The following is a 224,592-nucleotide window of genomic DNA, read 5'->3' on the forward strand; positions in this document are numbered from 1 at the left end:
GGCCTGCATTTCGGCACCGCGGCGCAGGGCGTAACGCACCGGTTCCAGAGCGGCATCCGACCCCGCTGGCAGCCGGCTCATCAGGGCAGCACCGCTGACAGGGGTGCTGCCGGGTCATCGCGTTCCGCGGTGAGGACGCCCGCGGCCGCCGGTGTCAGGATTACTGCCGCCACGGTGTCCGGCAGGCTGCTCCACGCGGCACGCACCTGGACAGCGTCGGACGCCGGATACAGGACGGCGCCGGCCAGCTGAAATCCCTGAAGCAGCGCCGGTTCGCCGAGCGCGGCCACGGTGCCGGGGCTGGTCATGCCTGCCCAATCAGGATGATGGAAATGATCAGCCCGTAGATGGCGATGCCTTCGGCCAGACCCACCACCACCATCGCCCGGCCAAAGATCTCGGGCCGTTCGCTCATGGCGGCCAGAGCAGCGGAGCCGGTGTAGGCCACTGCAATGGCGGCACCAATCGAGGAGCCGGCGACGGCGATCGCGGCTCCGATCAGGGCGGCACCGCTGCTGTCGCTTCCTTCAGTGGCCGCAGCGACGGCGGTGGATGCGGCGCCGCCGTCGCCCACCCCTGCGGAGGCCGGGGCGGCATTCAACGCGGCCGCGAACAGGGCCAGCGCTCCGGCCATCAGCAGTGCGTTCACGCCCAGCAGCGCCTTGATGCCGGTGCGCCTGTTGCGGCGCATCAGCATCACCGCCCCGGCCATCAGCGCGATAACGAGGACGAGGACCAGCGGAAGGCCGGCAAACCAGGGATTCATGGGAGGTGCCTTTCAGCCGGAGACGGGGAAGCTTGCTGTGCCTGTAACGGTTGGGCGGAAGCCGCCGGGAGGGGCGTCCGCGGCTGTTCGCCGGTGTCGGGATGCCACGGCTGGAAACGTCGGCCCTCTTCCTGGAACACGCGGGAGAACAGCTCGTAATACTCCAGCCGCAGCGCCTGGATGCCGGCCACCAGTCCTTCCAGCGCGAAGGTGAGAATGTTGCCGACGATGAAAACCAGGATGGCCAAAACGGCCCGCCAATCCGGCGCCCAGAGAGCTGTGGTTGCCTGCCAAACCACCATCAGGAGGGCGGCGTGCGTAAGGCCAAAGGCCGCCAGGCGGGCGAAGGACACCAGATTGGAGCCGAGCTGCACCACGGAGTCCACCAGTTCGACGCTGGCCTGCAGCCCGCCCGTCGCTCCGCCTCCGGACTCGGTGAAGAGGCCGATGAACATGAGCACCAGGGCAATCAGTGCGGCCACGGCCGCGATGACGAGGATGCCTGCATTGGAAGCCAGCAACCCCCACGCCAGCAGGCCCACCGCAGCGAACAACAGTGCTCCGGCCAGGCCGGAGCGGGCGTACAGTGCGTAAGCCCAGCCGCCCTCACGGACCCGGTTGATGGTGCCCAGAGTGTAGGAGCCGGCCAGCAGGACCGCGCCCAGCACCACGGCCGCGATCATCAGCGGGATCGGTTCTTCCAGGGGCTCCAGCCACAGCACCGGGATCACGCCGGTGGGTCCGAAAAACTCACCGTAGAGGAAGCCGAAGAAGACGGCGGCCACCCCGGCCCCGGTAATGAACAGCCAGGTCCGGCGGAACCGTTCCAGCCACGGCACTTTCAGGAACCGGATCAGCAGTCCGGCAATCACCAGCAGGGCTCCCTGCCCGGCGTCGCCGAACATCACGCCGAACATCACCACGTAGGCGACGCCGGCAATCCGGGCCGGGTCCAGGTCTGCGTACGGAACGGTGGTGTAGGTGTCCACGAGCAGGCGGGACAGCACCGGCACCTGGCGGCGTTTTCTGTCGTCGCCGGTCAGCAGGGTGGGCGGCTGCACGCTTCGCGGGCGCCGGAGCACGACGGCGGAGGCTCCGTGCGGTTCCAGCGCCGCCTGCAGGTGGGGCAGTTCGCGGGACGGTGACCAGCCCACCAGGGCGGCCACCGGGCCGTGGACGACGGCGGTTTCCGCTGCCCGGTCGATCTCCTCCGGGCCTGTTCCCGCCTCGTACGGCAGGTCAAGTTCCACTGCATCGGTGCGCGCCACATCAACCAGCATGCTGCGCCGTGCCGCCAGCGGCGCCACCAGGGCAATGCGTTCCATCCGCACAGGGCTAAGGGTTTCACGCCACGGCATTGAGCACCTCACTGGATCCGGCATTCACGGCTGCGGCAGCGAGCGCGGCCCTCACCCGCCAGGCGTCCGCTGCCAGTACCGCCATGGCGCCCAGCACGACGTCGGGCCCCGGCAGCCCGGCACGGAGCAGGTGAAAACCGTCCGTCTCCACACGCGTGGCCAGAGCCGCCTCAGCCCGCCACAGGTCCGTGGGGTCTGCCACTGGTTCCAACACCCGGGCTGCTGCCGGCGGCAGGGAGGCGCGCAGGGCCTCGGGGGTATCAGCACCCGTCCACCCGGTTCCGATCAGCGGGCGCAGCAGAGTCAGCAGCCGCTGGTCCGAGGACGTCCTGTTCACCAGGACCAGACGGGCACAGAGCAGTGCTCCGGCCGAGGCTGCCCAGGTCCGGACTTCAGCGGCTTCGGCGGCGAGTCGCCGGAGCCAGACAACGGTCAGCACGTCCGCCAGGGCGGCTTCCGTCCCGGGATCGCCCCAGGGTGATGCCGAGAGGATCAGCCGAAGGTCCTGCTCGGAGCCTGCCGTCCGGAGCCGCGGCCAGGCTGTGGCCAGCCCGCCGAGATCAAAGAACTGCTGGCCCCGATTCGCTGAGGCAGCATGCCGGTCGCCGGCAGATGGACCCGCGTCCGGCGCCTGCTGGCCACGGCGCAGAAGCAGATCCAGGGCAAGGATGTTGTCCGCCTCGAATGCTGCTGCCGCGGCGCGGACCAGCCGTGCTCCACCGGCGGGAAGCCAGCCCGCCATGACGCGCAGCTGCCACAACACCGTTCGCCGGGTGGCAAGGTTCGCTTCCGGCAGTGTCCGTGCCGCGCGCAGCTCATCGCTGTACGCACTGTCGGAAAGCCGCTCGAGGCCGGCCTGCAGATTGGGGGCTGCGGCGACAATCCGGCAGGTTCCTGCTCCGGCCCGGCGCTGAGCCATCGAGCGCGCACGCACTGATGCCGCTACCCAGTCGGATCTCATCGCCGGACATTCCTCATGTGCAGGTACCTTTCGTTGGCTGTTCCCCGTGAGTCATTCGGTGCTGTTCTCCGCCCCTGCACCTGACGCGGAGCTAAGCAGGTCCCGCACCAAATCGGCCACAATCACCGCTGCCAGCTGCGGCACCCGTGATTCTCCCCGCCGCTTGATTTCGTCCGCTTCTTCACGGGCCCGCTGGAGCATCTCCTCATCAGCAGCCGCGGCTTCCCGGGAGACGGCGGCGGCAGCCTCTGCGCGCACTGCTCCGGATTCCATGCGGGCCTTTTCCACCATGGCTGCCGCCTCCTCGCGGGCCTGTTTTACACTCTGCGCTGCCCGCTTCAACGCGTCTGTTGTCAGTGCTTCGGTTTCACGGACAGTGGGATCCAGCGCCTCGAAAACCGGGACGAGTTCCGCCTCAGGGCCCTGATTATCCGTGGCCGGAACTCCGGCTGGTCCGGCCGGCCCCGGGGCACCCACAGGACGGAACCGGTCCAGCAAGCTGTTGCGTGCCATCAGGGCACCTCCCGGGAAGCAGTTGTGCGGATGTTGCGGTCTTAGCCGCTGGTTTGTGCGCCGGAACCCTCGGTGCTGTCTTCTGTGGCTTGAGCCTCTGACGCTTCGCCGTGCTGGACGATGTCCCCGTCGGTAAAGAGGATGCCGCGGGCAATTTCCCGCCACAGCGGTGTCCTTCGCAGCAGGAACTCAAGTTCCATGCTGAAATGCTTGAATTCTTCGCCCAGGGAGTCATGCATGATGGCCCGTGATTCCGCGTCGGGCTCTACTGCCATGCGCTGCACATACCAGCCGATGGCCTCGGCCTCTTCGCTCAGGCTGGCGCACATCCGCGCAAAAGTCCTGGTTTCGGCGGGAAGTTCAGACGGCGGCTCGTGGTACTGCTCTGTTCCCATGATGATCTCCTGATGCGGCCCGGTTCAGGCGCGTGTCCGGGTTGGAGAAGAGCCCGCAAAGTACGGCACTCTTTCGATGCATCCCCCGTGGTTGCCTGTTATCCGAGGTTAGGGTGGGCCCTGCAGGGAAACAATGGCGCAGGCCCGGGGTCCATCGGTGGCATGCAAAAAGGCCCGGATGCACTGAAGAGGTACAGCGCATCCGGGCCTGGGATCGGTGGGAATGGTCCGGTCTGAACGGACGGGTTCTGAAACGAAGCGGTGCGAAAGAACGGAAATGCTAGGCGAGACGTCCGTAGGCCGAGGCGAAGTGCACCAGCGGGTCGGCGTCGTCGTCGGCCGAGGCGCGGCGGCCCATCGCCACCACTTCACCCACCACCAACTGATGGGTGGCCGCTGTCGTCACTTGGGTGGTGCGGACTTCAAACCAGGCAATGCAGCCCTCGATGACGGCCGCGCCGGTGACGGGGCCGCGGCCGTAATCCACCTGGCTGAGCAGACCTTCCAGCGGAGACCCGGGGCTGGCCAGCCAGTTTGCTGTGCCCCGCTGGCGGGCGGAGAGCAGGCTCAGCGCCCACGTGCCGCTGTCCACCACCGCCTCAGCGATCCGTGACTCGGCGTACAGGCTGACCAGCAGCGTTGGCGGGTCGTAGGAAACCGAAAGGAAGCCGCTCACTGTGGCCGCGTAGTCCCTTCCGCGCAGCCGGGTGGAGACAACAGCCACGCCGGAGGCAATATCGGCGCTGAGCAGGCGGTAGCTGTCGATCGCCTCATCGGACACTTCCGGGGAGGGCACCAGCTCTCCCCGGAAGACGCCGTGTTCCACCGCGCTACTTGGCGTTGTCGCCGGAAGCTGAATCCGCGGGAACCAGCTTCACGGACACGGAGTTGATGCAGAAGCGCTGATCGGTGGGCGTATCAAAGCCTTCGCCCTCAAAAAGGTGTCCCATGTGAGAGTCGCAGTTCGCGCAGCGGACCTCAATCCGGTCCATCCCCATGCTGCGGTCATGAAGGTAGCGGACCTTGCCTTCGGACAGCGGGGCGAAGAAGGACGGCCAGCCGCAGTGCGAGTCGAATTTCTCGCTGGAGGTGAACAGTTCGCTGCCGCACGCGCGGCACTGGTACACGCCGGCAGTCTTGGTATCCCAGTATTCGCCGGTGTAGGGGCGTTCGGTTCCGGCCTTGCGCAGGACCTGATATTCCTCGGGGGTCAGTTCCTCACGCCATTGATCGTCGGTCTTTTGTACGGGCACGGTGCCGGTGGTGTCTTCAGTCATATTCGCGTCAACGCTTAAGAGTCGCCAATAAATCCCGAACCGGAGTAGAGATGCAGCACCGGCACTCCCAGGCGGTCCTGCGCCTCGTTCGCCCAGTCGGTGCGGAAGGTGTCTTCCACCGCGTGCGGCATGGTGATGACCACCACCTGCTGCGCGTTGGAGGCTTTGGCTGCGGTGACCACGGCCCGGACCGGGTCCTCTCCGGTCACTGAGCCGGTGGCGTCCAGGCCCGACGACGCGAGCAGCTTCAGCGATTCGGCCAGCTCCACTTCCGCGGCCTTGGTTTCCTGGTCCTTTGTGGGCTTTTCACCGGTCAGGTTGCGGAGCGCTGCGGAGAAATCCAGCATGCTCAGGTTGTCCAGGATATCGACCAGCAGATTGCGTCCGGTATCAGCCGGCACCAGGACCTCGAACCGGGCCGGGTTGTCCTGGATCAGATACCGCAGGTTGGAGATGTCCACGTCGTTGAGGGACTCTTCGGTCAGCACCACGATTGTTGCAGTCATGCGGACAGCTTAGTCCTACCCCGGACACTGCAGATGCTCTCAGCACCTCCAGCCGCAAGAGGCCCCTGAATCTTGTGCAGTAAAAGACTAGGGGCTGGTTTTGAAAATCGGTTGGCGGAAAAGGAATTTCGGAAAGTCCTTGTTGATCGAAATATTCAAAACGTATACTCGGTGCCTGCCGCTGTTGGAACGGCTGTCCCGAACGTGGAAGCGAGCAAATACCTTGTCGATTAACGCCACCGCAAAAGAGCATCAGGCCCCGAAAGTGGAACGGGAACGGAAACTGAACCCGGAATTCGTGGAGGCACTCAGCAAGGGCTTTACCTCGGATCCGCGGCAGGTACGCGCGCAGAACGCGGTGACAGCTGTCCCGGTCAATGACGTGGCCCTGAACCGGAGCCGTCTGCTCACGGTTACCAAGACCATGTCCCACCGGCTGGACGACTGGGATGCGGCGGACCAGAAGAAGAGCGGCCGCTGCTGGCTCTTTGCGGCGCTGAACCTTCTTCGCGCAGACGCCCGGAAGAAGCTGTCGGTCAAGAACTTTGAATTCAGCCAGAACCACGCCATGTACTGGGACAAGCTGGAGCGGGCCAACAGCTTCCTGGAGGACATGATCACGCTCGCGGACCGAAGCCCGGATGACCGGCTGCTGTCCTTTCTGCTGGGGGACGTCATGAACGACGGCGGGCAGTGGAACATGGCAGTCAGCGTGTTCAAGAAGCACGGGGTGGTGCCGAAGGAGGTCATGCCCGAGACGGAGTCATCCTCGAACACCTCCGCCATGAACCAGTCGCTGAGGAGCTATCTGCGCAAGGAAGCGCGGGTTTTGCGCGACGTTGCTGCCTCGGGCGCAGGACCTGTTGAGGTGGCCGCACACAAGGAGCGGATCCTGAAAGATTTCCATGCCATCCTGACCATTCATTTGGGTACGCCGCCGAAGGAATTTGAATGGGCCTGGAATGATGACAACAAGGAATATCACAATGCCGGATCCTTCACTCCGCAGGAATTTCTCGCGGAGTTTACTGAAATTGCTCTGGACGAATACGTCTGCCTGGTCGATGATCCGCGTCCGGAGCATCCCAAAAACACCCCGCTGACCGTGGCTCATCTGGGCAATGTGCTCGGCGGAGATCCGGTGCTCTACCTCAATGCCGATATTGCCGTTATGCGGGAGCTGACGGCAGCAGCGATCGCCGGGGGAGAGCCGGTGTGGTTCGGCTGTGACGTCTCACCGCAGATGTCCGGCAAAGACGGAGTGTGGGCGGGGGACCTCTTCGACTATTCCGGGGTCTACGGAGTGGACATGGTCTCCACGAAGGAAGACCGGGTGCGGTACCGGGATTCGGCGATGACCCACGCGATGCTGTTTACGGGTGTCGATCTGGCGAACGGAAAGCCGCGCCGCTGGCGGGTCGAGAACTCCTGGGGCACCGAAAAGTTCGACAAGGGCTTCTGCACCATGGATGATTCCTGGTTCGAGGAGTACGTCTTTGAAGTCGTCGTGCATAAATCCCGGCTGACCGGTCCGTTGAAGGCCGCGTTGTCGGAAGAGCCGCTGGTCTTGCCGGCCTGGGACCCGATGGGGGCGCTTGCCTGATCCGCTGACGAGGCAAGTGACGGCCGTGTGCCGGCCGAAAGGTGTGTCGCAGGCGACAGTTGGGTGCAGGCGGCACGGGCGCGCTGCGCTGCGTAAATCCATCGGTAAGAATGGAGGTATGCCTCTCTCTATCCCCTCGCTTCCGTTCCCGGCTGTTACCGATGTTCCCGCACCCGAGCCCGCGTCCGGGCTTTCCGCTCCGTGGATTAAATGGACGGCTTTCGGTGCGGGGGTGGGCGCAGCGGCCACAGCGGCGCTTTTCGCTGCGACGTCCGGGCTGGGCGTCTACTTTGCCCGGCAGGTAGTCACTCCGCGCCGCACCCGTGATGCCAATCTGGAGATTCTTGCCGTATTCGATTCGGAGCACGGGAAGCAGATCATTCTTCCGGCCAATGAAGACACCACCGTGGACGGCACCTACAGCCTGTATTTCGACGGCGGCAAGGGCCATGCGCGGATCGGCGCCATCCGCTCCTATGTTCCCCGCGAGGGAACGGTGCAGCGCGACGTCGAGGAAATCTACAGCGGCGACCTCGCCAAAGTCCTGCGCGGCTGGTGGAGCGGTGCCATCTACCCGTCCCCGTCCGCCGTCGGCCTCGCCGAGGAGGAAGTTCACGTTCCCGTGGACGGCGGCCTGGCGCCTGCCTGGCTGGTGCGCGCGGATCCCGACGCCGCCACCTGGGCCATCATGGTCCACGGCCGCGGTGCCCAGCGGACCGAGTGCCTGCGCGCGGTGCGCACTGCCCGTGAGGCCGGGCTGACCAGTCTGCTCATTTCCTACCGGAACGACGGCGAAGCTCCCTACACGCCGGACGGACGGTACGGTTTGGGGCTGACTGAATGGCACGACGTCGAAGCCGCCATCCGATACGCCCTGAACCACGGTGCCAAGGACGTTGTCCTCTTCGGCTGGTCCATGGGCGGCGCTGTCAGCCTTCAGGCTGCCGACCGTTCTCCGCTGCGCCGTCACATCCGGGCGCTGGTGCTGGACGGTCCCGTCATCAACTGGCTCGATGTGCTCAGCCACCACGCCCGACTCAACCGCATTCCGGTGCAGTCCGGACGGCTGGGCCAGTGGCTGATCTCGAATCCCGCCGGCCGTGCCCTCACCGGTCTGGCCGCGCCGCTGGACCTCAAGAGCATGGACTGGGTTTCAAGGGCCGAGGAGATCCGGATTCCCACCCTGATCCTGCACAGCGAGGATGACGAGTTTGTGCCGTCCGGTCCCTCTGCCGAGCTGGCGGAAAAGAATCCCGGCGTGGTGACCTTCGAGCGGTTCTCCAAGGCCGGCCACACCAAGGAGTACAACGTGGATCCCGAGCGCTGGGAGACCACGGTGCTGGTTTGGCTCAACAACATCCTGGGGCGCACCCGGCATCCTGCGGTGCGTCGGCTGGACGCCGAAACGCCGTCCGCGGGTCTTTAGCGGCAGCCGCTTCGGTCAGGACGGCTGCGCGGCGATCGGGGCCGTCAGGGCCTGCGTGAGCCGGATCAGGTCAAAGGGAGACAGGCCTATCTGCAATCCGCGCCTGCCCCCGGACACGTACACGGTGTCCAACAGTTCCACCCGGTTGTCGATCCCGGCGGGAGAAGAGCGCTTTTGCCCCAGCGGGGAAATACCTCCGACCACGTACCCGGTGCGTTTCTCCGCCTCGTGCCGGTCCGCCATCACGGCCTTGCGCGCGCCCATGAGGGAAGCGAATTTCTTCAGGTCCAGGTTCAGCGTCACAGGCACCATGGCTACCGCCAGGCGGCCGCCCAGGTCCACCATCAGCGTTTTGTAGACGGTTTCGGGCGGCAGGCCCAGCTTTTCGGCTGCTTCCAGCCCATAGGAGGGGGCACCGGCGTCATGCTCGTAGTGGCGGACCGTGTAAGGAATCTTCTGGTCGTCCAGCAGCTGCGTGGCCGGCGTGGCGCCCTTGCCCGAATGCTTGTCCCGATTCCCTGCCATGACTGAGGCCCTCCTGGGTTAGTAGCGGTGCTTATGCCTGTGCCGGCTTCTCACTGTCCGTGAGGCGTCGCTTGATCCGGCCAAGCATGGCGGACATTCCGCGCATCCGCAGCGGGGTGATGGCGCGCGTCAGGCCGAGCCGGTCGGGAACGTCCGCCGGAACAGCGAGGATCTCCGCGGCGGGGAGGCCGTTGAGCCCTTCGTGCAGGACGCTGGCGAACCCGCGCGTTGTGGGTGCTTCCCGCGGTGCCGAGAAGTAGAGCTGGACGCGGCGCTCGGGGGAGTCATCCACCTCGATCGTCAGGAACAGCGGTGACTGGCATTCCACGACCTGTTCGAGCAGCTCGGGCCGGTCGGCAAGGTGCTCGGGAAGGGCCGGAAGGGTCCGCGAGAACTCCAGAAGCAGCTCGAGCCGCTCAGCTTCTTCCAAGGCCTGGAAGTCCTCGATGATTTCCGCGAGCTGCGCGGGGACGGTGGTGGGTGTTGTGGTGCTCATGTGCTTCGGCTTTCCGCTGTGGCGCTGGTCTGCTGGTTGGTTGGGTGGATGTGCTGCGCGGGTTAGCGTGCAGCCGGTGCTTCGCCGGGAGCTTCACCCTTGACGATGGGAACGCGGACTGCGTTGCCCCATTCGGTCCAGGATCCGTCGTAGTTGCGCACGGAATCAAAGCCGAGCAGGTGCTTGAGGACAAACCAAGTATGGCTGGAACGTTCACCGATCCGACAGTAGGCAACGACGTCGTCGCCCTCCCGAAGGCCCGCCTGGTCCTGGTACAGGGCCTCCAGCTCGGCGCGGGTGCGGAAGGTTCCGTCCTCTGCGGCGGCCTTGCCCCAGGGCACGGAGGCTGCGGTGGGAATGTGTCCGCCCTTCATGGCACCCTCGTCCATGTAATCGGGCATGTGGGTGCGGTCGCCGGTGTACTCCGCGGGGGAGCGGACGTCGATCAGCGGCCCCTTGCCCAAGTGCGCCAGGACGTCCGGCAGATAGGCGCGGATGGGTGCGTCGTTGCGTTCGACGACGGGGTAGTCGGTGCGCGACACCTCGGGCTTGTCCTCGGTCAGTTCGCGGCCTTCGGCGATCCACTTGTCCCGGCCGCCGTCGAGCAGACGGACGTCCTCATGGCCAAACAGCGTGAAGACCCAGAGGGCATAGGCGGCCCACCAGTTGCTCTTGTCTCCGTAGATGACCACGGTGGAATCACGCGAAATACCCTTGCGGGACATCAGATCAGCGAAAGCTGCACCGTCCACGAAGTCGCGGGTATCGGCGTCGTTCAGGTCCGTGTGCCAGTCGATTTTCCGTGCGCCCGGAATGTGGCCCGTGTCGTAGAGCAGGATGTCTTCATTGGATTCCAAAACCACCAGGCCCTCGGAGCCGAGGTTTTCGGCCAGCCACGCAGTGGAAACGAGCCGTTCGGGGTGGGCGTATTCGGAGAACTTGGATGCGGTGTCAGGGGCAATCGACATGTACGGGCGCCTCTTTCGGTGTCGGATTGTCTGCTGCCGAACGCAAAAGCGGCGGCACGGGCTTACCTCTAGCCTAACGATGTGAGCCGGTGAAAACTTCCTCAGCGGTTAGGGCCGGCATTCCAAGGACGAGCAGAGAACTTATCTGCGGAGTTGCTGAACGGTTTCGGGGACCCGCCCCGGTGCCGGTCCGGCCGAAACGGAGGGACCGCAGACGGGCGGCGGCGCGCTGTTGGCGTATCGTTGCAACGGCGGCATTTTGCCGGCGGCAGCTTGGTACCACTGGCCGCATCAACCGGGGACCTTTTTGACGGCTTTCAACATCGGATGGACGGATTGCGCACAGTGGCACAAGCGGAGCACCTTGTAGAGCGGACTCCCCGGGTCTCGACGGACGAACTGCTAAAGGGTTTCTACCCTTCACCCCGTTTCGGTGAGGTTTCCTTCGACAGTTACCGTCCTGATCCCTCGCAGCCTTCGCAGGCGCAGGCCGTGAGCGCCATGCGGAACTTTGCCGTCGCCGTCGACGTCCCCGAACCCACAGGCTTGCGCAAGCTTTTCGGTGCCAAGAAGCCTGATTCCAAGGCCGGGTTCTACCTCGACGGCGGTTTCGGCGTCGGCAAGACCCACCTGCTGGCCTCACTCTGGCACGCGGTGGAGGGTCCGAAGGCCTTTGGCACGTTCGTGGAGTATACGAACCTTGTGGGCGCACTCTCCTTCCGCAAGACCGTCGACGCCCTGAGCGCCTACAAACTGGTGTGCATCGACGAATTTGAACTCGATGATCCGGGGGACACGGTGCTCATGTCCCGCCTGATGCGGGAACTGGCCGATGCCGGCGTCAAGCTTGCCGCCACTTCCAATACGCTTCCGGGCTCGCTGGGCGAAGGCCGCTTTGCTGCCGTTGACTTCCAGCGTGAAATTCAGGTTCTGGCGGATCAGTTCGACGTCGTGCGCATTGACGGTGACGACTACCGGCACCGCGGGCTGCCGCAGTCTCCGGATCCTGTCAGCGAGGAAGAACTGGAAAACCGGGTTGCTGCAGAGTTCAGCGGCAAGGTTGTTGCCGACGATGACTTCAGCACCCTCATCAACCACCTTTCCAGCGTCCACCCAAGCCGTTACCGCCAGCTCATCGAGGGCATTGACGCGGTTGCCTGGCACAACGTGAGCACGATCACGGAGCAGTCCGTTGCCCTGCGGTTTGTCGTCCTGGCTGACCGGCTCTATGACAAGGATGTTCCCATCCTCGCCAGCGGCGTTCCGTTTGATCAGCTTTTCACTGAAGAAATGATGAACGGCGGATACATGAAAAAGTACTTCCGCGCGGTTTCCCGCCTTACCGCCCTGGCGCGTGAAGGCCAGACCGGGGAAGTTGCCTAGCCTGTCGGCTCGTTAGCTGGTCAAGTCGGCGCCGTGCTTCAAAACTGCAGGCCGGCATTAACGACGAAGGTCCTGGTCCGCCTCTCGGCGGGACCAGGACCCTTTGTCGTGCTCTGAAAGCTTATACGGCCGGAGGAGTCGGTCCGGATTCGGTTCCGGGACCCTGATTGCGGTCGACCTTGTCTACCGCCTCAGAGGCCTTGCTCTGGAAGCCATCGATCTTGTCGGAGTACTTTCCGCCGGTCCTCTGATCGACAAATTTCCCTGCGTGATCGATGCCGCCCTTGATCTTGTCAGCGTTTCCGCCCACAAGCTCGGTAGCCTTGTCCTTCAGCTCTCCGGCCTTGCCCTTGAGCCCGTCAAATACAGACACGGACCACCTCCTTTCGCAGGGGAAACCATACGTTTCCCGTTCACCACCCATGGTAAGCCACCTGAGTAGCTGGGCCAAGGACTGAAAACAAGGGGGATGGAGCCGATCCATGGTCCGGGATGCTCACGGGGTTTTCTGGCGGGGTACCGGCTGCTCTCCAGCGGAGCCTGCGGTGCCGCCTAAAGCTGGCGGACAGGCTGGGGGGTCAACGTTCCTGCTTCCGGCGATCCTTGCCCGCCCGGGTGAAGGACTCAGCGACTACAACAATGAACACCAGGACAAAGAGTGCGACGGCGGCCGGAATTGCCACCTCCGGCGGGATCACCCCATTTCGGTCGAGAATATCCAAAAGGAAAAACGCTGCTAGCAGGATGGCTGCATACCTAATTCGACGATCCATGCGGGAAAGCTTATCACGGCGGCCTTGACACGAAATATCGATGTGCTAACTTTGTCTGCTTATTCCAAATTGAACGATCAAGGAGGAAGAAATTATGAGCAAGGGACTATTGGCAAAAACAGCCGCGGTAATTGTGACCACCGGAGGTCTGGTTGCCATTTCGGCGACTGATGCGCCGGATGCAAAGGCCTACGCCTGCGGGCATTTCACCGAGTGGGAGGACCATGAGTCCTGGGCCCATATAGACCTACCCATTGTCGGGTCGGTGGATTTGTTTGGTGGTAAGCGGGAGGTGGCCCATTATGGGCACTGCGGAGACGGAAACGTGCGCATCACCGTAAATACAGCCGACGGTGACCAATCCCTTTGCGTGCAGCCGGGTGACACCCGTCTGGGGTTTGCGACTATGGATCGAAAAATCTCATATTCATACTACACTGGGGGTTGCTAATGTCTGGCAGTCGTCGGAAAATTGCCCAGTTTGCGTCAACCGGAATTCTTATGGCGGGATTCATCGCAGTCCCCGCAGCGGCCCATGCTGCAACTCCATGCGGGTGGCAGGCTGATGAAAAGTGGTACAGCAGTCCGTACGCCGAAGCCGGCACTTATTTTCACTGCACGGATTCTAATACTCCGGTGAAAATTCACATTGAACACACATACGCCTCGCGTGAAATGTGTGTGGCGCCCGGGGAGACCCGCCTCTACGCTGATCCATCCATTGGTGCATTGAAAAATGTTTGGGCCATAGGTGCCTGCTAGTTGGCAGGGAAGCTTAAAGCACTGAAGGAGCAGGCTAAGTAGCCTGCTCCTTCAGTTGCTGCCTCTGCAGCGTTGCGAGCGGACGACGGGATTCGAACCCGCGACATCCACCTTGGCAAGGTGGTGCTCTAGCCAGCTGAGCTACGTCCGCAAAACAAGACAACCAAAGTTGTCCGTGCGCGATACTGGGATCGAACCAGTGACCTCTTCCGTGTCAGGGAAGCGCGCTACCGCTGCGCCAATCGCGCTTGATGCATCAAGTCTCCCTGGCGGGGGACCGGTGCAGTCAAGAGAGCGGACGACGGGATTCGAACCCGCGACATCCACCTTGGCAAGGTGGTGCTCTAGCCAGCTGAGCTACGTCCGCAAAACACAGTTGTGCGTCAAAAACACAAACTGTAGTGCGCGATACTGGGATCGAACCAGTGACCTCTTCCGTGTCAGGGAAGCGCGCTACCGCTGCGCCAATCGCGCCCAAAAGGGCTTGCAAGTCCTCTGTGGAGGTGGGGACGGGATTCGAACCCGCGTATACGGCTTTGCAGGCCGCTGCCTCGCCTCTCGGCCACCCCACCGTGACCGCTGCGTTAGCATAGGCCGACCAGTCAGAATCAACCGGTTTGTACAGTGACTTGCGAGCGGACGACGGGATTCGAACCCGCGACATCCACCTTGGCAAGGTGGTGCTCTAGCCAGCTGAGCTACGTCCGCATGCTGAAGAAGTAAGGTAATTAACCCCGAATCGCTTTCGCTTTTCGCGGCGAACTCCCGCTTTCCAACGAAGAAAAACTCTATAGGACTATTCGCGGTTCGTCCAATCGAGCCCAATTTCGGGTTGAACAGGCAGCTGATCGGCAGCGGCACGTCGTCGCAGGTGGGTGCGGGAATCGGCCGCAGTGGTTCGTTTTTGAGGAGCGTGAACGGTCCGCTTAGTCGTTGGTACCAAGGCAAAGGTACGACGACGGCGGCCAGGGAGGTGCCGCCGCCGTCGTCATACCTGGCCGACGGCCGAACCCGCCGCGCCCACGCTGACCCGTGCAAGTGTCGTCAAATCGGCGTCGTCAATGCAGCTTTAGTGAAGGGCTGACACGCGAAAGCACCGCCGGTTTGGAGCCTGTCCCGATCTGGGCTAGCATCTTTAGACGTTGCAGTTGTGAAAACAACACGCAGCTATGGGGGCGATTGGCGCAGTGGTAGCGCGCTTCGTTCACACCGAAGAGGTCACTGGTTCGAACCCAGTATCGCCCACCAAATAACAATGGAGGTCCCGTCCGGGGCCTCCATTGTTGTATCTGGAGCCAGTCCGGACCCTGTGTGGAACCGTGACCGGTGGCGGTGCCGGCTAATTCCTGCCGGAAAGCCAAACCCTGCGGCGGGCGGGTTGCCCGGCCGTGTCCCGGAGGGCCCCGCCAACTTCTGTCAGTGCGCAGTGGCAAACTGAAGATATGACTGAACCAGCTCTGGCACATGCAACAGAATTCGGGCGGATGTACTCCCGTTCCCTCTCGGAACCGCCCAAGGTACCCTCCATCACCACCGTGATCGCACAGGGATCCACCTCTCTGGACGGCTGGCACAGCCACATGGCGGCCACCGCCGTGGTGAAGGATCCCAAGCTGCCGGCAAGCCTGGGCAACCCGGGTGCACTGCGCTCCCTCGTTAAGGAAGCCTCGCGCGCATCGGAGCGTTACCGGGACCAGGCAGCGGAACGGGGCACCCGCGTGCACTACTACTGCGAACAGGTTTCCCTGCGTGCATTGGATCTGCCGCACGAGCTGGAAGCAGCACGCACGGCGCTGCTGGAACACGGAGAGCACCAGTTTGCCGACCGGTTTGATGAGTGGTGGGACCTCTATCAGGTGGAACCGCTCGCACCGGAAATCACCGTATGGAATGACGAGCTGGGTTACGCCGGCACACTTGACCTGGTGGCGCGCATCAACGGCCGCCTCTGCCTCATTGACTACAAGACCAAGAACACGGACCGCGACGGCCAGGTGAAGCCGCTGGATGACAAGGTTGTCATGCAGCTGGTGGCGGGCATGAAGGCGAAAGAATCACTCGTCGACGCCGGCACGGGCAGCTGGGAACCGTGGGCCTACGGCGAGGACCCGCTGCTGCTCGGCGTCGCCATCGGGCAGACCGAAGTGCGGCCCATGCGTGCCAACCCCGCAGTCCTGCCGCAGCACTGGTTCAAGTTCTGTGCACTGCGCCGGCTCTGGCAGACCTCGTACGACGTCGCGGGGGCGGGCCGTGCGCTCCTGCCCATCGCGCCGCCGCCGGCGGGAGCCCACGCGGTCCGCGCACCCCAGACGTCTGCGACCTAAGCAGGCACGCCTGTTCGTGCGGGGGCGCAGCAACGTGCCGGGCACAACTAGACTGGTCTGAGCAACAATTCGTCAGCAGCAGCGCAGAAACAGTCAGTAACAGTAAGGAACGAAACCTAGATGGCAATCCTGAACATCCGGATTATCGGTGACCCCGTCCTGCGGACCCGGGCCGAGGAGGTCACGGACTTCGGGCCGGAACTGGCCAAGCTCGTCGCCGACATGGAAGAAACCATGGTGGATGTTGACGGCGCCGGACTTGCCGCACCCCAGGTGGGCGTCAGCCTCCGGGTGTTCACCTACCGGATTGACGGTCAGGCCGGGCACGTGGTGAACCCGGTCCTGGAACTCAGCGAAGACCGCCAGGAAAACCAGGTGGAAGGCTGCCTGTCCATCCCCGGCCTGGGCTTCCCCGTTCCGCGCTACCGCTGGACCCGTGTCACCGGCGTGGACAAGGACGGCAACCCCGTAACGCTCGAGGGTGAAGGAATGCTTGCCCGCGCCTTCCAGCATGAAACCGATCATCTGGACGGCGTGCTGTACATCGACCGGCTGGAAGGCGAGGACCGCAAGAAAGCGCTGCGCGCCATCCGCCAGGCGGACTATGACGCCATTGCAGGACGCACAACGGCAGAGCGCGCCCAGACTGTCGGTTCCGCCTTCGGTGCCGGTGCGTCATTCGGTGCCGGCAGCTCATTCGGCACCGCCGGACAGGCCTAGCGCTCCGTGGCTATGCGTGTACTTTTCGCCGGCACCCCGTCCGTTGCCGTCCCCTCGCTCAACGCCCTGCTTGACGCCGGTTTCGACGTCGTCGCCGTGCTCACCCGCCCCGACGCACCGCTGGGCCGCAAGCGCACCCTGACGCCGTCGCCCGTCGCCGCCCGTGCCGAGGAACTGGGCCTGCCGGTGATCCGTGCGGCCAAGATTGACGACGACGCCGTTGCCGCCATCCGTGCGGCCAACCCCGACGTGGCCGCGATTGTTGCCTACGGGGGACTTATTCCCGAACGGGCGCTGAGCATCCCCGAACACGGTTGGATCAACCTGCACTTCTCCCTGCTGCCGGCCTGGCGCGGCGCCGCGCCCGTGCAGCACGCCGTTATCAACGGCGACGACGTCACCGGCGCTTCGACCTTCCTGCTGGAAAAGGGACTGGACACCGGCCCCGTCTACGGCCAGCTGACCGAGACGCTGCACCCGGAGGACACCAGCGGTGCCCTGCTGGAACGGCTCTCACACAGCGGCGCCGTGCTGCTTGCGCAGACGCTGAGCGCCGTCGACGCCGGCTCAGCGCAGGCCGTGCCGCAGTCCGGGGACATCACCCTGGCTCCCAAACTGACCATTGACGATGCCCGCGTGCACTGGGACCAGCCGGCCCTGGCGATCCGCCGCCGGATCAACGGCGTCACGCCGGAGCCCGGCGCCTGGACCACCTGGGACGGTGCCCGGTTCAAGATCGGCGCCGCGGTGCTGCGCCCCGACGTTACCGATCTGGCTCCCGGCCAGGTCCGCTTCACGGGCGGGGCGCAGGCAGCAGCCGTTGTTGGCACCGGCTCGTACGGCCTGGAACTGGCGCAGGTGCAGCCCGCCGGTAAGAAAATGATGCCGGGGGCCGACTGGGCCCGCGGCCTGGCCAACCGTGAGGATGTGGTCTTCGAATGACCCCCCAGAACAGCACACCGCAGAACAGCAACTCCTCCAACCCTTCAGCCCGGGGCAAGGTGCGCAACGAAAAGGGACATGAGCGCAGCCGTCCCTCCGTGCGCAGCCACACCAAGCAGGCACCGGGCCAGCGCACCCGGGCGGCCGACCCGGCACGCCTGGTGGCCTTCGAGGTGCTTCGTGCGGTCTCCGAGGACGACGCGTACGCCAACCTGGTACTGCCCAAGAGCATCCGCAAGCATCACCTGGACAAGCGCGACGCCGGTTTTGCCACCGAGCTCGCCTACGGCGCCCTGCGGGGCCAGGGAATGTATGACGCGATTCTCGCCAAGTGCGTGGACCGCCCGCTGGATAAGCTGGACCCCGCTGTCCTGGATGCCCTGCGCATCGGCGCCCACCAGCTGCTGGCCATGCGCGTTCCGGCTCACGCGGCCCTGGACCAGACCGTCGGCCTGGCCCGTGCCGTCATTGGAGCCGGCCCGTCAGCCCTCATCAACGCGGTGCTGCGCAAGGTCGCAGCCCGGGACCTGGCCACCTGGCTCGAAGAGCTGACCCGCGGCGAAACCGACGCGACCAAGCGTGCAGCCATCGAACACAGCCACCCCGAATGGATTGTCCGCGCCCTGCGCCAGTCGCTGGTGGCCCACGGCCGCAGCGTGGACGAGATCACCGACCTGCTGCAGGCGGACAACGACGCCCCCGTGGTGAACCTGGTTGCCCTGCCCGGACTGGGCACCCTGGACGAAGCCCGTGCAGCAGGGGCCGTGGACGGCGAACTCGTTGTCGACTCGGCACTGTACTCGGCCGGCGACGTCGGCCGCCTGGACTCCGTCCGCGCCGGCACCACCCGCGTCCAGGACGCCGGTTCCCAGCTCGTCGCCCGCGCCCTGGCCGGCGTGGATATTGGCGACCGCACTGCTGACGGCAGCCGCGACGGGGAACAGTGGTTGGATCTCTGCGCCGGTCCCGGCGGCAAGGCGGCCCTGCTGGCCGCCCTGGCCAACGAAAAGGGTGCCGTCCTGCTGGCCAACGAACCGGCGGAACACCGTGCCAAGCTGGTCCGCCAGGCACTGGAAGCAGTTCCGGGTGACGTCTGGGACGTCCGCACCGGCGACGGCCGCAGCATTGCCGAGCAGTACCCGGACACCTTCGACCGCATCCTCGTGGACGCCCCGTGCACCGGCCTGGGTGCCCTGCGCCGCCGGCCGGAATCACGCTGGCGCCGCAAGCCCACCGACGTGGGGGAACTCGGTGCCCTGCAGCGCGAGCTGCTCACCGCGGCCGTGGATGCCGTTAAGCCCGGCGGCGTCGTGGCCTACGTGACCTGCTCCCCGCATCCGGCCGAGACCACCGCCGTCGTCTCCGACGTGCTGCGCCTGCGCAATGACCTGGAACTGCTCGACGCCGGAGCGGCGCTGGACAATGTCAGCCTCACCGGCGACCTCGGAGCCGGACACGAGCTCACCGCGCAGCTGTGGCCGCACATTCATCAGACGGATGCGATGTTCCTGTCCCTGATCCGACGCAAGGTCTAATCCAGTCCCGATCTGCCCTGCGGGGCGGGCCGGCGCGCGCCGGTCCGCCCCGCAGCAGCTACAAGGAGAATCATGAGCACGTGCTGTATCAACCCGAGCATCCTCTCGGCCGACTTCGTTAACCTGCAGGCGGAGCTTGAGCGGATCAGCACTGCCGATGCCGTCCACGTGGACGTCATGGACAACCATTTTGTGCCGAACCTGACCATCGGACTGCCGGTGGTGGAACGGATCCAGCAGGTGTCGGCGCTGCCGCTGGATGCTCACCTGATGATTTCCGACGCCGACCGCTGGGCTCCGCTGTACGCGGAGCTGGGACTGGCCTCAGTGACTTTCCACGTGGAAGCCTCCGCCGCGCCGATCAAGCTGGCGCGGGACCTGCGGGACCGCGGCGCGAAGGCCGGCATGGCGCTGCGGCCGGCCACCCCGGTGGAACCGTACCTGGACATGCTTTCGGAGCTGGACATGCTGCTGATCATGACCGTGGAACCGGGCTTCGGCGGGCAGAAGTTCCTGGACGTGACGCTGCCGAAAATCCGCCGTGCCGCCGAGGCCGTCCGCGGCTCGAACCTGCCGCTGGCCATCCAGGTGGACGGCGGGATTTCGGCCGACACCATTGAGCGCGCGGCCGAGGCCGGGGCCAACGTGTTTGTGGCCGGATCCGCCGTTTACGGCAGCGGCGACCCCAATGACGCGATCAGCAAGCTGCGCGCCGCCGCGGAAGCTGTCTCCCGGCGCTAAACGGTTCCGCCGCCGTCGTGGCGTGAGCATTATTACTTGAACCTTCACCAAATTTTGGAGCTTCACCCCCGCGGTTGTGTAAGAATGGTCTTAACAATCGTGCTCCGGGGTCGGTGTAATTCCGAACCGGCGGTTATAGTCCGCGACCCGCACTGCAGCTCCCGAACCTCGGGAAAAGCGGTGCGGTTGAACTGGTGAAATTCCAGTACCGACAGTTAAAGTCTGGATGGGAGAAGCACGTGCAGTTTGTTGAACCGACGTTTAACGTCTCCGCATGCGGGGACGTTAAACCGTCGATGCATCGCACTGTCGTACCCCCGGAGCCGCCGCTAAGGGGATAGGAACGACATGGATTTTTTGCGGTGGCTCTTTGACGCTCAGGTACAGGTAGGGTCTTCATCCCTGCTGGTCCGCGAGGTCGTAGGCAACATCTTTGGGCTCCTCAGCGCCCTCGGCGGTATGCGCCGTAAAGTCTGGGCCTGGCCGGCAGGCATTCTCGGCAACATCCTCCTCCTCACCGTCTTCCTCGGATCCCTGTTCGGCGACGCGGACTCCGCAACGCTCCTGGGCCAGGCCGGACGGCAAATCATGTTCATCGCCGTTTCCATCTACGGCTGGCGGCGCTGGCAGCAGAGCCGGAACGACGGCGGCAGTGCCGTTACGCCGCAGTGGGCCTCCAACCGGGAACGCATCGGCCTGGTGGCAGCCCTGCTGATCGGAACCGTGGCACTGACCCCGGTCTTTGCGCGGCTGGGGTCCTATGAACCGGTCTGGGCGGATGCCTGGACCTTCGTGGGCTCCCTGCTCGCCACCTACGGCATGGCCAAGGGGTGGGTGGAGTTTTGGCTCATCTGGGTTGCCGTGGACATTGTGGGCGTTCCGCTCCTGTTCAGTGCCGGCTACTACGCCACGGCGTTCATGTACGTCTTCTACGGCATCTTCACGCTGATCGGGTTCTTTGTCTGGGCCAAAGCCAAGAAGAACGAAAAGCCCGAGATTGAGACGGTGATGCCGGACCCCAGGATCGTGCGGTGACCGGCCTGCACGGCGAAAGTCCGGCTGACGGCGGCGCTGCCGAACGCAGTCAGCGCAATGCCATGGCACTCGCGCTGGACCTTGCTCGCAAAGGCGTCCGCGGTGCGAACCCCCTGGTGGGTGCAGTGATCCTCGACCCCGCGGGGGCGGTCCTGAGCAGCGGCTTCCACCGCGGCGCCGGAACCGCCCACGCGGAAGCCGATGCCCTCGGCAACGCTGCTGCCAGCGGAACAAACGTCGCCGGGGCCACTATGGTGGTCACCCTGGAACCGTGCAACCACACCGGACGGACCGGCCCCTGCTCGCAGGCCATCATCGATGCAGGCATCTCGCGGGTGATTTATGCGGCACCAGATTCCACCGCTGAAGCCGCCGGGGGAGCGGCAGCCCTTGCCGCCGCCGGGGTTCAGGTTCAGGGCGGCCTGCTGGCGAAGGAATCCGCCGAGTTGAATCACCGCTGGATCCGCGCCGCGCAGGAGAAACGGCCCTTCGTGACACTCAAGACCGCCCAAAGCCTGGACGGCAGGACCGCTGCCGGTGACGGCAGCAGCCAGTGGATCACCGGCGCCCCGGCCCGCGCTGATGCTCACGCCATCCGCTCTCGGGCGGACGCCGTCGTCGTCGGAACCTCGACAGTGCTCGCCGACAATCCGCAGCTGACCGCGCGCGACGCCGCAGGCCGCAACGCTGTCCGGCAGCCGCTGCGGGTGGTCGTCGGCCGCCGGCCGGTGCCTGCCGACGCAGCCGTCCGCGGGACCGACGGCCAGTTCCTGCAGCTGGAGGAGCATGACCCGGCGAAAATCTGCCGGGAACTCTACGCCCGCGGCGTCCGGCACCTGATGGTCGAAGGCGGCGCCACAGTTACCAGCGCCTTCCTGCGCGCCGGGCTGGCGGATGAGCTGGTGGCCTATGTGGCGCCCCTCCTGCTCGGTGCCGGCACCCCGGCGTTCGCGAACCTTGGCGTGAGCACCCTCGCCGATGCCTCCCGGTGGCGCTGGGATGAGACCGACGGCGGTGCCGCCCGGCCTGTGGGTGCCGACCTGCGGCTGCGGCTCGAGCCGGTGCCAGAATCGGCTGGCCTTTCTCCCGAACTACCGTAAGGAGCACATGTGTTTACCGGAATTGTCGCTGAACAGGGCAGCGTTGTATCCCTGAATCCGAGCACTGCCGAGCAGTCAGCCGTACTCGTCATCAGTGCTCCCGCGACGGGAGAGGGACTGGAGCCGGGCGGATCGATCGCCGTGAACGGCGTCTGCCTCACGGCGACGTCCCTGGACGGAGACCGGATCTCCCTGGACGTCATGGGCGAAACCCTGGACCGGACCACCACGGGCAGGCTTCGTCCGGGAATGAAGGTCAATCTGGAACGCTGCGTGCCGGCCGGCGCACGGCTGGACGGCCATGTGGTCCAGGGTCACGTGGACGGTGTCGGGGAACTGCTGGAACGGGAAAACATGGGCAACTGGGACCGGCTGCGCTTCTCGGTGCCGCTGCAGCTGGCCAGGTACATCGCGGAAAAGGGTTCCATTGCGGTGGACGGCGTCTCGCTGACGGTCACCGCGGTCAGTGGCGCCCAAGAGCCGCAGCAGTGGTTTGAGGTGGGTTTGATCCCCACAACATTGGCGGCGACCGGCCTGGGTGCACTCGACATCGGGGGAGCGGTCAATCTGGAAGTGGATGTGCTCGCCAAGTACGCTGAACGGCTGCTCGCCTTCACCGCGTCACCGGCCGCGGCACCCGCCGCGGAAGGAGGACACGCATGAACATCCGGACCCGCCGGGCCGCCGCGCGCGCCGATGTTACGAACGAACTGATTCTGCTGGACAGCATCCCCGCAGCAGTCCAGGCCATCGCGTCGGGCCGTCCCGTCGTCGTCGTGGACGATGAGGACCGCGAGAACGAAGGCGACATCATCTTCGCCGCCCAGCACGCAACGCCCGAGCTGATGGGCTGGACCGTCCGCCACACCTCCGGCGTGATCTGCGTTCCGCTGCCCGGCGATTTCGCTGACCGGCTGAACCTGCCGCCGATGACCGCCGTGAATGAGGACGCCAAGGGCACGGCGTACACGGTTTCCTGCGATGCGGCGGAGGGCGTGACGACGGGCATCAGCGCAGCTGACCGCGCGCTCACCTCCCGGGTGCTGGCGAATCCGGCCGCGACGGCGTCGGATCTGCACCGTCCCGGACACATCTTTCCGCTGCGCGCGCACGACGACGGCGTCCGCGGCCGCCGCGGGCATACCGAGGCGGCAGTGGAGCTGGCCCGGCTGGCGAACTGCACCCCCGTGGGCGTCATCGCGGAACTGGTTCACGATGAAGGGTCGATGATGCGGCTGCCGGCACTGCGCGCCTTTGCTGACACCCACGCGATACCGCTGGTATCCATCGACGACCTGGTGACGCACCTGAACGGCCTTGCCCCGGCCCGGGACGTCGACGGTGCTGCCGGACCTGTTGTCGGTGCCGGCGGGGAGGACCGGCCGTGAGCGAGGCGCAGAACCTGCCCGCCGGCGTCGTTCCCGGCCCCGAAGTTCACCTGCCCACTCCCTATGGCAACTTCACCGCCCAGGCGTGGACGGACCGGCGCACCGGAGCCGAACATCTGAGCGTGTCCGCCCCCGGAACGGGAATCCAGCAGGACGCCGCCGGGGCGGAGGCCGACGGCGGCGGTCCGGCCGCTCCGCTGGTGCGGCTGCACTCCGAATGCCTGACCGGTGACGTTTTTGGCTCCTACCGCTGCGACTGCGGCGAACAGCTGGAGCAGGCACTGGAACTGATTCACCTGCACGGAGGCAGCGTGCTCTACCTGCGCGGACACGAGGGACGCGGGATCGGTCTGGCCAACAAACTCCGTGCCTATGCTCTGCAGGAGGCCGGAGCGGACACCGTGGACGCGAACGAACAGCTGGGCCTGCCCGTGGATGCCCGCGATTATGAGGCCGCCGCGGACATCCTGCACGCCCTCGGACTGAACCGGATTCGGCTGCTGAGCAATAACCCGGCCAAACGGGATCGGCTGCAGCACTATGGAATCACCGTCGCGGCCATGGTGCCCTCGGAGGTTCCGGTCCGGGCCGAAAACGAACGCTACCTGCAGACCAAGCGGGACCGCATGGACCACCGGCTGACGATGCTGCGCACGCAGCCCGTCCGGCAGGGCTAACGGTCTGTCCCTAACATCACCACCATCGAACATCAGGAGAAGAACCCATGAGCGGACACGGCGCACCGGACAACGACGTCAGCAGCATCAAGGCCGAGGGCCTGAACCTTCGCGTGGCGATTGTCGCCGCCAGCTGGCACACCGAAATCATGGACGGCCTGATCGCCGGAGCCCTGCGAGCCGTGGCGGATGCCGGGCTGCTGCCGAAGCTGATCCGGGTTCCCGGCAGCTTTGAACTTCCCGTGGCCGCCGCCCGGCTGGCACCGCACTATGACGCCGTGGTGGCCCTCGGCGTCGTCATCCGCGGAGGGACTCCGCACTTTGACTACGTCTGCTCGGCCGCGACCACCGGTCTGACGGACGTCAGCGTCCGCACGGGAACGCCCATCGGTTTTGGCGTGCTCACCTGCGACACCGAACAGCAGGGCCTGGACCGGGCGGGCCTGCCGGGTTCCTCGGAGGACAAGGGCTATGAGGCGGTGGCGGCTGCGGTAAATACGGTGGCGGCACTGCGCGGCGCGGGCGTGTGAACGATGACGGAAATCAACGTCCGGCCGCTGACCGGCAGGAAACAGGATGCAGCGTTGGACATCCTCGTGACGGTTTTTGCAGCAGACCCCAGCTTTCAGCGTCTCATCCGCATCCGGAGCCTGATCCGCCCGGTGCTGACGAGCTACTACCGGCGCTGCCTTCGGCAGCTGCTTCCGGAGTCCAACGCGGATGGCGCTTGGGACGGAGACCGCCTCGTGGGAGTGGCGCTCTGGTATCCGCCGGGCCAGCGCCCGAGAGGCCTGCTGGGACGGACTGAGCGGTTATTTGCACCACGGCAGCGCAAGGCACGAGGCGGGTGGCTGCTGGAGGGTATTGCCGTTGCCGAAGAGGGCCGCGGAAAGGGAATCGGCAGCTCTTTGCTCGAGCACCGGCTGGCTGGATGCACCGATACGGTTCATCTGCAGTCGACCACCGAGGCCAGCGCCAGGCTGTATTCACGTTTCGGCTTTGTGGCCGACCAGGGTCAGAGTACCGGCGGCCTCTGGATGACGCGGCCCCCTGCAGCAGACCATCGGTAACCGGGATGGCTCCGGCGGCTGCCGAAGCTGATTCGGGTTCCCGGCAGCTTTGAACTTCCCGTGGCAGCCGGCACCGTGTTCGGGGCGCGCGCTGCGGCCGCGGCGGTTTGCACATTAAAAACGACGACGCGCCATCCGGTGTGGGATGGCGCGCCGTCGCGTTGAGCTGAAGCGCTTGTTAGGCGTTGTTGTTGATGCGGCCGCGGTTACCCGACTTGGCCAGGCCGCGGGCGACCATGAAGCCAACCGTCAGCCAGGTGATGTACTGCATGGCCTGGCTGGCGTCGAATGCGTCAACGCCGTTTTCGCTGGCATTGTCTCCGACAACAGCTGCCGTGATGATCGTGGCAATGACGGCCAGGACATAGAGGACGAACTCAAGGGTGCGAGCTGAAACCTTGATGTCGTTCTCGTTGGCGTGAACCGTGTTGGTGTTGTTATGGGTCTGCGTAGCCATGTGCTTTGTATCTCCTGGAAGTAGTGGGGTGAGAACGGCCTTGGGCCACGTGGACGCTGATTCCGCTTTGGGAACCACGTCGACAACTTCTCTACACTGTAGACATTAGCTGTATATTTTTACGATAGCAAGCCTACTGATAATAAGCATACGGATAGTGACTGCACTCAGTCCAATACGGCGCCAGGGCTTCGATGTCTAACCGGTGCCGGCACCGTTCATCCTCATGATCCGTCATCCAGCTTGGCTGTCCGGTGGCCGCGGATTCCGGATGCCCAGCACAGCTGTCAGCGCTGCAGCGAAGAAGAGCACTGCTGTGGCCAGGGCGCTCTGCCGGAAACCCCTGTAGCCCAGGGCTCCGCCGGAAATGGTGCCGACCAGGGCCACGGCGATCAGCCCGGCCACCCGTGACACGGCGTTGTTGACCGCGGAGCCTATCCCGGCGTCGTCTTCCCGCAGCTCGCCCAGGACCGCGGTGGTTAGCGGTGCCACCATGATGCCGAGCCCGACTCCGAACAGCACCAGCCCCGGCAGCAGTTCGGTTCGGAAGTCCACGGGCGGCTGCACTGCCAGCAGCAGCAGGAATCCGGTTCCGCAGATGGCAGGTCCGGCCGTCATGAACAGTCGGGGCCCGTACTTTCCGGCGAGGCTGCCAATGTAGGGGGACAGCAGCAGCAGGGCGATCGGCAGCGGAAGTGAGATGAAGCCGGCTTCGATGGCACTGAATCCGGCTGCTTCCTGCACGAAAACGGTGAGCGAAAAGGATCCCAGCGAGATGGCTGCGTAGGCCGCGGCCGTTACCAGGTTTCCGTAGCGGAAGTTCCGGGTCCGGAACAGGGACAGCGGCATCATCGGCGCGGGCGCGCGGGCCTCGCGGAGGAAGAAAAGCCCCAGCGCCGCAAGCCCCAGGACCAGGGGCACGACGACGGCGGGAGCCCGCCACCCGAGCCGGTCCTGCTCGATCAGGGCATAGACCGGCCCCGCCAGTCCCGCCACGGCCAGCAGTGCGCCCGGAACGTCGAGTGCGGTTTTTCGCCGTGGCGCACTCTCCTGAAGTCCGGCCGTGAGCATCAGGGTCACTGTCACCGGCAGCACGTTCACGGCGAAAATCAGCCGCCAGCTGGCCAGATCCACCAGGACTCCGCCCAGCAGTGGGCCGATGATGGCTGCCGTTCCCGTTCCGGCCGTCCACTGACCAATGGCGCGGGCACGCGCGGCGCCCTGATACGCCGTCGTTATCAGTGCCAGCGAGCCCGGGACCAGCAGGGCCGCCGTCATGCCCTGGACGGCGCGGGCGATGACCAGCAGCGTTGGATCCCACGCAAGGGCGCAGGCCAGGGACGCGGCACCGAAGCCGATCAGGCCAAGGCGGAGGATCCGCAGCCGGCCGAAGGCGTCGGACAGGGAACCGGCCAGCAGGATCAATGCGCCCAGGGGCAGGGTGTAGGCGTTGACCGTCCACTGCTGGGTGGCCAGTCCGCCGCCGAGGTCGGCGCTGAGGGCGGGCAGGGCCACCGTCACGATGGAGCCGTCCAGGAAGGCGACGAATGAGGCGAGGATCGCGACTGCCAGCAGCCTTCCATGTCCCGATGCGCGGGTGGCTGCACCTGCCATTGCGTGGGGGTCCTTCCGGATCCGGGAGTGTGCCTCCATGCTGGCATCCGGTGTCGGGTTTGGACAGGCGGGGCGACACTGAACCGGACCCGGATGTTAGCCGGCTTGGTGCCGCGGCAGGTACGCTCGGCTGATGTCCCTCGGCCGCGCCTTCCATGTCCTGTGGGGCGCCAACGCGGCGTCCAACCTGGCTGACGGACTGGCCTTCGTTTCGATGCCGCTGCTGGCCGCGTCCCTGACCGATGATCCGCGGTGGGTTGCGGGGCTCGCCACGGTGTACGCGCTGGTACGCCTGCTCGCGGCAATACCGCTTGGCGTGTGGGTGGACCGCGCGGACCGGCGGTCCCTGCTGGCGGCAGCGAACCTGATGCGCGGCGGCGCGGTCCTGGCCCTCGCCTTATGCGTCTCTTATGGGATCGGCGGACTGCTCCTGCTCTACGGGGCATTCGCACTCATCGGTGTCCTGGAAAGCGCGGCGGACAACGCAGCCGTGTCGCTGGTGCCCGCCGTCGTCCGGAGCCGCAACCTGGACCGGGCGAACAGCCGCCTGTCGGCTGCCCAGCTCATTGCGGACGAGTTCACCGGCCCGCCGTTGGCCGGATTTCTTTTTGCCTTTGCCGCGGCGGCACCGGTGTACGCGATGGGCGGGCTATGGGCGGCCGCCGGGTTCCTGGCGCTGGCGCTGCCCAAGCGCGGCGTGATTTCGTCCCGCGCCGGGGCGGCTAGCGCTGAACCGGTTACCGCTGGGCCGGCTTCAGCGGGAACCGGACGGGGGCCGCTGTGGACAGAGGCCGCAGCGGGCATACGCTGGCTGGCCCGGCACCGGGTCATCGGCGGGCTGGCCCTTACCGGCGCCCTGGCCAGCGTCGGTTACATGCTTCCCTTCTCCGTTCTGGTCCTCTTCGCCCAGCAGCAGCTCGACGTCGATACCGTGGGCTACGGCATGATTCTCTCCGTCTCGGCGCTTGGTGGACTGGCCGGATCCTATGCTGCGCCGCGGATCCGCCGCCGGCTCGGATACCGGTGGACAATCGTGGCGAGCCTGTTGATCGGTGCTGCCTCACTCGGGGCGCTGGCTGCCGCCCGCAGCGGGACAGCGGCTGCACTGCTTTTGGCGGCGTACATTTTCCACGCAGTGGTGTGGGGGGTCTGCGCAACATCGCTTCGCCAGCGTCTCGTGCCGGATGACCTTCGGGGACGGGTGAACGCGTCCTCCCGGGTCCTGGGGCTGCTGGGACTTGCGCTCGGCTCTGCCCTGGGCGGTGTCCTCGCGTCCCGGCATATTGTCCTGCCGACGCTTGCCGGTGCCCTGGTGTTTCTGGTCTGCGCCGCCGTCGCAGCCCTGGTCCTGTCCGACCTCAGCCGGGGAACCGGACGCCGAACCCCGAGAACAGTGAAACAACTGGATTCGTAGCAGGACAACCTATGCAAGTGCCACTGCGTATATGCGGACCAAAGCTGGCCGCCAGCGCTCCTACCGTGATCGGTGTCCGGCGGCTGCCGGGCAGTCGTCCAGTTCAGAGGACTTCCGCCGTGACCACTTTCCCAGCAGCAACCCGTGAGGCAGTTCTTACCGCCCACCGCACCGGCGTCGCGGTTCAGCCGTCGAAATGCATCACCGTCGGCACCGCGGAACGCTTACGGCTTTCTGACCTTGTGGTGTTTTGATCCAGAAGCGGCCGTAGCCGTCATCACTGACGGCGCCGAGCCAGATCCAGCAGCTATTCTCCTTGGGGCCTCGAAGCACGCAGGAGTCGAACCGTTCATCGTCGGACAAGTGCACGGCGTTCCTCCATTCGAATCACTGCCACGAACAGCCAAACGGAAAGCGGCCCTAGGATCAGGTAAGCCCAGCCAGGCGACGCTGCCGCCAGGAAAACAGTCCAAATAAGGACGAGCCAAAAGCCGGTTGATAGTGCACCGGCGATCTTGTTTCGAGTACGTTCTGGTATGGGAAACAACCGCAGCGGCAAATCGAAGACTGCGCGCATAAAACGGTAGTTGATCCACACACCTGCGGTCATCAGGGCACGGATGACACTGATCATGACTGCTCCATTTCGTCGCTGCTGCGTTGAAGTGCCCTGGTTAGACTCATTCGTCCGACTTGCAGGAGTCGTGAGATGTCAACAACCGTCAGCCCTTGGGTTCGCATTCGTTTGGCCTCCCGCAATTGTTCATCGGTTACGGTAGTCGGCCGGCCTCCCACACGTCCGCGTTCTGTTGCCGCAGTCAGCCCTGCTTGTGTGCGTTCGATGAGTCTGTTTCGTTCGTGCTCTGCCAGGGCCGCGAAGATGTGGAAAACCAATCGTCCGTCGACTGTTGTCGTGTCGATGAATGTCTCAGTCAGAGACTTGAAGTTGATGCCGCGCTGACCTAGTTGAACGATGATCTGTGCGAGTTCTGCCGTTGATCGCCTAACGCGGTCAAGCTTCCATACAACGAGAACATTTCCTGGCTGCAGATAGTCCATACAGGCATCCCAATCGGGCCGGGTTCTTGAGGTGCCGGACACTTTGTCCGTGAAGACTTTTAGAACTCCGGCCCGTTCCAGTGCATCAAGTTACAAAGCCGCGCCCTGGTCAGTGGTGCTTACGCGGACATAACCAATCAGGTTCTGGCTCGTCATAGATGTATGCTGTTCGGCTTCGCCTGCGTCTAAATAGTTGAAGCTTAACGGTATGAACGAAACTCGCAAGGGCATGATGATTCGTGCAAGGGTGTTTCGTTCACTTTTCCGTGCAAGGTGAGACGGCGAGTTGGCGCGGTCTTGGTGCACCTCGTTCTTGTCACGTCGCCGTGCACGGAAACGATCGTATTCGTGCACGCGCTATTGCTCAGCTCGTGTCGGTGACTTCAACGAGATACCTCGTCATACGCTTAGTCCATGGGCACGACAATCAATCCTCCTAACCCCGCACGCTTACGCTATGCGAAGGCCATGAAAGTCCTCATCTTTGTGTGCTGGGGGCTGATGCTGTTTGGCCTTATCACGGTTCTCGCCGGGGGGAATACCGGGCCTGCGGATATTGCTCTTGGTGGAGCGATAGCCTGTCTGGCCGGCATATTCTTCATCTTCTATCAGTCCATGCACCGATTTGGACTGGGTCAGCACCACTTTATTGAGGGAAAGCGTCTAACCCTGCTTTTCGTGCTGATTGGCGTCTCCATAGGGTTGGAGTTCCTGAGCATTGGCTTGGGCTGATTGATCTGCAACCGCCAGCGACTCCGCACAAAAAGTAGCTGCTGGGTACAGCAGCTGAGTTCCCGTCCAAGAGGCCGGCGGCTTGGGTTCATGCGTTTGGTCAGGCTCCAGTTACTGCAAATGAAGGTCGCTGCAGCTTTCATGCAGGGGGAATCTATTGTTGAAGTTCAGGAGTGGAAGAGCTTTGGCGCAAGCGTGGGCGTAGGCACACGGAGATGGGCATTTGTCTTCACACTGAGCCTTGACTGTTTCATGTTTGCTCCCATCTACTTCACTATTATGCAACCATCAGGCGTCCCTCCCTCCGCCTTTTCGGTAGCGGTGTCAACAGGCTTGTTCATGTACCCAGCGTTGGGATGGTTAGGCACATATCCTCGGCCAAAGCGATGGGTTTACCCCACGCAGGACTATCCGCTGTGGCAGATATGACATCTAGCGGATCTCCCCTGGCGGTCCACTACAAGGTAGGGCCTGGGTCAGGGAGGCAGATACCTTTCCATTCGGGAAGCTAATCGCGGGGAATGTGACGAGCATACGTCGCAGACGACATCAGGATTTATACACCTTCGGGGGTAGGCGTTGGGCCAAGTCAATCGGTTAGTGCAACGGGGGGGGTCAGGCTGCTGCTGGTTGCAGCAACTCCGCTAGTTTCTGAGCCGGGGTCGCCAGTCCAAGGGTCGGTCGGGGACGCCGGTTCAACGAGTCTTGGACCTTACGCAGATCCGCCTTGGAATACACGCTCAGATCCGTGCCTTTCTCGAACCAGTGCCGCAGCAGACGGTTCGTGTTCTCATTCGTGCCGCGCTGCCACGGCGAATGCGGATCACAGAAATACACCGGAGCCCCCAGCTCCATGGTGATCTGCCGGTGCTTGACCATCTCCACGCCCCGGTCCCAGGTCACCGTGCGCAGCAGATCCGCCGGCAGATGCTTCATCGCGGCAATCATCGCCTCGGCCACCGCCTCGGAGGTATGACGCTCGGGAAGATGCAACAGGATGGTGAACCGGGTCGAGCGCTCCACCAACGTCCCTATCGCGGATTTACTGCCCGTGCCCACGATCAGATCCCCTTCCCAATGCCCGGTCCTCGACCTCGGCCGGTCGCTGGCTGATCGTGAAGGCATCAGCGAAGTGCTTGCCGCGTCCGGTGGTGTGATCGGTGGTCAGGGGTTTCCGGCGTGCCCGCTTCAGGCTCAGGCTGCAGTATAGATCCTTGCGCAGCTGCCCGCGGGTTTGAACGTAGAGGCCCTGATAGATCGTTTCGTGGCTGGCCTGCATGCTCTTATCATCAGGGAAGTCCCGGGTCAGGACCAACGCAATGAGTTTCGGGCTCCAGCCCTGATCCGTCCATTCGCCGATCAGGGCGCAAAGCCTCGTGTTCTCGGCGAGCTTGAAGGGCTTGGGCCGGTCTGCGCGGACATGGGCCCGGGAATGGGCCATCGCGGCGTGATACACACCGTTGGCGTTGAGGTTGCGTTTGATTTCCCGGCAGATCACGGACCTATCCCGGCCGATCAGTTGCCCGATCTCCGCCTGGCTCCTGCCGGCCCGCAGCCCGCACATGATCTCGATCCGTTCATCCAGGCTCAGCCGATGCCCCCGCCCGCGGGGTCTGTCCACCGGGCCGGGACGGGCCAGTCCTCCGTCGCCGGGTCCCTCCACTAATTTCATCGCACCAGCATCACGCCACCAGTTCGATCCGCTGTTGCGGGACACGCCCATGACCTCACAGGCTCTGACCATGGATTGGCCGGAACAAATCAGATCAAAGAGCCGGTCCTTGAAGTCTTGGGAAAAAGGAAAACCGCCGGGCATCGCATCGCTCCGTTACTTTCAGAGCGTTGCACTGACCATATGACTCCGCCTTGTATCCCGACGGGACATCTGTCCCAACGACAGGCACACTGTGGCGTGGGCGGTTGCCGCAAGTAGATGCGTGGTTCTTCGACAGCTGTCGAGGGATGCCCCCGGTTAACCGGGGCGAGGCTTCAGCTGAGTAGGTTGCCAAACTCGCTGCTGCGGCGGCTTCCTCGATCGGGCGAAGCTACCGTCGTTCTATCGAGACCGCTGTCCGCTGAGGGTCCGCGCCCACGGCTCGTCGACGTCGGACAGGCCCAAGATCAGCGTGACATTTTCGAGCATGCCGGCGCCGAACCAGTACCGGACTGCAGCGTCGTCGTGGTTTAGAAGCTCACTAACGAGTTCGACCTGCCTGGCGTAGCACGTGCGCACAGCCTCTGCCACGAGCGGCTCATCAGCTGCGCAACTGGCTTGCATGAGGAATCGCATGACGTCCCGGTCCTCGATCAGAGTACTGTAGGCGGACTGGATCGCGCGCATCACTGCTTCCGCCTCCCGCAGAGGTCCGATTTCTTCGGCAGCTCCGGTCAAAGCATCCGACATCAACTCGGACACGTGGAGGACGGCACCAGCGAACAACGCCTCTTTGCTGGCAAACAGGCGGTAAACGTAGGGCTGAGATATTCCGGCCCGTACGGCGATCTCGCTAGTCGCGGTGCCGTAGTAACCCTTGCGCGCGAAACAGGCCACGGCAGCGTCCAGTACGACTTGACGACGTTGATCGCTCCTTACGCTGGAGCCGGTGGCAGGCATGTCTCTCATTCTCTCATTGCGGAGGGGGTGGGACGGCTAGGTGACCCGCACCACCCCACCCCCGCGGGACTAGCGCCCCGCGGGCCACGACACGTCTTGGCCACCGGCCGCCTCGTCGGGGGTCATGGCCTCAATGACCACGAGAGGATTCCAGTAGTCGACAAACTGCGCGACCAGGCCCGCCTCGTCGAGGCGAATCACCGTGATGACTGTCTGCTCGTACGGTTTGCCTGTGCTGAGGACACTTCCCTCCGAGCGGTATTCGGCGACCGCGGTCCGGCGATCGGTCGTTTCGATGAACTTGACGTCGACGAACTTCACGTCGAAGGTCTGCGGGAAGCCGCGCATGTGGGCGATCAGCGCTTCGTGTCCCTGCACCCTGTTAGGCACACCGGGAGGCGCGAAGGGGAACTCAACCGTGCCGTCCGCGGCGTACAGCTCGATCCACTCGTCGATCTGGCCGGACGACACCAGCCGAACGTGCTCTGCCAGGGCGTGTTGCGCGGGGGTGAGCTCGCGGGCGGGGGTGACGGTCATGATTACTCCTTGGTTAGTGATTGATCAATAACAAACCTAACAGGGAGGCTGTCGAAGGGCAAGGGCGAGGGCCGTCAAAGCCGAACCGAAACAGACATCGGTCGTCCGTTTGGCGATCCAGGCCCCATATCACGGCTAGCGGTTGCAACCGCTCGTTGCACGCTCATATTGGTGGCGGCCCTGTTGATTCCCGCGCTCACTCGCAGCTACCAGCTCGACTCCTGATACCTGCGGGTACTGCATTGCTCCTTGGGGCAAACATGACTGCTCCACCGAGCGGGTTAAGACTGGCGTTTCCTGCTATTGCATGTCGCATTGACTGCGGGCAAGACGCTCCAGCTGCGGGGCGGGCTTGTCTCGACTCGATGTGCCTATCGCGAGGGAGAATCGTCTTACGAAACTGGGCAGTCCGCCTTAGTGCGTCGCAAAACCCATGCCGATTCCCGTTTGTCATGAGCAAGCAGCCGCAGGGTCCGGTGGGGAAAGGATCGTCTCTTCTGCCGTTTGATGGATACGGATGCCCGAAGAAATAGTTTGATCGCTTGGTTACACTTTGGGGGCTGCCGGACATTAACAGGGCATGAGCCTACAAACCGTCCGGAAGGAACCAGTGGTCTTGGAGAGGGAAAAACGCTTCTTGGCCACCCACGCTGCCTGTCACGACCGTGTTTACCGGTATTTCCGCCGTCGAACAGATAACGCAGCGACCGCAGAAGACCTCTGTGCCGAAGTTATCAGGATCACGTGGGAAAAAACGGGGCAAGACGAGGGTGTTTCGGTCATGGTTGTCTTCGGAATTGCGAAAAACGTGCTCCGCAACCATGACCGGTCAGCGCTCCGGGCCTCGAGTCTCCTCGGAGCTCTGCAGCTCGAACGCGACAGCGACCGCGGTGAATCACGAATTCAGGAGGCCTTGAGCCACTTGGGTGCCGATGACCGCGAAGTCCTGCTCCTGACCTACTGGGACGGCTTTAGCTCCATCGAAGTCTCGGACCTGCTCGATACCAGCGCCACCGCAGTCAGGATGCGGCTACACCGGGCACGCAAAGCACTGAGTCGCCTATTGGACGAGGAAACACAGCCACAGGGAGCACAAAAATGAGTACAGCTAATACGCCGGATGACATCGAACGCCGGCTCGCCGCGGCCGATCCAGGACGCGCCGTCACCGAAACAGAACTCGCCGCCAGCAGGGCAAGGTCCCTTGAGGTCACGGGATCTGCGGCGGGTGCCAGGTCCGGGTCTGTATCTGAGCTTAGCGAACGATCCCGGCCGCACGCCGCACTTCGTGGAAACCCGCCGCGGCTCCGACGTCGTGTACTGCTGGCTTCAGCGGCCGCGGCTCTGCTCGTAGGCGGAGTTGTCGTGGCGGACGTTGTCCGGCCCGGCGGACCCGGCGCAACCGCCGAAGCCGCCGAAGTCTTGAACAACGCGGCGGATGCAACCATCCGGACGTCCGATCCCGTGGTTGGTCCCGGCCAGTACCTGCTGGTGGATACCAAAGCGGCATATTCCTATGGCAACTCAACCACCTCGGGGGAGTACTACACCTGGCTGGTAAGCCAGGACAAACAACTGTACGTACCTGCAGACCGAGCAGAGGAATGGATTCTCAACCAGGACCCGAGCGTACCCATCCAGTTCTTCGACGATGCCTCACGCCGGTTCGAAGAGCAGCAACGGCTGGAACTTGAGAATCCTGCCCGGGGGTCGGTCGCAACCGTCCCGTACGATCCGCTGATGCGCGCACCGGGAGGCAACTTCTACGATGCCGAACAAACGATCTTCAATGGCATGCCACTTGGTGAAGCGCTGGACACCGCACCTCGGGATCCTCAGGCGCTGCTGGAATTCATTCATGAGCGCAACGGGGGCAAAGGCGCCACGCCGGAGGAACAAGCTTTCAAAACCATCACCGAGGCACTGGGTACCGGGGTGATTCCAGCAGATCTACGCGCAGCGCTATACGAAGCGGCGGCCCTGATGCCCGGAGTAACGGTGCTGGACCGTCAAGCCACGTTGGACGGACGGACCGGCATCTCGATAGGGATGACGAAGGCCGACCATGTTGCTCGTGTAGAAATGATCATTGATCCGGACACCGGGTTACTGATCGGGGAACGCGAGGTCCTCCTGGCGGATTGGGCAGGTACGCCGGCCGGCGCCACCCCCGTCTGGACCGCGATTACCACCTCGGTAGTCGATAAAGCTCCGTAAGAACGATGGACCGGGCCGCCCATGGGTGGCCCGGTTCTGTGGGTAGCCATCAACCTTTAGGCGCCGTGATGAGGGATCCCTTCTGAAACTGGCCATGTCATCCCACCTGTCATGATCTCGCTCGTCCTTTGATAGCGTCATAAACCACTGACAACGCGGGGAAGCATGCAATTCATAAAGTACGGAATGGTAGCCGTAGGGGTGGCCAGCATCCTCGGCCTTTCCGGGTGCACCAGCACTACTGATCCTGGCGTAGAGGCCCTTGACCGCGCTGCTACGTCAGTTGACTATCTACCCGACAACGTACTGGCTCAGGGGGTTCTTACTGAAACTGTTCGCTACCTGGCCGAACATGAAGGAATCACATACTTCGTCGCCGAGTCAGACACGGAGGGACTGTGCGTAATCCAAACCCAAAACCATGGCGAGGCAGTTTGGGCAGTGGTATGCGGGCCTGGCCCGATCGTATCCAGTCAAACCACTGGAATCGCCACGATGGTGGCACTCGTGACTGACTCCTTCACAGGCGATGATTTCGACGATGACTGGACCAAAATCCACGCCAACCTCTATATCCGCTGACAGATGCACGCAGGGGATAGCTTGTGACACGTAAGAGAATGCCGTGATTAGGCAGTGCGTATGACTGCATGGAGCCGCTACCTGTTCGGGGTCTCGATCGTTTTCGGGGTGGGCGCGATGCTACTTGCTGAACAGCTGCCGGATTGGTGGCGCCCGGCGTTGGTCCTCTTCATGGTCCTGGCCGCATCTGCGTTCCTCATCTGCTCCGTTCTCGAGTACCGACGAGGCCGCGCCGAAGCCGGCAGTTTGGGTCAGCAGCTCCGCTCTTAGAGGCGCCACATATACGACCGGGCGCCGACGCAATCGATGAAGAATCCGCGAGCGAGACAGGTACTGAGAAGTTTCGGTCCTGCTGAGCTTCGGAAGGACTATGGTCGGGAAGGAAGCCCGGAACCCCGGAAGCCGGGCCGCTTTGGTCGTGCGGAGCCGGGCGTCTGCTCGGTGCGGGAGCCCAATCAGTCTCGGCCCACCCTCGCTCTGAACCGCCAAGGCTGGACCCGCCGCTGCTGGGCTGCGGCGCCCCGAACAGACTGCAGCAGTCGACCGCGCCACACCACCACACCTATGACCGCTGCCACTCCGAGAAATATCCCGGCCATCAGACCCAGGCCCACGGCTGGGCCGCCGCCGCCCGTTTGTGGATCGCGGGCCAGGACGATCGAAATAGCGGCCAGCAACCCCGTGCCGACAACCAGCGCGAGGATCAGCATGTCTGTCCAGCGGATAGCCCGGATACTCAGGAGGGCACCCCTCCGGGCCAGCGAAAGCAGACGCCAGATGCAGAGCAACGCCGCTTCGCCCCCTGCGATCGCAAGCACTGCCAGCACTGTCAGGGGAGTCCGTAGATAGGCAACTTCGGGGAATTCCGTCGCCGCCTCCGCAGCAAGCAACGGAAGGACCACAACCTGTACCACCACCGCGACCGTGAGCATTGCGCCGATAAGGATTTTCACTTCGTCGATTGCCTCTGAACGCATACGAACCCCCAAGGTATCGATAAGCGATGTGGAAACATCGTTGCCCGATGCTCGCACAGCCGCCCAACAGGTACAAGAGCTGAAAACTGGCACTGGTGGCAGAAGCGGCGGCCATAATGCTCGCACTTACTGGATGTCAGATCGGGACTTCCCTGGGGAGGCTGAGGGACCGGCTTACGGACGCTTGCGCGAATGGCATTAGCATCACACTCATGAGATCCATACGTCCTTGGCCTGTTCCTTTTGCTCGCCTCGCGGTTATCGTCACGAGCCTGATGTTGTCGATCGCCGTCTTCAACGTTTTTGCCAACACAGACAGAGTCTCCACATGGCTTCCCCTCTTTGTCATGATGCCGTGGCTGCTCTACGTGGGTATATGGAGTTTGCGGAACCAGAATCGAACTTAGCCGGATTAGAGTTGCGTTCGTCCCTTCAGCCCGCCCGCAGGCCGATCCCTCAGAGGGGCAGTTCCTCCTCGTATTAGGTGGGCTCCGGACCAGCGCCTTTTCCGGGAACGGCTTGACCGTCCTGTCACGTTCGGACATGGCGGCCCTCGACGACACCAGATCGGTCTGGTGTGCAGGCCGGTCCGGACTATTGGACCGGCACGGCGAAATAAGTAGGCAGATCCTCGTACTTGAACATCCCGAGACCCTGATCCGTAACCGCCGTCGGCAGGTCCTGCTTCAGCTCGGCGAATTGCGGTTCCATCTGCTCCGGGAATCTCAGGTATCCAGTCATATCGCCGGCGGAGTTCCGGCCATAGACGTCGCCGGCGTTGGAAATCGCAGTCGGGTAGAAGCCCGACGCCGGATCAATCCGCCTTTGCTCCCCGGTCTTCAGGTTCACCACCCATTGCGCATCAACACCCTGCTCATCCGCCCAGTGCATCAGGTACAGCTCACCATTAGGACTCGCAGCTGCTGCGTATTCGGGCAGCCGGGCCGTCGGGTAAGCGCACCCCTGGGCCGCGCCTTCGAAGGACACCGGGTTCCCGGTGTGCACGTTAACTGTCTCGCATGTGTCGTCAACCTTCCGGAAGGAAACGAATGTGGACCCGAAGACGATGGACCCGGACGCATGGTCCGCGAATGTCGTGGACCAGTCACCGACGCTAAGTGTCGCTTCCGGCAGACCCTGCTGCGGGTCAGCTGCCCGGGGCGAGCGGTACACATCCACACCGTCGATGCGGGCCAGCCAGGACAGGCCCTCGATTTCCGGAATCTGCTCCAGCATTCCTGTCTCAGCATTGAGCACTCGAACGACGTCGGGAGCCTCCGGGCCGGCTGCGACGCCGCTGTGCATGTCGAGTCCGCCGTCGGTGGCCGTAAAGGCGAGGGCGCCGTTGCCGGCATGGGTGGAAGCGGGCCGGAGGCCCGCCACCTGCTCTTCAACAACTCTGGCTTTCCCCAACTCGTCGACGACGATCAGCTGCGCCACAGGTGCTGCCCCCTGAGCGGCGCCGGACTGGAGCGGCACGCCGATTTGATAGAACGTGAAGAACTCTTTCCCGTTCTGCCGGACCCGGTCCAGGGACGGCTCGACGCGCTGCTCCGGGTCCAGGGCAAGGGACGGAGACCGATACAGGATCTCCCCGGCACTGTTGGTCACCACCAGTGTCTGGTCACGGGTCTGCAGATCCTGGTCCACGAACGCCGCCAGGTCGCCGATGACCTCCGCGCCCGCACCCTTCGGCGCGTACCATCCGGACTGGCTCAACCACTGTGCCGGAAGGGCACCGCTCGCGTAGGGGAAGCCTTCCTGGTACGAGGCCGGCTTGCCCAACGTTGGCCGTTCCGAGGCGGTCGGAGTTGACGTCTGGGTCGGGCCCACTGCACCCGAGGCAGGGCTCCGGGAGGGAGTCACCTTATCCGCTGCAATGGCGTCAATCGGGTCCGCCGACGACGCAGCGCAACCGGTCGCGAGCAGCAGCACGGCAAGAACGGGTGCGACAACGTGCTTAATCAAGTCAATTCCCCCTGGTGGTACACGAGACCGGAATAATCCGACTTACCGAATGTCGCCATCCTAATCGCGGTCCCCGACGCCAGGCTCTCTTGCTGAAGCTCGACACGACATAGAACCTGGCTCCTGGGGGGGGATTGTGATCATTGTTCCTCATTGAGCTAGGCCGGTGCGTCGCATACGCCATAGAGGGATCCGTTGAGGGACGTGCACGGGACACCCTTGTTATGGTGAGGCCATGGGGCACATTGGGTCATATCTGTGGAAGATTCGGCAACACCTCGGATCTCAACTCGTTCTTCTGCCAGGCGCTCAAGTGCTCGTGCTAGGAGGACAAGAAGGCCATGCTTTGTTCCAGCGCCGAGTGGATAACGGAGCGTGGGAGCTGCCTGCTGGCGGCTGCGAACCCGGCCAAAGTTTCCGAACAGCGGCTGTAACCGAGTTGTTTGAAGAAACGGGCATCGTCGCTAAATCAGAAGACCTCGAACCATTCGCCAGCCTGTCCGATCCTTTAATACACACTCTGACCTACCCCAATGGCGATCAGGTTCAAGCCTTCGCTATGTGTTTTGTGCTCGCTAGCTGGGAGGGAAGCCTGTTAGCAGAAGAGTCCGAGGTGAGTGACCTTGGGTTCTTCCCTCTGACTGATCCACCGTCTCCCACTCATATCCCGACTCTGGAAGTGCTGAAGCTGTATGCGCTGTTCCAGGAAACCGGCGTTTTTCAAGCAAATTAGCCGTCGCGGTAGGGAATCCATTGCTGTGCATAAGTGCATGACAACTACATAGGATTTGTGAATGGGTCGTAGACAGCAACACAACGTGGAAGCCGTCCGGGTCGAGATAATTACCGCAGTAGCGGAGCTACGTGCTGTGGCCCGGGCAGAGCAGGACAAACAACGAATAGAAGTTGCCGACTGGCTCGACGAGCAATTCATCGATATCGCGGACCCAGGCGTTCTGCTTGAGGCAACGCGAAATGCTCTCACCTTGTACCAAGGCGGGATGGGGTCATTCCAAGATGTCGGCACCGCGACATCGGCGCACGCGGTCAGCCGGCTGCGTAGCGCTCTGGTGCGTGGGCTCGATAGCCAAGCTGGCAACTCATCAACGTGCTCATGATGGGTTGGCACCGTCCTGGTGAAGGATGGCTATAAGCGCAGTTCGGGGTCGGTGGTGAGGTTTCCGGTGACGGTGAGGGTGATTTCTCCTGCCATGGTGATCAGCTTCCTTTGGATAGGGTGGTGCCGCTTTCTATAGGTTAGTGCGTTTTTTCAGCTCGATGATGTCGTTGATCTTGTCGGGCTGCAGCAACGAGTTCCTGCAGCTCACAGCCGTCATGGCTGATTTGATGTTCGAAGAGCCAGGACTGCCGATGCCGCCTTATCCGGTGGGCGCTCCTCTGTGGGGCGGCGCCGTGGGAACCGTCAGCATATGAGCGGTTGGCGCGAGGAAAGCGTGGGCGACGCATCCGTTTTCCGGCCTGTTCCGACGGGAGTTTTTCCCGGCATCGAATACGTCTTGAACCAGGGTGTCACCGCGTATCACGGGATGGCGGATGTGGCAGCGGTTCAGGAGGGGGACGTGGTGTTTGTGAGCGGCGCCGCCGGAGGGGTTGGCTCGCTGGCCGGGCAAATTGCCAAGGCGCTCGGCGCGAAGACGGTCATCGGCAGCGCGGGCAGCATCGAGAAGGCCGGGTATCTGGTCGAGGAACTCGGCTTCGACGCCGCCATCAACTACAGGGACGGGCGAATTGCGGAACGCCTGGCCGAGCTCGCCCCCGGCGGCATCGATGTCTTTTTTGACACCGTGGGCGGCTCACAGTTTGAGGCGGCAGTGCTGGCGGCTGCCCCGCATGCCCGGTTTGCTTTATGCGGCGCGCTGGCAGGACAGATTGACGGCGGCGACGGCGGCTTCCCGCGCCTGGACATCATGACGGCAATCGTCAAGCAACTGTCCATCCGCCCGTTCTCCACGTTGCATACTCCGGAGCAGGTGGCCGTCTGGGAAACCCGCTACGGCCGGTGGCTCGCTGACGGACAGCTGGTTTTCCCGCACACCGTCATCGACGGGGGACTGGATGCGGCCCCCATAGCACTGGATGCCCTCCTTCAGGGGCGGTACCGGGGAAGCGTCCTTGTCCGCATGGCCTGAACCCGGCACCCTGACCGGGGCCGCCGTAGGATTCAGTCGCCGTAGGATTCAACCATGAGTTTGTATCAACCACCGCTGCTGCACCCGGTACACCGGATCGGGGCACGCACCTTGGATTTCCGCTGCCAGGTGGCCTTGATGGCCATCATCAACCGCACTCCGGATTCCTTTTACGACGGCGGCCGAACGTTTGCACTGGACGCTGCGGTGGGGGCGGCGCTGCAGGCAGTGCACGACGGCGCCGACTGGGTGGACATTGGCGGCGTACCGTTTGCTCCGGGTCCTGCCCTGGATGCCGCAGAGGAGGCAGCCCGGGTGGTTCCGGTCATCAGGGCCGTCCGGGAAAGCAGCGATGTGATTATTTCCGCGGACACGTTCCTGCCCGCAGTGGCCGAAGCGGCCATTGAGGCGGGAGCCACCGTCATCAACGACACCACCGGCCTGGCCAACCCGGACCTGGCCCGGGTAGCGGCGGCTGCAGGGGTGCATCTGGTGATCACCCACAGCCTCGCCGCGCCCCGCACCGCTTATCCGCGTCCGCAGTATGCAGACGTAGTCGCCGAGGTAGCGGAGTTCCTGCGCCGGCGCAGCGGGTATGCGCAGGAACTGGGAGTCCCTCCGGAATGCATCATCATTGATCCCGGCCACGACCTGAATAAGAACACCCTCCATTCCCTTGAGCTCACCCGCCGGCTCGCCGAGGTTGCAGAACTGGGATATCCGGTGCTGGCAGCGGTTTCCAATAAGGACTTTGTGGGGGAGTCCCTGGACGCAGCAAAGGCGGACCGCACGGAAGGGTCCCTCGCGGCGGGTGTCGCCAGCATCATGAACGGTGCGCGAATTCTGCGGATGCACAATGTCCCCGCCGCAGCTTCCGCCATTGGGATGACCGAAGCCATCCTCGGATGGCGGGAGCCCGCCTATCTTCGCCACAACATGGGCGACTTCAACGAGCCGGCCGCGCTCGCATGACCACAGCCATCACTGCCGCGGGCTCCGCGGCTGAGCTCGGTGACGACGAACTCATGGCAGCTTACGCTTGGGATGTTCCTCCGACACGGCCCGGGCGCCCGCATATCCGGTTCAATTTCGTAGCCTCAGCCGACGGCGCCGCGGCAATCGACGGCCGCTCCGGCGCCCTCGGTGACGGCGCAGACCACCGGGTGTTTGAACTGCTCCGGCAGACCGCCGACGTCATCCTGGTGGGCGCGGGGACGGTGCGCGCCGAGGGTTACGCCGGGGAACTCCTGGGTGCGGAGAGCCAGGCCTGGCGTGGGTCACGGGGGATGCCTGCCCATCCGGGCCTGGCTATTGTTTCGGGCACCCTGGACCTGGACCCGGATGCCCCGCTCTTTGAGCAGGCTCCGGTCCGGCCCCTGATCCTGACGGCAGCCGCCGCACCCGCGGACCGCAGGGCAGCGCTGGAACGGGTTGCCGACGTCGTTCCGGCGGGGGAGCGGACGGTGGAACCGAAGCAGGCGGCAGCCGTGCTCGCGCAGCACGGCTTCCACCGGGTGCTCTGCGAGGGCGGCCCCCGGCTCTTCGGATCGTTCCAAACCGCTGGGCTGGTGGACGATCTGTGCCTGACCGTCAGTCCGTTGATGGCGGCGGGCAGCGCGCTCCGCATCACGGCCGGCGCTCCCGAGGCGGTTCTCCCGCGCCGCCTGGAACTGGCGCACATCCTCCGCGGCGGCGACACGCTGCTTCTGCGCTACCGCAGCGCCGGCCAAGGATAGTCTCTGATCCCGCGTCCAGAGACAGGAACGAAGTGGCAATGACTCCGAATTCATCCGTGCCCAGCGAGATACTCCGGGCCGGAGGGGCGAAAGTGTGGGGTGCCGTTGCTTTGGTGTTCGTCCTGACGCCGGCAACCCTGTTTGTTGGCTGGGAAATAAGCGACGCTATTGGCGGCGGCCGTGATCTCGTGGACAACCTCGGTCTCGTGGTGATGTTTGGGAGCACAGCCAACGTTATCCGCGTAGCGCTCTCCAGCAGGAAAGAGATCTACCAACGGATCGCGGAGAACCTGCGCCGTGAATACAACATCACGGTGCCGTATCCGTCACTGCTAATCAGAACGGGCAAGTACAGCGGAATAGGGTTGACGCACCATAAAATCCTTGCCATGGATGAATACCGGCGGCCACTGACAATTACGCTGAGCTTGGACGCCACCGGAACAAAAGTCATCCCCACCATCCACGAGGTGGACGGGCAGCCGGCACCCGGGATCTGATCCCTGGCCAGCCGGCGAACGGATCCACAAGCTTGATGCAGTGCGAGGTGTGGGACCTCGGAACTTAAAGGACCGGTGTCCAGACGCGCATCGGCTGCGGTCCGCGGTTAGCCCACGCATAGTACGGAATGGCAGTGAGCTGGAGTTTTCCGCTGGCCCTCGGCTGCGGTCCGCCCAGAGGTGCGTAAGGTGAGCGCGCCTCCGCATGCGGGGTGTCCGCCCCGCCGCGGGCAGACAGGACCGTAATGCCGCCCAGCAAATCAGGGTGGTGCTGTGCCGTGATCGGTGCCTCCGGTGACAGGGTCAGGAAATCGACGGGCGCCGTCTGGTCTTCCTGCTCCAGCGCGTAGACCAGGGGTCCGTATTCGATTGCCGCGCAGCCGCGGACGGCATCGATACGCGGGTCTGCAGCGGTCAGCCGCGGTTCCAGCGGCAGCTGCAGCAGCACTTCGTCACCGCTGTGCCAGAGCCGCTCCACGCGGGCATACGTTCGCGGGGCAACGGCACGGCCCTCAAGCGTTGCGCCCCGTGCCCACGACGGCACGCGGACTTCGATGGCCGTGGCGGCGGCCGGGGCAGATTCCACCCGTATCCGTATGGCCCCGTCCCATGGATAGCCGGTTTCCACCGTCAGGTTCAGGCCGGCTGCCTGGATGGCGGAGGGAGCGTACTGGTGGATCTGTACGGTGGGGATCTCCGGTTCCCCGGCGGCGACAGTTGCCATGTAGGCGTCAAGGCTGGAGAGGGTGCGCATGATGTTGGGTGGACAGCAGGCGCAGTCAAACCAGCCGCGGCGTCCGTGGGCGGGGCTGCGGTTCTCCTCCGGTGAGGCGTCCCCGCGCAGCTGCAGCGGATTGACGTAAAAGTACTCGGTGCCGCGCAGGGATACCCCGGCAAGGAATCCGTTCAGGAGCATCCGTTCAATCTGGTCGGCGTAGCCCGGGGCGCCGGTGGCCAGCAGCAGGCGCCACGCCAGCTGCACTCCACCGATCGCGGCACAGGTTTCCGCGTAACCGCGGTCCGTGGGAAGTTCATATGGGTCCCCGAAGGATTCTCCTTCCCAGCGGGACCCGAGTCCGCCGGTGATGTACTGCTTGGACCGTTCCATGGACGCGTACTGGATTTCCAGCGCCTGCAGCAGGTCCTGGTCGCCGGTTTCCATGGCCACGTCCGCGGCACCGGCGGCCAGATAAACGGCACGGACGGCGTGGCCTTCCACAGTGTCGGCATCCCGCACCGGAACCCGATCGGAAAAATATGTGGGCTCCTTGCCGTAGGAGGCCATCAGCCCGCACCCGCGCGCATCCACGAAGTACTTGGCCAGCGTGAGGTATTCCGGGGTTCCGGTTTCCCGGTACAACTCCACCAGCGCCGTTTCAATGACGGGGTGCCCGTCGACGTCGTGCCGTTTGTCCGGGCCGAACGTGTCCACCAAGTGGTCAGCGGCCCTGACCGCCACATCCAACAGTTCCCGCGAGCCCGTGGCCCGCACCTGGGCGACGCCGGCCTGGATCAGGTGGCCCATGCAGTAATGCTCATGGCTCCAGGGCAGCTCCCGATAGCGTTCTCCCTCGCGTATCTGCACCACGGAATCGATATAGCCGTCCGGCGCCTGTGCCCGGGAGACGGTCCGGGTGAGTTCGAGCTGGTCGTGAAGGAGGCCTTCATCGCCGGACCGTGCATATTCCCAGGCAGCGGCCTCCAACCACTTGTAGACGTCCGAGTCGGCGAACACCGGCCCTACAGCTTCGCCCTCGGCAATTCCGGCGGCAATTTCCAGGTTCCTGATATTGCCTGCCGCGTGCAGGCGCGCCAGGCCCTGGGGTATGGAGGCGCCGCGGTTCGCTTCGGCCCGCTGGTGCCACAGCCCGCCGGTGATGCGTACTTCGCCGATAGCCAGGGGACGCAGGGAGACTGCAGCGGCATCGGTGGGGGCTGCAGGAACGCTGGCAGAGCCTGAGGTGGTGCTGACTGTCATTTTCTCTCCATTGAGATGGCAGGAATGCGTCGTTTAGGAACGCACCTTAGGCTACGACGATTGGCAGGTGATGTCGCTGGCCAGCCGTCCACGGGTCGATTCAAGGCACCCCGAGATTTCTTTCAAATACCTATGTCCATTAGTCCACTAATGGACTAGCGTCAGGGCCATGTTCACAGGTGAGGGGCCGATCTTCCAGCAGCTCGCTGCCCGGGTTGCTGACGACATCGTGGCCGGAACCTATCCGGAGGAGGCCGCGGTGCCCTCGGCCACCGACTTCGCCCTGTTCCACCAGATGAATCCCGCCACCGCCAGCAAAGGCGTGAACATGCTCGTGGACCTGGGCGTGCTCTACAAGAAGCGGGGCATCGGAATGTTTGTTGCAACCGGAGCACGCAAAATCCTCCTTACCCAGCGGCGCGAGGAGTTCCGCAAACAATTTCTGCAGCCGCTTCTTCAAGAAGCCGCGGTTCTGGATATCACGCCCGCCGAACTGCATTCGATGATCGACCAGGAACAGGATCCCGTATGACTAACGCAATCGATATCCGCTCCGTGAGCCGCATATTCGGGCGCTCGACGGCGCTGGAGGACGTCACCCTCAGCGTGCCTGAGGGTGCAATCTGCGGGCTCCTTGGCAGGAACGGTGCCGGCAAAACCACCATCATGTCACTTCTCGCGGGCCAGGACCGGCCCAGCTCGGGCACGGTGGCGGTGTTCGGGGAAAATCCCTTTGAAAATGAAGCGGTCCTGTCCCGGGTCAGCTTCATCCGTGACAACCAGCGGTATCCCGACGGTTATCTGCTGCGCCATGTCCTGCGAATCGCCCCCGAATTTGCGCCGGATTGGAACGCGGACGTTGCTGCCGAACTGGTGGAGGGATTCCGTATTCCCGACAAAACCCCGATCAAGAAATTCTCCCGGGGTCAGCTGTCCTCCGTCGCCATCGTTCTCGCCCTGGCCTCCCGCGCGCCCCTCACCCTGCTTGACGAGCCGTACCTCGGTCTTGACGTCACGGCGAGGGCGCTGTTTCACAACATACTTCTCCGCGATTACACGGAACATCCCCGCACCGTGATCCTCTCCACCCACCTCATCGAGGAATCCGAAGCCCTCTTTGACCGTGTGGTGATTGTTGACCGCGGCCGGATATGCGTCGACTGCGGCAGCGAAGAAACACCCGGTCTTGCCCTCACCGTCAGCGGGTCGACGGAGGCGGTCGAGCGGCTTTCAGCTGGCAGAACTGTGCTTCTGTCCCACACGGTCGGCAACCTGAAATCAGCCACTGTCAGCGGAACGGCCGACGAAGATTTCCATGCTCAGGCACGCACGCTCGGAGCCACAACGTCACCGGCGACCCTCCAGGAACTCGTTGCAGGGTTCGGGGCGGGCGCACCGGAACCGGTTCGGATTCAGAAAGGGGTCCGCGCATGAGCGCCGTCGTCTCAACCGTCAAATTCCACCTCAACCGGAGGACGGAAACCTTCATCGTGCCACTGGCCATCGCAGCTGCGGTCGCCGTTATCTCGGTTCTCATCGCACTGATCTTCTGGCGCTCCGGCAGCCAGCCGGGGACACAGGCATGGGTCCAAGGATCTCAAAGCAACCCGGGAATCGTGTACGCCCTGGTGGGGTTCTTCGGCTATCTCGGTGTCGCGAGCGTCGCAACAACCTTCCCGTTCGCCTTGGCTCTCGGAGCAACCCGGCGGGCTTTCGTGGCCGGCACCCTCATCTGGAACGCAGTCACCGCCGCCTATGTCGCCCTGATTCTGGCAGCACTGAATGCCGTCGAAATCGCCACGGATCACTGGTTCGCCGGCTTCTACATCTTCGACATCCATGTCCTCGGAGGCGGCGACCCACTGCGCCTGCTGCCCATCGTCTTCCTCGGAGTACTGGCGACCCTGACGATCGGGGGAGTCTTTGCCGCGGCTTGGGTGCGCTTCGGCGCACGTGGCCCCCAACTGCTTGCGGCCGTCGTGGTCCTCGCCCTGCTGGTGGCGGCAATCATTCTCGTACCCCAGGCGGCAGCAATTGCCGCCGCCTTCCACCTCTGGTGGCTCATGGTCGCAGCCATCGGTGCGGTTGTGCTTTCGGCCGCCGGAACGTGGCTGCTGTTGCGGCCCGCAACCGTCCGGTGACAGCCGTCCGGGCAGCTTCTCGTGACTGCGCAGCGGGGAATCCGAGTGTGCAGCGAACCGGAGAATGAGCGCGGGCTCCCACATTTAGTGACAGGCCGGATCAAAACAACCGTAGGGCGCGTTTCGCTGTGACGTTGCGGTGACCTTGTCCCGTCAGGGTTTCCGGCACGAACCCCGGTGCTAGCGTGACTCCACGGCTGGCCTCCGCCACCCGGAAAACCAGCACAAAGGAGTGCACCGTGAGACCACCAACCACTCGGGCCGGTTTCGTTATGGCCGGCCTTTTAGCTGCCGCTCTGAGTTTTCCAGCCACCGGTGCGGCAATGACAGCTCAAACCGATCCGGACACCACTCCCGGCGATGGAGCCAGCTCCAGCACCGTGGAGCCTGAAGGCACCTCCGGCGGAACGCATTCCTCACCGCGGTGGATCGGCAGCTGGGCTGCTGCCATGACGCCGGCCGGCGCCGAGGACACTATTTCCGGAGCAGGGTTCACCGACACCACCCTCCGGCAAACCGCCCATTTGTCCGTCGGCGGAGACAGCTTCCGCATCCGCATCAGCAACGATTTTGGAACCACCGCGCTGGTGGTCGGGGCGGCCACGGCATATCCCGGCTCCGCCGCTGCGGATCCGGATCCGGGCCAGCTGCGCCAGGTGACGTTCGACGGCGCCGCATCAGTGACGATCCCCGCAGGCGCCGAGTGGGTCTCCGATCCGGTGCAGCTGCCGGTTCAAAGCGATTCCGACCTGACGGTCAGCATGTATCTGCCCGGACCAACGGGACCGGCGTCCGTCCACAGCCTGGGAATGGCGACGTCATACCGCGCAGCAGGGGACGCCACCGCCAGCCCGTCGGCGTCCTATGAAGAGCTGGACACCTCACGGTACTTTCTGGAAGGGGTGGATACGACGTCGAATGCACTTGGCTCCGTGGTCTTCTTTGGTGACTCCATCACTGACGGATATGCCTCCACCGTCGATGCCAATCTCCGGTACCCGGACCAGGTTGCGGACCGGCTGCTCCGCCGGCCCGAGGGCAGGCAGTGCGGCGTCATCAATTCCGGAATCAGCGGTAACCGGGTGCTGGAGGATGCCGGTACGGCCGGGGTCTCCGCACTGTCACGTTTCGAGGACGACGTTATCGACCAGACCGGTGTGCGCAGCGTGGTCCTCCTCGAGGGGATCAACGACATAGGCCAATCGGCGGGAGCCCTGGATTCTGCATCGCTGATCGCCGTTTACAGGCAGTTCATCGAGCGGGCCCATGACCACGGCATCAGGGTGGTGGGTGCCACCCTCACTCCCTACCGCGGTGCAGGGTATTACAGCGACGCGGGTGAGCAGGACCGCCGGGCCGTGAACTCCTGGATCCGCACATCGGGAGAATTCGATGCCGTCATCGACTTTGACGCAGCGGTCCGCGACCCCCGCGACCGCAGCCGCCTTCGCCCCCAGTTCGATCCGGGTGACCACCTGCACCCCAACGACGCAGGCTACGCGGCCATGGCGTCAGCGGTTCGCATCCAGGACATTTGCCGCCGCTAGCTAAGCCGACTTCGGTAGCAGATCCAGCGTGGGGCTGCCTGAAAGGGCGGCCCCACTGTCGTTCCACTGCCGCAGTGCCCGGGCATACATTTGTGTCCTTCCAGCTGTTTCAGGACAGACCGTTCTGTCCGACGAACAACATCATACCGACACTGTGTCAGGAACTTCGGTCATTCGGGACATGTATCCGCTTGAGAAGATCGCGGACGCGCCCCGAGCCCTTGAAGCCGGCGGTGGCTGGGTCAAACAGGTCATCTGCATCGGAGCCTGACCGCCTCCCCGACAGCGCCGGTGCGGTTCGGCTTCGCGGCGGGGATGTCAGCAAGCCTGATCTACTCGTCGTATCACCGGATAAGGTGCAAGGCCAGGATTCCAACGGGCCGTGAGTCAGCCCTCCAGGTCGTAGACCATGTCGGGATCGCGTTCGAGGATCCGGTCGCGCATTTCGCGCTTGAGGACCTCCAGATGGGCCAGCTCCGCGGCGGTCTTGTCCGGCTTCGCGGTCAGCTCGATGAACTCGTCCGCAACGATTCCCTCGTCCCGGAGCACGCAGGTGACGGTCACGTCTCCGGCGCTGATCTCGAATACGTAGCGGGCCAGGGTGTTGCCGCGCTCGGGCCGGGCGAGTTCCGGCAGCACGGTGAAGCGGTCCCCGGTGACCGCGCGGGTCACCAATTCGAAGGCGTCGCGGCCGCCGGGGCCGCCGAAGGGGGTGCGGATCCGGATACTGCGGCGCTCCACGCGTCCGCCCGGGGCGCGCGCCGCCAGTTCCGGCAGCGCCCGGCCGAGTGCGGCGAAGGCATGCGCGACGCCGCCGGGGAAGCCCGGGCCGTGGTACTTCATGCAGTCGGCAAAGGTGAAGTCCAGCTGCTCGCCGTCCTCCCATACGGTGACGGTGCGTTCGGGCGCTGCGTGGCTATCCATGGTGGGTTTTACTCTCGGTGCGGGGCGGGACTGGCTATGAAAAATTCTACCCACGTGCGGTTTCAGGCACTTATCCGGGGCTGTGGCGGCGACGAGCATTCATGCGTGCAGCCTGAAGCGTGAGGTGCTCGCGCTCCGCCAGGTTCGGCACCAGCGCGGCCGCCTCTGCAGAGAACCTCACCGACCAAGCCGGTAACGGGGATTCGATGGGACGTAGTGGTCAGGCCTGGATGTCTCCATTTGGTCACGCTCGGTGGGCGGGCAGATCGGGGCAAGGTCACACCGCGACCCCGATTCCATCACCTGCCGCGCCAACGCGTACCCTTGACCATGTGAAAACCTTTGAAGACCTCTTTGCCGAGCTGAGCCAGAAAGTTCAGGACCGCCCCGCCGGGTCACGCACCGTGGCCGAATTCGAGTCGGGCGTGCATGGCATCGGTAAGAAGGTTGTTGAGGAGGCCGCCGAAGTATGGATGGCCGCCGAATACGAATCCGATGCCGAATGCGCCGAAGAAATCTCTCAGCTGCTCTACCACCTCCAGGTCCTGATGCTCGCCAAAGGCCTGACCCTGCAGGACGTCTACAAGCATCTCTAGCCGCGCGCTGACTTTTCAGCGTGTGGCCCGCCGGTCGAATTACTCCCTAAAGCAGTGACAAACTTCCAGCGAAAGATGCAACCATGCTCCGTGTAGCCGTACCCAACAAGGGTGCCCTGTCCGAATCCGCCTCCGCCATGCTCAATGAGGCGGGCTACCGCCAGCGCCGCGACAGCCGCGAACTGGTCATGGTGGACCCGGACAACGACGTTGAATTCTTCTTCCTCCGCCCCCGCGACATCGCCGTGTACGTCGGTGCCGGCACGCTCGACGTCGGCATTACCGGCCGCGACCTCTTCCTGGACGCCCAGGTGGACGCCGAAGAGCTGATGAGCCTGGGCTTCGGCGCCTCCACCTTCCGTTTCGCCGGTCCGGTGGGCGACTTCGATTCCATCGAGCAGCTCGAGGGCAAGCGCCTGGCCACCAGCTATGACGGCCTGCTGCGCGACTACCTCACCGAGCGCGGCATCAACGCCTCCGTGGTCCGGCTCGACGGCGCCGTGGAATCCTCGGTGCGCCTGGGCGTCGCAGATGCGATTGCCGACGTCGTCGAAACCGGCACCACCCTGCGCGCCGCCGGGATGGAGATCTTCGGCGACCCGATCCTGAAATCCGAGGCCGTGCTGATTGGCCGCAAGGGCGCCGAACACCCGGCCGGCCTGGACGTGCTGATCCGCCGCCTGCGCGGCGTGCTGGTCGCCCGGCAGTACGTGATGATGGATTACGACGTGCGCCGCGACCTGGTGGAGCGCGCCGCCACCCTCACCCCGGGCCTGGAATCGCCCACCGTTTCCCCGCTGCGGGACACCGACTGGGTGGCCGTGCGCTCCATGATCAAGCGCACCGACACCAACCGGATCATGGACGAGCTGTACGAGATCGGCGCCCGCGCCATCCTGGTCAGCACCATCCACGCCTGCCGGATCTAGGGAAGAGCGACATGAGTGTTGCCATCCGCGTCATCCCCTGCCTGGACGTTGACGCCGGCCGCGTGGTCAAGGGCATCAACTTTGAGGGCCTGCGCGACGCCGGGGATCCGGTGGAACTCGCGCACCGGTATGACAAGGCCGGCGCCGACGAACTGACCTTCCTGGACGTCACCGCGTCCTCGGGCAACCGGGACAACGTGTTCGACGTCGTCTCCCGGGCCGCGGAGGAAGTGTTCATTCCGCTGACCGTGGGAGGCGGAGTGCGCGGCATTGCGGACGTGGACAAACTGCTGCGCTCCGGTGCGGACAAGGCCTCCATCAACTCCGCCGCCGTCGCCCGCCCCGACGTTATCGATGAAATCACCCGCCACTTCGGTTCGCAGGTTCTGGTGCTCTCCGTGGATGCGCGGCGCACGCACGACGGCGCCACGCCGTCGGGCTTTGAGATCACCACCCACGGCGGGCGCCGGGGGACCGGGATCGACGCCGTCGCCTGGGCCAAGGAAGCGGCAGACCGCGGCGTGGGGGAGATCCTGCTGAACTCCATCGACGCCGACGGCACCCGCGAGGGCTTCGATATTGAGATGATCCGTGCCGTGCGCGCCGCGGTGAAGGTTCCGCTGATCGCCTCCGGGGGAGCCGGCAAGCCCGAGCACTTCCCGGCAGCCGTGCTCGCCGGGGCTGACGCGGTGCTGGCCGCATCGGTGTTCCACTTCGGTCCCGACAACGCCATCCACCAGGTCAAGCAGGCCATCCGTGAGGCCGGGTTCCCGGTCCGTTAGCTGACCCCGGCCGATACGGAAGGAGTCCCGCCAGGGGCTCCTTCCGCGGTCAGGGAAATAAATAGCGCCCGGGCCGACTTGTGTATTAAGTGCCCTCCGGCACTGTTTTCCCCCACAGCATGGAGAAATATGTCTACCGCACGCGCTTATGCCGCCACCTCGCCCACCGATGACCTGGTTCCCACCACCATCGAACGGCGCGACGTCGGCGCCCATGACGTCCTGATCGACATCGCGTACGCCGGTGTCTGCCACTCTGACATCCACACCGTCCGCGGCGAATGGGGTCAGATCAAGTACCCGCAGGTGGTGGGCCACGAAATCGTGGGCACCGTGGCCGAGGTTGGCGCCGAGGTAACCCGCCACAAGGTCGGCGACCGCGTAGGCGTTGGCTGCATGGTCAACTCCTGCCGCGAGTGCGAGAACTGCAAGGCCGGCATGGAGAACTACTGCCTCAAGGGCAACACCGGAACCTACACCAGCGTGGACCGCGACGGCAGCATCACCCAGGGCGGGTATTCCACGTCCATCGTGGTGGTTGAGGACTTCGTTCTCAGCGTTCCCGAGAGCATCCCGTACGAAGCAGCTGCGCCGCTGCTGTGCGCCGGCATCACCACCTACTCGCCCCTGGCCCACTGGAATGCGGGCCCGGGCAAGAAGGTCGCCGTCGTCGGCATGGGCGGACTCGGCCACATGGCCGTCAAGATCGCCGCCGCCATGGGCGCCGAAGTGACCGTGCTGTCACAGTCGCTGAACAAGCAGGAAGACGGCCTGCGTTTCGGTGCCGAGCACTACTACGCGACGAGCGACGCCGGCACCTTCGAGAAGCTGGCCAACACCTTTGACCTGATCATCAACACGGTCAGCGCTCCGGTGGACATGCAGCAGTACCTCTCGCTGCTGCGCCTGGACGGCACCATCGTCAACGTGGGCGCCCCGCCCGAGCCCCTGCCGATCTCCGTGTTCAGCCTCATGGGCAACCGCCGTTCGTTCGCCTCCTCGGGCATCGGCAGTATCGGCGAAACCCAGGAAATGCTGGACTTCTGCGCCGAGCACAACATCGCGCCGGAGATTGAACTGATCGACGCCACCGAAATCAACACCGCCTACACGCGCGTGCTTAAGTCCGACGTGCGGTACCGCTTCGTCATCGACGCGTCGACCATCTAATCCAATAGCCGGCGATAATCAGCCGGCAGGATAAAGGCACCCCGGCGTTTGGCGGGGTGCCTTTTGCGTTTCACTCACTTCGGCGGCACGACGACGGCGGCTCGTCCGCCGTCGTCGTGCTGCTGGCAGAAGAGTGTTCAGGCTGCCGGTTGGCGGTTCACCAGCAGCGCAACCAGTTCGTCCAGGGTGCCCTCGCCCATGAAACCGTCGCGGGCACCGCGGGTAATGTCCAGGTGGTAACTCAGCCCGTCACCGGCCAGCAGCGCCAGCTTGGCCAGTGCCGGATCTCCCAGTGCTTCCACCAGCAGGGCATACCAGCGGTCGCGGCCGGAGCGCAGGACCTGGGCAGCTTCTTCATTCCCGCTCTGGGCCAAACGCGTTGCAGCCACAACCATGCGTTCCAACGGGGACGCTTCGTCCAGCGACGATGCCAGGTAGTAGTGCACTGCGCGTTCGGGCGCCTGAGCCATGGCTGCGACGTCGTCATCAATCAGGGTGCGCAGCCGGCTGACGAGCCCGGCGTCCAGGGCCTGCCGTGAGGGAAAGTGATGCAGCAGCCCGGCCTTGGACAGCCCGCAGTGGCGGGCGGTTGCCTCGATGGTCGCGTCATGGAGTCCCTGTTCGGAAAGCAACGCGACGTAGGAGTCGATGATGTTGTCCTGCTTGCTGCCTGTGGTCATTTACAGTGGTTCTCCGGAAATAAAAGCGGCGGCGCACCCCTCGGGTTGCGGAGGGAATGCGCCGCCGACGCTCAGGTTCTGCTGGTCTGGTCTACTTCTCGACGATACCCCACGGCGAACCGTAGCCGGCGGGCTCCTCTGCAGCCAGAAGCTCAAGGAAAGGCTTCGCGTCGAAGGCCTCGGGGCCTAAAACGCCGGCGCCCTTCCAGACGCCGTTGGCCAGCAGTTCCAGGGCGATCACCGGGTTGATGGCTGTCTGCCAGACCACTGCCTGCGAATCGTCGCGTTTCATGGTCTCTTCATTGTCGGCCACATGGTAGAGGTAGCGTGCGCCCTTCGAGCCGTCCTTCAGGACACCGCTCACCAGGACACCGGCGCAGGTCTTGCCCTTCATCAGCGGTCCCAGTGAAGCGGGATCCGGAAGGCAGGCGGCGACGACGTCGCGCGGGGACACCTGCTGGCCGCGCACGGTCACCGGTTCGGTGGAGTCCAGGCCCAGCTTGTGCAGGGTCCGCAGCACCTCGATGAATTCGTTTCCGAGTCCGTACTTGAAGTCCACCCGCTTGGCGTCGATCCAGCGCGGCATCAGGGACACTTCTTCGTGTTCCACGTTCACGCATTCAACTTCGCCGATTCCCTCGGGGAATTCGAAGGTAATGGGATCCGAGAACGGCTCCGCGGCAAACCAGCCGCCCTTGTCCTTGTTAAAGAGCACCGGGGGATTGAGGCATTCCTCAATGGTGGTCCAAATGGAGAAGGAGGGGGCGAAGTCGTAGCCCTCGACGGTGAGGTTGGCTCCGTCCCGGACACTGATTTCCTCGATTTCGTCGAACAGTTCGTCCGCGGCATAGCGAGCCAGCACGTCGGAGAGCCCCGGCTCCACGCCAATGCCCACCAGCGCCAGCTGTTCGTCCTGCGTCCACTGGTCGGCGACGGCGAACTGGTCGTCACCCAGCATGACGTGGGTCTTGGTGAAGGGCTCTTCTGCATGTTGGATCGACAGGCTCATGGCCATGTCCAGATAGGTTACCCCGGCGGTTTTGCAGGCGTTGAAGATCGGCATGACAAAGCGGGGATCGACGGCGTTGAGCACGTGCGTTGCCTTGCTGGAAGAAATCAGTTCCACCAGGCTGTCCTCGCTGGAGGCATCCACCTGGGCGGCACTGTACCGGGGATCTCCGATGGTCTGGACGAGTGCTTCCGGGCGGGACGCGTCGTAGTCCGCGATGGTCATCCGGTCGAAGAACGGACGGCGGGAGGCGATGCGGGCTGCAGCGGATCCAACGCCGCCGGCACCGATGATGAGAATATGCATGATTCTTTACTTTCCTTAGGTGAATGGGGATATGGAGTTGGGGATTGGAGGTTGGAAGGTGTGCCTAGTGTTCGGGGACCAGAACGGGGGTGTCTGCGTTGAGCGACCGGCCCTCAAAGTAGTCCCGTGCGGCCGGCCTGCGTGACCAGACGGCCATCACGGCAAGGCCTGCAGCGAGAGAGCCGATGCCCATGACAAATGTGCCGCTCACGCCCAGGACGGTGGTGGTCCCGTATTCCGGATCCAGCATGCTGACTGCGGAGAAGAGGAACACGGTGGTCATCATCAGTCCGCCAATGAGCGGCATGGCGAAGCGCAGGGTGAAGTTCCGTGCGGAAGAGAACAGGCTGGAGCGGAAGTACCAGATGCAGGCAAATGAGGTGATGGCGTAATACATGGCCACCGCCAACGAGGTACTTTCAATGGTGTCGGCCAGAATGTCGCCGGAGATGATCGTCATTCCCACGTAAAAGACCAGGGAGGCCGCTCCGGTGAACACCGTGGAATAACTGGGGGTTTTGTACAGGCTGCTAATGGCGGCAAAGCTCTTGGGCAGCGCTCCGTACACGCCCATGGCCAGGGTGCCGCGGGCGGTGGGCAGGATTGTCGTCTGGCAGGTGGCCAGTGCTGAAACCGCGACGGCGAAGACCAGCAGCCAGCCCCAGGACCCCAGGGCGTCGGTGCGCAGTGCAAAGAAGACGTCCTCGGCGCCGTCGGGATTCGACAATCCCTTGCCTTCGGTTCCCACTCCGGCAAACAGCATGGCCAGGACGGTGATTCCGATATAAGTGACCAGCAGCATGACGGTGGAAAGAAGTGCCGCGAAACCCGGCGTAGTGCGCGGGTTTTTTGTCTCTTCAGCCAGTGCCAGGCAGGTGTCCCAGCCCCAGTAAATAAAAATGGCAATCAGCACGCCCTGAATGAACCCCGCAGGATTGTCGGTCGCGAAGGGATTGAACCAGTCCCAGGAGAATTCCAGCCCCAGTGTTGGCGCAGCAGCAATGGCGAAGTAAAGACCAATGCAAAAGGCGATGATTGCCGCATATTGGAGGGCCATCAGCAGGTACTGCGTCCAGGCGCCCGTCTCAACATCGCGGTAGGAAATCCAGGTCATCACCACGATGATGACCGCACCGAAAGATGTGACCAGAACCTTGTTCTGAGCGATCGAGCCGTCACCTATCAGGAGCAGTAGGTACTTGGACGCAACCTCTGTCTGGCTGGCCATCACGATGACACCCGCCACCATAACGCCCCATCCGGCCATCCAGCCCGTCCGGGGGCCAAAGGCCTTGGCTCCCCAGGTGAACGCCGTGCCGCTGTCCGGAATTGCAGTGTTCAGCTCGCGGTAGGCGAATGCAGTCAGGCACATCGGGATGAAGGCTGCGATCAGTGCTGCGGGTGCCTGGGCGCCGGCAGCCACCACAATGAAACCCAGAGTGGCGGCAAGGGAATAGAGCGGTGCGGTGGATGCCAGCCCAATCACCGTCGAGGGCAGCAGCCCCAGCTTCCCGGAGGCCAATCCTTTGCCGCCGTGATCCAGCACAGTGGTCGGTCGGCTTTGCATGGAACTAGCCATCAATCCCCCCAATTTTCTGTCTCGTCCATAAAGCCGACCAACTGGTCGGTCGGGAACATCCTGACCGAATATAAAGAGTGAGTCAAGTCACGTTGCGGCACAGGGAAAGGCGGAAACCATGAGCGATCCTCCTGGCAGGGTGGAAATCAGCAGGGTGTTGTCCCGTGCGCTTGGACATGCTCCGCGCGGATATGGGCTGGTGCTTGATGCTGAAGGGTGGGTGCAGGTGGATGAGGTGCTGTCTGCCCTGCACCGGTTGGGGGAGAGGTGGGCATCCGCATTCGGGCCGTACACGGCCATTCAGTGCCGGTGCAGCATGTGGAACAGGCGCGGGAGGTCGGACGACGCAGGGATGCGGACCCGGTCATCTTGACGGTGGACACCGCTGCGGCCCTCTCGCAGGGACTCGCCTTTTACAGGTCGGATTCGGGCGTCTGGCTCTCCGGCCCGGTTCCCGCCGCAGCGATAGGGGTCCTGGACGCGGGTGGCTGACTAGGCCCGTCAGCCCGCCCGGCAGTCAGGGAAACGGGATGACGTGCTGGGCGAACCGAGCGCAGCCGGAGGGGAAGGAACAGCGGTATCAAACCGCCGCACTAAAGAGCCTAAAGGCCTATTTCCGCGCTCTGCAGGAGCGCGACGGCGTCCGGCTGCCCCTCGAACATCACGAGCGCCTGCTTGGTGCGGCCGTGGGCATGCATCAGCAGTTCGCCCGGCTCGCCGACGATGGCCACGGACACGGGGGCACGCTTGGCCACGTGCCGCGGTCCGTCCGGACGGACCAGCACAATGCCCAGGTCCACGCCCCGGTACAGGAGGGCGGCACGCTTGATGAGGTCGGCCCACAGAGCGTCCGAATACTCGGCGTCCAGGGCGCGCGGTGCCCAGCGGTCACCGGCGCGGCGGACGTCTTCCGTGTGGATGAAGTACTCGGTGAGGTTGGCGCTGTTGTCCACGGCGCCAAGGCGCATGGGGGACAGGCGCGGAGGTCCGGAGCGGAAGGCGCGGACCAGCTTGGCATAACCTTCCACGGTGTTTGCCTGGGCCGTGGTCTCCTCCATGGCCCTGTCCGTCTTCGCGGCAAAGGGCTTCAGGAAGAATCCCAGTGCGGCGGCGGGTTTATGCTCCCGAAGATACAGGTGGGCGGCAAGGTCTTTCGTCAGCCAGCCTTCACACAAAGTGGGTGCTTGAGGGCCGGCCGCAAGCAACGTTTCGGCCAGGACTTCACGGGAGGGCTGTACAAATCGCATCACTGCTGAAACTAGCACGTTAAGAACCGTTTGGCTTGGGTGGCGGGCTGTGCCGCCGGCATCAGCGCCAAAGGTTTTCCGGCGGCGGGTCAGTGCTGCTGGTTGCTCGGCCTGACAACAATCTCGTTGACTCCCATCCGCCGCGGCTGCGCCAGGGCAAATACGATGACACCGGCTATGTCCTCGGGGGTAACGGTGATGTGTGAATACAGTTCCTCGGTGGATTCGCGTGCCGCGGAGTCCGTGATGTGCGTGGGCAGATCAGTGGCCACATACCCCGGTTCAATTACCGTCACCCGGACATCGGGCAGCAGCTCCTGCCGCATGCAGTCAGAGAATCCGATCAGCCCCCACTTGGTGGCCGCGTAGACGGCGGCTCCGGGCCGCGCCGTGCGGCCGGCCACGGAGGACATATTGATGAGGTCACCGCCGCCGTCGCGAAGCTGGTCCAAAAACACTTCAGTAGCTGTGATGGCACCCAGCAGGTTTACGTCAACCATGGTCCGGTAGTCGTCATCGCGGTCCGGGCCAAACGCGCCAAGGAGCATGACGCCGGCGTTGTTGACCAGGACGTCGGTGCCGCCAAGTTCGCTTTTCACCCGTTGGGCGGCCGCCTGAAGGGCGGCTCGGCTGGTGACGTCCGCCTCGATGGCTATGGCGCCTCCACCGAGTTCGGCAGCGAGGGCGTCGAGGCGGTCCCGCCGCCGGGCGAGCAGTGCCACCCGGTATCCTGCGGCATGAAGCGCCCTGGCTGTTGCTGCGCCGATGCCTGATGAAGCCCCGGTAATCACGGCTACGGGGCCGGCAGCTGATGGTGAAGCGGTCATGGCGGGGTCCTTCCCGGCTGATCTGGTGTGTCCCGGCGCGGGTGGCGTTCCTTCCACGGTAGCGGCGCGGTTTCCGCCCCATAAGCTCCCGTCCCGAAAGCGGCGTGGAAAGCTCCATGAACAGCGGGGAGGTTCACGGCGAATGGGCAGCGGCCGCACCCACTAGAATCGATACGATGTCTCCTTCACTTTCTTCTTCCGAATTCCCGCCGGCGCCCGGCCTGGACCCTGCGATCAGCGCCGCCCTGAAGCGCGACCCGGCCGGCCTGGTGGCCGCCGTCGTCCAGCAGCATGACACCGGCGAGGTGCTGATGCTCGGCTGGATGGACGACGAAGCGCTGCACCGCACCCTGACCACGGGCCGTGTGACCTTCTGGTCCCGCTCGCGGGAAGAGTACTGGCGCAAGGGCGACACGTCCGGACACGTCCAGTGGGTCAAGTCGGTGGCACTGGACTGCGACGGCGATGCCCTGCTGGTCCGCGTGGACCAGGTGGGAGCCGCGTGCCACACCGGAACCCGCACCTGCTTTGACGGGCGGGACCTGCCGGTCCTGGCCGCGACCGACGCTTCCAGCTGACACGGAAAGAAAACACACATGCAGGATCTTGGAGTAATCCGCCCCGGCCTCGAGGAATTCCGGGCGCTCGCCGCTGAGCACCGCGTGGTTCCGGTCCACCTGAGCGTGCTGGCCGACGCCCACACGCCCATCGGCATCTACCGCAAGCTCACTGCCGGCGCGTCCGGAACCTTCCTGATGGAATCGGCAGCCGCCGGCGGCGTCTGGTCCCGCTACTCCTTTATCGGTGCGTCCTCCCGCGCCACCCTCACCACGCACGACGGCGGAACCCACTGGCTCGGCGAGCCGCCGGCCGGGGTGCCGGTGGACGGAAACCCCGTGGAGGCCGTGGCCCGCACCATCGAACTGCTGAAAACCGAACGGCTGGACGGCGTGCCGCCCTTCACCTCGGGACTGGTGGGATTTGTCGGCTGGGAAACCGTCCGGCACTGGGAGAAACTGCCCAACCCTCCCGTCGATGACCTGGACCTGCCCGAGCTGGCCATGAACCTGGTCTCGGACATGGCCATCCATGACAACTCGAACGGCACCGTCATGCTGGTGGCCAACGCCATTAACATGGACGGCTCCGACGAACGCGTGGACGAAGCCTGGCACGACGCCGTCGCCCGGGTCGAATCGATGCTGCAGCGGCTGGCCGAACCCACCCCGCAGCCGGTCTCCGTCCTGCGCGGCGGCACCGTGGACACCTCCACCCTCACGGACGGCGTCACAGAATCCTGGCCCAAGCCCGAATACACCAAGGCGGTGCAGCGGGGCAAGGAAGCCATCGTGGACGGGGAAGTGTTCCAGGTGGTCATTTCCCGCCGCTTCGAACTGGAGTGCGCCTCGGACGCGCTGGATGTGTACCGCGTCCTGCGCAACACCAATCCGAGCCCGTACATGTACCTGTTCAACTTCGAGGACTCGCGCGGCAACCCGTTCGCCGTCGTCGGCTCCTCGCCCGAAGCGCTGGTGACGGTCACGGGCAGCGAAGTCATTACCCATCCCATCGCCGGATCCCGGCCGCGCGGAAAGACCACGGAACTGGACCGGGCGCTGGCTGATGAATTGCTGGCGGATGAGAAGGAACGCGCCGAACACCTGATGCTGGTGGATCTGGCCCGCAATGACCTTTCCAAAGTGTGCGTTCCCGGCAGCGTGGACGTCACCCAGTTCATGGAGGTGGAGCGCTTCAGCCACATCATGCACCTGGTCTCCACGGTCGTCGGCGAACTCGCCCCGCAGCGCAGCGCCTACGACGTCCTCGCCGCAACCTTCCCGGCGGGAACCCTGTCCGGTGCCCCCAAGCCGCGCGCCCTGCGCCTGCTGGACGAGCTGGAACCGCACCGCCGCGGCATCTACGGCGGCGTGGTGGGCTATCTGGACTTCGCCGGGGACATGGACATGGCCATCGCCATCCGGTCCGCGCTGCTGCGGGGCGGCAAGGCCTTTGTCCAGGCCGGCGGCGGAATTGTTGCGGACTCCGACCTGGAAGCCGAGGCACAGGAAACCGTCAACAAGGCAGCGGCACCGCTGCGTGCGGCGCTGATCGCCGGAAGCCTGGAAACCGTCAGCAGCACCGAGCAGTTGAGCAGCAGCGAGCAGTTCTCCAGCACAGAGCAGTTTTCCAAATCATAGAAGTTCCACCTCTCAGAGCAGGAAGTACCGCAGTGAGCACACCCACCAAACGGTGGCAGCGCAAGGGAACCGTCATTATGGCGGCGGTGCTTTTCGGCATCGCAGCCTTTGCCACCACCACGCGCACCTGGCTGGATGTCCAGCTGCCCCGCACGGCCGTCCAGACCCCGGATCTGGCCGTTTCGGGGTCCGACGCAGCGACGGCGGTCACCGCCTTCGCCGTCGTCGCCATCACCGCCGGCCTGGCGGCCTCCATCGCCGGACCGGTGGCCCGCTGGATTGTCAGCGTCATCCTCCTCATCTCCGGCGCGGGCATTGCGGCGGCCAGCTGGACGGTTATTAACGACCCCGCACAGGGTGCGTCCGGCGCCATTGGGCAGGCCATCGGCGTCAGCGGAGCGGACAACACGGTCATCACGCTGACCGCCATGCCGTGGGCCGCTTTGGTATGCGGAATCCTGGTTGCGCTCACCGGCCTCTGGCTGGCCGTGGCCAGCCGCAGCTGGAAGTCCTCGCGCCGCTACGCACCTGCACCCGCTGCGGCGGGCGAATCCGCCGACGTGCAGGCAGGTTCGACAACAGCAGGCCTGGAAACAGCAGGTCAGGAGACCACGGCGGGGGAGGGCACGACGACGTCGTCCGCGGCGGCTGCTGACAACTCTGCTGACAACTCCGCTGACAGCGGCGCCGGCCCCGAACCCGTGGACGAGATCGACAGCTGGGACCGGCTGACCCGCGGGGACGACCCCACCAACTACCGCTGATTTTCATGTCACCCGCTCCGGCACACCGTCGGGCGCACCGAAGCACCGCAATATGTGAAAGAGTTTCCGCCAGTCAATGGCAGAATGGAAACTGATTCGTCTAGAGGAGATTTACCATGAGCTCAAACGCCACCAGCAGCAACGTTGACACCAAGCCGGAAAATGAAGCCGAGCGTCACGCCAGCATCCACGATGAGACCATCGGTCACGGCAACACCCCCGCAGCCTGGACCTGCGTCCTGATCATGATCGTCGGTGCCGCGGTGTCCTGCATCGCCTTCATCGCCGCCAGCACCCTGTGGTTCTGCGTGGGCCTGGGCGTCATCGTCGTCGGCCTCCTTGTCGGTTTTGTCATGAAGAAGGCCGGCTACGGCGTAGGCGGCTCGAAGCTTTCCAACAGCGGACACTAAATGAGCGTCCTGGACGACATCATCGCCGGCGTCGCCGAGGACCTCGAGGCACGCCGGCGGTCGGTTCCGCTGGAGCAGATGCGGGAGCGTGCCCGTGCGGCCGCTCCCGCCCTGGACGCATTTGCCGCCCTGGGCGGCAATGACTCCCCCCGCGGGGAACTGCGCGTCATTGCCGAGGTCAAGCGCAGCAGTCCGTCCAAGGGCGCCCTGGCTGAAATTGCCGACCCCGCGTCACTGGCCGCCAGCTACGAGACCGGCGGCGCGGCAGTCATTAGCGTGCTCACCGAACAGCGCCGCTTCGGCGGCTCCCTGGCGGACTTCGATGCCGTCCGCGCAGCAGTGAATATCCCGCTGCTGCGCAAGGACTTCACCGTTGATGAGTACCAAATCTGGGAAGCCCGTGCCCACGGCGCGGACCTGGTGCTGCTGATTGTTGCAGCCCTGGACGATGCCCGGCTCAAGGACTTCCTGGCGCTCACCCATGAGCTGGGCATGAATGCCCTGGTGGAAACGCACACCGCGCAGGAAGTTGAACGCGCCGTCGCCGCCCGCGCCCGCATCATCGGCGTAAACGTGCGCAACCTGAAAACCCTGGACGTGGACCGTTCGGTCTTCGCGCCGCTGGCCGGCAGCATCCCCGCCGCAGCGCTCGTGATCGCTGAATCGGGCGTCCGGGACGCATCCGACGTCGAGCAGTACGCTGCGGACGGCGCCAATGCCGTCCTGGTGGGCGAGGCACTGGTGCGCCACAACGATCCGGCTGCCACCATTGCCGAGTTCACCCGTACCGGCCGAGAGGCGATTGCCGCCCGCAGCAGTTCCGGCAGAAGCTGACGGCAGGCACAGACAGAGCAATATCTTCCCTGTCCGGGCGGTCCGCCGCCCGGACCAAAGCAGGACAGGAACCAGCCCCATGACCGGGAACCCGGATATGACAGGCGCGGCACAGAGCAACGCCGCAGCACCAGCACCCGCCGCTGACACCGCGCCCGCGGACGACGCCCAGCACGCCGCGGCCGGAACCGTCACGGAGGAGGTGGCCGAGGCCTTCCTGAATGTGCACGGCTCGCTGCGCCATGCCGCCGGACCCTACTTTGGCGAGTACGGCGGGCGATGGATGCCCGAATCCCTGATCGCTGCCCTGGATGAGCTGGAAGACACCTTCGAGAAGGCCAAAGCCGACCCCGAGTTCCGCGCCCAGATTGCGGATCTGAACAAGAACTACTCGGGCCGCCCGTCACTGCTGACCGAAGCCAAGCGCTTTGCGCAGCACGCCGGCGGGGTGCGGATCTTCCTCAAGCGCGAAGACCTGAACCACACCGGATCCCACAAGATCAACAACGTGCTGGGCCAGGCGCTGCTGGCCAAGCGGATGGGTAAGACCCGCATCATCGCCGAGACCGGTGCCGGCCAGCACGGCGTGGCCAGTGCCACCGCGGCCGCCCTGCTGGGCCTTGAGTGCGTGGTGTACATGGGGGCCGAAGACTGCCGCCGGCAGGCCCTGAACGTGGCCCGGATGGAACTGCTCGGCGCCACCGTCATCCCGGTCACGCACGGCTCCGCCACACTGAAGGACGCCATCAACGAAGCGCTGCGTGACTGGGTCGCCAACGTGGACAACACCCACTACCTTTTGGGCACCGCCGCCGGAGCGCACCCGTTCCCGGCCATGGTCCGCTACTTCCACGAAGTCATCGGCGAAGAGGCCCGCGCCCAGATCCTGGAACAGACCGGCCGGCTGCCCGACGCCGTGTGCGCCTGCATCGGCGGCGGTTCCAACGCCATCGGTATTTTCCACGGCTTCCTGGATGACGCGTCAGTGAAGATCTACGGCTTCGAGGCAGGCGGCGACGGCGTGGAAACCGGCCGGCATGCGGCCACCATCACCCTGGGCCGCCCCGGTGTGCTGCACGGCGCCCGCTCCTACCTGATGCAGGATGAAGACGGGCAGACCGTGGAATCGCACTCCATCTCCGCCGGACTCGACTACCCGGGCGTCGGCCCGGAGCACTCCTACCTCTCGGACATCGGCCGGGTCTCCTACGAGCCCATCACCGACAGCGAGGCCATGGACGCTTTCCAGCTGCTCTGCCGCACCGAAGGCATCATCCCCGCCATCGAATCCGCGCACGCACTGGCCGGGGCCATCAAGGTGGGCCAGCGGATTGCCGCTGAAGCGGCCGACGGCGGAGCAGACGTGTCCGAGAAGATCGTGCTGGTGAACCTGTCCGGCCGCGGGGACAAGGACGTGGCAACAGCCGCGGAATGGTTCAACCTGCTGGATGACAAGTCAGCCGAAGCAGAAATCGGCAAAGAGGGAGAACAGCTGTGAGCACCGCAGTGGACAACACATCCGGAGCCGGCACCACCGCCGCCAGCAAGTCAGCGGCAGCCATCGACCGTGCCGCCGCGGACGGCCGTGCCGCCCTGATCGGGTACCTGCCCGCCGGCTACCCCACGGTGCAGGAAACCATCGACGCCGGTATTGCGCTGGCACGCAACGGTGCGGACCTGATCGAAATCGGCATTCCGTACTCGGATCCGGTCATGGACGGCCACGTCATCCAGGCCGCCACCACCGAAGCCCTGGCCTCCGGTTTCCGTGTCAGCCAGGTGTTCGACGTCGTTGCCGGCATTACTGCCGCCACCGACGCCGCCGTCCTGGTCATGACGTACTGGAACCCCGTAGTACGCATGGGCGTGGACGAATTTGCCCGCCGGCTGGCAGAAGCCGGGGGAGCGGGCCTGATTACTCCGGACCTCGTCCCCGACGAAGCCTCCGAATGGATGGCGGCCTCGGACAAGTACGGCCTGGACCGGGTGTTCCTCGTGGCCCCCTCCTCCACTCCTGAACGGATGAAGAGCACCGTGGCCGCCAGCCGCGGTTTTGTCTACGCCGTGTCCATCATGGGCGTCACCGGCGCCCGCACCTCGGTGAGCAGCGCCGCCAAGGACGTAGTGTCCGCCGCCCGTGCAGCGGGCGCGCAGCGGGTCTGCGTGGGCCTGGGAGTCTCCAACTCCGGCCACGTCAGGGAAATCGGAGCCTACGCGGACGGCGTCATTGTGGGCACGGCCCTGGTAGCTGCCCTGCGCGACGGCGGCGTCCCCGCCGTGGCGGACCTGACCCGTGAACTGAGCACCGGAACCCGAAAGAGCAGCTAATGAACCTGATGTCCGTGACGGCTCCGGCCAGCATCCCCAGCCCGTCCGCGGACTTCAGCAGTTTTTCGCTGGGGCCGCTCACCATCCACGCCTACGCGCTGTGCATCCTGGCCGGCATCATCCTGGCCCTGTGGATGACTTCCGTGCGCTGGAAGCGCCGCGGACTGCCCGAAGAGGCCGTCTGGGACATCGCCATCTGGGCCATTCCCTTCGGCATCATCGGCGGGCGGCTCTACCACGTCATCTCGTCTCCGGACGCCTACTTCGGCGCGGACGGGGACCTGTCCCTGATCCCGCAGATCTGGCGCGGCGGGCTGGGCATCTGGGGCGCCGTCGCCCTGGGCGGCTTCGGCGCCTGGATCGGCTGCCGGCGTGCCGGGATCAAGCTCTCCGCCTTTGCCGACGCGGGCGCCCCCGGGCTGCTGCTGGCGCAGGCCGTGGGCCGCTGGGGCAACTGGTTCAACCAGGAGCTCTTCGGTGGTCCCACCGACGTGCCGTGGGGCCTGGAAATCGACCCCAACAACGCCAACTTCCCCGCAGGAACGGCGCCGGGCACGCTGTTCCATCCGACATTCCTCTACGAGTCCCTGTGGAACCTGGCCGGCGTGGTCCTGCTGCTGGCCCTGGACAAGCGGTTCCGGCTGCGCGGCGGACGCCTGTTCTGGATTTATGCTGCGTTCTACACCGTGGGCCGACTCTGGATCGAGCTCCTGCGCATCGACGACGCCGAAATGATTACGTTCCTCGGCGTCACACAACGGCTCAATGTCTGGACCAGTATTCTGATCTTCCTCTTCTCCGTGGGCATGTTCATTTTCCTCACAATCCGCGCGGGTAAAGGGCGCAGCGACTCCCTTTACCTTCCCGGAAGGGAGCCGGCAACCGTGGCAGCCGAAGACGGCGCAGATAACGACACCGATACGGAACTGCAGGATTCCGGATCCGTCCCGTCAACCAAGCGGCCGCGTGCTAATCTCGCAGAGACAAAAAACGAGGACATCGATTCTCGTAAGCCCGGAAACCCGGGCACTGCCAAGTAGCACCCGGCCCGGATTACCCTCCCGGCGGGTGCTTCTGCCACGTTGATGTGGCCGCCCGGGAGGGAACAGGGGAACCACCCCGCATCTCTCTTCCACGGCGAACCGAAACACCGCGGAGCGCTTAGGCCTGCCGCCGTGGGGCCAGCGCTGTCCCCTCCCAGCTCTCAATCAGGGGGAAGGACTTACCTCTCATGACTGAACCGTTTCCGCCCGGCGAAGCAGACGCTTCATCTGTGCTCTCACCCTTCACCCGATTCGCCAACTTCCCGGCGGATTCCGGGCTGTACCGGGCCGAGAATGAAAAGGACGCCTGCGGCCTGGCCGTGATTGCCACCCTGCGCGGAGAGCCCGGGCACGACATCGTCGACGCCGCCCTGACCGCCCTGCGCAACCTTGAGCACCGCGGTGCCGTGGGTGCTGATGAAGGCACCGGCGACGGCGCCGGGCTGCTCACCCAGGTGCCGGATGAATTCTTCCGGGCCGTGACTTCCTTTGATCTTCCCGCGGCCGGCGCCTACGCCGTCGGCACCGCGTTCCTGCCCACCGAGGGCCGGGAGCAGGACACCGCCCGCGCCGGCGTGGAAGCCATGGCCGAGTCGGAGGGCCTCACCGTCCTGGGTTGGCGCGAAGTTCCCGTGGTTGCCGACCTGGTGGGCGCCATGTCCCGGGCCTGCATGCCGCACTTTGCCCAGGTGTTCCTGGCTCCGGCCGACGGCGATGCCTCCGACCTGGATGCCCGCGCCTTCCGCGTGCGCAAGCGGTCGCAGAACAAGTTCGGCGTTTACTTCCCCTCGCTGTCCTCCAAGACCATGGTCTACAAGGGCATGCTCACCACCGCGCAGCTGGAACCGTTCTACCCGGACCTATCGGACCCGCGCTTCAAGACGAAGCTGGGCATTGTCCATTCCCGCTTCTCCACCAACACCTTCCCGTCCTGGCCGCTGGCCCAGCCGTTCCGCACCATTGCGCACAACGGCGAGATCAACACGGTCAAGGGCAACCGCAACTGGATGCGCGCCCGGCAGTCCCAGCTGAAGAACCCGTTGCTGGGGGAGACCCCGGAAGAGCTGTTCCCCATCTGCACCCCCGGTGCATCGGACTCGGCGTCCTTTGACGAGGTTGCCGAACTGCTGATGCTCTCCGGCCGGCCGATCACCCACGCCATCATGATGATGATCCCCGAGGCCTGGGAAAACCACGCCACCATGGATCCGGCCCGGCGTGCCTTCTACCAGTACCACTCCACCCTCATGGAACCGTGGGACGGTCCCGCTGCCGTGTCCTTCACCGACGGCACCTCCGTGGGCGCGGTCCTGGACCGCAACGGCCTGCGCCCGGCCCGCTACTGGGTGACCGAGGACGGCTTGGTGGTGCTCGCCTCCGAAGTGGGCGTGGTGGACATTGATCCGGCGAAGGTGGTCCGCAAGGGCCGGGTTTCCCCGGGCAAGATGTTCCTGGTGGACACCGAAGCAGGCCGCCTGATTGAGGACTCGGAAATCAAGGCCGAGATGGCCGCCGCCAACCCGTGGGCCCAGTGGGTGAAGGAAAACCAGGTATCCCTGGAAGATCTGCCCGAGCGCGAACATGTGCTGCACACCAAGGCGTCCATCAACCGGCGCCAGCGGACCTTCGGCTACACGCAGGAAGAACTGCGCATCCTGCTGGGCCCGATGGCCCGCACGGGAGCCGAACCCCTGGGCGCCATGGGCTCGGACACGCCCATCGCCGTGCTCTCGCAGCGCCCGCGGCTGCTCTTTGACTACTTTGTGCAGTCCTTCGCCCAGGTCACCAATCCGCCGCTGGATTCCATCCGCGAGGAACTGGTGACCTCCATGCGCGCCTCCATCGGGCCGGTGGGCAACCTGCTGGCCGCCGGCCAGGTCCGCACCCACCAGGTGGCCCTGAACTTCCCGGTGATCAACAACGACCAGCTGGCCAAGATCGCCAAACTGACCAACGCCGACGGCGAGAAGATCGCGCTCAAGGTCCGCGGCCTGTACCGGCCGCAGGGCGGCGAAGCGGAACTGCGCGCCCGGCTGGCAGAAATCTGCGAGAAGGTTTCCGGCGCCGTGAACCGCGGCATCGAGTACATCGTGCTCTCGGACCGGGACTCCAGTGCGCAGTGGGCACCCATCCCGTCGCTGCTGCTGCTCTCCGCCGTGCACCACCACCTGCTCAAGAGCGCCAACCGCACCAAGATTTCCCTGCTGGTGGAAGCCGGCGACGTCCGCGAAGTCCACCATGTGGCAGTGCTCATGGGCTACGGCGCCTCCGCGGTCAACCCGTACCTGGCCATGGAAAGCTGCGAGGAACTGGTCCGCAACGGGGACATCACCGGTGTGACCCGCGAAGAAGCGGTCGCCAACCTGATCAAGGGCCTGGGCAAGGGCGTCCTGAAGATCATGTCCAAAATGGGCATCTCCACCGTGGCCTCCTACTGCGGCGCCCAAACGTTCGAGGCCCTGGGCCTGGGCCAGGAACTGGTGGATGAGTTCTTCCACGGCACCCAGACCCAGCTCGGCGGCGTCGGCCTGGACGTGATCGCGGCGGAGGCTGCCGCCCGGCACGCCAGCGCCTATCCCGACGACGAAATCGAGGATCCGCACCGCCCGCTGGACAACGGCGGCGAATACCAGTGGCGCCGCGAAGGACCGCCCCACCTGTTCAACCCGGAGACCGTGTTCCGGCTCCAGCACGCCACCCGGGAACGCCGCTATGACGTGTTCAAGGCCTACACCACGGGCGTGGATGACCAGTCCCGGAACCTCATGACGCTGCGCGGCCTGCTGGACTTCCGCGTCGGAGAGCGCCCCGCTGTTGCGCTGGAAGAAGTGGAACCGGTATCGAGCATCGTCAAGCGCTTCTCCACCGGTGCCATGAGCTACGGCTCGATCTCGCAGGAAGCCCACGAGACGCTGGCCATTGCCATGAACCGGCTCGGCGGCAAGTCCAACACCGGCGAGGGCGGCGAAGACCCCGAGCGGCTGCTGGATCCTGAGCGCCGGTCCGCCATCAAGCAGGTGGCCTCGGGCCGCTTCGGTGTCACCAGCCTGTACCTCACCAATGCCCAGGACATCCAGATCAAGATGGCCCAGGGCGCCAAGCCCGGCGAGGGCGGGCAGCTGATGGCGCAGAAGGTATACCCGTGGGTGGCCCGCACCCGGCACTCCACGCCCGGCGTCGGCCTCATTTCGCCGCCGCCGCACCACGACATCTACTCCATTGAGGACCTTGCCCAGCTGATCTACGACCTCAAGCGCTCCAACCCGAGCGCCCGGGTCCACGTCAAGCTGGTTTCGGAAGCCGGCATCGGCACCGTGGCGGCGGGCGTGACGAAGGCCAAGGCCGACGTCGTTCTTGTCTCCGGGCACGACGGCGGCACCGGCGCCTCGCCGCTGAACTCGCTCAAGCACGCCGGAGCGCCCTGGGAAATCGGCCTCGCCGAAACCCAGCAGACCCTGATGCTCAACGGCCTTCGGGACCGCGTGGTGGTGCAGGTGGACGGCCAGCTCAAAACCGGCCGCGACGTTGTCATTGCCGCGCTGCTCGGTGGCGAGGAATTCGGCTTCGCCACCGCTCCGCTGGTGGTCTCCGGCTGCGTCATGATGCGCGTGTGCCACCTGGACACCTGCCCGGTGGGCGTGGCCACGCAGAACCCCGAACTGCGGGCCCGGTTCTCCGGCAAGCCCGAATTCGTGGTCAACTTCTTCGAGTTCCTGGCCGAGGAAGTCCGCGAAATCCTGGCCGAACTTGGCTTCCGCTCACTCGAGGAAGCCATTGGCCACACTGAGCTGCTGGACACCAGGGCCGCGATCGACCACTGGAAGGCCGACGGCCTGGACCTGGAGCCGATCCTGCGCGGCGCCGACGTCGTCGAACCCGGCACGCCCATGCGCAGCATGGTGAAGCAGAACCATGACCTGGACTCGCATTTTGACAACAAGTTGATCGAAATGAGTGCCGACGCCCTGGCGAACCGCAATCCGGTGCGCATCACGCTGGACGTGGTGAACACCGACCGTTCGGTGGGCACCATGCTCGGCCACACCGTCACCAGGACATTCGGCATCGACACCCTGGCACCGGACACCATCGACGTGACCCTTACCGGCCAGGCCGGGCAGTCACTGGGCGCGTTCCTGCCGGCCGGCATCACGCTGCGCCTGCTCGGCGACTCCAACGACTACGTGGGCAAGGGGCTGTCCGGCGGACGGATCATCGTCCGCCCGGACCGGGCCAATGTCTTTGACGCGGCGCACAACGTGATTGCCGGCAACGTCATCGGCTACGGCGCCACCAGCGGCGAAATGTTCCTGCGCGGCCAGGTGGGTGAACGCTTCCTGGTCCGCAACTCCGGTGCGACGGCGGTGGTCGAGGGAATCGGCGACCACGGCTGCGAATACATGACCGGGGGACAGGCCCTGATCCTGGGGCCCACGGGCCGGAACTTCGGCGCCGGGATGTCCGGCGGCACCGCCTACCTGCTGGACCTTCGCCCCGAACGGATCAACAAGGACTCGCTGGAAAAGGGCGAGCTGCGCCTGGAGTCCCTGGACGCCGAGGACGCGGACATTGTCCGCGGCCTGCTGATCCGGCATGTGGAGGAAACCGAATCGGTCCTGGCCGCCTCCCTGCTGGAGGATTTCGCCAACACCGCAGGCCGGATGACCAAGGTGCTGCCGCGTGACTTCGCTGCCGTACTGGACGCCCGTGCCTCCGCCGTCGAAGCGGGCCTTGACCCCGACGGCGCCGAAGCATGGACCAAGATCTTGGAGGTAACCGGTGGCTGACCCACGCGGATTCTTGAAAGTACGTGACCGCCAGACCCAGCCCCGCCGGCCCGTGCCGGTGCGCATCATGGACTGGAAAGAGGTGTACGAAGCCCAGGAGAAGGGCGTCCTGAAGGCTCAGGCCGGACGCTGCATGGACTGCGGCATTCCGTTCTGCCACCAGGGCTGCCCGCTGGGAAACCTCATCCCGGAGTGGAATGACCTGATGTGGCGGGACAAGGGACGCGAGGCCATTGAACGGCTGCACGCCACCAACAACTTCCCGGAGTTCACCGGACGGCTGTGCCCCGCACCGTGCGAAGCCTCCTGTGTGCTGGGCATCAACCAGCCGGCGGTGACCATCAAGCAGGTTGAGGTCTCCATCATTGACCAGGCGTTCGACGAAAACTGGGTGACCCCGCACGCGCCCGAGCGGCTCACGGACAAGACCATCGCCGTCGTCGGCTCCGGCCCCGCAGGCCTGGCCGCGGCCCAGCAACTCACCCGCGCCGGACACACGGTTGCCGTGTACGAACGTGATGACAAAATTGGCGGGCTGCTGCGCTACGGCATCCCCGACTTCAAGATGGAAAAACTGCAGGTGGACCGCCGGCTGGACCAGATGCGCGCCGAGGGCACCCGCTTCCGCACCGGCGTCGAGGTGGGACGGGACATCAGCTGGGAGCAGCTGCGCCGCCGCTACGACGCCGTGGTGGTGGCCACCGGCGCCACCGTGCCCCGTGACCTGCCCATCCCCGGGCGGGAACTGTCCGGCGTGCACTTTGCCATGGAGTACCTGGTGCAGGCCAACCGGGCAGTGGCGGGGGAGCCGGTCCGGAACTCCATTTCCGCCGAGGGCAAGCATGTGGTCATCCTGGGCGGCGGGGACACCGGCGCCGACTGCCTCGGCACCGCGCACCGCCAGCAGGCTGCCTCCGTCACGACGCTGGCAATCGGCCAGCAGCCTCCGGCGGAACGTGCCGCGCATCAGCCGTGGCCGATGTATCCGACCCTGTTCGAAACTGCCAGTGCCCATGAGGAGGGCGGGGAGCGGACCTACCTCGCTTCCACCGTCGAGTTCGTGGGCGAAAACGGGCGGCTCACCGGTGTGAAAATTGCCGAAACCGAGTTTGTGGACGGCCGGCGCGTCCCCAAGGCCGGAACCGAGCGGATCATCCCCGCGGACCTGGTGTTCCTCGCCCTCGGCTTCACGGGTCCGGAACCCGCAGGTCTGGCGGACCAGGTGCACACGGAGTTCGACGAGCGCTCCAACGTGGTGCGCGACGGCTACTACATGACCGGCACTCCCGGCATTTTTGCTGCCGGTGACGCCGGCCGCGGCCAGTCCCTGATTGTCTGGGCAATTGCCGAAGGCCGTGCCTGTGCGGCAGCGGTGGACCAGTGGCTGATGGGCTCCACCAGGCTGCCGGCGCCCGTGGCACCGACGGACCGGGCCATCACCCCACTGTAGGGTTTGGGCAGCACTGCTGATTCCCAGGGCCGGCGCCGGGGATTCCACCCGGCGCCGGCCCTGCGTCATAGAAAGCTGCGTCTTTGAGGGCTTTTAGGCTCTCGTCTCCCGGCCCGGTGGCTTAGGCCAGTGCGGCCAGGGCACGGACGGTGAGCGGGAGCAGTTCGTCGCCGTCGAGGCGCACCCAGTACTCCAGTGCCACGGTGGCTGCCGCCCACATGACCGCCACTTCCACGCGGGCCGCCAGCTCGTCCCCGGGACCCAGTGTCCGCAGGTATGTGGATGTCATTTCCGCCAGGAGTGACTGGTTGTATTCGGCAGCACTGGCCCGAAGGACGCGGTCCTCCCGCATCAGCCGCCGCAGCATGAGGTATTCCTGACGCCGGGGTTCGTAGTCCGTTGCCGCCTGCAGCAGCGCCTGGTGCAATGCTTCCCGCGGCTCGGCGGTCTGGCTGCGGAGCTCAAAGTCCGCCTCCATGTTGTCCAGCGCCTGCCTGCTGGAGTGGAACAGGGCAGCGTCCTTGGTGTCGAAATACCTAAAAAAGGAGCTGCGCGAGACTCCGGCTGTTTCCACGATCTGGTCCACGGTAACGGCAGCGAATCCGTTCTTGGAGAACAGTTCCCGGGCTGTCTGCAGGAGCAGGGCCTGCACCTGGGCCTTCTTGCGTTCCCTCAGACCCGGGGCAGCACCGCCGGCTGACTGGTCCTGCGGCTGCGACACGCTTCCCGACATGGTGCTCCTGATAATCGTTTGCTTGTAGTGTCCTGCTGCCAGGTTCCACGTCTTTCCAGCCTACTAGGAGACCTGCCGCTGTCTGTAAATGTTCCTCCGGGCAGCCCCGCTAACCGGATCTGATCAGCCGCCCGGCCGGGGATCCGGGCCGACCCGGCCTCTGCATCCATGCAATAAGCGTTTGTTTATCGTCCGGGGAAAGACCCGCTGCGTGCTTGCCCGAGGTTTTTTGAGACCAATAACACGGGGCGCAGTGGAAGCTGCCGAAGGTCAGAGCGGCCTGCCTTCATGCGTAATCGCTGCAAGGAGACTAGGCTAGAGCATATGAGACGCGCAAAAATTGTGGCCACATTCGGCCCCGCAATCGCAAGTTATGAAAACACGCTCGCGGTCCTCCGTGCAGGTGTGGACGTTGCTCGCATGAACATGAGCCATGGCGATCACGACGTACATAAGTCCGTCTACGACAACGTGCGCCGCGCTTCGGAAGAACTGGGCAAGCCGGTCGGCATTTTCGCCGACCTGCAGGGACCCAAGATTAGACTGGGACGTTTCGTTGACGGCCCGCATTACCTGAACAAGGGTGACGTATTCACGATCACCATTGAAGACGTTCCCGGCACCAAGGAAATTGTCTCCACCACGCACACCGGCCTGCCCAATGACGTCAACGTGGGGGATACCCTCCTCGTGGACGACGGCAAGGTTTCGCTGCGCGCCACTGCGGTGGACGACGTCCGGGTTGTCACCGAGGTGACCGTTCCGGGTCCCGTCTCCAACAACAAGGGCCTGAACCTGCCCGGTGTTGCTGTGAGCGTTCCCGCCATGAGTGACAAGGATGAGGCCGACCTCCGTTGGGCCATCCGCACCGGCGTTGACATGGTTGCCCTGTCCTTCGTGCGCAATGCCGTTGATGTGCGCCGTGTCCACGAAATCATGGACGAGGAAGGCCGCCGCGTTCCGGTCATCGCCAAGATCGAAAAGCCGCAGGCAGTTGCTGCGATCGAGGAAATCATTGACGCCTTTGACGCCATCATGGTTGCCCGCGGCGACCTCGGTGTTGAGCTTCCCCTGGAAGACGTCCCTCTGGTGCAGAAGAACGCCATTGAGTTGGCCCGCCGCTGGGCGAAGCCGGTCATCGTGGCAACCCAGGTCCTGGAATCCATGATCGACAGCCCGCGCCCCACCCGCGCCGAGGCTTCCGACTGCGCCAACGCCGTTCTTGACGGTGCCGACGCGGTAATGCTCTCCGGTGAAACTTCCGTGGGCAAGTACCCGATCGAGACCGTGACCACCATGGCACGCATCATCGAGTCCACTGAGGAGCACGGCCTGAACCGCGTTCCGGCCCTGGGTTCCAAGCCGCGCACCCGCGGCGGCGCCATCACCCGTGCCGCTGTTGAGATTGCCGACCAGCTGGACGCCAAGTTCGTGTGCACCTTCACCCAGTCCGGAGATTCGGCCCGCCGGCTCTCCCGCCTGCGCCCGAAGAAGCCCGTTCTGGCCTTCACTCCGGTTGCTGAAACCTACCGCTACATGACCCTGTTCTGGGGCATCCAGCCGATGCTGGTGGAGTTCGCTGAGAACACCGACCAGATGACCGCCCAGGTGGACCGCACCTTGTTCGAGAACGACCTCGTGGAACTCGATGACCTCGTGGTCATTGCCGCCGGTTCGCCTCCCGGACAGGCCGGTTCCACCAACTCCATCAAGGTTCACAAGGTTGGGGACATCGCCGACGCCGGTCAGCGCCTCGACGGACAGATGCAGGTCAAGGAGAAGGTTGGCCCGTGGCCGATCAAGAGCTCCAACAAGGGCAAGGCCAAGTCCATCTAGTTTGGATTAAACCGAGTTCTGCCAAGCTGCCCGGCCGGTTCTCCGGCCGGGCAGCTTTTTGCTCACTGTCTATCCAACTCCATACATTGATATCCAGTATTTCAGATATGGAGCATCAGCGCTAAGTTTCGCCAAGCGGGCGGCCGCCCATCCTCGCAGTGCACGCCACCACATAACGGGGCCGCCCCGGAGAAGCTTTGACAGCGGGGGTCTGCGGATACAGGAGTTTTGTCCTGTGCCGCCCGTATATGGCCGGGAAGCATGGTTCTGCTGATGCGGGACGTCAATACTGGAAAGACCTGCGGGGAGACCCCGCCGTCGTCGTGCCGCTGGGGGCTATCGGCAGGCGTAATGCACCCGAAGCGAAAGCGGGAAACCGGTATGGATTTTTGGGACAACTTGTGGAATATCGTCTGGTGGGTTTTGAGCGCTGCGGTGTTCTTTGCCTACCTCTTTGCACTCTTTGCCGTCATCAGTGACCTCTTCCGGGATCAGAGCCTGAGCGGCTGGGCGAAGGCCGCGTGGATCATCTTTATGGTCATCTTCCCGTTCCTGACGGTGCTCGTGTACATCATTGCCCGGGGCAAGGGCATGAACGAACGCGCCATCGACCAGTCCAGGGCCGCTCGGGCATCCACCGAGGACTACATCCGCCGGGTTGCCGCGAGCCCAAGCGACGAGATTGCCAAGGCGCAGGATCTGCTGAACGCGGGATCGATCAACCAGGAGGAATTTGAAATGCTTAAGAGGAGGGCCCTCGCCTTGGCTTAACGGCGGGGCCCTCTTCTTGTCGGCCTGCGCGGCCGGGCGTGCGCTCCGAAACCCTAGTTGACCTGGTTGATGATGGTCTCGGCTACTTCGCGCATGCTCAGCCGGCGGTCCATGGAGGTCTTCTGGATCCAGCGGAAGGCCTCGGGTTCGGTGAGGCCCATCTTGGTGGTCAGGAGGGACTTGGCGCGTTCCACCAGCTTGCGGGTGGCGAACTGCTCCTTGAGGTCGCTGACCTCTTCCTCGAGGGCCTTGATTTCCTCGTGGCGGGACAATGCGATCTCGATGGCCGGGATCAGATCGGCCGGGGTGAAGGGCTTGACGACATAGGCCATGGCGCCGGCCTCGCGGGCCCGGTCCACCAGTTCCTTCTGGCTGAAGGCGGTCAGCAGGACCACGGGCGCAATGCGTGCCTTGACGATCTGCTCGGCGGCCGTGATGCCGTCCATGACGGGCATCTTGACGTCCATCAGGACCAGGTCGGGCTTGAGTTCGGTGGCCAGCGCTACGGCCTTTTCGCCGTTGTCCGCTTCACCCACGACGTCGTATCCCTCGCCTTTGAGAATTTCCACAATGTCGAGGCGGATCAGCGTCTCATCCTCGGCGACAATGACTCGCCGTGCCGGCGTGTTGGAGGGGGCGGGCTCGGTTGACTCAGACACAGGTGCTCCTCAGGGTGCGGTTGGACTGCCGTGTGCGAACTGACAGTTCACAGAAATAGCCTATCCGCATGTACAGTAGATTTGCGCCCAACACGGATTGTGAACTTGTGATTCACACCGCAGGGAATGCCCGAATGGCGGAATTGGCAGACGCGCTGCACTCAAAATGCAGTATCGAGAGGTGTGTGGGTTCGAGTCCCACTTCGGGCACCAAAGGAACAATCGCCCATTGGGCAGCACTCCGGTCTTAGGACCGGGGTGCTTTCTTTTGTGCGGGATGACCGTCGCGGGGCTTATGGATCTTCTCCGGACTCCGCCGGCTGGACCCTGATCAGCCCCCACATGCCTTGGCCAACTGCCCACCGGAACACTCCGCTGCGGTAGGCATGATCGCCCGGATCGGCGACATGGACCGTGAGGTCGCTGGTGTTGCCCGCAGCGAGCCCGGACAATGAGTCGGTCCACGGCCCGTTATTAACCCAGGGTGCGAACCGCCAGGCCAGCCCATGAAGAGTGAAGGTGTGGTTGCGCGGCTTGTCGGCGGCACAGACCAGACGGACCCACAGGTCATCCCCGGGGGCTGCGGTAAACGTTGGTGTCGGTGGGTTTTCCACTGCCAGGCGTTCAGAGGTGTTCACCAGAGCCGCACGGTAGTTGATGCCCTTCTGGCCGGCGTCCTCCGGATCGTCTCCCGGTACGACGTCGCGGACCGGCAGATCGGGATCACCGGCAATGAAGTGCCGGAGTCCATCCTGGAAGAAAATGACCATTTCCCGGGCAACCGGATTCCCGTCTCGGTCGACAATGTTGGCAGCAGGTCCCCACCAGTTCCCCTCAGGGGCACAGTCGGCCGGCTCGACCACCAGAGCCCCGACGAGGCCATGGTGGCGGTGGTTGCGGATATCGCCCATGTCATGCAGGTAGCAGACCTGTCCCGGCCCCTTGGAATGTTTGTCCGGGGCGAGCGCTTTGTCCGCGTACCACCAGTACTCGCGCCAATTGACCTGGGCATGGTCGGCGGTGTGATCCTTCCGCTCTTCGACCTGACCGCCCTCGCGGTGGCTGTCATGGTCCTCGCCGATATTCAGCGCGGAGACCGTGCTGTCGTGGTTGTGGCCGACGTAGGACCCGTCATCGCTGACTACATCGAAGCGCAGCAGCCCCGGGTGCAGCGACACCCGGGGACTGACAACCCTCTCGTCCGGGTAGCCCAACTGGTCGACGTGCTCGATCGGCAGCCGCGGCGGACTGATCTCGGGACCAAAGTCCGGCAGTTGCAGCAGCCCTTCCCGGTCAGGGTCGTCGTCCTTCAGCAGGACTTCGTTGACCAGGGTTAGCCGGATCCATTCTCCCGGATGCGCACGTAGGACCAAGGGTTGCCCCGAAGCATCCACGTTGACTCCCCGCCGGTTGTCCGTCAGCTTGCCTTCCTCATCGAGTTCCCTGCGCCAGCCGTCTGCGTGGGCGTAAATCAAGCCCCAGGGATCAGTGAGCGCGTGCCCGGAATACAGGTGCTCCGTTCGCCGGGCTGCCACCGTGTATTCACGGACCGCGACAGGGTTGTTGTGCGCGTCTACCCACGTGCCCTTGACTAACGTCGGGCGCGGCGGGGCGGGCCGGGTAGCCTTGATAGCTTCCTGCACCTGAAGATGGCTGAGCCCCACCCGGGGCAGCGGACGCAGGACGGCAAGGTTTTGCTCGCTGGGCGCCAGTGCACGCACAAGTCCCCAGCAGCCCAGCCAAAGATCATCCATGGCCGTGAAAGCCCAAAGATGGTCCCCAATGCCGTAGCTGCTGTCGGCAGCAGGATTGATGTCCAGGGTGAAGGCCTCGGATATGCCCACCGTCTGCTGGTTGACTAGCGGCGAGGCAGAGTTGTGCCATTCCTTGCGCCAACGCAGTCCGTGCAGCGTAAAGCTGTGTTGCTCCTCATGCGAGCCCTGGATGAGACGGAGCCGCAGCCGTTCACCGGGGTAGCTGTTGATGATCTCGGTGTCCGGGTCACCGCGGTCCCGGGCAGGGCGGCCGGGTGCGGGTACCGGTTCAGGTTCGGCCGCGATTTCCTCCTCGTCTATGCCGGCCGCTGCAGCTACCGCCTCTTCATTAGCGCCGCGGCTGGAGCTGAACCACTCCGAGGGAGCGTCGCCGCGGAACCTCAGCGGGGCGTTTCGGTAGTTCACGCCCATTGCCCCGGGATCATCGTCGCCGCCAAGCTCGTGTGGCCTGTTCAGCGGAGCGCCGTCAGCACGGTAGAGAGGGATGAAATCCCCGATTGCAAGGCACCCCTCCCGGTAATTAGGCAGCTCTGAGTCTGCCGGCGGTCGAATGACGGCCTGCGGTCCTGTCCAGGCGGCTGTGGTTTGGTCGGGCAGATACCACCGCGATCTCTGGGGCTCTGCGATGAGTGCGGCAAACAAACCGTGCTTTTGACGGTAATTGGCCAGCAGATGGTCGTGAAAGAAACAGGGGCCAAACTCCTCATCAACCACCCACCGGTGCCGGCCAACGTTGCGTGGAGGAAGGCCCGGCTCGTTGGTTCCCACTGCCTCCTGGGAACTGGCTCCGGAAAGATAGTTCCAGCCGGTAGAGGATCCGTCGGCGGCCAGCACATCGAACTTGACCAGATGGACATGCAGTCCGCACTCCACCGGCAATGTTGCCAGGTCAAAATCGTCTGCTGGGAAAGACCCGAGTTCGTTGTGAAAATTCAGTTCGACAATGTCGCCGTGGTTAGCCCGGGGGAAAAACGGTTCGGGCCGGAATGGTGGAGCTTGTTCAGGCGGCTTCAGTCGGGTCTTGTCAACTACAGTGCCATCAGAGGCGAGTGTAGCTACCTGTACGCCGGTGATGCGGTAATGATGGGCGCGGCGGTCGTGCCACCCATTACTGTTGTACTTTGCGTCCGAGGAACGGACTTCGACGTCGTAGGTAAGTATCCGCTGCTCGGGCAGTTCGGCTGAATTGTTCCATTTGCGCGCCCAGGTGTCGAGGTCGACGAACAGGGCTCCCGGGTGCGGGTGTGCGATGCAGCCGGGATCGAAGGCTGCAAGCTCTTTCGCGGAATGCATCGGCATCCGCAACAGCTGCCGCCGGCCACCCAGATCCTGGCGCCGCAGTGCCGGCGGAGGTGGAGACTTCTGTGGATAAACCGCATCCATAAACCAGGGGAAACCCGGCTGTTTGTTGGTTGACGGCGGAGGTATTCGTCCGGGAAGGGGCCTGAGCGCCGGGCACGGAGTCCCGTCGGGGTATGCGCGGTGCCCGTCGACAAGCCGATCAAAGCTGCGCCAAAGACCCCACATACCGTGGTGAAAGTGCGGGTAGAGATGGCAATGCCAGATCACGTCACCGATTGCCTTCTGTCGACTGCCGGAGCCGTACAACGGGTCAATTGTTTGAGCGGTTTGCGGGCCAATGGTTATTGAGTCCAGCAGCTGTGAGCCGCGTTTTCGGCCGTTCTTCCACACCGACGGTGGCGCGGTGTCGGCGGGAACGGCCCGCCACTGATGGACGTGCAGGTGGAAGACGTGGGTTTCTTTGACACCGGCGTGGACAAGACGTATCCGTGCCGGGTCTCCGCGGTATGCGCGGAGAATCGGGGTAACCGGATCGCTGAAAAGCCAGGAGCTGTGGTGCTGTTCTTCTCCCGCCACCCGTTCAAGGAAGGTCCCGTCGGCATCCCGGGCGATCCAGAACACCTCGTTCAGCTCGTCGTCGAGTTCGATTTTCACTGCGGAGAAGTCGATACCCTCCTGACCGGGATCAGGTTCAACCGATGTGGTCTCTGCGTAGCGGCGCATCTTGTGCGGCAGCCTGTTGGGCATTGGCTCGGCCCGGTAGGACAGCGGCATTACCGTGTGTTCACCCGCCAGGTGGTAGCCGCTGTGAATCTCCGGTTCATCATGCAGGAAGACGGTGAACTCCCGGAAGCTGCGCGGGACATTGTCCAGATGGAAGTCCACGAATGCCTGATGCTTCGGATCGAGTTTCCCGTTTTCTTTGTACGGGTGCTCGTTGGGCGGGATGATGTCGACGTACATTCCGTCATCAACTGTGTCCCCGGTTTCCGGATCCTTCCAGGTATAGCCGGGTGGCTCGACCACCAGAGCACCGAACAGCCCGTGCACGTTGGTCCCCTCCTCGGTGCCGCGAACATCACCGAGATCATTGATGGGCCAGACCCCTTCGTGATCCGCGCGCCAATAATAGGTTCGCGGATTCTCACCGAAACATACGGTGCTGTCGTAGTTCCTGCCGACGTGGGCGCCGTCGCCGAAACGCACGCCGCTGTCGTATGCCCCGTCTGAGTCCACGCCGCCGAGGCCTTCGGCCTGCAGATGCAGTCCTACCCGACGGCCTTTGATCTCATTCTGCAACCGAACCTGCAGGGTCTCCCCGGCACACGCCCGCAGTACCAGCGGGCGGACAAGCGGGATCGGTTTAAGCGGGTTGAAGCGGTCATAGGCTGGTGCGTGTTCGTCGGTGACCTGCGCGCTCCGGTGATCGTTGAGCATCAGTTGCCGGACACGCTGCGGGGGCAGATTGCCGGCCGGGAGGGAGGCCGCCATCAGGTCAAAGGCTTTGTCTATAGCTGCGAGCCTGACGGTGATGGCCGCGTCGACGCTCTTGAGGGCCTGCTGCCAGGAAAGCCGCCACCCACTGAGTATCAGCGGGTCCGCAACAAGTTTGGTGATCTGCCCGCGCGTGAGCTCCTTGAGGGCCAAACAAACTTCCTCGACTGTGGCCAGATAATTTTGCCGGACAGCCCGCCGTCGGGGGTCCAGATGTTCTCCCCGGGTTTCAGGGTCCTCCCTGTCGGGTTCCTCCGCATCCGCGCCCAGCTCGGCCAGCAGGGCGTGGTCCCCGGCATTGCCGCCGGCCAGCTTGGCCCGCATCCGGCTGAACCGTTCCAGACCGTCAACCACCAATTGGATGAGCTGGCGCCGGCGGTGCAGGCGCGGCAGCAAGTTGTCATTCTCCTCCCACTGCTCTGATATGAACTGCAAAAGCGGTTTGTACTTCTGTAAGGCGAAGAGCATTCCGTTGGGATCATGGTCTCCGTCCTTCGTATAGACGATCGGCAGTGACATCGCTACGACGTTGTAAGTCCGGGAAGTCAGCATTTGGGGTACCTCACAAAGATCAAGTAGTGGCAACAGGCAGTGCCCGGAGCGCAATCAGCACCCCAAACAGGAGCAAGGTGAATCCCGCCGGGATGACCAGCCGTCGGCCCCAAGAAACAAGGCGTTCGGCGGCCATTACGACCGTAAGCATCACCATGACTGGCAGAACCGCTGCGCCGACCGCCAGCGAAACTGCCATAAGGGCCCAGCAACAGCCAACGCAGGACACCGCATAAGAGCTGCTGAGCCTGATCATTTCCGCGGCTGGACTCCGGCGACCGCTCCAATGCGCAAGGGCGAAACTGCGGGGGCTCCTGCACGCACGGAGGCAGGCACGCTTCAGAGGGGAGAACTGATAGAGGCCCGCGGCAACAAGGACTCCGCCGGTGACGAACGGGGCCGCACGATCACCCCAGGATTGCTGCTGGACTACGGCATGCAACATAGCGTCTCCGCCGAGCATGAGTGCGCCAACGACCACCCAAATGGCGATGAACGCCCCGACCCCGAGAACCAGGAGTGACAGGCTGTGGCGTTGCTGAGCTGTGAGGCTTCGCATTGTCTGCACCAGGGGGAGTGCGGGAGGCAGCATCATGGCCAGGATCATCAGAAACCAGCCGCTGAGCACCAGCAGCGTCACTGAATACAGCTCTGATCCCCCGGCGTGCGTCCCATGGCTTGTAGGGTCATGGTTTGTAGGGTCATGGCCGGCCTCGGTGTCAGGCAGAAGGGCACCAAGTGCGTGGTGATCCAGTGAGGTGCCGTGAGTGAAAGCAATGGTGACCCAGGCGGCGGCCGCAAGGGCCAAGATCGTGAGGGTTAGCGTCCGTTCAGTGATTCTTTGTGGAGGGCCGCTGAGGCTACCCGCGAGATTCGTCATCGGAATCACTGCCTGAATCATTGAAGGTGTAAAAGAAAGAACCCCGCATGCCGGAACGGCCCTCCACGGTCAAAGTGCCTGCGGGCAGGGCACCCACGTTGACAGCAAAGTCGTGTCCCTGCTGAGCGATGACTGTGGGTTGCCCAACAGGAATTCCGAGCTCCTTATCGAGGGCGGTATGTTTCAGGGTCAGCGGGTCTGTGCCTTCATCGAACATTTTCGGTTCACCGGTAGCCAGGATCACCGGGACTTCCGGGTTGCCGGTGTGGACGAGCACCTGCCATTGTCCGTCGTCGGCTGGGTCCACGGAAATAGTGGCCCGTTCGCTTCCGAGAACCACACCGCTGACCGCAGCCAGGCCTTTCAGCGGCCCGCCAATCCGTCCGCTGAAGACCTCAGTCAGCTCCCGGAACTGACTCTCACTGGCTGCGTGATCGATATACAGCATGCTGGTTGTGTTGGTGCTGGCACGGCGGTTACCCGAGTGGCTGGAGACACTGACGATTCGGCGGCCGGCAATGTCGATTCCATTCAGCTTCCCGCCGTCGATGTCCCAGGCAACAAGTCCGGTGCAGTGGCCACCGACCGGATCATCGTCAACCCAGCACGGACAAATCACAGTACAGTCGCAGGCCTCAATGAAAGTGCCGAAAAGTGTATAGCTCATGACGTGCCTCGGTTCAGAAAAGGCTCGATATCTTCAGTTCACACCGGTCACGGCCCGAGTGGTGGATCCGCCGAGGGCGGAGGCAACGGTCACGGTAGCAGGGGGAGCGGTGATGCCGGGGATGGGTCCCGGAGGGTTGTCGGTCAAGTCATCACCGGACACGGTGAGGGCCGGCGCGGCAACGGCGTCGGAAGAGACGGCTGTGACCGTCAGTGTTTGGGTCAACGGGTCGTAGCTGGCACCGCTGACATCCACGGCGTCAGTGACGGCGCCGGTGGCTCTGCTGGGTGGCACATCACCGGCGTTGGTGACTGTTACCGAGGTTGGCACTGTTGTGCCGGTATTGACCCGGGCGTAGTAGCTGCCGCCGTTGCCGTTGAGTGCGGTATCGGGTACTCCTGCGCCACTAACGGTCAGGGTTTGGCCGGGCTCCGAGTCGACAAAAACGTCCAATGCGACATTTCCGGCCGCATCGCGGGCGTAAGCGGCTCGATCGAGCCCGACTCCCACAACAGTGGCCAGGCGTCCCTGGACGGTGAAGAGATTGGTAAATGCCTTGTCGGGGTTTCCGGGGTCATCAGGATCCCGGGGTCCGTTCCCCTCGGAAATGTTGGTGCCTTTAATGCGAATGAAGTTCGTTCCGAAGGGGCTTCCGGTGATCGTATGCGCAAGAGACCCGTCGCCCAAGTACCCTGCGGGGGGATCCGGTTCACCGGGTCCCCTGGCTGCGCCGGACGTCCACTTCAGGAATGGTGCAACGTTCCCGGACAGGGCATCCTCGAACTGCAGTGGTGCCACACCGATGTCTTCGGTGACAAAGACCCGGCCACGATCGTCAGCTTCTTTTTCAATCTGTCCGAACGGATGCGTAATTACGTAGTTGCTCAGAGGTACACCATCATCGATTCTGCACCGTATCCGGGCGAAGACGATTTGCTGCCCGTCGACAACTGCTCCGGTTCCGGCGAAAGTCGCCTCTAGGGCGAGGACCACTCTGGCCCGGCCGCGGCGCGTGCCGCCGCCGGTGACCATCCGGGCTTCGGCCAGCCAGTAAAACGATTCATCCGGCAGTTTGGCGGGAGCGCCCAACCGGCTGGAGTTGAAAATCTCCTCAATTCCCACTGCCGGAGTGTTCACGTCAGTGGAGGACAGCGCTTGTTCGAGCCGAACGCCAGCAGAATCCTTGTACCACAGCGGAAAGCCGGTTTTCGGGTTGACGGGACCCACCGAAACCAAATGTTCGGGATTCTCCAGCATGACAGGCCCTCCTGGCATCGACCACGTTTGAAGCCGCTTTGCTGAGGGTGCAACACGTCTCCAAGGGCCGCGGCGGGACCGTGTGCGAGGTGCGGCGATAGTTCCAACATCCGGATTGTCCGTACGGCTAATTACCGCTGCCGTGCTGTCCTCTCGACAAAAACGCTAGCCCTCTGATACGGCCGTGTCAGCCCTGAGCGGAATTCTTTTTTTAATTTCTGGTTTTGGAGCCATCAGGTGACGAAGCAAGGCCCTTGACCGCGTCAAGTTCCAGCGGCAGGGATGGGCATATGGCTTCAGCCATGCACCAGAAGGATGGCACCGGCCGCCACAGCAGAAGGTCAGCGGTCCGCAGTGGCTCCGGATGTCCTCGCCACGTGGCGGATCAGCGTGACGTCTATTCGCGGGGCATCGGGGTGGGCCTCGCGGAGGAACTACCCATGGATGTACTCGGCGCAGCGGAAATCTTCCCGTCCACCTTCTTCGTACCGTTCGCATGAGCCGGAGTCTGTGTTGCTGTCATCGGGCCGGCCGCATGGGCGTCAACAACATCCGGCGCTTGGTCCGCTGCTGGCCCCGCCGAACCCACGGAGCGGACGTGAGCACGAGGAGGCATGTACACAGTGCTTGCCCGCGACCTCCCGATCCTCTGCGGCAAGCCGCTAACCCGGACGCCGAACCTGCCTATGCCGCCACTTTGCCGGGATTCATCAACGAGACGCTGATCAGTGATTCGGTGCTGCATGAGTTTGACGCCGTGTGGTTCCTAACCGATGAAGAAATCACATCAGTCCAGGTGCGCCTGGGCATGCCCAGCCGCGCCGCTCCGCCAGGGCTGAATGACCCTCAGCAGTAAAACGATGCCGGCCCACCGTCGCCGTCGAGATCGATTCCAAATCCCTGCCCGATCACTCGGCCCGATATGCCGGTCCACCCAGCGCCGGACATCGAGGCGGGTCAGGGGTCCGGCGGATCCGGCGGATCCGGCGGTAGAGCGGATCATCACTGATCAGCCCGCGGCACGGGTCCGCAGATTTCGGTTCTCCGATTTGCAAAAAAGTTGCCGGCATGTCTTGACAATTCTTTGAATTGGTGGAGGAGGTCGCTATATTTGTGTTCAGAGAGCCCAAGCTGGGGCGACGTGCCTCCGGCTGTGGGCCGCTGACCACGGGGATGGGCCACGAAGACGAAGGAGACTCTCGTGTCACACAACCTTTCCCTGCGGAAACTGGCGGCTGCAGCAGTGCTGGTTCCGCTCCTTGCCGTAGGTGCCTGCTCCAGCTCAGGGGGACGCTCCCCCGAAGCGGACAGCGGCAACGGCGGCACCGTCGCCGACACCGACCGCATCAAGATCGCGCTCATCACCCACTCCGGCCCCGGAGATACCTTCTGGGACATTGTGCGCAAGGGCGCGGAAGAAGCCTCGGCAAAAGACAACGTGGAACTGCAGTACCTCTCGGATCCCGAGGGCGGCCGGCAGGCCCAGTTGATTGAACAGGCCGTGGAACAGAACGTGGACGGAATTGCCGTCACCCTGGCCAAGCCGGATGCAGTGGCTTCAGCTCTCGCTAAGGCAGAGGCCGCCGGGATTCCCGTGGTGAGCCTGAACTCCGGGGAGGACAGGTCCGCGGAACTCGGAGCCTTCACCCACTTTGGTTCCAACGAACGCCTCGCCGGAGAAGCCGTGGGACAGCAGCTGGCAACGGATGGCTACACGCATCCCATCTGCGTCATCCACGAGCAGGGCAACGTGGGACATGAAAACCGATGCGCGGGCGTGAAGACGGAAGTACCCGGCACCGAAATCCTGTACGTCCAGGGAAGCGACATGACCCAGGTGGAGTCCACTGTGACGGCCAAACTGCAGGCAACCGCGGATGCCGACGTCGTCGTTGGCCTGGGTGCCCCTTACACGCTGACGATCCTCAAATCCGTGGAAGCCTCCGGAAGCGGCGCCAAGGTGGCGTCCTTCGACCTGAACCCCGACCTGGCGGACAAGATCGTCAGCGGCGATGTTGTCTTCACGGTTGACCAGCAGCCGTGGCTGCAGGGATACGGCGCGGTTGACGCGCTCTGGCAGCACACACGCGGCGGGTTTGAACTTGGCGGCGGCCAGCCGGTCCTCACCGGGCCCACCATCATCGATTCCTCGAACGCCGAGCAGGTCGCAGAATTCGCCGCGGACGGTATCCGCTGATGTCTTCCTCCAGACCGGCCTGCACTTCAGAGACAAACCCGGGGAAAGCGGCACGCAGAAATGGCTAGTTCAGTTCAGGTCTCCCCTCCGTCGTCCGACGAACGGGTCGGCGGCAAGAGCCCGATTGCCAAAATGCTGGGACGCCCTGAGATCGGCGCCCTCGTAGGGGCCATCGCCCTTTTTGTCTTGTTCTCCGCCGTTGCCCCGGTGTTTCTCCAGCCAGGGTCCATTGCCACTGTCCTGTACGGAGCCTCCACCATCGGAATCATGGCGGTGGGAGTTTCGCTGCTGATGATCGGCGGCGAGTTTGACCTCTCCACCGGTGTCGCCGTGATCAGCTCAGCCCTGATGGCCTCACTGTTCAGCTGGTATTTCTCGACCAACGTGTGGGTGGGAGTGGTGCTGGCGCTGGTGATGTCACTGGCCGTCGGCTTCGTGAACGGCTGGATCCTGGTTAAAACCAAGCTTCCGTCCTTCATCGTTACGCTGGCATCCTTCCTGATGCTCACCGGCCTGAACCTTGGCCTCACCCGGGCCATCGGCGGAAGCGTCGCGTCGCCCTCCATCTCCAACATGGACGGCTTCGACTCTGCCAAGGCCGTCTTTGCCTCGTCGGTTACCCTCGGAGGCGTTGAGGTCCGGATCACCGTCTTCATCTGGATTGCCCTGGTGGCCGTGGCGTCGTGGATCCTGCTGCGGACCAGGATGGGCAACTGGATTTTCGCAGCCGGCGGAGACGATTATGCGGCCCGCGCCGTCGGCGTTCCCGTGGTGAAAACCAAGATCGGGCTCTTCATGGGCGTTGGCTTCTGCGCGTGGATCCTTGGGATGCACAACCTGTTCGCGTTCTCCACCGTGCAGTCCGGAGAAGGCATCGGCAATGAATTCCTGTACATCATTGCTGCTGTGATCGGCGGCTGCCTGCTCACCGGCGGCTACGGGTCCGCCATCGGCGGGGCGATTGGCGCCTTCATCTTCGGCATGGCCAACAAGGGCATCGTCTACGCGGAGTGGAACCCTGACTGGTTCAAATTCTTCCTCGGCCTGATGCTGCTGTTGGCCACCCTCGTGAACCTGGTGGTCAAACGCCGGGCCGAACAAAGTTAGCGGACGGACAACAGGCATGGACACCAAGAAAAACGGCTCCCACCGGCAATCCGACGGCGGCGCTGCCGCACCCGGGCCAGCATCGGAGCCTTTGCTGCGGCTGGACAAGGTCGGCAAGCATTACGGCAATGTCATTGCCCTGCACGATGTCACGATGGACGTTGAACCAGGAAAGGTCACCTGCGTGCTGGGCGACAACGGCGCCGGCAAATCCACCCTGATCAAGATCATTGCCGGCCTGCATCCGCACGATGAGGGCACTTTCTCCGCACTTGGGGCCCAGCGCCGGTTCTCCTCGCCGCGGCAGGCACTGGACCTGGGAATCGCCGCCGTCTATCAGGACCTGGCTGTGGTTTCGCTGATGCCGATCTGGCGCAACTTCTTCCTCGGCTCCGAGCTGACCACCGGCGTCGGCCCGTTCAAGCGGCTGGACGTTGAGCGGATGAAGCAGATCACCAAGCAGGAACTGCAGGACATGGGCATTGACCTGCGGGATGTGGAGCAGCCCATCGGCCAGCTTTCCGGCGGTGAGCGGCAGTGCGTCGCCATCGCCCGCGCGGTGTACTTCGGTGCCAAGGTGCTCATTCTGGATGAACCTACGGCGGCGCTCGGCGTCAAGCAGTCGGGGGTGGTCCTGCGCTACATCCTGCAGGCGCGGGACCGCGGACTGGGAGTAGTCTTCATCACCCACAACCCGCACCACGCCTACCCGGTGGGGGACCGGTTCCTGCTGCTCAAGCGCGGCCGGTCCATCGGCTACTACGGGAAGGACAACGTCACCTTGGACCAGCTCACCGAGCAGATGGCAGGCGGCGCCGAGCTCGTGGAACTGGCGCAGGAACTCGAGACGCTGGGCGGGCACAGGGACGTTATCGCCGAGGTGGAGGCCGAGGTCCGCACCGAAACGGTCCGCGGCTAACTCCGCGGCTAACTCCGCGCCTGGCCGCACCTGTTGCCGACGACTCAGCCGGCTCAGGGTCACGCGTAGCGGTCAAAGGAGTCCAACAGCCGCTGCACGGACCCGCCGAGGTTCCACTGATCTGCGAGCCGCTCCAGTTCCGCACGCGCCTCGCCGGTAACCGGCTGAAGCCGCGCACCGGCGTCGGCCGGGGCGGGCACCGCGAGATCGCGGACCACCCGGACGACGTCGGGCGCCACCGCAAGGTAGTCGGAAGCAGCCGCCAGCTTTGAGCGCACCGGCCCGGAGACGGAGCTGGCCGGATCGGCCGCCGCCGCGAGCAGGGCGTCCAGCGTGCCAAACTCGCCCAGCAGCGACGCCGCGGTCTTCTCACCGATTCCTGCAACGCCCGGCAGCCCGTCGGAGGCATCTCCGCGCAGCGTGGCGTAGTCGGCATACTGCTGCGGCAGCACCCGGTACTTGGCCACAATGGAGGCTTCGATCAGCACATCGAGGTTCTTCATGCCCCGCGCCGTGTAGATCACGCGGACTCCGCGCCCGTCGTCGATCACCTGGAACAGGTCCCGGTCCCCGGTCACCACGTCCACGGGCGAATCGGCGGACGTCGCATAGGTGCCGATCACGTCGTCGGCCTCATGGTCCCGAACACCGACGACGGCGACGCCGGCAACTTCCAGCGTGCGGCGGATCATCGGAATCTGGGCCTCCAGCGGGTCCGGGACCACTTCCACGTCCGGCGCGCCGGCCACCTCCTCGGCCACCCGGTGCGCCTTGTAGGTGGGCAGCAGATTCACGCGCCACTGCGGCCGCCAGTTCTCATCCCAGCACGCGATCAGATCCGTAGCTTCATAATCAGCGGTCAGTCGGGCAATCATGTCCAGCAGGCCGCGCACAGCGTTGACCGGCGTGCCGTCACTGCGGCGGATCGTGTCCGGCACGCCGTAGAAGGCGCGGAAGTACAGGGAAGCAGTGTCAAGCAGCATCAGGCGCCGGTTCATAGGTGTGATCCTCGCACGAACGGGCACCGGAACGGTACGACGCCTAGGATGAGCCCATGATCTGCAGTGCGGGGATTCTGCTGTACCGCCGAGCCCCGGCGGACGCGGGAACAGAGCAGCTCGAGGTATGGATCGGGCACATGGGCGGGCCGTTCTGGGCCCGCCGGGATGATCATGCCTGGTCCATCCCCAAGGGCGAGTACCCGCTGGAGGAAGATCCGCTGGCCGCCGCGCTGCGGGAATTTGCTGAAGAAATGGGCACCCCGGCGCCTGCCGCGGACTACGCCCTGCTCGGCAGTTTCCGTGCTTCCGCCAAGAAGACCATTATCGTTTTTACGGCAGAAGCGGACTTCGCACCGGAGCGCATTGAGAGCAACACTTTTCTCCTGGAGTGGCCGCCCAAATCCGGCAGGGTCCGGGAGTACCCAGAGATTGACGACGCCGGCTGGTTCCCTGAGCCCGTTGCGCGCACCAAACTGGTCAAAGGCCAGCAGCAGGTCCTTGATGCGCTGATCCTGCGGCTGAACGGCTGATGCACCTGATGCACCTGCTGATTCAGCGGCGGAAGTCAGCCGGCGGGGGTCGACTGTATCGGTGCTGAAACGGCGCGGATACCCTCGAATAAGCAGGACGATCCCACATCTTTATGCCGGCACGGCTGCCGGGCCTTTGGAGGTATGTCCCATGCCCGCACACCAGATGAACACAGACTCACGAGACTCAGGAGAATCGACAGCGACGGGCTCAAGGGGCCCTGGCTTCTTCGTATCTCCCCGGACGTGGCTGCTGCCGTTTCTGGTCCTCCTGCTGCTGGGCGGAACAGGTACGGCTTTGTATATCGGCGGGCTCGGCAGCCCGGGCAACCATTTGGATCATTTCCCCATTGCGGTGGTGAACCAGGACAAGGGCACGGTGACGCCGGACGGCGGACGCGAGGACCTGGGGCAGAACATCACGGACGAGATTCAGAAGGGATTCAGCAGCTCGGACAAGATTGATCTGCGGGTCCTCTCCTGGGATGAAGCCCAGGACCAGATGCGCACGGGCGAGCTCCACGGCGCCGTTGTCATCCCCGAATCCTTTTCTGCGGACGCCACCGCACTGGTGAGCGGGGCGCTCAGCGCCGATGAGGTGTCACGGCCCTCAATCACCGTCTACACCAATCCCCTGGCCGGGCCGCTGGCCAGCAGTCTGGCCACAAATGCGATCGATCCGGCACTCGAACAGGCGAACCGCGGACTGGGCGAGCAGCTGTCCAGCTCCGCCATGCAGGCGCAGGACCAGGCCCAGACGGAGCTCCGGGGCCAACTGGAGGAGCTGGGCACACAACTTCCCGCCCAGCTGGAACAGCAGATTGCCCCAAAGGTTGGCGGAACATCGGCCGATCTGCTGGCTGATCCGATTGCGATCAAGACCACAGCGTTCGAAGAGCCCCCCGAGGGTGCGGCCCTGGGTGAGGGGGCGTTCTTCTATTCCGTGCTGTTGATGGTGGTGGGCCTCAGCGGATCCGTGGCCCTGCACTTCCTGGTTGATTCCCGGCTGGGGGTAGCGCCGGTCGAATTGGGTGCCCGGTTTGTCCTGGGGCCGCAGCTGCGCCCGGCACGCTGGTTCACGTATCTGGTCAAGTGGGGCATCGTGATCATTGCGGCACTGCCAACTGCCGGCCTGATGATGTGGGTGGCGTCCGCCGTCGGAATGCCCATCCCACACGGAGGCTGGTTCTTCCTCACCACCTGGCTCTCCATTGTGACCGTATCCGCGGTGACCTTTGCACTGATTACCCTGTTTGGCAGTGCGGGCATGATCCTGTCCCTCATTTACGTGGTGTTTATGGGACTGCCGGCCGCCACCGGAGTTGTCCCGCTGGAAGCCCTGCCGGGGTTCTTCCGGGTCATAGCCCCCGCTGAACCGCTCTACCACATGACCATGGCAAACCGGGCCGTGCTGTACTTCGATGCCAGCGCCGATGCCGGAGTGCAGAGCGGCATTATTGGCATGCTCATCATCCTTCTCATCGCCGTGGTGGTGGCCATGGTGTTCGCGGCAATCTACGACAAGATGCTGGGCAGCCGCGGTGCCAAGCTGGTTCCGTCCACCGGGGGCACCGCCGCCTGACCGGCGGTCCGGATGTGTGCCGCAGCCGGCTTTACTGTGCCGCCGGCCGTGCCCGTAGGTGGGCCCGCTCTCCCTGGGGGCCAAACAGGGCGAGGAATTCCACGCTTTGCGCTGTGGCGTTGTCCATCCAGTGCGGAGTCCGGGTGTTGAACTCTGCAGCTTCGCCCGGTTTCAGGGTCAATTCCTGCCCGCCCAGCACCAGCCGCAGCCTCCCGCTCAGGACGTAGAGCCATTCGTAGCCCTCATGGGTCTGAGGATCCGGGGTACCCGGGGATTTCCTGCCCGGAAGTATGTACTTGTACGCTCCAATTCCTCCGGCCTGCTCCGTCAACGGAATGATGGTTGCACCGTGGCGGCGGATCGGACGCATATGCACGCGGGGGTCCCCGGTGGCCGGAGCATCCACCAGCTCATCAATAGTCACCCCGTAGATCTTCGCCAGGGGCATCAGCAGTTCCAGTGTGGCTCGGCGCTGGCCGGATTCCAGCCGGGAGAGTGTGCTGACCGAAATTCCGGTACTGGCGGAGATTCCGGCAAGCGTCAGGCGTCTTTCGATCCGCAGCGCGCGGAGCCGGGCACCAACGCCAGTGAGGGCAGCAGCAGGGGAGTGATCCATAGCTGCTATTTTGCCATCACGGCAAAGAACTTTGCCCACTCTCGCAGCTCCATCCGACACTGGGATCAGTCCCAGGCCCCAACGGCAAGGGGATCAGGCAATAGCAGCGGTATCACCTACAGGAGTGCGGACATGGAAACAGCAGCAGGGACCACCAGCGGAAGAGCCGGCAACCGGTACGACGTCGTCGTCATTGGCGGTGCCGCAGCCGGACTCAGCGGAGCGCTGGCTCTGGCACGGGCACGCAGGTCAGTACTGGTGGTGGACGCGGGGGAGCCGCGCAATGCGCCGGCGGCCCACATCCACAACTACCTTGGCCGCGAGGGCGCAGCGCCGGGGGAGCTGTACGGCACCGGCGCGGATGAGGTGCGCAGCTACGGCGGCACCATGCGGGCGGGCCGGGTGACCACAGTGGCACGGGATGCCGAGGGAGGTTTCGTGGTGCACCTGGCAGACGGCGGGCAGGTGCCGGCCCGCCGGGTGCTGGCTGCCACCGGGGTACGGGACATTCTGCCGGACCTGCCCGGGATTCAGGAGCGCTGGGGCACGAGCGTCCTGCACTGTCCGTACTGCCACGGCTGGGAAACCCGGGACAAGGCGATCGGCATCCTGGCCACAGACCTGGGCATGTCCATGCACCAGGCCCTGCTGTGGCGCCAGTGGAGCGCGGATGTGGTCCTGTTCCTGCACGCGGCAGGAACTCCGGACGCCACCCAGGCGGAGCAGCTTGCGGCACGGGGGATCCGGACGGTTTCCGGGGAGGTCACGGGGTTGGAGGGAGACGGCGCCGGTGTCCGGCTGGCTAACGGAGCCTTGGTGAACCGGGATGCGATGGTGGTGTTTGCCCCGTTGGAGGCCCGGGCCGGGTACCTTGCGGAGCTGGGGGTCGTCCCGGTGGATCAGTACATGGGCGAGGTGGTCTTTGGGACGGCAATTCCGGCTGAACCCACCGGTGCAACGGCGGTGCCCGGTCTTTACGCGGCAGGCAATTTGACGGCACCGGCAACGCAGGTGATGGCTGCCGCTGCTGCCGGCCTGATGGCGGGCGCCGCCATTAACGGAGACCTGGTCGCCGAGGAGACGGCGCTCGGCGTCGCAGCGCTCGCGGGCGCTGCGCAGAACAGCTAGAGCAGGTAGACGGAGGAAGGCCGCGCCAGGAAGTTTCCCGGATGGGTGACCGGCGCGGCCAGCATTCCCGCGCAGGAGTCGATGAGGAAGTAGCCGACGCCGGTCCAGTTGGGTTTTTCCACCCCGTCCTGGACGCGGGCCTCATATTCGGCACAGACGCCGAGCACCATGCTGCCCAGGATCGAGGATCGGCCGTACAGGACCGACGGCGGCACATCGCCGACTGCGGCATGAGTCCGTGCCACCAGGTCCTCCATTGCGGGACTGGCGACAGCGGCCTCGGTCAGCACCTGGTGGACCGAGGGCGCCGAGCGGATCTGGTGCACAAAGCGTGCCCGCCAGCTGGGTACGGGCAGCGAAGCCAGATGGTCCACCCAGGGAAGGATCATCACGGTGAGCAGATCCGGCAGGGGAGCATCCGCCGGCAGATTGGCGAGCAGTTCAGTCCGCCGCCGGTTCGTGTCCTCCAGATGCCGGGTGACGAGCGCGCGCAGCAGTTCATCGCGGCCGCCGAAGTGGTACGCGACGGCGGAATGGTTGGCAGTGCCCGCGTGCTCGGCGATTCGCCGGTTGGAAACTGCATCGATGCCAAACCGGGCAAAAAGCTCCTCGGCTGAATCCAACAAAGTGCCGCGTGCCTTCTCGCCGTGTTGTCCCATGCTTGGTGGTTCCTCTTCTCGGCGTTCTGTTCGGTCGATTTCCAATTTTACGCCAGGTGGCGTAATTTTGACGAGTTGGTTCACACTGACCCGTCCCGGCCGTCTCCGGCCCCGGCGCACCTCGCCCCGCCTTCCATTCTTCAGCACAGGAGCACGTCCTTGACCAATTCTTCCCCTACCTCCACCGACTCCCCGCCGGAGAATGATCCGGCGGCGGAGCCAACTCAGGAAACGGAAAGCCGGGACCTCGAGGCCGCCGCCAAGCGGGCCAAGGCTGAAAAGATCGGGCGCTACGTCGCCATGTTCATGATGCCCCTGCTGATGGTGTCCATGCTGGTGGGCGGATATCTGGCCGCCATGCATTCCCCGGCCCCGCACAATATGCCGGTTGCCGTCAGCGGTTCCGCCCAGCAGGCGGACAGCTTTGCCAAAGCACTGGAATCCGCCGACGCCGACGCCGTCGAGGTCCGGATTGTGGACACGGCCGACGACGCCCGGCAGCTGGTGCTGGACCGCGAGGTTGCCAGCGCTGTTGCGCTCGGCGACGGAACCGCCACCCTTTACACCGCCGGTGCCGCCGGTGCCTCCCAAGCCAGCACGGTCACAGCCATGCTGGCGCCCCAGGTGCTCGCCTCCGGCCTGACCCTGCAGACCGAGGACATTGCGCCGCTGCCGGCCAAGGACATGGCCGGCCTGGGTGCAATGTTCATGACCACGGCCCTCATGCTTGCAGGTTACATGCCCCTGAGCCTGGCCCTGTCCAACTCTCCGGAACTGATGCGCTTCCGCCGTTTTGTTCCGCTGCTGGCCGGCTGGTCCGCACTGATTTCCGCCCTGGTCTGGACCGTCGTCGGCCCCATCATGGGTATCGTCGAAGGCCACACCGCTGCTGTCCTGGGGATCTGCTGGCTCGCCGTGTTCGCGGTGGGCAGCGTCCAGCTGTTCCTTACCCGGATCCTGGGCCCGATGGCCGTCCTGGTTGGCATGCTGTTCCTGATGGTGCTGGGTGTTCCCTCCTCCAACATGAGCATGTCCGTGCACACCATGCCCGGGCTGTACCCGTTCCTGCACAGTTTCCTTCCCGCTGCCGCCACCGGTGAATCCCTGCGGTCCGTCCTGTACTTCGGCGGAAACGGCGTGGGCCGGCACCTGTTGGTGCTGGTTATCGGTGCGGTTGCAGCTCTGCTGCTGACGCTTGGCATCGATGCCGCGAAGCGGCGCCGCAAGCCGGACGCCAAGCCCCTGGCCGTCAACGTTGCCTCACTGCACGGCGGCCCCCGCCCGAAGAGCCGGGCCTGGCGCTATGTCACCCTCGGGTTCCTGCCGCTGACGATGGTTGTGATGATGCTTTCGCTGATGCTGGGTGCGATGTACCAGCCCACGCCGCGGGACATGCCCGTCGCCGTCGTCGGCGCCACTGCCGAACAGGCCGAGCAGGCAGTTGCCGGGCTGGAAGAAAACATGTCAGGCCTCTTTGACCTGCGGGCGATGGACTCCGCCGAGGAAGCCCGGGACCAGGTCCGGGACCGGACCATCACAGCTGCCTATGTGCTGCCTTCGGCCGAGAATCCGACGTCCACCCTCATCTCCAACCAGGCTGCCGGCACCAGCGCCCAGCAGGTGGTCAACCGCGTCTTTACGCAGGTGGCCGCTGGCCAGCAGATGGAGCTGACCACCGAGGACGTGGCACCGCTGCCCAACAAGGACTCCATGGGCATGTCCACCATGTACCTGGCCATGGGGTGGATCATGGCCGGGTTCATGATCATCATTGTGGGCTCCACCGCCCAGCCTGCCAGCCGTCCGCTGCGCAAGCTGGTGCCGATTGCCGCCGGCTGGGCCGTGGGGTACTCCGCCCTGCTGTGGGTCATCGTCGACGTCTTCGTGGGTGCGATCGACGGCCACTTCCTCGCACTGTGGGGCGCCGGCGCCGTGGCGATCTTCTGTGTCGCGATGTTCACCGCGGTCCTGGAACGCCTGATCGGTATGCTCGCCATCCTTCCGGCGATCGGCATCCTGATGTTCCTGGGCATTCCGGCCTCCGGTGCGGCAATGTCCATCTACATGGAGCCGGAGTTCTTCCGTTTCCTGCACGGGTTCCTGCCGATGCCGGCTGCCGTGGAGTCCATCCGCTCCATCCTGTACTTTGGCGGCGACACCGTCGGTTCGCACTTGCTGACGCTGGGTATCTGGGGAGCCGCTTCCCTGTTGGTTCTGGTGATCATCGACCGGATCAAGCCGCCGCGGGACACCGCTTGGCCGGTGGATGACGCTCCGGTTGAGCCGGCTCCTGAAAGAGCCGAAGAGAAGGAACTCGCCGCGGTGTAGTCCGCTGCAGTTCAGGCACCCCGGCGATGCCGCAGAACAAATCAAGGGCCGCTGCCTCTGCAGCGGCCCTTGATTGTTTTTATGGCTCCTCGGGCGCCAGTACCCGGTTTAAAAAATTGCGGCCCGATTGAGGAAAACTCTGTTGACCGTTCGAATGTTAGCGTTCACAATTGCGCGCAGGGCAGGAAGCCCCCGCAGCGAAGGCGATGCTCTGTGTCCCTGCTGCGGTCCTAACTCCAGGAGGCAGCAGTGTTTCGGAAAACCCTTATGACAGCCGCGGCCGTTTCGGCACTGGCATTGTCTGCGTGCGGCGGCTCGGATGCGGGCGGCGGGTCCGATGACGGGATCACCATGGGCTTTGCCCAAGTGGGAGCCGAAAGCGGTTGGCGTACCGCCAATACAAAATCCGTGAATGAGGCGGCCGCTGCGGCCGGCATCGACCTTAAATTCAATGACGCCCAGCAAAAACAGGAAAACCAGATCAAAGCCATCCGCTCCTTCATCCAGCAGAAAGTGGACGTCATCGCGTTCTCGCCGGTGGTTGAATCCGGATGGGACACTGTCCTGAAGGAAGCCCAGGATGCGAATATCCCGGTAATCCTCACCGACCGGGCCATCGACTCCACCGATACTTCTCTGTATGAGAGCTTCCTGGGCTCCGACTTCATCGAAGAGGGCAAGAAGGCCGGCCAATGGCTGGTGGAGGACTCGGCTGCCGTGGACGGTCCGGTAAACATTGTGGAATTGCAGGGAACCACGGGCGCCGCACCGGCCCTGGACCGGAAGGAAGGCTTTGAAGAGGCCATCGCTGCCGACCCCGATCTGAAGATCGTGCAGTCCCAGACGGGCGATTTCACCCGCAGCGGCGGCAAGCAGGTCATGGAAGCCTTCCTCAAGAACACGCCGGACATTGACGTTGTCTACGCCCACAATGACGACATGGGTCTCGGCGCAATCGAGGCAATTGAAGCCGCCGGCAAGGTGCCGGGCAAGGACATCAAGATTATTACCGTGGACGCCGTCAAGGACGGAATGACGGCACTGTCCGAGGGCAAGATCAACTACATCGTTGAATGCAACCCGCTGTTGGGTGATCAGCTGATGGACCTGGCCGAGAAGGTTGTTGCGGGCGAAGACGTGCCGGAGCGTGTTGTCACGGAAGAAACTGCTTTCACCCAGGAAGAGGCCACGAAGGCCCTTCCGGATCGAAAGTACTGAACCGGATCAAAAGTACCGGGCCGGCCTGAAGCGCCGGGCCGGATTGCGGGAAGCCCGGCGAGGGCTATTCCGGAGACAACCATCGGGAGGAGTGCGGTGAGCCGGTGCTCACCGCACTCCGGCACAGAAAAGATGCATCCATGAATGAAACCGTTCCCCTCGTGGAGATGACTGGAATCTCCATTGAATTTCCCGGTGTCAAAGCCCTGGACGGCGTGGACTTCCGGCTCTTTCCGGGTGAAGTGCACGCTCTCATGGGCGAGAACGGCGCGGGAAAATCCACCCTGATCAAGGCCTTGACGGGCGTCTACCCGGTGGACAGCGGAACAATCACCGTCGCGGGGACGGAGCGGAACTTTAGCAGCCCTGCCGAGGCCCAGGAGGCCGGGATCAGCACTGTCTATCAGGAAGTGAACCTCTGCCCCAACCTCTCGGTGGAAGAGAACATCCTCCTGGGACGGGAACCACGCCGGCACGGCCGCATCGACTGGAAGGCAGTGCGCAGGAGTGCACGGCGCGTCCTGGCTGATCTCCAACTGGGCCATCTGGATCCCGGCTCGGTCCTTTCCACCCATTCCCTGGCAATCCAACAGCTCGTGGCCATTGCCCGGTCCGTCCAGATTGAAGCGAAAGTCCTCATCCTGGATGAGCCCACCTCCAGCTTGGACGCGGAAGAAGTGCAGCAGCTCTTCACCGTGGTCCGTTCACTGCGCGAACAGGGAGTCGGGATTGTCTTTGTCTCGCATTTCCTTGAGCAGGTGTATGAGATTTCGGACCGGATGACGGTGCTCCGGAACGGAAAGCTGGTGGGCGAATACCCGACAAGCGAGCTGCCCCGGATGAGCCTGATCCAGAAGATGATCGGCAGGGATGTGGAAGTCCTGGCCGAGCTGGACCGTTCCGAAACGGCGGTGTCCAGGGCAGAGATGTCACCGGGAACGGCGCTGCTTCAGACGGAAAATCTCGGGAGGAAAGGTTCCGTCGCGAACATCAGCATCAGCGTGGCGCCGGGCCAGATCCTGGGACTTGCCGGACTGCTTGGATCCGGACGCACCGAAACCGCACGGCTGCTCTTTGGCGCCGATCACGCGGATCAGGGTGAGCTGCGCATCAGCGGCACCAGCCGGAACCTGCGCAGTCCGCGTGCCGCCATCAACGCCGGAATTGGATTCTCTTCCGAGAACCGAAAGGAAGAAGGCCTCATCGGCGACCTCTCCGTGAAAGACAACCTGGTCCTGGCCATGCAGGCCAGCAAGGGCTGGCTGCGGCGAATCCCCAGTCGGCAGCAGGACCAGCTGTCAGAGAAATTCATCGAGACACTGGACATCCGGCCGGCCAACAAGGATGCGCTGATCCGCAACCTCAGCGGCGGAAACCAGCAGAAGGTGCTTCTGGCCCGCTGGCTGATCATGAACCCGAAGCTGCTCATCCTCGATGAACCCACGCGGGGCATCGACATCGGTGCCAAGACACAAATTCAGCTCCTCATCAGCAACCTGGCCGCAGAAGGAATGGCGATGATCTTTATTTCCTCCGAGCTCGAGGAAGTCCTTCGGCTCAGTGACTCCATAGCCGTCCTGAAAGACCGGGAGATGGTGGCCAACCTCCCCAACAACGGCGTCACCATGGATGACGTGATGGCCATCATCGCCGGGAGCAACGCATGAACGGGATTTTGCGGCACCGCCTCACCTGGCCTGTCCTCGCACTGGTCCTGCTGCTGCTGCTCAACCAGGCGTTCCGGTCCGATTTCCTCACGGTCCGGGTCCAGGACGGGCATCTGTACGGCAGCCTGATCGACATCCTGCGCAACGGTGCGCCCACCATCCTGATTGCCCTGGGCATGACCCTGGTCATTGCCTCCCGGGGGATTGACCTTTCGGTGGGGGCGGTGGCGGCCATTGCGGGAGCAATCTCATGCACATATATCTACAATTCACCTGATCCCGGTTCCGCGCAGACCGCGATGACGGCGGTGCTGATCGCGGTGGTTGCCGGCCTGGTCTTGGGGGCGTGGAACGGTTTCCTCGTAGCCGTCATCGGAATCCAGCCCATCATCGCCACCCTGGTCCTCATGACCGCCGGGCGCGGACTGGCGCAGCTCGTGACCGACGGACAGATCATTTCGGTTTCCAACGACACCTTCCATGCCATCGGCGCAGGCTTCTTCCTGGGCCTGCCCATCTCGATCCTGATCGCGGCGGCGGTGTTGGCCGCTGCCGGGCTGCTGACCCGCCGCACGGCGCTGGGAACACTGATCGAAGCCGTCGGCATCAACCCCGCGGCGAGCCGGCTGGCCGGCATCAAAGCCCGCAGCATCACCTGGATCGTCTACATCTTCAGCGGGTTCTGTGCGGCGGCGGCCGGGCTGATGATCAGCTCCAACGTCACAGCAGCTGATGCCAACAACGCCGGGCTTTTCATCGAAATGGATGCGATTCTCGCCGTCGTTATTGGCGGAACCTCACTTGCCGGCGGCCGCTACAGCCTCGTGGGCACCCTGATCGGTGCACTGATCATCCAGACGCTGACAACTTCGGTCTACACGCTGGGCATCCCGCCCGAAGCAACCCTGGTGTTCAAGGCGCTGGTCGTGATCATCGTCTGCCTGCTTCAGGCCCCGAAGGCACGGACCCTGCTCCGGCAGCGAAAACGCTCCGTTCCTGAACCTTCCGGCATTAAGGCGGCTGTCTAATGTCAGTGCTCACCAGCCCTTCCTCGCCCTCCACCCGCAACCGGATCAGCCGGGTGCGCGGTGCAGCGAAGTTTGCTCCCACCCTGGCGGCGATCGGATTGTTCCTGGCAATGTTTGCCGCCGGGTCCGTGATGTATCCGGGGTTTGCCTCCGGACAGGTGTTCCTCAACCTGCTTATCGACAACACGTTCCTGATTGTGCTCGCCGTCGGCATGACCTTTGTCATCCTCACCGGGGGCATCGACCTTTCAGTGGGCTCCGTTGTTGCCCTCTCCATGATGATCGCGGCCAGTCTCCTGCAGGCCGGCTGGAATCCCTTTGCAGTCATTGTGCTTGTGCTCCTGGCCGGTGCGGCGTTCGGGCTGCTGATGGGGCTGATCATCCAGGTCTTCGAGATCCAGCCCTTCATCGTGACCCTGGCCGGACTCTTCCTGGCCAGGGGGCTGTGCTATGTCATCAGCTTGGACGCCATCACCGTGACCGATCCGTTTTTCACCTCCATGGCCCAGTCCCGGATCCGTTTCGGAGGCCTGTTTGTCTCCCCGGGCGTCATCATTGCTCTGCTCGTGGCTGCGGCGGCGGTGTACGTCCTGCACCAGACGCGCTTTGGCAGGACGGTCTATGCGATTGGCGGCGGAGAATCCTCGGCTGTGCTGATGGGACTGGCCGTGCCCCGGACCAAGGTGCTGGTCTACGCGATCAGCGGCCTGTGCTCCGCAACCGCAGGCATCCTCTTTTCCTTCTACAGTCTCTCCGGCTACAGTCTCGCCGCCCAGGGCATGGAGCTGGATGCGATTGCTGCCGTGGTGGTCGGAGGAACGCTGCTGACCGGCGGGTACGGCTACGTGATCGGTTCGCTGACCGGAGTCCTGGTCCTGGGAATCGTCCAGACCTTCATTTCTTATGAAGGAACCCTGAGCTCCTGGTGGACCCGGATCGTCATCGGCGCCCTGCTGCTGGTCTTCATCCTGCTGCAGAAGCTCTTCTCGCGAACAGCGAAACTCGCGTAGCCGTATCCAACGGCGCCCGCCGCCGTCGTCGTTCCCGCACGACGACGGCGGCGGGTACGCGCGTAGCTCCGCGTCACAAATAGCGCACCCGCGCAGCAGATGCCAGCATGTGGAGATGTCAGCGAACCCCATCACCTCAGCACCCAAACGGATCCGGACGGCCGAAGAGCGCAGTGCGCGCGTGGCCGTGACAGTGTTCCCCCTGCTCATTCTCGCCGGGGGAGCGGTGGCCCTGTTTTTCCCCGAGCCCTTTACCGGGCTGTCAACGTTCGTGAATCCGGCCCTGATGCTGATCATGTTCGGCATGGGCCTGACCCTGACCCTGCCGGACTTTGCCCTGGTGGTCCGGCAGCCGTTGCCCGTGCTGCTGGGGGTGGGGGCGCAGTTCGTGATCATGCCGCTGCTCGGAGCAGGCATCGCGTGGGTTCTGCAGCTCAGTCCCGAGCTGGCGGCCGGCGTCATCCTCGTTGGCTGCGCGCCGGGTGGAACGGCTTCCAACGTGGTGACGTACCTGGCTAAGGGCAACGTGGCCCTCTCGGTGGCCATGACCTCTGTCTCCACTTTGCTGGCGCCGCTTTTGACCCCGCTGCTGGCGCTGTGGCTGGCCGGCCGCTACATGACGGTGGATGCCGGTTCGATGGCCCTGTCCATCGTCCAGATTGTGCTGATCCCCGTGGTGCTGGGACTGGCGATCCGTTATGCGGTGCCGCGGCTGGTGGACCGGGTCCTGCCGGTCCTGCCCTGGATCTCCGTCCTGGCCATCACCTTTGTGGTCCTGGCCGTGGTGGCCGGAAGCGCTGCAGCCATTGTCACCGCCGGCTGGCTGATCCTGCTCGCCGTCATCCTGCACAACGGCCTGGGCCTCGGATTGGGTTACGGAACCGCAAAACTGTTCCGGCAGCCCATTGCCTCCCGGCGCACCATGGCCGTCGAAGTGGGGATGCAGAACTCCGGGCTGGCCGCCGGGTTGGCCAAGCAGTACTTCACCCCCGAAGCCGCCCTGCCGGCAGCGGTCTTCTCCGTGTGGCACAACGTATCGGGTGCGCTGATGGCAGCATTCTGGCGGAGCCGGCCCACAGTCTGATCCGGCGTCGGATCCTGAACCTAGCCGGGCGGCTACCTTTCCCGTATCTGCCCGGCTAGGGTGATGCCGTCCCGGCACTTCAGAGGAAAGCAGGCCTTCCGTGGCTTCCAAGACCATCGTGATCACAGGCGCGTCCGACGGCGTGGGGGCGGCTGCCGCGGGCAAGCTGGCCCGGGACGGCCACCATGTGGTGGTGGTTGGCCGGTCACCGGAAAAGACGGCCGCCGTGGCGGAACAAACCGGCGGCGAATTCCTGTTGGCTGACTTCGCCGTCCTGAACGACGTGCGGAACCTCGCCTCGGAGCTGCTGCAGCGGTATCCGCGCATTGATGTGCTGGCGAACAACGCCGGTGCCATCTTCGGCAAGGAACGCCAGGTGACGGGCGACGGGCATGAAATGACGTTTCAGGTGAATTATCTGGCGCCGTTCCTGCTGACCCGCCTGCTGACGGACCGGCTGCTGGAGTCCAAGGGAACCGTCATTAACACCTCGAGTGTGGCAAACCGGTTGTTTGCCCACGTTGATTTGGACGACCTCGAGGAGGAAAAGAACTACAAACCGCGCAAAGCGTACGGGGACACCAAACTGGAGCAGATCCTCTTCACCCAGGAGTTCGACCGCCGCTACCGTTCGCACGGTGCCACCTCCACGGCGTTCCACCCGGGCAACATAGCGTCGGGTTTTTCCAGCACCAAGGGTTCGGCGATGCACGCCCTTTATGCCACGCCGCTGCGCCGCCTTTTCCTGACCAGCCCCGAGAAAGGTGCACGGACGCTGGTGTTCCTGGCGGAAGGAACGCCTGGGGAGGACTATCCGACGGGAAAGTACTACGAGCGGTGCAAGGTTGCCCGTCCCAACCGGCAGGCCGCAGACGGAGCCCTGGCGCTGGGCCTGTGGAACCGGTCGGTGGCGATGCTGGAATCCTAGGCCGGGGCACAATCGGCGGCAGCAGTCTGACTGGATTGTCCGGCGCCTCTGTCCGGGAGACGACGACGGGTGTATACCGATTGTCTGGTGTCCGACGGAACTCCTCAATTGACGCCGCTGACCATCGCCAAGCAGGACAAGCACCGAACACAGGACCATCGCCCAGCACAGGAGCCCGCCGTGACCAGTGAGCCTGAATCCGTCCGCCCGAAAAGTTCTCTGCCTGCAGGAGCCCATCCGCTGGACAGGGCTGTTTCAGCCGATGCCGCAGCCAAGCCGGGTGCGGTCCGGCCCGCCAAAAAGCTGCGCACCCGGCACGTCACCATGATCACGCTGGGCGGCATTATCGGCGCCAGCCTGTTCGTCGGCTCGGCTAACATCATCCGAAACACCGGGCCGGCGGCAATCCTCTCCTACGCCCTCGGCGGGCTGCTGGTCTTCCTGGCGATGCGGATGCTCGGCGAAATGGCCGCAGCCCGGCCCGCCGTCGGCTCTTTCATGGAATATGCGCGGGTGGGCCTGGGAAACTGGGCTGCCTACATTGTTGGTTGGCTGTACTGGTATTTCTGGGTGGGCGTGATCGCGTATGAATCAGTGGTGGGCGGAGGCATGCTCCACAACTGGTTCCCCGGCCTGCCGGCATGGACCGGTTCGCTGATCCTTCTGGGGATTTTCGTCTGCAGTAACCTGATCTCGCTTCGCACCTTCGGGGAAACGGAGTTCTGGCTTGCCAGCATCAAAGTGCTGGCCATCGTGGTGTTTCTGGCGGCAGGCATCCTCTACATCCTCGGTCTGCTCCCCAATGCCTCGCTATCGGTCTCAAACCTGTGGGCTAACGGCGGGTTCATGCCAAATGGATTCAGTGCAGTCCTGGCCAGTGTGGCGCTGGTTCTGTTCTCCTACTTCGGCACCGAAATTGCCGTCATGGCGGCCTCGGAGTCAGAAAATCCCGCCGCTGGAATTCGCCGGGCGGCAAACACTGTGATCTGGCGGGTCATGCTCTTTTACGTCGGTGCCATCTTTGTCATTGTCACCATTGTTCCGTGGAACCAGCTTCCTGATGCGGCCGTGATTGCACCCTTCACCTACGTGTTCAATCTGTTCGGCCTGCCGGGCGCCGAGACAATTATGGGTCTCGTGATTTTCACCGCGGTCCTGTCGGTACTTAATTCCGGCACGTATTCGGCGTCAAGGATGTTTGCCGCCCTTGCCGAACAGCGGCTTGCACCGTCACTCATAGCGGTGCGGAACAAGCGCGGTGTTCCCGTGTTCGCCGTTATTGCGTCCACCGTAGGCGGCCTCGTCGCCACTCTGGTGAACTTCATCGCGCCGGGTTCGGGAATTTATGAATTCATCATGAATTCAACCGGTCTGGTGGCCCTTTTTGTCTATGTCTTCATTGCGGTCACGCAATGGAGGCTTCGGGCCACAATGACTTCCCAGGAACAATCCGTCCTGAAGATCAAGGTGTGGCTGTTCCCATGGCTGAACATCGTCCTGATCCTGGGGGCAATCGGAATTGTCACCATCATGATGTTCAGCGAGAGCGGGCGGACCCAGGTTTACACCAGCTTCCTCGCGGCAGCCGCGTTGGTGCTGTTCTGGCCCCTCGTGCGCAGAAGCCTCGCGCTGCACAAGGCTCCAACACCTTCGATCAAACCTGCTCCCGGACTCGCCTAGCGCTGCGGACGGGCCGGTTCCGCACCCTGCGACTCGCGGGCACGGGGTAGTTGAATCGACGCTGCAGGCGACTACGGTATGACGTACATCACACCAGCCGGCCGCTGCAGTGCGGACGGCCCGCCCGTCCCACTGCAGGAGCCCTAGTGACAGCTGTCAGTCTCGAACCTTCCCTCGTCCTCGACACCACCGGCGCCTGCCGCGTTCATCTGTGCAGCGGGGGTGTGTCGGTGCTGGTGGATCTTTCCCATGACCAACTGCCATCCGTGGTGCACTGGGGAGCGGCGCTGCCCGGCCTTGGAGCCGAAGAAGCCGCCATGCTCGCTGCCGCAGCTGTTCCCCACGGCTCCGCCAACAGCCTGGATGTTCCCGTCCGTCCGGACATGCTCGGTTCACTCCATGCGGGATGGACCGGCCGGCCGGGGCTGGCAGGGGACCGGCACGGCACGGCGTGGACCCCTCTGTTCACCGTTACCAGGGTGAACCTGGGGGTGCCGGCGGAGCAGGAAACAGCAACAGATGGAGCCCTCACCAGTACGGGTGCAGCCCAGCTGTTCGTGACGGCGGCGGATGAGCTCTCCGGATTGGAACTGACGATCGAGCTGGAACTGGCGCCGTCGGGCCTGCTGCGGACCCGCGCCGGCGTGACAAACACCGGGGAAGGAGGTTACCGGGTCCAGGAACTGGGCCTTGTCCTCCCCCTTCCCGCGCGTGCCCGGGAAATCCTGGACTTTGCCGGACACTGGGGCGGAGAACGTGCGCCCCAACGCACTGCACTGCCGGTGGGAATCCACCTGCGCGAGGGACGCAAGGGCCGCACCGGTGCGGACGCGGCCTACGTCCTGTCAGCGGGTGAGCCGGGATTTGGATTTGCCGACGGCCAGGTGTGGGGGTTGCACGTAGGGTTCTCCGGCAACCACCGCGCCTGGGCAGAGCGGCTCTCCAACGGGCTGCAGGTGTTGGGCGGCTCCGAACTGCTCCTGCCCGGCGAGCTGGTGCTTGGACAGGGGGAGAGCTACACCTCGCCCTGGTTGTACGGCGTCTGGGGGAACGGGCTCGATGACCAGGCCCGGCGCCTGCACGCCTGGCTGCGCGCCCGCCCGGAGCATCCCTCCCGTCCGAGGCCCGTCACGTTGAACGTGTGGGAAGCCGTGTATTTTGACCACCGGCTGAGCCGGCTCACCGAGCTGGCGGACCGCGCAGCGGAAGTCGGCGTTGAACGTTTTGTGCTCGACGACGGCTGGTTTGGCTCCCGCCGCGATGACACCTCCGGGCTGGGGGACTGGGTGGTTTCCCCGGAAGTGTGGCCCGGCGGCCTGGATCCGCTGATCGACCACGTGCGCTCCAAGGGGATGGAATTCGGTCTCTGGTTTGAGCCCGAAATGGTCAATCCGGATTCGGAAGTGGCCCGCGCCCATCCGGAGTGGATTATGGCGCCGGCCGGGCGGCTGCCGGTGGAATCCCGGCAGCAGCAGGTCCTCAACATAGGAATGCCCGGAGCCTACGAGCATGTGCGCAACCAGATGGTTGCCCTGCTGGAGCGCTATCCGATCGCCTACATCAAATGGGACCACAACCGGGACCTGACCGAGGCCGGAACCCAGCCCGACGGACGCCCCGGTGTCCACGCCCAGACTTTGGCCGCCTACCGGCTGATGGCCGAACTGAAGGAAAGATTCCCGGAACTTGAAATCGAGTCCTGCTCCTCCGGCGGCGCCCGCGTGGACCTGGGCGTCCTGGAACACACGGACCGGGTCTGGACCTCGGACTGCATCGACCCCCTTGAACGGCAGCGGATGCACCGCTGGACGCAGCAGCTGATCCCGCCGGAACTGATGGGATCCCACATCGCCTCACTGCGCTCACACACCACGGGCCGGATGCACACGCTGCACTTCCGGGCGGGAACGGCCGTGTGGGGACATCTGGGCATCGAGTGGGACCTTACGGAGGCCACCGCGGAGGAGAGCAGCGAACTGGCCCAGTGGGTGGAGTTCTACAAGGAACACCGCGCGCTGCTGCACAGTGGAAACATGGTGCGCCTGGATTCCTTCGACCCGTCTCTGCAGATCCACGGGGTGGTGGACCAGACCGGCGGCGAGGCACTGTTCGCCGTCGTGCGCACCGCGGTCTCGGATGTTGAGCCGCTGGGCAGATTCCAGTTCCGCGGCCTGGAACGGGCGCAGGCCTACCGGCTCCGCGACGTAACCCCCGGCCCTGCTCCGAGCGGCTTCCGGCCGCCGCCGTGGTGGCCGGGCAGCGAGGGTGCAGTCCTGACCGGGCGGGCACTGGAACAGGTGGGCGTCCACACTCCGGGGCTCCACCCGGATGAGATGCGCATACTGCATCTGGAAGCAGTCTCCTCAACCGCAGCTGCGGTCCAGGGCTGAGGCACCGGCCATGGCAACCACCACGCCGCTGCAACGGAGCAGCGTCGCCGGAACGCCCCCGAAACGGCGCCCGCGTTCCGGCCAGGACACTAAGCTTGCCCTTCTATTCATCGCTCCGGCCGCACTCGGCTTTGTTTTCTTCCTTGCCTGGCCCACGGTCCGCGGCATCTGGCTGAGCTTCACCAGCTTCAACCTGCTGACGCCGTCGGAATTTGTGGGCCTGGACAATTACCGCCGGCTGGTCCAGGACCCGATCTTCTGGGACTCCCTGGTGGTCACGGTCCAGTACGTGGTGATCAACATCGGCGTGCAAACCGTTGTGGCTCTGCTGATAGCGCTGTTGATGCATCAGCTGACCCAGTCATCGCTTTTGCGCGGACTGGTGCTGGGTCCATACCTGGTGGCCAACGTTGTGGCGGCGATCGTCTGGCTATGGATTCTGGACACACAGTTTGGCGTGGCCAACCAGGTGCTCGAATGGATCGGGCTGGACCGGATCGGCTTCCTGTCCAGCGAGACCTGGGCCATTCCCACCATTGCGCTGATCAACGTATGGCGGCACATGGGGTACACGGCCCTGCTGATTTTCGCCGGCCTGCAGGCCATCCCTCCACAGGTGTATGAGGCGGCACGGATTGACGGTGCCGGAGAGGTCCGCACCTTCTTCTCCGTCACCCTTCCGCTGCTGCGCCCCATCATGGCCCTCGTGCTGATCATGACCGTGATCGGCAGCTTCCAGGTTTTCGACACGGTGTCCGTCACCACCGGGGGAGGCCCGGCCAACGCGACCAACGTCCTGCAGCTTTACATCTTTGAAATGGCCTTTGGACGCTTCCAATTCGGTTATGCCTCTGCCATGTCCGTGGCCCTGCTGGTGGTCCTGGCGGTCATCACGTTTGTCCAGTTCCGTCTGACCCGCGCCGGCTCCACCGACCTGAACTGAATCCGAGGATCCTAGAATGAACGCGATTCCCGCACCGGGTGCCCTCGGAAGCACCCTGGCCTCTACCGACGTTTCCCTGGACACCCCGCCCGGCGGCAACAACCCGGAACATGTACGACGACGCCGGCGCCTCACCCCGGGCAGGGCCCTGGCCTGGGCTTTCCTGGTGGCCGTCATCCTGATTACCCTGTTTCCGTTCTACTGGATGCTGCGCACAGCACTGTCCACGAACGCCGGCCTGCAGGCACATCCTGCGTCCTGGCTCCCGCCCGAGTTCAGCTGGGGTGCCTTTGAACGGGTGCTGGGCATGGCCACCACCGAGGAAGCCATTGCGGAGGGCGGCGCGGGCACGGCCATGAACTTCTGGCGCTACCTGCTGAACTCGGTGGTAGTAGCCACCCTGGTGACATCAGGCCAGATCTTGTTCTCCGCCATGGCGGCCTACGCCTTCTCCCGGCTGAAGTGGCCCGGGCGGGACAAGGTATTTGCGCTGTTCCTGGCCGGGCTGATGGTTCCCGCCATCTTCACGCTGCTGCCCAACTTTGTCCTGATCAAGCAGCTGGGCCTGGTGGACACCCTGCTGGGCATTGCCCTGCCCAGCATGTTCATGACGCCGTTCGCCGTGTTCTTCCTGCGCCAGTTCTTCATGAGCGTGCCCAACGAACTGGAAGAGGCGGCCCTCCTGGACGGGGTCTCGAAGGTCGGCATCTTCTTCAGGGTCATCCTGCCGCTTTCCGCTGCACCCCTGGCCACACTGTCCATCCTGACCTACATCACGTCATGGAATGAGTACTTCTGGCCCCTGATGGTCTCCTACACCGACAAATCCCGGATCCTCACCGTGGCCCTGGGTGTTTTCCGGGACCAGTCGCCGCAGTCCGGGACGGACTGGGCCGGCCTGATGGCGGCCACCCTGATTGCCGCTTTGCCGATGGTCGCCCTCTTTGCGGTCTTTGCGAAGCGCATCATCAACTCCATCGGTTTCAGCGGCATCAAGTAGGAGCACACCATGACACACTTTGGCATTTCCCCTCGCCGCCGCGTGACCCGGGCCGGCGTCGTCCTTACCGCAGCTGTCCTGGCGCTGAGCGGATGCGGAGGGCAGGCAGAAAGTGACGTCGGCGGCTCCGGCGTCATTGATTACTGGCTCTGGGACAACAACCAGCTGCCCGCCTACCAGAAATGCGCGCAAATGTTCGAGCAGGAAAACCCCGGCCAGGAGGTGCGCATCTCCCAGACCGGCTGGGACAGCTACTGGACCAAGCTCACCGCCGGGTTCATTGCCGGTACCGGTCCGGACGTGTTTACCAACCACGTCTCGAAATATCCGCAATTCACTGAGCTTGAGGTTTTGGCACCCCTGGATGAACTGCCCGCCACGGCAGCCGTGGATCCTGACGATTTCCAGGCAGGCCTGGCCGATCTGTGGACCGGACCGGACGGACACCAGTACGGCATGCCCAAGGACTGGGACACCATAGCCATGTTCTACAACGCCGATCTGCTGGCCGAAGCCGGATTCTCGGCGGCGGACCTGGACGGGTGGAGCTGGAACCCCGAGGACGGAGGAACGTTCGAGAAAATAGTGGCCCACCTGACCGTGGACGGCAACGGGGTACGCGGCGACGAGCCGGGCTTCGATAAGGACAATGTGTCCGTTTACGGATTCGGCGTGGCCGCGGCAGGGGGCGACAACGCCGGGCAGGCGCAGTGGTCCGCTTTTGCCGCCTCGAACGGCTGGACCTCAACCAACAAGGCACTGTGGGGGGACCGCTATAACTACGACGACCCGGCGCTCCACGAGACACTGGACTGGTTTTTTTCACTGACGGACAAGGGCTTCATGCCGCGTTACGGACAGTTCAACGCGTCAGAAGGAACCAGCGGGCAGCTGGCTTCGGGAAAGGTAGCCATAGTTCCCGACGGCGCCTGGACCATTACTTCCTACGCCAAGGCTGAAGGAATGCAGGTTGGTACGGCGCGGACCCCCATCGGCCCCGACGGGACGTCGAAGTCCATGCTTAACGGACTGGCGGATTCCGTGGTGAAGGACACCGACAATCCCGAGGGTGCCGCGGCCTGGGTGGCGTTCCTGGGATCCACCGCCTGCCAGCAGGAAGTTGCCCAGGCCGGTGTGGTCTTCCCGGCCCGGCGTGACTCCACGCCCATCGCCGCGGAGGTCTACCGGAGCATGGGAATAGACCCGGATCCCTTTATCGCCCCCGTGGAGGAAGACAGCACCTTCTACGTCTCGGTCACCACGCACGCAGCGGATGTCACGGCCCTGATGAAACCGTCCCTGGAAGACATCTGGGCCAACCGGGTGCCGGCGTCGACCCTTCGAGAGACGAACGACGCGATCAACGTCCTCTTTGAAACGGGAGGATAACGGGAGGATGCGGCTGCACCGTCAGGCAGAGGCCAGCAGCCGCGCCGAGTTCTCATCCAGCATGAGGTCGGTGACCAGCCCCGCCCGCAGTGCGCCCAGGAGGCTGGTGACCTTTGATTCCCCGGCCACCACACAGATCCGGCGGGGAACCTGGCGCAGCTGCTCCAAATCCGGGCCGGTGCTGCGTTCGTTGAGGCGAATGCCGTCCCAGGTGCCGTCGGCGCGGTAGAACATAGTGGCAACATCGCCCACCACCTCCTCGGCCATTAGATCATCCAGGTCCTCTTCGTCCAGATAGGCGCCGTTGTAGACGTGGCTGGGCACGCCGGCCTTGATGGAACCGACGCCGAAGATGGCGGTGTTCATCCGGGACTGCAGGTCCAGCACGCGTTTCACAGGCCGCTCCCGCCACATGGCTTCCTTGGTTTCCGTATGGTCAAAGAACGCGGGAACCGGGAACTGCACCACGCGCGCACCGTAGGCGTGGCCGAACCGCTGGAGGATTTCGCTGGCGTAGGTGATGCCCGACGTGCGGAAGTTGCCCGCCCCGTTCATCTGCACAATTGTGCTGTCGTGGGTGTTCTTCACGGACAGATACTGGCTGACGGCACCGAGTGTAGAGCCCCAGGCAACACCAACAATGGCGTCGGAATCAATGAGCGGCCCAATGAGATGGGCCGCCTGCACAGCAACGCGCTGCAGCGTCTGGGACGGAGACACGCCCTCTGCCACAGGGATCACCCGGGCATGGATGCCAAAGCGCGAGCTGATCTCCTTCTCCAACGCCGGGGCACGGTCCGAGGCGCTCTTGATGCGGATCTCCACCAGTCCGGTACTGCGGGCATGGGAGAGCAGACGGGAAACCGTGGAGCGCGATATCCGCAGTTCCCGGGCGATTGCCTCCATGGTCAGGTTCTGGAGGTAGTACATCTGGGCTGCCCGCAGGGCGTCCCGGTCACGGCCTTCCCGCTCAGTCGCGGTAGGGCCCTCCAGCGGCCTCACCGAAAACGCATTGGTGACATCTTTGTTCACTTGCTGCCCGCCAACACTGCTTCGATCCACATGATTCCATTATGGCAGGCTGCACGTTTGTGCATCAGCTCGATTGCCGGTGCCCCGGACTCCGAACATTGTGGGATATGGCAAAGCCGCCACAGAAGCGTTTGGAGATAGTCGTGGACAATTCCGTGAACCCCACCAAGGGAAAAACCGCCGTCCGTCCGGTGGTGCAGCAGCTGAAGGACCGCCCCCGGGCCTCAGTGCTCATCGTCGGCGGCGGCATCAATGGCGTAGGCACCTTCCGTGACCTGTCGCTGCAGGGAGTGGACGTAGCTCTCGTGGAGCGCGGTGACTACTGCCAGGGTGCATCGGGCGCCTCGTCGCACATGATCCACGGCGGCATCCGCTACCTGGAAAACGGCGAGTTCCGCCTCGTGCACGAGTCCGTCGTCGAGCGCAATGCGCTGCTCCGTCTGGCCCCGCACTACGTAAAGCCGCTGCAGACCACCATCCCGATCACGAGCACGTTCTCGGGCATCACTGCAGCTCCGCTGCGCTTCCTGACTCACAAGCAGGGCAAGCACACCGAGCGCGGCGCCGTCCTGATCAAGGCCGGCCTGCTGATGTATGACTTCTTCTCCCGCGGAGGCCGCGTGGCCCCCCGCCACAACTTTGTGGGCAAGAAGAAGTCCCTGCAGGAACTTCCCAAGCTGCGTTCGGACGTCAAGTACACCGCAACCTACTTCGATGCCTCCGTTCACAACCCGGAGCGCCTGACCCTGGACGTGCTGCGCGACGGTCTTGAGGCCAACCCGCAGTCCCGTGCCAGCAACTACGTCTCCGCCGTGGGCACCACGGACGCCGGCACGCTGCTGCGCGACGAGCTGACCGGCGAAGAGTTCCTGTTTGAGGCCGACGTCGTCATCAACGCCACCGGCGCCTGGGTGGACGAGACCAACGACTCCTTCGGCAAGCGCACCTCCTTCATGGGCGGGACCAAGGGCTCGCACATCGTCCTGGACCACCCGGAACTGCTGGAAGCCTGCAACGGCCGCGAACTGTTCTTCGAGCACACCGACGGCCGGATTGTCCTCATCTACCCGATGGGTGACCGTGTCCTGGTGGGCACCACGGACATCGACGCCGACATCACCGAGGATTCGGTCTGCACCGACGAGGAAATCGAGTACTTCTTCGAACTCGTCGCCCATGTGTTCCCGACCATCGACGTGCGCCGCGACCACATCGTCTACACCTTCTCCGGTGTTCGCCCGCTGCCCAAGCACGATGACACGCAGCCCGGCTTTGTGTCCCGTGACTACCGCATCGAAAAGCGCATTGACCGCCGCGGCGGCAAGAACGTCACCAGCCTGTCCCTCGTGGGCGGCAAGTGGACCACGTTCCGCGCCCTCTCCGAAAACCTCGCCTCCGAGGCCATGACCGCACTGGGCATGCCGCGGAAGACGACCACGTCGGAACTGCAGATCGGCGGCGGCAAGGGCTTCCCCCGCACCGAGGCCGAAGAGCGCCTGTGGGTCAACCGCACCGCCAGCGAGGTTGCTGACCGCGACCGCGTCCGCGTGCTGCTGACCCGCTACGGCACCCGCGCCACGGACGTCCTTGAGTTCCTGGCCCAGGGCGGAGACCAGCTGCTGGCCTCCACCAACGAGCTGAGCACCCGCGAGCTGACCTACATGGTTGAGCACGAGCAGATCACCCGAATGTCCGACATTCTGATCCGCCGTACGTCGCTGGCCTTCCGCGGCCTGGTGACCGCGGAAATGCTGACCGAACTGGCAGGCCTGCTGGCTCCGCAGCTTGGCTGGGATGACGCCGAAGCCGAGCGCCAGATCAAGGCTGCACGCGAACTGCTGGTCAACATGCACGGCATGAAGATTGCTGCTCCGGTAGCCTAAGCAGCGCCGTTTTCTCAACAGCGCAGTTCGTCACTGAAGGGCGGACACCGTAAAGGTGTCCGCCCTTCAGTTGTTTAACGCTGTGAGAATTCTCAGGACTCTGTTTCATGGCACGGCCGGCATCTTTTTACGGAAGTATCCGGGTTTTGAGATGCATCTTTCACCCCGTAGGGTCGCCTATGACAATTTCCGTGCCCTGAAAGTCGGTCTCCCTTGGCCATTGCCATTATTTCCGTAATCCTGTTTGTTGCCGGCCTGGTGATTTTGATGTCAGGCCTGGCGATGCGGCGGACTCCGGTGCCGTCTGCAGGCCGGAACAAACCTGCAGAAGCGGCGGGGACTGACCATGAGGCGTCATCCGGGGATCCGGAAAAGGAAAAGTCAGCTTCTGTTTCGAAGCCTTCTCCCAAAGCCAACCCGACAATCCCCATCAGCATTGGCATCGTCACCATTCTCATTTCGCTGGGGATTCTTGCTTCCGGCCTCTTCACCACGGTGAGCGCAAAGAATGCCGGCGTGCTGGTGGCTTTCGGCAAGGTGTCTGAGAAGACGCTCTCTCCGGGACTGCACACAAAGGCGCCGTGGCAAAAGGTCGTAGAAATTGACGGCACCATCCAGACGGACGACTACCGCGGTGAAGAATGCGTCGCCGTGCGCATCGGGGACGGTTCACAGGCATGCGTGTCCATCACCAACCGCTGGAACATCGTCGAGTCCGAGGCCGACCGGGTTTACAAGGATTTCAAATCGGACGACCCCACCCTTTCATTCCGGGATGCGGTGATCAGCACACAGCTGAAGGCGTCCCTGCAGAAAGCACTCAGCGACTACAACCCCGTTGCCCAGTTCAACAGTGCCGACAATGAGGCCTCATCCGCCGAGCTGTCCTTCTCTCCCGACTACGACGCCGTTTCCAAGGTTGTTGAGGAGGATATGAAGACCCGGCTCGGCGCCGAACCGATGGCAGAAATCCAGTCGATCACCATCTCCTACATGCAGCTTTCGGAGACCACGCAAAAGAAGCTGGACGATTACGTTGCCGCGATCGGGGAGACCCGGATCGCCGAACAGCGCAAGGCCACCGCCGAGGCACAGGCGGCGGCCAACAACACGCTGTCGACATCCGTGAGTGACAACCCGAATGTCCTGGTTTCGCGCTGCCTGGACACGCTCGCGGAATCAGTCGAGAAGGGATACCAGCTGCCCGCCGGTTTCTCCTGCTGGCCCGGCGGGGGCAGCGGCGTCGTTATCCCTGGTGCGTCGCCGGGCCAGTAACGCGGAACCGGGCGGCTAGAGCTCGGTGGTCGCCGTCGCGTAGTCCAGACGGGGCAGGCGCGGATGGCGCGGCTCTCCGGCCGGAACACCGATGTTCACGACCAGGAAAGACTGCCGGTCCTGGCCCTGGTGCAGATCGGCGTCGAGCCCGGCTGCGTCAAAGCCGCCCATGGGGCCGGCGGCGAGGCCGACTGCCCGTACTGCCAAGAGGAAGTAGCCGGCCTGCAGATGGGCATTGTTGTTGCCCATCACCGCACTCAGCTCCGGGTTGGCGGCAAAATCGGCGGCCCGCTCGGCGGCCGGGGGGAAAACCGTGGGGAAGTGCTCATGCCACGTGCGGTCAAAGCTCAGGACGGCGACCAGCGGAGCTGCAGCGGTCTTGGCCTGGTTGCCCGGGGCCATGTGCTTCACCAGGCGCTCACGGGCCTCGGGGGAGCGAACCCAGGTAATCCGCAGCGGCTGGATATTCATGGCCGTGGGACCCATTTTGGTGAGGTCATAAATGGCCTGCAGCTGGCTGTCCGTCACGGACTCGTCGCTGAATTCGGCGACCGTGCGGGCCTCGGCGAAGAGCTGGCCAAGGGCCGCCGGCTCCAGAGCTGATGATTGCAGAATGCTGTCGCTCATATGAGCAGACCTCCTGAATAGGTTTAGTTGATGTTTCAAGTAAACCAGCAGGGGTTCTGCTCCGGTTCATTATGAAGTGTGATCTTGCTCACTTTAGGAAACCGCAACCAGGCGGCGGAGAAGTCCGCGGTGATATTCGCGCAGGTGCAGCCGGCCACGTCATCCGTCAGTATCCGGATGCCGGGTTGGACACCACGACTGCGCCTGTCGGCAATCGTGGCGCCGGGGCGGGACGGCACCCGGCCATGCTGTGGATACGCCGCCGGCACACCGAACCGGAATTCTCAGGATGCTTCCGGTTCGGAGACAGCGTTCCACACGGAGTCGATCATGCCGGACGCCTCGAGTTCTGAAATTCCCAGCGCCAGCGAAACTTCGGTCAACAGCGGCCGGCGGGCATGCCGGAGCATTTCCCTTTCGGCCTGTGAGAGTCCGTGGGAGTTGCTGCGCAGCATCAGGTTGCGGACGACGGCGGCCAGCACCATGGGGTCCCCGGTGCCCAGCCGTTCGGTATTGTCCTTGAACCGCCGGGACCACTGCGTGTCCTCTTCGTCCGCCGGCGCCCGGAGCACGGAGAACAGGGCATCGAGTCCGGCCTGGTCCAGAACAGGCCGGAGGCCAACATGTTTCACTTGGTCCAGCGGAACCCAGACCAGCAGATGAGAGGACTGTATCTCAAGGACAATGCAGTCCTTGTGCAGGCGGGGATGGGTTTGGAAGGAGCTCACCACGGCCGGGCCGTGATGGGGATGGACTAGGATCTGACCCTTGGAAAATGGCAATTGAAACCTCCGGCAGAAGCAGAAGGCCGGCTCAACGCCCCGGATGTTCACTGCTTTCCGGGACGGTTGTTTCATCGGTTCACCGGTAGCGGCGGTGAATGGTCCTGAAAGCACGGGCACCGACAGAACCGAGGGGTGGAACCGCCTGCATCCGCGAGCCTGGCACGGTTTTTATTTTACCGTCCCGCGACCGCCTGTGCCGAGACCTCCGGCGCTGCGGAGCCCGGGATCAGTGGATTCCGTCGGCCGCGGCCGCGTCGGCAAGGGTCCGTGCTTTAACCTCGCGAATATGTTCCGCCATCGCTTCTGCGGCCCCATCCGGATCGCCGGCGCGCAGGGCATCAAGGATCGCCTGGTGTTCAGCAATTGCGAAGTCGGCGTCAGTGATCCCGACTCCGGAGAAAAGCTGAAACCGCTGCAGCTGCCCGCCCAAAGCGTTGTAGGCGGCAAATAGAAACTGGTTGCCCGCCTGGCCCGCAATGAGTTGGTGCAACCGCTGATCGGCATCCAGATAGTCGCGGAATTCAGTGAATGACGGGCCGCGCGGGGCACTTTTCAGGTCTTCAATGGACCGTTCAATCTCGGCGAGGGTTTCCGGCGTCAGACGGTTGCACGCGAGGCGTGCGTTTGCCGGCTCAATCACCAGCCGGGCCTCCATGAGCTGTGCAAAGTCGTCCGGCGTGAAAGCAGGAGCTACCCGGTATCCCTTCAGCGCAACCCGGCGGACCATGCCGGTGTGTTCCAGCCGGGCGAGGGCCTCACGCACCGGAGTCGGCGAAACCTCCATGTCCCTTGCGGTCCCGTCAATGCTCACCGCTGCACCGGGCTGGAGCCTGCCGTCCATGAGGCGTTCCACGAGGGCCTCGTAGACGTGATCGGCCAGGACCTGGCGGCTGACGGGTTGCTCAGCCGATGCTTCAGGAGCTCTGGAGGTGAGGCGTGTCATGGAAAAATCCTATAGGACCTCCCCGGCTCAGAATTACCCCGCCAAAATTCACTGCAGGCCTTCCGAAAACAGTTTCCATGTGATCTTGACAACAATCTCTCCCCGGCGAATCATATAGGAAACATGATTCCGTACAGGGGGACAGCGTGGTCTACACCGCCGAGAACTGGCCGATTACGGCAGCATTGCTTCAATTTCCGGGCACCGATGCCGAGGGAAGGGACATCAACGACGCCGACGCTTCCACTTGGGCGGACGTCCTGAGCGAGGTGAAAGACGCCGGTTTCGCGAACGCGGACCTGACGGACAGCTGGGTCCGGCCGGGGGATCTCAGCTCAAGCCGGCTTGCCGAATTCAAACAGACGGCCGACGACGTCGGGATCGGCATGCCCGTTATTTCGGCCATCCGCCGCAGCGTGCTGGATGAGGCCAACTGGCAGTCCAACCTCAGCTACAGCCACCGGACCCTTGATGCCGCCGCGGAACTGGGCTGCGAGGTGGTTTCCTTCGGCCTTCACCAGGCCCTGACCCCCAAGCAGCAGGACCAGCTGTGGTTCTGGACGGTGGAAGGCCACAAGGACCCCTCCAATGATCAGGAAGCATGGGACAGCGCCGTCTCGCGGCTCCGCGAGTTGGGCAGGCACGCTGCGGAGGCAGGCATCCTCATGTCACTTGAAATGTACGAGGACACCTATCTCGGAACGGCGGATTCCTCCGTCCGCCTGGTTGAGGAAATCGGCCTCGCCAACGTCGGGCTCAACCCGGACGTCGGAAACCTCATCCGCCTCCACCGGCCCGTCGAGGACTGGAAGTACGTACTGGCTCAAACCCTGCCGTACGCCAACTACTGGCACGTAAAGAACTACATCCGTGATGAGGATGTTACCCGGAACAGCTTCGTCGCCATGCCCGCACCAATGGAAAGCGGACTCATTAACTACCGCGAGGCATTCAAGATGGCCCTCGCCGCGGGGTACCAGGGCATCATCTGCACCGAACACTACGGCGGAGACGGCCTGTCAGTGACAGCGTCCAACCAGGACTACCTGCGGCGCCAGGTCCTGCCGAAGACGGAGGGCTATGCCCTTGGCCGCAGCCGCGTGGCCCAGGGGCGGCAGCAGCCGGCCCTGCCCGCCTGAGCCGCCCGCCCCTCCCGCCCAATCCCGCTCAGACTCGATGAGGAGCCATGACCAAACTTTTTGACAATCCAGCGGATTTCGCTGAAGAGGCCCTGGACGGTTTTGTCGCCGCCCACCGCAACTACGTTGCCCGGGTGGACGGCGGCGTTGTCCGGGCCACCGAAGTGCCGGACGGGCAGGTTGCCGTGGTCATAGGCGGCGGCTCAGGCCATTACCCCGCCTTTGCCGGGCTGGTGGGGCCCGGGCTGGCAACCGGTTCGGCCTGCGGCAACATGTTTGCTTCCCCCTCCGCCGGACAGGTGTACCGCGTGGCCAAAGCTGCAAGCGCCGGCGGCGGGGTCCTGTTCAGCTACGGCAACTACGCCGGCGACGTGCTGCACTTTGACCAAGCCCAGCAGCGTCTGAATGCCGAAGGCATCGAGACGCGGACCGTCACCGTGACGGACGACATCGCCAGCGCCTCGGAGGACCAGCTTGCCCAGCGCCGGGGCATCGCCGGCGATCTGGCGGTGTTTAAAATTGCCGGAGCCGCGGCCGAAGCAGGCATGAGCCTGGCCGAGGTGGAACGCCTGGCCGTCAAAGCCAACCACCGGACCCGGTCCCTGGGCGTGGCTTTTGACGGCTGCACCCTGCCCGGCGCCGCTGACCCCCTGTTCCACGTTCCCGCCGGGCAGATGTCGCTGGGCCTGGGCATTCACGGGGAGCCCGGGATTTCCGAGCACGCCATGCCCACGGCATCCGAACTGGCAGAGCTTTTGGTCAGCCGTCTTCTGGCAGACCGGCCCGCCGAGGGTGCCGACCGGGTGGTGGCCATCCTCAACGGCCTGGGCACGGTCAAGTATGAGGAGCTCTTCCTGCTGTTCGGAAAGATGGAACGCCTGCTGACCGCTGCCGGGCTCACCGTGGTGGAGCCTGAATGCGGAGAACTCGTCACCAGCCTGGACATGTCCGGGCTGTCCCTGACCCTGCTGTGGCTTGACGATGAACTGGAACAGCTTTGGGCGTCCCCAGCGAACACTCCTGCATTCCGCAAAGGAAACATCAACGCCCACGCGCGGCGCACCGACGTCGCCGGGGATGCGGTGCAGGCGGAGGAGATACAAGAGGCGGGAACTACCGCGGCCGCGGAACTGAGCCGCGGCGCTGCCGCCGTGCTGGCGCGGATCCGGGACGCCGTCGCGGACCATGAGGAGGAACTGGGCAGCCTCGACGCGGTGGCGGGCGACGGCGACCACGGCATCGGCATGCGGCGCGGCGTCGAGGCGGCAGTTACTGCCGCCGAACAGAAGGCCGCGGAAGGCAGCTCGGTGGAGCACGCCCTCTTGGCCGCGGGCGAGGCCTGGAGCGAACGCGGCGGAGGAACCTCGGGGGCACTGTGGGGCGCCGGCCTGAACGCCGCGGGCGTGGCCCTGGGCAACCGGAACTCCTATGGCAGGGAGGATGCGATTGCAGCCGCGGACGCCTTCACCGACGCCGTCACCACCCTGGGTCAAGCAGATCCCGGCGACAAGACCATGGTGGACGCCATGCTGCCGTTTCAGGATGCCCTCCGGAGCGGGCTGGCGGACGGAAGCACCCTGGACGCGGCCCTGGTCTCGGCCGCGGCTGCCGCTTCCCGGGCCGCAGCGAAGACAGCAGAGCTCCGCCCCCTCAAAGGACGGGCCCGCCCGTTGGCCGAAAAAAGCATCGGTCATCCGGATCCCGGCGCCGTGTCCTTCGCCCTCATCACCGAGGCGCTCGCCAACTGCATTGCGTCGATCCGGGATTCCGGAACGGCTAACCGCGAACCGGCTGCAACAGCCGGAAAAGGAGCTGACTCATGAGCGACACGGCAAAGTGGCGCATCGTCATCGGCAACGACTCTGCCGGCTTTGAGTACAAGGAAGCCCTGAAGTCGCTGCTTGAATCAAACGCCAATGTGGTCTCGGTACTGGATATCGGGGTGCAGGACAGCGGTTCCACGGCATACCCGCACGTGGCCGTGGAAGCCGCACGCATGGTTGCCGCCGGAGAGGCGGACCGGGCGCTGCTGATCTGCGGCACGGGCCTGGGCATGGCCATATCAGCCAACAAGGTCCCCGGCATCCGTGCCGTCACCGCCCATGACAGCTACTCCGTGGAGCGTTCCGTTCTGAGCAACAATGCCCAGGTGCTGACCCTGGGGCAGCGGGTCATTGGACAGGAACTGGCCAAAAAGCTCGTGGGGGAGTGGCTGCAGTACAGCTTTGACGAAAGTTCCTCCTCGGCCGCCAAGGTCGACGCGATCAGCTCTTACGAATCCGAACCAACGAAAGCAGCACAGCCGTGAACACCTTCGAAAACCGCGACGCCGAAGCGTCGGCAACCCGTCCGCCGTCGGCCGCCCTGGAAATCGCAGTGGTCGGTTCCGGCTACATGGGAGGCGGCATCGCCCAGGTCCTGGCCCTTGGCGGGGCCCGCGTGGCCCTGGCGGATGTCTCCGCGGCAGTTGCACAGGCCAGCTACGAGCGGCTGCTGGCGGAATCGGACCAGTTTGTGGCGGACGGTCTTTTTCCGGACGGTGCCACTGAAATCCTGAAACAGAATCTCTGGGCGGCCAGCACCATCGAGGACGCTGTGGCAGCTGCCGATTTCATCGAGGAGGCCGTGCCGGAAGTTCTCTCGATAAAGCATGAGACCCTTGCCCGCATCAGCGCAGCTGCACGCCCGGACGCCATCATCGGCTCGAACACGTCAACCATTTCCATTGCGGAGCTCTCTGAGCCGGTGATCAATCCCGAACGCTTCCTCGGAGTGCACTTCTCCAACCCGTCACCGTTCATTCCCGGCGTCGAGATCATTCCGCACGCCGGCACCTCCGCCGCCACCGTGGCAACAGTCCGGAACCTGGTCCACGCCGCCAACAAGCAGACCGCCGTGGTCAAGGATGTCACCGGATTTGTGCTGAACAGGCTCCAGTACGCATTGTTCCATGAAGCCGCGCAGCTGGTGGAACAGGGCATTGCCTCGCCCGACGACGTCGACACCCTTGTGCGCACCACGTTCGGGTTCCGGCTGCCCTTCTTTGGGCCCTTTGCCATAGCTGACATGGCCGGGCTGGATGTGTACAACTTCTGTTACAAATCGCTCCAAAAGGAATTCCCCGAGCGCTTCGCCACCCCCAAAATCCTCAGCGATCTTGTGGAGGCAGGAAAGCTGGGAACCAAGACCGGTGCAGGATTCCTGAACGTGCCGGCGGAACGGACACCCGAGCTGATTGCCTACCGCAACAAGGCATACGTGGCCATGCAGAAACTGCTCGACGACCTGGGTCCCGCACCCATCAGCTAGAGGAGAATCCCGTGACCGCGTTTCCCCTGGAACGAACTGCCATTGTTACCGGTGCCGTCTCCGAGCGGGGCATTGGACGCGCGACCATCAACTATCTGGCCGCGCAGGGCTGGAATGTCGGCATTATTGACCTGGATGATGCACGGTGCCGGGCAGCGGCCAAGGACATTGCAGCCTCCTACGGGGTCCAGGCCGCGGGCGCGGGTGCGGATGTTTCGGACGAGACCTCCGTCCGTGCCGCCATTGATGAGCTGGAAGCTGCCCTTCCGCAGATTGTGGCGCTGGCCAATGTTGCCGGTGTCAGCTCACCCGTTCCCTATCTTGAACTGGATACCGCCGAATGGGACCGCGTGCTGGGCATCAATCTGAACGGAGTCCATTACGCCACCCGGCGCACCGCCGAGTCCATGGCCCGGGACGGCGTGGGGCGCATTGTGAACATTTCCTCGGTCTCCGCCCAGCGCGGGGGAGGAACCTTCTCCAAAACGCCTTACTCGGTGGCGAAGGCCGGAGTGATCGGTCTGACCCGGGCCACGGCCCGTGAGCTGGGCGGATTCAACATCACCGTCAACGCCATCTCCCCGGGACCCATCGATACGGACATCATGGGCGGAACGCTCAGTGCGGAACGCAAGGAAGAACTCACCCGGGACCTCGTGGTGAACCGCATCGGTTCTCCGCGCGACATCGCCGCAGCCATCGCCTTCCTCATCAGCGAGGATGCCGGTTACATCTCCGGCCAAACGCTGAATGTGGACGGCGGACTCTACATGCATTAGGAAGGACGCCCATGCCCCAGCACCCAACACCGGGCGGAACCGGGATCCGCTCCTGGACCCGGGCTCGGAAGATCTACCTGGCCGTAGGCGTCGTCGCCTGTCTGCTGGGGATCCTGCTCATGGCTTACCCGCGCTAAGACGCCTGCACTTCGCACCACGCACCCCACGCACCCCACTTACTTACTCACTCACTCACCGCATCACCCGCATGCAGCAGTTTGCCCGGCTGTCCTACTCAATGAGGAGTTCACTTGTCTGCCGCCAGCACCTCAACACAAAAGCTCTTGGATTCGCCCGTGCTCAAATCCGCGATCCGAAAGTCCTCCTTCCGGCTCATGCCGATGCTCGTCATCCTGTACGTCGTGGCTTTCCTGGACCGGACCAACGTGGGCTTCGCTGAGGCGGCCCTTGAAGTGGACCGCGGCATCACGGCCGGCGCCTACGCCCTGGGCGCGGGGATCTTCTTTATCGGCTACGCCCTGTTCGAGATTCCCAGCAACTTGCTGCTGACCAAGTTCGGCGCAAAGGTGTGGCTGGCGCGCATCGCCATCACCTGGGGGATCGTCTCGGCCTCCTTTGCCTTTGTGCAGGGGGAAACCTCGTTCATTGTGCTCCGGTTCCTGCTCGGTGTGACGGAGGCCGGACTTTTCCCCGGCGTCATCATGTTCCTTGCGGCATGGTTCCCGAACAAGGTCCGCGTCAAAATGTTCGCCATCTTCTACCTGGCCCAGCCTTTCTCGCAGATGCTGGGTGCACCGCTCTCCGGCTGGCTGCTTAACATCGGCGACCGGATGCCCGGCGTCGAGGGCTGGCAGGTCATGTTCTTCGTGGAAGGCTCGCTCGCCATCCTGGCCGGCATCGCGGCGTTCATGTTCCTGATCAACAGCCCGCAGGATGCCAAGTTCCTTGAGAGCGAAGAGAAGAAGGCTCTCCTGGACGTCATGGCGCTTGAGGACACCGTCAAAGAAGAAGCCGGACCCCGCGGCGTCGTCGCTGCCATGAAGAACGGCCGCGTCTGGTACTTCACGGTCATTTATTTTTGCCTCCAGATTGCCGTCTACGGCGTCACTTTCTACCTCCCCCAACAGGTGGCCCAGCTGACGGGACAAAAGGTTGGCCTTGCCGTGGGCCTGCTGACCGCCATTCCGTGGTTCTTCGGCATCTTCGCGTGCTTCCTGATCGGCCGTGCGGCCAACACGATTGTCCGCCGCCGTGTCTGGGGCACCGGGTTGTTCCTCTCCACCGGGTTGTGCATCTTCGGCTCGGCCTGGGCGGGTGCAAACCAGCAGCCGGTGCTGGGCATTCTGTTCATCACGCTTGCGGTCTGCAGCTTCCTGGCCATCGGCCCCATCGCCTGGTCCTACCCCACGGCCTTCCTGACGGGAACCGCCGCGGCCGCCGGAATCGGCCTCATCAACTCGCTGGGAAACCTCGGCGGCTTCGTGGCTCCGATCCTGCGCACCTCGGTCAACGAATGGGCGGCCTCGGACACGGGCACGATGGGTGTCTACGCACTCGGCGTCCTGCCGTTCCTCGGTGCAGTCATGATGTTTGCCACCAAGAAATTCCATACCAAGGCCGATGACCTGCTCCCCCGGAAGTAAGGGCATGCCCTTGGCTGCCGCTGCGGATGCCGGTGGTGCCGCCGGCAAGGTTCAATATGTGGGCGTCAGCACCAAGATGTATCTGGGCTACAGGGAGAGCCTGCGGTGGCTGAAGGAAGTGCGCGAAGAAATAGACGCCCGCCCGGCACTGTGCGCCGGGCGGGTGGTCCCTTTCGTCATTCCTTCCTTCCCCGTGCTCCCCGCTGCCGCCGAGATCCTGGCCGGTTCACCGGCTGTGCTCGGCGCGCAGAACTGCGGCTGGTCGGACGGGGCCTGGACCGGAGAAGTGTCACCGGGAATGCTGGCTGAGCTGAACGTCCGGTTTGTCGAAATCGGGCACGCCGAACGGCGGAAGCACTTTGGCGAAGACGCCGCCATGATTGCCCGCAAGGTTCGGGCGGCCGACGGCGCCGGCGTCGTTCCGCTGCTGTGCGTGGGGGAGGAGCGCCAAAGTGATGCAGGCGAAGCCGCACAGGACCTCTTTGGGCAGATTTCCTCCGCCGTGGGGAACAACTGGGCCCTGGCCTCCAGGGTCCTCATTGCCTACGAACCGGTGTGGGCCATCGGCGCAGCCGAACCCGCCGCGGCACAGCATGTTTCCGCTGTGGCGGCACTGCTCCGGCAGCGTTTGGCCGGAGCCGGCGTCGAGCACGCTTCGCTCATCTACGGCGGGTCGGCAAAGCCGGGGCTGTTGCCGCAGCTGGCGGGCGTGGACGGACTGTTCCTGGGACGCTTTGCCCACCGCGCCGAGAACTTTGGAACCGTGCTGGATGAAGCGCTGGGCGCGGCAGATTCCGGACCGCCAAGTGTCCCTCACCACAAAATTAGTTGACTAAGGGCAATCACTTATATAGTTGATATTAATCAACTACCAGCAGGAGCCCGATGTCCCCCGAAGAACGTCCCCCAATCGCAACGTCCAAAAAGGATTCCAAAGCCAAGGCGCCTCAACGGACCGCCTCGCCGGACGGCAGCATGACGCACAAGCAGGTGCTGGAATCCCTGTCCGGCCTGCTGCTTGGCATGTTTGTTTCGATCCTTGCCGGCACAGTGGTTTCCACTTCGCTGCCGCTGATCATCTCCGATCTGGACGGCAACCAGTCCGCCTACACCTGGGTGGTCACGGGAACGCTTCTGGCAACCACCGTTTCCACTCCGCTGTGGGGCAAGTTTGCAGACCTCTTCAACCGCAAGCTGCTCATCCAGCTCGCGCTCGGAATCTTTGTGCTGGGTTCGGCACTGGCCGGTTTCTCGCAGGACACCAACACGCTGATCACCTTCCGCGTGCTCCAGGGCCTGGGTGCCGGCGGCCTGGCCGCCCTGAGCCAAATCATCATGGCGGACATTATCAGCCCGCGTGACCGGGGCAAGTACGCCGGTCTCTTCGGTGCCGTCATGGCCGTGGGAACTGTCGGCGGACCGCTTCTGGGCGGCGTCGTCACCGATGCCTTCGGCTGGCGCTGGAACTTCTTCATCGCCCTGCCCGTGGCCGTTGCCGCGATTATCCTGCTGCAGCTCACCCTGCACCTGCCCAAGCACGCCAAGCGCAAGGTCCACATTGACTACTTGGGTGCTGTCCTGATCGCCGGCGGCGTTTCGCTGCTGATGATCTGGGTAACACTGGCAGGCAACCAGTTCGGCTGGATGTCCCTGGCTTCCTTCCTGATGGTCGCCGGTTCCGCCGTACTTCTGGCCGCCGCCGTCCTGGTGGAGTTCAAGTCCCCGGAACCGATCATTCCGCTCTCCATGTTCAAGAACCGCACGTTCACGCTCGCCGTGGTGGCCAGCATCTCCGTGGGCGTGTCCATGTTCGGAACCTCCGTGTTCCTGGCCCAGTACATGCAGCTTGCCCGCGGCGCCACGCCCACCCAGTCCGGTCTGCTGACCATCCCCATGATGGCCGGTCTGCTGATTGCCTCCACTTTGTTCGGTACGATCATCAGCCGCACCGGCAAGTGGAAGGCCATCATGATTTCCGGCGGCGTCCTGACCGTTGCCGGAACCCTGCTGCTGAGCACCCTGGCGTATGACACCAACCTGGTCCTGGTGGGCATCTACATGGCCGTTCTCGGCGCCGGCCTCGGCATGCTCATGCAGAACCTGGTCCTCGTGGTCCAGAACTCGATTGAGGTGAAGAACCTTGGCGTCGCCACCAGCGCCGTCACCTTCTTCCGCAGCCTCGGCGGTACCGTCGGCGTCTCCGTGCTCGGCTCCGTGCTGGGTACGATCGTTTCCTCGCAGATCAAGGACGGCATCACCGCGCTGGCTCCGGCCGATCAGGCTGCGGCTGCCGCCGCCCTGGGCAGCGGAACCATCCCCAAGGTCTCGCAGCTGCCGGACGCCATTGCCGTCCTGGTGGAGAGCGCCTACGGCGTGGGCGTCGGTTCCGTCTTCCTGTACAGCGTGCCGCTGGCCGTCATCACCCTCATTGCCGTGATCTTCCTTCCCAACGCCAAGCTGGGGCAGCAGAACGCCGTGCAGCTGAAGAGTGCTGCGGCCACGAAGGCCTCCGCGGAAACATCCGCGGCAAGCCAAATCCCCGCTGCGGCAACCGCTGCCGCTGCGCCTGAGGCAGACGCTGCTCCCCGGAAGGGGCCCCGGCACCGTGCCGATGTTTCCCCCGCGCAGCTTGCCCTGGCTGAGGCAGCCACCGGGGCCGTGGCCCTGGTGGATCCGATCTCTCCGGTCGGGATTGCCCAAGAGGAAACCAGCTCCAAGTGACACCGCAGGATACGAGCCGGGCCGCAGCCCTGCGGGAGGTGGAAGAGAATATCCGTCTGCTGGCTGAAAGCGTGCGCGCCAGCATGCGCGACGCTGCCAAAGGCATCGACCCGGCTCTGTCCCTGTTCGGACTGAAGGTGCTGCAGCTGCTCAAACGGACGGGTTCGCTGCACTCCGGAGCGGTGGCGGAACACCTGATGGTGGACAAGAGCGTCATCAGCCGGCAATCACGCCAGCTGGAAGAACTGGGCCTCATTGAGGTGCTGCCCGATCCCCGGGACGGGCGTGCACGTCTGCTGGTTCTGACAGCTGCCGCTGATGAACGTGTGGCGGCGGTGCAAACCGGAGTCATGCTGGACCGCGATGTGCTGAACTCCTGGTCGGCGGAAGAACTCCGCGACTTTGCCGGGTACCTGGCCCGTTTGGGCCCGCGAAACGATCTGGCGGACGCGGTCTAACCGCACTTCGCAAAAAAACAAGCCGGACCCCTCGGGGTCCGGCTTGTTTTTGTTTTGCGCTTGTCTGGTATCCGCTTTTCTAGGCCACGCCTGCCGGGCCGCTGTCCGCCGGGCCGGAGGCCTTCTGCGTCCTCTTCCGGCTCCGGGCCGAGAGCATGGAAAACGCAGTGCTCAGCACAAAGAACTCGCTGACGAACCCCAGGGGGCCGGCAGGCAGGGGAGCAAACTGGTGGTAGAGCACCAGCGCGGACACCATGAGGATCAATGGATGCAGGCGGAGGATCCACTCGGCCGGTATCTCACGGGGCCAGGGAAAAAATCCTTCTTCGGCAGCGGTGTCGGCGCGGGAATTCTTCATGGCTCCATCTTGCCAGACTTCACCCGCCGCCCTATGGTTCCTGCCATGGCTATCGCTCGCTATCCCAACACCGTCATCGACTGCCCCGACGCCGTCGCCCTTGCCACCTTCTACGGCGCCCTCCTTGACTGGAAGGTGAGCCTGCATCAGGACTACGCCGGCTGGGCCGAGATCACCGATGCCACCGGCCAGCGCTTCAGTTTTCAGCAGGTGGAAAATTACTCGCCTCCGGTCTGGCCGGACCAGGACATTCCGCAGCAGATGCACATCGACGTGGATGTTGATGACCTGGATGAGGCCGAGTCAGCAGTGCTGCAGCTTGGTGCCACCAAACATCCGCACCAGCGCGGCACAAGCTTCCGGGTCTTTTTGGATCCGGCCGGACACCCGTTCTGCCTGTGCCAGGGCTGACGCCCGGATTTACTGGAAGTCGGCGAGCCAGAGGTCGGGGCCGAAGACCTCGTACTGGATGTCGCGGGAGGGAACTCCGCGGGCAATGAGTGCGCTGCGGACGGACTGCATAAAGACCAGCGGCCCGCACAGGTAATACTGGGCGTCCGCCGGCAGATCGATGGTGCTGACGTCCATGCGTCCCACCAGATCCCCGTCTACTGACTGCGTGGGCACACCGGGCGCGGAAAACCAGGTCAGCATGGAAGCGTCAGCCAGCTTGGCGAGGTCGTCGCGGACCTGTGCGCGCAGGGCGAAGGTGTCGGCTGAGCGGTCGGCGTGCAGCAGACGCACCGGCCGGGAAGAGCCCGACTGGACCAGGTGCGAGAGCATGCCGGCCATCGGGGTGATGCCGATGCCGGCGCTGGCGAACACCACCGGGCGGTCGTTTTGGGCCAGCACCACGTCGCCGGCCGGCGATGAAAGCACGAGCTCGTCGCCCACCTGCACTGCTGTGTGCAGCAGGTTTGAAACCTCGCCGTCCGGGGTGGCTCCGCCGTGGACGCGCTTGACTGAGAACTGGCGGTGCCGGCCGTCGTCGGCGCGGGTGAGGCTGTACTGGCGCGGCTGGTGGACACCGTCCGGGAGCAGGACCTTCACCGTGATGTAGTGGCCCGGCAGCGACGGAGCAACCGGCCCGTCATCGAGCGGTTCCACCACAAAGGTCACTACGTCCTCGGTTTCCGAGATTTTCTGCGCCACGCGCCAGTTCCGCCAGACCGTATCCGGGCCCAGGCCCAGGGCGTCATACATGGTCCGTTCGGAGTTGATCAGCACATTGGCCATCAGCCAGTACACCTCATCCCAGGCTGCAGCGACCTCCGCGGTCACGGCGTCGCCGAGGACATCCACGATGGCCCACATCAGGTGGTCGTGGACTGTCTGGTACTGGTCCGGGGCCAAACCAAGGGAGACGTGCTTGTGGGCAATGCGCGAGAGCATGCGGTCCGGCAGCTCGTTGGGCGTATTGACCAGGTGGCTCGCAAACGCCGCCACGGAACCGGCAAGGGCCTGCTGCTGCCGGCCGTCGGCCTGGTTGCCGCGGTTGAACAGCCCGTCCATCAGCTCAGGGCGGTCCGCAAACATATGAGCGTAGAAGCGCTTGGCAATCTCGCCAATGTTCTGCCCGACCACGGGCAGCGTGGCTTCAATGACGGGGCGGGATGTATCGGAAAGCATGAGGTCTCTTTCGTAGCGGGGCGAACGGCGATGCATCCCACACTAGACCCATTTCTACGTTCTGTAGAAAAGACTCCCGGCGGGCTGGGTGCGCCAGCGGGTGTTGTCCGGAAGCGGGAGAAAACAGCGGGCCGGACCCCTTGACACCGGCCGGATATGAACATAGTCTCAGTCAAAATGAACCAATATTCATTTTTTAGGAATATCTGTTCATTCTTTTCCGACAGGTTGTCCACAGGACTCATCCGTACCGGGCCTGCTCGGGCCGGGCCCGGTACGCTCACTTAGTTTCGAAGGATTGATTCATGGCTCCCCAGCTTTCCGTGACACCCGGAGATCCCGGCGCAGCAGCCCGTGCCGCGCGCACCAACGTGCGTGAGCAGCAGCTGCTGGCGGCCGCCGCCCGGCTTATGGAACGCGACGGCTCCCATGCGGTCTCCATGCAGGCGCTGGCTGAGGAAGCCTCTGTCAGTGTGGGGCTCATCTACCGGTACTTCGACAACAAGCAGGACCTGCTCCTGGCCGTCATCGTGCAGGTCCTGGACGCCTTCGCCGCGGAGGTCCCGCAGGCATTGCAGGCTGCCGGAGAGGACCCGGTTGAACGTGTCGCTGCGGCCTTTGCCGCCTATTGCACGGTGATTGACGAGCACCGGCATGCCGCAGTGCTGTCCTACCGGGAGTCCAAAACCCTGGGCGAGGAAGGCCGGCGCCGGATCAAGGACCTGGAGATTGAAACCTCCGGGCCGCTTCGCCTGGCCGTGCAGGACGCCGTGGACGCGGGCCGGTTCGTCCCCACCGACGTCGACCTCTTCGCCTACAACCTGCTGCTGCTGGCCCACTCCTGGGCCCTGAAGCACTGGTACTTCGAACGCTCCCTCACCTTCTCCGCGTATGTCCGCAAGCAGACCGCGCTGGCGCTCAGCGCCGTCGTCGCCCCGGAATACCGGAGCGAGTATGCCCACCTGCTTGACCCCTCCTAACCTCCACCCCTCAGCACAGCCGAAAGGTACCAACATGCAGCAGTTTGAAGACATCACCTACGAAGTGGACGCCGCCACGGCCGTCATCACGATCAACCGGCCGCACCGCTACAACGCCTTCCGCGGCCAGACCGTGGAGGAACTGATTAAGGCCTTCAAAACGGCCTGGGCGGACCGCGACGTGCAGGCCGTCATCCTCACCGGCGCCGGCCAGAAGGCCTTCTGCACCGGCGGCGACGTCAAGCAGCGGGCCGAAACCGGCGACTACGGGCCCACCGAATCCGGCATGTTTGAGATCGGCTACCTGCACAAGGTCATCCGCGACATTCCCAAGCCCGTCATCGCGGCCGTCAACGGCGTCGCCATCGGCGGCGGACACGTCCTGCATGTGCTGTGCGACCTCTCGATTGCCGCCGACAACGCCACCTTCGGCCAGGCCGGACCGCGCGTGGGCTCCTTCGACGCCGGCTTCGGCTCCGCCTACCTTGCTCGCGTGGTCGGCGAAAAGCGCGCCCGGGAGATGTGGTTCCTGTGCCGCCAGTACGACGCCGTGACGGCCGAACGCTGGGGACTGGTCAACGCCGTGGTCCCCGCCGACCGGCTGCTGGACGAGGCCAAGGCCTGGGCTGCCGACATTGCCGAGAAGAGTCCGACGGCGCTGCGCTTCCTCAAGCAGTCCTTCAATGCGGACACCGACCACCAAGCGGGGCTGAGCAACATGGCCATGACCGCCCTGGATCTGTTCACCGCCTCCCCGGAGGGCCAGGAGGGCGCCGCCGCGTTCGCCGAGAAGCGCAAGCCCGACTTCAACCGGCACGTTCTCTCACACTAGCCCGCCCGCCCTGCCCGGCACGCCCGGCGGCGACACCCGGCCCCCACAGTCAGTACCCGGATCGACAAGGACGTCACCATGGATTTCTCGCTAACCGACCAGCAGCTGGAGTATCAGGCTTCGGCCGCCCGCTACGCGGAGAAAATAGCCCCCGACTACAAACAGCGTGAAAAGGACGGCTTCGTTTCGGCCGACCTGCGCCGGGAAATGGGTTCGCTGGGCCTGATCGCCCCCGAGCTTCCCATGGAGCTGGGCGGCCGCGGACTGGACCGGCTGACCTCCGGGCTGATCGTGGAACAGATTGCCCGCGGAGACTTCAACGTCTCCTACGTCCAGGTGGTTGGTTCCCTGGTGGGCCAGATCCTGGCCCAGAACGCCCGCCCCGAAATCGCCGCCGCGTGGGTGCCGCGCATCTGCAGCGGCGAATCGATCGTCGCGATCGGGCTGTCTGAGCCGGAGGCCGGTTCCGACGCCGGAATGCCGCGCCTGACCGCGCAGCGCCGGGATGGCGGCTGGGTGCTCAACGGCACCAAGTCCATGTCCTTCAACCAGTCCGCCGACGCCGTGGTGGTCTTCGCCAAGACGGATCCGGAGAGCGGCCGCGGCCGGGGGATCAGCGCCTTTATCGTTCCGCTGGATGCCGACGGCGTCACCCGCGAGCGCTTCGAGGACATGGGAACCACCGCTGTCGGCCGCGGCGCCGGTCATTTCAAGGACACATGGATTCCGGAAAACCACCTGCTCGGCGAGGAAGGCCAGGGCTTCACCCAGGTCATGAAGGGCTTCGACTTCAGCCGCGCCCTGATCGGCCTGCAGTGCCTGGCCGTCGCCAAGGTGACGGTGGATGAAACCTGGGAGTACGTCTCCCACCGCCAGGCCTTCGACCAGCCGCTGAGCAAGTTCCAGGGCGTGTCCTTTCCGCTGGCAGAGTCCGAGACCCTGATCGCTGCGGCCCAGCTGCTCTGCTATCAGACGCTCTGGCTCAAGGATCAAGGCCTACCGCACACCTCGCAGGCGGCCATGTGCAAGTGGTGGGCACCCAAGGTGGCGTTCGACGTCGTCAAGGACTGCCTGCTGCTGCACGGCCAGTTCGGCTACAAAACCGACCGGCCGATCGAACAGCGGCTGCGCGACGTCCTGGGCCTGCAGATCGGCGACGGGACCGCACAGATCATGAAGATGATCATTGCCCGCCAGGCCGTCGGCCGCGAGTTCGCACCCTGATCCGCACAGCACCGCAGCCTCAGCCGCACCGCCAAACCATTCCACGATTGCAAGGAAGCACACCATGGGAAAACTGAACTCGAAGATTGCCGTTGTCACCGGAGCCGGAAGCGGGATCGGCCGGGCCATCGCCGAACAGCTGGCGGCCGAGGGCGCCACCGTAGTCGTCAGCGACATCAACGCTGACAGTGCCAAGGAAACGGCCGCGGCACTGGGCAACAACTCCGTCGGCCTGCGGGTGGACGTCACTTCCCGAGAATCGGTCGATGAAATGGTCGAAGCCGTCACCGGGGAGTTCGGCCGGATCGACATCCTGGTCAACAACGCCGGCTGGGACAAGGTGGAACCGTTCCTGGACAGCAAAATCAGCGACTGGGACCGCGTCATTGCCATCAACCTCTACGGCACCCTGCACTGCAGCCAGGCGGTTTTGAAGGTCATGGCCGATCAGGGCTCGGGATCGGTCATCAACATCGGCTCCGATGCCGGCCGTGTCGGTTCCTCCGGCGAAGCGGTGTACTCCGCGGCCAAAGGCGGCGTCGTCGCGCTCTCCAAGACGCTGGCCCGCGAAATGGCCCGCAGCAACGTGAACGTCAACTGCGTCTGCCCCGGCCCGGCGGACACCCCTCTCTTCGCCGGCATCAGCGAGGAAAACCCCAAACTGCGCCAGGCACTGGAACGGGCCATTCCCATGCGTCGGCTGGCGCAGCCCTCCGACCTCGCCGCCGCCGTCGTCTTCTTCGCCTCCGATGAGGCCTCCTACATCACCGGCCAGACGCTGTCCGTCAGCGGCGGCCTCACCATGAGCTAAAAACGGCACCACCCCGCCCCACCCGAGCTCCACCCCCCCCGCTAACCCAGGCTCCACCTCCCTCAACGATGAGCTAAGGAACCACCCAGATGACCTTCGACATGCTCCTGACCCAGGACACTATCGATGCCTACACCGCCCAGGGCCTGTGGCGGAACAAAACCCTCACCGACTATTTGGACGACGCAGTCGCCGCCACCCCCGCCAAGGTCTCCACCGTGGACCCCCGGGGAAGCATCACCTACGCCGAGCTCGGCGAGAAGGTCCAACGCTGCGCGCTGGGGCTGCTGGAACTGGGCATCGCCCCCGGCGATGTTATTTCCGTCCAGCTGCCCAACTGGCACGAATGGCTGGTCATCCATCTGGCGGCGGTGCGCATCGGTGCCGTCACCAATCCGCTGATCGCCATTTACCGCGACCGGGAGGTCGGGTACATGATGAAGCGGGCCGGCTCCAAGCTGCTCGTGGTGCCGCAGCAGTTCCGCAAATTCGACTACCCGGCGATGGTGCGGCGACTGGCCCCGGAGCTGCCCGGGCTGGAGCAAGTGCTGGTGGTCGGCGCGGATCCTGCCTCCGGCAACGACGACGGATTCCTCTCCTGGGAAACGTTCATGGACACCCCGTGGGAGGAGCGGCGCGACCCCGCCGGGCTGGAGGCGCTGCGTCCGGACCCCAACTCCCTGGCCGTCATGATCTTCACCTCGGGCACCACCGGCGAGCCCAAGGGCGTCATGCACACCCACAACACCCTGGTGGCGGGCAGCCTGCCCTGGCCGGACAAGCTCGGGATGGACCGCGACGCCGTCATCCACATGGCTTCCACCTTTGCCCACCTCACCGGTTACCTCTACGGGGTGTCCCTGCCGCTGCAGCTGGGCGCCACGGTGATCCTGCAGGATGTCTGGAACGCGGAGGAGTTCGTGGAGCTAGTGGAACAACACGGCATCCAGCACACCTCCGGCGCCACACCGTTCCTTCATGACCTGCTGGAAGCGAAGAACCTCGCCGACCATGACACCTCCTCCCTGGCGCGGTTCTGCTGCATGGGTGCGCCGATTCCGCGGTCCATGATTGCCGGGGCGAAGCAGCGGCTGCCGCAGCTGAGTGTCTTCGGCGGCTGGGGACAGACCGAATGCTGTCTGGTGACGATGGGTCATCCCTCCGACCCGCAGGACAAGATTATTAACAGTGACGGGCGTGCGCTGGCCGGAATGCAGGTCCGGGTCCTGGACCTCGACGGGTCCGAGGCCGCGCCCGCGGATGAGGGGCGCCTGCAGGTCAAGGGACCGTTCCTGTTCCAGGGCTATGCCGGGCGCCTCGAGCAGACCCGCTCGGAGTTCGAGGGCGACTGGTTCGACACCGGCGACCTCGCCACCCTCGACGAGGAGGGGTATCTGCGCATTGCCGGCCGGACCAAGGACGTCATCATCCGCGGCGGCGAGAACATTCCGGTGGCCTACGTGGAAAACGCCCTCTACGAACACCCCAAGGTCGACGCCGTCGCCCTGGTTTCCATTCCCCACGCCAGGCTGCAGGAAACCGCCTGCGCCGCGTTTGTGCTGAAGGAGGGGGAAACCTCGCTGACGCTGGCCGAAATCCAGGCGTTCCTCGCGGCCAAGGGCGTGGCCAAGCCCTACTGGCCCGAGCGGGTGGAAGTCGTGCCGGACTTCCCCCGGACCCCCAGCGGCAAGATTCAGAAGTTCCAGCTGCGGGAGCGCTTTGCTGCTGCGGTTGCCGAGGCAGCTCCTGCTGCCGTCCAGCCAACCCCCGCCCCTGTAGGAGAAACCCTGTGAGCGCCGTACATTCCGCACCCAACGCCAATCCGTCCGCAAGCGAAGCCCCCGATCCGCTGGCCGCTTCCGATGTGCTCAACCTGGACGGACTGCTGACCGCGCAGGAACTTCAGCTGCGCGAGAACGTCCGCGGTTTCGTCCGCGACCGGATCAAGCCCAACATCAAGGCCTGGTACGAGGACGCCCACTTCCCGGTGGAGATCGCCCGCGAAATGGGAGAGCTGGGCCTGCTGGGCATGCACCTGCAGGGCTACGGCTGTCCCGGCCGCAGCGCGGTGGAATACGGCATCGCCGCGATGGAACTGGAAGCCGGTGATTCCGGGCTGCGCACGTTCGTCTCCGTCCAGGGATCCCTGGCGATGAGCGCCATCCACAAGTGGGGGTCCGAGGAGCAGAAAAACACGTACCTGCCGGGGATGGCGAAGGGCGAAATCATTGGCTGCTTCGGGCTGACCGAGCCCACCGCCGGCTCGGACCCGTCCAGCATGCAGACCACGGCAGTGCGCGACGGCGACGGCTGGGTCCTGAACGGCGCCAAGCGCTGGATCGGGCTGGCCTCCATCGCCCAGATCGCCGTGATCTGGGCAGCCACCGACGAGGGTGTTCGCGGCTTCCTGGTTCCCACCGACACTCCGGGGTTCACCGCGGTGCCGATCGAGCCGAAGCTGTCCATGCGTGCCTCCATCCAGTGCGACCTCACCTTCGAGGATGTCCGGCTGCCGGAAAGCGCCCGGCTCCCGGATGCCAAGGGCCTGCGCGGGCCGTTCTCCTGCCTGAACGAGGCCCGCTACGGCATCATCTGGGGATCCATGGGTGCAGCCCGCGACAGCTATGAGGAAGCACTGAAGTACTCCCTGCAGCGGATGCAGTTCGACAAGCCCCTGGCGGCGTACCAGCTGACCCAGGAGAAGCTCGTCAACATGCTGCTGGAAATCCAGAAGGGCACCCTGCTGGCCATCCACACCGGACGGATGAAGGACGCCGGCACCCTGCAGCCGGTGCAGATCTCCGTGGGCAAGCTCAACAACTGCCGCGAAGCAATCGCCATCTGCCGGGAGGCCCGCACCATCCTGGGCGGCAACGGCATCACCCTGGATTACTCACCCCTGCGGCACGCGAACAACCTGGAATCAGTACGCACCTACGAAGGCACCGACGAGGTGCACACCCTGATCCTGGGCCAGCACATCACCGGTTCGCCGGCGTTCCGGTAGGGGGCGGACATGGAATACACCACCATCCTCGCCGAGGTCAGCAACCGGCTGGGCACCATCACCGTCAACCGCCCGGAAGCCCGCAACGCACTGAGCAAAACCGTGCTGCGGGAAATCCGGGCCGCGCTGGAGGACTTCGCCGTCCGGGATGACGTGGGCGCTGTGGTCTTTACCGGGGCAGGGGAGAAAGCCTTCATCGCCGGCGCCGACATCACCCAGCTGGTCGACTACACCCTCGCCGACGGGCTCGCGTCCGATATGCAGCGGCTGTATGACTACATCGAGGATTACGAGTTGCCCACCATCGCTGCGGTCAACGGCTTCGCGCTGGGCGGCGGCAACGAACTGGCAATGTCCTGCGACATCCGCATCGCCGCCGAAAGCGCCCGGTTCGGGCTGCCCGAAACCACCCTCGGAGTACTGCCCGGCGCCGGCGGCACGCAGCGCCTGACCCGCCTGGTGGGCAAGGGCCGCGCCGTGGAACTGATCCTCACCGGCCGGATCTTCGGCGCCCGGGAAGCCAAGGAGATCGGCCTGGTCACCGACGTCGTCCCCGACGCCGGACTGCTGGACGCCGCCCGCACGCTCGCCGAGCAGATCATGGCCAAGGGCCCGCTGGCGGTCCGGCTGGCCAAACTGGTCATCAAGACCGGCGCCGAAACCGACCAGCGCACCGGATTGGTCATTGAACGCCTGGCCCAGTCCCTGCTCTACACCACCGCCGACAAGCGCGAAGGCGCCCGGGCCTTCATTGAAAAGCGCCCGGCTGAATTCCAGGGACAGTGAGCCCGGTGCACGCCGCAGAAGGAGAACAATTGGGCACCATCCACAAGATCCTGGTCATCGGCGCCGGAGCCATGGGATCACAAATCGCCATGGTTGCCGCAGCCGCCGGCTACCGGACCGCCGTCCAGGATGTCAGCACGGACATGCTGGCCCAGGCACAAGGCCAGCTCACCGCACGGATGCAGGCCAAGGTGGCCAAGGGATCCCTGTCCCGGGAAGAAGCCGACACCGCACTGGGCCGTTTGGAATTTACCTCCTCGCTGCCCGACGCCGCGGTCGACGCTGACTTCGTCATTGAAGCTGCCACCGAGAGGCTGGACATCAAACGCAGCATCTTCGCAGCTCTGGACGCGGCCGCTCCGGCGCACGCCATTCTGGCCACCAACTCCTCCACGCTCGGATCCTCCGCCGTCGCTTCCTCCACCGGCCGTCCGGAGAAAGTCTGCAACATGCACTTCTTCAACCCGGCGCTGGTGATGAAGTGCGTGGAAGTGGTGCGCCATCCCGGCACCTCACAGGAGACCGTGGACACCGCCCTGGAACTGGCCCGGTCGCTGGGGAAGTCACCGGTGCTGATTAACCGAGAGATCCCCGGCTTTGTTGCCAACCGGCTGATGGGGGCCCTGCGCGACGAGGCCCTGCGTCTGTACGCGGACGGTGTTGCCGACTTCCGGGACATCGACACCGCGGCGAAAACCGCGCTGAACCACCCCATGGGACCGTTCGAACTGATGGACCTTGTGGGTCTGGATGTCAGCTATCTGATCCGCCAGGCCACGTATGACCAGACGGGCGACCCGGCGGACCTGCCTCACCCGCTGCTTAAAGACCTCTACGACCAGGGCAGCTTCGGCCGCAAAACCGGACAGGGATGGTATTCCTATGACGCCCGTTGAGCCCACGGACATCAGCACTGATGACTACACCGCAGCTCTGGCCGCGGGCCTGACCCGGGCGCGGGACACCGATCCCTTCCTGCTGCTGGAGGGCCTTGGTGAACAGGACCGTGCCGTCCAAGCCAAGGTGCGCGGCTTCGTCAACGACAAGGTCTTGCCGGTGATCAACGGCTACTGGGAACGGGCCGAATTTCCGCACGCCTTACTGCCGGACCTCGCGGCCCTGGGCATCATCGGCTCCACGATTGACGGTTACGGCTGCCCGGGCATGAGCCGGCTGGCCGCCGGCCTGGCCACCATGGAAATGTCCCGCGGGGACGGTTCCATGAACACCTTCATCGGCGTGCAGTCCAACCTGTCCATGGGTACGGTGAACATGCTCGGCAGCGAGGAGCAGAAGCAGCGCTGGCTGCCCCGGATGGCAGCCCTGGAACTGATCGGCGCCTTCGCCCTGACCGAGCCGGAACACGGCTCCGACTCCGCCCAGCTGGAGACCACCGCCCGGCGTGAGGGCGGGCACTGGATCCTGAACGGCCGCAAACGGTGGATCGGCAACGCCAGCTTTGCCGACGTCGTCATCATGTGGGCACGGGACGAGGCCGATGCCAAGGTCAAGGCCTTCGTGATGGAAAAGAACGGCGACGGCACCTATCCGGCGGGGTACAGCGCCGAGGTGATCACCGGCAAGATCGGCAAGCGCGCCATCCTGCAGCCGGACATCCGGCTGGCCAACCTGCGGATACCCGAGGACAACCGGCTGCCCGGAGCCGAATCACTCCGCGACGCGTCCCGAGTCCTCGCCTCCACCCGCGGCGGTGCCTCCTGGGAGAGCCTGGGCCATGCCATTGCCGGCTATGAAGCGGCGCTGACCTACGCCGGTGTCCGCACCCAGTTCGGCCGGCCCATTGCAGGTTTTCAGCTGGTGCAGAACAAGCTGGCAAACATGCTTGCCGAGCTCACCGCCATCCAGCTCATGTGTGTGCGCATGGCTGAACTGCAGGAGACCGGGCGGTGGACCGGAACCCAGGCATCCATCGCCAAAATGCACAGCGCCCAAAAGGCCCGGTGGATCTGCTCCGAGGCGAGGGACATCCTCGGCGGCAACGGGCTGCTGTTGGATTTCCACGTCGCTCGGCATCTGACGGACATGGAAGTGGTGCACACCTACGAGGGCACTGACTCGGTGCAGTCGCTACTGATTGGACGTGCCGTGACCGGCCTTTCCGCGTTCAGCTAGGGGGCCGCGCGCGCAACCGCCGGGGCGGCGGTGCTGCGGAACCGGCGGCTACTGCCCGGTGCCAACGCGGATCTCATGCCGGGCAGCGGCCAGCCGGGCAAACGCACCGTCCGCTGCCCGCAGTTGGCCCGGCGTGCCGCGCTCGACGATCCGCCCGGCGTCGAGCACCACCACCTGATCCGCGTTCTCCACCGTGGAGAGCCGGTGGGCGATGGTCAGGGTGGTCCGTCCTGCGGACAGCTGTTCCAGGGCCAGCTGCACCTGCGCCTCGGTGCTGTTGTCCAGGGCCGATGTGGCCTCGTCCAGCACCAGGACCGGGGGGTTGCGCAGGATGGTGCGCGCAATGGCCAGGCGCTGCTGCTCGCCGCCGGAGAACCGGTGGCCGCGGGCACCCACCAAGGTGTCCAGGCCGTCCGGCAGACCGCCAATCGAGTCGGCAATCTGGGCTGCGGCCAGCGCCTGCCAGAGCTGCTCGTCCGTGGCGCCGGGGGCTGCCAGGAGCAGGTTTTCCCGCACCGATGCGTGGATCAGATAAGTCTCCTGGGAGACCACGCCGACAATCCGCGCCAGATCCCCGGACGCAATCTCGCGCACATCAACGCCGTCAATGGTGACCCGGCCGGCGCTGACCTCGTTGAGCCGCGGCAACAGGGAAGCCAGGGTGCTTTTGCCGGATCCGGTGGGACCGACGACGGCGGTGCTGGTGCCGGCCGGCAGCGTGAGATCAATGCCGTGCAGGACGTCTCTGTTGTCCCCGGCGCCGTCCACAGTGCCGGCCCCCGTGCCGCCGTCGTACGCAAACCGCACACCCTCGAACCGCACCTCGCCGCGCACGGCGGCCGGGTCCAGCCGCACCGGATGTGCGGGAGCCTGAATATCCGGCACCAGGTCCAGGTATTCGAAGATCCGGCTGAAGAACGCCAGCGCGGTCACCCACTGCACGCCGATGTTCAGCAGGCCCATGACCGGTCGGAAAATGGTGCCCTGCAGTGCAGTAAACGCGACGAGGGTGCCGATGGTCATCCCGCCGCTGGTGGCGGGGAATCCGGCTGCAAGATAAATGACCGCGGGAATGGCCGCGAAGACAATCTGCATGGTCGCCATCCGCCAGCGGCCGGCAAGCTGGCTGCGCAGTTCCAGCCCCACCAGCTTGTCCGACCGTGCCGCGAAGCGTTCGGCATCGCGGGGGATGGTGCCCAGGGTTTTGGCCAGGCGCACCCCGGAGACGGAGAGGCCTTCCTCCACCTGGGTGTGCAGCGCAGCGAGTTCGCGCTGGCGTTCATCTGTGACGTTGCGGCGGATTTTCGCCACCCTGCGGGAAAGCCAGATAGACGGCGGCAGCACGATCAGCGAAATCAGACTAAGTCCGGGGGAGAGGGCCACCATGGCCACGGCGGTGGCCACCGCAGTGGTCAGGTTCGAGGCGACTCCGGTGGCGGTGGTGGTCACTACCGACTGCATGCCCGAGATGTCATGCGTGAGGCGGGACTGGACCTCGCCGCCGCGGGTGCGGGTGAAGAAACCCAGCGACTGCGCCTGCAGGTGGGTGAAGAGGTCCACGCGCAGGGTATGCATGACGCGCTGGCCCATGGAGGTGGCCATCCAGGTCTGCACGACGCCGATCACGGCGGTCACCGCGGCTACGGCCACCATGGCGGCGGTCAGCAGGGCCAGCAGGCGGGTGTTGCCGTGGGGCAGCGCGTCATCGATCACGGCGCGCACCAGGAACGGCTGGGCCAGGCCCACCACCGAGGCGGCGGAAATCAGCAGGACGACGACGGCGATGGTCGCCTTGTGCGGTGCGAAGAGCGCCGCGATGCGGGTAAGGGAGACGGGGTGCTGCCTGAGCTGCTTCTTATCCGCCGGGTTGAGTTTTGCGGGGCCGCGGCCGCCCCGGCCGCCGCCGTCGTCGTTGTTTCCGGGACCGCCGCTTTGCGGGGCACTTCCGGCAGTGGTGGAACGGGTGTTGATTCTGGGGTTAGCCAAAGGTCCTCCTGACGCTGCCGGCGTTGTACACGGCAACTAATACAGAGGTTACCTCACTATGTGGCTGCAGCGAAATGGGTAGACTGGCGGTATGACGAATACTTCCGCTGATCCGGCTGCCTTGGGGGATCTGATGCACGCAGCGTTCCGGGGACTGCGGAAGCGCTGGATGTACCAGCTTGCTCCCTTTGGCCTGACGCCGCACCAGTTCCGCGCACTGAATGCCGTGGGCAGGGCGGCTGCGGCTGGCGAAGATGCCGGCGGCGAGCCGGGACTGCGGCTGAAGGAACTCGCTGAGCGGCTGCGGATTGCACCGCGCTCGGCCACCGAGGTGGTTGATCAGCTCGCGGACAAGGGGTTGGTGGAGCGCCGCGCGCATCCCTCGGACCGGCGCGCAACGCTGCTGTCGCTGACCGCGGAGGGGGAGCAGCTGCGGGCCAGGGTCAATGCGGACCGCAAGCGTGAGGCCGATGAGTTCTTTTCCGTGCTGGAACCGCAGGACCGCACTGAGCTGGCGCGGATCCTGGGGGAACTGCTTCCCGGATAGGAAGGCCTGCTCCTCCGAAGAGGCAGTTTCCTAAGGCGTGGTTTCGGACGGGGCATTCGTTGAAGGTGCGGCTCCTGCCCTGGCAACCCGGGCGAGCAGCTCATCCAGAAGGAGGCTTTCCCCGGGGGTGAGCCCGGAAGAAGCTGCGGGCACGAGGGAGCGGAGCGCAATTGCGTGCCGGGCGGCGTCGTCGTCCGGGTGCTGAGCGCCGGAGGACTCACGGGCACCCTCGGTGGTGATGGCGTCAATGGCCAGTTCCCGCACCCGCTCCGAGAGTCCGGTATCCGCCTCGGCTTTGTTGCCGATCGCGGAGATGACCACGCCGATGCCGAGGGCATGGATCAGGGAGGCTGCGGCATCGACATCCATTCGGAGCCGGCCGGCCCGGGCAGCCGCCTCCAGAAGGTTCCGCAGGATGTCCTGGGTTCGTCTGGCGGCCTCGGGCTGCCGCCGGGAATCGGGCTCGCCGTACATCAGCAGGTACAGCGCCGGGTTGTTCACTCCAAAGTCGATGTGCAGATCCCATCCGGCGCGCAGGTCCGCCACCGGGTCCGCGCCGAAAGCCGCCGAGGACTTTGACCCCAGATACCGGCGGAACCCCTCCTGGGCTGCCGCGTCGAGCAGGCCTGCCATGTCACCGAACTGCCGGTAGATGGTTTGCGGCTGCACGCCCGCTGCGGCACTGACGGCACGGGTGGAGACGGCGCTCCGGCCACCCTGTTCCAGCAGGTCGCATGTCGCTCTCAGGATACGTTCCTGGGTGGAATCAACGGGGGTGGAAGTCATGGAACGATGGTACCCAATCGCTCTCCGCCTATTGTTCGGAACACTGATGTTGTGTTTTGGTTATCACTGTTCCGTTCGGATGGTCCGAGGGGAGTGAGGAGCAGGCTCTGATGAAGATTCTTGTGACAGGCGCTACCGGAACCGTGGGCGGCGCCGTCGCCCGGGGCCTTGCCGGCACTGAGCATGACGTGGTGGCTTTGGTCCGCAATCCGGACGCCTACGATCCTCCCGAGGGTGTCGCCGTCGTGCAGGGGGACCTGAGCGACGCAGCTGACGTGCGCCGCGCCCTTGCAGGCATTGACCGTGCCTTTTTGAACATGGCCGACGACGACGGTGCGGTCTTTGCGGCGGCTGCCGGTGAGCTGGGGTTGGACCATGTGGTGCTGCTGTCCTCCTTCACCGTGGATACGGTACTGCCGTACGGGGAAGACAATCTGATTACGGCCCACCACCGCAACGGGGAACAGGCTCTTGCCGCTGCCGGTGTTCCCGCGACGTTCCTGCGGGCCGCCGGTTTTGACTACAACTTCCTGATGTGGGCGTCCGCCGCAGCCACAGAGGGTGTGGTCCGCGCGCCCTGGCTGGATGTGAAGCTGCCGGTGGTCGATCCGGACGACATCGCGGCGGCGGCTGTCGCCGTGCTGTCCGAGGCTGAGCCCGCAGGCGGCGCGTACTCGATCACCGGTCCGGCTGCCTTGTCCGTCGCGGACCAGACCCACATTGCTTCCGGGGTCCTTGGCCGGGAGCTGCGGGCGGAAAGGCTGGATCTGGAAACGGCAAAGGCGACGGCGTTCCAAGGAGCTCCTCCGGTGTTCATTGAATCCGTGTTCGGCACGTTCGGCCCGGAGGCTGCCGTCCTCCCGGTGTCCGGTGATGTCGAAGCCCTGACGGGCACTCCGGCGCGCACGTTTGCGCAGTGGGTGGACCGCAACCGGGCTGCGTTTGACTGAACGAGCCGTTGGGGCACCTGCTTGGGGACGTGCGGGAACAGCACGGGGGCGAATTTCGGGGCTCACCCGGACCAGGGTATGCGGGAGCCTTTCCGGATCTTGAGCTGATCTTGAGCCGATCTTGGGCGGATCGTGAGGCTGCCATGGGACGATCATGGGCCTGTGGGAAGTAGAGACCCCTGCAGATTGTGGTGCCGTTAATCACATGCGGCATCCGCGCGGGGAGGCTCCGTTTGAGACCCGGAATCCCTCCCCGCGGAACCGCGAGGTGAAAAAGCCCTAGTCAGTCACCAATTCCCGGTGCGGCGTCTGTTAATTCAATCTGCAACCGCAATCTGAATGTATTTATATGCTTGTGCATGAATTTCGGCATACAGGAATGTTCTGTTAGATTGCGATCGGGGAATCAAAAAACGCTTTCTCTGGCGTTCCTCCATCACCGGAAATCTCACCGGTGATTGGTTTTGTCTCAAACAAAAAGGTCTCTACTTCCATGCGTAAAATAACCCGCATTTCTCTTGCCCTCGTCACGTCCGCCGCCATGGTGGGCCTGGCTGCTCTGCCCGCTTCGGCGGTGGATGGGGACGAGAACATTCCTCCTTTCTCCACCGGAGCCTCCATTGTGGTTGACGGCGGCGCACTCAGCATGACCGTTGCATCGGCTCTCACTCCGGCAACAGGTCTCATCCCGGGAAACGAGGCCGTGTTTGAAGTTTCCGACGTAACCGTTACGGATGACCGTGCAGTGGAAGGCACCTGGAACGTTTCGGTGTCGATGACTAACTTCACCACTGATGTACAGAACGCTCAGCCCATTCCGGCTGCCGGTTCCAAGTACAAGGTCACGGAAGGAACCTTGTCAAAAGTTGGAACCACAGGTGAGCTTGTACCGACGAAATCAGAGTGGACCTCAGAGTCGCAGGAACTGCCCGCTGTTTCGGCTCCCGGCGTGTATGGCAATAACACGGCGGGATGGCAAGCCACTCTTACTGTTCCCGTACCTTCCGACACCCTGGCCGGCACCTACTCTGCAACGCTGACGCACTCCATCATTTAGCGGACAACTCCACCCCGGGAGGCCTCCTCCCGGGACGGAGTTCCCTTATCTGCTCTGCGCCGGATCAAACGCCGGCGCATTGTCTGCCGTTGTCCTTTTATGCCGCCTGCCAGGGGTCTGTTTGCGTTTCCTTTATGCGGGTTTTCTCACCGCCATTTTCTTTTCCCTTTCCATTTCCGCATCTTCCGCCGCAGAATCACCGGCGCCGGAGGGAATCGGTATTCGTCTGCTCGATATTCCTGCCGCCGCCCAGACGGACCCGCGCGCCCGGTCCTACATCGTGGACCATCTGGCCCCGGGGACCACCATTGAGCGGCGCATTCAGGTGCAGAACAACACCTCGGGACGGCAGTCCATCGACGTGTACACTGCAGCCGCCGAGGTAACCGATGACTCTTTTGTGGGGCTTGAGCGGGAGGCTCAAAACGAGCTGACCGAATGGACCACCGTGGAATCGCCCACGGTAGAGTTGGCGGCTGGCGAAAGCGCCGACGTGCCAGTGCGTATCGACGTGCCCGTGGACGCGCCGGAGGGCGAGCAGTACGCCGCGCTGTGGGCGGAAGTCCGGTCAACCCCGGCCGAGGGGACCCAGGTTGTCACGGCCAGCCGCGTCGGAATTCGTGTCTATCTTTCGGTAGGCCCCGGCAACGGCCCTGGCACCGCGTTCACCGTTGACTCCCTGGCTGCGGGCAGAGCCAGCGACGGCGCGCCCCAGGTGAGCGCCGAAGTCACCAATACCGGAGGCCGGACCATCGATGTACAGGGGCAACTCACCCTCACAGACGGCCCGGGTGGCTTGTCCGCCGGACCAGCCTCCCTCGATGGCACTGTCACCATCGCGCCCGGCGCCTCCGCCCCGGTAACGGTCACCCTGGCGCCTGAGCTGCCCGCTGGGCCCTGGCATGCCCAGCTGGATCTGAAGAGCGGACTGGTCACGGCGCAGGCCACGGCGGATTTGACCTTCAGCGATGCAGCTGCGGTGCCGGAGGATGAACCGGATCACCGCACCATCATCATCTCTGCCCTCGCGGCGGTCGTCCTTCTGGGCGGTGCAGCCTTCTGGCTGGTCCGACGCAGACGAACTGCAGCCTAGGCCCGCGTGCTGCAGCTGCGGCAACAGACGCAATAATGGATAACTGAAACTAACGCGGAAGCAGGTGGAGGATGAATGCGGACGCAGTGAGGCACCGCAACAACGTCCGGGTGCTGGGACGTATGGATGGACCGGCACTGCTGCTGGTACAGGGATTTGGCTGCGACCAGGTGATCTGGAACCGCCTGCTGCCCTTTTTGACGGACGCCTATAAAGTGGTGCTGTTTGATCACGTGGGAACCGGAGACGCGGACCCGGACGCTTATGCTGCCGCCAAATACGCTTCCCTGGAAGGCCACTTGGGGGACTTTACCGAGATCCTTGACGTCCTCGGGGTGCAGGATGCCACTGTCGTGGGGCACAGCATTGGCGGCACCATGGCGCTGGCCGCCTCGGCGCGGAGTCCGCGGATTGCGCGTCTCGTCCTGCTCTGCGCCTCACCCTGCTATCTCAATGACGAAGGGTATGCCGGCGGATTCCGCCCGGGGGATATTGCGGATGTCCTGGACGCCGTGGAGGCCAATTATCCCCTGTGGGCCAAGATGATGGCTCCTGCGGTAGCGGGCGCAGACGCTGGGTCGGAGGTCAGTGCCGAATTGGCTGAGAACATGTGCCGGTTGCACCCGGAGTATGTCCGGGACTTCCTGCAGATGTCATTTGCCGCAGACGTCCGACACTTGCTGCCCCAGGTATCCGTTCCTGCCCTGATCCTGCAGTCGCGGGGAGATCCATTGACTCCCGAAGCCGCGTCCCAGTACCTCCACGAGAATCTGCCCGACAGTACGCTGATGCCACTGGATGCCAACGGAAACATGCCGCATCTCAGTGCCCCGCGACTCACGGCGGCCGCGATCCTGAACTATCTGGGAAGCGTCCCTGGTGAATAGCACTTATGAGGATCATTTCCATGCGTCAGCGTCCGGATATCTCGTCCTTAAAACGGACGGCACGATCCTGGATGTAAACCGGACACTGGTTTCCTGGACCGGGCATTCCCGTGAAGAACTGTTAGGCAAGAACGTTGTTGACCTGCTGCCGGTGGGGGACCGGATCCTGTTCGCGTCCCACGCTGTACCCCAGCTGGCGGTAGCCGGGTGTTTCAACGAGATGGCGGTGGAGCTGCTCTCGGCAGACGGGAAAAGGATTCCGGCCCTCCTGTCCGGGGTCCGCTCCGAGGACGACGACGACGGCGGACTGGACCGCATTTCCGTCTTCAATGCCTCTGCACGCCGACGCTATGAGCAGGAACTGGTGGCAGCCCTGCGCAAGGCTGAGGCGGCGGAAGTGTTACGCGCCGCGGCCGTGGCGGAACTGCGGGCCAACCAGGAGGCACTCGAGGAAAAGGACCGCATTCTGCAGGACGGCCTGGCAGAGAGCAGGAAGCGCGAGGCCCTGTTGGCAACAGTCCTGGACGCTGCCGACGTCGGCCTCCTTGTTTTGGACGAACAGGGGGAACCGCTGCTTACCAACGCCCACATGGCATCCACCTGGCGCACGGCTATGGGCGATGCCTCCATCGCGGAAATGGAGCAACTGATGTTCGGGCCGGATCGCGTGACGCCGATTCCGCCCGTCGACCAGCCATTCCGCCGGGCCGGCGCCGGAGAGTCCTTCTCCAACGAACTGGTGTGGTTTGCGCCCGGCGGTGACAAGCAAATGGCCGTCACCGTCTCGTCCCGGCCCATCAGAACCGACGGAGTCTTCTCCGGATCGGTGCTCGCCTTCAATGATGTCACCCGGCTGGTCCAAGCAGTGGCGGCACAGGAGGAATTCGTGGCGGGAGTATCCCACGAGCTGCGGACCCCGCTGACCTCCATCATGGGATACCTCGACCTTGCCCTGGAGGACGAAACCCTGTCCCCGCATGTCAGCAGTGCGCTTGAGGTGGCGCTGCGCAACTCGGAACGGCTGCTCAGCTTGGTCTCAGATCTGCTCTCCGTGGCCTCCGGGAGCAAGAAAATGGAAGCGCGGCCGGTGAACCTGGCCAAGATCGTGCGCTCGGGGCTGGAATCCGTAGCGCCCAAGGCAGACGCCAATGCGGTGAAGCTGGTGGAGGATCTTCCCGAGTCCCTGATAGCGGAGGTGGACCCCCAGCGGCTGGCACAGGTAGTCGACAACCTGCTTTCCAATGCAGTGAAGTACTCGCCCGACGGCGGTACGGTAAGCGTCCGGCTCTGGCAGGAGGACAACTCGGTCCGCCTGTCCGTGGCCGATACCGGCATTGGAATGAGCGCGGCTGAGCAGGCGAGCGTCTTCACCAAGTTCTTCCGCAGCCGCAGGGCAGTAGCCTCGGCGGTTCCCGGCGTCGGGCTCGGCCTGGTGATCACCAGGAACATCGTCGAAAACCATGGCGGTGAGCTGACATTCATCAGTGAACAGGGGCAGGGGTCTGTTTTTACGGTGACTTTGCCCCAAGGGTAATCGGAGAGCGGCCGGAGCTCGGGCTGATGGTGCAGACTGTGCGGATGGAGACCCGTTTCGATATACCCCCGTGGCCCTCGGCCGACCCGAGCCACGGAGCTGTGCGCCTTCGGAAGTTCCGGACCGAGGACGCTGCCATGGCGGTGGAACTCGCCAAAGACCCGTACGTTCCCACTATCGGCACCCTTCCCGCCGGGGCAAGCCGAGAGGAAGCACTCTCCTGGGTTGAGCGGCAGCAGCAGCACCATGTGCGCGGAACCGGATTCGCCTTCTCCATCGCGGACGTCGCCACCAACCGCTGCCTGGGCCAGATTGGCCTCTTTACCCGTGAATTGGGGAAAGGACGGGCCACGGCAGGCTATGCGGTGAGCCCGGACGCGCGCGGCCGCGGCGTTGCCGCCGATGCGTTGCTGGCGCTGGTGGACTTCGCCTGGACTCTTCCGACCCTGCACCGGCTGGAGCCTTATATCGAGCCGTGGAATACCGCGTCGGTGCGCACTGCGGAGAACGCAGGGTTTGTTCGCGAAGGCATCCTTCGCAGCCACCAGGAAATCTCCGGTGTGCGCAGGGATATGCTGCTCTGCTCCGCTGTCCGGCAAGGCGTGGGATGGTGAAGTGCATCCTCGTGTACGGCAGTGACGCCTCCGTGCATCGATGGGGCCGCGGACCCCGTTGCATGTCAACTTATCCGACTTCACTCTGGGGGGATTCCCTCCAATCTGGTCCCTATCTGGTAGATGCTCCCGTTGAATAAAAGCCTGCCGACGAACCACAAGTCCCAAGCAGGCAGGGCCAGGCGAACCGATTGGTGAAACGTGCCAATTCACCGGCGCTTCGGGTTGCTAAGCTCTCGGGCTCGTTTTCTCAGTTTCGGCGCGGAGTTCAATAGCCCGAGCTATGAGCTGACGATTAGTTATACTTGCACCCACGATCACAATCCGTCTCTTAAACTCTGCCTCACCCAATTCGGCGGCCAACTTGCCAAGGACTTCATCGGCGAAGCTGGACGAGATAGTATCAAGCTGAGTCATGTTAAGGACTATCTGGGGAGCGCCCGCAGCAAGGTAGTTGGAGATGCGAGTTCGTACTTCATGGCCATGCTTTCTTGAGCCGATGGAGCGTTCGAGTTCGGAGGCATCTAGTTCATGATGTCCTTCGACGGTCTCAATCGACTCCACGAGATCGCTCGAAGAAACCCTCGAGCCCAGGACTTCTCCAATACTTACTTTGGTCTCACAATTCAACTGCCAATCTACCGTGGTTCCATGGTGATCTTCTAAGTCCAAGAGTGGTCGCTGAGGGTCCGACTCGGACTGTACAACCGCGTTTTCCTTGAAGGCCCAAGTCCCTTTGCCAGAATGAATATTTAGAGCACCACCGTTTATCTCAACGGATCGGCTGAGGCCGAATAGACCGTTCCCTTGGTTGAGGTGCCCCTTGCTCGTGACACCTTGCTGAACCGCATATGCAATAGCCTTATCGGCCGTAAGAATGTCACTTGGGCGGATTCTTCCGGATGCGGCACCGATGGCCATGGCTCGGTGGATTCCAACTCCCGAGTCACTTACAGAGATCACGCACTGCCTCGTGTTCCTGTGGAGCTGCATCATCACGTACCCAGCGGGGGCTTGGCTGTGTTGAAAGACGTTGTCCAGCACTTCATAAATACACCAATTCAACGTGTCATATACGCCTTCCTCACAGGGCATCTGGTCCAATAGTGCACCCATGAATCGGCGGGTGATTTCGCCTGCCTCTGCCTCATCTCTGTACTTCCAGACAACGTCAGTTAGCTGTGCGCTTTGGTTCGAATCAGCCGGATGTTCCATTGGTGATAGAACGTGAGTTAGTGAGCGCTGGTGGCCGGCACCGGCTACGTGAAACTCGTGCCCCTGCTCCTTCAGGAAATCCAAGGCACAAGCGAATGGGACCGCGCCGTTGGGATAGACCTTCTCGGTGCGATCGAAATCAAGTCCGATTGAGTGGGTGCTTGGAAAATTCGTCATCCGATAAATGAGTTTTCGTGCGGCAGATGGGCCCGACAAGTCGCGGACAATAAAGTCTGCTCTGTTATTTTCGCTCTGGTGTCCTAAGTAGTCCAGGTGCATAGATCGCCTTATAGCTGCTTTCACTCGGGGTGGTTTTTATGGATTTTCCGTAGCTATGTCTTTATAGAGTGCCAGTGTGACAGAATTTTTGAGAATCTTCAGCGATAAATAGTTTGCACGCTACGATTGTCCCAATATTTAGAAGTCGTTGAACGTGACTGTCACTTTTCTGTGACCCCGGTTGCGGGACTGTAGAGCGCACCGGTATCGAGCTCCATGGCTTGAAATTCCACTAGCATGCGTAATGGGTTCCGGGGTGATCAACGATATTTGACCGGGACTCTACATCTTCTTCTGGTCGTAGTGCATACCAAATCGTCGACGGCGCTGTGATCGATCTATGTGATGCCACGGCCGCTGCTCCTCGAGCCGGGAGCCAATGCTGTTAACCACGGCGAAGGGCTCCCCCGCAGCCCGCCCCCTGCCAGCTGAGCATGAGAGAACACGGAAGACACTTCATCGTTGTCCAGGGAACACTGAAGGAATAGATACACCAGGAAATCTCCGGCGTACGCAGGGATATGCTGCTCTACTCCGCTGTCCGGCAAGCGGCGCAGCAGAGCAGCAGCTTTTTCACCAGGGAGCCAGCTTGGTCTCCGGGTCCAGAGACCCCCGGCCGGACAGCCAGGCCATGAACGTTCGCCGGTCAGCGGAGGAAGCTAGCCGTTCGGGAACGCCGGCCAGCAAGGTCTGCAAATCCCACGCCACGTATTCCTCCGGCCAGTCCGCGGAGGTGTAGCCGAGGCCCAGATCCACATGGTGCATCTCAATCTCGCGCAGCCGGTGTGCCGGGCACGCCAAGACCCCGTAGTCTTCCCCGCCGAGGAAGTGGCCGTTGGGCGCCCCCGCCGCGGTGTACCGGTCGAAGACCTGCTCCAACCTGTGTTCGCTGGCTTCCAAGTCGACGACGAGCTCGTCCGCCGGGCGCCCGGCTCCGGCCTCGATTTCAGCCTCCCGCTGTTTGCTGCCGCCGGCATACTTGGGAAGATCCAGCCCGTCCAGCGCTCCCGATATTCGCCGCGCATGGGAATCCGCATTGCGCGCCAGATGCGTGAGGACGTGGCCCACGGTCCATCCGGGCAAGAGGCTGGCGGCCCGGGCATCCGAGTCCGTCAGCTGCGCCACGCTGTCCAGGACGCGGGCGTGAGCTTCCCGGCACAGTTCCGATGCGCGCTGCGGGTCGCCGTCAAGATTCATGGAGGCCATCCTTTTCAGTTGCGGGTTCGCCTGCCGGGCCGGCCGCCGGCTCATATCCGATCAGCCAGTGCAGCCCGTACCGGTCGATTACCTGACCGTCCGAGGCGCCCCACGGCTTGGGCATCAGCGGGTCGACAATCCGGCCGCCGTCGGCCAGCTGGTCAAACCACTGGTGCAGAACGCCGGGTTCAGCGGTTCCCAGCAGTGAAAGCATCAACCCCTCAAGCTGAACACTCTTTTCCTGCCCGTCCGCGTCCGCCGCGGCCAGCGGAACAACGCCGTCGAGCACCCCGTGGGCAATGGCATCCGGCGGGCCCCCGCTGCCGAAGTCGCCGTTGGTGTGCAGCGACAGCTCGCCGCCGAACACCCCGGCATAAAAGGTCAGGGCCTCGCGCGCAGTGCCCGGGAAAAGGACATAAACCATGGGTGCCGTCATGCCGCTCAGGGTACATGGCCAACGCCGGGTTGGGAGCCGTGAAAGTGGTGTCATCGCTCCCAACCCGGCCGGGGTTTACCAGCCCCGCTGATCGAAGCGGTGCATGAAGGCGGCCATGGCATCACGGGCCACAGCCTGCCCCGGGGCAAAGGTCCTGGTGCCGTTGGGCTGGGACCAGCCGGTGGAGATGCCCTGGTCTGCAAGCCACGAGATTTCCTTGTAAAACGGGTTTCCCGTGCTGACGTCAGTGAAGACGGACGTCTTCGGCGGGGTGTAGGCCGGTGAACCGGCGCTGCGGTACAGGAAGGCGGCCATGGCGTCGCGGCGCACGGTGTCCAGCGGACGGAACGTGCCGTCCGGCCAGCCGGTGGTGATCTTGGTTCCGGCAAGCCAGGTCATTTCCTTGTAGAACTGCTGGCTGGGAGACACGTCATTGAAGGGGGAGACGTTTTGCGGCTTGTGCTGGGGGGATTCCGCCAACCGGTACAGGAAGGCGGCCATCGCGTCGCGGCGCACAGTGTCCAGCGGACGGAAGGTTCCGTCGGGCCACCCGGTGGTGATGCCCTTCTCGGTCATCCAGCGGATATCCTCGGCGAAGGCTGAACCGTTCGGGACGTCCTTGAAAACAGCCGGCGGCACGGCGGCAAGGCTGGCGAGATACTCTTCCGCCGTCACAAACGTCTTTTGCGGCACCTGCCCGTACTGGTAGTACGTGGTGGTTCCCCACATGAAACGGCCCTGCTTATCGAACGCGATTCCCACGCCCATGACGTTGTCAGCGGGCCGGCTCATGTTGGCGTTGTGCCCGGGAGAGTTGATCCACTGGTCCACAATGGACTGGCCCGTGCCGTAGCTGTTGTAGGCGACGTTCTCGGCAGCGGAGACAAAACCGGGCTCAATCCGTTTGTCCTTGGCATAGCCCGAGGAGTGCTCCAGCGTTGTTGTGTCCGCCATGTGGGTGGACCACTCCTGGGCCACGAGTGAAGCGTTCGCACCGATCCGCAACGGCTTGAGGCCTTTGCCTTTACGGAAGGCATTGATTCCGTTGAACATGTCGATGATCTGCTGCTTGCTTTGTGCGGGGGTGCCCTGGGGTGCGGCAAGCTCTGCGGGTGCAGGGGCCGGCGCCGGTTCAACGGCCGACGCCGGAGCTGCCGTCAGCAGTCCTGCCAGGATCAGGGAGACCGAGACGGCCATGGGTTTGGATAGGCGGCGGGAGCCGGTGCTCATAAGGAAGTGCCTCTCAATAGCGGTGCGAGTGGGCTTCAGCCTAGCGGCTGCCGGGGAGGCATGCTGTTAAGGTGCAGCGCGGGGCGGCACCTGATTGGAACCGCAAGGTCTTCCGGGCAAACTGGGAACACGCTCACTTTCCTTGATTTACAGTCCTTGTTCAGAGGGGTTCCGATGACTCACGGTTCGACCACTGCCGCCTATGATCCGCACGGAACGCAGCCGAGGTTCCGCGTCACCCGCGAGGGCCTGCGCGCATCTCTGTGGTTCTGGCCCAGCTGCGCTTCGCTGGCGGCAGTGGTCCTGACCCTGCTGCTGATGCGGGTGCGCCCAGGAGAAGAGGTGGCCTGGGCACAGTGGATCTGGCCCACCGGCGTCGATGCGGCGTCCAGTCTGCTGCAGACCGTCGCCACCAGCGTGATGACGGCTGCGACCGTGACGTTTTCCCTGACCGTGGTGGCGCTGCAGCTGGCCTCACAGCAGTTCTCGCCCCGGCTGCTGCGGGAATTTGCCCGTGACGCACGGACCCAGGCTGTGTTGGGCGTGCTGCTGGGGACGTTCCTGGTCAGCATCACCGGCCTGCACGGGATGGACGCAAACCGGCCGGTGCCGGTGCTGGCGGTCGGCCTGGTGTATGTGCTGGGGATTGCCTCCGGGATTGTGCTGCTGCTGTTCATCGGGCACATTGCCCGTTCCCTGCGGGTGGACACCATGATGCTCAACGCACATCAGGACTGTCTGGCGGTCCTTCGGGACACCTATCCGGTGTCCGAGGCAGGGGAAGTGCAGGAGTTTGACCAGCCCGCGGGAGGCACGCTTGTTGCCGGCGGGCGCAGCGGGATCATCCAGACCCTCAACTGGAAGCCGTTGATGGACATGCTCCAGGAGCGGCGGCTGGCCATGCGGGTCCTGGTGCAGCCGGGTGACCATATCACGGTCGGGTCGCCGGTGGCCCGGGTCTGGGCCGACGACGGCGGGCAGGTGCCGCTGGGCGCCGTGCAGAAGTCCCTGGCCGGGGCCCTGGACATCGGCTACGAGCGCACCCCGGAACAGGACGCCGCCCTGGGACTGCGGCAGCTGACCGACATCGCCGTGAAGGCCATTTCCCCCAGCATCAATGACCCCATCACCGCTGCCCACGCCACCGGCTACTGCGCGGATCTGCTGGTGGACCTGCAGCGCCGGCGGCTGGGTCCGGAGGCGCATCAGGATAACGACGGCGTACTCCGGCTGGTCACCATGGGCCGGGACTACCGCTACTTCCTGGATATGGTCTGCGGTCCGGTGCGCCGGTTTGCCCATTCGGAGCCCATTGTCCTCACCGCCGTGCTGCGGCTCCTGCGGGACTGCGCTGCCACCGCCGTCAACGATGATCAGCGCGAAGAGATCCGCCGGCAGAACTCCCTGGTGCTGGAAACCGCCCGCAACCAGATGCTGCCGGCCGATGACGAGGAAATCCGGGACATGGGACGCCGGGTGGAGGAAGCGCTCGTGGGGAACCTGGAGGCGGCCTTTGCCGACCGGGCGGGCGAGACCCGGTCGGTGTAGTCAGCAAGGTTCCGGGCTGAAAGAAGTCCAGCGAACTTCTAGTCCCGGCGCCCGTCCATCGGCACCAGACCGACGTCGGCGCATCCCCGCGCCAGGTCCTCAAGACCGAAGGCACTGAGGGGACTGGCCACCCCGGGGTCCAGATCCTGCCGGTCGCGCAGCTGCTCGGCTCCCCACGCGATCAGCTCACCGGTGAGCGTGTACACGTTGGGGCCGGTGAGCTGCACGGAGGACAGCAGGTTCCCGTTCGTTCCCGTCACGGTGGCAACCGCCCGGGTGCGGGTTTTTGCCCGCCGGGCACTGTCCGGTCCACCCGGTTTCCCGATGATCGGCGCCGTCAGCTTCTCCATAATTCGGCGGCCCCGGGCGGACCTCCCGGCCACGGAGGAGGCAGCGGACATCACGCTTATGGCCCGGCTGAACGGGGAAAACCAGCCGTTGTACACCGATACGCTGTCCAGCTGAGGAAATGCACCGGGCAGGAAGAGCACCTCCGTGCCCGGAACCAGAATTCCCGTTTTGCGTCCCCGGGGCGTTCCGCTCAGCGGAAAAACATGAACGTCTGCCGCCGTCCGTTCTTCCACCAGGCGTCCGTTGGCGAAGCGCACGGCCGGCAGGAACAGCCCGGCGCGCAGCGTGCTTCGGGTGCCGTGGCTTAACCCGGGAAGCAGCGAGCCGGAGGTGAAGTAGCCGATGTCGAGCTTCCGTCCGGCATCTCCGGCCTGCTGGGCTGCCATGGCGCCGGCAAGAATTCCCGGAACGTAGTCATATCCGAAGGCAGGCAGCAGCACGGCACCGGTTTCCTTCGCGTGGTTCCCGAACCTCTCCTGCAGGGTGCGCACAAACCCCACCTCTCCGGTGGTGTCGATGTAGCGGGCACCGGCCTGCACTGCCGCTTCGGCGACCCCGAGGCCGAACCGCTCGAAGGGGCCCACCGTACTGATCAGCACGTCACCGCGCCCCAGCAGCCGGCGGATGCTGTCCGGATCACCGGCGTCTGCAGCGGCATAGTCCAATCCGGCGTGTTGCCGGGCCAGCCCGGCCAACGCACCAGTATTGCGTCCGGCCAGAACCGGGCGCAGGCCCCGTCTCAGCAGTGAGTCCAGCACCAGGGCGCCGGTATATCCGGTGGCACCGAACAGAACGATGCGGCCGCTCATGATGCGGTCTGCGGAATAGGAAGGGCTGAGAGCATGGGCGTCGTCATGCCGGACAGCATACGCAGTAAAAGCTTCAGCGGGACCGGCAGGCCATACTTGACCCTGACACAGTGGCAGACGGGGAAGGCTCCACCTCATTGAAAAGGAAGATGCCATGTCACAGATCGAGATCGTCGCCAAGTCCCTGCCCGCCGTCCGGCTGGCCGCCCGCGCCGCCGTGGTCGCCGAGCAGCCGGAGGTGGCCGCCGTCGTCGGGCCGCTGTTCGACACCGTGGGGGACATCCTGGCTTCCGCAGGTGTTCCGCTGGACCAGCCAATCGCCCAGTATGAAATGGCCGAGGACGGCCTGCGCATCCTCGCCGGCTATGCCGTCACCTCGGGTGTGCCCGACGGCGTAAACGTGGTGGAGCTGCCCTCGGTGCCAACCGCCATCTGCGGCGTTCATCTGGGATCCATGGACCGGATCGGGGAAAGCTGGCAGGCCGTCCACACCGAAATGATCGCCCGCGGATTCGCTCCCTCCGGGCCGTGCCGGGAGGTGTACGTCCGCGCGGTGTCCGAAGACCAGTCGGACTGGGTGACCGAAATGCAGCAGCCGGTGGAGCACGCTTAAAGACCCGCGGACCGGGCACGGGGCGCCGGTCCGCAGAACAACAACCCGCTTAGACGTTGTAGATCTTCCCGGCGGTAATGCCGCCGTCCACCACGAATTCAGCGCCCGTGGAGAAACTGGACTCATCGCTGGCCAGGAAGATGACCACGCTGGTGACCTCTTCGGGAGCGGCCGGACGGGTCAGGGTGGTTTCGGTAAAGTCGATGGGCTTCTGCTCGCCCATCACGGCTGTCATGGGGGTCTGGATGGATCCGGGGTGGACCGAGTTGACCCGCACGTGGTCGCCGGCCAGTTCCAGGGCCGCGGACTTGGTCAGGCCCCGGAGGCCGAACTTCGACGCCGTGTAGCCGTGCATCCCCGCGATGCCCTCCAGTCCTGCGGTGGAGGAGATGTTGATGATCGACGACGGAGCAGAGGCCTTCAGAGCCTGGACCGCGGCCGACATGCCCAGGAAGGGGCCGGTCAGGTTGATGTCCAGGACCCGCTGCCAGCGCTCCGCCGGGTATTCGCCCAGTGCTCCGCCGTCGAGGATTCCCGCGTTGTTGACCAGGACGTTGAGCCCGCCGAAGGCTTCCAGGGTCGCGGCGACGGCGGCGTTCCAGTCCTCGGCGCTGGTGACGTTCAAGTGCACGTAGCGGGCGGCATCGCCGAGCTCGGCGGCCAGGGCTTCTCCGGCGTCGTCGTTGATGTCCGCAATCATGACCTTGGCGCCTTCGCGGACGAAGGCTCGGGCATGTGAGGCCCCCATGCCGCTCGCGGCTCCGGTGATCAGGGCTGTCTTGTCCTTGAGCCGCTCGCTCATGGTGGCGTCCTTTGCGTATTGAGGGGACCCCGGCCCGGCCGGGCCGGGTCGTAGTTAATCCGGGCGTACAGCGGTGAGACAGAACGGATGGCCTGCGGGATCAAGCAGTACCCGCCATTGTTCGGGTGCCGGCTGATGTTCCGCGGGCTTTGCGCCCAACCGTACTGCTGCCTCTGCGGCTGAGTCCACGTTGTCCACGGCAATATCCAAATGCATCTGCTGGCGCTGGGGACCATCGGGCCAAGAGGGGGCAGCATAGTCATCGGCACGCATGAGCGTGAGCATGGGTCCGGCCCCGGACAGTGCCACCACGCCGCGGTCCGGCGTGGCAAAGGCTTCCTCCAGACCTAAAAGAGCGGAATAGAACGCCGCCAGCACATCGGTATCAGGGCAATCAAGGGAAATGGACGCAAGCTGTCCCACACGTTCAGTCATGGTTTCAAATTTACAGCTTTCCTAAACCCTCATGGTCACACTCATCCGGGACCACTTCTTTACGTATTTGTGGTGCTTTCTGCGAAGCTCGACCCATGCAAAGCGGAAAGTTCGATTGGAAGCGTTTTACCGTCATTACGGCGCTTGTGCTCATTGTGCTGCTGGGGGTGGCGGTGGGCGTGCTCCAGGCGAGCGGCAAAATGGAGAACGTGGAAATAGTCATCTGCGATATGGCTACGCGCCGCAGCTGCAGCTGATAACCCCGACACCCCGGACGGGGAAATGCCACAACGGCGGGTCGGAGATCAGCGGGCGTCCACGCGTTCCTGGTGTTTGCGTCCGGCGCGGGCAGCGAGGAACAACAGGGAACCGATCACTACATACACGGCGGCGCTGAGCCAGATGGTCGCGGATTGTTGCGTGAGGAGTGCGATGCTCGCGATGATCGCGAGGACTGGCAGGATGCGGGGGGCGGTGAAGTGGTCGTGGTTGACTTTGTCCTTTTTGAGGACGAGGACGCTGACGTTGGCAGAAAGGAACACCAGGAGCAGGAGCAGCACTGTGGTTTCCGCCAAGGTCGCGACATTTCCGGTGAGGGTGAGGACGATCGTCAAACCGGCAATGACCACGATGGAGACCCAGGGAGTGCGGCGGCCGGGCAGCACGCGGCTGAAGGCACGGGGGAGCAACTCGGCTTCGGCTAATCCGTAGCCGACACGGCTGGCCATCACCATGAACAGCAGCGCCCCGTTGGAAATCGCGATCAGAGCGATAATGCTGAACAGCCCGGGCGGGATCCCGACACCGCTCGCGGCGACAACGTCGAGCAGAGGCCCGGAGGACTCCGCCAGATCAGTTGGGGGCAGGACGATGACCGCGCCGATAGCGATGAGGAGATAGACGACCCCGGCGGTGGAGATAGCGCCGAACAGTGCGCGGGGGTAAGCCTTGGAGGGGTTACGCACTTCTTCGGCCATGTTTGCTGCCGCCTCGAAGCCGAGGAAAGAGAAGAAGGCGACAATCGATGCGGCAAAGGCGCCTTGGAGGGGCGGCACGTCCGGTGCGAACTCAAGGAGCCGGGATGGGTCTCCGTTGCCGGAGGTGAAGACGATGGCGGCGACGACGATGACGATGACGAGGCCGGTAACCTCGATGACGGAGGCGACGAGGTTCGCGCCGAGGGATTCCTTGACGCCGCGAAGATTGATCAGGGTCAGCAGGATGATGAACACGATTGCTGCGGGGGCGGCCGGCACGTCAATGAGCGCTGTCAGGTAATCGCCCGCGAAGGCATTCGCGAGGGCAGCAGCTGTGGTGATTCCCGAGGCCATCATCAGGAAGCCGACGAGGAACGACAGGTAGGGTATGCCAAAAGCCCGGTCGGCGTAACGTGCGGCTCCGCCGGCGTGCGGGTACTTGGTGATCAGTTCTGCGTACGTCGCGGCAGTGAGCAACGCGACGACCAGTGCGATCAGCAGGGGGATCCAGATGGCGCCGCCGACATCGGCGGCCATGGTACCCACCAGGGTGTAGATGCCGGCGCCGAGGGTGTCGCCCACAATAAACGCGAACAGCAGCGGAGCACCGATTGCCCGCTTCAGTCCGGGCTGTGTTTTTGATGTGGCAGTGCCGGAATCGTTCGTCATTGGACTATTGGATTCCGTTCGCCGTCCCAACGCAACTACTTGGACAAAATTCGCGGCACGTAATTTATCGGTTTGCAGTCCACCGCAAAGTCGGTTCAGCGTCGTAGTTTCTGTCTGGCGGGAATTGGCCCCGCCAGTAGCAGCCCGCAGCCCGCCTGGCCTTAGGCGAAGTGGGTTGCCACTTTGGCTGCTGTTACGGACTCGACCAGCCGCTCAGCCAACTCGCGGAGTTTCATGTTCTGGTTGCTGGACGCCCTTCGGAGGATGCCAAAGGCCTCCTCCTGGCTGCACCGGTTCTGTCCGGCAACGATTCCGACGGCAACGTCGATGGCGGTGCGGGATTCCATGGCCTTCCGCAGATCGTCGGTGACCTCCTTGTGGTTGGCGATCTGCACGGCAACCTGCAGCGTAACGGCCGCTTCAGCGGCATATTCCTCGACAGCCCTCACGAAGTCATCGGTAAAGATGCCGGTGCTCTTGCCGTAAAGGTTCAGGGCCGCGCCGCCGTCGTCACCAATGAGCAGGGGTACAGCGAGCATGGAGTAACACCCCAAGCCGTGGATCGCCTCAAAATACTCGTTCCAGCGGGAACCCGTGCGGGTGTCCGGCACCAGCGTCGTCTCTCCGCTCTCCGCTGCGTACAGGCATGGCCCGTCTCCGTATCCGTACTGGAGTTCGTCAAGTTCATCGGCCTGAGGGCTGCTGCTGGCCACAGTCTGGGCGCGCTTGTCCCGCTTCAGAGTGATGCTGCCGAACAGCTGATCCGGGTCGCTGAAAAGTTCCGCAGCCTGCCCGGCGAACGCTTCGAGGAAAAGCTCCATGCCGGGGTTGTCCAGAATGAGTTGCTGCAGCTGTGCTGCAACTGAGGTTCCGCGGGTAAGGGCTGTCATTTCGACAGTTTATCGAAGAAACGCCCTTTGGCCGGAACTTTCGCTGCCCGGGCAAGCCCGCCGGCCGGATCACCACAGCGTTGCGGGCTTCGCCGGCATCAGGGCCTTCGCCTGACCCGGACACACCGTATGTGGGGGTCGGGGCGAATGCCGTGAAAAAAGGCTGCGGTTCCAAAGAGGAGCTCCCGCGCCTGTCCTGAGGCCCGCCCCTCCCACGGGGGAGGGGCGGCTTGTACTGTCGAAGGGAAGCAGGCGCCTGACGACGGCGCACGCGCCGCTCCCGGCGCCCCACCGCGCGGCGAGGCGCTGCAAATACGCTCCGGCGAGACCGTTCATACCCCGCCGGGCAGCCACGCTGCCACTGAAAGGAAACCCGATGGAGTACGTCACCCTCAATAACGACGTGGTCATGCCAATTCTTGGTTTCGGTGTGTATCAAATCCCGTCCGAGAAAACCGAAGAAGCGGTCACGAACGCCCTGAATGCCGGCTACCGGTCATTGGACACGGCTGCGGCGTATCAAAACGAAGAAGCCGTGGGCCGAGCCGTGCAGAAAAGCGGTATTCCGCGCGATGAACTGTTCATCACCACCAAGCTCTGGATCCAGGACAACGGCGAAGCAACCACGCTCTCCGCCTTTCAAACCTCGCTGCGGAACCTGGGCATGGATTACGTGGACCTGTATCTGATCCATCAGCCCTTCGGCGACGTTTACGGCGAATGGCGGACGATGGAACAGATTTTCAACGACGGCGGCGCCCGGGCGATCGGGGTCTCCAACTTCGGATCCGACCGGCTGCTGGATTTGATCCTTCACAACAACGTCACTCCGGCGGTGAACCAGATTGAAACGAATCCGTTTTACCAGCGGGCGGTCGAGAATGAGCTGATGAACACCCACGGCGTCCGGCATGAGTCCTGGGCCCCCTTCGCGGAAGGGAAGAACAACCTCTTCGAGAACTCCACGCTCAGCACCATCAGTTCCGGGCACGGGAAGTCTGTGGCCCAGGTGGTGCTGCGCTGGCTCATCCAGCGCGAAATTGTGGTGATCCCCAAAACGGTGCAGCCGGACCGGATGGCGGCCAACATGGACGTGTTCGACTTTGAGCTGAGCCCCCAGGAAATGGCTGCCATCGCGGATCTTGATACGGGCAAAACCCAGTTCTTTGATCACAGCGATCCGGAAGCTGTCAGCCAGCTCAGCGGCGTGAAGATGGAGTAAAGAGGAACTGTCCCCGGCCCTGCTCAGCCCCCGGATGAATCCTGTTCGGGGGCTTTGTGCAGGTCGCGCACGAGGTACAGCCACGGAAAGGCACGGCAGCCGACCTCCCAGCCGTCCGTCTCGTAGAGGTGGGAGGGCTTGGTCCACAGCACCCGGCGGTGCTCCCACTGGGTGTCGGTGCGCAGCATCCGGTGCCGCAGGACATCAGCTCCAACCGTTCGCCAACCCAGCCGGCCGGCCAGCTCCAGTTCCGCCATTTCATTGAAGGCGGTGACCGGTCCGAGCCAGCGCTCCACGGCACCGGTCTCCACAGCACCGGACTCTGCAGAATCCGTCCTGCCGCCAAAACGCTGCTGCACCGCCTGCCGCGTCATGCCGAGTTCCCGGCCCAGGGCAGCCCAGCTGATCCCGGCATTGCGGGCTGCCGTGACAGCCCGCCGCTGCAGCTCCTGGCTGGCCTGTTCCGCCGCAGCGGCCCGGCTGACAAGAGTGAGGTGGTCCGCCTCGGTGAGTTTGCCGGCGTCGTCGTAAGTTCCGAGAATCAGGGCGCCGATCTGCTCCTGCAGGTCCTCGGGTGCGGTGCGGGTCACGGGCGCTCACCGTTGCGTCCCGGCAGCCAGCCGCTGGTGCCGTTGCCGTCCCTGCTGGGCAGCCAGTCGGCGGTCTCGCCACCTTTGCTTCCCTTGCGGGCGTATCGAACAGCGATAAAAACACTTCCGGCCAGCAGCATGAACCCGGCGCCCTGACACATTCCCTTGAAGAACCCGTGCAGGTCAAGAACAAGCCACAGGGCAAGCACGGCAGCGCCAATCACGAACATCAGGACCGCGAGAACGGCAAAGGCAGAACGTTGAGTTTTCATGTGTCAATTAGAACTTGACACCATGTTCGTGTCAACGGTTGCTTGACAACTTCTTTTGTCGGTCAGGAACGGTGCCGTTACAGCGCCAACTACAACGCCGGTGCCGGTGCCAGCTGGGCCCGCAGCTCCGTGCACAGTTCCGCCAGCGCCTGAGGTGCGCTGCGGCACAGCTTCGGAAAGGCCAGGTAACCGTGCGGCATCCCCACATAGGTGGTGACGCGGACCGGGACGCCGGCGGCGCGCAGGGCTTCGGCGTAGCGCAGGCCGTCGTCACGGATCGGGTCATGTTCGGCCACCTGGATGAGTGCCGGGGGCAGGCCGCTGTGGTCCGGTGCCAGAAGCGGCGAGGCATAAGGATTGCTGCGGTCGCCGTCGTCGGGCACGTAATGACTGCGGAACGCGAGGACGTCACTCTTGGTGAGCACCGGCGCATCCGCGTTCTCCTCCAGCGAGGCGCTGCCCAGGGTGAGGTCGGTGGCGGGATAGATCAGGCCCTGCCAGCTGATGGCGGGGCCGGACCGGTCGCGCGCCATAAGCGTCAGGACGGCGGCAAGGTTGCCGCCCGCGCTGTCCCCGACGACGGCGAGCCGGCCGCTGTCGGCCCGCCACTGCGGCGCGCGGGCCGCCACATCCACCAGAGCCGCATAGCAGTCTTCTGCCGCGGCCGGCCAGCGGTGCGCAGGGGCCAGCCGGTAGTCCAGGGAGACGACGACGGCGCCGCCCCCCTTGGCGATGCTGCTGCCCAGCCAGTCATAGGTATTCAGGTTTCCGCTGGTCCAGCCGCCGCCGTGAATCAGGAGCACGAGCGGCAGTGTGCCGGCGGCTCCGTGCGGGCGGTAGATGCGCACGGGAATTCTGCCCTCAGCGCCGGCCGCGGTGTCATTGCTGACGTCCACTCCGGCGGCGAGTCCGCCCAGCAGCCAGTCCAGGACCGGGTTGTGCCCGATTGAACGCTCCTGATCGGCGAGGATCTGCTCCTCGCTCTTCCCGGTGACCGAGACCCTGCGCAGCGCCTGTCCGATTAACCGCACCCGTAAATCCAGCTTCGCCATGCCCGCGCCTTTCCTGAAGTCGGCAACCGTTCGGGTTGCTCCGGGGCTGAATATACAGATCAGGCCCGGGTTTCGGGTATCCCCAGATGGCCGGTGCGGTTCAGGTCCAGAACGCATCGGTCATGATGGAAATCGTCTTCGTTCAGATGCGTAATGCTTCCGGGGGACAGCCGGAACTTCACATAGCCGGCGGCAGCCAGGGGGAGTCCGATCCAGGCGGCAATGAGGTACGTGGCTGAACCGCCGTGGGTCACAACGACGGTGTTGCGTGCTCCCGCGGCGAGAATCCGGTCCAGAGCTGTGTAGAGCCGGCTCGCCCAAAAATGTCTCGACTCGGACCCTTCCACCCCGTCGCGGTGTTGCATGCGTTCTCCTTGAGCGGGCGGGGGAAGGTAGGGAATGGAACCAGCCGGCGTTCCCTCGGCTGCCCCGTAGGACTGTTCCCGAAGGTCCGGATCAAAGATGATGTCCAGGCCCAGCAGTTCGCTGATCGTTGCAGCTGTCTGCCGGGTCCGGAGAAGATCGGAGCTGAAGAGCAGCGTTCCGCCGTCGCCGGATGCGAGACCAGTGAGTGCTGCGGCTATCCGGCGGGCGTCCTCCACACCCCGGGCGGTTAGCGCCGAGTCGTACCAGCCACCCACGAGATTCTCGACGTGATGCGTGGCCTCCGGGTGGGTGATGATGTACAAGTTCCGCACTGTTGCCCTGTCAGCCGGCCGGCGCGGTGGGGGTGATGGTGCTTTCCGAGAAACGGAGCTGCGTTCCATTCATGGCTTCACTATGACACTCCCTGCCGAGAATTCCCGGCAATGTGAAATGCAGATGTGAAGGGCTTAGTCCGGCAGTGCGGCCCTGCTGTTGAGTGCGTCCCTGCTGCTGAGTGCGTCCCAGCCGAAGCTGGCCAGCCAGTGCGATGACATGAATTCCGCGGTGACCACGGCGTCCAAACCGGCGTCGAGCAGTGGATCCAGCCCGGCCCGCAGTACTGCTGCATCGGCCGCTCCCGCCTCTCCGGCTGCCTCCAGCACCGGCAGGATCCGAGCGGCCTGGCCGGCGCGGGAAAGATTTAGGCCGTGCAGATGGACCATGTAACCGTCGGTTTCATCGGTCACGGACACCGGCTGCAAAATACGGGACGACGCCGACAATCCCGGCAGAAACGCGGCGAACCATTTGGCGAAGGCGGCCGGATCCAGAATCCGTGCCATGAGATCAGCCTCGCTGAGTCCGGCGGAGAGGAAGTCCTGGCCGCTGAGCTCCCACTCTGCGGCCCAGCCGGTGTCGCCGGCGAACCACTTGATCGCAGCGCCGGCGCAGGTCGTGGCGGCCTCTGCTCGTCCCAGGACACGGAACGAGCTGTACAGCATCCCCAGGCCGAAGGCCGTGTTGGTGTGGATGCCGTGCCGGACGGGGTGCTCCACCTTCGCGGCCCAGCCTTCCACCAGCTGCGCCACATCATCCACCAGCGGATCCAGTGCTTTTCCCCATCCGGAAATCTGCGGGTCTGCCGACGCGGCCGCAGCGCCGGCGAGGCGCATCAGCCAAGCCCAGCCGTAGGGGCGTTCCCAGCCCGGATTGGCGCGCAGATAAGAGCCTTCAGCGGCCAGGTTCTCAGGCGTCAGAGTGGCGTCCAGTTCTGCGCGCAGGGCGGCATCCCGCCCGTCGTCGAGCCCGTATTCCAGCAGGGTCACGCCCAGCCAGTGCATGTGCACGCACGAGTGCCAGTCAAAGGACGTGTGGAAGCTGGGGTGCACCTCGCGCGGGCTCGGCCGGTCCTCGGGCGAGGCCTGAACGTGGTGCGAGGCGTACGGGTAGGGCCGGCGCAGGTTGTCCAGCACGACGTCGGCGTATACGGCGGCGAGAGCGTCACGGCGGAAGTCAGTCATGAGACGGCCGCCGTCCGCGGTGCAAACATGATGACGGCCACGCCCACCAGGCAGATGATCGAACCGACGATATCCCAGCGGTCCGGGCGGAAGCCGTCAAAGACCATTCCCCAGGCGAGCGAGCCCGCCACAAACACACCGCCGTACGCGGCCAGGATCCGGCCGAAGTGTGCGTCCGGCTGCAACGTTGCCACAAAACCGTACAACCCCAGGGCAATCACTCCAAGCCCGGCCCACCACCAGCCCCGGTCCTCCCGGACGGCCTGCCACACCATCCAGGCGCCGCCAATTTCGGCAACGGCAGCCAGAAGGAACAGCAGCACGGTTTTCGCAGTGGTCATAGGTCCATCCTGCCGTACCCGCCGGTGGACCCGGGAGCTGGCTGCCGCTTGGGGATTCTCCTCCGCTTTGGGAAATCCCTGCCTCCGCGTACCGGTCGTTTTTTCCCAATGCGGAGGGATGTCGCCGGGTTTGTTGCGTTCTTTGTCACCTTTACGCCGTGCGTCAGCGACATTCAGAAATTTGAACAGCTTGACCCTATAGTCTGGTCTGTTGTCCCCTGCCGCTCACTGCGGCTGCCGGGGCCGGGGATTCCTGGGCCTGGATGGCGGAACGCCCACCTCGAACAGAACAGAAGGATGAAGATGGATCAAGAGCGCATGAATGTGGAATCGTTCAACCTCGACCACCGTCTTGTTGCGGCACCCTACATCCGGGTTGCCGACACAAAGCAGCTTCCGGGCGGTGACGTGATTACCAAGTTTGATGTTCGTTTCACCCAGCCCAACGCGGCCCACCTCGAAATGGACGCCGTGCACTCCCTGGAGCACCTTTTCGCCGAGCATTCGCGCAATCACTCAGACAAGGTGATTGATTTCTCTCCGATGGGCTGCCAGACGGGTTTCTACCTGATGATGCAGGGCGCTCCGGCCTTTGATGAAGTGGCTGCTCTGGTCGAGGTGACATTGAACGACATTCTGCGCGCAGAATCAGTTCCTGCTGCCAACGAGGTTCAGTGCGGCTGGGGTGCCAACCACTCCCTTGAAGCAGCGCAGGCAGCGGCCACGGGCTTCCTTGCGGACCGTGCCGGCTGGGATGTGGTGTACGCGTGAGTTCAGCTGCATTTGTCATCCTCGTCGCAATGGACGACGAGCTTGCTCCCTTTATCGAACGGGCAGAGGAAGTTGGCCCGGGCCGGCAGATCGGGAACGCGGTTCACCGCGACGCAGTTCTGGGCGGCCACCCCGTGGTACTTGTCAGAACCGGCATCGGCCTCGTTAACGCCGCCGGAGCAGCAACCACCGCCATCCTCGAAGCGCAGCGCGCCGGTGAAAACACTGAGCAGCCGGTAGTGATCAGCGCCGGCAGCGCGGGCGGACTGGGAGCCGACGTCCGTGTGGGCGACGTCGTGGTGGGATCCGAATACATCAATGTGGACGCGGACGCCCGCGCCTTCGGCTACAAACTCGGCCAGGTACCGGGGATGCCCGAAATTTACCCGGTTCCTGAGCAGCTGACCGAATCCATCCGCTTGGCCCAGACCGGCGGAACCATTCCCCTGCATCACGGCCTGATTGTCTCCAGCTACAACTTTGTCACTCCCGCCAGAGCTGAACTGATTACCGGTAGTTTCCCCGGTGCGCTGGCAACGGACATGGAGTCCTCCGCGATTGCTCAGACCTGCTTCGTTTTTGGTGTTCCGTTCATTTCTGTCCGCGGCATCTCCGACCTGTGCGGCCCGGCAGCCGAGGATGATTTCCGGGACCAGGTGGATGACGCAGCAACGCAGTCGGCGAACGTGGTGATCTCCTCGCTGGATGCACTGGCAGGAGTGGCCGGCGCCTACCAGCCCGTCTAACGCGGAGGTGCTGCGGACCGGGTTGCCGGGACGCAGCGCCTTCGGGCTGAACTTCAGCATCCATACCCGTTTCCGCGGCCGCTTTGGGATTTTCCCTGCGTTGTGGGAAATTCCGGACGCTGCGGACCGGGCGGTTTTTCCCAAACCGTGCGGTTTTTCCCAAAGCGAAGGGAATCTGCCCCGGCGCACTCCGCAGGCGCCCGGCGGAGCTACAGCATCCGCACGGGACTGCCCGCCAGGAACGCCGAAATGTCCTCCACCACCTGCGGAAAGAACGTGCTGTAGTTCCGCTCGGTCACATAGCCAAGGTGGGGCGTTGCCAGAACGTTGGGCAGGTCCCGGAACGGGGACGACGCCGGCAGCGGCTCTTCCTCGAAGACGTCCAGCCCGGCCCCGGCAATCCGTTCCTGCGCCAACGCATCGAGCAGCGCGGCCTGGTCCACAATGGCAGCCCGCGACGTGTTCACCAGGCAGGCAGTGGGCTTCATTAGGGCGAGCTCCCCGGCCCCGAGCAGCCCCCGCGTGCGGTCACTGAGCACGAGGTGGATGGAGACGACGTCGGAAACGGCCAGCAGCTCCTCCTTCGAGGCAGCGAGCCGGGCGCCCGACACCTTCGCGCGATCCGCCGTCAGGTTGGAGCTCCACGCGATGACCTCCATGCCGAACGCGTTTCCGACCCGGGCAACCTGCGATCCGATCTTGCCCAGTCCCAGCAGCCCAAGGGTGGCGCCCTGCAGATCAGCGCCCACGGTGTGCTGCCACGGGCCGCGGTTCCGCAGGGCGGCTGCCTCGGGAACCAGATGCCGGGCAAGACCCAGGATCAGTGCCCAGGTCAGCTCCGCGGGCGGCGCGGAACTGCTCTCCGTTCCGCAGACAATCACGCCCTGCGCCCGGGCTGCCTCCAGGTCGACCGCGGCATTGCGCATGCCGGTGGTCACCAGCAGCTTCAGCCGGGGAAGCCACGCCAGGAGACTGGCCGGAAACGGTGTGCGTTCGCGCATGAGCACGACGACGTCGAAGCCGGCCAGCCGCTGTGCCAGCGCATCCTCCCCGGTGAGGTGATCCGGAAACACAGTCAGCTCAACCTGGTCACCAAGCTCGGTCCAATCGGCGAACCGGGTGGCGGCGTGCTGGTAATCGTCGAGCACTGCGCATTTCAAAACCATGTCTTTTTCCTCTGCCGGCAACTTCGGGGACGCACCGACAATAACTGACAGCTAAACCCTCAACCGGGAGAACACGGAGTACATGTAATCGGTACCCTGCTGGAGTGCAGCGGTGAAGATGCGTTCGTCGTTGCCGTGCATCCCAATCAGCTGGGCGTTGCTGAGGACATAGGGGTACACGCCGTATCCCGGTATTCCGCGGTCGCGCCACGGTGCCAGGCTGGTCCCGGCCTCGAACAGGGCGGGTGTGAAGCGGGCTCCCGGGTAGGTGTCCCGCGCCGCTGATTTCAATGCCCGGAACAGATCGGTGTTGGTATCGGCCGGAGGGGTCGCCCAGGTCTGGTCAAGCGTGGCCAGGTATTCCTCTTCCGAGACACCTTCCGGGGCCGCTATCCGAACTTCCACGTCCTTCCGGGACAGCTGCTCGCGCACCTGGGCCAGGAATTGCCGCGGTTTCTGGCCGCCGGGAATGGCGCGGCAGTTGATCCGTGCTTCGGCGCTGGAGGGAATGACATTCTCCTTGTAGCCGGCGTTTTCGATGACGAATGCGTGGGTGGTGCGCAGCAGTGCGCCGTGCAGCGCAGGGTAGGGAGACTTGGCGATGACCATGCGCGCCCAGCGTTCCAAGGTCTGTGGATTCCGTGCCTCCAGCATCCTCCGCAGCGCCTGAGCGAACTTCCAGTTGGTGGTGGCATCGGCCACGGCGCGGAAGTACTCGCGGGTCACATCCGTGAGATAGACCGGCGCCTGCCAGTCACCCAGCTTCGCGACGGCGCGGGCAAGGGTGACGATTGCGGCATCACCGAGCGGTTTGGACGAGTGGGTCGCGGTGCCCCGCGCGATGAGGTCGATGTTGAAGTAGACCTTGTCCTGCCTCGTGGCGCTGATGAGCATGGGGGTGGTTCCGTCGTCCTGGGCCAGGAACCAGCCGCCCTCGGTGAGCACGGAACCGGCGTCGAGCTTCTCCCAGTAATTGGCCGCGAGCCAGCGGGAGCCAAAGGACCCCGCCTCCTCGTCGCAGTCCGTCAGGACGATGATGTCCCGGTCGAACCGGGCACCTTCGCTGAGATGGCGCAGCAGGGCCGTAATGGAAGCGGCGTTCGCTCCCTTCATGTCCAGGGCTCCGCGCCCGTAAATTTCGCCGTTGCGGACTTCGCCGCTGAACGGATCCGCCGTCCAATTTTCCAGTTCAACGGGAACGACGTCCGAGTGGCCCAAAAGCAGCAGCGGCTCTGCCCGGCCGGTGCCCGGGATTCGGGCGATCACGTGCACGTTGTTCGGTTGCGGGGTGTCCACAATCTCCACGGGAACTCCCGCGCGGGTCCAGACCTCCTGCAGCATTTCGGCGTGGGGGCGGGTATTGCCGCCGGTTCCAAAGTTCTGGGTGTCGAAGGAGAGCATCCGTTTGAGCAGGTCCAGCGGATCCAGGTCAGTGCCGGGAATGGCGGGGGCGGCCGGCGCCGGAACGGCCGAGGGTGCGGTGAGCAGGCTCAGGCCGGCGAGTCCGGCGGCGGTGGTGCCGGCCACGCCGCCCAGGAATGTCCTGCGGCGAAGGCTCGGTGCCGGTTGGTTGCTGGGGATGGGATTATGGGTGCGCATTCTGGTTCCCTCTCGGTGCGGCGGCTTGTCCCAGTGAAGGACGCCGGGGGCCGCCATGCTGACAGGGGACCTCCGTCACGGCAATAGGCAGGGGCAGGAACGGGGCTAAAGAGCGGGACAGGCGGACCGTTGCCTGGACGGCTGCCTCCTGTAAGCGGCAGACTCGCAAGTTTGCGCAGCTTGTGACCTGCGTCATGCCTGCCGTAGAGTGATCGTACCGACCGTGTTTCGACTATAGAACGTTGTGTTCAAATATCGAACAGCACCGCATCTCGCGGCAGGCCGGCAACCGCAGACACAAAGAAGTGAGGACACCCGTGCAGTTCCACCATCACGGCTACGTATCCGGGGACCCGCGCATTCAGCCGGCCGCCGGCGTCGGCATTGACCGCCCCGAGGACCTTCCCGATCGGATGGACGTGCTGATTGTCGGATCAGGGCCTGCGGGCATGCTTACTGCCGCCCAGCTGGCCCAGTTCCCGAACATCACCACCCGGATCGTGGAACGCCGTGACGGCCGGCTGGCCATCGGTCAGGCGGACGGCATCCAGGCCCGCAGCGTGGAAACGTTCCAGGCCTTTGGGTTTGCAGAGGAGATCACGGCCGAGGCCTACCGGATTACGGAAATGTGCTTTTGGCGCCCGGACCCCGAGGATCCCTCGCGCATCGTCCGCTCCGGACGCGCGCTCGACGACGAAGCCGGGATCAGCGAGTTCCCGCACCTGATCGTCAATCAGGCCCGCGTGCTGGACTACTTTGCCCGTGCAATGGCCTTCGCGCCCACCCGCATGACCCCTGACTACGGTTTCGAATTCGTTGGCCTGGAGGTCGACGACGATGCCGAGTACCCGGTGACCGTCACCCTGCTGCACACCGCCGGTCCCCATGAAGGCACCGAACGCACGGTGAAGGCCAAATACGTGGTGGGCTCCGACGGCGCCCGGAGCAAGGTCCGTGCCGCCATCGGCTGCAGCCTGGAAGGCGACAAGGCCAACCACGCCTGGGGCGTCATGGACGTGCTCGCGAAGACCGACTTCCCGGACATCCGGACCAAGTGCGCCATCCAGTCCTCCAACGGCGGCTCCATCCTGCTCATTCCGCGCGAGGGCGGGCATCTGTTCCGGATGTACGTGGACCTCGGCGTGGTCCCCGAGGATGACAACGGTGCCGTCCGCAAGACCACCATTGACCAGATCATCGCGAAGGCCAACGGCATCCTCGCCCCCTACACACTGGACGTCCGCAACGTCGCCTGGCACAGCGTCTACGAGGTGGGCCACCGGCTCACGGACCGGTTTGATGACGTGCTGCCCGAAGATCTGGGCACCCGCTCGCCGCGCGTCTTCATCACCGGCGATGCCTGCCACACGCACAGCGCCAAGGCCGGACAGGGCATGAACGTGTCCATGCAGGACGGCTTCAACATCGGCTGGAAGCTCGGCCATGTACTGGACGGCCGCAGCCCGGAATCGCTGCTGTCCACGTATTCGGCCGAGCGTCAGGTGGTGGCTCAGAACCTCATCGACTTCGACAAGGAATGGTCCACCCTGATGGCGAAGCGGCCCGAGGAGTTCGAGAATCCTTCGGACCTCGAGGACTTCTATGTGCGCACCGCCGAGTTCCCCGCCGGGTTCATGACCGAATACACGCCGTCAATGCTGATTGCCGAAGCGAAGCATCAGGAGTTGGCCGCCGGTTTCCCGATTGGCAAGCGCTTCAAATCCGCCACCGTGCGGCGCGTTTCCGACACCAACCCGGTGCACCTGGGCCATCAGGCCAAGGCTGACGGTCGCTGGCGCATCTATGTGTTCGCCGATTCCGCCCCGGCCGGTGCTCCGTCGCCGGTCACCGATCTGGCTGCGTGGCTGGAGAGTGCTCCGGAGTCTCCGCTGGCTGCCACGCCGGCGGATCTTGACCGCGATGCGTGGTTCGATGTGAGGGTCATCTACCAGCAGGACCATAACGGGATCGACATCAATGCGGTGCCGGCAGTCTTCAAGCCTGAGGTGGGTCCGTTCCGGCTCACCGACCTGGCCAAGGTGTACGGCGCCGACCCCCAGGCGGACATTTTCGAGGAGCGCGGCCTGGACCGCGGCGGTGTTGTGGTGGTGGTCCGCCCTGACCAGTACGTGGCCAACGTGCTGCCGCTGACGGCCGCTGCGGAGCTGGGGGAGTTCTTCGCTCCGCTGCTGCCGGCCCGCCAGCCGCAGTCCTAAACCCGCTCCAGGCAGGACGACGGCGGCACCCGGGTGCCACCGTCGTCCTGCGTTAACTGATGGACAGCATTGGGGTGCGGCGTGGCTGAGGCAATGACAGACTGGGCACCATGGACACCCCTTCCGCCCCGATAACGCCCGACTTTGACGCCGCCGCGCTCCTTTGGGATGACTACGCCGCCGCGTACCCCGAGCAGGCCGCTGCCGACAGCCAGTACAATGTGGAGACCTTTGGTGATTCCCCCAAACTCGCTGACGAGCTGCTGGCGCTGGTGCTGGACGGGCGGAAAACCGCCACCTCCTCACTCGTCGCGGAGTATGTCGACGGCGGGGATCAGCTGCCGCGGATCGGCATTCACTGGATTGTCTGCGACAGTGCCGGTGTGCCGCGGGCGGTTCTGCGGACCACCGAACTGAGGCTGGGCACGTTTCACGACACGGACGAGGCCTTTGCACGGGAGGAAGGGGAAGGCGATCTCAGCCTGGAGTCCTGGCGGCGTGAACACCGGAAGTACTGGGAACGCACGTCGGCCGCGCGCGGCGGGTCCTGGTCCGAATCCGACGAGCTGGTGTTTGAGCGCTTTAAGGTGGTCTGGCCGCTCAACCAATAGCCTTACCAGGGCAGGGGACCGTCCTCATCGCTGAAGGTGCCGGTGGGCCCGCCGGCAGGGACGGTGGCCATCCGGACCGCGGCCCGGGCACCCTGTTCCGGGGTGCGGGTACCGCGGAAGCCGTTCAGGTCCGTGGCCACAAAGCCGGGGCAAACCGCGTTGACGAGAATGCCTTCCGGCGCCAGGCCGCGGGCATACTGCAGGGTCAGGGACGTCAGCGCCGTCTTGGAGGGGGCGTAACCGGCGGCAATCGGATCATTGTTCGCCGGGTTCGAGACTGCGGCCAGCGATCCGGCCACACTGGAGACGTTGACAATCCGGGGAGCTGCAGAGAGGCGCAGCAGCGGCAGGAAGGCCGCGGTCACGGTGATGACGCCGAAGAAGTTGGTCTCGAAAACGGCGCGGATCTCCTCCACGTCGGCAGAGCCCGGCTGCTGGGCCGCGAAGCTGACCCCCGGCGTGGCGACGATGCCGGCGTTATTTACCAGGGCATCGAGCCGGCCGAAACGGCGTTTGACCTCGTCCGCTGCGGCCGCCACCGAGGCAGGGTCCGTGACGTCCAGGACGATGGCGGCAGCCTCGCCTCCGGCGGCGCGCAGTTCCGCGGCGGCCGTCTCACCGGCGACGGCACTGCGGGCGGCGACCACCACGGTGTGGCCCAGCGCCGCGAGCTTGCCGGCGATCTGGCGGCCTATGCCCTTGTTGGCACCGGTAACGAGGGCAATCATGTTGTTTTCCATGGGGACTCCTAGAGAAATACCGCCGTCCCGACCGGGACGACACTTTCAGTCTGTCCAACAAAATCCGTACGCGGAATAAGCATAAGTCCGGTTTTAATGCTCTACAGTACAAACATGACAACGAGCGACCGGTTATCCGAAGTGCTGGACTTTATTGAGGTCCGCGGAATAATTTCGGGCAGCAGTGCGGTGCATGGGCGCTGGGAGTCAGAGAGCCAGCTGGATGAGGACCTGAAGTTCTTCGCCGTGGTGCAGGGCCGGATGCGGGTCTCAACCGACGGCATGGATGCGCCGCTGCTCCTGGAAGCCGGCGACGTGGCAGTACTCAACGGCCGTGCCTGGCTCCGGCTCGAGGGTGATACTACCGGCGGCCTGGAGGAAGACGACGGCGTCAGGCTGCGTCTGGATCCGCCCGCCAGCGGCACCTTTGTCAGGGTGGGGGAGGGGCCGGCCGGTGGGGAGGACATCATCATCGGCGGCCGGGTTGCCGTGAATGCAACCGGACGGGAACTGCTGCTGCACGCGCTGCCGCCGGTGGCGCATATCCGTTCCGGAACCCCGGCCGCGCCCCATATGCATGCGCTCATGGAACAGCTGTTCGCAGAAGTGTCCCGTGAACGGATGGGCTCTGCGTTTGCTGTCCGGCAATACGGGCAGCTCCTGCTGGTGGAGGTGCTCCGCGCCTTCATGGAAGAGGCGGAGCTGCCTACCGGCTGGCTGAAGCTTCTTGCTGATGAACGGCTCCGGCCTGCGGTAGCGCTGATTCATGCCCAGCCGTCCCGGCCCTGGAGCCTGCAGGACCTCGCCCGGGCCGCCGCGATGTCCCGCACCGCCTTTGCTGAACGGTTCCGCGAAGTGGCGGGAATGCCGCCGCGGGCGTACCTGAATAATTGGCGGATGCTTACCGCCCAGCGGGAGCTGCGTTCCGGCGACACCCGTATCCGGACGCTGGCGCTGGATTTGGGCTATTCATCCGAGAGCGCATTCAGCACCGCCTTTAAACGCAGCATCGGTGTTTCCCCGCTGCAGTACCGGACACGCACACGCGAGGAAGACCTGCGAGTTGCGGGTGCGGCACACTAATCCCGGTGCGTCCAACTAGTTACAGCGCGGTACCCGTCTCCTTCGCCAGGGTGCGCAGCAGTGCATCCTGAAAACCGGCGTCGTTCACCGCCTCATGGGGCTGCCGCCGTCGTCCGTGGTACCAGTAGCCTCCGCTGGTGAGCGCGTCGGGCTCGTCGCTGACCGCGAGCCACACCTGGGTCTGATGGCCGAGCTCCAGATCATCGGGCGCACCGCGGCCGCCCATTTTTGTGGGCACCCAGCCGGGGTCCACCGAATTGCTGAGCACATCGGGGCGCAGCTTCGCCAGCGCGGCCGCCAATGTGGTGACAAACAGCTTGCTGTCCGCGTAGGAACCCGCCGCGTTACCCTGCCAGTCAACGCCGTCCAGGGAGGGGCGCCCGGCGTAGTGGTCATTACTGCTCAGATAGATATGCCGCTGCGGTCCCTTGAGCAGCGCGGTGAGCAGGTAGGGCGCGACGACGTTGACGGGCATGACGGCCCGGCCGCCCGCGACCCCGGCGTTGTGGATCACGGCGTCCAGCGGAGTTCCGGCATTGAGTTCGGCGGCCACCTGCCGTACCGCTTCAGGGTCCCCGAAGTCGCCGACCACGAGGTCCGCACCGCGCTCGAGCAGCGGTGCAAGAGCATCCGCGCGCTCCCGGTTGCGCGCGTGAACGACGACGTCGTGCCCCGCGGTGAGCAGTGATTCAGCCGCCGCCCTGCCGAGTCCGTCAGCTGATCCGGTCACGAGGATTCTCATGGTATGGCTTCCCTTCCGGGGGATCGGGGATCTTCAATGCTGGACCGTGTCCTGTGCGCACGCGGTTCAAATGTTACTCATCCGCTTACGGCTCCGGTTCCGGCTCCGGCTCCGGCTGTAGCTGTAGACGCGCGCACGGCTGCTGGAAAGGGCAAAAATGAGCAGGATGTCGAAGGAATAGCCAAAAAAGTTGCTGCCAAGGGTGGTGACCGTGCCGGCAAACACGGCACTAATCTGCAGGATAATAGCGGCGGCACTTAGGGACATGGCCGTAATGCGGGCGATATTGCTGCCCCTAAGGATCAGTACCGCCAGCAGCACCTCGGCGCAGGCAAAGAGGGCCATGATGACGCTCACGGGTGCGTAGGCGCCGCCTAAGTCCGCGAGGCCGCGGTTTTCTTCGCCCAACAGTTGCGTAACCCACGGGGCATGGGCAAACCGGGCCAGAAACGGAGCCGCCACCGTCAGCGCGGCGATGCCTCGCAGGAGCACCAGGATCGAACCGACGATGATGGGCGGCGGCCGAGAGATCCGGTGCTCGTCCCGTCCTTCCGCTGCCGTCCGCTCCGATTCGGTAAGCTCCGTTTGCGGCACGTGGGCTTGCAGCACTTCTGTTTCCGGCACGTCTGTTTCCGATATTAGGGACAGATCGGTCACAGGCAGATCACCGTCCGTGACAATCGAATCGCCCCCGCCGTTGCGCGAGTGGTATCCGGTGGAAAAGTTCTTGATGACCTGCACCGCCACCTCGGGGGACGACTTTTCAATGGTGGACAGCAGGTAGTCCCGTTCGGCGTCGATGTTCTCACCGACGCGATGGGTGACCTGCAGCGTGAACAGGGAAAGTCCGACGGCGCGGTCGAAGGAAGCGGCTCCCAGCCAGTCCGCGGCAATCCCGCCCGGCAGCATCCACCCTTCCGGGCACCGCCAGAACCGCACATGGTGACGCTGGCGAGGGTTGCCGTGCATCTCCTGCTCGTAGGCAAAATCCTGCTCCCGGTCAAAGAGCAGCAGCGGACTTACCGGCGCATGTGGATAGCTGCGGTGCAGCAGAGTGGAGGAAACAATCCGCCAGCTGCTGGCCAGCGTGACTGGATCTGCCAGCTTCCAGTCAGCCCGGTCCAGGGCCCTGTGCAGCTGTACCTCGGTCCCCAGGAAGGCGAGGTTGACGGCATCGCCGAATAATCCGGCGTTGGTCCGTGTGCGTCCCATGAAGTAATTGGGAATCAAGATTTGCGACAGGATCCCGTAGACGCGGGGCAGCACCAAATAGGCCAGGGCCACCCAGAACACGATCAGGAATCCGATGCGCCCGTGCAGCTCCAGGCCTTCAACGAGCAGCAGCACCACAAACCAAATGGCTGCGAGTCCGCTGAATGCGAAGAAGATCCGGTCGACGGCGGTTGCTGCGGTACTGGGCGGCAGTTCGGTGACGGAGTCGGAGACTGTGTCACCGGATATGTCAGTGGTGGCACTCGTTGATGCAGTCACGCCGGCTGGTTCGGTCGTTCCGGAGATATTTGTTGTCTCGGTGTCTTCTGCTCCGGTCCCCGGCGGGCGTCCGGCGCCGTCGTCGCCCGGCTTTGTCATAGAACCACGCTGGCTTGCGTCCCTTCCGGCCGTCAATGCCCCGCCGTTCCTTCCGGGAGATGGCAGCACAACTGCCTTGTCCCGGCCCGTGATTTTGGGGCCCCGGCCAGTGCACGGGTGACAGTGCACCGTTCTGCGCCGGATATTTTGGGCTAGAAGTTGAATAAGAAGATAACTCGAAAAGACAGGTGTTCCGCCCGTACCGGCAGGGCCGAATTTGGGTCGTTCGGAGCTGTTTTCGGGTCGGAAATGTCAGTGGCGGGTGAAAACCTGTTGACATGGATCAGCACGGATCTTCTTCAGGGCACGCACCGGTTGGCGCGCAGCAGGCCGCCGGCGATATCACCGCAGGTGAGCGGACGGCACCGGCGCGCAGCCTGTCCGTGTACTCCGTTGAGCCCGGCGCCGTTGGAGCCCGTTCAGTTCTGGCACCGGATGCTAAAGAGGTCGCAGCGTTCACCAGCACGGACTATTCCGGCTACCGGGACCGGTTCACCGGAAGCCTGGCCCTGCAAGGTGTTGAAGTCTTTGACCAGGATGAAGCCGGTGCTGTCCTGGCACGGTTGGACCACCTTGTCCGGTGGGCGCAGGCCCAGCAGGCCAGAGTCCTGAACCGGATGGAGGGGATCTTCCGGAACGGCTTCCTGCCGGAAACAGGATCGAATGAAGACCGGCAGTTGGATCCGGGGCTGGCTTTCAGTCTCGCGGCGGAGGAAGCAGCAGCGATCCTGCATCTGCCTACCGGCACCGCGAAGATGCTCATGAGCGACGCCGGAACCCTCTGCGATACCCACACGGCAACATTGCAGAGTCTGGAAGCGGGAGCCCTCGGTTACGGGCAGGTGCAGACCGTGCTGGAGCAGTCCCAGAACATTCCTGCCACCGACCTGCCCGGATTCGAGATGGATCTGCTGACGGCGGCCGGGCACCATGACGGGGCTCTGACTCTGGCGCAGTTCCGGGTCAAAGCCCGCAGGATGCGCGAAACCCGGTTTCCGGAGACCATTGCGGTCCGGCACAAGAGTGCGTTCGGCACCCGCCGGGTGTGTTTGCAGCCGGATACGGACGGAATGTCCTGGTTGTCAGCGTTCCTTCCGGCGCAGAAAGCGCAGGCGATCTATACGCAGCTCAGTGTTGCGGCACGGGGTGAGCAGGCTGCCGGGGATCCCCGCCCCGTGGATCAGTTGCGTGCCGACATCCTCGCTGACCTGCTGACCAGCGGCGGCAGAACCGGAGACCCGGGCGGTAACGCTGAGGGTGACGGCGCGTGGGTCCGGGGCGAGAACGAGACCTCGGATCCTGACCCGGATTCTGGCACGGGCGAGAACTCAGGTTCTGACCCGGATTCTGGCACAGGTGAGAATTCGGGTTTCGGTGCAGGGAGGAAAACTAGTGACCAGGACCGTCCCATTAGGCACGGTTCCGGTGCCCGCACAGAGATTCTGGTCCTGATCACCGCCGAAACCCTCCTCGGCGCTGATGAGGATCCTGCCGAGCTGCATGGTTACGGGCCGATCAGCGCCGAAACAGCCCGCAGACTCGCACGCCAGGCGGCCCGATGGACTCCGGTGGAACGCGACCCGCACACCGAAGAGATCCTGCGGGTCGGCCGCCGGCGCAAAGTACCGCCCGGACTCCAGCGCTGGCTGCGGGCACGAGACGGCACCTGCCGGTTCCCGGGCTGCCGGACCAATGCTCTGATTTCCGAGATCGACCACACCACACCCTGGTCCCATGGCGGGACAACGGATCATGACAACCTCGAACATTTGTGTCGACGCCACCACATGTTCAAAACCCAAGGTTTTTGGAAAGCCCGTCAGCGTTCACCCGGGATTATCGAATGGGTTTCACCGGGCGGCCGGACCTACCGCACCGAACCCCACCTTCGCCTTGCCTCCGGTTCGGGCACGGGTTCCGGTTCCAAATCAACCGGCATGCCAGGGGTTGTCATGGAGTCACCGGAAGTATCGCTTTGGGGATCACCCGACGACCCCAATCCCTACGACTACGGCGACAGCCCGCCGCCCTTCTAGACCGCTACCTTTCTAGGCCGCCGCACTTCCAAGCATCCGCTTTATCTGATTCGCCGCAGTTCTGACTCGCCAAGCGGCTACGCTGCAGGACGTTCGCTACTATCTGTTCGGCTGTCGCTTGAAGCGAATTCCCAGCCGTAAAGATCATCGAGATCCACAAACGGCATCCCGAGCCGCGCAGCAACCAGTTCGCCAACGGTGGTCTTACCGGCAGCCGCGGGGCCGATCAGGACGAGGGCTGGAGAGCGGAGCATGGGTTCGATCCTGCCACAGGCGACACTCGAAAATGGAGCAATCCAGCCTGCTAGGGTGTGCCCATGGATGGGGTGGCTGAGGTCTATCAACGGTTCGCGACGCTCGAAGCTGCGGGGATATCGCCTATCTTTGAAGCGTGGGCCAGGGGAGTCTCCGAAGACCCGGAGATCTGCACCCTGATCGCCTCGCTCCCCCGGAGCAAGCGTCAACCCAATCTGGTGTTCGCCGTCGCGCGTCTGCTGGGCGTGCCTGAACAGAAGTACGCACCGTTCAGGAACTGGTTGATTACGCACTGGAGCGAGGTGGTTCCCGTGGCGATGGCTCGTTCAACCCAGACCAATGAAGCGGCCAGATGCGCCGTGCTGCTGCCGGTGCTCAGCCGGCTGGAGGGCCCGATCAGCCTCATCGAGGCGGGTGCTTCGGCAGGGCTGTGCCTGTATCCGGATCGGTACAGTTACCGCTACGACGTCGGAGACCGTGTGGCCGCACTGGACCCCGAGCCAGGACCGAGTGACGTGGCGATCCCGTGCCTGATTGACCAGACTGCGCTGCCCGCGCGACTGCCCGACGTCGTCTGGCGGGCCGGAGTGGATCTCAATCCGCTGGATGTCCGAGATCCGGAGCAGATGGCCTGGCTTGAAGCACTCGTGTGGCCGGAGCATGACGAACGGCGCAGCCGCCTCCGCCGCGCCGGACGCATCGCGGCCGCAGAACCGGCGCAGCTCGTCCGGGGCGATCTTCTTGAAACGATTCCGGAACTCATCGCCCAGGCGCCCGAAGGCTCCACGGTTGTGGTGTTCCACAGTGCGGTGCTGGTCTATCTCCAGGCGGAGGACCGACGGCGTTTTGTTGAGTTGATGGAGACGTACCCGGACGTCGTCTGGATCAGCAATGAGGGAGCAGGGGTGCTGCCGTCCGTCTCCGAACAGGTGCGGAAGCCCATTACCGGGCGCACGATTGTGGCAGTCAACGGCAAAGCCTGTGGTCTGGCGGGTCCGCACGGGCAGTCGTACGAGAGTCTCCGGGAATCAGCTCGCGCTTTGGCGCCAGAGCACGGTGAAAAGCCATATCAACCAGCGAAACCAGTCAGCCACCATAAGGAGTCGACGCAATGACGAAGTACTTGATCTCATTCCCCAGCAGCGCCATGGTTCTCCCGGCAGCGGATCTGCCGGCGGTATCGGAGGCAGCGCATGCGGTGCTGCAGGAGGCGAAGGACGCGGGTGTCTGGGTGTTCGGCGGAGGCATTGATGAGAGTATTCGGCCGGTGATGGTCGACGGCGCCGGAACGGTTATCGAGGGCACGTACCCGCAGACGAAGCAGATTGAAGGCGGATACACCGTGCTGGAACTGCCATCGCGCGCGGAAGCTCTGGAATGGGCTGCAAAGATGGCGGCAGCCTGCCGGTGCGCGCAGGAAGTGCGCGCCTTCATGGACGATCCCGCCAGCTGAACCGGGGGAGCTGTACCGCACCTGCTGCAGCAGGTCAGCCGGAGCGGGCTCCAATTGCAGTAGATTCTCTGGGGACCCGGTACCGGGCCTCGGGTTTCCGGGCCGGCTTGGCAGTTATGAGAGGCAAATCGACGTGGCAGAACAACTCTTCCTGAAGCTCGTCCTCATTACCTGCATCATGCTGGGAGTCACGGGCATCGGCTGGTGGGCGCGGACGCATCCGAACCGGTCCAAGGAGAACCCCGAGCAGGTCCGGCTGCCGAAGGCAGTGCCGATTGTCGGCTGGCTGTTCATAGGCGTGGGATTTCTGATGGGGCTGCTGGTCCTTGCCTCTCCCGGCATGCCTCTCGGAGCCCAGATTGCCGCGGCGGCCATCTTTGCGGGCGGGCTCGCGTTCGTAGCAATATACCGGAACTTCTACGTTGATCCGCGGGCACACGAAGTGGCGTTTCGCACCGCGTTCGGAATGGAGCACGTTGTCCCCTACAGCGACATTGTGCGCTACAACCTGTTCAGATCCAGAGGACAGCAAATCCTGACGATCAAGTCCATTCACGGTGCGAAGCTCAGCATCAACATCGGCACTTTCGATGTGGGGCCTCTGCTGCGGGCCGTTGAATATCATCAGGTGACCGGCCGCTGGCCCGCCCGCGTTGGAGCTGCTGGCCCGGGCGCATCCGGAAGCTGACCCCGGGGTAGCCCAGTGCCAGAGCGCCATGACACGCACCGCCCTTGTGCAGGGAACGCCTGAGCGGGTGGTTTCGTGGATGGGGAGTTTTCCTGGATGGCGCGTCCGAGGAGAGGATGCTCTCCCAGACGGAGGAACGGATGCTGCCGGACGAGTGGTCCTGAAACTCCGCCTCCTGTTCGAGCACCGTGTCAAGAACGGAGCGGCACGGCTTGATGCCGCGGGGGAGTGACTGCCCCAGCTTGGATTTGCCGGCCCGTGTGGAAGGAGGACTCTTCAACTACCGGCGCATCCGGTGTTAGCTGGAAGGCACTGATCTAACCGATATGCGGCCGCCCCTGCGCGGGAAGGAGATCGACATGACGGAGCATCTCAGCAGATTTGCGGATCTTTATCGAAAGCAAGGTCCATGGTGCCTCGCTTATGTGGACGCCAGCGCCGGAGGCGCGGAAGGTGCGGAAGCCGCCGAAGTCCGCCCCGGTGAGGTTCGTGCAGCCCTGGCGCAGCAAGGGGCTCCAGCGGAGGACCTGGCAGCCATGGAAGCTGCGGTGGATCCGGCGCGCGGACTGCCCGCCCCGATCTCCCGCTTTGTGCTCGTCCGGCAGGGAACGGTGGAGCTGAACGAACTGCTGCCCGGCCCGCTGGTAACACCAAAACACGTTTCCGTGGGCCCTGTTCCGGACCTGCTGCCGCTCATTAAGCACCGTCCCGAGGAATTTCCGTACATCGTTGTGGAAGCAACACGGGAGGACGCCGAGATCCGGCTGGAGTACGTGGGCCGTCCCGGACCCGCGGCGGTAGAGGAAATTAGGGGGTCCACCGAGGACATCAGCAAACTTTCCGCCGGTGTGGACTGGGCACAGAGCAAACAACAGCGCCGGACCGAAGAAATCTGGCGCCGGAACGCAGAGGAAGTTGCCGGCCAGATCAACCGAATTGCCGACAGCAGCGGTGCCCGGCTGATTGTGCTTGCGGGAGACATCCGTGCCCGGGGGCTGGTGCGGGACCAGCTGGGTGAGGCCCACAAGCCGCTGGTCACGATGATCGATTCCGAAACCCGGCCGGCAGACTCCCACCAGCATCTTTTCCAGGACAAGGTCCAGGAACGCATTGCCCTGCAGTGGGCGGCCGAGCAGGAACAAATCATGGACCGCCTTGCTTTGCAGGAGGGACAGGCCAACCCCGAATCCGCCGTCGGCGTGGGTGCTGTGGTCCATGCGCTTCAGCAAGCTCAGGTTGATGTGCTGATCCTCAACGACAAAGCCCTCAGCGACCGTCAGCTGTTGGTTCTGGCCGGCGAGCCGTGGGTTGCCACTGCGGACGAACAAGCCCTCGGCGCGGAGTCGCTGGGCCGGGTTCCTGCCCCGACAGCACTGCTGCGCGCGGCGGCTCTGACGGACGCCAGCCTGCTTTTGGTGCCCGACGGCGTCCTGCCCGGAGGGGTGCAAGCTGCCGCCCTGCTGCGCTGGCCCACTGGACCCGCTGCCCCCGGAGCTGACGCTACATAGAAGTGCTGCCGTCCTGTCCCCGGCCGGACGAGTACACCGAAAGCAGTTCACACGCCCGACACGGCAAAACAGAAGAAGCGGGGACCGGGTGATCCGGTTCCCGCTTCTTCTGTGCCCCGGGCACCTGCCGGGGACCTTGTCTTGTATCCGGTTAGGAAACCGGAGCCAGCTCCGGGTAATCCGTGTAGCCGGCGGCACCGTCGGTGTAAACGGTCGCCTGGTCGACCTCGTTCAGCGGCAGGTCTTCCTGCCAGCGGCGGGCCAGGTCCGGGTTGGCGATGACGGGGCGGCCGACGACGACGGCGTCGGCCAGGTCCTCTTCGAGGACCATGATGGCGTCTTCGCGGCTGGTGACCGTGCCGAAGCCGGTGTTCATCAGCACCGGGCCGTTGAAGCGGCGGCGCAGGTCCTGGATCATCTCGTCGGCCGGGTCCTTGTGCAGGATGGACAGGTAGGCCGGCTTGAGGTCGGCGATGCCGTCCACCAGGGCGGTGTAGGTGGCGGTCACGTCGGCGCGGTCGGTTTCCAGTACGTCCTGGATGTTGTGCTCGGGGGAGATGCGGATGGCGGTGTGCTCGGCGCCGACGGCCTCGGCCACGGCACGGTAGGTCTCGATGACCATCCGGGCGCGGTTTTCCGGGGAGCCGCCGTAGTTGTCGGTGCGGGTGTTGGAGACGGGGGAGAGGAATTCCTGCAGCAGGTAGCCGTTGGCACCGTGCAGCTCGACGCCGTCGAACCCTGCCTTCATGGCGTTCTGCGCGGCGGAAACGAAGTCCTGTACGACGCCGGGGAGTTCGGCTTCGGTGAGGGCGTGCGGCACCGGGTAGGGCTGCTTGCCGTCGTAGGTGTGTGCCATGCCGGAGAGGGCGATGGCGCTGGGGGCCTGCGGCTGGCGGCCTCCGTTGATGTTTTCGTGGGCGACGCGTCCGGAGTGCATGAGCTGGGCGACGATCCGGCCGCCGGCGGCGTGGACGGCGTCGGTGACGCGCTTCCAGCCGGCGACGTGTTCTTCGGTGACCAGGCCGGGCATCAGGGCGTTGCCCTGGCCGGGGAAGGAGGGGTAGACGCCGTCGGTGACGATCAGGCCCAGGGAAGCGCGCTGGCGGTAGTGCTCGACCATGATGTCGGTGGGCACGCCGCTGCGGTCGGCGCGCACGCGGGACATTGGGGCCATGACGAGGCGGTTGGGCAGTTCCATGGTGCCGACGGTGAGCGGGGTAAACAGTTTCACGGGTGGAGGGTTCCTTCTGTCGCTGGCATCAGGACTGAAAGTGCCCTGGGCCGTAGTTTGTATATCCAGCGACAACAGGGGGCAATGCGCCGGTTATTCCGCAAAGCATCCCAAGTCACACTGTTCAGAGCGCTGAAACGCCCAAGAGTACAAGCGGAATCGCCACAAAGAACGTCAGGAAAACCACGACGGCGGCCCGCCCTTTGGAATTTCCGATGTTCACCGTCACACCGGTGCCGAAACCTCCTCTCTTGGGAACGATGATGCGCGGGTCCTTCGGATTGTTGTAGATGCCGCCGGCTATCCACAGCTTGTCCTCTTCCTGCTCCCGGACCGTGGGCGTGATCCCGTTTCTCAGTGCTGTCCGGCGTGCCCAGCGGGAGGACAGAGCGGAGGCGGCAAGGACAGCAACCAGGATCAGGACAATCACGAGGAGCACGGATCCGGCAGGAAAACCGTCCGGATTTTTCCACGCTGACACCGACACCACAGCCATAAGAGCCGCCATCAGAACGGACATGCCTCCCATCCCCGCAACAATGCCCCGAATTGTTCCTTCCCGGCGCCAGAGTTCCCACGGCGTGGCATCTGGGTTTCGAGGAACCATACGGGGAGCTGCGGCAGAAATCAGGGCCAGAAAGACACTCACCCCAGCGCCGACCAGCAGCGGGGCGAAAACTGAACCGAAGGACTTGTCGGCCCATCCATCGGGCGTACTGCCTGCTCCCCAGTGGGTGGGAATCATTTCGGGGAGGGAGTCATAGATGGTGGTGCCGTACGCGAAGAAGGCCGCCAAAATAAGCACCCCTACGGGATGAATCAGCCAGAGGAGAGCCCGTCCGCGGGTCATTTTGACGTCGATGTCCGTTTCCATGAATTCACACTAGCCCGAATTCCAGCCGAATCCGCAGAGCCGCTTCACCGGTATTCAGAATAGCTGTCCGACCCGCCTCCGTTATGGTGGATCGGATTTACTTCCCGCTAAAGACAGGGAAAGAACTGTACTTCCCGTAATCGCTGATCTGCAGATGCTGCAGCGTGTTCATATCCTCGGCGCTGATGACGAAGTCGACATCAGCATTGGACCGCATATGATCCGGGTTGGACGACTTGGGCAGCGAAATGGTACCCAACTGCAGGGTGTAGCGGATGCACAGCTGCGGAACGGTCACCGTGTAACGCTCGGCCATGGCGGTGACATCGGCGTTTTTCAGCATCTCCCCGTGGGCGATCGGGGAGTAGGCCTCCGCAAGGATGCTGTTTGCCGCGCAGTAGGCAAGCAGTTCCGACGGCGTATTGCCCACGTGGACAAGTATCTGGTTGACCTGAGGCGCCACTGTGCAGACAGAGAGGATATTCTCCAGGTCCTGCTGCTCGAAGTTGGAGACCCCGATGGAGCGGAGCTTGCCCGCCTGCTGAGCTTCTTCGAGCGCACGCCAGGCTTCCCGGTTTCCTTCCGAGTAGGAACCGCCGCGCCAATCGTTCCAGGGCTGCGGACTGTGAATCAGCATGAGGTCGAGGTAATCCAGACCCATCGTGGCCAGTGACTTATCGATTGCGGCCACCGCATGCGGATAGTCCTTGATCTCGGCAGCGAGTTTGCTGGACACGAACAGCTCCCCGCGGGGAACTCCGCCGGTGCGCACGCCCTCACCAACCCCGCGCTCATTGCCGTAGGCCTGGGCGGTATCGATGTTGCGGTAGCCGAGCGATATCGCGTTCCGGGCCGCTTGGGCGGCGCTGGCATCATCGATGAACCAGGTGCCCAGGCCCAGCTTCGGGATCATCAGCCCGTTGGCCAGTGTGTAGGTTTCGTTTAAGATCATTTATTCCGCTCCTGGAGGTGGGGGTGTCGGCCTTGTCCTGATAGACCTCGTACCGCCGAGCAGGCGGGCAAGTGCTTGTGCCGGATCATCGAGCTCCGGTCCGTGCGAAAAGAGAATGCGTGCCGGGCCAAGCTCGGCGATTCGTACCAGGGATTCTTCGGCGCGGAAGGCGTCCGCCGTGAACAACTCGGGCGGCCGGGTTGCGTCACCGCGTTCAGATGCGGCGGCGTCGCCAATAAACAGGGTCCCGGTTGGTTGGTGGAAAATGCACACATGGCCGGCGGTGTGCCCGGGAGTAGCAAGAACCTCGAAGCCCTGAATCACTGTCCCTTCTCCGATGGGAGTAACCCCGTGGGGTGCCCGGATATCCGGCGCGTCCGGGCCGCCCGCGTAGATGGCTGCCAGGGGAGCCTTCTCGGTGAGGGCAAAAAGGGATCCAATATGATCCGGGTGCGAATGCGTGATGATGATGTCCCGGACGTCATCGAAGCTTCCCCCGAGTGCCTGGACCGCTGCGGCAATGCCGGCCTCGGCGTCGGGCATTCCGGTGTCAATGATGACGATGCCCGCCGGCTGGGCCACAGCGTAACAGCGCACATCGATCATTAGCGGTTCCGGACCTGCGACCCCGGCCGGAATCACCATGTCACGAACCACTTCTTGGACCTGCAGCCCACTTCCACCACTGGGATGTTCGCTCATGGCCATGCTCCTTGTGCTGGGATACGGCCCATTCAGCGTATTCCGGCACAAGGGATTTTGACCCGGGTAATCAAAAAAAACCGCGATGGGAGCGCAGCTAAGGGTTCGTCCGGTGCCGCAGCCGACTAGAAAAGCGGCCAGGGCACGGGCGGCATCTGCCCGCGCGGGGCAGGAAAGAGCCCCTTTGACCGCAGCCGGACGCAACGCGCGGCGAACGACTCAATTTCCTCGGCAGTGAGAAGTTCGGCCAACTTCGCACCGAGCTCACCCTGCAGCCCTTCGAGGACCCGCCCAACGCCGTCGAGCTCCTCGGCGTTCAACTCCTCTCCCATCCAGCCCCACAGCACGGTGCGCAGCTTGTGCTCGTGATGGAAAGTGAGCCCGTGGTCCACGCCGTACCGGTGCCCGTCGTCCATGGGAAGCACGTGGTCGCCCTTGCGGTCGGCGTTGTTGACCAGCACATCGAACACCGCCATCCGGCGCAGCGCCTGCGTGTCTTCGTGGATGAGGGCAACAATCCGGCCGCTGTCGTCCTGGCCCTCAAGGACCTGCTTCCACCCGGTCGCGGGGACGTCCTCTTCCGCCACCAGGTCCACAGCGTTCTGCTCGGGGTCGGTGTCCTGCCAGAGCTGGACCATGCCCTCGCCGAGCGGACCGTCGCGCAGCCAGGTGCGCGGCACAATATTCCAGCCCAGAAACTCGGACACCAGATAGGCGGCCACCTCGCGGTGTGCCAGAAAACCGTCGGGAAAATCCCAGAGCGGCTTCTCGCCCGCAATGGGTTTGTAGACGACGGCGGCATCGCCGATGTGCCCCAGGAACGTGGCGTTGGACGCCGTCGTAATGCGGCCGGTGAGCGTGAGCTCTGCGGTCACCAGGTCGGGCGCGGGCATCAGGCCTCGGGGAAGGTGCAGGTATGTCCGTCGGCGTCGATCGGCTGCCCGCAGATTACGCAGATGGGACGTCCGGCGCCGACGACTTCCCGGGTGCGCTTGGCGAAGGCACGGGCGGTGCCCACCGGCATGCTGACCCGCAGCACTTCGGCGGGGTCGGCGTCGTCGTCCTCCTCGAGGAATCCGTCATCGTCCGGATCAACCTCCTCGAGCGGATAAGCCTCAATGACAAGCTGTGCCGTTGTCGGATCCCAGCCCAGGCTCATCACGCCTGCGCGGAACTGTTCCGAGACGGTCGCGAGATCATCGTTGTCGACAAGCTCGATGGGCGTGCTCGCGGGAACGTGGAAGGGATTGCCCTCAACGGTCATCAGCTGGTCAAGGATCTCGTCGATTTTCTCGGCGAGCTGAGCTGACTGCTGCTTCTCCAGGGCGATGCTGACGATCTGCTTCCCTGCTTGCACCTGAAGATAGAAGGTGCGCTGGCCCGGTACGCCGACAGTGCCGACGACGACGCGGTCAGGCCAGACGAACTCGTGAACGGTTGTAGGCATGGGACTATCTTAGGCTCATCCTGCCGCTGGCGCCGTGTGCCCTGCGCCACCGCCCACCGGGGCTTCCTCCGGCGTTGGGCTGGCCGCCAACCAGGACAGATCCCCGGCGTCGGTGTTGGTCGCCAACACGGTGGGGCGTCCCTTGCCGTAGTGCACGATCGATACGGAGGCCGGGCCCACGGTGATCCGCTGGAACAGGTCGAGGTGCATGCCGAGCGCATCGGCGAGGACCGACTTGATGATGTCGCCGTGGCTCACCGCTGCCCACACTGCGCCCGGCCCGTGCTCGGCTTCGAAGGCTGCGTCGTGGCGCCGGATTGCCGCCACGGATCTGGCCTGCATGCCGGCCATGGATTCGCCGCCGGGAAAAGTGACGGCGGACGGTTGCGTCTGTACTGCCGACCACAGGTTTTCTTTGGCCAGATCACTGAGGGTGCGGCCCTGCCACTGGCCGTAATCGCACTCGGTCAGGTCCGGCTCAATCGGGGTGTGCGGGATTCCCTGCTGGTGGTCGAGGATAAATTGCGCAGTCTGCAGGCAGCGCTCCAGCGGGCTGGACACCACTCCCACGAGGGGAACCGCAGCGATCCGGTTCCCGGTGACAGCCGCCTGCCCGCGGCCAACTTCGTCGAGTTCGACGCCGGGGGTGCGGCCGGCCAGCAGCCCGGACGCATTCGCTGTGGTGCGGCCGTGCCGCACGAGGATTACTGTTGCCATCTGCCCAGCCTAACCGGCTGCACCATCTCTACCCGAGAAGAATCGAGGGAACGAGGGTTCCTCTCAAATCAATATCGATTTCTTGTAAATTGAAAAAATGTTGTCATTGCGGGCCATTCTGGGGGTTAGTCGTAAAGACACAACCGGTATGGGGACGGGACGGAATGAGTCATTTGAAGCACACGCGAACTGTCGACGGAGAAGCATTGACCGGAGCACGACAGCGGCAACCAGACACAGTCCTTATGTGGTCGATGCTGACACTGGAGCCGTCGCCGGAGCCGTCGCCGGAGGCCGGATTTGATGGCAAACAAAATTCGGAGCACAAAGATGTGGGCGATGAAATAGTCCGCCATATTGTCGCCCCGCTTCGTTCCCTGGCACGGAGCTGGGGCGGCCACCGGTTCAACTTTTCGAGGAGCCTCGAAACTTCCCCTCCGCAAGTGCAGCTGCACCTGCTTGCCCCTGACAACGTAGTAGAGCGGGTTTGGAAATTTGCGCACGCCCTGGCGGATGCTAACAGGGCGAAAGTGGGTGCCGTGACACTGTCTCAATCAGAGGACATTCTTTATCCTCCAAGTCCAGGCGAACCTCTGCCTGAGGTCATGGAGGCGGCCCTTGCACGGTTCGGCGGGCCGGAGGGCCTGAAGCTGGCGGGTGAGGTTTCGGAAGTTTCCTCTGATGTGGCGACGTGGGCGATCAATCGGTTTCCCAGCCGCAGCATGCGCTCAACGCTGGCAGCCCTGCTGCTCTTCGACACCGGCCATACGCTGATGCACGGACCCCGGTCCGCTCTCTGGCCCGACCGCAGGACCGTTAGCTGGGACTATTACTGGGACACTTATTTTAGGTTCCGTACACCTTCTTTCCCTTCGCGGGCCGAGCAGGTGCGCAGATCAATGACGGAGCAGATGCCCTCGGGGATCATGCCCGCCCACCGGATGATGGCCGCTCTGGCGTCCGAGCCGTCTGTGGGGGTCTGGCGCAACCGCTGGGCAGAGACCATCGATGTGTATCTCTACCGGGCGGACAAACAACGCACCAGCCGCGGTGCCCAGCAGCTGGCCAAGGCAGCCAGCAAGCTCCTGCTTAACCGAATGGGCATTCCCCTCCATGAGGAGGCTGCCCTCGGGCTGTATGCGCGCGCCTGGAGTAAGGACCTGGAGGTACAGCTGTCGGGCGGAAGTTGACGGTGGACGCCGTCGAGCTGGCCCAGTCGGTGGCTTCGGATCAGGAAGCGAGGTACCGCCAAGAGATGTACCGCCGCGACCCTCCGTGGGGAGCCGATCGAAGTTGATCATCCGGGAGCGGCTCCGTCCGGAGTGTCCTCCGGGCCGTCATCGCCGCTGATCCACTGCGCGAAGCGCGCATCGGGATCCCCGCCGATGATCAGGAAGCGGGCAAAGAGGGTAAGCGGCACAGCCAGCAGCGAGCCAACCGCTCCCAGCAGGGTTGTCCAAAGAACCACCGAGGCGAAGGTCAGCGTGACGCTCAGCCTTACTGATTCCCCCACGAACCGGGGCTGGATCAGCACTTGGAGGGTGACGTTGACGATGCAGTAAATGGCCAGCACCAGCAGTCCCAGCTCCCATCCGCCGACGGCGACAGCGAGCACGACGGGAGGCACCACGCCCAGGACGAAACCGATATTGGGGATGTAGTTGGTGACGAACGCGAGAACCGCCCAGACGAATGGACCGGGTACGCCGAGGACCCAGAGGGCGAGTCCGTCAATCACCGCGACGATCAGCCCGAATATTGAGTTGACGAGGAAGTACCGGTTGGTTGCGGTGGTGAACCGGTTGAAGGCCTGCAGCCGCCGGCCGCTCGCCTCCGCTAGCTCAGTCGGGGGATTCTGCCACCGTGCAGCATCCATCCCGAGGAACATCGCGTAGGCGAAGACAAAAAAGACGGCCGTGCCCAGGCCCAGCAGCTGCGTGCCGGCATTGAAAACGGTCGTCAGTAGTGTAGATGGCTGGATTGCCCCGGTGACCTCGTCCATCGACACGGTGCTGAATCCGAGGCTATGGAAAAACGACTCAATCGTCTCGGCGCTCTCTTGCAGTTGGCCTGCGTAGGTGGCCAGAATGCGCGCGAATTGCCCCAGGGCCAGAAGGACCAGCACGGCCAGAACCACCAGGATTCCCCACGCGATGGACACGACGGCGAGCGTGCCTACCCAGCTTGGGGTGCCGCGCCGGTCCAAGGGTTTTCGTGCGGGCAGCGCGATAATGACGAGCGCCGCGGCCAGCACCAGCGGTCCCAGGATCGATCGGCCTGCCCATACCGTCCAGCAGGCACCACCGGCAGCCGCCAAGGTCAGCAGAATCCGCGTTGGCCTGGCAAGTCCGGATGCCCCGGGCGGCTCACGATCACTCATGCGGCCTCACAGTTGTCAGGGAACGACGACGCTACAGTCCGGGCTTCGCTGCTTCTTTTCCGGAGGCCCGTACCACCACAGATTGCCGCACCGGGCCATCTCCGTCTAGGGGCAACCCTGTATGCCGGCGTCCACGTGCATACCGGCGTCCAAGGGACGGGGATCTTTCCCTGCTCCGTGACTGCGTGCCGCTGACTCCAGCCGCTGGTTGTATCCCTGCCACCAGGCCTCGTCCCCGGCCGCCATATTGTCGAACCCGTCCCGGTGTCCCACGCTCATGGGGTCAGCCCATCATTTCCAGGCGGGCCGGCGGTAGTCGGCGTCGGTGACGTGTTCAAGCCAGGTTGTGGTTGCTGAGGGGTCGTCGGTGTTTTCGAGCATGGCAAGGTGCTCCATATAATCCTCGGCAGTGGCGCCGTGCCAGTGTTCCTCACCCGGCGGGGTGTAAACGGTTTGTCCTGCATGGACTTCAATGACGGTCCCGTCGCGTGTCCCCATGAGGGCGGTGCCCTCAGTGACGTGCAGTGTCTGCCCCCTGGCGTGGGAGTGCCAGGCCGTTCGGGCTCCGGGCAGGAAGCGGACCTTGCTGACGATCATCCGCTGGCTGGAGTCCTGCGGTGCCGCGATCATGTCCAGATATACGTCACCGGTGAACTGCTCGGGCGGGTTCTTGACTGTGGGCGGTTTGGGTTCAATCCTCAAGCGCTTCTCCTATCGGTTTCTTGGACAGTACTTCCTTTAGGAGAGTTGGGGGAGGCTCTGCGGCGCACCGTGGATTAACATCGCCGGACCCCGTGCATAATGACCCCATGGAACTTGATGAACTGCTGGCGGAGTTGAATACAGGCCAAACGATCACCGCAGGCTCACCCCTGCATGAGGTCATGCATCATGCCAGCCAGACGGCCCTGCGGATCACCGGCGAGCTCAACACCGGCTACCACGAACCGGCCGAGGTCAGGGAACTTCTGGCCCGGCTGACCGGTAAGCCGGTGGATGAGTCCGTGGCTCTGTTTCCACCGTTTTCCGCCGATTTCGGCAGGAACATCACTTTGGGCAAACGGGTCTTTATCAACTCTGGCTGCCGGTTCCAGGATCAGGGCGGCATCAGCATTGGAGACGACTGCCTGATCGGCCACAACGCCGTTCTGGCAACGCTGAACCATGACCTGTCACCCAGCAGGCGGGCGGATATGCATCCGGCGCCCGTCACGCTGGGCCGGAATGTCTGGCTCGGCTCCAACGTCACTGTGCTGCCGGGCGTGACCATCGGCGACGATGCCGTGGTGGCCGCCGGCGCCGTCGTCACCAAGGACGTGCCGGCCCGTTCCGTGGTGGTCGGATCGCCGGCCCGGGTGATCCGCACCCTCGAGGACTAAACCGTGTCGTGTCCGGCAACCGAGGTTCCGCGGCGCGCCTGGAACAGTCCAACGACGACGAGGAGTGCGGCCGCCGCGGTGAGCGAGCCGGAGGCAAGGCTAACGGCTTCGCGGAAGCGGTCGGTCTGGGCTGAGGTCCAGCCCGCGGAGGAAATACTGCCGGGAAAGAGTGCGGCAATAAGTGTTCCGGACAGGGCAATTCCCAAACCGGTGGTGAGCTCGCCTGCGGTGTCAGCGAGGGCGGCGCCGACGGTGGTGCGGTCGGGCGGAAGGCCGCGCATAACGTTGTTGCCGGCTACGACGCCGACAACGCGCATGCCCGCGGCAACGAGTACCAGCGCCGCGGCGATCCACACGTACCCGAGCCGGCCGAGCGCGGTGTAGACGCCAAGGCCGGCGACCACCGCAGCGGCGCTCACCCGGGCGGCGTTATCCAACCCGATCCGCCTGGTCAGGCCGGGGATGAAGGCGCCGGCGGCCAGAAGGACCGCAACCTGCGGCAGCATCCCGAGCGCTGCCTGTGCGGGCGTCCACTGCCAGTCCAGCTGCAGTTGCAGGGTGATGAGGTAACCCATTCCAGCAACAGCCAGCCCCGCAGCTGCTTTGAAGGCCAGACCGCTGGCCACGAGCGGCCTGGCGATGAGTCCCAGATCCAGCACGGGATGAGCAGCGGTGCGCTGGCGGAGCACAAAGAGGACCGCGGACAGAGCCGCTGCCGCCGTCGCGGCCCATGGTTTCCAGGAGTCCGGGCCCTCGTCCACGAGAAGCGTGGGCGCCGCGAGAGCACAGACGACGGCGAGAGTGCCGGCGACTGTACCCATCGCGTCGATGGGGTGGGGATACAGCTCATCGGGCCGATCAGCCGGGACGCCGCCCCGGATGCAGATCATGCCGACGACGGCGACGGGCACGTTCACGAGGAGCAGCACCTGCCAGGGCGCGAAGCTCAGGACAAAGCCACCGGCCGTGGGTCCGAGCGCCAGCCCTGCAAGTCCGACCGTGGAAATGAGGCTCATGGCCCGCATCCGCAGCTGCTGATCGTCAAAGAGCCGGAATGCGAGAGAAAGCGACCCCGGGGTAGTCATTGCCGCCGCAACACCCATGACCGCGCGGACAGCAATCAGCTGCTGCACCGTCGTCACTGCCGCCGCCGCCAGGCCCGCCAGGGCGAGCAGGCCCAGGCCGGCAAGCATGATCCTGCGGCGGCCCACCCGGTCGGCGAGAGCGCTGAGAGTGATCATGAGTCCGCCGAAGACCACGGAATAGGAGCTGGTCACCCACTGCAGCGCCGCCGTCCCCGCCCCGAGCTCCCGGCCGATCGTTGGAAGTGCCACGTTCAACAGTGAGTTGTCGAGCATTTCGAACAGGAAAACGGCGGACAGGCCCGTCAGCGCGAGCCAGGCGGCCCGCAGTGTGCGGAATTGCGGCGGGCGGGGAATGATCCGGCCTGAGCCGGTGGCGGAGGGAAACTGGTGACGGTCACTCATGGCGCACTCCTCGTTGTACGGAGAAGTGGCTGCCCGTCGGGCGGCGTATGCGCACAGGCCTGCGGACTGTGTTTCTACCTCGGTGGAACGAGAGTACCGCGGCAGGGCGTGTGCGTACAACGCTCCGGTTATGTGCCGGGGCGCAGCGCTCGCCGCTCTAGAAGCGGCGCTCCGCCACATTGACCCGGGCAGCGGCGTCGAGCGCGGACCGAACCTGCTCCGCCGGCGTCGGCCCGGGAGGCGTGTCCATCAGCTGCTCATCGGAGGCATTCGGGTCCGCAAAGTAGACCCGCCCGTAGGCCGGGGTCTCGGGCTCAAACCGCCAGCTTTCGGCCAGCGGGCCGGCGTCCACGGTGTCGAAGCCGAGCCGCCCAATGATGGCTGACGCCTCGGTCTTGGCGGCGGCGTCGTCCCCTGCGATCGGCAGCGCGGTGCGGTCCGCAGCACCGGCGGGCCGGGCGAGGGCCGGGATGTGCGCGGCGGTGATGTTGTTGAAAACCTTCACGTACTGAGCGGCGCCCAGCTGGTCCCGGATCATTTCGCTGCTCGTCACGGTGCTCGCATCAAGGTCCTCGATGCGCCCGTCGCGGGACGGGTAGTAGTTGCTCGTGTCCAGCACCAGCTTGTCGGCCAGCAACCCCTCGGGGAGATCCTTCACCGCCTTGAGCGGGATGGAAAGCACGACGGCGTCGCCCAGGGTGGCTGCCTCGTCCACGGTTCCGGCCTTCGCCAGCGGGCCCAGCTCTCCCACCAGGTCCTGGAGTGTTTCCGGTCCCCGCGAGTTGGCGATGACCACGTTCATGCCCGCTGCAACCGCGAGACGTGCAACGGCCGATCCGATGTTTCCGCTTCCGATGATTCCCAGTGTTGCCATGTCTGCATCCCTTCGGTGGTGGTTGTGGTGTGTGCAAGCAACGGCCGGTGCGGGGAAATTCCCGACCGCGGGCCGGTTCGCCCGAAAATGTGCCCGCCTGAACTAGATTGAACCCATGACGTCAGTGGGGGCTGTGCTTAAGATTGCAGATTTGTCCGTGGGCTACGGCGGCACTCCGGTGTGCGGGCGGATCACGGCAGGTGCGGAGTCCGGCGATGTCCTCGGGGTGGTCGGGTTCAACGGTGCCGGCAAGTCCACTGCCGCCCGCACAATCGCCGGAAAGCAGCCGATGCTCGGCGGCGACGTGCGGGTCCTCGGGTTGCCGGTCAACGAAGACGCGATTCCCTTCCGGCGGCAGGTCGCCGCCCTGTTCGACGAGGACGCGTTCTTCCCCTCCCTGTCCCTGCGCGAGCACCTCCAGCTGGTGGCCCGCGGGCACTCGGTTCCGGACCCCGACGCCGCCGTCGACGCTGAACTGGACTTCTTTGCCCTGCAGGAACGCGCCAACGCCGTTCCGGCCTCCGTTTCCTCCGGGCAGCGGCGCCGGCTGCTGCTGGCTTCGACCCTGATCCGGCCCTCCTCACTGCTGATCCTGGACGAACCGGAGCAGCGTCTGGACCCGGTGATGCGGGAACGGCTGGGGGAGCGGATAAACGCCTATGCCGACGGCGGCGGCACGGTTCTGCTGGTCACCCACGACCCGGCGTTGCTGCTGGCCACCGCAGACCGGTGCCTGCTGATCGACGACGACGTCCGGGAGATTGCGCCCGACCGCGCCGCGGCCGAGATCGCTGGACGCTAGACGTGGCGCCCGACGGCACTGTGGGAGAGGCACCCGCAGCCTTCAACCCGGTGCAGTTCACCCGGCAGGCCTCGCGGACATTCGTCCGGAGCCGGACCCGTTTCCGGGATGTCTTCATTGACGTCTACACCGCAGTGCTGGCCGTGGGAACCATCGGTGCCCTTGCCACGGGTCTGGTCCTGGCACTGCGCGGGCAGGTGGCCCAGGCCTGGAGCGCAGGTCCGGCAGGACGCACTCTGGTGGCGCCGCCGTCGTTCTCCCTGCCCGACGGCGCAGCAGCGGCCGCACTGCTGTTCGCCGTCCTGACAGCGTTGACGGTCCTCGCCCGGAGGCTCGGCCCGGCGGCAGTGACGACGGCCGAGGGGTATTGGTGGCTGAACCTGCCCCTGGGGCGTGGTCCGCTGGTGACCGGACGGCTGCTGCGGAGGCTGGGCTTGGTGTGGGCGGGTGCGTTGCTGCTGTACCTGCCGGTCGGTTTCATCACCGACCTCGATGCCGGTGTGCCCGGACAGTTTCTGGCGGCGGCAGTGTTCGGAGCGGCTGCCGTCATCGCAGTGCTGCTCGCGGCCCTGCGGCAGATCGGCGCCGGATCTGCGGGATCCGGCGGCGCTGGTGCCGGTGTGGGGCCGCTGGGGCGAATAGCGTCCGGGCCGCTGCCTGGTCTGCTGCTGCTGGCCGTGCTGAGCTTTGTGCCGCGGCAGGCCGCGGCCGGTCAGTGGGGGCCGGCCCTTGCTGCTCTGGCGGCCGCCGTCGGGCTCGGCCTCATTACCTTTCCTCGTCTGGGATCGATTCCCGCCCGGGATCTCATCGGCGCCGGGGGAGTCTCCGGGCATGCGGGTGCTGCCCTGTATCTGATGGATCCGAACGAAGTGGGGCGTGCGCTTTCCCGCGACTACGGTGCCGTTGTCTCCACCCGTGCAGGCCGCTGGTATGCGAGGGGCGCACGTACGCCGTGGAGGGCGTTGCTGCGTGCAGATGCTGCCGCGTTTTTGCGGACCCGGGGTCTGTGGACCCGTCCGGTGGCATTGCTTCTGCTGTGCGTGGCCCTGCTGCTGGCGGGCGGGACAAAGCCGCCGCTGGTGCAGCTGGCCCTGATTGCGGCAACGGTTTGTGCCGCAGTTCCGGCGCTGGGAGCACTGGCGCGGCGGACGGCCATTACTCCGGGCCTGGATATGCTGCTGCCGCTGTCGCCGGCGATGGTGCTGCTAAGTCGGATGGCTCTGCCCGCGGCGGCGCTGGCTCTGTGGTCTGCTGTGTTCTGCGCCGTGCTGGTGTTGCTGGGTGCCGGCAGCCCGGCACTGATCGCTCTTGGTGCACTGGCCGGTCCGGGGTTTGGCGCATCCGCTGTGCGCGGAGCCTACCGGGTCCAGCCGGACTGGACCGTGCCGCCCGCTGACACCGTCTTCGGTCCGGTGCCGACGGCGCAGACCGGGGCCATGATCCGCGGCCTGGACACGACGCTGCTGACACTGGTTCCACTGCTGCTGGGTCTGTTCCTGGGCTACGTTCCGGAGGTGCTGCTGCTGGCGCAGGCGGGGTTTTCCGCGGTGTGCATGCTTGTGGTGATGTACTCAAATCCGAAGTAATCCGGTCAATCAGGGCCCGATCAAAACCATGGGCTAGGCTCTGCCCTAATGACTGCGCTCGGGTTCCTCCCGGGCTTATGGGGGGATAACCGTGGCGATAATCAACAGTGTTTCCAAGCCGGGCCGATACTGGGCGGTCCGCTCAGCGGCCGCCTGCGCAGTTCTGCTGTCTGCGGGTTTGGCCGGATGTACCGCCTCCGAACCCACTCCTGTTGAGACGGCAGCTGCCACGGCAACCCCCAAGCCCGCCGCAGCTGCGACGCCGGAACCCTCCGCCACCCCGCAGCCGGCCGCAGCCGCCAAGCCGTCCCTGGGCGGGGAAACTACCACGGATTCGTTCGGCAACCCGGACTTCTACAGCACCGTTGCCGGCGACACCCTGGCCACAGTCGCCGAGGTGTACGGGTTCTCCGAAACGAAGGTCGCAGAATTCAACGAACTCCAGCCAGGGACGCCTCTGGAAGCGGGCACTCGGCTCCGGCTGCTGCCGGCCGGCCCCGGCATCGGCGCCATGGGGACCGCCGTGGAGGACGAAAACGGAATCCCTACGAGCTACACGGTCGTACCCGGGGACACCCTGGCCGGGATCACCTACCGGTTCAACCTGACCAATGATCAGCTCGCGGAGGCTAACAAAGTGCCGTACGTGCATGAGGTGGGCAATGTCTACTTCGTGGAACCCGGGCGCACCATCGCACTGCAGAAGAACCCGGTGGACAGCCGTTCAGGCACGGGTGCAGCCGTTCGGAACTCCTGGGATACGGGGGTTTTCTACACCACCGTTGACGGCGATTCCCTGGACAGCGTGGGCTATCAGTTCCGCGTCGGCACGGCTGAACTCCTGCAGTACAACCCCTCGCTCGTTGAGAACGCACCAATTCCTGCAGGCACTATACTCCGGCTGATTCCAGGCGAGCTGGCCCTCGACGGTGCCCGGGGAACGTTCACCGCGGACCCCGACGGTGTTCCGCTGACCTACACGACGGCCCCCGGCGACACCGAGCGCGGCATCTCCGCCAGGTTCGGCGTCACGGCTCTGTACGACGCCAACCGGGACACGACCGAGACCGTTCCCGTCTGGTACCAGTATGTGGACGGGGTGTCCGGCGAGCTTCTGCCGGGCCAGACCATCAGCCTGTCCCTGGACCAGCCGATCAACGAACCCGGCAGATAATCTCCGTGCCTAATGCCTGCGGTGCAGGAAGCCGGAGGTGTCTTTTCCGGCTGCCGCGCGAGTCAGGGTTGGACCTGCAGCATGCGCTCGACGGCGGTCACCACGGCTTGCCGCCGGGCGGCAGCTTCCTCGCCCTTGTCCGGGTTTCCTCCGAGACTCGTTAGTCCTTCCGGCGAGAGCTGCCAGGCCTGCGCGATGGCGTAGATGAAGACCAGAACGTCGACGGGGGACAGCGGGCGTGCGGCCGATGTAGCGACGGCGAGCGCTTTGTTCCGATAGATATCGCTGGGCTCGGCGGTGGCCTCGGGCCGCTCCAGCTGGGCCCACATGCTCAGGCGGAGGACTTCGGGGAAACGCTGATGATGGTCGAACACGTCCCCGGCCCAGCCTGCGAGATCCCCGGGCCGCGGCGGGACGTTCTCGGCCATACGGTGCAGCGCCGCAGCAAGGGTGGCGTCGAACAGGCCGCTCTTGCTGCCGTAGTACGCGTAGATCATCCGGACGTTGCTCTGTGCCTGGGAAGCGATCCGCTCCACGCGGCCGCCGGCGAACCCGCGGGCCGCAAACTCTCCGGTCGCAGCGGTGAGTATCCGCGCCCTTGTGGCTTCGGCGTCACGTGCCATGCGGTTCCCTTCGGCTGGGTATTGACGGGCCTGTGCCCGGACACTAGCTTACAAGTAAGTATCCATTTACTTATGGGAGTCGACATGACCCGCATTGCCCTCGTGACCGGAGCCAACCGCGGACTCGGGCGAGCCGCCGCGCTTGCCTTGGCCCGGAACAAGATCAAGGTGGTCGCTGCTTCGCGGAGCGGTGCCGCCGACGTCGTCGACGAAATCGCCAATTCGGGCGGCGAGGCCATCGCGGTCCAGATGGATGTCGCAGACCTCGCCTCCATCGAGGCGGCCCGCGACGCCGTGCTCGCCGGCATCAGGCAGGAGTGGAATGCCGGCTCCATCGATGTGCTGGTCAACAATGCCGGGGTGGGACTGTTCGCACCGCTCGGCACCATTACGGCGGAAGACTTCGACACCACTTTTGCCGTCAACGTCCGTGGTCCGCTTTTCCTCACGCAGGCCTTCCTGCCCCACCTGGCGGAAGGAGCAAGCATCGTGAACGTTTCCAGTTCGCTCAGCCGGCACGTCAGCCCGGCAACCTCCGTTTATGCGGCCTCGAAGAAAGCGCTCGAAGCACTGACCCGCAGTCTCGCCGTCGAGCTGGGTCCGCGGGGCATTCGGGTCAATTCGATCGCCCCCGGCCCCACCGCAACCGACTTCAACGGCGGAGCCATGCGGGACAGCGACGCCATGCGCGAGACGCTGTCCGGGCAAACTGCTCTCGGCCGGGTGGGCGAGCCGGATGACATCGCCGACGCGATCGCCGCCCTGGTGTCCCGGGAGTTTCGCTGGGCAACCGGTGAGCGGATCGAGGTATCCGGCGGTGTACTGATGTGACGTGACCCGGGTGGCCTTCACCAGCCGGGCCTCAGCCCGCGAGGATCATCTGGGCGGCGCGCTCGGCGATCATGATGGTGGGTGCGTTGGTGTTGCCCGTGGGCACCAGCGGCATGACCGAGGCATCCGCAATCCGCAGGCCCGGCATCCCATGCACCTGCATGGTCCGCGGATCCACCACGGACAGGGCGTCCAGGCCCATTTTGCAGGTGCCGACCTGGTGGTGATAGGTCACCGCGGTGTCCCGCACGTACTGTTCCAGATCTTCGGCGCTGTCCGACACCTCAGGCCCGGGGTAGATTTCTTCGGCACCCCATTCCCCGGCCAGTGCCGAGGTACGGCCCAGTTCGCGGCACTGCCGCACCGAGGCGGTCAGGGAATCGACGTCGGCCTGCTCGGTGAGCGCACCGAGGTCGATGCGGATGGGATCTTCCGGCGCCGGTCCGGACAGGGTGATTTCTCCGCGGCTGAGCGGACGGACGATGCCGGCCACCAGGGAGAACCCGTTCTCCGGACCGCTCATCGAGTCCAGGAAGTACATCGGCAGGGAGAAATGGATCGGCTGGGTGTCCGGCACGGCCAGATCGGGCCGGGACTTCCAGAACAGGTGCGTCTCCGCCGCTCCCACCTCCGGAGCAGGCACGGGCTTGGCGGTGGTGGTGAAAATGACGGGGGAGAGCAGGTGATCGTGCAGGTTCTTGCCGACACCGGGCAGGTCCAGCACAGGTTCGACGCCCGCTGCGCGCAGTTCCTCGGCCGGGCCGATGCCGGACCGCAGCAGGATTTCGGGGGAGCCGACCGCGCCGCCGGCCAGCAGGGTCTCATCCGCATGCAGGGTCTTCACCTCGCCGCCCTGCTCAAACTCGACGCCGGTCACGGCCCCGTCCTCGATCAGCAGCCGTCGGACCGTGGCACCGGTGATCAGGGTCAGGCGCGGGTCCTCCGCCACTGGACGCAGGTAGGCATGCCAGGTGTTGAAGCGTTTGCCGTCCCGGATGTTCAGCTGCATCTTCGAGGCGCCCTCGACGTCCCCGGAGTTATAGTCCTCGTTGATCTTGATACCCATTTCGGCGGCGCCGGCCAGGATGGACTCCTGTACGGGGTTCATCGGGAAATCCCCCACGACGTCCAGCGGGCCGTCGCCGCCGCGGGTATCGGAGGCGCCGCCGTCGTAATTTTCGACGGCGCGGAACACCGGCAGCACGTCCTCCCAGCCCCAGCCCGGGCAGCCAAGGTAGTTCCAGGTGTCATAGTCGGCCTTGGCGCCGCGCACCCAGATGGTCGCGTTCAGTGCGTGCGACCCGCCGAGCACCTTGCCGCGGGGCAGGTGGATGCGCCGGTTCGATGCGCCGGTCTGCTCCACCGTGTAATAGTCCCAGTCTTCCGGACCGTGCCAGAGCCCGCCGGCCTCGTGCACGTTGGCGATGATCGGGTTGGTGTCTTCGCCCCCGGCCTCCAGGACGGTGACGGTGTGTCCGGCGTCCAGCAGCCGGCGGGCCAGAACACAGCCGGCCGAACCGGCGCCGATGACGATGTAGCTGGAGGAATCCACGGAGAAGGGCCTTTCAGGCGAAGCGGCGGGAAAAAGGCGCGGTGCCGGGCCGGAGGGGGGAAACGTCCCGGCACCGCAGTATGGGGGGTTAGTAGCTGATGACCTGCGGGGCGCCGAGGTGCTTGAGGCCCTCGACGCCGAATTCCAGGCCGTAGCCGGACTGCTTGGCTCCGCCGAACGGGATCCGCGGATCCACGGTGCCGTGCTTGTTGATCCACACGGTGCCGGCAGAAATCCGGGCAGCCACCTCGCGGGCGGCATCCTTGTCCGAGGACCACACGGAGGCACCCAGACCCACGTCCAGGCCGTTGGCCATGTCCACCGCTTCATCCACGGTGGAATAGCGGATGATCGGCAGGGCAGGACCGAACTGTTCCTGGGCAACCAGCGGGTTGTCATTGTCGATGTCCGCCACCAGAGTGGTCGGGTAGAAGTATCCGGCCTGATCCGTCTCCGGGTTGCCGCCGAGCACAATGCGGGCACCGGAGTTGCGGGCGGCCTCCACCAGCCCGGCGACAATGTCGTACTGTGCCCGGTTTTGCAGCGGTCCGAGCACGTTGTTTTCGTCCAGGCCCACGCCCATGGGCATGGCCTTGGCGACGTCCGTCAGGGCGGTGACGACGTCGTCGTAAATGTCCTCGTGTACGTAGAGGCGCTTCATGGCCGCGCAGGTCTGGCCGGTGTTGATGAATGCGCCCCAGAAGAGGTCTTCGGCGATGGCCAGCGGATCGGCGTCCGGCAGCACAATGCCGGCGTCGTTGCCGCCCAGTTCCAGGGTCAGGCGCTTCACGGTGTCCGCGGAGGAGCGGATGATTGCCTTGCCGGTGGCGGTGGAGCCGGTGAACATGATTTTGTCCACGTCCGGGTGGCCGGACAGGGCCTCGCCGACGTCGCGGCCGCCGGAAACCACCTGCAGGACGTCCGCCGGCAGGGCCTGGTTGATCACGGCGGCCAGGGCCAGCACGGACAGCGGGGTGTATTCGGAGGGCTTCATCACCACGGTGTTGCCCATCCGGAGGGCCGGGGCGAGCTGCCAGACGCTGATCATCATCGGCCAATTCCAGGGGCCGATGGCCCCCACGACGCCGAGGGGACGGTAGTGCAGCTCGGCGCGGCCGCCGTCGTCGTCCACCAGCACCTCGGGCTCCAGATCGAACGACGCCGCGGCACGCAGCCAGGCGGCGGCACCGCCCACCTCGAAGCGGGCGTTGGGGCCGTTGAGGGGTTTGCCCTGTTCACGGGAGAGGAGTTCCGCCAGCCCTTCGGCCGCGGCCTCGATGGCGTCGGCTGCGCGGTTCAGTGCCTCGCGGCGCCCGGCATGGCCGAGGGCGGCCCAGGACGGTTGTGCGGCACGGGCGGCGGAGACGGCCTGTTCCAGGTCATCAACGGTGTGCAAGGGTGCCTTGCCCACCAGTTCACCGGTGGCTGGGTCCATGATGTCCCGGCCCTCGCCGGGAGCGGCAATCGTGTCCAGGAGGTCCTGGTATGAGGAAAGTTTCGAGTCGGCGAGAGGCATGTCCTGCTCCTTTGCTGGCTGGCGGCCGGGGTCCTTGGTTAACTGTGTCTTACGACATAGGGCCACCGTTTGGCTTTGCGTGAGCAGTGCTTGGCGAAACGTGCACGCCCTGCAGACGTTGTCCCTGTGCAGGGAGAGCCGGAGCATCCCCGCCGTAGCCGATTCCGGCGTAGACCGCCGGACGGCGGCCCCGCAGCCCCACTGCCCACAGCATTCCGAGGACCCCCGGGACCAGTACGATCACCGGCAGCAGCCAGCCCAGGATGCTGGCCTCCTGCAGTCCGATCAGCACATCGAAGTTGGCCACAATCATTGCGAACACGGCAGCGAGGGCGATGCCCGCCGTCGTCGGCGCCACCAGCCGGGTCCAGGCTCCGTACCAGGCTGCATGCCGGTTCAGGTAGCCCACCACCGCGAAGGAGGTCAGGGCCATCAGCAGCACCAGGCCGAAGGCGCCCATGTTGGTCAGCCAGGTGAACAGTGTGAGCACGGGGAACATCGGCCCGGATTCATGCCCGTTTCCGGCAACTGCGAAGACGGCCAGGACCACGACGGCGATTGCCGACTGGGTCAGGGACCCGGCCACGGGTGCCTGGGTGCGGGGGCTGGTGCGGGCAAGGGCGCCGGGCAGTACGCCTTCCCGGCCCAGCGCGAAGAAGTAACGGGCCACCACGTTGTGGAAGGCCACCAGGGCTGCCAGCAGGCTGGTCACGAAGAGCAGGGAGGACAGGTCCACGGCCCAGGCCGGGACGCGCTCGGCCAGGAACGCGAAGACCAGGTCGGGGCCGAGTTCGGTGGTGCGGGCAATGACCCGGCTGCCGCCCTCGCCCACGGACATCGCCCACGCGGAGAACGCGTAGAACGCTCCGATGATGACAATCGCAATGAAGGTGGCCCGGCGCGCGGTGGTGCGGGGGTCCTTCACTTCCTCGTTGTAGATGGCACCGGATTCAAAACCCATGAACGCGGCAATGGAGAATGCCAGGGCCGCACCTACACCGGCGGTGAACAGGCCCGACGGCGCCAGGGACGCGGCGCTGACTCCTTCCGGTGCCGCTGCGACGGAGATCAGGTCATAGACAATGACCACCAGGAATTCCAGCGCCACCAGGGCGCCCAGCACCTTCGCGGAAAGGTCCACTTTGTTCACACCCAGCAGGGCGACCACCAGCCACCCGCCCAGGGCGCAGATCCACCACGCCGGTTCGGCGCCGGTCAGGCCGGTGATCAAGGACGACGCAGCGAAGCCGAACATCCCGTAGATGCCGATCTGCATGGCGTTGTACGCCAGCAGTGCCACCCAGGCGGCGCCCACGCCGGCGGGCTTGCCCAACCCGCGGGCTATGTAGGCGTAGAACGCGCCGGCATTGTGCACGTGCTGGCTCATGGCCGAGTAGCCCACGGAGAACAGCAGCAGCACTGCGCCCAGCACGATGAAGGAGAGCGGAATGCCGGGCAGGCCGGTGACCGCATAGTTGCTCGTCACGCCGCCGGCCACCACGGTCAGGGGAGCTGAGGCGGCAATGATCATAAAGACGAGCGCCGGCACCCCGAGGCGCCGCTGCCCCAGGGTGGTGCCCGCGCCGGGCTGCTGGGGGGATGTGGACACGGTGATCTCCTGCGGACGGATTGGAGCTGATACACCCGGGACGGGCCTTACTCCACTGTGGTGTAAGTCATAGTCGGGCGGCTTGGCTTTCAGTGAGCACTGGTTGGCGAACCGTGCACTGGCGGCGGTGCCCTCAGGTGCTGGAGTCCTCAGGTGCGCTGGCGGTAGGTGGAGGGGGAGCAGCCGTGGGCGGCGCGGAAGATTCGGCTGAAGTGCGCCGGGTCCGGCAGGCCCCAGCGGGCGCCGATGGCGGAAATCGGCACGTCGGCCAGCAGGGGGTCGGCCAGGTCGTGCCGGGCACCGGCCAGCCGGCGCTCGCGGATCCAGGCGGCTGCGGTGGTGCCGCTGTCCTCGAAGAGTTTGTGCAGGCTGCGGGTGGAAATGTAGTGCGCCGCGGCCACGTAGCCGGGGGAGAGGTCAGGGTTGGAGAGCTGCCCGTCGATGAACAGCTGGATCCGGCGCAGCATCCGCGCCTGGCTGCCGCCCTCCGCCGCGGGACTGGAATAGGCCTCGTCAGCGAGGAGGGTGGCCAGCAGGTCCACCGTGTTCATGGCCAGCCGGTGCGCAATCGGCCCGTCGAGCTCGGGGAGCATTCGTGCGGTCTGGGTCAGGAACGGCACGACGGCGCGGCCCAGCCGGTGTTCCCTTCCCAGCGGCAGGGCGGTCAGCCCGCTCATCTGCTCCGCGGACAGTCCCACCAGGTGCTTGGGGAACATCAGCACTAGGGTGGAAAAGCTCTCGTCAAAGCGCAGGGTGTACGGCTGGCCGGTGTCATAAATGGCCAGCTCACCCGTGGTCAGCACGGTTTCCCGGCCGCCCTGGCGCAGCACCCCGCTGCCGGAGAGCTGCAGGTTCAGCTTGTAGAACCCGGATCCGCCGGCGGCAATTAATTCGGGCGTGCGTTCGACGGCGTGGGCCATGGCATCCACCTGCACAATGGCCAGTTCGCGCAGCTGGTGGCTGGTCAGCTGACCGGTGAACGACGCCTCGGGCCGGGTTCCGGCCGGAGAGGTTTCGAGCGGGACGAAGGACTGGGAGATCAGGCGCTTCCACTCCGGAAAGGACTGGGCGCGGACCACGGGGCTCGACGGTGCTGTCTCGGCCGAAGGGGCCGGTGCGGTGGCCCTGCGGGCGGGGGCGGCAGGAAGCAGGGTTGTCATGGCCGTCCTTTCGCTGCCCACAGCTCTTCCGTGAAGCAGATCACACTAGAGGAAACTTACGCTTTTTCCGTTGCGTTGTCGAAGTTTTTCTCCCTGTGTCGAACTTCCCGTGCACTGCCGGGCAGCCTTTCCAGGAGCGGGGGGTGTGGCGGGGCGATCAGGCGAAGTAGTGTCCGCCGCTGAGGTCCCCGAGCAGGTTCGGATGGACGGGCTGCCAGTCCAACAGGTCCCTGGTGGCCGAGCTTGAGGCAGGCAGATCGCTGCCGAGGAGTCCCGCCAGTCCGCCGAAGTGGGCACCGGCATCCGCAGGGGAGACCGAGATGACGGGTAGTCCAAGCTGGTGGCCAATGGATTCGGCTACGGCGCGCAGGGTCACACCGTCGTCGTCGACCGCGTGCAGCACCGAACCGGCCGGCGCGCCTTCCAACGCCAGCCGGAAGAGGCGGGCCGCGTCATGACGGTGCACGGCGGGCCACCGGTTCTCGCCGTTGCCGATATAGGCGGACGTGCCTTTGTCCCGGGCAATATGTACGAGTGTCGAGATGAATCCGGTGTCGCCGGCGCCGTGGACACTCGGGGGCAGCCGCACCACTGAAGCGCGGACCCTCCGGTCGGCGAAGTCCAGGGTCCTCGCCGTTGCCTCCGCTCGCAGGCCCCCGGGGCGGTCCTCCGCCGCCCGGTCCTGTTCGGTGGCAGTGCGTCCGGCAGGAAGTCCACCAAGTCCCGTGGCGATGACGAACGGGCGGTCCGAGCCCGCCAGACTGGCCCCGATTGCCTCGATGGCCTGCAGATCCGTTGCTGCGGCGAGTGCCGGATTGGTGGAGAAAGCAATGTCGTGCCGGTAGGCCAGATGGATGACGCCGTCTGCCTTCTCACTGCCGGCGCGGAGTACGTCGAGGTCTTCAAGGGATCCCCGGTGTGCGGATGCGCCGAGCGTGAGGAGGGCGTCGGCGGAAGCTTCGGAACGGGCAAGGCCGGTTACCCGGTGTCCTGCCGCCAGGAGCTCAGGGACAACCGCGGAACCAACCCAGCCGGACGCGCCGGTAACAAAAACGTGCATAAAGACATCTCCTTGAAAGGGGCCGAAAGGTAGCCCGGCGTTCAAGCCTGCCAGTATCAGGACGGACGTGGAATAATGCAAAGTCCGTATTTTTTGCTTCTTCGTCCCAGAGGAGCCGAATTACCGGCGCATTAAGTCCAACTGCCCGTCCAGCTGGGCGACGAGCTGGTCGGGGGAGTTGAAGTCCGGATCAAACACCGCAGCCACCTGTGCGCCCAGCAAAAAGGTGAGCAGGGTTTCGGCGAGGGTGTGCACCGGGGCCCGCCCGTCGCCGTCGTCCGCACCGCGCGCCGTGTCCAGCCATCCGCGGATGCTGCTGCGCCACTGAAGCATCGCAGAATCATTGACCTCGGCCTGCGCCGGATCGTGCAGCGCCAGCTGCCAGAAGGCAATCACCACCCGCGCCTCGTCAAGCCGGTCCGCATCCAGGGGAAGTACTTCAAGGCAGAAAGCCCGCAGGGCCTCGAAACCGTCCAGCCCCTGCGTGGCAGCTGCACCGCGGCTGTTCGTGCGGGAGAAAACGTGCCGGAAGGTGGCTTCCAACAGGTCCGATTTAGCGGGGAAGTACGGCTTGATTGCCCCATTGGCATATCCGGCCTCGGCTGCCACCTCCCGCAGGGTGGCTCTGTCCAGGCCATCCCGGGCGATCATCCGCCAGGTGGTCTGCACAATCTCCGCCCGCCGCCGTTCATGGTCCACGATCTTTGGCATGCTTCCCTTCCGGCGCCGGCCCCCACGGCCGCCTTGCCACCGCTTATCCTACGGCCGCCGAACTCACCTGCTCCGCCGCCTCGTGCACAAGCCTGCCTTCGAACCAGGTCTGCTGCACCTGCACCGCGTGGATCTGCCCGGGGTCGATGCTGAAGATGTTCCGGTCCAGCACAACGAAATCGGCGGACAAACCCTGCCGAAGCATCCCGACCCGCTCCACCCAGCTTCAATGGCGGCCGGCTGCGGGTCTTGGCAGCAGGCGACAGACTCTTGCCGATGCGCGCAAGCCTTTGATCATCGGAGCCGGCCCACCCTTGTAACCTGCGTCACTCACGGTTATTGTCTACAACCATAGAAAAACCGCCTCGCAGAACCGGAGACTCCATGAGCTCGTGCCATTCCGCCGCCAATCCCACGGCCGCCGACGCCCTCCACGAACCTGTCACAGGGCCGGCGAGCGCCTACGCACTGGCTACTCCGGAGGAAATCACCGCCGTTCGCGGAGCCCTCGAGGCGGCCGGCCTGTTTCCGGACACCGCCCGGATTGCCTACCTGGGCCTGGTCGATCCGCCCCGGGACAGCAACGGTGCGGATCCGGATACCCCCGCGGACCGCCGCTTCCGCGTCTTCCTGCTGGACACCGCGGGCGGCAAGCCGCACGACGTCGTCGTCTCCGCCACCGCCCGCGCAGTGGTGAGCGACGCCGTGCTGGACACTGAGGTCACCGGCGAACTGCCCGTGCTGGAGGAGGAATTCGAGGTGGTGGAGCAGATCCTCTCCACCGACCCGGACTGGCTGGCTGCGCTGGAGAAGCGCGGGCTCGACGTCGCACAGGTCCGGGTGGCACCGCTTTCGGCCGGCGTCTTTGAATACCCGGAGGAGAAGGGCCGGCGGATCCTGCGCGGCCTGGCCTTTCTGCAGACCTCCGCCGAAGATTCCGCGTGGGCACACCCCATTGACGGGCTCGTGGGATACGTGGATGTCACCGCCCGCACCGTGGACCAGGTGCTGGACTTCGGGGCCGTGCCGGTGCCCGCGGAACACGGCAACTACACCGACCCGTCCCTGACCGGGCCGGTGCGCACCACGCAGAAACCCATCAGCATCACGCAGCCGGAGGGGCCGAGCTTCACCGTCACCGGCACCAACCACGTCGAGTGGGAAAAGTGGCACCTCGACGTGGGCTTTGACGTCCGCGAGGGCCTGGTGCTCCACAACATCGGCTTCGAGGACGGCGGCACCGTGCGCCGGATCCTCAACCGCGCCTCGATTGTCGAAATGGTGGTCCCGTACGGCGACCCGGCGCCCACCCGCTCCTGGCAGAACTACTTCGACACCGGCGAATACCTGGTGGGCCAGTTCGCCAACTCGCTGGAACTGGGCTGCGACTGCCTGGGGGAAATCCACTACATCTCGCCCACGGTGTCCGATGCGCGCGGCAATCCGCGGACCATCCGCAACGGCATCTGCATGCACGAAGAAGACGCCTCCATCCTCTCGAAGCACTCCGACCTGTGGTCCGGCATCAATTACACCCGCCGCAACCGCCGCCTGGTGATCAGCTTCTTCACCACCGTGGGCAACTACGACTACGGCTTCTACTGGTACCTGTACCTGGACGGCACCATTGAATTCGAGGCCAAGGCCACCGGCGTCGTCTTCACCAGCGCCTACCCGGGCAAGGACTACCCCTACGCCTCCGAGCTGGCGCCCGGCCTGGGCGCTCCGTTCCACCAGCACCTGTTCGGTGCCCGGCTGGATTTCGCGCTCGACGGCGGCCCCGGCCGGGTTGAGGAGGAGGACGCCGTGCGCGTCCCCGTGAGTGCGGAAAACCCGCGCGGCAACGCCTTCACCCGCAAGCGGACCGTGCTGGCCCGCGAGTCGGAGGCCGCCCGCGACGCCGAATCCGCCGTCGGGCGCACCTGGGTGGTTTCCAACCCCGAAAAGACCAACCGGCTGGGCCATCCGGTGGCCTACAAGCTGCATCCGGAGGGTCAGCCCACTCTGCTCGCGGACGAGGATTCCTCCATCTACCGGCGGGCGACGTTCGCCTCCAAGGCGCTGTGGGTGACTCGGCGGGATGAATCCCAGCGCTACCCGACGGGTGACTTCGTCAACCAGCACTCCGGCGGCGGCGGCCTGCCGGAGTGGGTGCAGGCGGACCGCGACATCGACGGACAGGACATTGTCCTCTGGCATACCTTCGGCCTGACGCATTTCCCGCGGGTGGAGGACTGGCCGATCATGCCGGTGGACACCACGGGCTTCAAGCTGCGGCCCGAAGGTTTCTTTGACCGCTCGCCCGTGCTGGACGTGCCCGCGCCGGAATCCGGCGGGCAGTGCCACCGGTAGCGGCTTGGCGGCGGTGACGGGCGTGGCCGCAGGCCCCGGCTTGCATGCCCGGGCCTGCGCCGGGGCGGCCCTGCTCTCCGCCGCACTGCATCTTCAAATGGCCGGACAGCATGCCGGACTGCTGTCGGCCGGGATGGCGCTGATGGCGCTGATGTGCCTGCCCTGCGTGCTGCCGTTGTGGCGGTCCGGCTCAGTCGGCGCCGCGCGGATGATGATGGGCGGCGCGCTGGCCATGGTCGCGGTCCATGCGGTGCTGCTGCTGGCTGCGGGCGGAGGAGGAGCCGGACATCAGCACGGCGGAGTACCTGCGGCCGCGGTTGCTGCGGACGGCGCCGGCGCTCAAGCGACCTTTACCATGCTCGCGCTCGTTGCCTGGGAGCTGGCGGCGGCGATGCTCGCCGCCGCCTGGCTGCGGCGGACGGACGCTGCCGCCCGCCGCCTGGGCGGCAGGAAGTCCGCCTCCAGCTGCCCGGTTCGTGCCTAGAAGACGCGTTCGGCCACGTTCACCCGAGTGGCCGAGCCCAGCGCGGACCGGACCTTCTCCTTCGGGGTGGTGCCGGGAACCGAGCTCATGAGCTGGTCGTCGGGTGTGCTCGCATCCGCGAGGTAGAGGCGGGTGTAGCCCGCGGAATCCGGCTCGAACCGCCAGCTTTCGGCGACGGTACCGGCGTCCACGACGTCGTACCCCAACGCGTCAATGAGCGCCGCCGCCTCTGCCTTGGCCGAGTCGTCGTCGGAGGCGACGGGCAGCGCCGAGCGGTCCGCGGACCCGGACGGGCGGGCAAGAAGCGGAATGTGATGGGCCAGGATGTTATTGAACGCCTTGACGTACTGCGCTCCGGGAAGCCAGCTCTGCACCAGTTCGCTGGTGGTGACGGTGCTGTCATCCAGTTCGGCGATTCGTCCGTCCCGGGACGGGTAATAGTTGCTGGTGTCCAGGACGATCTTGCCGGCCAGCAATCCGTCCGGAAGGTTCCGGACCGCGTTCAGCGGAATGGAAAGTACGACGGCGTCGCCCAGCTTCGCGGCGTCATCCACCGTTCCGGCGGTGGCCAGCGGTCCGAGCTCGTCGATCAAGTCCGAGAGCGTCTCAGGTCCCCGCGAGTTCGCGATGACAACGTTCATGCCTGCGGCAACCGCGAGCCGCGCGACTGCTGATCCGATGTTTCCGCTTCCGATAATTCCCAGTGTTGGCATTGCATATTCCTTCGACAAAGTTGAGCTGACCTGGCAGGGGAGTTCCTGCACAGTGTCCTACCTCAGTTCAAGCCATCCTTCGGGCGGGGAATTCCCCCGCGGGACATCGGTTCCGTGATCGTCAGGGTAATGCAGGATGTTCCACCGGCTCTGGACGACTGCCTCACGGGGCGAAACCATGGAACGACCCCCGGAACTCCTGCGCCGCCGTCCGACACCGTCCCGGGGAGCCGCAACCGAAAGGGACCCGTGATGCAGACCTCAAGCACGTCGTCGTGATGTGACCGAAGCTCCACCGACCCCGGAAGGCGGCCCATGATGAGCGCCCTGAAAGGACCACACGACCCGACGCCGGCGGGAAAGCCGGCAGGAAAACCGGCCGCCGGACGCCAGAGTGTGCCGGGAACCATCCAGGTGCGCGGGGCCAGGGTGCACAACCTCAAAAACGCGGATGTTTCCGTGCCGCTCGGGCAGCTGGTGGCCGTGGCGGGGGTGTCCGGGTCCGGCAAATCGTCCCTGGCCCTCGGAGTGCTGTACGCGGAAGGGTCTCGGCGGTACCTTGAGGCTCTCTCCGCCTACACCCGGCGCCGGCTGACCCAGGCGGCACGGCCCCTGGTGGACAGCGTGGAGCATGTTCCCGCCGCGCTTGCCCTGCGGCAGCGGCCGCCGGTGCCGGGCGTACGCAGCACTTTCGGCACTTCCACGGAACTGCTCAACAGCCTGCGGCTGATGTTCTCCCGTCTGGGCAGTCATCAATGTCCCAACGGACACCACCTGGAGCCGACGGTAGACGTCGCCCTTGATGCGGATCTCACCTGTCCGGTCTGCGGAGCGGTGTTTCCGCCGCCGAGTGCGGAGTCTTTCGCGTTCAACAGCGAAGGAGCCTGTCCCCGATGCGGCGGCACCGGCGTCGTCCGCGAGGTTGACGAGTCCACCCTCGTCCCGGATGAATCGCTGAGCATCGACGACGGCGCAGTGGTGCCCTGGTCACTGTTCGGACTGGCGGGAAATTCGCAGGCGGCCGGAGAAATGGGTGTGCGTACCAATGTTCCGTTTAGCGATCTCGACGGGCGGGAGCGGGAGATCGTGTTTCACGGCCCGCCGGAGAAGCGGCGGATCCTGTATCCGGCGAAAAACGGCAAGCTGTTCGAACTGAACATGACGTACCGCAATGCCAGGGACGCCGTCGAGGAGGCGCTGCGCAAAGCCGGAACCGAGAAGGGGCTGCGCCGCATCGACCGGTTCCTGAGCGTGCAGGTCTGCCCCGACTGCCGCGGCACGCGCCTGAGCGAACGTGCCCGCTCCTCCCTCCTGGGCGGCATTAATCTGGCGCAGGCAACGGCGAAGAGTCTGGCCGAGGTCACCACCTGGGCGCAGAACGTCCCGACGACGATGCCGCTGTCGCTGACGGCGATGGCCGAGAGCATCGTGTCCCAGATGCTCGACGCCGCGCGGCAGCTGATCCGGCTCGGGCTGGGCTACCTCACCCTGGACCGGGCCTCGTCCACCCTTTCCACCGGCGAACGCCAGCGGGTGCAGCTCTCCCGGGCCGTGCGCAGCCGCACCACCGGAGTGCTTTACGTGCTCGATGAACCGTCCATCGGAATGCACCCGGCAAACATCGACGGGCTGCTGTCCGTGGTGCACGCCCTGCTGGCGGACAACAACTCCGTGGTCATGGTGGATCACGACGTCCAGCTGCTCCGGGCAGCGGACTGGCTGATCGAAATCGGTCCCGGCTCCGGGGCGCAGGGCGGGAAAATCGTCGCCTCCGCGCCGCTGGAGGCCGCGCTGCGGGTTCCCGGCTCGCGGATCGCCGGATTCATCACCGGTGCGCAGAAGATCCTGGTCCGCACTCCGCCCGAACCCGGCAGCGAGTTCGACCACGGCAGCATCCGGCTCGCCACCCGGCCCCTGCACACCGTTCAGGCACTGGAAGTGGAGTTTCCGCGGGGCCGGCTGACGGTGGTTACCGGTGTCTCCGGATCGGGGAAAACCACGATGGTCCTGGAGAGCCTGGTCCCGGCGCTGGCGGCAGGGGTCACCGGTTCCCCGCTGCCCGGCCACGTCGCGGCGCTGTCCGCGGACGGGGTGGACCGGGTGAGCGTGGTGGACGCCTCCCCGGTGGGCGCGAATGTGCGGTCCACGGTCGCCACGTACAGCGGCGCCTTCGACGATCTCCGGCGCGCCTACGCCGCATCCCCCGAGGCGCAAAAACGCGGGCTGAAGGCGGGGGATTTCTCCTACAACACTGGCTCCCTGCGCTGCCCTACCTGTGACGGAACGGGGCAGATTTCGCTGGATGTGCAGTTCCTGCCCGACGTCGACATCATCTGCCCCGGCTGCAGCGGCAGCCGGTACGCACCCGCAGCGGATGCGATCCGCCGTCGTGCTCGAACCGGGGGCGGGGCAGGTGCCGGGGCCGGGGCGGAGGATGCGGGACTGACCCTGCCCGAGCTGCTTGCCCTCACCGTGGAGCGCGCCGCGGAAGCCACCGCGGACCTGAAGAAGGTTTCCTCCCGCCTGCGGATGCTCGCCCAGCTGGGTCTGGGCTACCTCACGCTCGGCGAGGCCACTACGGCGTTGTCCGGCGGTGAAGCCCAGCGGCTGAAGCTGGCTTCCGACCTGGACCGGGATCAATGCGGAACGGTGTTCGTGCTCGACGAGCCCTCCATCGGCCTGCATCCCCTGGACGTGCAGGTCCTGCTGAACGTGCTCCAGGGACTCATCGACCGGGGCGGCACCGTGATCGCCATCGACCACGACCTGGACCTGATCACGAACGCGGACTACCTGATTGACTTCGGCCCCGGGGGCGGTACTGACGGCGGCCGGATAATCGCCACCGGCACCCCCGCCGACATTGCACACAGCCCCGACAGCATCACCGGCCGCTATCTCCGCCCGCCAAACACCGGGAACCGGCTGGACCTGCCGTAACCGCTGATGCGCAGGTGCCGCCGCTGAACGCGTCGATGCCTGTTCCGTGTGAGCAATGGGAAGCCAAGGGTCCCGAACCTACCCATGCGTCTGCGCGGGTGCTGTCCTTGGAAGGGAGAGAACCCGACCGCAGAAGGAGACACCATGCGTGGCGTAATACTGCATGCCCCCGGGGATGTGCGGGTGGAGGACCGTGCCGATCCAGTGATTGAAGAACCGACCGACGCCGTCATCCGGCTGGCAGCAACCTGCATCTGCGGATCGGACCTGTGGCCGTACCGGGGTGTGGAGGACGCCCACAACGCACCCATGGGACACGAATACATTGGCTGGGTGGAGGAGGTTGGCCCGGAGGTGCGCACCATCAAGGCCGGGGACTTCGTCGTCGGCTCCTTCTGGGCCTCCGACAACACCTGCGAAATCTGCCGGGCCGGCTACCAGAGCCGATGCGTCAATGCCGTGCCGATGGGCATGATGGGAACCCAGGCGCAGTTCGCCCGGATTCCGCTGGCCGACGGCACCTTGGTGGCCACGCCGGAATCCCCGCCGGCGGACCTGCTGCCCTCGCTGATGGCGGCCTCTGATGTACTGGGCACCGGTTGGTTCGGTGCCGTGGCCGCCGAGGCCGGCCCCGGCAAAACCGTCGCCGTGGTGGGAGACGGCGCCGTCGGCGTGTTGGCCGTCCTGGCGGCCAGGCAGCTCGGCGCCGAGCGGATTATCGCCTTTAGCCGGCACCCCGAACGCCAGCAGCTGGCCCGTGAATTCGGAGCCACGGATATTATCGCCGAACGCGGTGATGCGGGAGTGGCCGCACTCAAGGACCTGACCAACGGGCTCGGCGCCCATTCGGTAGTGGAGGCTGTGGGAACGCAGGAGTCAATGATGCAGGCTGTGCGCTCCACCCGGCCGGGCGGCCACATGGGCTTTGTCGGTGTCTCCCATGACGTCGCTCTTCCCGGGCTGGAATTGTTCTTCGCCGAGATCCACATGCTCGGCGGCCCTGCTCCCGTTCGCCGCTTTTTGCCCGACCTCATTCAGCGGATCTGGGACCGGACGATCGACCCGGGCCGGGTTTTCGACCTCACGCTTCCGCTGGCCGACGCCGCGGAGGGCTATAAGGCCATGGATGAGCGCCGCGCCGTCAAAGTGCTGCTGACCCCCTAAATCACGGGCGCGGGTGCGGGGGCGCCCGACAGTGCCGCCAGCTGCGCTGCGGTAAGCCGGGCTCCGAACGCAGGTCCGCCGGGCTGCAGGAACGAGGTCTCGCTGAGGGAAGCGACGGGAACCGGATCATAGCCGATCTGATCCACCACGGCGGAGACCAGTGCGACTGCCTCCGGCTGGTCACCGGCCACTGCCAGGCCGAGACGATCCGGATGGCCGGCGGGACGGCGGTCCGGTTCCAGGCTGGAGTACCCGGTGTGGTTGAAGCTCTTGACCACCATGGCACCCGGGAACATCTCCTGCACCACCACGGACGAGCCGCGTGTCCCCGCAGCGAAAGCCGGAATCTCGCCGTCCACGGGCGGCCAGTAGTTCATCGCGTCCACCACGACGCGGCCATTCAACAGGGCGGGATCCACATTCCGCAGCCGGTGCAGGGGCACCGCGAGGATCACCAGATCCGCATCTGCCACGGCGTCACTGGTCCACTTCGGCTCGGCGCCGGGGGTAACGATTTCGGCCATCAGTGCCAGCTGCGCGGGGTCCCCGGAGGCGGAGAGCGAAACCCGGTGGCCGGCGTCGAGCAGTGAGCGGGCGACGGCGGTGCCCACCCGTCCCGCGCCCACCACGGCGACATGCAGGTGGTCAGATGGGGAGGGAATTCTCTGGCCGGGGGAGTCGGACGGGGTGCTGGGCAAATGCGTGGTCATGCTTGCTGCAACCCGGCGTCTGCCGCCGGCATTCCCGGGACTGCTTCACCACGCCGGTCAGCCCTGACCGTGGTCAAGGGGTCACGGTGACAGTTTCTGTTCCACAGTTCAGCAGCAGTTTTCCTTCGGCTGCAGTCAGGTGGCAGTTGCGGTTTTTGACGCGGGGGAACCCGCTGAGCTCTGTGGCCTGCCGGTTCCAGACGTAGTGGAACCTTCCGTGCTCGGTGTAGATGTCCACGCTGTCCCCGTCGAAACCGTCCTGCGTCACCACGATCGACTGCCCGTTCGGGGCTTCGAACCTTGTCTGGTCGCCGATTCCCGCAGCAAACAGGAAGACAAAGAATGCGGTTAGGGCCACAAAGGGAGACGCCACGATCGCTGCGGCAAAGGTGGTCCATCCTGCAGTATTCCGGATCCAAGTTTTTGGAATGCGCCCGATCAAGCCGTACGCCAGCAGCAGCAGGCCGACGCTTCCGCCCAGCAGGCTGATCAGAAGAATCCAGCCGCAGATGTTGTCCCGTGACAAACCGAAGAAGTGAAGCAGCATATGTCGGCCGGCTGCATCTTCGGAGGGTGTCCCCAGAACGGTGGAGACGCCCCAGATGGCCAGGGCGGACACCACCGCCGTGCCCAGACCCGCGACCTCGACGCGTTTGATGCCCGCTTTCGTATGCGGTTCGGCCGTGTCCATGCAGTCGAGACTAGCCGCACCGTGCCCAGCTGCACCCCTTACCGGATGCACGGGTGTGGGAGGGCGACCGAGTACTGCTAATTCCATGAATCATCCTCAGTGCCGTCCATCCGGGGCTGTCGACTCTATTGCGCGGCGGACGCCTGCTGGACACTGAACACATTGGCCCTGAATACATTGGCCCCTGGGACCCGGGGCTCCGGACACGCATGGCAGTCCGGCCGCGGGATGCCGCTGCACCAGCCCTCTGTCGAGGAAGAACAGGCGAACACCGTACCCCGGAAAGGCATTCCGATGAGACTTCCTTCTCCTGCCCGGCGGGCATTCTCCGCAGTTCTCGCCGCCTGCATTCTGGTTCTGGCGACGGGGTCAGGTGCCTTCGCCTCGTCCCCGGTATCAAGCCCGCACTCCGCGCCCTTTGCCGTGGTGAACGACGGCTCTGGCCCGCAGTTCTACAGCGGACTGAACATTGACGTCCAGGATGACGTTTCCGGCGACGTGTACGCCTCCGGGCAGAGTGTCACCATCAGCGGAAATGTCACGGGGGACGTGATCGCGGCAGGCCAGACGATCACCATCACCGGCAACGTCGACGGAAATGTGCGGCTCGCCGGGCAGGACGTGACCATAAGCGGCGACGTTGCGCGCAGTGGAACGATCTTCGCGGCAACCGTCACCGTCACCGATGCCGGGTCATTCGGGGACGACCTGGTGGGGGCCGCGGGTGACATCGCAATCAACGGTGCGATCGGCCGTGATGTGGAAGTTGGCGTTGGAAGCCTCACCATCGGCGGGACGGTCGGCGGCAACCTCACGTACAACTCCGAGGAGGAGGCAAGCATCTCCGCGGATGCGGTCGCCGGCACCGTGGAGAGAATCGCCCCTGAGCCCGAGCAAGAGCCCTCGGCGGGGGAGAAGTTCGTGGGATGGCTGCTCGGGTTGCTGTACGCGCTGGTTGCGCTGAGCCTTATCACGGTGCTCGCGGGCTGGCTCTTTCCCCGTTTGCTGCACCGGGTGACCGACCGGCTCCTGCCTCGGCCATGGCAGGCGCTGCTGGTCGGTTTCGTGGCGTCAATCGCCGTTCCGCTTGTGGTGCTGATCCTTCTGGCCACGGTCATCGGGGCACCCCTGGCGCTGTCAGTCCTATTGGTATGGACAACGCTGACACTCGCGACCTTCGTCTTCGGCGCCTATTTCATTGGCAGGCTCATATTCCGCGGCAATCAGCATCCAGTGATCAAGGCACTCGTCGGGGGTCTGATCCTCATTGTCGCCCTGCATATTCCGTGGCTGAACATCGTTGTATGGCTGGCCATGGTGTTCCTTGGACTTGGTGCGCAGCTGCTGGCGATCTACGACCGTCGTCCCTGGCGCCGAGTACCGCCCGCTCCCGGCGTGGAGCAACGAAGGGGCGACGGCGTCGAGCAGCGAAGGGGCGACGGCGGGGACCAGCCCTCCGGCTCTTACGAAGCACTGTAGTTGGTTCATTCCGCCAGAAAGCGGGCAATCAATGCTGCCGAAGCCTGAAGCTGGTCTGCAAACGAGCCTGCCGGTTCGCTCCTGAGGGTTCGCACGTATGCGGAGTGGAAGATCCCGGCGGAGAAGACTCCGATGCTGTGGGCATCTGCCGGAGGGACGCCGCGCAGGACGAGGCCTGCCGCCAGAGCGGCGCCCATGTCGGCCAGCTTTGTCCGCTCGCGTTCCTGGAGCTCGGGACTGCCGTCAATGAGATCCTGGCGAAGGGCTTGGACGGCCGGGTCGGCGAAAAGATAGTCGCCCACCTGTGCAAGGGCGCCCATGACGGCGTCCCGTGCTGTCACGTCCGGCGGGTACTCCTCAACCAACCGGGTAATCCTGGGGAGGTTCGCACGTGAGCCGGCAAAGAGCACCTCGCGCTTGTCGGAGAAGTGGCGGAAAAAGGACCTGCGGGTCAGGCCGGCCTTCTCCGCGATGTCAGTGACCGTGACCGCGTCGTAGCCGTGCTGCCGGAACAGCTCGACTGCGGCCGTAACGAGCCGTTCTTGCGGGTCAGGGTTCCAGCGGGGCATGGATCCAGTCTAGTCATGACGACACAGAGTGTCGTAGCGTGATATGACGGCACACAGTGTCGTCATGGCTGCACGACGGAGGACGACATGGACGGCAAGCGGGCAGATGAGATCTGGATCCTGGGGGCAACGGGTAATGTCGGCCGGGCCCTCGCCGGGCGGCTTGCTGCAGCACGCACCCCCGGAGTGGTCCTGGTGGGCAGGTCGGCGGAGCGGCTCGCCGCGATCGCCGGCACCCTCGCCGGTTCGATACAGACGCGGCGGCTTGCGGGCTTCGCTGAGATGCTCGCCGCGGTGCAGCGGGAGCATCCGCTCGTCGTCGTCAACCTCCTCGGCTCCTATGCCGAGACCGCAATCCCGCTGGCGAAGGCATGCATGCCGGACGGCAACTATGTCGACCTCTCGATCGATTACACCACCCTCTCGGGCCTCGTGGATCTCCATAAGGAAGCCCGCGCCGAGAACAGCACGGTCATCGGAGGTGCAGGATTCGGGGTGCTCGCCACGGAAGCCCTAGTCCTCCGACTCTGCGCAGGCAAGCCTGCTCCTGCGCGGGTGCAGATCGACGCGCTCAGCTCGTACGCATCCCAGGACGGGGTTATGGGGGAGGCGCTCGCCGTAACATCTGTCGACGTCATGACCATGGGTGGGCGCGCCTACCGCGTGGGGCGCCTCACCCCGGTGCCGCTCGGCTCCAACCTCCGAAAGCATGCGCTCCCGGACGGGACGGCCGTGAAGTCTGCCGCGGTCCCCTCGGGTGAGCTGTTCGCCGCCCGCCAGGCCAGCAACGCGGCAATCATCGACTTCACCTCCGCGCTGGCACCGACCTTACCGCTGATCCGCCCCGCCCTCCCGCTGCTGTCCCGGCTGCTTCGGATCCCGTCGATGAGGCGCATGATGATCACCTCGCTGGCGGCAAGCAAGACCCGAAGGGCGCCGCGGCCCCGCCCGCATTCGTGGGGACACGCCGTCGTTGACTGGCCTGACGGCACCCGCCGCGAGAGCTGGCTGCGCGCCGACGACGCGATGGACTACACCGCCGACGTACTCGCCGTCGTCGTCCGCGCCCTGCGCAACGGAACGGCGCCCCGCGGCGCCTACACGCCTGCTGCCGCCCTGGGCCCCGGCCTCGCCACCGACGCGGGAGCAACCTTCCTGGGCGATTGAGGAGCAGCCGGTTGACGGCCGCGAAACGGAGTCAGGCGCCTTGCAGAGTGCGCTTGCGTGCATAGGCCCGTGCCGCGCGGACCCGGTCGCCGCAGCGGGTCGAGCACCATTGCCGCCGTGCGTGCGTGCGGAGGAGGAACCTGTTACACGAATCCGCTTCGCAGGGCGCGAGCTGGGCCGCCTGCTCGCCGCTGAGCAGTGATGCGGCATCGTCGGCAATGACCGCCATGACGTGCTCAACAACTTGGGTCACGGGGTGGTCAGCGGAACGGAGAAATCCTGCCGCGGGATCAAACCGCAGCAGCAATGTGCCCGGGGCGGAAGTGAGCGCGCGGTTCACGGCGTCCACGGCCGCCGCCGGGGGAGCCTCACCCGCCGTGAATGCAGTAAAGAGATCCCGCAGGTCTGCGCGCAGCGCTGCCAGCCGGCCCCGGCAGTGTTCGTACAGCACGGCGTCGGGCGCAATGAGTCCGTGAGCCTTCAGCCAGGCGACCGCCGCTTCAGGGGTAGCCAGCTCGTCATAGCTCTTGCCCCCGGGCTGCAGGCCGGCGCTGTTGATCAGCGCCAGACTGGGATGCTCCTCGGCTCCCGGTGCGGCTGCGGGTATAGATTCAGACATGTTTCTCATGGTATCAGTTTCCTTTAACCGTGAGACGCCTGGTAGGGTCTTATCACGCTTAAAACTGCACGTTTCCATGAGGAGTTGGTATGCACCACGGTCGATCCGGCACGGCGCCGTTCACGTTGTCCGTCCTGTCCGCAGGCGGCACGGGAGTGGGAATGACCGCTGAGGAAGGCCTTGCAGCGGTTATTTCGCTCGCTCGCACCGCGGACCGCCGGGGCTATCACCGGTTCTGGATGTCCGAACATCACGCGATGGGAGCAACCTCCGTGTCGTCGCCGCAGCTGATGGTTGCCCGGCTCATCGCCGAGACTGCGGCCATCCGCCTCGGTGCCGGCGGAGTCATGCTGCCCAACCATTCACCGCTGCTGATTGCCGAGCAGTTCGGGATGTTGGAGGCCCTCGCGCCCGGCCGGATCGATCTGGGCGTGGGGCGCGCGCCCGGAACGGACGGCGCCACGGCCGCGGCCTTGCGGCGGGGTGCAGATGCCAATGACAGCTTTCCGCAGCAGGTGCTGGAACTGGAGGGATTCCTTCGGGACGAGTTCCCGTCCGACCACCCCTACCGGCACGTCCATGCGGTGCCCGGGCCCTGGCAGGCCAGGGAGAACCGGGTAGCGCCGTCCCCGGCCCTTCCGGAAATGTGGATCCTGGGTTCCTCTCCCTATTCGGCCCAGTTGGCCGGGCAACTCGGCCGGCCGTACGCCTTCGCCCTGCAGTTCGGTGACGCCGACATCGACACCGCTCTGCAGCTGTACCGGGACAGCTTCCGGCCCTCCGACGTACTCGCTGAGCCGCAGACCCTGGTGAGCGTGCCCGTGGCGATCAGCGACGACGCGGCGGAGGCAAAACGGCAGGCGGCGACGTCGGCGATGGCGATGCTGCGGATGTTCAAGCGGGAAGGCTACCTGCTCCTGCCCCCGGATGAGGTCGAGGCCTATGAGGCCACCCTGCAGGAGCGGCAGATCCTCGACTCCTACACCAACCGCAGTTTCCACGGGAATGCCGCTGCTGTGGCCGACCGCCTGGAAGCTCTCTGGAAGCGCACCGGCGTCGATGAAGTGATGCTCGTCGTCGGCGGCCACTCGACCGAACTCGACGAAGAAGGCATCAACCTCCTCGCCGACCACTATTCGCTGCCCCGCTCCGATACGCTGCCGGCAGCCAGTTAGTACACCTGCTCAAATGTCAGCCATTCCCGCCCAACAAGCACAGGAGATCCCCATGACCACACCACGCCGCGCCCTGATTGTCATTGACGCCCAGCAGGAGTACTTCGACGGCGGACTGCTTCCGATCCAGTATCCGAACCGGGATGATTCAGTCGCCGTCATTCAGTCCGCTATTAAGGAGGCACGCGAGGCCGGGGCACCGGTGGTGCTCGTTCAGCACGAGCTGCCGGCTGAAGCACCCGTGTTTGCTTCCGGCTCGCCGACCTGGCAGAACCACCCAGGTGTGGCCATCCATGAGGAGAACGCCGCAAAGCGCATCAGCAAGCAGTTCTCCAGCATCTTTGCCGGGACGGATCTCGAATCCTGGCTGCGGGAGAAGGGGATCGACACCATTACCCTGGTTGGCTACATGACCAACAACTGTGTGATCGCTTCCGCTGCGGCCGCCGAGCCCCTCGGCTTCGCCGTCGAGGTCCTCTCCGACGCGACCGGTGCAATCGATCTGGCCAACGAAGCCGGCGCCGCACCGGCACGCCAGGTCCATGAAACCCTCATGGCACTGCTGCACTCCAACTGGGCTGCGGTCGCCGACGCCGAGACGTGGACCGCGGCGCTGCGGACGGGGGAGCCGCTCGCCAAGAGCGACCTCGTCACCTCCGCTGCGCAGGGGCGCGGCGCCTAGGCATCATCGCCCGCATAACGACGACGGCTCCTCCACGGTGTGTGGGGGAGCCGTTGTCGTTCGGGTCGGCTGGGGACCCGGAGCAAGTGCCGGGTAGTCCGTGTGGCCGGCGGTGCCGACGGTGGCCATTGACCTCGCCGAGAGTATCGTGGCCATGGCCCAGGCGGGACCCCGTGGTGTTTGCGGCTCATGCAGGGAGTCTGCGGACAGTCCGTGCGGGCTAGGCGAACCGTGCCCCGGCGGACATTACGAGGTTTCGGGCTCCGGTGAAATGCTCTGCCGTGGCGACGCGGTTCAGCAACCGTGCCGCTCGGACCATGAGGTTTCCCCGCCGACGCCGGCCGGCGTCGTAGCGCTGCAGGCCGGCGCTCACGTCGGGAGCTGACCTGAGTGCATCTATCAGGGCAACCGCGTCCAGAAGAGCCTCGCAGGCGCCGCGGCCAAGATTCGGTGCCATGCCGTGCGCGGCATCGCCCAGCAGTGCCAAGTTCCCGGAAGTGTAGGACGGGAGGGGCGGGACGTCGAACAGTTCCCGGTAATCGATCCGGCTTCCATCCAGTTTTCCAAGGACCCGGAAGACGTCCTGATGCCACCCGCGGTAGAGGCCGCGCAGCAGGTCTGCCCCCTGGGCCCCGATAGCTTCCGGGGAGCCCAGCGCGGGAAGGTCGGTGGAGCGGAGGCAGGCAAACCAGTTAGTGCTGCCGGCATCCAGGGGCGTAATGCCGAAGAGGCGGCCGGGCCCCCACGTCTCGCTGACTCCGCCGGCCGGGCCGGGGACAATGCCGCGAAAGGCCACTGTTCCAAGCGCCCGGGGCGATATTCCGTTGCAGGCGGTGCGCAGGCGGCTGAAGATTCCGTCGGCCGCGACGACAACATCGGCAGAGGGCAGGGTTGCGAGCCCGGCGACCGGTGAATCCCATTGGATAATCCCGGCCGGAAAGTCTTCGGCCAGCGCCTCGAGCAGGACGGTGCGTGGAACCAGGCGCGCGGTTCGGCTGCCGCCCATGGCTGCGATCTGGCTGCCGTCGGGTTTCAGTATCCGTGCGCCGTGCTCTTCCACCGAACCGCTGCGGACTGCGTCCCCGGCGCCCAACGCGTCGAGGGCTCGCATCGCCGCGGGCCACATGGCCAGTGCCGTTCCGCTTCCGGGGAGGTTTGTGCTGCGTTCGAGTACCTGGACCGACCATCCCGCGCGGAGCAGCCCCCGCGCAACCGCGGTTCCTGCGATACCCGCTCCGACAATCAATGCTGAACCGCGCATGGCGTCTCCTCTTCAATTGCCGGTGGAAGCCCACGACCGTCAGGTTAGCCCCCGGTGACGGTGACTAACTGTTCAGACACACCTAAGCCGGCGGTGTGGTCCGGTCGGAACCTCGACGCGGATCTCATCGTCGATGCCCACCAGCCCGCCGGTCAGCACGATGCCCATGACTCCCGTCTTGCGCACGACCTTTCCGTTGCTGTCGTGGGGCAGCACCGCTTTGAGCAGCCCGGTCTGGAAGCGGTCGATCTGCCTACAGGGACTCCGCAGGCCGGTTACCTGAACGACGGCGTCGGGCCCAATGTGCAGGAGCGTCCCCTCCGGCAGGTCCAAGAGCTCAATGCCGCGGGTGGTGATGTTTTCTCCGAGATCGCCGGGGTGCACCTCGAAGCCGTCCTGCGCCAGTTCGTCGAACAGTTCCGCATGGATCAGGTGCACCTGCCGCAGGTTGGGCTCTGTTGGATGGAACCGC

The 224,592-nt window shown here is 64.6% G+C and carries 220 protein-coding genes, 8 tRNA genes, 3 pseudogenes and 1 riboswitch (2 of these 232 only partly in view); of the genes and pseudogenes, 129 read left to right on the forward strand and 102 right to left on the reverse strand.

Annotated elements, in window-relative coordinates; genetic code table 11:
• The 10 genes from AC4D2W_RS01010 to AC4D2W_RS01055 all read right to left on the reverse strand — a co-directional run.
• A protein-coding gene (locus AC4D2W_RS01010; protein WP_490925066.1) for a hypothetical protein crosses the window boundary here: on the reverse strand, window positions 1-81 show its beginning. The gene continues 447 nt to the left of window position 1, outside the view; 81 of the gene's 528 nt are visible here — the first part of the coding sequence; its start codon is at window positions 79-81; its stop codon lies off the left edge, out of view.
• Window positions 81-308: a hypothetical protein gene (locus AC4D2W_RS01015; protein ID WP_490925067.1), complete on the reverse strand. Its 228-nt coding sequence runs from the start codon at window positions 306-308 to the stop codon at window positions 81-83. Before AC4D2W_RS01015 ends, AC4D2W_RS01010 begins: the two co-directional genes overlap by 1 nt.
• A complete protein-coding gene (locus AC4D2W_RS01020) occupies window positions 305-766 on the reverse strand; it encodes an ATP synthase subunit C (protein WP_400932619.1) in 462 nt (153 codons plus the stop codon). Before AC4D2W_RS01020 ends, AC4D2W_RS01015 begins: the two co-directional genes overlap by 4 nt.
• The gene (locus AC4D2W_RS01025) at window positions 763-2,091 is read right to left on the reverse strand and encodes a V-type ATPase 116kDa subunit family protein (protein ID WP_490925068.1); all 1,329 of its coding nucleotides are present in this window, start codon (window positions 2,089-2,091) and stop codon (window positions 763-765) included. Before AC4D2W_RS01025 ends, AC4D2W_RS01020 begins: the two co-directional genes overlap by 4 nt.
• Before the next feature lie 19 nt (window positions 2,092-2,110).
• Window positions 2,111-3,085: a hypothetical protein gene (locus AC4D2W_RS01030; RefSeq protein WP_490925069.1), complete on the reverse strand. Its 975-nt coding sequence runs from the start codon at window positions 3,083-3,085 to the stop codon at window positions 2,111-2,113.
• A 51-nt stretch (window positions 3,086-3,136) separates the two neighbouring features.
• Entirely contained in the window at window positions 3,137-3,598 is a 462-nt protein-coding gene (locus AC4D2W_RS01035) for a hypothetical protein (protein ID WP_490925070.1), read from the reverse strand.
• Between the two features lie 41 nt (window positions 3,599-3,639).
• A complete protein-coding gene (locus AC4D2W_RS01040) occupies window positions 3,640-3,993 on the reverse strand; it encodes a ferritin family protein (protein ID WP_490925071.1) in 354 nt (117 codons plus the stop codon).
• A gap of 280 nt (window positions 3,994-4,273) precedes the next feature.
• Window positions 4,274-4,819, reverse strand: a complete 546-nt coding sequence (locus AC4D2W_RS01045; RefSeq protein ID WP_490925072.1) for a flavin reductase family protein — start codon at window positions 4,817-4,819, stop codon at window positions 4,274-4,276.
• A gap of 4 nt (window positions 4,820-4,823) precedes the next feature.
• Window positions 4,824-5,270, reverse strand: coding sequence for a peptide-methionine (R)-S-oxide reductase MsrB (gene msrB, locus AC4D2W_RS01050; protein WP_490925073.1), 447 nt, complete (start codon window positions 5,268-5,270; stop codon window positions 4,824-4,826).
• Between the two features lie 14 nt (window positions 5,271-5,284).
• A complete protein-coding gene (locus AC4D2W_RS01055; RefSeq protein ID WP_490925074.1) occupies window positions 5,285-5,776 on the reverse strand; it encodes a hypothetical protein in 492 nt (163 codons plus the stop codon).
• Window positions 5,777-5,999: 223 nt separating this feature from the next.
• Here AC4D2W_RS01055 and AC4D2W_RS01060 point away from each other — a divergent pair, with 223 nt between their 5' ends.
• Both AC4D2W_RS01060 and AC4D2W_RS01065 read left to right on the forward strand, forming a co-directional pair.
• Window positions 6,000-7,379 (forward strand): C1 family peptidase, encoded by a 1,380-nt coding sequence (locus AC4D2W_RS01060; RefSeq protein ID WP_490925075.1) that lies wholly within the window; start codon window positions 6,000-6,002, stop codon window positions 7,377-7,379.
• A gap of 118 nt (window positions 7,380-7,497) precedes the next feature.
• On the forward strand, window positions 7,498-8,805 hold the full coding sequence (locus tag AC4D2W_RS01065) for an alpha/beta hydrolase family protein (protein ID WP_490925076.1): 1,308 nt from the start codon (window positions 7,498-7,500) through the stop codon (window positions 8,803-8,805).
• A 15-nt stretch (window positions 8,806-8,820) separates the two neighbouring features.
• Here AC4D2W_RS01065 and ybaK read toward each other — a convergent pair whose 3' ends face one another.
• The 3 genes from ybaK to AC4D2W_RS01080 all read right to left on the reverse strand — a co-directional run bounded on the left by ybaK (window position 8,821) and on the right by AC4D2W_RS01080 (window position 10,794).
• Window positions 8,821-9,330 carry a Cys-tRNA(Pro) deacylase gene (gene ybaK / locus AC4D2W_RS01070; protein ID WP_490925077.1) on the reverse strand — a complete coding sequence of 170 codons (510 nt, stop codon included), beginning with the start codon at window positions 9,328-9,330 and terminating at the stop codon, window positions 8,821-8,823.
• Window positions 9,331-9,361: 31 nt separating this feature from the next.
• A complete protein-coding gene (locus AC4D2W_RS01075; RefSeq protein ID WP_400932597.1) occupies window positions 9,362-9,826 on the reverse strand; it encodes a SufE family protein in 465 nt (154 codons plus the stop codon).
• 62 nt (window positions 9,827-9,888) lie between these two features.
• A complete protein-coding gene (locus AC4D2W_RS01080; protein WP_490925078.1) occupies window positions 9,889-10,794 on the reverse strand; it encodes a sulfurtransferase in 906 nt (301 codons plus the stop codon).
• A 345-nt stretch (window positions 10,795-11,139) separates the two neighbouring features.
• Between AC4D2W_RS01080 and zapE the strand changes: the two genes are divergently transcribed.
• Entirely contained in the window at window positions 11,140-12,177 is a 1,038-nt protein-coding gene (zapE, locus tag AC4D2W_RS01085) for a cell division protein ZapE (protein ID WP_490925079.1), read from the forward strand.
• Window positions 12,178-12,298: 121 nt separating this feature from the next.
• Here the strand turns inward: zapE and AC4D2W_RS01090 are convergent, their stop codons facing one another.
• On the reverse strand, window positions 12,299-12,550 hold the full coding sequence (locus AC4D2W_RS01090) for an antitoxin (RefSeq protein ID WP_490925080.1): 252 nt from the start codon (window positions 12,548-12,550) through the stop codon (window positions 12,299-12,301).
• A gap of 205 nt (window positions 12,551-12,755) precedes the next feature.
• Window positions 12,756-12,950: a hypothetical protein gene (locus AC4D2W_RS01095; protein WP_490925081.1), complete on the reverse strand. Its 195-nt coding sequence runs from the start codon at window positions 12,948-12,950 to the stop codon at window positions 12,756-12,758.
• Window positions 12,951-13,044: 94 nt separating this feature from the next.
• Between AC4D2W_RS01095 and AC4D2W_RS01100 the strand changes: the two genes are divergently transcribed.
• Together AC4D2W_RS01100 and AC4D2W_RS01105 are read left to right on the forward strand one after the other, a co-directional pair.
• Window positions 13,045-13,401 carry a DUF6355 family natural product biosynthesis protein gene (locus tag AC4D2W_RS01100; RefSeq protein WP_490925082.1) on the forward strand — a complete coding sequence of 119 codons (357 nt, stop codon included), beginning with the start codon at window positions 13,045-13,047 and terminating at the stop codon, window positions 13,399-13,401.
• 50 nt (window positions 13,402-13,451) lie between these two features.
• Entirely contained in the window at window positions 13,452-13,712 is a 261-nt protein-coding gene (locus AC4D2W_RS01105) for a DUF6355 family natural product biosynthesis protein (protein ID WP_490925083.1), read from the forward strand.
• A 77-nt stretch (window positions 13,713-13,789) separates the two neighbouring features.
• Here AC4D2W_RS01105 and AC4D2W_RS01110 read toward each other — a convergent pair.
• From AC4D2W_RS01110 to AC4D2W_RS01135, 6 genes are all read right to left on the reverse strand, one after another.
• Window positions 13,790-13,863 (reverse strand) — tRNA-Gly (locus AC4D2W_RS01110).
• 25 nt (window positions 13,864-13,888) lie between these two features.
• Window positions 13,889-13,960 (reverse strand) — tRNA-Val (locus AC4D2W_RS01115).
• Window positions 13,961-14,005: 45 nt separating this feature from the next.
• Window positions 14,006-14,079 (reverse strand) — tRNA-Gly (locus AC4D2W_RS01120).
• Window positions 14,080-14,114: 35 nt separating this feature from the next.
• Window positions 14,115-14,186: transfer RNA gene (locus AC4D2W_RS01125), tRNA-Val, on the reverse strand.
• Window positions 14,187-14,210: 24 nt separating this feature from the next.
• A tRNA-Cys gene (locus tag AC4D2W_RS01130) sits at window positions 14,211-14,284 on the reverse strand.
• A gap of 62 nt (window positions 14,285-14,346) precedes the next feature.
• Window positions 14,347-14,420: transfer RNA gene (locus tag AC4D2W_RS01135), tRNA-Gly, on the reverse strand.
• A gap of 465 nt (window positions 14,421-14,885) precedes the next feature.
• Here AC4D2W_RS01135 and AC4D2W_RS01140 point away from each other — a divergent pair.
• From AC4D2W_RS01140 to AC4D2W_RS01200, 13 genes are all read left to right on the forward strand, one after another.
• A tRNA-Val gene (locus AC4D2W_RS01140) sits at window positions 14,886-14,960 on the forward strand.
• 194 nt (window positions 14,961-15,154) lie between these two features.
• Complete coding sequence (locus tag AC4D2W_RS01145) at window positions 15,155-16,036, forward strand: cytochrome (protein ID WP_490925084.1); 882 nt, start codon at window positions 15,155-15,157, stop codon at window positions 16,034-16,036.
• A gap of 120 nt (window positions 16,037-16,156) precedes the next feature.
• Window positions 16,157-16,756, forward strand: a complete 600-nt coding sequence (def, locus tag AC4D2W_RS01150; protein WP_490925085.1) for a peptide deformylase — start codon at window positions 16,157-16,159, stop codon at window positions 16,754-16,756.
• Between the two features lie 12 nt (window positions 16,757-16,768).
• The gene (fmt, locus tag AC4D2W_RS01155; protein WP_490925990.1) at window positions 16,769-17,698 is read left to right on the forward strand and encodes a methionyl-tRNA formyltransferase; all 930 of its coding nucleotides are present in this window, start codon (window positions 16,769-16,771) and stop codon (window positions 17,696-17,698) included.
• Entirely contained in the window at window positions 17,695-19,233 is a 1,539-nt protein-coding gene (locus AC4D2W_RS01160; RefSeq protein ID WP_490925086.1) for an RsmB/NOP family class I SAM-dependent RNA methyltransferase, read from the forward strand. Before fmt ends, AC4D2W_RS01160 begins: the two co-directional genes overlap by 4 nt.
• Window positions 19,234-19,305: 72 nt before the next feature.
• The gene (gene rpe, locus AC4D2W_RS01165; protein WP_490925087.1) at window positions 19,306-19,974 is read left to right on the forward strand and encodes a ribulose-phosphate 3-epimerase; all 669 of its coding nucleotides are present in this window, start codon (window positions 19,306-19,308) and stop codon (window positions 19,972-19,974) included.
• A gap of 96 nt (window positions 19,975-20,070) precedes the next feature.
• A riboswitch (FMN riboswitch) is annotated at window positions 20,071-20,216 on the forward strand.
• Window positions 20,217-20,322: 106 nt separating this feature from the next.
• On the forward strand, window positions 20,323-21,009 hold the full coding sequence (gene pnuC / locus AC4D2W_RS01170; protein ID WP_490925088.1) for a nicotinamide riboside transporter PnuC: 687 nt from the start codon (window positions 20,323-20,325) through the stop codon (window positions 21,007-21,009).
• Window positions 21,006-22,109: a bifunctional diaminohydroxyphosphoribosylaminopyrimidine deaminase/5-amino-6-(5-phosphoribosylamino)uracil reductase RibD gene (gene ribD / locus AC4D2W_RS01175; protein ID WP_490925089.1), complete on the forward strand. Its 1,104-nt coding sequence runs from the start codon at window positions 21,006-21,008 to the stop codon at window positions 22,107-22,109. Before pnuC ends, ribD begins: the two co-directional genes overlap by 4 nt.
• Window positions 22,110-22,118: 9 nt before the next feature.
• Window positions 22,119-22,772 carry a riboflavin synthase gene (locus AC4D2W_RS01180; RefSeq protein ID WP_490925090.1) on the forward strand — a complete coding sequence of 218 codons (654 nt, stop codon included), beginning with the start codon at window positions 22,119-22,121 and terminating at the stop codon, window positions 22,770-22,772.
• The gene (gene ribB / locus AC4D2W_RS01185; protein WP_490925091.1) at window positions 22,769-23,497 is read left to right on the forward strand and encodes a 3,4-dihydroxy-2-butanone-4-phosphate synthase; all 729 of its coding nucleotides are present in this window, start codon (window positions 22,769-22,771) and stop codon (window positions 23,495-23,497) included. The genes AC4D2W_RS01180 and ribB overlap by 4 nt, the downstream gene beginning before the upstream one ends.
• Window positions 23,494-24,174, forward strand: coding sequence for a GTP cyclohydrolase II (gene ribA, locus AC4D2W_RS01190; protein WP_490925092.1), 681 nt, complete (start codon window positions 23,494-23,496; stop codon window positions 24,172-24,174). The genes ribB and ribA overlap by 4 nt, the downstream gene beginning before the upstream one ends.
• A 47-nt stretch (window positions 24,175-24,221) precedes the next feature.
• On the forward strand, window positions 24,222-24,704 hold the full coding sequence (ribH, locus tag AC4D2W_RS01195) for a 6,7-dimethyl-8-ribityllumazine synthase (RefSeq protein WP_490925093.1): 483 nt from the start codon (window positions 24,222-24,224) through the stop codon (window positions 24,702-24,704).
• Window positions 24,705-24,758: 54 nt separating this feature from the next.
• A complete protein-coding gene (locus AC4D2W_RS01200; RefSeq protein WP_490925094.1) occupies window positions 24,759-25,244 on the forward strand; it encodes a GNAT family N-acetyltransferase in 486 nt (161 codons plus the stop codon).
• A gap of 178 nt (window positions 25,245-25,422) precedes the next feature.
• On the opposite strand, the gene AC4D2W_RS01205 is transcribed toward AC4D2W_RS01200, so the two are convergent.
• A complete protein-coding gene (locus tag AC4D2W_RS01205; protein WP_490925095.1) occupies window positions 25,423-25,701 on the reverse strand; it encodes a hypothetical protein in 279 nt (92 codons plus the stop codon).
• A gap of 234 nt (window positions 25,702-25,935) precedes the next feature.
• The gene (locus AC4D2W_RS01210) at window positions 25,936-27,315 is read right to left on the reverse strand and encodes an MFS transporter (RefSeq protein WP_490925096.1); all 1,380 of its coding nucleotides are present in this window, start codon (window positions 27,313-27,315) and stop codon (window positions 25,936-25,938) included.
• 133 nt (window positions 27,316-27,448) lie between these two features.
• Between AC4D2W_RS01210 and AC4D2W_RS01215 the strand changes: the two genes are divergently transcribed.
• The gene (locus tag AC4D2W_RS01215) at window positions 27,449-28,729 is read left to right on the forward strand and encodes an MFS transporter (protein ID WP_490925097.1); all 1,281 of its coding nucleotides are present in this window, start codon (window positions 27,449-27,451) and stop codon (window positions 28,727-28,729) included.
• A 349-nt stretch (window positions 28,730-29,078) separates the two neighbouring features.
• Here AC4D2W_RS01215 and AC4D2W_RS01220 read toward each other — a convergent pair whose 3' ends face one another.
• Both AC4D2W_RS01220 and AC4D2W_RS01225 read right to left on the reverse strand, forming a co-directional pair.
• Complete coding sequence (locus AC4D2W_RS01220; RefSeq protein ID WP_490925098.1) at window positions 29,079-29,363, reverse strand: hypothetical protein; 285 nt, start codon at window positions 29,361-29,363, stop codon at window positions 29,079-29,081.
• Window positions 29,360-29,869 carry a recombinase family protein gene (locus tag AC4D2W_RS01225; RefSeq protein ID WP_490925991.1) on the reverse strand — a complete coding sequence of 170 codons (510 nt, stop codon included), beginning with the start codon at window positions 29,867-29,869 and terminating at the stop codon, window positions 29,360-29,362. Before AC4D2W_RS01225 ends, AC4D2W_RS01220 begins: the two co-directional genes overlap by 4 nt.
• A 333-nt stretch (window positions 29,870-30,202) precedes the next feature.
• On the opposite strand from AC4D2W_RS01225, the gene AC4D2W_RS01230 reads away from it, so the two are divergent.
• Window positions 30,203-30,520 carry a hypothetical protein gene (locus AC4D2W_RS01230; RefSeq protein WP_490925099.1) on the forward strand — a complete coding sequence of 106 codons (318 nt, stop codon included), beginning with the start codon at window positions 30,203-30,205 and terminating at the stop codon, window positions 30,518-30,520.
• A 615-nt stretch (window positions 30,521-31,135) separates the two neighbouring features.
• Here AC4D2W_RS01230 and AC4D2W_RS01235 read toward each other — a convergent pair.
• The 3 genes and pseudogenes from AC4D2W_RS01235 to AC4D2W_RS01245 all read right to left on the reverse strand — a co-directional run bounded on the left by AC4D2W_RS01235 (window position 31,136) and on the right by AC4D2W_RS01245 (window position 33,671).
• A pseudogene (locus AC4D2W_RS01235) lies at window positions 31,136-32,336 on the reverse strand (IS30 family transposase).
• 240 nt (window positions 32,337-32,576) lie between these two features.
• Window positions 32,577-33,134: a TetR/AcrR family transcriptional regulator gene (locus AC4D2W_RS01240; RefSeq protein WP_490925100.1), complete on the reverse strand. Its 558-nt coding sequence runs from the start codon at window positions 33,132-33,134 to the stop codon at window positions 32,577-32,579.
• 69 nt (window positions 33,135-33,203) lie between these two features.
• On the reverse strand, window positions 33,204-33,671 hold the full coding sequence (locus AC4D2W_RS01245) for a nuclear transport factor 2 family protein (protein WP_490925101.1): 468 nt from the start codon (window positions 33,669-33,671) through the stop codon (window positions 33,204-33,206).
• A 580-nt stretch (window positions 33,672-34,251) separates the two neighbouring features.
• On the opposite strand from AC4D2W_RS01245, the gene AC4D2W_RS01250 reads away from it, so the two are divergent.
• The 3 genes from AC4D2W_RS01250 to AC4D2W_RS01260 all read left to right on the forward strand — a co-directional run bounded on the left by AC4D2W_RS01250 (window position 34,252) and on the right by AC4D2W_RS01260 (window position 36,740).
• Window positions 34,252-34,773, forward strand: coding sequence for an RNA polymerase sigma factor (locus AC4D2W_RS01250; protein WP_490925102.1), 522 nt, complete (start codon window positions 34,252-34,254; stop codon window positions 34,771-34,773).
• On the forward strand, window positions 34,770-35,888 hold the full coding sequence (locus tag AC4D2W_RS01255; protein WP_490925103.1) for a CU044_5270 family protein: 1,119 nt from the start codon (window positions 34,770-34,772) through the stop codon (window positions 35,886-35,888). Before AC4D2W_RS01250 ends, AC4D2W_RS01255 begins: the two co-directional genes overlap by 4 nt.
• A 642-nt stretch (window positions 35,889-36,530) precedes the next feature.
• The gene (locus tag AC4D2W_RS01260) at window positions 36,531-36,740 is read left to right on the forward strand and encodes a hypothetical protein (RefSeq protein ID WP_490925104.1); all 210 of its coding nucleotides are present in this window, start codon (window positions 36,531-36,533) and stop codon (window positions 36,738-36,740) included.
• A 185-nt stretch (window positions 36,741-36,925) separates the two neighbouring features.
• Here AC4D2W_RS01260 and AC4D2W_RS01265 read toward each other — a convergent pair whose 3' ends face one another.
• Window positions 36,926-37,447, reverse strand: coding sequence for a DUF2975 domain-containing protein (locus AC4D2W_RS01265; RefSeq protein WP_490925105.1), 522 nt, complete (start codon window positions 37,445-37,447; stop codon window positions 36,926-36,928).
• Window positions 37,448-38,041: 594 nt separating this feature from the next.
• Window positions 38,042-39,415: a hypothetical protein gene (locus tag AC4D2W_RS01270; RefSeq protein ID WP_490925106.1), complete on the reverse strand. Its 1,374-nt coding sequence runs from the start codon at window positions 39,413-39,415 to the stop codon at window positions 38,042-38,044.
• A gap of 235 nt (window positions 39,416-39,650) precedes the next feature.
• Between AC4D2W_RS01270 and AC4D2W_RS01275 the strand changes: the two genes are divergently transcribed.
• The 6 genes from AC4D2W_RS01275 to AC4D2W_RS01300 all read left to right on the forward strand — a co-directional run bounded on the left by AC4D2W_RS01275 (window position 39,651) and on the right by AC4D2W_RS01300 (window position 43,801).
• Window positions 39,651-40,148 (forward strand): NUDIX domain-containing protein, encoded by a 498-nt coding sequence (locus tag AC4D2W_RS01275; RefSeq protein ID WP_490925107.1) that lies wholly within the window; start codon window positions 39,651-39,653, stop codon window positions 40,146-40,148.
• A gap of 545 nt (window positions 40,149-40,693) precedes the next feature.
• The gene (locus AC4D2W_RS01280) at window positions 40,694-40,849 is read left to right on the forward strand and encodes a hypothetical protein (RefSeq protein ID WP_490925108.1); all 156 of its coding nucleotides are present in this window, start codon (window positions 40,694-40,696) and stop codon (window positions 40,847-40,849) included.
• A complete protein-coding gene (locus AC4D2W_RS01285; RefSeq protein WP_490925109.1) occupies window positions 40,846-41,565 on the forward strand; it encodes a zinc-binding dehydrogenase in 720 nt (239 codons plus the stop codon). Before AC4D2W_RS01280 ends, AC4D2W_RS01285 begins: the two co-directional genes overlap by 4 nt.
• A gap of 54 nt (window positions 41,566-41,619) precedes the next feature.
• The gene (folP, locus tag AC4D2W_RS01290; protein ID WP_490925110.1) at window positions 41,620-42,537 is read left to right on the forward strand and encodes a dihydropteroate synthase; all 918 of its coding nucleotides are present in this window, start codon (window positions 41,620-41,622) and stop codon (window positions 42,535-42,537) included.
• Window positions 42,534-43,301 carry a pyrimidine reductase family protein gene (locus tag AC4D2W_RS01295; RefSeq protein WP_490925111.1) on the forward strand — a complete coding sequence of 256 codons (768 nt, stop codon included), beginning with the start codon at window positions 42,534-42,536 and terminating at the stop codon, window positions 43,299-43,301. The genes folP and AC4D2W_RS01295 overlap by 4 nt, the downstream gene beginning before the upstream one ends.
• A 38-nt stretch (window positions 43,302-43,339) precedes the next feature.
• Window positions 43,340-43,801: a hypothetical protein gene (locus tag AC4D2W_RS01300; RefSeq protein ID WP_490925112.1), complete on the forward strand. Its 462-nt coding sequence runs from the start codon at window positions 43,340-43,342 to the stop codon at window positions 43,799-43,801.
• 64 nt (window positions 43,802-43,865) lie between these two features.
• Here AC4D2W_RS01300 and AC4D2W_RS01305 read toward each other — a convergent pair whose 3' ends face one another.
• Complete coding sequence (locus AC4D2W_RS01305; RefSeq protein ID WP_490925113.1) at window positions 43,866-45,779, reverse strand: glycoside hydrolase family 127 protein; 1,914 nt, start codon at window positions 45,777-45,779, stop codon at window positions 43,866-43,868.
• Window positions 45,780-45,948: 169 nt separating this feature from the next.
• On the opposite strand from AC4D2W_RS01305, the gene AC4D2W_RS01310 reads away from it, so the two are divergent.
• The 4 genes from AC4D2W_RS01310 (at window position 45,949) to AC4D2W_RS01325 (ending at window position 49,467) form a co-directional block, all read left to right on the forward strand.
• Window positions 45,949-46,311, forward strand: coding sequence for a GntR family transcriptional regulator (locus tag AC4D2W_RS01310; RefSeq protein WP_490925114.1), 363 nt, complete (start codon window positions 45,949-45,951; stop codon window positions 46,309-46,311).
• Window positions 46,308-47,213, forward strand: a complete 906-nt coding sequence (locus AC4D2W_RS01315; RefSeq protein ID WP_490925115.1) for an ABC transporter ATP-binding protein — start codon at window positions 46,308-46,310, stop codon at window positions 47,211-47,213. Before AC4D2W_RS01310 ends, AC4D2W_RS01315 begins: the two co-directional genes overlap by 4 nt.
• Window positions 47,210-47,920 carry a hypothetical protein gene (locus AC4D2W_RS01320; RefSeq protein WP_490925116.1) on the forward strand — a complete coding sequence of 237 codons (711 nt, stop codon included), beginning with the start codon at window positions 47,210-47,212 and terminating at the stop codon, window positions 47,918-47,920. Before AC4D2W_RS01315 ends, AC4D2W_RS01320 begins: the two co-directional genes overlap by 4 nt.
• Window positions 47,921-48,243: 323 nt before the next feature.
• Window positions 48,244-49,467, forward strand: a complete 1,224-nt coding sequence (locus AC4D2W_RS01325; RefSeq protein WP_490925117.1) for an SGNH/GDSL hydrolase family protein — start codon at window positions 48,244-48,246, stop codon at window positions 49,465-49,467.
• 387 nt (window positions 49,468-49,854) lie between these two features.
• On the opposite strand, the gene AC4D2W_RS01330 is transcribed toward AC4D2W_RS01325, so the two are convergent.
• The gene (locus AC4D2W_RS01330; RefSeq protein ID WP_490925118.1) at window positions 49,855-50,391 is read right to left on the reverse strand and encodes a hypothetical protein; all 537 of its coding nucleotides are present in this window, start codon (window positions 50,389-50,391) and stop codon (window positions 49,855-49,857) included.
• Between the two features lie 332 nt (window positions 50,392-50,723).
• Between AC4D2W_RS01330 and AC4D2W_RS01335 the strand changes: the two genes are divergently transcribed.
• From AC4D2W_RS01335 to AC4D2W_RS01350, 4 genes are all read left to right on the forward strand, one after another.
• Entirely contained in the window at window positions 50,724-50,987 is a 264-nt protein-coding gene (locus AC4D2W_RS01335; RefSeq protein ID WP_152218540.1) for a phosphoribosyl-ATP diphosphatase, read from the forward strand.
• Between the two features lie 83 nt (window positions 50,988-51,070).
• A complete protein-coding gene (hisG, locus tag AC4D2W_RS01340) occupies window positions 51,071-51,916 on the forward strand; it encodes an ATP phosphoribosyltransferase (RefSeq protein WP_490925119.1) in 846 nt (281 codons plus the stop codon).
• 11 nt (window positions 51,917-51,927) lie between these two features.
• Window positions 51,928-52,698 carry an imidazole glycerol phosphate synthase subunit HisF gene (hisF, locus tag AC4D2W_RS01345; RefSeq protein ID WP_490925120.1) on the forward strand — a complete coding sequence of 257 codons (771 nt, stop codon included), beginning with the start codon at window positions 51,928-51,930 and terminating at the stop codon, window positions 52,696-52,698.
• Between the two features lie 129 nt (window positions 52,699-52,827).
• Complete coding sequence (locus tag AC4D2W_RS01350; RefSeq protein ID WP_490925121.1) at window positions 52,828-53,868, forward strand: NAD(P)-dependent alcohol dehydrogenase; 1,041 nt, start codon at window positions 52,828-52,830, stop codon at window positions 53,866-53,868.
• A 137-nt stretch (window positions 53,869-54,005) separates the two neighbouring features.
• Here AC4D2W_RS01350 and AC4D2W_RS01355 read toward each other — a convergent pair whose 3' ends face one another.
• The 3 genes from AC4D2W_RS01355 to AC4D2W_RS01365 all read right to left on the reverse strand — a co-directional run bounded on the left by AC4D2W_RS01355 (window position 54,006) and on the right by AC4D2W_RS01365 (window position 57,430).
• Complete coding sequence (locus tag AC4D2W_RS01355) at window positions 54,006-54,548, reverse strand: TetR/AcrR family transcriptional regulator (RefSeq protein WP_400931981.1); 543 nt, start codon at window positions 54,546-54,548, stop codon at window positions 54,006-54,008.
• A 91-nt stretch (window positions 54,549-54,639) separates the two neighbouring features.
• Complete coding sequence (locus AC4D2W_RS01360; protein WP_490925122.1) at window positions 54,640-55,863, reverse strand: saccharopine dehydrogenase family protein; 1,224 nt, start codon at window positions 55,861-55,863, stop codon at window positions 54,640-54,642.
• A 64-nt stretch (window positions 55,864-55,927) separates the two neighbouring features.
• Window positions 55,928-57,430, reverse strand: a complete 1,503-nt coding sequence (locus tag AC4D2W_RS01365; RefSeq protein WP_490925123.1) for an APC family permease — start codon at window positions 57,428-57,430, stop codon at window positions 55,928-55,930.
• Between the two features lie 130 nt (window positions 57,431-57,560).
• On the opposite strand from AC4D2W_RS01365, the gene AC4D2W_RS01370 reads away from it, so the two are divergent.
• The gene (locus AC4D2W_RS01370; protein WP_490925124.1) at window positions 57,561-57,815 is read left to right on the forward strand and encodes an RNA 2'-phosphotransferase; all 255 of its coding nucleotides are present in this window, start codon (window positions 57,561-57,563) and stop codon (window positions 57,813-57,815) included.
• Entirely contained in the window at window positions 57,710-57,934 is a 225-nt protein-coding gene (locus tag AC4D2W_RS01375) for an RNA 2'-phosphotransferase (RefSeq protein ID WP_490925125.1), read from the forward strand. The genes AC4D2W_RS01370 and AC4D2W_RS01375 overlap by 106 nt, the downstream gene beginning before the upstream one ends.
• Window positions 57,935-58,044: 110 nt before the next feature.
• Here the strand turns inward: AC4D2W_RS01375 and AC4D2W_RS01380 are convergent, their stop codons facing one another.
• Together AC4D2W_RS01380 and AC4D2W_RS01385 are read right to left on the reverse strand one after the other, a co-directional pair.
• The gene (locus AC4D2W_RS01380; RefSeq protein WP_400931992.1) at window positions 58,045-58,689 is read right to left on the reverse strand and encodes a TIGR03085 family metal-binding protein; all 645 of its coding nucleotides are present in this window, start codon (window positions 58,687-58,689) and stop codon (window positions 58,045-58,047) included.
• An 89-nt stretch (window positions 58,690-58,778) separates the two neighbouring features.
• Window positions 58,779-59,516, reverse strand: coding sequence for an SDR family oxidoreductase (locus tag AC4D2W_RS01385; protein ID WP_490925126.1), 738 nt, complete (start codon window positions 59,514-59,516; stop codon window positions 58,779-58,781).
• Between the two features lie 176 nt (window positions 59,517-59,692).
• Between AC4D2W_RS01385 and hisI the strand changes: the two genes are divergently transcribed.
• The 10 genes from hisI (at window position 59,693) to AC4D2W_RS01435 (ending at window position 73,330) form a co-directional block, all read left to right on the forward strand.
• Window positions 59,693-60,094, forward strand: coding sequence for a phosphoribosyl-AMP cyclohydrolase (gene hisI / locus AC4D2W_RS01390; RefSeq protein ID WP_490925127.1), 402 nt, complete (start codon window positions 59,693-59,695; stop codon window positions 60,092-60,094).
• An 18-nt stretch (window positions 60,095-60,112) separates the two neighbouring features.
• Window positions 60,113-61,714 carry an anthranilate synthase component I gene (locus tag AC4D2W_RS01395; protein ID WP_490925128.1) on the forward strand — a complete coding sequence of 534 codons (1,602 nt, stop codon included), beginning with the start codon at window positions 60,113-60,115 and terminating at the stop codon, window positions 61,712-61,714.
• A 32-nt stretch (window positions 61,715-61,746) separates the two neighbouring features.
• A complete protein-coding gene (locus AC4D2W_RS01400; protein ID WP_490925129.1) occupies window positions 61,747-62,478 on the forward strand; it encodes a Trp biosynthesis-associated membrane protein in 732 nt (243 codons plus the stop codon).
• 116 nt (window positions 62,479-62,594) lie between these two features.
• Complete coding sequence (locus AC4D2W_RS01405) at window positions 62,595-62,888, forward strand: HGxxPAAW family protein (RefSeq protein ID WP_490925130.1); 294 nt, start codon at window positions 62,595-62,597, stop codon at window positions 62,886-62,888.
• Window positions 62,889-63,722 (forward strand): indole-3-glycerol phosphate synthase TrpC, encoded by an 834-nt coding sequence (gene trpC, locus AC4D2W_RS01410; protein WP_490925131.1) that lies wholly within the window; start codon window positions 62,889-62,891, stop codon window positions 63,720-63,722.
• A gap of 79 nt (window positions 63,723-63,801) precedes the next feature.
• Window positions 63,802-65,220 (forward strand): tryptophan synthase subunit beta, encoded by a 1,419-nt coding sequence (gene trpB, locus AC4D2W_RS01415; protein WP_490925132.1) that lies wholly within the window; start codon window positions 63,802-63,804, stop codon window positions 65,218-65,220.
• Window positions 65,217-66,050 (forward strand): tryptophan synthase subunit alpha, encoded by an 834-nt coding sequence (gene trpA, locus AC4D2W_RS01420; protein WP_490925133.1) that lies wholly within the window; start codon window positions 65,217-65,219, stop codon window positions 66,048-66,050. The genes trpB and trpA overlap by 4 nt, the downstream gene beginning before the upstream one ends.
• Complete coding sequence (lgt, locus tag AC4D2W_RS01425; protein WP_490925134.1) at window positions 66,050-67,090, forward strand: prolipoprotein diacylglyceryl transferase; 1,041 nt, start codon at window positions 66,050-66,052, stop codon at window positions 67,088-67,090. The genes trpA and lgt overlap by 1 nt, the downstream gene beginning before the upstream one ends.
• 191 nt (window positions 67,091-67,281) lie before the next feature.
• Window positions 67,282-71,880, forward strand: a complete 4,599-nt coding sequence (gene gltB / locus AC4D2W_RS01430; protein WP_490925135.1) for a glutamate synthase large subunit — start codon at window positions 67,282-67,284, stop codon at window positions 71,878-71,880.
• Window positions 71,873-73,330, forward strand: a complete 1,458-nt coding sequence (locus AC4D2W_RS01435; protein ID WP_490925136.1) for a glutamate synthase subunit beta — start codon at window positions 71,873-71,875, stop codon at window positions 73,328-73,330. The genes gltB and AC4D2W_RS01435 overlap by 8 nt, the downstream gene beginning before the upstream one ends.
• A gap of 121 nt (window positions 73,331-73,451) precedes the next feature.
• Here AC4D2W_RS01435 and AC4D2W_RS01440 read toward each other — a convergent pair whose 3' ends face one another.
• Window positions 73,452-74,063 carry a TetR/AcrR family transcriptional regulator gene (locus AC4D2W_RS01440; RefSeq protein WP_490925137.1) on the reverse strand — a complete coding sequence of 204 codons (612 nt, stop codon included), beginning with the start codon at window positions 74,061-74,063 and terminating at the stop codon, window positions 73,452-73,454.
• A gap of 324 nt (window positions 74,064-74,387) precedes the next feature.
• Between AC4D2W_RS01440 and pyk the strand changes: the two genes are divergently transcribed.
• The gene (pyk, locus tag AC4D2W_RS01445) at window positions 74,388-75,899 is read left to right on the forward strand and encodes a pyruvate kinase (protein WP_490925138.1); all 1,512 of its coding nucleotides are present in this window, start codon (window positions 74,388-74,390) and stop codon (window positions 75,897-75,899) included.
• Between the two features lie 381 nt (window positions 75,900-76,280).
• Window positions 76,281-76,670 carry a PLDc N-terminal domain-containing protein gene (locus AC4D2W_RS01450; protein WP_490925139.1) on the forward strand — a complete coding sequence of 130 codons (390 nt, stop codon included), beginning with the start codon at window positions 76,281-76,283 and terminating at the stop codon, window positions 76,668-76,670.
• 53 nt (window positions 76,671-76,723) lie between these two features.
• On the opposite strand, the gene AC4D2W_RS01455 is transcribed toward AC4D2W_RS01450, so the two are convergent.
• Window positions 76,724-77,329 (reverse strand): ANTAR domain-containing response regulator, encoded by a 606-nt coding sequence (locus AC4D2W_RS01455; RefSeq protein WP_400932021.1) that lies wholly within the window; start codon window positions 77,327-77,329, stop codon window positions 76,724-76,726.
• Window positions 77,330-77,457: 128 nt separating this feature from the next.
• Here AC4D2W_RS01455 and AC4D2W_RS01460 point away from each other — a divergent pair.
• Window positions 77,458-77,542 (forward strand) — tRNA-Leu (locus AC4D2W_RS01460).
• 80 nt (window positions 77,543-77,622) lie between these two features.
• Here the strand turns inward: AC4D2W_RS01460 and AC4D2W_RS01465 are convergent.
• The 4 genes from AC4D2W_RS01465 to AC4D2W_RS01480 are packed head-to-tail and all read right to left on the reverse strand — an operon-like array spanning window position 77,623 to window position 85,256.
• Entirely contained in the window at window positions 77,623-82,452 is a 4,830-nt protein-coding gene (locus AC4D2W_RS01465; RefSeq protein WP_490925140.1) for a multicopper oxidase domain-containing protein, read from the reverse strand.
• A 19-nt stretch (window positions 82,453-82,471) separates the two neighbouring features.
• Entirely contained in the window at window positions 82,472-83,353 is an 882-nt protein-coding gene (locus AC4D2W_RS01470) for a DUF2182 domain-containing protein (protein ID WP_490925141.1), read from the reverse strand.
• Window positions 83,313-83,999: a DUF1326 domain-containing protein gene (locus AC4D2W_RS01475; protein ID WP_490925142.1), complete on the reverse strand. Its 687-nt coding sequence runs from the start codon at window positions 83,997-83,999 to the stop codon at window positions 83,313-83,315. Before AC4D2W_RS01475 ends, AC4D2W_RS01470 begins: the two co-directional genes overlap by 41 nt.
• A gap of 33 nt (window positions 84,000-84,032) precedes the next feature.
• A complete protein-coding gene (locus AC4D2W_RS01480; protein ID WP_490925143.1) occupies window positions 84,033-85,256 on the reverse strand; it encodes a hypothetical protein in 1,224 nt (407 codons plus the stop codon).
• Between the two features lie 377 nt (window positions 85,257-85,633).
• On the opposite strand from AC4D2W_RS01480, the gene AC4D2W_RS01485 reads away from it, so the two are divergent.
• The 5 genes and pseudogenes from AC4D2W_RS01485 (at window position 85,634) to AC4D2W_RS01505 (ending at window position 89,479) form a co-directional block, all read left to right on the forward strand.
• A complete protein-coding gene (locus tag AC4D2W_RS01485; RefSeq protein WP_490925144.1) occupies window positions 85,634-85,756 on the forward strand; it encodes a hypothetical protein in 123 nt (40 codons plus the stop codon).
• A 194-nt stretch (window positions 85,757-85,950) separates the two neighbouring features.
• Window positions 85,951-86,106, forward strand: a pseudogene (locus AC4D2W_RS01490) (inositol 2-dehydrogenase); the annotation flags it as partial.
• 351 nt (window positions 86,107-86,457) lie between these two features.
• On the forward strand, window positions 86,458-87,453 hold the full coding sequence (locus AC4D2W_RS01495; RefSeq protein WP_490925145.1) for a substrate-binding domain-containing protein: 996 nt from the start codon (window positions 86,458-86,460) through the stop codon (window positions 87,451-87,453).
• A gap of 60 nt (window positions 87,454-87,513) precedes the next feature.
• Window positions 87,514-88,560: an ABC transporter permease gene (locus AC4D2W_RS01500; protein ID WP_490925146.1), complete on the forward strand. Its 1,047-nt coding sequence runs from the start codon at window positions 87,514-87,516 to the stop codon at window positions 88,558-88,560.
• 16 nt (window positions 88,561-88,576) lie between these two features.
• On the forward strand, window positions 88,577-89,479 hold the full coding sequence (locus AC4D2W_RS01505; RefSeq protein WP_490925147.1) for an ATP-binding cassette domain-containing protein: 903 nt from the start codon (window positions 88,577-88,579) through the stop codon (window positions 89,477-89,479).
• A 59-nt stretch (window positions 89,480-89,538) separates the two neighbouring features.
• On the opposite strand, the gene AC4D2W_RS01510 is transcribed toward AC4D2W_RS01505, so the two are convergent.
• A complete protein-coding gene (locus AC4D2W_RS01510; protein ID WP_490925148.1) occupies window positions 89,539-90,477 on the reverse strand; it encodes a 5'-3' exonuclease in 939 nt (312 codons plus the stop codon).
• Between the two features lie 56 nt (window positions 90,478-90,533).
• On the opposite strand from AC4D2W_RS01510, the gene AC4D2W_RS01515 reads away from it, so the two are divergent.
• On the forward strand, window positions 90,534-91,010 hold the full coding sequence (locus AC4D2W_RS01515) for an NUDIX hydrolase (RefSeq protein WP_490925149.1): 477 nt from the start codon (window positions 90,534-90,536) through the stop codon (window positions 91,008-91,010).
• 166 nt (window positions 91,011-91,176) lie between these two features.
• Window positions 91,177-92,592: a YhgE/Pip domain-containing protein gene (locus AC4D2W_RS01520; RefSeq protein WP_490925992.1), complete on the forward strand. Its 1,416-nt coding sequence runs from the start codon at window positions 91,177-91,179 to the stop codon at window positions 92,590-92,592.
• 31 nt (window positions 92,593-92,623) lie between these two features.
• Here the strand turns inward: AC4D2W_RS01520 and AC4D2W_RS01525 are convergent, their stop codons facing one another.
• On the reverse strand, window positions 92,624-93,208 hold the full coding sequence (locus tag AC4D2W_RS01525) for a helix-turn-helix domain-containing protein (RefSeq protein WP_490925150.1): 585 nt from the start codon (window positions 93,206-93,208) through the stop codon (window positions 92,624-92,626).
• A gap of 132 nt (window positions 93,209-93,340) precedes the next feature.
• Here AC4D2W_RS01525 and AC4D2W_RS01530 point away from each other — a divergent pair, with 132 nt between their 5' ends.
• Window positions 93,341-94,336 carry an NAD(P)/FAD-dependent oxidoreductase gene (locus AC4D2W_RS01530; protein ID WP_490925151.1) on the forward strand — a complete coding sequence of 332 codons (996 nt, stop codon included), beginning with the start codon at window positions 93,341-93,343 and terminating at the stop codon, window positions 94,334-94,336.
• On the opposite strand, the gene AC4D2W_RS01535 is transcribed toward AC4D2W_RS01530, so the two are convergent.
• Complete coding sequence (locus AC4D2W_RS01535) at window positions 94,333-94,995, reverse strand: TetR/AcrR family transcriptional regulator (protein ID WP_490925152.1); 663 nt, start codon at window positions 94,993-94,995, stop codon at window positions 94,333-94,335. The genes AC4D2W_RS01530 and AC4D2W_RS01535 overlap by 4 nt on opposite strands.
• Before the next feature lie 159 nt (window positions 94,996-95,154).
• Here AC4D2W_RS01535 and AC4D2W_RS01540 point away from each other — a divergent pair, with 159 nt between their 5' ends.
• The 12 genes from AC4D2W_RS01540 (at window position 95,155) to AC4D2W_RS01595 (ending at window position 111,660) form a co-directional block, all read left to right on the forward strand.
• Window positions 95,155-97,323 (forward strand): ABC transporter permease, encoded by a 2,169-nt coding sequence (locus AC4D2W_RS01540; RefSeq protein ID WP_490925153.1) that lies wholly within the window; start codon window positions 95,155-95,157, stop codon window positions 97,321-97,323.
• Between the two features lie 267 nt (window positions 97,324-97,590).
• Complete coding sequence (locus AC4D2W_RS01545) at window positions 97,591-98,541, forward strand: ABC transporter substrate-binding protein (RefSeq protein WP_490925154.1); 951 nt, start codon at window positions 97,591-97,593, stop codon at window positions 98,539-98,541.
• Window positions 98,542-98,681: 140 nt separating this feature from the next.
• Window positions 98,682-100,208: a sugar ABC transporter ATP-binding protein gene (locus tag AC4D2W_RS01550; RefSeq protein ID WP_490925155.1), complete on the forward strand. Its 1,527-nt coding sequence runs from the start codon at window positions 98,682-98,684 to the stop codon at window positions 100,206-100,208.
• On the forward strand, window positions 100,205-101,236 hold the full coding sequence (locus AC4D2W_RS01555; protein ID WP_490925156.1) for an ABC transporter permease: 1,032 nt from the start codon (window positions 100,205-100,207) through the stop codon (window positions 101,234-101,236). Before AC4D2W_RS01550 ends, AC4D2W_RS01555 begins: the two co-directional genes overlap by 4 nt.
• Window positions 101,236-102,246: a galactofuranose ABC transporter, permease protein YjfF gene (gene yjfF, locus AC4D2W_RS01560; RefSeq protein ID WP_490925157.1), complete on the forward strand. Its 1,011-nt coding sequence runs from the start codon at window positions 101,236-101,238 to the stop codon at window positions 102,244-102,246. Before AC4D2W_RS01555 ends, yjfF begins: the two co-directional genes overlap by 1 nt.
• Before the next feature lie 115 nt (window positions 102,247-102,361).
• The gene (locus tag AC4D2W_RS01565) at window positions 102,362-103,330 is read left to right on the forward strand and encodes a bile acid:sodium symporter family protein (protein WP_490925158.1); all 969 of its coding nucleotides are present in this window, start codon (window positions 102,362-102,364) and stop codon (window positions 103,328-103,330) included.
• A gap of 100 nt (window positions 103,331-103,430) precedes the next feature.
• Complete coding sequence (locus AC4D2W_RS01570) at window positions 103,431-104,258, forward strand: SDR family NAD(P)-dependent oxidoreductase (protein WP_490925159.1); 828 nt, start codon at window positions 103,431-103,433, stop codon at window positions 104,256-104,258.
• 180 nt (window positions 104,259-104,438) lie between these two features.
• A complete protein-coding gene (locus AC4D2W_RS01575; RefSeq protein ID WP_490925160.1) occupies window positions 104,439-105,938 on the forward strand; it encodes an amino acid permease in 1,500 nt (499 codons plus the stop codon).
• A 146-nt stretch (window positions 105,939-106,084) separates the two neighbouring features.
• On the forward strand, window positions 106,085-108,328 hold the full coding sequence (locus AC4D2W_RS01580) for an alpha-galactosidase (RefSeq protein ID WP_490925161.1): 2,244 nt from the start codon (window positions 106,085-106,087) through the stop codon (window positions 108,326-108,328).
• A 10-nt stretch (window positions 108,329-108,338) separates the two neighbouring features.
• A complete protein-coding gene (locus AC4D2W_RS01585) occupies window positions 108,339-109,271 on the forward strand; it encodes a carbohydrate ABC transporter permease (protein ID WP_490925162.1) in 933 nt (310 codons plus the stop codon).
• Between the two features lie 16 nt (window positions 109,272-109,287).
• Window positions 109,288-110,271 (forward strand): carbohydrate ABC transporter permease, encoded by a 984-nt coding sequence (locus AC4D2W_RS01590; protein WP_490925163.1) that lies wholly within the window; start codon window positions 109,288-109,290, stop codon window positions 110,269-110,271.
• A 9-nt stretch (window positions 110,272-110,280) separates the two neighbouring features.
• Window positions 110,281-111,660: an ABC transporter substrate-binding protein gene (locus AC4D2W_RS01595; RefSeq protein ID WP_490925164.1), complete on the forward strand. Its 1,380-nt coding sequence runs from the start codon at window positions 110,281-110,283 to the stop codon at window positions 111,658-111,660.
• A 21-nt stretch (window positions 111,661-111,681) separates the two neighbouring features.
• On the opposite strand, the gene AC4D2W_RS01600 is transcribed toward AC4D2W_RS01595, so the two are convergent.
• On the reverse strand, window positions 111,682-112,590 hold the full coding sequence (locus AC4D2W_RS01600) for a sugar-binding transcriptional regulator (RefSeq protein WP_490925993.1): 909 nt from the start codon (window positions 112,588-112,590) through the stop codon (window positions 111,682-111,684).
• Window positions 112,591-112,799: 209 nt separating this feature from the next.
• On the opposite strand from AC4D2W_RS01600, the gene AC4D2W_RS01605 reads away from it, so the two are divergent.
• Window positions 112,800-114,575 (forward strand): glycerol-3-phosphate dehydrogenase/oxidase, encoded by a 1,776-nt coding sequence (locus AC4D2W_RS01605; RefSeq protein ID WP_490925165.1) that lies wholly within the window; start codon window positions 112,800-112,802, stop codon window positions 114,573-114,575.
• Between the two features lie 213 nt (window positions 114,576-114,788).
• Window positions 114,789-115,850 (forward strand): SPFH domain-containing protein, encoded by a 1,062-nt coding sequence (locus tag AC4D2W_RS01610; RefSeq protein WP_490925166.1) that lies wholly within the window; start codon window positions 114,789-114,791, stop codon window positions 115,848-115,850.
• 15 nt (window positions 115,851-115,865) lie between these two features.
• On the opposite strand, the gene AC4D2W_RS01615 is transcribed toward AC4D2W_RS01610, so the two are convergent.
• From AC4D2W_RS01615 to AC4D2W_RS01625, 3 genes are all read right to left on the reverse strand, one after another.
• Window positions 115,866-116,477 carry a malonic semialdehyde reductase gene (locus tag AC4D2W_RS01615; RefSeq protein WP_490925167.1) on the reverse strand — a complete coding sequence of 204 codons (612 nt, stop codon included), beginning with the start codon at window positions 116,475-116,477 and terminating at the stop codon, window positions 115,866-115,868.
• Between the two features lie 284 nt (window positions 116,478-116,761).
• Entirely contained in the window at window positions 116,762-117,334 is a 573-nt protein-coding gene (locus AC4D2W_RS01620) for a CarD family transcriptional regulator (RefSeq protein ID WP_490925168.1), read from the reverse strand.
• Window positions 117,335-117,488: 154 nt separating this feature from the next.
• Entirely contained in the window at window positions 117,489-118,205 is a 717-nt protein-coding gene (locus tag AC4D2W_RS01625; RefSeq protein ID WP_490925169.1) for a GntR family transcriptional regulator, read from the reverse strand.
• Between the two features lie 146 nt (window positions 118,206-118,351).
• Between AC4D2W_RS01625 and AC4D2W_RS01630 the strand changes: the two genes are divergently transcribed.
• The 10 genes from AC4D2W_RS01630 (at window position 118,352) to AC4D2W_RS01675 (ending at window position 128,215) form a co-directional block, all read left to right on the forward strand.
• Window positions 118,352-119,344: a sugar phosphate isomerase/epimerase family protein gene (locus AC4D2W_RS01630; RefSeq protein ID WP_490925170.1), complete on the forward strand. Its 993-nt coding sequence runs from the start codon at window positions 118,352-118,354 to the stop codon at window positions 119,342-119,344.
• A 47-nt stretch (window positions 119,345-119,391) separates the two neighbouring features.
• On the forward strand, window positions 119,392-121,167 hold the full coding sequence (locus AC4D2W_RS01635) for a dihydroxyacetone kinase family protein (RefSeq protein WP_490925171.1): 1,776 nt from the start codon (window positions 119,392-119,394) through the stop codon (window positions 121,165-121,167).
• Window positions 121,164-121,652 (forward strand): ribose-5-phosphate isomerase, encoded by a 489-nt coding sequence (locus tag AC4D2W_RS01640; RefSeq protein ID WP_490925172.1) that lies wholly within the window; start codon window positions 121,164-121,166, stop codon window positions 121,650-121,652. Before AC4D2W_RS01635 ends, AC4D2W_RS01640 begins: the two co-directional genes overlap by 4 nt.
• 56 nt (window positions 121,653-121,708) lie before the next feature.
• Entirely contained in the window at window positions 121,709-122,653 is a 945-nt protein-coding gene (locus AC4D2W_RS01645) for a 3-hydroxyacyl-CoA dehydrogenase family protein (RefSeq protein WP_490925994.1), read from the forward strand.
• A gap of 11 nt (window positions 122,654-122,664) precedes the next feature.
• Window positions 122,665-123,432: an SDR family NAD(P)-dependent oxidoreductase gene (locus tag AC4D2W_RS01650; protein WP_490925173.1), complete on the forward strand. Its 768-nt coding sequence runs from the start codon at window positions 122,665-122,667 to the stop codon at window positions 123,430-123,432.
• An 11-nt stretch (window positions 123,433-123,443) separates the two neighbouring features.
• Window positions 123,444-123,569 (forward strand): hypothetical protein, encoded by a 126-nt coding sequence (locus AC4D2W_RS01655; RefSeq protein WP_490925174.1) that lies wholly within the window; start codon window positions 123,444-123,446, stop codon window positions 123,567-123,569.
• Window positions 123,570-123,683: 114 nt separating this feature from the next.
• On the forward strand, window positions 123,684-125,036 hold the full coding sequence (locus tag AC4D2W_RS01660; protein WP_490925175.1) for an MFS transporter: 1,353 nt from the start codon (window positions 123,684-123,686) through the stop codon (window positions 125,034-125,036).
• 4 nt (window positions 125,037-125,040) lie between these two features.
• Window positions 125,041-125,868: a triose-phosphate isomerase family protein gene (locus AC4D2W_RS01665; protein WP_490925176.1), complete on the forward strand. Its 828-nt coding sequence runs from the start codon at window positions 125,041-125,043 to the stop codon at window positions 125,866-125,868.
• A gap of 143 nt (window positions 125,869-126,011) precedes the next feature.
• Window positions 126,012-127,757, forward strand: a complete 1,746-nt coding sequence (locus AC4D2W_RS01670) for an MDR family MFS transporter (protein ID WP_490925177.1) — start codon at window positions 126,012-126,014, stop codon at window positions 127,755-127,757.
• Window positions 127,754-128,215 (forward strand): MarR family winged helix-turn-helix transcriptional regulator, encoded by a 462-nt coding sequence (locus AC4D2W_RS01675; RefSeq protein ID WP_490925178.1) that lies wholly within the window; start codon window positions 127,754-127,756, stop codon window positions 128,213-128,215. The genes AC4D2W_RS01670 and AC4D2W_RS01675 overlap by 4 nt, the downstream gene beginning before the upstream one ends.
• Window positions 128,216-128,294: 79 nt before the next feature.
• Here AC4D2W_RS01675 and AC4D2W_RS01680 read toward each other — a convergent pair whose 3' ends face one another.
• A complete protein-coding gene (locus AC4D2W_RS01680) occupies window positions 128,295-128,573 on the reverse strand; it encodes a hypothetical protein (protein ID WP_490925179.1) in 279 nt (92 codons plus the stop codon).
• A gap of 45 nt (window positions 128,574-128,618) precedes the next feature.
• Here AC4D2W_RS01680 and AC4D2W_RS01685 point away from each other — a divergent pair, with 45 nt between their 5' ends.
• Complete coding sequence (locus AC4D2W_RS01685) at window positions 128,619-128,984, forward strand: VOC family protein (RefSeq protein ID WP_490925180.1); 366 nt, start codon at window positions 128,619-128,621, stop codon at window positions 128,982-128,984.
• Between the two features lie 9 nt (window positions 128,985-128,993).
• Here the strand turns inward: AC4D2W_RS01685 and AC4D2W_RS01690 are convergent, their stop codons facing one another.
• Complete coding sequence (locus tag AC4D2W_RS01690; RefSeq protein WP_490925181.1) at window positions 128,994-130,202, reverse strand: globin domain-containing protein; 1,209 nt, start codon at window positions 130,200-130,202, stop codon at window positions 128,994-128,996.
• A 305-nt stretch (window positions 130,203-130,507) separates the two neighbouring features.
• On the opposite strand from AC4D2W_RS01690, the gene AC4D2W_RS01695 reads away from it, so the two are divergent.
• The 9 genes from AC4D2W_RS01695 to AC4D2W_RS01735 all read left to right on the forward strand — a co-directional run bounded on the left by AC4D2W_RS01695 (window position 130,508) and on the right by AC4D2W_RS01735 (window position 139,975).
• The gene (locus AC4D2W_RS01695; protein WP_490925182.1) at window positions 130,508-131,182 is read left to right on the forward strand and encodes a TetR/AcrR family transcriptional regulator; all 675 of its coding nucleotides are present in this window, start codon (window positions 130,508-130,510) and stop codon (window positions 131,180-131,182) included.
• A 34-nt stretch (window positions 131,183-131,216) separates the two neighbouring features.
• Window positions 131,217-132,014, forward strand: a complete 798-nt coding sequence (locus AC4D2W_RS01700) for an enoyl-CoA hydratase-related protein (protein ID WP_490925183.1) — start codon at window positions 131,217-131,219, stop codon at window positions 132,012-132,014.
• A gap of 78 nt (window positions 132,015-132,092) precedes the next feature.
• Window positions 132,093-133,238 carry an acyl-CoA dehydrogenase family protein gene (locus tag AC4D2W_RS01705; RefSeq protein WP_490925184.1) on the forward strand — a complete coding sequence of 382 codons (1,146 nt, stop codon included), beginning with the start codon at window positions 132,093-132,095 and terminating at the stop codon, window positions 133,236-133,238.
• A 64-nt stretch (window positions 133,239-133,302) separates the two neighbouring features.
• Entirely contained in the window at window positions 133,303-134,049 is a 747-nt protein-coding gene (locus tag AC4D2W_RS01710) for an SDR family NAD(P)-dependent oxidoreductase (protein ID WP_490925185.1), read from the forward strand.
• A gap of 89 nt (window positions 134,050-134,138) precedes the next feature.
• Complete coding sequence (locus AC4D2W_RS01715) at window positions 134,139-135,842, forward strand: AMP-binding protein (RefSeq protein WP_490925186.1); 1,704 nt, start codon at window positions 134,139-134,141, stop codon at window positions 135,840-135,842.
• Between the two features lie 56 nt (window positions 135,843-135,898).
• On the forward strand, window positions 135,899-137,056 hold the full coding sequence (locus AC4D2W_RS01720) for an acyl-CoA dehydrogenase family protein (RefSeq protein WP_490925995.1): 1,158 nt from the start codon (window positions 135,899-135,901) through the stop codon (window positions 137,054-137,056).
• 9 nt (window positions 137,057-137,065) lie between these two features.
• Window positions 137,066-137,842 (forward strand): enoyl-CoA hydratase/isomerase family protein, encoded by a 777-nt coding sequence (locus AC4D2W_RS01725; protein WP_490925187.1) that lies wholly within the window; start codon window positions 137,066-137,068, stop codon window positions 137,840-137,842.
• 29 nt (window positions 137,843-137,871) lie between these two features.
• Window positions 137,872-138,738, forward strand: a complete 867-nt coding sequence (locus AC4D2W_RS01730; RefSeq protein WP_490925188.1) for a 3-hydroxyacyl-CoA dehydrogenase family protein — start codon at window positions 137,872-137,874, stop codon at window positions 138,736-138,738.
• Entirely contained in the window at window positions 138,725-139,975 is a 1,251-nt protein-coding gene (locus AC4D2W_RS01735; protein ID WP_490925189.1) for an acyl-CoA dehydrogenase family protein, read from the forward strand. Before AC4D2W_RS01730 ends, AC4D2W_RS01735 begins: the two co-directional genes overlap by 14 nt.
• 48 nt (window positions 139,976-140,023) lie before the next feature.
• Here the strand turns inward: AC4D2W_RS01735 and AC4D2W_RS01740 are convergent, their stop codons facing one another.
• Window positions 140,024-141,961, reverse strand: a complete 1,938-nt coding sequence (locus tag AC4D2W_RS01740) for an ABC transporter ATP-binding protein (protein ID WP_490925190.1) — start codon at window positions 141,959-141,961, stop codon at window positions 140,024-140,026.
• Window positions 141,962-142,052: 91 nt separating this feature from the next.
• Between AC4D2W_RS01740 and AC4D2W_RS01745 the strand changes: the two genes are divergently transcribed.
• On the forward strand, window positions 142,053-142,508 hold the full coding sequence (locus AC4D2W_RS01745; protein WP_490925191.1) for a MarR family winged helix-turn-helix transcriptional regulator: 456 nt from the start codon (window positions 142,053-142,055) through the stop codon (window positions 142,506-142,508).
• A gap of 30 nt (window positions 142,509-142,538) precedes the next feature.
• Here the strand turns inward: AC4D2W_RS01745 and AC4D2W_RS01750 are convergent, their stop codons facing one another.
• A complete protein-coding gene (locus AC4D2W_RS01750) occupies window positions 142,539-143,294 on the reverse strand; it encodes a TetR/AcrR family transcriptional regulator (protein ID WP_490925192.1) in 756 nt (251 codons plus the stop codon).
• A 110-nt stretch (window positions 143,295-143,404) separates the two neighbouring features.
• On the opposite strand from AC4D2W_RS01750, the gene AC4D2W_RS01755 reads away from it, so the two are divergent.
• From AC4D2W_RS01755 to AC4D2W_RS01780, 6 genes are all read left to right on the forward strand, one after another.
• On the forward strand, window positions 143,405-144,244 hold the full coding sequence (locus AC4D2W_RS01755; protein ID WP_490925193.1) for an SDR family oxidoreductase: 840 nt from the start codon (window positions 143,405-143,407) through the stop codon (window positions 144,242-144,244).
• Window positions 144,245-144,698: 454 nt separating this feature from the next.
• Complete coding sequence (locus tag AC4D2W_RS01760) at window positions 144,699-145,301, forward strand: hypothetical protein (protein WP_490925194.1); 603 nt, start codon at window positions 144,699-144,701, stop codon at window positions 145,299-145,301.
• 121 nt (window positions 145,302-145,422) lie between these two features.
• Window positions 145,423-146,394 (forward strand): COG1361 family protein, encoded by a 972-nt coding sequence (locus AC4D2W_RS01765; protein ID WP_490925195.1) that lies wholly within the window; start codon window positions 145,423-145,425, stop codon window positions 146,392-146,394.
• A gap of 71 nt (window positions 146,395-146,465) precedes the next feature.
• Window positions 146,466-147,281 (forward strand): alpha/beta fold hydrolase, encoded by an 816-nt coding sequence (locus AC4D2W_RS01770; RefSeq protein WP_490925196.1) that lies wholly within the window; start codon window positions 146,466-146,468, stop codon window positions 147,279-147,281.
• Window positions 147,274-148,815, forward strand: coding sequence for a PAS domain-containing sensor histidine kinase (locus tag AC4D2W_RS01775; protein ID WP_490925197.1), 1,542 nt, complete (start codon window positions 147,274-147,276; stop codon window positions 148,813-148,815). The genes AC4D2W_RS01770 and AC4D2W_RS01775 overlap by 8 nt, the downstream gene beginning before the upstream one ends.
• Before the next feature lie 44 nt (window positions 148,816-148,859).
• Window positions 148,860-149,429 carry a GNAT family N-acetyltransferase gene (locus tag AC4D2W_RS01780; RefSeq protein ID WP_490925198.1) on the forward strand — a complete coding sequence of 190 codons (570 nt, stop codon included), beginning with the start codon at window positions 148,860-148,862 and terminating at the stop codon, window positions 149,427-149,429.
• Window positions 149,430-149,657: 228 nt separating this feature from the next.
• Here AC4D2W_RS01780 and AC4D2W_RS01785 read toward each other — a convergent pair whose 3' ends face one another.
• The 4 genes from AC4D2W_RS01785 to AC4D2W_RS01800 form a co-directional block, all read right to left on the reverse strand.
• Complete coding sequence (locus tag AC4D2W_RS01785; RefSeq protein WP_490925199.1) at window positions 149,658-150,923, reverse strand: STAS-like domain-containing protein; 1,266 nt, start codon at window positions 150,921-150,923, stop codon at window positions 149,658-149,660.
• Between the two features lie 573 nt (window positions 150,924-151,496).
• Window positions 151,497-152,120 (reverse strand): maleylpyruvate isomerase N-terminal domain-containing protein, encoded by a 624-nt coding sequence (locus AC4D2W_RS01790; RefSeq protein ID WP_490925200.1) that lies wholly within the window; start codon window positions 152,118-152,120, stop codon window positions 151,497-151,499.
• On the reverse strand, window positions 152,110-152,556 hold the full coding sequence (locus AC4D2W_RS01795; RefSeq protein ID WP_490925201.1) for a VOC family protein: 447 nt from the start codon (window positions 152,554-152,556) through the stop codon (window positions 152,110-152,112). Before AC4D2W_RS01795 ends, AC4D2W_RS01790 begins: the two co-directional genes overlap by 11 nt.
• Before the next feature lie 75 nt (window positions 152,557-152,631).
• Entirely contained in the window at window positions 152,632-153,786 is a 1,155-nt protein-coding gene (locus tag AC4D2W_RS01800) for a CAP and S-layer homology domain-containing protein (RefSeq protein WP_490925202.1), read from the reverse strand.
• Between the two features lie 174 nt (window positions 153,787-153,960).
• Between AC4D2W_RS01800 and AC4D2W_RS01805 the strand changes: the two genes are divergently transcribed.
• A complete protein-coding gene (locus AC4D2W_RS01805) occupies window positions 153,961-155,334 on the forward strand; it encodes a DUF2254 domain-containing protein (RefSeq protein WP_490925203.1) in 1,374 nt (457 codons plus the stop codon).
• A 38-nt stretch (window positions 155,335-155,372) separates the two neighbouring features.
• On the opposite strand, the gene AC4D2W_RS01810 is transcribed toward AC4D2W_RS01805, so the two are convergent.
• Window positions 155,373-156,494, reverse strand: coding sequence for a saccharopine dehydrogenase family protein (locus AC4D2W_RS01810; protein ID WP_490925204.1), 1,122 nt, complete (start codon window positions 156,492-156,494; stop codon window positions 155,373-155,375).
• A 154-nt stretch (window positions 156,495-156,648) separates the two neighbouring features.
• Between AC4D2W_RS01810 and AC4D2W_RS01815 the strand changes: the two genes are divergently transcribed.
• Window positions 156,649-157,107, forward strand: coding sequence for a GyrI-like domain-containing protein (locus tag AC4D2W_RS01815; RefSeq protein ID WP_490925205.1), 459 nt, complete (start codon window positions 156,649-156,651; stop codon window positions 157,105-157,107).
• A 49-nt stretch (window positions 157,108-157,156) separates the two neighbouring features.
• Here the strand turns inward: AC4D2W_RS01815 and AC4D2W_RS01820 are convergent, their stop codons facing one another.
• The gene (locus tag AC4D2W_RS01820; protein ID WP_490925206.1) at window positions 157,157-157,909 is read right to left on the reverse strand and encodes a glucose 1-dehydrogenase; all 753 of its coding nucleotides are present in this window, start codon (window positions 157,907-157,909) and stop codon (window positions 157,157-157,159) included.
• Window positions 157,910-157,963: 54 nt separating this feature from the next.
• Complete coding sequence (locus tag AC4D2W_RS01825; RefSeq protein ID WP_490925207.1) at window positions 157,964-158,344, reverse strand: VOC family protein; 381 nt, start codon at window positions 158,342-158,344, stop codon at window positions 157,964-157,966.
• 95 nt (window positions 158,345-158,439) lie between these two features.
• Between AC4D2W_RS01825 and AC4D2W_RS01830 the strand changes: the two genes are divergently transcribed.
• Entirely contained in the window at window positions 158,440-158,601 is a 162-nt protein-coding gene (locus AC4D2W_RS01830) for a hypothetical protein (protein WP_490925208.1), read from the forward strand.
• A 48-nt stretch (window positions 158,602-158,649) separates the two neighbouring features.
• On the opposite strand, the gene AC4D2W_RS01835 is transcribed toward AC4D2W_RS01830, so the two are convergent.
• Together AC4D2W_RS01835 and AC4D2W_RS01840 are read right to left on the reverse strand one after the other, a co-directional pair.
• Window positions 158,650-159,990, reverse strand: a complete 1,341-nt coding sequence (locus AC4D2W_RS01835) for an APC family permease (protein WP_490925209.1) — start codon at window positions 159,988-159,990, stop codon at window positions 158,650-158,652.
• A gap of 161 nt (window positions 159,991-160,151) precedes the next feature.
• Complete coding sequence (locus AC4D2W_RS01840; RefSeq protein WP_490925210.1) at window positions 160,152-160,880, reverse strand: GAF and ANTAR domain-containing protein; 729 nt, start codon at window positions 160,878-160,880, stop codon at window positions 160,152-160,154.
• 376 nt (window positions 160,881-161,256) lie between these two features.
• On the opposite strand from AC4D2W_RS01840, the gene AC4D2W_RS01845 reads away from it, so the two are divergent.
• A complete protein-coding gene (locus AC4D2W_RS01845) occupies window positions 161,257-162,102 on the forward strand; it encodes an aldo/keto reductase (RefSeq protein WP_490925211.1) in 846 nt (281 codons plus the stop codon).
• Between the two features lie 23 nt (window positions 162,103-162,125).
• Here the strand turns inward: AC4D2W_RS01845 and AC4D2W_RS01850 are convergent, their stop codons facing one another.
• The 6 genes from AC4D2W_RS01850 to AC4D2W_RS01875 form a co-directional block, all read right to left on the reverse strand.
• The gene (locus AC4D2W_RS01850; protein ID WP_490925212.1) at window positions 162,126-162,692 is read right to left on the reverse strand and encodes a hypothetical protein; all 567 of its coding nucleotides are present in this window, start codon (window positions 162,690-162,692) and stop codon (window positions 162,126-162,128) included.
• Entirely contained in the window at window positions 162,689-162,964 is a 276-nt protein-coding gene (locus AC4D2W_RS01855) for a hypothetical protein (protein WP_490925213.1), read from the reverse strand. The genes AC4D2W_RS01850 and AC4D2W_RS01855 overlap by 4 nt, the downstream gene beginning before the upstream one ends.
• Window positions 162,965-163,053: 89 nt before the next feature.
• Window positions 163,054-164,016 (reverse strand): alpha/beta hydrolase, encoded by a 963-nt coding sequence (locus AC4D2W_RS01860; RefSeq protein ID WP_490925214.1) that lies wholly within the window; start codon window positions 164,014-164,016, stop codon window positions 163,054-163,056.
• A 59-nt stretch (window positions 164,017-164,075) separates the two neighbouring features.
• On the reverse strand, window positions 164,076-164,705 hold the full coding sequence (locus tag AC4D2W_RS01865) for a histidine phosphatase family protein (RefSeq protein WP_490925215.1): 630 nt from the start codon (window positions 164,703-164,705) through the stop codon (window positions 164,076-164,078).
• A 144-nt stretch (window positions 164,706-164,849) separates the two neighbouring features.
• Window positions 164,850-165,902 (reverse strand): DUF2891 family protein, encoded by a 1,053-nt coding sequence (locus AC4D2W_RS01870; RefSeq protein WP_490925216.1) that lies wholly within the window; start codon window positions 165,900-165,902, stop codon window positions 164,850-164,852.
• Window positions 165,899-166,243, reverse strand: a complete 345-nt coding sequence (locus AC4D2W_RS01875; protein WP_490925217.1) for a YnfA family protein — start codon at window positions 166,241-166,243, stop codon at window positions 165,899-165,901. Before AC4D2W_RS01875 ends, AC4D2W_RS01870 begins: the two co-directional genes overlap by 4 nt.
• A 303-nt stretch (window positions 166,244-166,546) precedes the next feature.
• On the opposite strand from AC4D2W_RS01875, the gene AC4D2W_RS01880 reads away from it, so the two are divergent.
• Window positions 166,547-167,014 (forward strand): S-ribosylhomocysteine lyase, encoded by a 468-nt coding sequence (locus AC4D2W_RS01880; protein WP_490925996.1) that lies wholly within the window; start codon window positions 166,547-166,549, stop codon window positions 167,012-167,014.
• Window positions 167,011-167,760, forward strand: coding sequence for a 5'-methylthioadenosine/S-adenosylhomocysteine nucleosidase (mtnN, locus tag AC4D2W_RS01885; RefSeq protein WP_490925218.1), 750 nt, complete (start codon window positions 167,011-167,013; stop codon window positions 167,758-167,760). The genes AC4D2W_RS01880 and mtnN overlap by 4 nt, the downstream gene beginning before the upstream one ends.
• Window positions 167,761-167,969: 209 nt before the next feature.
• Here mtnN and AC4D2W_RS01890 read toward each other — a convergent pair whose 3' ends face one another.
• Window positions 167,970-168,926 carry a D-2-hydroxyacid dehydrogenase family protein gene (locus tag AC4D2W_RS01890; RefSeq protein ID WP_490925219.1) on the reverse strand — a complete coding sequence of 319 codons (957 nt, stop codon included), beginning with the start codon at window positions 168,924-168,926 and terminating at the stop codon, window positions 167,970-167,972.
• A gap of 51 nt (window positions 168,927-168,977) precedes the next feature.
• Window positions 168,978-170,525, reverse strand: a complete 1,548-nt coding sequence (locus AC4D2W_RS01895; RefSeq protein ID WP_490925220.1) for a M20/M25/M40 family metallo-hydrolase — start codon at window positions 170,523-170,525, stop codon at window positions 168,978-168,980.
• A 317-nt stretch (window positions 170,526-170,842) separates the two neighbouring features.
• Between AC4D2W_RS01895 and AC4D2W_RS01900 the strand changes: the two genes are divergently transcribed.
• A complete protein-coding gene (locus AC4D2W_RS01900) occupies window positions 170,843-172,741 on the forward strand; it encodes an FAD-binding monooxygenase (RefSeq protein ID WP_490925997.1) in 1,899 nt (632 codons plus the stop codon).
• A gap of 110 nt (window positions 172,742-172,851) precedes the next feature.
• Window positions 172,852-173,352, forward strand: a complete 501-nt coding sequence (locus AC4D2W_RS01905; RefSeq protein WP_490925221.1) for an ASCH domain-containing protein — start codon at window positions 172,852-172,854, stop codon at window positions 173,350-173,352.
• Between the two features lie 2 nt (window positions 173,353-173,354).
• On the opposite strand, the gene AC4D2W_RS01910 is transcribed toward AC4D2W_RS01905, so the two are convergent.
• Window positions 173,355-174,092, reverse strand: a complete 738-nt coding sequence (locus tag AC4D2W_RS01910) for an SDR family oxidoreductase (RefSeq protein ID WP_490925222.1) — start codon at window positions 174,090-174,092, stop codon at window positions 173,355-173,357.
• A gap of 114 nt (window positions 174,093-174,206) precedes the next feature.
• Between AC4D2W_RS01910 and AC4D2W_RS01915 the strand changes: the two genes are divergently transcribed.
• On the forward strand, window positions 174,207-175,175 hold the full coding sequence (locus AC4D2W_RS01915; protein WP_490925223.1) for an AraC family transcriptional regulator: 969 nt from the start codon (window positions 174,207-174,209) through the stop codon (window positions 175,173-175,175).
• 19 nt (window positions 175,176-175,194) lie between these two features.
• Here the strand turns inward: AC4D2W_RS01915 and AC4D2W_RS01920 are convergent, their stop codons facing one another.
• Together AC4D2W_RS01920 and AC4D2W_RS01925 are read right to left on the reverse strand one after the other, a co-directional pair.
• On the reverse strand, window positions 175,195-175,917 hold the full coding sequence (locus tag AC4D2W_RS01920) for an SDR family NAD(P)-dependent oxidoreductase (protein ID WP_490925224.1): 723 nt from the start codon (window positions 175,915-175,917) through the stop codon (window positions 175,195-175,197).
• 66 nt (window positions 175,918-175,983) lie between these two features.
• Entirely contained in the window at window positions 175,984-177,507 is a 1,524-nt protein-coding gene (locus AC4D2W_RS01925) for an LssY C-terminal domain-containing protein (protein ID WP_490925225.1), read from the reverse strand.
• Window positions 177,508-177,785: 278 nt separating this feature from the next.
• Here AC4D2W_RS01925 and AC4D2W_RS01930 point away from each other — a divergent pair, with 278 nt between their 5' ends.
• Window positions 177,786-179,543: an HNH endonuclease signature motif containing protein gene (locus tag AC4D2W_RS01930; protein WP_490925226.1), complete on the forward strand. Its 1,758-nt coding sequence runs from the start codon at window positions 177,786-177,788 to the stop codon at window positions 179,541-179,543.
• Window positions 179,544-179,620: 77 nt separating this feature from the next.
• Here AC4D2W_RS01930 and AC4D2W_RS01935 read toward each other — a convergent pair whose 3' ends face one another.
• Window positions 179,621-179,797 carry a shikimate kinase gene (locus tag AC4D2W_RS01935; RefSeq protein WP_490925227.1) on the reverse strand — a complete coding sequence of 59 codons (177 nt, stop codon included), beginning with the start codon at window positions 179,795-179,797 and terminating at the stop codon, window positions 179,621-179,623.
• Window positions 179,798-179,860: 63 nt separating this feature from the next.
• Between AC4D2W_RS01935 and AC4D2W_RS01940 the strand changes: the two genes are divergently transcribed.
• The 4 genes from AC4D2W_RS01940 (at window position 179,861) to AC4D2W_RS01955 (ending at window position 183,447) form a co-directional block, all read left to right on the forward strand.
• Window positions 179,861-180,913: a DUF2332 domain-containing protein gene (locus AC4D2W_RS01940; protein ID WP_490925228.1), complete on the forward strand. Its 1,053-nt coding sequence runs from the start codon at window positions 179,861-179,863 to the stop codon at window positions 180,911-180,913.
• Window positions 180,910-181,251: a YciI family protein gene (locus AC4D2W_RS01945; RefSeq protein WP_490925229.1), complete on the forward strand. Its 342-nt coding sequence runs from the start codon at window positions 180,910-180,912 to the stop codon at window positions 181,249-181,251. The genes AC4D2W_RS01940 and AC4D2W_RS01945 overlap by 4 nt, the downstream gene beginning before the upstream one ends.
• A 133-nt stretch (window positions 181,252-181,384) precedes the next feature.
• Entirely contained in the window at window positions 181,385-181,939 is a 555-nt protein-coding gene (locus AC4D2W_RS01950) for a hypothetical protein (protein ID WP_490925230.1), read from the forward strand.
• A 359-nt stretch (window positions 181,940-182,298) separates the two neighbouring features.
• Window positions 182,299-183,447: a baeRF2 domain-containing protein gene (locus AC4D2W_RS01955; RefSeq protein WP_490925231.1), complete on the forward strand. Its 1,149-nt coding sequence runs from the start codon at window positions 182,299-182,301 to the stop codon at window positions 183,445-183,447.
• Window positions 183,448-183,598: 151 nt separating this feature from the next.
• On the opposite strand, the gene AC4D2W_RS01960 is transcribed toward AC4D2W_RS01955, so the two are convergent.
• The 7 genes from AC4D2W_RS01960 to AC4D2W_RS01990 all read right to left on the reverse strand — a co-directional run bounded on the left by AC4D2W_RS01960 (window position 183,599) and on the right by AC4D2W_RS01990 (window position 189,370).
• A complete protein-coding gene (locus AC4D2W_RS01960; protein ID WP_490925232.1) occupies window positions 183,599-184,678 on the reverse strand; it encodes an alkene reductase in 1,080 nt (359 codons plus the stop codon).
• A 124-nt stretch (window positions 184,679-184,802) separates the two neighbouring features.
• On the reverse strand, window positions 184,803-185,552 hold the full coding sequence (locus AC4D2W_RS01965) for a DUF1648 domain-containing protein (protein ID WP_490925233.1): 750 nt from the start codon (window positions 185,550-185,552) through the stop codon (window positions 184,803-184,805).
• Window positions 185,553-185,649: 97 nt separating this feature from the next.
• Window positions 185,650-186,504, reverse strand: coding sequence for an aldo/keto reductase (locus AC4D2W_RS01970; protein ID WP_490925234.1), 855 nt, complete (start codon window positions 186,502-186,504; stop codon window positions 185,650-185,652).
• Entirely contained in the window at window positions 186,505-187,206 is a 702-nt protein-coding gene (locus tag AC4D2W_RS01975) for an MBL fold metallo-hydrolase (protein ID WP_490925235.1), read from the reverse strand.
• Between the two features lie 125 nt (window positions 187,207-187,331).
• On the reverse strand, window positions 187,332-188,099 hold the full coding sequence (locus tag AC4D2W_RS01980) for an SCO1664 family protein (protein WP_490925236.1): 768 nt from the start codon (window positions 188,097-188,099) through the stop codon (window positions 187,332-187,334).
• A complete protein-coding gene (locus AC4D2W_RS01985; protein WP_400932218.1) occupies window positions 188,099-188,653 on the reverse strand; it encodes a DUF3090 family protein in 555 nt (184 codons plus the stop codon). The genes AC4D2W_RS01980 and AC4D2W_RS01985 overlap by 1 nt, the downstream gene beginning before the upstream one ends.
• Window positions 188,654-188,668: 15 nt before the next feature.
• On the reverse strand, window positions 188,669-189,370 hold the full coding sequence (locus tag AC4D2W_RS01990; RefSeq protein WP_490925237.1) for a histidine phosphatase family protein: 702 nt from the start codon (window positions 189,368-189,370) through the stop codon (window positions 188,669-188,671).
• Window positions 189,371-189,624: 254 nt separating this feature from the next.
• Here AC4D2W_RS01990 and AC4D2W_RS01995 point away from each other — a divergent pair, with 254 nt between their 5' ends.
• A complete protein-coding gene (locus AC4D2W_RS01995; protein ID WP_490925998.1) occupies window positions 189,625-190,560 on the forward strand; it encodes a lantibiotic dehydratase C-terminal domain-containing protein in 936 nt (311 codons plus the stop codon).
• Window positions 190,561-190,667: 107 nt separating this feature from the next.
• Here AC4D2W_RS01995 and AC4D2W_RS02000 read toward each other — a convergent pair whose 3' ends face one another.
• The 3 genes from AC4D2W_RS02000 to AC4D2W_RS02010 all read right to left on the reverse strand — a co-directional run bounded on the left by AC4D2W_RS02000 (window position 190,668) and on the right by AC4D2W_RS02010 (window position 192,452).
• Window positions 190,668-191,750: an AI-2E family transporter gene (locus AC4D2W_RS02000; RefSeq protein WP_490925238.1), complete on the reverse strand. Its 1,083-nt coding sequence runs from the start codon at window positions 191,748-191,750 to the stop codon at window positions 190,668-190,670.
• 105 nt (window positions 191,751-191,855) lie between these two features.
• Window positions 191,856-192,029, reverse strand: a complete 174-nt coding sequence (locus AC4D2W_RS02005) for a hypothetical protein (RefSeq protein WP_490925239.1) — start codon at window positions 192,027-192,029, stop codon at window positions 191,856-191,858.
• A 12-nt stretch (window positions 192,030-192,041) separates the two neighbouring features.
• Window positions 192,042-192,452: a (R)-mandelonitrile lyase gene (locus AC4D2W_RS02010; RefSeq protein WP_490925240.1), complete on the reverse strand. Its 411-nt coding sequence runs from the start codon at window positions 192,450-192,452 to the stop codon at window positions 192,042-192,044.
• Window positions 192,453-192,559: 107 nt separating this feature from the next.
• Between AC4D2W_RS02010 and AC4D2W_RS02015 the strand changes: the two genes are divergently transcribed.
• Entirely contained in the window at window positions 192,560-193,129 is a 570-nt protein-coding gene (locus tag AC4D2W_RS02015; protein ID WP_490925241.1) for a DapH/DapD/GlmU-related protein, read from the forward strand.
• On the opposite strand, the gene AC4D2W_RS02020 is transcribed toward AC4D2W_RS02015, so the two are convergent.
• Both AC4D2W_RS02020 and AC4D2W_RS02025 read right to left on the reverse strand, forming a co-directional pair.
• Window positions 193,126-194,616, reverse strand: a complete 1,491-nt coding sequence (locus AC4D2W_RS02020; RefSeq protein ID WP_490925242.1) for an MFS transporter — start codon at window positions 194,614-194,616, stop codon at window positions 193,126-193,128. The two genes, AC4D2W_RS02015 and AC4D2W_RS02020, sit on opposite strands and share 4 nt — an antisense overlap.
• Window positions 194,617-194,773: 157 nt before the next feature.
• A pseudogene (locus tag AC4D2W_RS02025) lies at window positions 194,774-195,502 on the reverse strand (NADPH-dependent F420 reductase); the annotation flags it as partial.
• 103 nt (window positions 195,503-195,605) lie between these two features.
• On the opposite strand from AC4D2W_RS02025, the gene AC4D2W_RS02030 reads away from it, so the two are divergent.
• The 3 genes from AC4D2W_RS02030 to AC4D2W_RS02040 all read left to right on the forward strand — a co-directional run bounded on the left by AC4D2W_RS02030 (window position 195,606) and on the right by AC4D2W_RS02040 (window position 199,052).
• Window positions 195,606-196,292 (forward strand): ABC transporter ATP-binding protein, encoded by a 687-nt coding sequence (locus AC4D2W_RS02030; RefSeq protein WP_490925243.1) that lies wholly within the window; start codon window positions 195,606-195,608, stop codon window positions 196,290-196,292.
• 2 nt (window positions 196,293-196,294) lie between these two features.
• Window positions 196,295-197,878 carry a DUF6297 family protein gene (locus tag AC4D2W_RS02035; RefSeq protein ID WP_490925244.1) on the forward strand — a complete coding sequence of 528 codons (1,584 nt, stop codon included), beginning with the start codon at window positions 196,295-196,297 and terminating at the stop codon, window positions 197,876-197,878.
• A 91-nt stretch (window positions 197,879-197,969) separates the two neighbouring features.
• Window positions 197,970-199,052: a lytic transglycosylase gene (locus AC4D2W_RS02040; RefSeq protein ID WP_490925245.1), complete on the forward strand. Its 1,083-nt coding sequence runs from the start codon at window positions 197,970-197,972 to the stop codon at window positions 199,050-199,052.
• 62 nt (window positions 199,053-199,114) lie between these two features.
• Here AC4D2W_RS02040 and AC4D2W_RS02045 read toward each other — a convergent pair whose 3' ends face one another.
• The gene (locus AC4D2W_RS02045; RefSeq protein WP_490925246.1) at window positions 199,115-199,675 is read right to left on the reverse strand and encodes a TetR/AcrR family transcriptional regulator; all 561 of its coding nucleotides are present in this window, start codon (window positions 199,673-199,675) and stop codon (window positions 199,115-199,117) included.
• Window positions 199,676-199,759: 84 nt separating this feature from the next.
• On the opposite strand from AC4D2W_RS02045, the gene AC4D2W_RS02050 reads away from it, so the two are divergent.
• On the forward strand, window positions 199,760-200,506 hold the full coding sequence (locus tag AC4D2W_RS02050) for an SDR family NAD(P)-dependent oxidoreductase (protein WP_490925247.1): 747 nt from the start codon (window positions 199,760-199,762) through the stop codon (window positions 200,504-200,506).
• A gap of 31 nt (window positions 200,507-200,537) precedes the next feature.
• Here AC4D2W_RS02050 and AC4D2W_RS02055 read toward each other — a convergent pair whose 3' ends face one another.
• The 7 genes from AC4D2W_RS02055 to AC4D2W_RS02085 form a co-directional block, all read right to left on the reverse strand.
• Window positions 200,538-202,058 carry a GMC family oxidoreductase gene (locus AC4D2W_RS02055; protein WP_490925248.1) on the reverse strand — a complete coding sequence of 507 codons (1,521 nt, stop codon included), beginning with the start codon at window positions 202,056-202,058 and terminating at the stop codon, window positions 200,538-200,540.
• 88 nt (window positions 202,059-202,146) lie between these two features.
• Window positions 202,147-203,493 carry an aldehyde dehydrogenase family protein gene (locus AC4D2W_RS02060; protein ID WP_490925999.1) on the reverse strand — a complete coding sequence of 449 codons (1,347 nt, stop codon included), beginning with the start codon at window positions 203,491-203,493 and terminating at the stop codon, window positions 202,147-202,149.
• Between the two features lie 130 nt (window positions 203,494-203,623).
• Entirely contained in the window at window positions 203,624-205,183 is a 1,560-nt protein-coding gene (locus tag AC4D2W_RS02065) for an APC family permease (protein WP_490925249.1), read from the reverse strand.
• 149 nt (window positions 205,184-205,332) lie between these two features.
• Window positions 205,333-206,343, reverse strand: coding sequence for an AraC-like ligand-binding domain-containing protein (locus AC4D2W_RS02070; protein WP_490925250.1), 1,011 nt, complete (start codon window positions 206,341-206,343; stop codon window positions 205,333-205,335).
• A gap of 157 nt (window positions 206,344-206,500) precedes the next feature.
• Window positions 206,501-207,403 carry an SDR family oxidoreductase gene (locus AC4D2W_RS02075; protein WP_490925251.1) on the reverse strand — a complete coding sequence of 301 codons (903 nt, stop codon included), beginning with the start codon at window positions 207,401-207,403 and terminating at the stop codon, window positions 206,501-206,503.
• A 120-nt stretch (window positions 207,404-207,523) separates the two neighbouring features.
• Window positions 207,524-208,114 (reverse strand): TetR/AcrR family transcriptional regulator, encoded by a 591-nt coding sequence (locus tag AC4D2W_RS02080; RefSeq protein ID WP_490925252.1) that lies wholly within the window; start codon window positions 208,112-208,114, stop codon window positions 207,524-207,526.
• Window positions 208,115-208,157: 43 nt separating this feature from the next.
• A complete protein-coding gene (locus AC4D2W_RS02085) occupies window positions 208,158-208,319 on the reverse strand; it encodes an amidohydrolase family protein (RefSeq protein ID WP_490925253.1) in 162 nt (53 codons plus the stop codon).
• Between the two features lie 179 nt (window positions 208,320-208,498).
• Between AC4D2W_RS02085 and AC4D2W_RS02090 the strand changes: the two genes are divergently transcribed.
• Together AC4D2W_RS02090 and AC4D2W_RS02095 are read left to right on the forward strand one after the other, a co-directional pair.
• Window positions 208,499-210,466, forward strand: a complete 1,968-nt coding sequence (locus tag AC4D2W_RS02090; protein WP_490925254.1) for a primary-amine oxidase — start codon at window positions 208,499-208,501, stop codon at window positions 210,464-210,466.
• A gap of 22 nt (window positions 210,467-210,488) precedes the next feature.
• Window positions 210,489-210,950, forward strand: coding sequence for a hypothetical protein (locus AC4D2W_RS02095; RefSeq protein ID WP_490925255.1), 462 nt, complete (start codon window positions 210,489-210,491; stop codon window positions 210,948-210,950).
• On the opposite strand, the gene AC4D2W_RS02100 is transcribed toward AC4D2W_RS02095, so the two are convergent.
• Window positions 210,947-211,714, reverse strand: a complete 768-nt coding sequence (locus AC4D2W_RS02100) for an NADPH-dependent F420 reductase (RefSeq protein ID WP_490925256.1) — start codon at window positions 211,712-211,714, stop codon at window positions 210,947-210,949. The two genes, AC4D2W_RS02095 and AC4D2W_RS02100, sit on opposite strands and share 4 nt — an antisense overlap.
• Before the next feature lie 267 nt (window positions 211,715-211,981).
• Here AC4D2W_RS02100 and AC4D2W_RS02105 point away from each other — a divergent pair, with 267 nt between their 5' ends.
• Window positions 211,982-214,603 (forward strand): excinuclease ABC subunit UvrA, encoded by a 2,622-nt coding sequence (locus AC4D2W_RS02105; protein ID WP_490925257.1) that lies wholly within the window; start codon window positions 211,982-211,984, stop codon window positions 214,601-214,603.
• Between the two features lie 144 nt (window positions 214,604-214,747).
• Complete coding sequence (locus tag AC4D2W_RS02110; protein WP_490925258.1) at window positions 214,748-215,767, forward strand: zinc-dependent alcohol dehydrogenase family protein; 1,020 nt, start codon at window positions 214,748-214,750, stop codon at window positions 215,765-215,767.
• Here AC4D2W_RS02110 and AC4D2W_RS02115 read toward each other — a convergent pair.
• Both AC4D2W_RS02115 and AC4D2W_RS02120 read right to left on the reverse strand, forming a co-directional pair.
• The gene (locus AC4D2W_RS02115) at window positions 215,764-216,477 is read right to left on the reverse strand and encodes an NADPH-dependent F420 reductase (RefSeq protein WP_490925259.1); all 714 of its coding nucleotides are present in this window, start codon (window positions 216,475-216,477) and stop codon (window positions 215,764-215,766) included. The two genes, AC4D2W_RS02110 and AC4D2W_RS02115, sit on opposite strands and share 4 nt — an antisense overlap.
• Window positions 216,478-216,550: 73 nt before the next feature.
• Window positions 216,551-217,168, reverse strand: a complete 618-nt coding sequence (locus tag AC4D2W_RS02120; protein WP_490925260.1) for a hypothetical protein — start codon at window positions 217,166-217,168, stop codon at window positions 216,551-216,553.
• 294 nt (window positions 217,169-217,462) lie between these two features.
• Between AC4D2W_RS02120 and AC4D2W_RS02125 the strand changes: the two genes are divergently transcribed.
• Window positions 217,463-218,647 carry a DUF8173 domain-containing protein gene (locus AC4D2W_RS02125; protein ID WP_490925261.1) on the forward strand — a complete coding sequence of 395 codons (1,185 nt, stop codon included), beginning with the start codon at window positions 217,463-217,465 and terminating at the stop codon, window positions 218,645-218,647.
• Window positions 218,648-218,652: 5 nt separating this feature from the next.
• On the opposite strand, the gene AC4D2W_RS02130 is transcribed toward AC4D2W_RS02125, so the two are convergent.
• On the reverse strand, window positions 218,653-219,216 hold the full coding sequence (locus tag AC4D2W_RS02130; RefSeq protein ID WP_490925262.1) for a TetR/AcrR family transcriptional regulator: 564 nt from the start codon (window positions 219,214-219,216) through the stop codon (window positions 218,653-218,655).
• Between the two features lie 87 nt (window positions 219,217-219,303).
• Here AC4D2W_RS02130 and AC4D2W_RS02135 point away from each other — a divergent pair, with 87 nt between their 5' ends.
• On the forward strand, window positions 219,304-220,383 hold the full coding sequence (locus AC4D2W_RS02135; protein ID WP_490925263.1) for a saccharopine dehydrogenase family protein: 1,080 nt from the start codon (window positions 219,304-219,306) through the stop codon (window positions 220,381-220,383).
• A gap of 31 nt (window positions 220,384-220,414) precedes the next feature.
• Here AC4D2W_RS02135 and AC4D2W_RS02140 read toward each other — a convergent pair whose 3' ends face one another.
• Window positions 220,415-221,002 carry a CGNR zinc finger domain-containing protein gene (locus AC4D2W_RS02140; RefSeq protein WP_490925264.1) on the reverse strand — a complete coding sequence of 196 codons (588 nt, stop codon included), beginning with the start codon at window positions 221,000-221,002 and terminating at the stop codon, window positions 220,415-220,417.
• Between the two features lie 89 nt (window positions 221,003-221,091).
• Between AC4D2W_RS02140 and AC4D2W_RS02145 the strand changes: the two genes are divergently transcribed.
• Both AC4D2W_RS02145 and AC4D2W_RS02150 read left to right on the forward strand, forming a co-directional pair.
• Window positions 221,092-222,177, forward strand: coding sequence for an LLM class flavin-dependent oxidoreductase (locus AC4D2W_RS02145; protein WP_490925265.1), 1,086 nt, complete (start codon window positions 221,092-221,094; stop codon window positions 222,175-222,177).
• Between the two features lie 52 nt (window positions 222,178-222,229).
• Complete coding sequence (locus tag AC4D2W_RS02150; protein ID WP_490925266.1) at window positions 222,230-222,859, forward strand: cysteine hydrolase family protein; 630 nt, start codon at window positions 222,230-222,232, stop codon at window positions 222,857-222,859.
• 220 nt (window positions 222,860-223,079) lie between these two features.
• Here AC4D2W_RS02150 and AC4D2W_RS02155 read toward each other — a convergent pair whose 3' ends face one another.
• Together AC4D2W_RS02155 and AC4D2W_RS02160 are read right to left on the reverse strand one after the other, a co-directional pair.
• A complete protein-coding gene (locus AC4D2W_RS02155) occupies window positions 223,080-224,120 on the reverse strand; it encodes an FAD-dependent monooxygenase (RefSeq protein ID WP_490925267.1) in 1,041 nt (346 codons plus the stop codon).
• Between the two features lie 72 nt (window positions 224,121-224,192).
• Window positions 224,193-224,592: the 3' portion of an MOSC domain-containing protein gene (locus AC4D2W_RS02160; protein ID WP_490925268.1), read on the reverse strand. 191 nt of this gene lie beyond the right edge of the window; only the last 400 of its 591 coding nucleotides appear in the window; its start codon lies beyond the right edge, outside the window; the stop codon is at window positions 224,193-224,195.

The sequence above is a fragment of the Arthrobacter sp. TJ-58 genome, assembly GCF_058269295.1.

Coding starts and splice junctions, on each gene's coding strand:
- AC4D2W_RS01015 (WP_490925067.1), bottom strand. CDS start 308: ATGACCAGCCCCGGCACCGTGGCCGCGCTCGGCGAACCGGCGCTGCTT.
- AC4D2W_RS01020 (WP_400932619.1), bottom strand. CDS start 766: ATGAATCCCTGGTTTGCCGGCCTTCCGCTGGTCCTCGTCCTCGTTATC.
- AC4D2W_RS01025 (WP_490925068.1), bottom strand. CDS start 2,091: ATGGAACGCATTGCCCTGGTGGCGCCGCTGGCGGCACGGCGCAGCATG.
- AC4D2W_RS01030 (WP_490925069.1), bottom strand. CDS start 3,085: ATGAGATCCGACTGGGTAGCGGCATCAGTGCGTGCGCGCTCGATGGCT.
- AC4D2W_RS01035 (WP_490925070.1), bottom strand. CDS start 3,598: ATGGCACGCAACAGCTTGCTGGACCGGTTCCGTCCTGTGGGTGCCCCG.
- AC4D2W_RS01040 (WP_490925071.1), bottom strand. CDS start 3,993: ATGGGAACAGAGCAGTACCACGAGCCGCCGTCTGAACTTCCCGCCGAA.
- msrB (WP_490925073.1), bottom strand. CDS start 5,270: ATGACTGAAGACACCACCGGCACCGTGCCCGTACAAAAGACCGACGAT.
- AC4D2W_RS01055 (WP_490925074.1), bottom strand. CDS start 5,776: ATGACTGCAACAATCGTGGTGCTGACCGAAGAGTCCCTCAACGACGTG.
- AC4D2W_RS01065 (WP_490925076.1), top strand. CDS start 7,498: ATGCCTCTCTCTATCCCCTCGCTTCCGTTCCCGGCTGTTACCGATGTT.
- ybaK (WP_490925077.1), bottom strand. CDS start 9,330: ATGGCAGGGAATCGGGACAAGCATTCGGGCAAGGGCGCCACGCCGGCC.
- AC4D2W_RS01075 (WP_400932597.1), bottom strand. CDS start 9,826: ATGAGCACCACAACACCCACCACCGTCCCCGCGCAGCTCGCGGAAATC.
- AC4D2W_RS01080 (WP_490925078.1), bottom strand. CDS start 10,794: ATGTCGATTGCCCCTGACACCGCATCCAAGTTCTCCGAATACGCCCAC.
- AC4D2W_RS01095 (WP_490925081.1), bottom strand. CDS start 12,950: ATGGATCGTCGAATTAGGTATGCAGCCATCCTGCTAGCAGCGTTTTTC.
- AC4D2W_RS01100 (WP_490925082.1), top strand. CDS start 13,045: ATGAGCAAGGGACTATTGGCAAAAACAGCCGCGGTAATTGTGACCACC.
- AC4D2W_RS01105 (WP_490925083.1), top strand. CDS start 13,452: ATGGCGGGATTCATCGCAGTCCCCGCAGCGGCCCATGCTGCAACTCCA.
- AC4D2W_RS01145 (WP_490925084.1), top strand. CDS start 15,155: ATGACTGAACCAGCTCTGGCACATGCAACAGAATTCGGGCGGATGTAC.
- def (WP_490925085.1), top strand. CDS start 16,157: ATGGCAATCCTGAACATCCGGATTATCGGTGACCCCGTCCTGCGGACC.
- fmt (WP_490925990.1), top strand. CDS start 16,769: ATGCGTGTACTTTTCGCCGGCACCCCGTCCGTTGCCGTCCCCTCGCTC.
- AC4D2W_RS01160 (WP_490925086.1), top strand. CDS start 17,695: ATGACCCCCCAGAACAGCACACCGCAGAACAGCAACTCCTCCAACCCT.
- rpe (WP_490925087.1), top strand. CDS start 19,306: ATGAGCACGTGCTGTATCAACCCGAGCATCCTCTCGGCCGACTTCGTT.
- pnuC (WP_490925088.1), top strand. CDS start 20,323: ATGGATTTTTTGCGGTGGCTCTTTGACGCTCAGGTACAGGTAGGGTCT.
- ribB (WP_490925091.1), top strand. CDS start 22,769: ATGAACATCCGGACCCGCCGGGCCGCCGCGCGCGCCGATGTTACGAAC.
- ribH (WP_490925093.1), top strand. CDS start 24,222: ATGAGCGGACACGGCGCACCGGACAACGACGTCAGCAGCATCAAGGCC.
- AC4D2W_RS01205 (WP_490925095.1), bottom strand. CDS start 25,701: ATGGCTACGCAGACCCATAACAACACCAACACGGTTCACGCCAACGAG.
- AC4D2W_RS01210 (WP_490925096.1), bottom strand. CDS start 27,315: ATGGCAGGTGCAGCCACCCGCGCATCGGGACATGGAAGGCTGCTGGCA.
- AC4D2W_RS01215 (WP_490925097.1), top strand. CDS start 27,449: ATGTCCCTCGGCCGCGCCTTCCATGTCCTGTGGGGCGCCAACGCGGCG.
- AC4D2W_RS01220 (WP_490925098.1), bottom strand. CDS start 29,363: ATGATCAGTGTCATCCGTGCCCTGATGACCGCAGGTGTGTGGATCAAC.
- AC4D2W_RS01230 (WP_490925099.1), top strand. CDS start 30,203: ATGGGCACGACAATCAATCCTCCTAACCCCGCACGCTTACGCTATGCG.
- AC4D2W_RS01240 (WP_490925100.1), bottom strand. CDS start 33,134: ATGCCTGCCACCGGCTCCAGCGTAAGGAGCGATCAACGTCGTCAAGTC.
- AC4D2W_RS01245 (WP_490925101.1), bottom strand. CDS start 33,671: ATGACCGTCACCCCCGCCCGCGAGCTCACCCCCGCGCAACACGCCCTG.
- AC4D2W_RS01250 (WP_490925102.1), top strand. CDS start 34,252: ATGAGCCTACAAACCGTCCGGAAGGAACCAGTGGTCTTGGAGAGGGAA.
- AC4D2W_RS01255 (WP_490925103.1), top strand. CDS start 34,770: ATGAGTACAGCTAATACGCCGGATGACATCGAACGCCGGCTCGCCGCG.
- AC4D2W_RS01260 (WP_490925104.1), top strand. CDS start 36,531: ATGACTGCATGGAGCCGCTACCTGTTCGGGGTCTCGATCGTTTTCGGG.
- AC4D2W_RS01265 (WP_490925105.1), bottom strand. CDS start 37,447: ATGCGTTCAGAGGCAATCGACGAAGTGAAAATCCTTATCGGCGCAATG.
- AC4D2W_RS01275 (WP_490925107.1), top strand. CDS start 39,651: ATGGGGCACATTGGGTCATATCTGTGGAAGATTCGGCAACACCTCGGA.
- AC4D2W_RS01280 (WP_490925108.1), top strand. CDS start 40,694: ATGATGTCGTTGATCTTGTCGGGCTGCAGCAACGAGTTCCTGCAGCTC.
- AC4D2W_RS01285 (WP_490925109.1), top strand. CDS start 40,846: ATGAGCGGTTGGCGCGAGGAAAGCGTGGGCGACGCATCCGTTTTCCGG.
- folP (WP_490925110.1), top strand. CDS start 41,620: ATGAGTTTGTATCAACCACCGCTGCTGCACCCGGTACACCGGATCGGG.
- AC4D2W_RS01295 (WP_490925111.1), top strand. CDS start 42,534: ATGACCACAGCCATCACTGCCGCGGGCTCCGCGGCTGAGCTCGGTGAC.
- AC4D2W_RS01300 (WP_490925112.1), top strand. CDS start 43,340: ATGACTCCGAATTCATCCGTGCCCAGCGAGATACTCCGGGCCGGAGGG.
- AC4D2W_RS01305 (WP_490925113.1), bottom strand. CDS start 45,779: ATGACAGTCAGCACCACCTCAGGCTCTGCCAGCGTTCCTGCAGCCCCC.
- AC4D2W_RS01310 (WP_490925114.1), top strand. CDS start 45,949: ATGTTCACAGGTGAGGGGCCGATCTTCCAGCAGCTCGCTGCCCGGGTT.
- AC4D2W_RS01315 (WP_490925115.1), top strand. CDS start 46,308: ATGACTAACGCAATCGATATCCGCTCCGTGAGCCGCATATTCGGGCGC.
- AC4D2W_RS01320 (WP_490925116.1), top strand. CDS start 47,210: ATGAGCGCCGTCGTCTCAACCGTCAAATTCCACCTCAACCGGAGGACG.
- AC4D2W_RS01325 (WP_490925117.1), top strand. CDS start 48,244: ATGACAGCTCAAACCGATCCGGACACCACTCCCGGCGATGGAGCCAGC.
- AC4D2W_RS01330 (WP_490925118.1), bottom strand. CDS start 50,391: ATGGATAGCCACGCAGCGCCCGAACGCACCGTCACCGTATGGGAGGAC.
- hisG (WP_490925119.1), top strand. CDS start 51,071: ATGCTCCGTGTAGCCGTACCCAACAAGGGTGCCCTGTCCGAATCCGCC.
- hisF (WP_490925120.1), top strand. CDS start 51,928: ATGAGTGTTGCCATCCGCGTCATCCCCTGCCTGGACGTTGACGCCGGC.
- AC4D2W_RS01350 (WP_490925121.1), top strand. CDS start 52,828: ATGTCTACCGCACGCGCTTATGCCGCCACCTCGCCCACCGATGACCTG.
- AC4D2W_RS01355 (WP_400931981.1), bottom strand. CDS start 54,548: ATGACCACAGGCAGCAAGCAGGACAACATCATCGACTCCTACGTCGCG.
- AC4D2W_RS01360 (WP_490925122.1), bottom strand. CDS start 55,863: ATGCATATTCTCATCATCGGTGCCGGCGGCGTTGGATCCGCTGCAGCC.
- AC4D2W_RS01365 (WP_490925123.1), bottom strand. CDS start 57,430: ATGCAAAGCCGACCGACCACTGTGCTGGATCACGGCGGCAAAGGATTG.
- AC4D2W_RS01370 (WP_490925124.1), top strand. CDS start 57,561: ATGAGCGATCCTCCTGGCAGGGTGGAAATCAGCAGGGTGTTGTCCCGT.
- AC4D2W_RS01380 (WP_400931992.1), bottom strand. CDS start 58,689: ATGCGATTTGTACAGCCCTCCCGTGAAGTCCTGGCCGAAACGTTGCTT.
- AC4D2W_RS01385 (WP_490925126.1), bottom strand. CDS start 59,516: ATGACCGCTTCACCATCAGCTGCCGGCCCCGTAGCCGTGATTACCGGG.
- hisI (WP_490925127.1), top strand. CDS start 59,693: ATGTCTCCTTCACTTTCTTCTTCCGAATTCCCGCCGGCGCCCGGCCTG.
- AC4D2W_RS01395 (WP_490925128.1), top strand. CDS start 60,113: ATGCAGGATCTTGGAGTAATCCGCCCCGGCCTCGAGGAATTCCGGGCG.
- AC4D2W_RS01405 (WP_490925130.1), top strand. CDS start 62,595: ATGAGCTCAAACGCCACCAGCAGCAACGTTGACACCAAGCCGGAAAAT.
- trpC (WP_490925131.1), top strand. CDS start 62,889: ATGAGCGTCCTGGACGACATCATCGCCGGCGTCGCCGAGGACCTCGAG.
- trpB (WP_490925132.1), top strand. CDS start 63,802: ATGACCGGGAACCCGGATATGACAGGCGCGGCACAGAGCAACGCCGCA.
- lgt (WP_490925134.1), top strand. CDS start 66,050: ATGAACCTGATGTCCGTGACGGCTCCGGCCAGCATCCCCAGCCCGTCC.
- gltB (WP_490925135.1), top strand. CDS start 67,282: ATGACTGAACCGTTTCCGCCCGGCGAAGCAGACGCTTCATCTGTGCTC.
- AC4D2W_RS01440 (WP_490925137.1), bottom strand. CDS start 74,063: ATGTCGGGAAGCGTGTCGCAGCCGCAGGACCAGTCAGCCGGCGGTGCT.
- pyk (WP_490925138.1), top strand. CDS start 74,388: ATGAGACGCGCAAAAATTGTGGCCACATTCGGCCCCGCAATCGCAAGT.
- AC4D2W_RS01450 (WP_490925139.1), top strand. CDS start 76,281: ATGGATTTTTGGGACAACTTGTGGAATATCGTCTGGTGGGTTTTGAGC.
- AC4D2W_RS01465 (WP_490925140.1), bottom strand. CDS start 82,452: ATGCTGACTTCCCGGACTTACAACGTCGTAGCGATGTCACTGCCGATC.
- AC4D2W_RS01470 (WP_490925141.1), bottom strand. CDS start 83,353: ATGATTCAGGCAGTGATTCCGATGACGAATCTCGCGGGTAGCCTCAGC.
- AC4D2W_RS01475 (WP_490925142.1), bottom strand. CDS start 83,999: ATGAGCTATACACTTTTCGGCACTTTCATTGAGGCCTGCGACTGTACT.
- AC4D2W_RS01480 (WP_490925143.1), bottom strand. CDS start 85,256: ATGCTGGAGAATCCCGAACATTTGGTTTCGGTGGGTCCCGTCAACCCG.
- AC4D2W_RS01500 (WP_490925146.1), top strand. CDS start 87,514: ATGGCTAGTTCAGTTCAGGTCTCCCCTCCGTCGTCCGACGAACGGGTC.
- AC4D2W_RS01505 (WP_490925147.1), top strand. CDS start 88,577: ATGGACACCAAGAAAAACGGCTCCCACCGGCAATCCGACGGCGGCGCT.
- AC4D2W_RS01510 (WP_490925148.1), bottom strand. CDS start 90,477: ATGAACCGGCGCCTGATGCTGCTTGACACTGCTTCCCTGTACTTCCGC.
- AC4D2W_RS01515 (WP_490925149.1), top strand. CDS start 90,534: ATGATCTGCAGTGCGGGGATTCTGCTGTACCGCCGAGCCCCGGCGGAC.
- AC4D2W_RS01520 (WP_490925992.1), top strand. CDS start 91,177: ATGAACACAGACTCACGAGACTCAGGAGAATCGACAGCGACGGGCTCA.
- AC4D2W_RS01525 (WP_490925150.1), bottom strand. CDS start 93,208: ATGGATCACTCCCCTGCTGCTGCCCTCACTGGCGTTGGTGCCCGGCTC.
- AC4D2W_RS01530 (WP_490925151.1), top strand. CDS start 93,341: ATGGAAACAGCAGCAGGGACCACCAGCGGAAGAGCCGGCAACCGGTAC.
- AC4D2W_RS01535 (WP_490925152.1), bottom strand. CDS start 94,995: ATGGGACAACACGGCGAGAAGGCACGCGGCACTTTGTTGGATTCAGCC.
- AC4D2W_RS01545 (WP_490925154.1), top strand. CDS start 97,591: ATGACAGCCGCGGCCGTTTCGGCACTGGCATTGTCTGCGTGCGGCGGC.
- AC4D2W_RS01550 (WP_490925155.1), top strand. CDS start 98,682: ATGAATGAAACCGTTCCCCTCGTGGAGATGACTGGAATCTCCATTGAA.
- AC4D2W_RS01555 (WP_490925156.1), top strand. CDS start 100,205: ATGAACGGGATTTTGCGGCACCGCCTCACCTGGCCTGTCCTCGCACTG.
- yjfF (WP_490925157.1), top strand. CDS start 101,236: ATGTCAGTGCTCACCAGCCCTTCCTCGCCCTCCACCCGCAACCGGATC.
- AC4D2W_RS01565 (WP_490925158.1), top strand. CDS start 102,362: ATGTCAGCGAACCCCATCACCTCAGCACCCAAACGGATCCGGACGGCC.
- AC4D2W_RS01585 (WP_490925162.1), top strand. CDS start 108,339: ATGGCAACCACCACGCCGCTGCAACGGAGCAGCGTCGCCGGAACGCCC.
- AC4D2W_RS01590 (WP_490925163.1), top strand. CDS start 109,288: ATGAACGCGATTCCCGCACCGGGTGCCCTCGGAAGCACCCTGGCCTCT.
- AC4D2W_RS01595 (WP_490925164.1), top strand. CDS start 110,281: ATGACACACTTTGGCATTTCCCCTCGCCGCCGCGTGACCCGGGCCGGC.
- AC4D2W_RS01600 (WP_490925993.1), bottom strand. CDS start 112,590: ATGTACTACCTCCAGAACCTGACCATGGAGGCAATCGCCCGGGAACTG.
- AC4D2W_RS01605 (WP_490925165.1), top strand. CDS start 112,800: ATGGCAAAGCCGCCACAGAAGCGTTTGGAGATAGTCGTGGACAATTCC.
- AC4D2W_RS01615 (WP_490925167.1), bottom strand. CDS start 116,477: ATGAGCGACAGCATTCTGCAATCATCAGCTCTGGAGCCGGCGGCCCTT.
- AC4D2W_RS01620 (WP_490925168.1), bottom strand. CDS start 117,334: ATGAAACAACCGTCCCGGAAAGCAGTGAACATCCGGGGCGTTGAGCCG.
- AC4D2W_RS01625 (WP_490925169.1), bottom strand. CDS start 118,205: ATGACACGCCTCACCTCCAGAGCTCCTGAAGCATCGGCTGAGCAACCC.
- AC4D2W_RS01635 (WP_490925171.1), top strand. CDS start 119,392: ATGACCAAACTTTTTGACAATCCAGCGGATTTCGCTGAAGAGGCCCTG.
- AC4D2W_RS01640 (WP_490925172.1), top strand. CDS start 121,164: ATGAGCGACACGGCAAAGTGGCGCATCGTCATCGGCAACGACTCTGCC.
- AC4D2W_RS01655 (WP_490925174.1), top strand. CDS start 123,444: ATGCCCCAGCACCCAACACCGGGCGGAACCGGGATCCGCTCCTGGACC.
- AC4D2W_RS01665 (WP_490925176.1), top strand. CDS start 125,041: ATGCCCTTGGCTGCCGCTGCGGATGCCGGTGGTGCCGCCGGCAAGGTT.
- AC4D2W_RS01670 (WP_490925177.1), top strand. CDS start 126,012: ATGACGCACAAGCAGGTGCTGGAATCCCTGTCCGGCCTGCTGCTTGGC.
- AC4D2W_RS01680 (WP_490925179.1), bottom strand. CDS start 128,573: ATGAAGAATTCCCGCGCCGACACCGCTGCCGAAGAAGGATTTTTTCCC.
- AC4D2W_RS01685 (WP_490925180.1), top strand. CDS start 128,619: ATGGCTATCGCTCGCTATCCCAACACCGTCATCGACTGCCCCGACGCC.
- AC4D2W_RS01690 (WP_490925181.1), bottom strand. CDS start 130,202: ATGCTTTCCGATACATCCCGCCCCGTCATTGAAGCCACGCTGCCCGTG.
- AC4D2W_RS01695 (WP_490925182.1), top strand. CDS start 130,508: ATGGCTCCCCAGCTTTCCGTGACACCCGGAGATCCCGGCGCAGCAGCC.
- AC4D2W_RS01700 (WP_490925183.1), top strand. CDS start 131,217: ATGCAGCAGTTTGAAGACATCACCTACGAAGTGGACGCCGCCACGGCC.
- AC4D2W_RS01705 (WP_490925184.1), top strand. CDS start 132,093: ATGGATTTCTCGCTAACCGACCAGCAGCTGGAGTATCAGGCTTCGGCC.
- AC4D2W_RS01710 (WP_490925185.1), top strand. CDS start 133,303: ATGGGAAAACTGAACTCGAAGATTGCCGTTGTCACCGGAGCCGGAAGC.
- AC4D2W_RS01715 (WP_490925186.1), top strand. CDS start 134,139: ATGACCTTCGACATGCTCCTGACCCAGGACACTATCGATGCCTACACC.
- AC4D2W_RS01725 (WP_490925187.1), top strand. CDS start 137,066: ATGGAATACACCACCATCCTCGCCGAGGTCAGCAACCGGCTGGGCACC.
- AC4D2W_RS01735 (WP_490925189.1), top strand. CDS start 138,725: ATGACGCCCGTTGAGCCCACGGACATCAGCACTGATGACTACACCGCA.
- AC4D2W_RS01745 (WP_490925191.1), top strand. CDS start 142,053: ATGACGAATACTTCCGCTGATCCGGCTGCCTTGGGGGATCTGATGCAC.
- AC4D2W_RS01750 (WP_490925192.1), bottom strand. CDS start 143,294: ATGACTTCCACCCCCGTTGATTCCACCCAGGAACGTATCCTGAGAGCG.
- AC4D2W_RS01755 (WP_490925193.1), top strand. CDS start 143,405: ATGAAGATTCTTGTGACAGGCGCTACCGGAACCGTGGGCGGCGCCGTC.
- AC4D2W_RS01770 (WP_490925196.1), top strand. CDS start 146,466: ATGAATGCGGACGCAGTGAGGCACCGCAACAACGTCCGGGTGCTGGGA.
- AC4D2W_RS01780 (WP_490925198.1), top strand. CDS start 148,860: ATGGAGACCCGTTTCGATATACCCCCGTGGCCCTCGGCCGACCCGAGC.
- AC4D2W_RS01785 (WP_490925199.1), bottom strand. CDS start 150,923: ATGCACCTGGACTACTTAGGACACCAGAGCGAAAATAACAGAGCAGAC.
- AC4D2W_RS01790 (WP_490925200.1), bottom strand. CDS start 152,120: ATGAATCTTGACGGCGACCCGCAGCGCGCATCGGAACTGTGCCGGGAA.
- AC4D2W_RS01795 (WP_490925201.1), bottom strand. CDS start 152,556: ATGACGGCACCCATGGTTTATGTCCTTTTCCCGGGCACTGCGCGCGAG.
- AC4D2W_RS01800 (WP_490925202.1), bottom strand. CDS start 153,786: ATGAGCACCGGCTCCCGCCGCCTATCCAAACCCATGGCCGTCTCGGTC.
- AC4D2W_RS01805 (WP_490925203.1), top strand. CDS start 153,961: ATGACTCACGGTTCGACCACTGCCGCCTATGATCCGCACGGAACGCAG.
- AC4D2W_RS01810 (WP_490925204.1), bottom strand. CDS start 156,494: ATGAGCGGCCGCATCGTTCTGTTCGGTGCCACCGGATATACCGGCGCC.
- AC4D2W_RS01815 (WP_490925205.1), top strand. CDS start 156,649: ATGTCACAGATCGAGATCGTCGCCAAGTCCCTGCCCGCCGTCCGGCTG.
- AC4D2W_RS01820 (WP_490925206.1), bottom strand. CDS start 157,909: ATGAGCGAGCGGCTCAAGGACAAGACAGCCCTGATCACCGGAGCCGCG.
- AC4D2W_RS01825 (WP_490925207.1), bottom strand. CDS start 158,344: ATGACTGAACGTGTGGGACAGCTTGCGTCCATTTCCCTTGATTGCCCT.
- AC4D2W_RS01830 (WP_490925208.1), top strand. CDS start 158,440: ATGCAAAGCGGAAAGTTCGATTGGAAGCGTTTTACCGTCATTACGGCG.
- AC4D2W_RS01835 (WP_490925209.1), bottom strand. CDS start 159,990: ATGACGAACGATTCCGGCACTGCCACATCAAAAACACAGCCCGGACTG.
- AC4D2W_RS01840 (WP_490925210.1), bottom strand. CDS start 160,880: ATGACAGCCCTTACCCGCGGAACCTCAGTTGCAGCACAGCTGCAGCAA.
- AC4D2W_RS01845 (WP_490925211.1), top strand. CDS start 161,257: ATGGAGTACGTCACCCTCAATAACGACGTGGTCATGCCAATTCTTGGT.
- AC4D2W_RS01855 (WP_490925213.1), bottom strand. CDS start 162,964: ATGAAAACTCAACGTTCTGCCTTTGCCGTTCTCGCGGTCCTGATGTTC.
- AC4D2W_RS01860 (WP_490925214.1), bottom strand. CDS start 164,016: ATGGCGAAGCTGGATTTACGGGTGCGGTTAATCGGACAGGCGCTGCGC.
- AC4D2W_RS01870 (WP_490925216.1), bottom strand. CDS start 165,902: ATGACTGACTTCCGCCGTGACGCTCTCGCCGCCGTATACGCCGACGTC.
- AC4D2W_RS01875 (WP_490925217.1), bottom strand. CDS start 166,243: ATGACCACTGCGAAAACCGTGCTGCTGTTCCTTCTGGCTGCCGTTGCC.
- AC4D2W_RS01880 (WP_490925996.1), top strand. CDS start 166,547: ATGGATCAAGAGCGCATGAATGTGGAATCGTTCAACCTCGACCACCGT.
- AC4D2W_RS01890 (WP_490925219.1), bottom strand. CDS start 168,926: ATGGTTTTGAAATGCGCAGTGCTCGACGATTACCAGCACGCCGCCACC.
- AC4D2W_RS01895 (WP_490925220.1), bottom strand. CDS start 170,525: ATGCGCACCCATAATCCCATCCCCAGCAACCAACCGGCACCGAGCCTT.
- AC4D2W_RS01905 (WP_490925221.1), top strand. CDS start 172,852: ATGGACACCCCTTCCGCCCCGATAACGCCCGACTTTGACGCCGCCGCG.
- AC4D2W_RS01910 (WP_490925222.1), bottom strand. CDS start 174,092: ATGGAAAACAACATGATTGCCCTCGTTACCGGTGCCAACAAGGGCATA.
- AC4D2W_RS01915 (WP_490925223.1), top strand. CDS start 174,207: ATGACAACGAGCGACCGGTTATCCGAAGTGCTGGACTTTATTGAGGTC.
- AC4D2W_RS01920 (WP_490925224.1), bottom strand. CDS start 175,917: ATGAGAATCCTCGTGACCGGATCAGCTGACGGACTCGGCAGGGCGGCG.
- AC4D2W_RS01925 (WP_490925225.1), bottom strand. CDS start 177,507: ATGACAAAGCCGGGCGACGACGGCGCCGGACGCCCGCCGGGGACCGGA.
- AC4D2W_RS01930 (WP_490925226.1), top strand. CDS start 177,786: ATGGATCAGCACGGATCTTCTTCAGGGCACGCACCGGTTGGCGCGCAG.
- AC4D2W_RS01935 (WP_490925227.1), bottom strand. CDS start 179,797: ATGCTCCGCTCTCCAGCCCTCGTCCTGATCGGCCCCGCGGCTGCCGGT.
- AC4D2W_RS01940 (WP_490925228.1), top strand. CDS start 179,861: ATGGATGGGGTGGCTGAGGTCTATCAACGGTTCGCGACGCTCGAAGCT.
- AC4D2W_RS01945 (WP_490925229.1), top strand. CDS start 180,910: ATGACGAAGTACTTGATCTCATTCCCCAGCAGCGCCATGGTTCTCCCG.
- AC4D2W_RS01955 (WP_490925231.1), top strand. CDS start 182,299: ATGACGGAGCATCTCAGCAGATTTGCGGATCTTTATCGAAAGCAAGGT.
- AC4D2W_RS01965 (WP_490925233.1), bottom strand. CDS start 185,552: ATGGAAACGGACATCGACGTCAAAATGACCCGCGGACGGGCTCTCCTC.
- AC4D2W_RS01970 (WP_490925234.1), bottom strand. CDS start 186,504: ATGATCTTAAACGAAACCTACACACTGGCCAACGGGCTGATGATCCCG.
- AC4D2W_RS01975 (WP_490925235.1), bottom strand. CDS start 187,206: ATGAGCGAACATCCCAGTGGTGGAAGTGGGCTGCAGGTCCAAGAAGTG.
- AC4D2W_RS01980 (WP_490925236.1), bottom strand. CDS start 188,099: ATGCCCGCGCCCGACCTGGTGACCGCAGAGCTCACGCTCACCGGCCGC.
- AC4D2W_RS01985 (WP_400932218.1), bottom strand. CDS start 188,653: ATGCCTACAACCGTTCACGAGTTCGTCTGGCCTGACCGCGTCGTCGTC.
- AC4D2W_RS01990 (WP_490925237.1), bottom strand. CDS start 189,370: ATGGCAACAGTAATCCTCGTGCGGCACGGCCGCACCACAGCGAATGCG.
- AC4D2W_RS01995 (WP_490925998.1), top strand. CDS start 189,625: ATGCTGACACTGGAGCCGTCGCCGGAGCCGTCGCCGGAGGCCGGATTT.
- AC4D2W_RS02000 (WP_490925238.1), bottom strand. CDS start 191,750: ATGAGTGATCGTGAGCCGCCCGGGGCATCCGGACTTGCCAGGCCAACG.
- AC4D2W_RS02005 (WP_490925239.1), bottom strand. CDS start 192,029: ATGAGCGTGGGACACCGGGACGGGTTCGACAATATGGCGGCCGGGGAC.
- AC4D2W_RS02015 (WP_490925241.1), top strand. CDS start 192,560: ATGGAACTTGATGAACTGCTGGCGGAGTTGAATACAGGCCAAACGATC.
- AC4D2W_RS02020 (WP_490925242.1), bottom strand. CDS start 194,616: ATGAGTGACCGTCACCAGTTTCCCTCCGCCACCGGCTCAGGCCGGATC.
- AC4D2W_RS02030 (WP_490925243.1), top strand. CDS start 195,606: ATGACGTCAGTGGGGGCTGTGCTTAAGATTGCAGATTTGTCCGTGGGC.
- AC4D2W_RS02045 (WP_490925246.1), bottom strand. CDS start 199,675: ATGGCACGTGACGCCGAAGCCACAAGGGCGCGGATACTCACCGCTGCG.
- AC4D2W_RS02050 (WP_490925247.1), top strand. CDS start 199,760: ATGACCCGCATTGCCCTCGTGACCGGAGCCAACCGCGGACTCGGGCGA.
- AC4D2W_RS02060 (WP_490925999.1), bottom strand. CDS start 203,493: ATGGACCCAGCCACCGGTGAACTGGTGGGCAAGGCACCCTTGCACACC.
- AC4D2W_RS02070 (WP_490925250.1), bottom strand. CDS start 206,343: ATGACAACCCTGCTTCCTGCCGCCCCCGCCCGCAGGGCCACCGCACCG.
- AC4D2W_RS02075 (WP_490925251.1), bottom strand. CDS start 207,403: ATGCACGTTTTTGTTACCGGCGCGTCCGGCTGGGTTGGTTCCGCGGTT.
- AC4D2W_RS02080 (WP_490925252.1), bottom strand. CDS start 208,114: ATGCCAAAGATCGTGGACCATGAACGGCGGCGGGCGGAGATTGTGCAG.
- AC4D2W_RS02085 (WP_490925253.1), bottom strand. CDS start 208,319: ATGCTTCGGCAGGGTTTGTCCGCCGATTTCGTTGTGCTGGACCGGAAC.
- AC4D2W_RS02090 (WP_490925254.1), top strand. CDS start 208,499: ATGAGCTCGTGCCATTCCGCCGCCAATCCCACGGCCGCCGACGCCCTC.
- AC4D2W_RS02105 (WP_490925257.1), top strand. CDS start 211,982: ATGAGCGCCCTGAAAGGACCACACGACCCGACGCCGGCGGGAAAGCCG.
- AC4D2W_RS02110 (WP_490925258.1), top strand. CDS start 214,748: ATGCGTGGCGTAATACTGCATGCCCCCGGGGATGTGCGGGTGGAGGAC.
- AC4D2W_RS02115 (WP_490925259.1), bottom strand. CDS start 216,477: ATGACCACGCATTTGCCCAGCACCCCGTCCGACTCCCCCGGCCAGAGA.
- AC4D2W_RS02120 (WP_490925260.1), bottom strand. CDS start 217,168: ATGGACACGGCCGAACCGCATACGAAAGCGGGCATCAAACGCGTCGAG.
- AC4D2W_RS02125 (WP_490925261.1), top strand. CDS start 217,463: ATGAGACTTCCTTCTCCTGCCCGGCGGGCATTCTCCGCAGTTCTCGCC.
- AC4D2W_RS02130 (WP_490925262.1), bottom strand. CDS start 219,216: ATGCCCCGCTGGAACCCTGACCCGCAAGAACGGCTCGTTACGGCCGCA.
- AC4D2W_RS02135 (WP_490925263.1), top strand. CDS start 219,304: ATGGACGGCAAGCGGGCAGATGAGATCTGGATCCTGGGGGCAACGGGT.
- AC4D2W_RS02140 (WP_490925264.1), bottom strand. CDS start 221,002: ATGTCTGAATCTATACCCGCAGCCGCACCGGGAGCCGAGGAGCATCCC.
- AC4D2W_RS02145 (WP_490925265.1), top strand. CDS start 221,092: ATGCACCACGGTCGATCCGGCACGGCGCCGTTCACGTTGTCCGTCCTG.
- AC4D2W_RS02150 (WP_490925266.1), top strand. CDS start 222,230: ATGACCACACCACGCCGCGCCCTGATTGTCATTGACGCCCAGCAGGAG.
- AC4D2W_RS02155 (WP_490925267.1), bottom strand. CDS start 224,120: ATGCGCGGTTCAGCATTGATTGTCGGAGCGGGTATCGCAGGAACCGCG.